Consider the following 227709-nt stretch of genomic DNA (forward strand, 5'->3'; position numbering starts at 1 on the left):
TTTGTTTGTTGCCTTTTGTGGGGGGGGTGGGTTGCGCCTGGGGGCGGGGGGGGGGGGGGGGGGGGGGCGCGCCCCCCCCCGCCCCCCCCCCACGCCGCCTCGTCGCGCGGCTTCGGCGCTGCCGCTCCCCCCGACACCCCGGCAAACCCGCCGTTCCCCCCTGGGCCACACCCTCCGGCGAGAGCGGTCCGCACAGGCCCCGGCGAGCCCCCACCTCCGGGGACGTCGTTGATCTCAAACTAACAAACCGCGTGGTTGGTTTGTCAATAGCGGAATCCACGAAACATTTACATCACGGTGGACCCTCGGCGACGACCGGAAAGCCCGTAGGGCCAGGGATTTACGGCCCCGCAGGGGCGGCCGCCGCCCGAACCGCCCGTGCCGGGGCGGGGGCGGGCGGCGGTGGACACCGGCCTGGAATCCGACATTCCAAGCATCATGGCAGCACGCAGTGACACCGGGCGAGCGCCCAGCGCAGCCAGGGGCAGGCGAGCCGGTGGGCTCAGCCCAGGCGGGGGGAAGGGGGAGCCGACGGGCTCAGCGCAGCAGTCGGCGCTCCTTGGCCACCGCCACCGCGCCCGCCCGGGTGTCCACGCCCAACTTGTCGTAGATCCGGCCGAGGTGGGTCTTCACCGTGGCCTCGCTGATGAACAGCGCCCGGGCGATCTCCCGGTTGCCCAGCCCCTGCGCCAGCTGTTCGAGGATGTCCTGCTCGCGTTCGGTGAGCTGCGGCGCGGGCGCCCGCATCTGCGCCATCACCCGGGAGGCGACCGGCGGTGAGAGCACCGTGCGGCCCTGTGCGGCCGCGTGCACGGCGGCGAACAGCTCCTCCGGCCGCTCGGCCTTCAGCAGGTAGCCGGTGGCGCCGGCGGCGATCGCCCGGGTGATGTCGGCGTCGGTGTCGTAGGTGGTGAGCACCAGGACGTGCGGCCCGTCCGGAACGGCGGTGATCCGCCGGGTGGCCTCCACCCCGTCGATGCCGTCGCCGAGTTGGAGGTCCATCAGCACGACCTGCGGTGCCAGCCGGGCGGCCAGCGCGACGGCCTCCTCCCCGGTGCTCGCCTCGCCGACCACCTCGATGTCGCCGGCACTCGCCAGCAGCGCCAGCAGTCCGGCCCGCACCACGGCGTGGTCGTCGCAGACCAGCAGCCGGACGGGAGCCGCCGGTACGGGAGTCGTGCTCATCGCTGCTCCACGGTCATCGCTGCTCCAGGGTCATCGCAGTTCCAGGGTCGTCACGGATTCAGGGGCGTCGCCGGGCTCACCGCTGCTGGAGGGGGATCGCGGCGGAGACCACGGTGCCCTCGCCGGGCGTGCTCTCCACGGTCAGCCTGCCACCCAGCTGCCGCAGCCGGGCCCGCATCGCCGGCAGGCCGTACCCGCGCCCGCCCCCGGTGCCGGCCGCCTCCGGGTCGAAGCCCTGCCCGTCGTCGGCGATGTCCAGCACGGCCTGGTCGCCGAGGAAGGACAGCGTGATCGCGGCGGCCGAGGCCCCGGCGTGCTCGCGGACGTTGGCCAGCGCGCCCTGGGCGATCCGCAGCAGCGCGGCCTGGGCGGCGGCGGGCAGCGGCACCGGCGTGCCGTCCAGGTGGAAGCGGACCGGCAGCCCGCTCTCCGCGGACTCCCGCTCGGCCAGCGCCCGCAGCGCCTGGTCGAGCGTGCGGCCGTCGGAGAGCTCCGCCGGGGCGAGGTCGTGGACGAAGCGGCGGGCCTCGGCCAGGTTCCGGGCGGCCACCTCGGCGGCGGTGCGGACGTGGGTGCGGGCGGTCGCCGGGTGGGTGTCCCAGGTGCGTTCGGCGGCCTGGAGCAGCATCTGCTGGCTGGACAGGCCCTGCGCCAGGGTGTCGTGGATCTCCATCGCCAGCCGCTCGCGCTCGGCCAGGGTGCCCTCCCGCCGCTCGGTGGCGGCGAGTTCGCGCCGGGTGCGGACCAGGTCGGCGATCAGCGCGCGCTGCCGGGCGGCCTGCCGGGCCATGAAGAGGAAGACGCCGGTGGCGAGTCCGGCCACCGCGGGCGGCAGCAGGACGAGCGTGGCGTCGGTGCCGCCCGGCAGCCGGATCTCGGCGATCACCACCAGCAGGGTCAGCGCGCCGACCAGCGGGATGGCGGCCTTCGCCGGCAGCGCCCGCAGCGCGGTGTAGATCAGCGGGACGGCGCACCAGGCGAAGCTCGGCGCGAGCAGCACCAGTACCACCCAGAGCGCCACCACCACCGCCGGCGGCCACCGGCGGTGCCGGCCCGGGGCGGGCGGCCGGCGGTGGTCCAGCCAGGACCCGGCCGGCTGGGCGACCGCGAGGGCCGCGCTCAACCCGATCACCCAGGGCGCCTGGGCGCTGCCGGAGTGGTGGCTGAGGTAGCGGTTGAGCGAGGCGGCGAGCAGCAGCAGGAAGGCGGAGTCCAGCAGCAGCGCCAGCCGGCCCGCGTCCGGGTCGCCGGCGTCGTGGCCGAGGACGCCGGGACGGGCGGCGCCGGTGCGGTCCGCGGCGCGGCGGCCGGCGGTCGGGCGGGGCTGCTGCACGGGTGGCTCCTGGCTGAACGGGGTGGTGCGTGCGCGGTCGGCGCCGGTCCGTTCCGAGCCGCGGCTACCCGCGGCCACCGGCGTCGACCCGCGTCGACCTGCGCCGATCCCTCGATGGTGACCCGTCCGGCCCGGGTCCGCATCAGCCGATCGGTTGACGCCCCCGTCCACCATCGTGCCCGGCCGCCCGCGCCGGACCGCCGATGTGGCGGCCCCTGCCCCGGGCGGAGGATCGAAGCACGCCGCCGGACGATCCCCGCAACGGTCCGGCGGCCCCCCGAACCCCCGCCCCACCCACCCCGCAGATCCGCTGAGGAGCTGGACCATGAAGAAGACCTCCGTGCGCACCCGGGTGCTGACCGGCACCGTCGCCGCCGCCGCGCTCGCCGCCGCCACCGTGGGCGCCGTCTCGGCCAGCGCCGAGTCCACCGACACCCCGGCCGCCCCGGCCGCCGTGAAGGCCGACACCCAGAACAAGAACCTGGCCCAGAGCAGCGGTCTGACCATCGACGCCGCCACCCGCGCCGCCCAGGCCGCCCTGGACGCGGCCACCAAGGCCGGCCAGCACGTGTCGGTCGCGGTCGTCGACCGGGACGGTGTCACCCGGGTGCTGCTGAAGGGCGACGGCGCCGGCCCGCAGGCCCCGGTCTCGGCCGAGCGCAAGGCCTTCACCGCGGTGTCCTGGAACGCCCCGACCTCGGAGCTGGCCAAGCGGCTGGCCCAGGCCCCGAACCTGAAGGACATCCCGGGCACCCTGTTCCTGGCGGGTGGGGCCCCGATCCAGTCGAAGGGCGCGCCGATCGCGGCCGTCGGTGTCGCGGGCGCGCCCAGCGGGGACCTGGACGAGCAGTTCGCGCAGGCGGGCGTCGCCGAGCTGGCGAAGTGACGCCGGGCCCGGCCGGCCGGCCCCTCCCGCAACCCGGGCGGACCGGCCGGCCGGGCCACGGTCTCGTTCGGGTGAACGACAGGAGGGTCGCCGCAGAACACGGGATGACCCTTCGAAAAGCCGGTGCCGCTGTCAGTGGCGCGTGGCAGGCTTCCCGGTATGACGGCGTGGACCCTCAACGACATCGAACGTGCGATCCGCTCCTCCTGGGGTGTTGACACCTGTGCGCCCGAGGATCTGGCCCACTGGCGTCCCGACAACCCCGCCCGCGGCCAGTGCGGGGTGACGGCGATGGTGGTGCACGACCTGCTCGGCGGCGAGCTGATGATGGGCGAGGTGCACGTCGACGGCGTGCGGACGGACCTCCACTGGTGGAACCGCTTCGCCACCGGCTTCGAGATCGACCTCACCCGTGAGCAGTTCGGACCGGACGAGCTGGTCGGCCCCGGCCGACCGGTCGCCCGCCCGGCCCGCCCCGGCCGGCTCCAGGCCCAGTACGAGCTGCTGCGCGACCGGGTGGTCGCCGAACTGCAGCGCGGTGCGGCCGCCGACCGCCCCCGGATGCGGGCCGCCCGCGCCTGCGCGTGAGCCGTGGCCCGGCCGCGATGCGCCGTGCCCCGGCAGCGGTACGCCGACCGGTCCACCCACGGGGCCGCCGCCTCCCTGACGTACAGTCGGTCGCACACGAGCGGCGGTGACGAGGGGAGCGGGCGGATGACCGGGCGGACGATCGGCTTCGTGGGGCTCGGAGCGATGGGGCGCGGCATGGCCGGCAGCCTGCTCCGGGCCGGCCACACCGTACGGGTCTGGAACCGCTCGCCCGAGCCGGTGGCCGCCGTGGTGGCCGAGGGCGCGGAGGCGGCCGGCTCGCTCGCCGAGGTGTTCGCCGCCGACACGGTGGTCTCCATGCTGGCCAACGACACGGCGGTCGAGCAGCTGCTGCTCGACCCCGCGCTGCTGGCCGGCGCCTCGGCGACCCTGCACGTCAACATGGCCACCGTCTCGCTCGCCCTCGCCGAGCGGGCCGAGGCGCTGCACGCCGAGCACGGCATCGGCTACGTGGCCGCCCCCGTCCTCGGCCGGCCGCCGGTCGCGGCGGCGGGGCGGTTGAACCTCCTGGTCGCGGGCGCGCCCGAGCTGCTGGAGCGGGCCGATCCGCTGTTCGCCGCGATGGGCGAGCGCACCTGGCACTTCGGCGAGAGCCCCCGGCAGGCCAACACGGCCAAGATCAGCACCAACTTCCTGATCGCCTGCGCGATCGAGTCGATGGCCGAGGCGTGCAGCCTCGCCGAGGCCAACGGCGTCCGGCCGACCGACCTGGTCGAGATGCTCACCGGCACGCTCTTCCCGGGGCCGATCCACAGCGGCTACGGCGCGATGGTGGCCGAGCGCCGCTACGAGCCGGCCGGGTTCCGGCTGCCGCTGGGGCTCAAGGACGTCGGCCTCGCGCTGGAGGCGGGCGCCGCGCGCAACGTCCCGCTGCCGTTCGGCAGCATCCTGCGGGACGCCTTCCTGGACGCGCTGGCCCACGGCGACGGGGACAAGGACTGGGCGGCCGTCGCCGCCGTCGCCCGCCGCCGGGCCGGACTGCCCGACTGACCGACCGGCCGCCGGCCCGGCCGCTCCCGGGTGCCGCCCGGCTCCGGACCGCCACCGCCACCGGCGCGGAATAAACCGGCGTTCGACGGCTGCTCACCCCTGCGTCCGCACCGTACGTACGACGGAGGAGTCCTGATGGCCGATCAGCCGTCCGGCGCCGAGGCGCCGCGCCGTTTCCTGTTCCTCGACGCCAGCGCGCGCACCGACGGCAACTCGGCCCGGCTCGCCCGGCTGGCCGCCGAGTCGAGCCTGCCGGCCGGTGCCGAGCAGCGCTGGCTGCGGCTGGACGAGCACCCGCTGCCGCCCTTCCGGGACCTGCGGCACACCGGTGACGGCAGCTACCCGGAGCCGGCCGGCCACGAGCGGACGCTGCTGGACGCCACCCTGGCGGCCACCGACCTGGTCTTCGTCGCGCCGCTGTACTGGTACTCGCTGCCGACCAGCGCCAAGCTCTACCTCGACTACTGGTCGGCCTGGTTCCGGGTGCCCGGGGTGGGGTTCCGCGACGCGATGCGCGGCGGCACCGTCTGGGGCGTCACCGCCCTCGCCACCGAGGACGACAAGGCCGAGCCGCTGATCGGCACGCTCCGGCTGACCGCCGACTACATGGGGATGCGCTGGGGCGGGGTGCTGCTCGGCACCGGCACCCGGCCGGGCGACGTGCTGGCCGACGAGCGGGCGGTGATCGCGGCCAAGTCCTTCTTCGCGGGCTGATCCTCCAGGGGGCGCGGGGGTACCGCCCGCCGGGCGTGTACCCGTCACCCGCCGGACGCCGTCGGCGGTCACCCGCCGGCGGTCCTCCGGTGCGGAGCAAAAGCCGTACGGGGTGCCAGAGTTGGACGATTCGGACAGGCCTGCCCCGGGTCCGGGGCGAAGCGTGCCACCCGCCTTCCGGACCGGTCCGATCGTTCGGTACTCTCCGTCGGACTTTCAGCTTCGCGGGGGGTACGCGGCGTCTGCGGCCGCCCCCTCGCGCCCGGGCCTCGCCCGGACTCTTCCGTGAGGTCTCCCTTGTCCATACGTCGCAGTCTCTCCCTTGCCGGAGCCGCCGCGCTCGCGTCCTCGCTCGTGCTGGCCGGCGCCCAGGGCGCCATGGCCGTCGGCGCCACCGGCACCCCGTCCGCCGTCGCGTCCCAGGCCGACAAGGCGTCGCACGCCGGCCTCGACCTCTCGCTGAACGGCGTGCCCGGCACCTTCATCGCCGGCGGTGACGCCCGCGAGTTCACCTTCAAGATCGACAACCGGACGAAGCACGACTTCGTCTTCATCCCGCTGCTCAAGTTCAAGAACAAGGCGGGCTCGCTCCAGGCCAAGGACCTCAAGGTCCAGTACCGGCTCCCCGGCGGCGAGTGGCAGACCGCGGTGGTCGCCCCCGACCAGAGCGGGGAGAAGAACAACTCCGTCCTGATGATGCTCGGCACCCTCGACGCGAGCGGCAACCCGGTCGCCGACGACCTGCTCGGGGTGAACCGCGGCAAGAACGTCCCGATCAAGGTCCGGGCGTCCTTCACCGACGGTGCCCCGCTCGGCCGGGCCGGCGTCGTCCCGGTCGTCTTCGCCGCCCAGCTCGACGACTCCAGCCACCAGCCGGTCGACAACGGCCACCTCAGCTGCGACGGCGGCGTGGGCTTCGTCATCAAGGCGGCCGGCGGCAAGCCGACCCCGACGCCCACCTCGTCGCACACCGGCAAGCCCAGCCCCACGCCGACCCCGACCCAGACGGGCAAGCCGTCCCCGACCGCGAGCGGCTCCCCGTCGGCCACCGCGACCGCGACCGCGACCGCCACCCCGACCGGGCAGCCGACCGGCACCCCGACCGAGAAGCCCACCGAGAAGCCGACCACCCCGGCCACCGGTGAGCCCTCCGGCTCGGCCACCGCCCCGGCCCCGGCCGAGAGCAGCGGCGACACCGCGGGCCCGATCGACTTCCCGGTGGAGCCCCCGGTCATCACCCCGCCGCCGCTGACCCCGGCCGCCGTCGACAAGGCCAAGGCCGCTGCGGACGGCAGCGACAAGGCGCTGGCCCAGACCGGTGGCGGTGACAACACCACCGCCATCGCGGCCACCGGTGCCGCCGTGCTGGTGGCCGGTGTCGGCACCCTCGTGGTGCTGCGCCGCCGCAAGTCCGCCCAGCAGGGCTGAGCCGAAGCGCGCCGCCCCGGGGCGCGCCGAGCGTGAGACGCGCCCGCTGAGGAGCGCGCCGATCGTGAAGCGCGCCCGCTGAGGAGCGCGCCGACTCCGGGGACGCCGCCCGGGAGGGCCGGGCCACGGCTGCCGCCGACCCGGCCCGGGCGGCGTTCCCGAGCGTTCCCAGGCGTCCCCGGCGGCTTCCCCGTGCCGCCCGCACCGTCCCGTCGGACGGATCCGCGGGCGGCACGGCCGGTTCTCCTTCGTCACATAGGATGTCCGGCCGGAGGGGGCGGAACGGCGGGGAGAGGACAGGTGCGGACAGCGCGCACGGCACGGGCCACCACCGACTACGAGGCGTCGACCGGGCGGATCGCCGGACTGCCGCTGCGCAGGCACCACGTCCTGCTGGCCGCCTGGACGGTGCTCTGGTTCCTCCTGGTCGAGCCCAGCGGCGGCTTCTCCTGGCACTACCTGCGCCAGGGCGAGCAGCTGCTCTTCAGCGGTCAGTCCGACGGCGGCCTGTCGCTCTACGCCCACCACCCGGAGCTCCAGATCGGCCCGGTGAGCCTGGCCGCGGCCCGGCTCACCGCCCCGTTCGCCCCGCACACCGGCGAGCTGATCGCCGAGGCGGTGAGCGCCGGGCTGGGCCTGGTGATGCTGGTCCTGGTCGGCCGCACCGCCGCCCTGTACTACCTCGGCACCGGGACCAACCACCGACGGCTCCAGCAGCGGCTGCTGATCGCCGGGCTGGCGTTCATCCCGATGTGGGTCGAGGTCTCGGTCCGCTTCGCGCACCTGGACGACGTCCTCGCGCTGTTCTTCACCACCCTCGCCGCGCACGCCCTGGCCCGCGGCAAGCCCGTCCAGGTCGCGGTCTTCCTGGCGCTGGCGGTGGACTCCAAGCCCTGGGCGATCGCCTTCGCCCCGCTGGTCCTGGCGCTGCCCCGGCCCGCCTGGCTGCGCACCGCGCTCTGGTTCTGCGCCCTGGTGGCGATCGCCTGGCTGCCGTTCTACCTGGGCAACCTGGACACCATGGCGGCCGCCAAGTTCACCATCCCGAACCAGCCCGCCTCCGCGCTGCGCTGGTTCGGGGTCACCGACCCGGCCACCCCCTGGTGGGACCGGCCGGCCCAGTTCGCGCTCGGCATCGGGCTCGGCTGCGCCGCCGTGTGGCGCGGCCGCTGGCCGGCCGTGGTGCTGCTGGGCGCGGACGCCCGCATCCTGCTCGACCCGAGCGTCTACACCTACTACACGGCCTCGATCCTGCTCGGCACCCTGCTCTGGGACGCGGTCGGGCAGAAGCGGCTCGTCCCGTGGTGGAGCTGGATCGCGCTGGCCTCGCTGTACGGCGGCACGCTGTTCCTGCCGTCCGACGCGGCCCGGGGCTTCGTCCGGCTCGCCTTCGTGGTGCTCTCCGCCGGGTACGTGCTGTTCTGGCCCACCCGGCGGTCCCGGCGGCGGCGGCCCGGCGCCCCGGGTGACGGCGACGGCGGTGGCGGTGGCGGTGGCCGGCGGGACGCCCGGGCCGCCAGGGCCGGCCGGCGGCGCGAGCGGACGCCGGCCGGCGCCGGGGTCTGAGGCGGGCGCGCGCCCGTTCCCGTTTCACCGCTTGACCCTCACGCGACGTGAGAGCCGAGGGTGGTGGTCAGCACCAGGGAGGAACTCCGATGACCAGTGAGGGCTACTCGGTCGGCGCCGTGGCGAAGATCGCCAAGGTGACCGTCCGCACCCTGCACCACTACGACGAGATCGGCCTGCTGTCCCCGGCCGGCCGTACCCGGTCCGGCTACCGCCGGTACGTGGACGCCGACCTCGACCGGCTGCAGCAGATCCTCTTCTACCGCGAACTCGGGTTCCCCCTGGACGAGATCGCGGCGATCCTGGACGACGACTCGGTCAGCCCGACCGAGCACCTCCGACGGCAGCACCGGCTGCTGACCGACCGGATCAGTCACCTCCAGGAACTCGCCTCAGCCGTCGAACACGCCATGGAGGCACGGAGAATGGGCATTCAGCTGACCCCGGAGGAGAAGTTCGAGATCTTCGGCGCGGACTACCAGGAGGAGTGGGAGCAGGAGGCCGAGCAGCGCTGGGGCGACACCGAGGCCTGGGCCGAGTCGCAGCGCCGCACCGGCGGCTACTCCAAGGCCGACTGGCAGCGCATCCAGGTCGAGACGACGGAGCTCAACGACCGTCTGGCCGCGGCGGTCACCGCCGGTGAGCCCGCCGACGGCACGGTGGCCGCGGACCTGGCCGAGGAGCACCGGCAGCACATCTGCCGGAACTTCTACGACTGCACGTTCACCATCCACCGCGGCCTGGCCTCCCTGTACGTCTCGGACGCGCGCTGGACCGACACCTACGAGAAGATCGCGCCGGGCCTGGCCCAGTGGCTGCACGACGCCATCGTCGCCAACGCGGACCGGCGGGAGGAGAAGAGCGAGGGGCAGTAGGCCCCGCGCTCGGGCCACCCGCGCTCGGGGCCCGTGCTCAAGCCACCCGCGCTCAGGCCACCCCGCGCCCGAACGAGCGCCGGTAGGCGGTCGGGGAGGTGCGCATCACCCGGCCGAAGTGGTGGCGGAAGGTCGCCGCGCTCTCGAAGCCGACCGCCGCGGCGATCTCCTCCACCGACCCCTCCGGCGACTCCAGCAGCGCCAGACTGGCCGCGATGCGCTGGGTGACCACCCAGCGCATCGGGCTGGTCCCGTTGCGGGCGGTGAAGTGCCGCAGGTACGAGCGGTCCGACATCCGGGCCGCACCGGCCAGTTGCGAGATGGTCAGCGGGGACGACAGGTGGTCCAGCGCCCACTGCATGCTGCGGGCGACCCCGTCGTCCTCCTCCTCGACCGGGCGGACCGCCGCCTCGACGAACTGGGCCTGCCCGCCGTCCCGGTGCGGGGCCACCACGAAGCGGCGGGCCACCGTGTTGGCCACCCTGGCGCCGTGGTCCCGGCGGACCAGGTGCAGGCAGAGGTCGATGCCGGCCGCGCTGCCCGCGCTGGTCAGCACGTCGCCGTTGTCCACGTACAGCACGTCCGGGTTGACCAGCACCGCCGGGTAGCGCTGCTGGAGCAGCTCGGCGTACCGCCAGTGGGTGGTCGCCTCCCGGCCGTCCAGCAGCCCGGCGGCGGCCAGTGCGAAGGCGCCCGAGCAGATCGACACGATCCGGGCGCCGCGTCCGTGCGCGGTGCGCAGCGCCTGGACCAGGGCGGGGGAGACGCTCGCCCCCACACCGCCGAACGCGTTCGGCACCCCGGGGACCACCACGGTGTCGGCCGCCGCCAGCTCGTCCAGCCCGTGCCGGGCGGTCAGCGCGAAGCCGCCCACCGCCTCCAGTTCCGTCCCGGGCCGGTCGGCGCACACCTTCAGCCCGTACCAGGGCGCCGCCAGCAGGCCGGTCAGCTCCGGCCGGGCCAGCCCGAACACCTCGACCACCACGCCGAGTTCGAACGGTGCCATGCCCGGGAAGGCGTACACCGCGACGTCGTGCACGGGCTCCGGGCGCCGGCCGATGGCGACGGCCACCGGCCGCGACCCGACGGCGGTGCCGCCGGCCGCGACCCTGCCCGCGGCCTGGACGGTCGGAGCCGTACCGGCGTCCGTACCGGTCGGAGCCGGCCCGGCGGCCGGACCGGTGCCGGCCCCGACCGGACCGTCGACGTTCTGCTCGGCCATGCGAACCCCCTGCTCACGGGTGGCGGAATGCCGGTGAGTGTAGCCGTCCCGGCCACCTCGGAACTTTCCTCGAACCCGCCCGCAACCTCCACCGCCGTCAGACGTCCTCGGTACGGGGGCGGAGGGAGCCCGGCAGCGGACGGCTGGGATGATCCCCCCGATCACGATCTTGATCAGGTGACCTGACGGAACGGCGGCAGCCGTCACCGTCCCGGGGGAAAGCGGAAACGCAGATGTCCATGGCCATCGGGCCGACCGCCGCGCAGTCAGGGGCTCGCGGCTTCTCCATCCGAGGAGTGGTCGCCGCGCTGTTCGGTGCGCGGGAGGCGGGCGAACCGCTCGCCGCCGTCGTCACCGAGCAGGAGGCGAAGCAGCGCCGCTCCGGGTTCCGGCTGCTGCGCGGCGGCCGCAAGCCGGCCGAGGACCGGCCCACCCTGACCGACCTCTACCACGCCCACCGGCTCGGCCTGGTCCGGATGGCGGTCCTGCTGGTCGACCACCAGGACCTGGCCGAGGACGTCGTCCAGGACGCCTTCACCCAGCTTTACCAGCGCCACGGCGAGGAGCTGGACGACCTCGACAACGCGCTCGGCTACCTGCGCACCTCGGTGGTCAACGGCGCCCGTTCGATGCTGCGCCGCCGCAGGACCGCCCGCGAGTACGTGCCGCCGCACGTGGCCGACGCCCCGTCCGCCGAGGACCACGCGGTGCTCAACGACGAGCACCGCCGGGTGCTGGCGGCCCTGCAGGAGTTGACCCCCCGCCAGCGCGAGGTGCTGGTGCTGCGCTACTGGTCCGACATGTCGGAGGCGCAGATAGCCGAGACCCTGGGACTGTCCCGGGGTGCCGTGAAGTCCACCGCCAGCCGCGCTCTGGACGCCTTGGAAAAGCACCTGGAGAAGGTTCGATGACCGACAAGCTCCCCGGCCGCACCGGCGGCGACGGCGACGGACCGGCCGAGACACCGACCGAACGGCTGCTCCGCGAGGCGATGACGGCCCGGGCCTCCCTGGTCACGGCGACCGGGCTGCGTCCGGCCGCGCCCCCGAAGAGCCGGGTCCGCCGGCTGCGCCCGGTGTACGCCGTCACCCTGCCGCTCGGCCTGGCCGCGGCCGTGGCGGTCGGCGTGCTCACCTTCCACGGCGATCCGGTCGCCCAGGACGAGGTACCGCCCCCGGCGGCCACCCTGACCACCTCGCCGAGCCCGACGCCCGAGCCGACCGGCACCCCCAGCGCGACGGCCGCCCCGACCGACCCGGGCACCCCCACCGGCGAGGCCCCTCGGACCGAGGCCCCGCTCGCCGACGGCGGCAGCCCGTCGTCCACCCCCACCGGCGGCGCGGCGGGTTCGTCCGGCCTCCGGGGCGTCAGGTTCAAGGTCCCGGCGGGCTGGAAGGCCGTGCCGGTCTCGGCCGACCGGGTCTGCGTCCTGAGCCCGGGCACGCCGACGGACCCGCAGCAGGGCTGGTCGCAGTCGACCTGCGAGCCGTACGGCGTCCTGGTCGTGGCCTACGACAGCCCGGCCGAACTCGAAGGCGGGGCCTGGCCGACGATGACCGACGTGACCGGCTCCGGGAGCTGGGGCCGCCAGTCGAACTGCCCGCTCTGGGGCCGTCCCTACGTCGCCGAGAACGGCTACGCCTCGGTCGGCGACCCCGCGCGGACCAAGTCCACGGTGGCCGGCAAGGCGGTCGACAAGGTCCAGTGGAACGTCACCTGCAAGCCCGGCGACACCTTCACGGCCCAGCTGTGGGGGATGGGCGGGGAGCAGGTCTTCGTGTCGGCGAACGGGCTGAAGAGCGACTACCAGTCGGGCCTGACGGCGATCGTCAACAGCCTGGACGTGAGCGGCCACCGGTCGCCGGGCCTGTCCTCGGCCGAGCAGGCCGCGAAGGACCTCTCCATCACGGTCGAGGGAGGCATCGGAGCCGGGCAGAAGGTGTCCAACGACGGCACCCCGGTGACCTTCACGGTGACGTACCGGAACACCGGCCAGAAGACCTACCCGCAGCTCCAGCCGCTGGTCTACACGACGGAGTACGCCGGAACGCCGCCGAACGTCGTGCTCCCGATGAACAAGGGCAAGCTGGAGCGCCAGGACGGCGGCGGCTGGACGGAGATCCCGCTCTCGATGGGCGGCGGCATGGACTACGCGATGGTGAGCGGCAAGGCCCGGTTCCCGCTCGCGCCGGGTGAGACCAGGAAGGTGACGTACCGGATGGCCCTCGACCCGGTGGACGGGCTGGGGACGATGCCGGTGGCCGTCCAGCTGACGCTGCCGTACGACGGCACCGCGCCGCTGGCCGCGCTGAAGGGGCTGACCGTCCCGGTGATGGTCGTGAAGTAGTCGTCCCAGGCGGGCCTTCGGGGCGCCGTGGCCGGGGTTTCCCCTGGTCACGGCGCCTTTCGGCGTTCCGGGGGAAGTCCGCGGAAAAAACTTCGAACCCACCTGCAACCCCCCGGTGGGATGGACGTCTATCAGGGTGAGAGGCGGGGAGAGCGAGCCGGCGGAGCCGGGGGGCTCGGGCCGGCTCCTCGGGGCGCGACAGCAGGCGCCCGACCACTCCGATCACCATCACCGTGTCCTTGGGGGACTGTCACATGAACGCGTCCGTTATCGCCCGTATTGCGAAGATCGTCCCGCTGGCCGTCGTGGCCGCCGTCGGTGCCGCGGCCTGCGGCCCGACGAACGGCGGGGCGTCCGTCGCCGCCTCGGCTCCCACCGCCACCCCCGCGGCCACCTCGTCGGCCACCCCCGGCGCGGGCTCCGTCCCGACCTCCCCGGTCACGACCGCCCCGGCCGCGCCCACCACCGAGGCGGCGCCGTCCGCCGCCGCGCCGTCCGCCGCCGCACCGGTCACCGCCGCACCCGCCGCGAAGACCGGGGCCGCACCCGCCGCGAAGAGCGCGGCCGGGCCCGCCGCCAAGGCCGGGGCCAAGCCGGCCACCGACAGCACCGCCAGGCCCGGTGGCATCGGGATCACCTTCAACGGCCTGCGGGAGGGCCAGCGGATCCAGGTGGGCGACAAGGTCTCGTTCTCGGTGACCTGGAGGAACGACGACGCCTCCGGCAGCCGCGCGGTGGCGCCGGTGGTGGCGACGCGGCAGTACGAGGGCGCGCCGTGCCGGCTGGTGCTCTCGACGGCGCGGGGCACGCTGGAGCGCAAGGACGCCTCCGGCTGGAAGACCCTGCCCGGGCTGAGCCAGGGCGGCGGGATGGACTACGCGGGCAGCGGCGACGACGCGGCCTTCACCCTGGCCGCGGGCGAGAGCCGGACCGTCGAGTACCGGATGGCACTCGACGTGGCCGACCGCCCGGGCAGCCTCGCCGTCGAGGCGGACGCCCCGACCCCGTACGACAAGTCCTACCGGGACATGGCGAAGAGCGTGGTGACCACGAAGGTCGTCGACGCCCACCGCCCGGTGGTGAGCGCGGTCTCCGAGCCGTCCCTCCTGGTCTACGGCGGCGCCCCGACCGAGTTCTCCTACACGCTCTCCTCGCCGGACGGCGTCACCCGGATGCACCCGTCGGTGTTCCTGTCCGCCCGGAACAGCGAGGGGCTGTCCGAGTCGGACGTCACGGTGCAGACGAAGGTCGGCGGCGAGTGGAAGACCCTCACGACGGTCCAGGACTGCAACGGCCGGGTCGGGGTGGAGCCGACCGGGCTGGCGGACCTCCTCCCGGGCAGCTCGGTCCGGTACACCTTCCGGGTCGCGGTGGCGCGGCACGCCGGACCGATGGCCATCGAGGTCGGCGGGGTGGCCGCCGGCCACCACGGCGTGGACGCCCTGGTCCAGCCCTACAGCCAGGGCTGAGCCCGGGGCGGAGCCGAAGGGCCCGGCCTCCCACCGCTCGGGAGGCCGGGCCCTGCGCGGTGCCGTGGCTCAGGCGAGCGAGGCCATCCAGGCCTCGACGTCCTCGGCGCGGCGGGGCAGGCCGGCCGAGAGGTTCTCGTTGCCGTCGGCGGTGACCAGGATGTCGTCCTCGATCCGGACGCCGATGCCGCGGTACTCCTCCGGCACGGTCAGGTCGTCCTGCTGGAAGTACAGGCCGGGCTCGACGGTCAGCACCATGCCGGGGACCAGCAGCGCGTCGACGTGCTCCTCGCGGCGCGAGTGGGCGCAGTCGTGGACGTCCAGGCCGAGCATGTGGCCGGTGCCGTGCAGGGTCCACCGGCGCTGGAGGCCGAGCTCCAGGACCTTCTCGACGTCGTACACCGAGGCGTCCAGCAGGCCCCAGGCGAGCAGCCGCTCGGCGAGGACCCGCTGCGAGGCCTCGTGGAAGTCGCGGAACCGGGCGCCGGGCTTCACCGCGGCGATGCCGGCCTCCTGGGCCTCGTAGACCGCGTCGTAGATCCGGCGCTGGATCCCGGTGAACCGGCCGTCGATCGGCAGGCTGCGGGTGACGTCGGCGGTGTACAGGGTGCTGGTCTCGACGCCCGCGTCCAGCAGCAGCAGCTCGCCGGGGCGCACGTCGCCGTCGTTGCGCACCCAGTGCAGGGTGGTGGCGTGCGGGCCGGCCGCGGCGATGGTGCCGTAGCCGACGTCGTTGCCCTCGACCCGGGCGCGGCGCCAGAAGGTGCCCTCGATCCAGCGCTCCGAGGTGGCGACGGCCTGGCCCAGCTCGCGGACCACGTCGGTGAAGCCCTTGACGGTGGCGTCGCAGGCGGCGCGCAGCTCGCCGATCTCCCACTCGTCCTTGACCAGCCGCAGGCCGCTCAGGAACTCCTTGAACTCGGCGTCCTTGTCGGCGTCCAGGGCGTCGGCGAGCGCGGCCTCCAGGCCGGCGTCGTAGCCGCGGACGATCCGGGTCGGCACGGCGGAGTCCGCGGCCTTGGCGGCCAGCTCCTCGGCGGCCTTGCGCACGTCGCGGGCGGGCAGGCCGAGCAGCTGCTCCTGCTCGCTCAGGCTGTGCCGGCGGCCGACCCACAGCTCGCCGTAGCCGTCGAGCCAGAACTCGCCGTTCTCGCGGTTCGAGCGGGGCAGCAGGTAGAGCGTGAACTCGTGGCCGGCCGCGCTGGTCGGCTCGCCGACCAGCACCGCGTCCTCGGTCCGGTCGCCGGTGAGGTGGACGTACTCGCTGGAGGCGCGGAAGGCGTAGTCGGTGTCGTTGGAGCGCACCCGCAGGTTGCCCGCCGGGACGACCAGGCGCTCGCCGGGGAAGGCGGCGGAGAGCTTGGCGCGGCGCTCGGCCGCGTACGGGGCCTGGGCGACCGGGGTGAGGCCGTGCAGCTCGGTGTCGGCCCAGCCGGACTTCATCGAGGCGGCCAGCTCGTCGGAGATCTCGCCGTAGAGACCGTTCTTGCGGCCCTTGAACTGCTCAGGCTCCTCGCCGCCCTCGGCCTCGGGGTTCTCGGCCACCGCGGGGGTACGGTCCTCGGTCACGTGCAACGCCTCCTTGGGGGGTGGTACCGCCGCCCCTCGGGGGAGGTGTCGGATCGCGACACGCGCGGGCGGCCGTGCGTCCATGGTACGGACGACCGGCCGCCCGGTTGTTCCGGGATCGAACCGTCACTCGAAGCGGGCCGCCAGCAGCATCAGGTCGTCGGTGGCCGCGCCCCCGGCCTCCGGGTCCGGGCAGACGGCCAGCAGGTGGGCGCAGAGCCGGTCCGGGTCGATCCGCACGTCGCGCGGGGCGTCGGCGGCGGCCCGGCGCAGGTTGGCCTGGCCGGCGTGCAGGGTCGGGCCGCAGCGGCGGGCCAGGCCCTCGGTGTACAGCAGCAGGGTGTCGCCGCGCTCGGCGGTGAACTCCACCCCGGGGGCCTCCCAGCAGGCCAGCATGCCGAGCGGGGCGGAGAGCGAGGTCTCCACGAACTCGGCGCCGTGCCGGCCGACCAGGACGGGCGGGCAGTGCCCGGCGCCGGCCAGGGTGATCCGGCGCTCCTCGGGTTCGAGCCAGGCGTAGACGGCGGTGGCGGTGCGGGTCGGCTCGGTGGTCTTGAGCAGCAGTTCCAGGTCCCCCAGGACGGAGACCGGGTCCTCGCCCTCCAGCACCGCGTACGCCCGCAGCGCGGCCCGGATCCGGCCCATCGCGGCGGCCGCGCCGGGGGCGGAGCCGGGGCCCGCGCCGGGGCCGTCGCCGGAGACGGAGCCGACGGTGAGGCCGATGGTGCCGTCCGGCAGCGGGATCGCGTCGTACCAGTCGCTGCCGCAGGAGCGCTCCAGGCCGGCCGGGACGAGCCGGGCGGCCAGCCGCAGCCCGGCGGCCCGGGGGAGCCGGTCCGGCAGCAGGCCGCGGCGCAGCGCCTCGGTGGTGCGCGAGATCCGGTCCGCCTCCAGCTGCTTGGCGAGCAGCGGGGCGGCGATCTCGCAGTAGTGGCGGGCCAGGTCGCGCCGGCAGGCGGTCGGTTCGGCGGGCTCGTCGTAGAACCAGAGGGCGGCGGCGAGCGGGCCGTCCTCGACGGTGGCGAGCGGCAGGCCGTAGGCGCCGCCGAGGCCGAGGTGGACGGCGAGTTCGCGCAGCCGGGCGCCGGTGGCCGGATCCTCGGCGAGGTCGCGGGAGTGCAGTTGGGCGGGCCGGTCCCGTTCGCGCAGCAGCCGGGCCAGCATGCTCTGCTCGGTCGGGACGGTCTCCAGGGCGCCGAGGCTGGCGCGGTCGAGGCCGAAGCCGACCGGCTGTCCGGGCCCGCCGCCGGGCTGCCTGGTGACCAGGACGCCGCGCCGGGCGCCGAGCAGGGCGGCGCCGGAGGCGAGGACGGTGTCCAGGACGGCGGCCAGTCCGCGGGCGCGGACGAGCCGCTCGGTGTGCTCGTGCAGGCTGGTGATATCGGACAGGCGTCCGGCCAAACGGTCCTGCACCGCGGTGGACGGCTCCGCGCGGGCGTCCGGCGTGCCGTCCGGGGCGTCGACGGGGCCGGGCAGGCCCGGCGGGTCGAGGACGGTGAGCCCGCCGGCGCAGCCGGGTTCGCCCGGCTCGGCGGTCGTCGTCGGGGGGAGGGCCGCCGACGGGTGGGACTCGTTCATGCCGTCACTCCTGACGCGGTGCTACGTGCCATGCGAAACCCCCAGATGCGGCCAATGTGGAGCGAGCACGGCCTAAGGGCGTGTTTCGCCTCGATTCGCTACTACTCGTCATTGATCGACAGCAATGCCACCACTTCTACACAGGCCATTCGGGGCATGTCCAGATCCAGGACGACGCGGTGGCCGGTTCCACATCGCTCGCGCCCCGGTCAGGGGGCGTGCGGGGTCCGTGCGCGCGCCGGGTGGGCGGGAGGCATGGAGCGGGCCGCGAACGGGCAGAACCGGGAGGACGGACCGGGCGGCCGTCCGGATCGTATGTCCGTGCCGCCCGCGAGCCGCGCCGGCCGGAACACTCTCACTCGTACGGTGGAACCAAGCGCGCCCGGGCGGCGTCCATCCGGTCGCGTACGGGATTCTCGTTCCAAGGGCTGGGCCGGTGTTCGGCCCTTTCATGTCGTGCTCCACACCTGCTCCACGTCGTAGCCGCGCCGCCCGTCCTGCCGCCCGCCCCGCTTCGCGCAGTCCGGGGCCCCGCCGCGGCGGGCCCGCACGGAGGATCCCGACGGACGCCGGCGGAGCGGAGCGAACCGAGCGGTCAGGGAAAGGAACGAGCGCCATGCGTGAGAACCCGAAGGACCGGTCGGAGGAGCGTTCCGCCCGGCTGACCGCGGCCCTGGCGGCCGCCGTGGACCACCGCTGGCCCGTGGTGCCCGGCACCGTGCTGCGCGACGGCCGCTGCTCCTGCGGCGACCCGGACTGCACCGTCCCCGGCGCGCACCCGCACGACCCCTCGCTGCTGGCCGCCACCACGGACGCCCGGATGGTGCGCTGGTGGTGGGAGCGGCAGAGTCCGGACGCGCCGGTGCTGGCCGCCACCGGCTCCACGGTCTCGGCGGTCAGCCTGCCCGCGGCGGCCGGCGCCCGGGCGCTGGGCTACCTGGGCGCGCTGCGGCTGCCGCTCGGGCCGGTGCTGGCGATGCCGGGCCGCTACGCGCTGCTGGTGGCCCCGTACTCGCTGGACGTGCTCGGCGAGATGCTCGCCCAACTCCCCTGGGTGCCGGGATCGTTGCGCTACCACGGGGCGGGCGGCTTCCTGCCGCTGCCGCCCGGCGGCGCGGCCGGTCGGGTGCGCTGGGTGATGGCGCCGCGACCGGGCGTCGGCGGCGGGGTCTGGCTGCCGCAGGTCGGGCCGCTGCTGGGGGAGTTGGTGGAGGCGACGGTCCGGCTCGATCGCGGACGTCCGGCCTACTGAGGATCACCGGAACGGGGCGGACGCCGGAGCGGTTCACCGGGGCGCCCCGGAAAAACAAAAGATCCGACCGCTGGCGACGGGGGATGCACCAGCGGCCGGACTCTTTAGACAGTAACAAGGATCTGCGCCCGCGCCAATTTCCAAGACGCCCTCCACGCCCGGAAATTGCGCGTTCACCGCGACAATGTGACGCGTATCACGCGGATCCCGCGCGCTTTAGTTCAAGGTGACCTGACGGTTCACCAGGTTCGCGCGGGCGCGCCGCTCTTCGGCGCTCAGCGGCGTTCCGTCGGCGAGCACCGCGGCGAGCCGCTCGGCGAACTCGGCGGCCGGCTTCTCGCAGTCGGCGGCGGTCATCGCGAGCGGCAGGTCCCACACCGGGACGGTCAGGCCGTGGGCGCGGAAGGAGCCCACCAGGCGGGTGTCCGCGCCGAGCGAGGCCTCGCCGGCCGCGTTCAGCCGGGCCAGCGCGTCCAGCAGCCGCTCCTCGGGCACGGTCATCACCCAGCGCAGGTGGTTCTTGTCCGGGGTGCCGCACCAGTAGGCGGCGTCCACGCCGGCGAGCTTCTCGGTCGGGATGGCCGAGGCGTTGGCGCGCTCCAGGGAGGCGGCGACCTCACCGGTGGCGGCCTCGGCGTCCTCCAGCCAGAACTCGAAGCCGGTGTGCACGGTGGGCGCGAACGCCGCGGTGGTGTCCAGCAGGTCCTGCAGGCGGCGCCCGCCCGGGACGGTCCGGCGGGCCGGCACCGGGCTGCCCGGCTCGGTGGCCAGGGCCAGCTCCAGGGCGTCCGCGAGGTCGCGGCTGAGGTCGCCGGAGGCGGACTGGGTCTGCAGGCCGAGCAGGATCGAGCCGTCCTGGCGGCGCAGGGCCGGCCAGGCCAGCGGCAGCACGGTGGCCAGGGTCACCGACGGGACGTCACCGGTCGCGCCCTCGGCCACCCCGGCGGCCAGCGTCAGCGGCGCCGTGGCGGCGGGCACCAGCTCGCGCAGGGCCACCCAGTCCGCCTCGCCCGGCAGGCCCTCGAACGGGCGGTGCACCAGCTCCTGCACCGCGTGCGAGGCCTCCCGGCCGTGACACGCCTTGTACCGGCGGCCCGAGCCGCAGGGGCAGTCCTCGCGGGCCCCGACCACGGGGACCTCGCCCGTGACGGCGGTGGTGGACTGGCGCTGCGGCGCCTTCTTGGCGGCCTTCTTGCCCATGCTGCGGCTCTCCCGGGAACGGTGGTCCTGTGTCCCGGGAAGCCTAACGACACATTCCCCGAGCTCGGCTCACGCGCTACGGGCATCGCCTCCGGTGCGCCGGGCGTGCCGGGCCCGGGCGGGCAGCGCCGCCCAGACCGTGACCTCGCCGGGGGCGTCGCGCACGCCCCAGTCGCTGGCCAGCTGGTCGACGATGCTCAGGCCGCGGCCGCCGCGCGAGGTCAGCGAGGGACTGGCGGGCAGCGGCCGGGTGGCCGCCCCGCCGTCCGTGACCTCCAGGGTGAGCACCCCGTCGGCGTGCATCTGCCAGCGGACCAGCACCCCGCCGTCCGGCTCGTCCGAGCCCTCGGCGGGCTTCCGGCCGCCCTGCGCGGAGTGCGGCCCGGACGGGACGCCGACCAGCACCTGCCCGAGAACCTCGGCCCGGGCGCTGCGGCCCAGGGCCGACAGCGGGCCGAGCGGGCGGGCGTACCGACAGGCGTTGCTCAACAGCTCGGAAAGGATCAGAACAGCATCATCGATGACCGGTTCCGGTATCTGCCGGTCACCCAGATCTCGACGCAGTCGGCGCCGTGCGACCCCGACACTCGCTGGGCCGTGCGGCACTGCCATGGTCGATGAAGTCGGCACTTCACGCGCCACCATCAACGCCACCCCCGGACCTCCTTCAGCGTATGCCGAGGGAGAGATGCCCCTTGGTAATGCGTCGGAAACGAGCACCGGACGATCCCGCGGGCCCATTTCGGGCGGGACGCCCGACCGTCGACATCAGGTCATTCCGCGCTCACCCTGCGTCGCCCGGGCGCAAGAATTCCGGCAATATCGCGCGAGGAAGGTTTGACTGCCGACCAGAGTGATCGGATCGGCGGGGTACCGCGATCGGTGCGTCGGCGGATCACCGGCCGAGCTGCGCCAACACCTCCGCGGGCCGGTTGGTGATGATCGCGGACACCCCGAGTTCCAGGCAGAGCTCGACGTCGGCCGGCTCGTCCACCGTCCACACGTGCACCTCGTGCCCCAGCTCGCGCAGCCGGGTCACCAGCTGCGGGCGGGCCCGCACCAGCTCGATGCCCGGGCCTGCGATCCGCGCCCCGCCCGGCAGCGGCGAGCCCGGCCGCAGCCGTCCGAGCAGCGGCACGGTCCGCTCGAACAGGAAGACCCGCCGGTACTCCGGTGCGGTGGCGGCCACCCGGCTCAGGGCGACCGAGGAGAAGCTCATGATCCGGGCGGACGGGCGGTCGCCGTCCCGGGTCGCGCCGATCTTGAAGCGCTCCAGCGTCCGCAGCAGCTCGGTCTCCACCCGGCCGCGGAAGCGCACCGGGTGCTTGGTCTCGATCGCCAGGTCCACCGGGCGGCCGCACTCCACCACCAGCTCCAGCAGCCGCTCCAGCCGCAGCACGCCGCGCAGCTCCGGGTCGGTGCTGGGGCGGCCGGTCTTCCAGGCGCCGAAGTCGTACGCCTCTAGCTCGGCGAGGGTCATGGCCGAGACGGTGCCCCGGCCGTTGGAGACCCGGCCGATCCGGCGGTCGTGGACGCAGACCAGCGCGCCGTCGGCGGTGACCCGGACGTCGCACTCCAGCGCGTCCGCGCCCTCGTCGAGCGCGCGCCGGTAGGCCGCGAGGGTGTGCTCGGGCAGGGCGTGGGAGGAACCGCGGTGGGCGATCACCTGGACGGGCGGCACGGTGCGCGCCGCCGTCGAGGACAGGTCTGGGCTGGTCACGGGCCCAACGATAGGCGGCGGAGGTGAAGCGCGGACGAAGACGGCCCCAACCTGTGGGGCCGCCTCCGTCCGCTCGGTGCCCGGCGGTTCCCGTTCAGCGCCCGGCGGTGCGGCGGCCGAGCGGGGTGAGCGCCCAGGTGACCAGCGCCGGCACCACGAAGGCGAACAGCGAGGCCGAGGTCCACTCCTGCGGGCTGAAGTGCAGCGCCTGCCGGGCGGAGGTCCAGAATTCCGTCCACCAGTCGGCCACCCCGGTCGGCGCGATGAGCTGGTAGACCGCGAAGCCCAGTGCCCACGGCAGCAGCATCAGCCAGCGGGACGGCGCGTCGGCGGAGAGGTTCCAGCCGCGCCGGCCGGCGCCGAGGAAGTAGTCCACCGCGAGCACCGCCAGCAGCGGTACGAACACCGAGCCGATCAGGCCGAGGAAGCCGTAGTAGGTGTCGGTGAACTCGTCGATCTGCAGCGCCAGCACGGTGGTCAGCGCGCCGATCGCCCCGGAGAGCACCCGGCGGTCGACCTTCGGCAGCAGGTTCTGCACCGACATCGCGGTCGAGTACACGTTGGCGAAGGACTGGTCGGTCTCGCGCAGCACCAGCACCAGCAGGAACAGCCAGCCGGCCCAGACCCCGAGGAAGGAGTCGAAGATCCGGTTCGGGTCGCCGTCCGACTGCAGCAGCGCCATCAGGCCGAGCACGTAGCACCAGACCTGGGCGATCGTGTAGCCGGAGAAGCTGCCCCAGAACGCCGAGCGCGGGGTGCGCGAGTGCCGGGTGTAGTCGGCGGCCAGCGGGACGAAGGAGACCGACACCGCGATCATCGCGTCGGTGGCGCCCAGGAAGCCGTGCCAGTTGCCCGCGCCCGGGTCCGGCACGCCCTGGCGGCCCAGCTGGACGGTGAAGTACACCATCGCCACCGCGACCGCCCCGGCCACGAAGCGGCGCAGCACCGCGATCGAGCCCAGCGGCCAGATGGTCAGCGCGGTGGTCAGCGCGCCCGCGAGCAGGACGAACAGCCAGCGGTAGCCGGTGGTGTGCGCGACGGTCTGGGCGCCCGCCGAGATGGTCAGCAGCTCGAACACGCCCCAGCCGACGCACTGGACGATGTTCAGCACCGTCGGCAGGTACGAGAGCCGGGTGCCGAACAGCCCGCGCAGGTTCGCCATCGCGGGGGCGCCGGTCCGGGCGCCGATCAGCGAGGCCACGCCCAGCATCGCGGTGCCGACCGCCGTGCCGACCGTGATCGCGGTCACCGCGGCGGCCAGCGACAGCTCGCTGCCGGGGGCGCCGAGCACGGTGGCGGCGGTGGAGAAGCCGATCAGGCTGACGCCCAGGTTCATCCAGAGCGCGAAGTGGTCCCGGAAGCGCAGCGTGCGCGGCGGCTCGGTGTCCAGGACCAGGGGCGCTTCGACGTGGTCGGGGCGCTCCAGGACGGCGGTCGCGCCCGGAGGCGGGGCGTCCGGACCGGAAGCGGGGGCGTTCGCGCCCGAAGAAGAGGATGGCGAAGCAGGCGGCATGGCCGATACTCCCTACGCCGGCATTACCCGGACAGGTTCCGGCGGTCAGCGCCCCCTCGAACGGCCGTCACTCGTGTGGCGTACGGTCGACATGCGCACTCTCAGCCTGGTGGGTCCAAGCTCCCGCGTGTCAGTTTGGAGCGACAGGCTAACCGGCGCGGGGGCGAACACCCAAGGCCGAGGGCGTGCGGTCCGCATCGCGGGACGCCCGGCGGGGAGGGGAGCCTCGGCCGTCGGTACCGGCGTCGGTGCTGGTGCCGGTGTCCGTACCGGGTCGGTGCCGGTGTCCGTACCGGGCCCGTACCGGGTCGGTGTCGGTGCGGGCTAAGGATTCTTATGAGTTCTTCAGAGGGGTCCTTACGGCAAACGAATCGACAGTGCGAAAAACTATGGTCCTTGGTTCTGCCAGCTATGGAGGTCGTCCGTGAGCACCGAGCGCGAGGTTGGGCCCACCGGGCCGCAGGGGGAGCAGCCCGCAGGCCTGGGGGCGGCCGAGTCCGCTTCCGAGGGCCCCGCTCAGGGCGGGCACAAGCCGACCATGGCCTTCCGGCGGGTGCCGGAGCCGGAGGCGGGCGCGGCCGGGGCCGCTGCCGTCGAGGCGGCTCCGCCCGTCGACGCCGGGTCGGCCGAGGGCGTCCCGGCGCCGGGTGTTCCGGCGGACGGGGTCCAGGCGGAGGGCGGCCACAAGCCCACCGTCGCCTTCACCAAGGTGTCCGCGCCGCAGGCCCCGGCCGCGCCCGTGGCCGCCGCCGGGGAGCCGGCCGTCGACCCGGCCACCGGGTACATCGACGCGCCGCCGCCCGTCCTGCCGCCCGCCCCGCAGGCTCCGGCGGCCCCGGCCGCCGCCGCGCCCGCCGCCCCGGCGCTGCCGCCGGCCGGCAACCCGTACGCCACCCCGACCCACGGTGTCCCCGCCGCCGGTCCGCACGAGGGGTACGGCGCCGCCCCGGCCGTTCCCGCCGCCCCCGCCGCGCACGGCCACCACCCCTTCGGGGCCGGCCAGCCGCTCGGCGGCTGGGGGCCCCACGACTCCGCCTCCGGCGGCGCGGGCTACCCCGGCGGCCCGGCGGGCCCGCTCGGCTACCCGGCGGAGCACCCCGGCGGCCCCGGCGGCCCGCGCAAGAAGCGCGGCGGCCTGGTCGCGCTGATGACGGCCGTCGCGCTGGTCGCCGGTGTGGCCGGCGGCGTGCTCGGCGTGACCGTCGCCGACCGCTCCGACAGCGCCGGCTCCGCGAACGACCACCGCAGCACCACCGTCCAGGCCAGCGACACCCAGAAGAACGAGCCCGCCCCCGGCTCGATCGCCGCCATCGCGCAGAAGGCGCTGCCCAGCGTCGTCACCATCAAGGCGCAGGGCAACGGCGAGTCGGGCACCGGCACCGGCTTCGTCTTCGACACCGAGGGCCACATCCTCACCAACAACCACGTGGTCGCGCCGACCCTCAACGGCGGCAAACTGACCGTCAAGTTCGCCGACGGCAGCTCCTACGGCGCCTCCGTGCTGGGCCACGCCGAGGGCTACGACGTCGCCGTGATCAAGATCGACAACCCGCCCAAGAGCAAGCTGGCCCCGCTGCCGCTGGCCGACTCCGACAAGGTCAACGTCGGCGACGCCACCGTCGCGATCGGCGCGCCGTACGGCCTGGAGTCCACCGTCACCAGCGGCATCATCAGCGCCAAGGACCGCCCGGTGGCCTCCGGCGACGAGACCGGCTCGCAGGCCTCGTACATGAACGCCCTCCAGACCGACGCCTCGATCAACCCCGGCAACTCCGGCGGCCCGCTGCTCGACTCCGGCGGCGCGGTGATCGGCATCAACTCGGCGATCCAGTCCAACGCCTCGTCCAACGGCCGGGCCGGCAGCATCGGCCTCGGCTTCGCCATCCCGATCAACCAGGCCAAGTGGGTCGCGGACACCCTGATCAAGACCGGCAAGCCGGTCTACGCCAAGCTCGACGTGCTGCGCAACGACGACTACAAGGGCGACGGCGCGCAGATCCAGACCAAGGACATCCAGGGCCAGCCCGCCGTCACCCCCGGCGGCGCGGCGGACAAGGCGGGGCTCAAGCCGGGCGATGTCATCACCAAGCTCGGCGGCGTCCCGATCGACAACGGCCCCGCCCTGGTCAGCCGGATCTGGACGCACAAGCCCGGCGAGACCGTCGACGTCGAGTACACCCGCAACGGCCAGAACTTCAACACCAAGGTCACGCTGGCCGAGCGGGTCGGCGACCAGCCGTGACCCCCGCCCGTGCCCAAACGTGTGCGCCGAACCCCGCCGGACCCGTTAGGCTGACCTCCGCCTGGAGAGCTGCCCGAGCGGCCTAAGGGAACAGTCTTGAAAACTGTCGTGCGGTGACCCCGTACCGTGGGTTCGAATCCCACGCTCTCCGCCGGTAGGGAACCACCTGCTCAGGGCGGGTGCCGACATCGTTCGGCACCCGCCCTCGGTGTTTCCCGGGGGCGGCGGGCGGTCGGGGTTGACCCTGACACGGTGGCAGGGGGTGGAGTGGTCGCACCATGTTGAACATCGGAGACTTCGCCAGCCACGGCCGGGTGTCGGTGCGGATGCTGCGCCACTACGACGCGATCGGGCTGCTGCGGCCCGCCCGGGTGGACCCGGTCAGCGGGTACCGCTCGTACGAGGCGTCCCAACTCGCCCGGCTCAACCGGGTGATCGCGCTCAAGGAACTCGGCTTCACCCTCCAGCAGGTCCGGGACGTCCTGGACGAGCGGGTGGACGCGGCCGAACTGCGCGGGATGCTGCGGCTGCGGCGGGCCCAGCTCGCCGAGGCGATCGCGGCCGACGAGCTGCGGCTGGCCCGGGTGGAGGCGAGGCTCCGGACGATCGAGAGCGAGGGGACCATGTCCGCGCACGATGTCGTGGTGAAGCCGGTGCCGCCCGTCCGGGTGGCCCAACTGGCCGGTGTGGCCGCGAGTTACGAGCCGGAGGACATCGGACCGGTGATCGGGCCGCTGTTCGCCGAGCTGTGCCGGCGGCTGGCCGCGGCCGGGATCGAGGCGGCCGGCCCGTCCGTCGCCCACTACCGGGAGGCGCCGGAGGGCGGCGGCTCGGTGCTGGTGCTGGCCGCCGTCCCGGTCGGCCCGGCGGTGCGGCCGGACGGGCACGACTTCGAGGTGCTCGACCTGCCGCCGATCGAGGCGGCGGCGACCATCGTGCACCGCGGCGCGATGGACGAAGTGCTGGGCACCGTCCAGGAGTTGGCCCGCTTCATCGACGAGAACGGCTACCGCTCGGCCGGCTACGCCCGGGAGCTGTACCTGGAGTGCCCGGACGACCCGGCGGGCTGGGTCACCGAGATCCAGGAGCCGGTGGCCCGGCGGTAGCCGCGTTTTGCCCTCGACCTGGTCGAGGGCCCTAGCGTCGCCCGGCATGACCACCGGCACCGCCTCCCGTTCCAGCACCGCCACCGGTACCACCGCCGGTTCCGGCGCCCCGACCCCGGCGGCGCTGCCCCGGACGTACCTGTGCTGGCTGGCCGGCGTCCAGGCCGGACTGCTGGGCGACGCCGCGCTGTACTTCGCCCTCGGCTGGGCCGCCTCCGCGCACGGCGGCGGCGCGGCCGGGCTGGTCCTGACGGCGGTCACGGTGCCGCGCACCGCGCTGGTCCTGCTGGGCGGCGCGGTCGCGGACCGGTTCGGCGCCCGGCGGGTGATGCTCGTCGGGGACACGGTGATGCTGGTCGCGACCGTCGCGCTGGCACTGGTGGCGGCCGACCGGGGGACGCCGCTGTGGCTGCTGGTCGCGGCGGCGGCCGTGATCGGTACGGTCGACGCCTTCCACCTCCCGGCGAGCGGTTCGATGCCGCGCCGGCTGGTGCCCGCCGACCGGCTGCCCCGGGCGCTCGCCCTGCGGCAGGCCGGCGGGCAGGGCGCCGTCCTGCTCGGGGCGCCGCTGGGCGGCCTGCTGGTCGCGGCCGGCGGGCTGTCCGGCGCGGCGCTGGCGGACGCGGTGAGCTTCGGGGTCGTACTGCTGGTCCTGCTGCGGGTGCGGCCCCGGGAGGACGGGCCGTCCGGTCCGTCGGCCGGCCTGCTGCGCGAGGCGGCCTCCGGCGTCCGGCTCGCCCTCGCCGACCCGCTGCTGCGGGCCGCGCTGCTGCTCACCGGCGCTGCGGCCGGGGCGCTGCTGCCGGTGGTGTCGCTGCTCGGCCCGCTGCTCGCCCGGTCCCACGGCTGGACGGCCGGGACGGCGGGACTGGTCGGCGGCGGGCAGGCGGCCGGGGTGCTGGTGGTGGCCGCCCTGGTCGCCCGGCGCGGTGCGCTGGCCCGGGCCGGCGTGGGGGCGGCGGCCGGGCTCTGTACGGCGTCGGCGGGGACCGCAGTGCTCGCGCTGGCCGCGGGACCGGTGGCGGCGGTGGCCGGCAGTGCGGTGGCGGGCCTCGGCTCGGGGCTCTTCGCCTGCCACCTCGGCCCGCTGGTGCTGACCGGCGCGCCGGCGACCCACCTCTCCCGTATCCAGGCCCTGTTGACGCTGGTGCAGAGCCTGGCCCTGGTGCTCTCGAACGCCCTGCTGGGGCTGCTCGCGGACACGGCGGGCGCCACCCTGCCCACCCTGCTCTGCGCCCTCGCCACCGCCGCCGCCGGCCTCACCGCCCTGGCCACCCCGACCCTCCGCCGCGCCTGAGCCCACCCGGGCATCCCGCTCGGGCGGCAGTGCCCGGGCCCGTCCGCCGTGCGGCTCCTCCCTGCCCGCCCTGGCGGTGCCGCCTCCTCCAGCCCGTCCGCCTCTCCGTCCTCGCTCACAGTCCGTCCGCCTCCCTTACCCCGCCCGCCCCGGGGCCCACTTGCCCGTCCCCTCCCGTCCGGGCAGAGTGCGGAGGTGGAGGCGGTCGGGGCGGCGAGTGGAGGCGGCGATGAGTGATCTGACGGACCGACTGGCGCAGGGCCTCCCGGACGGGGCCGTCGTGGTGGACCCGGACGTGACCGCCGCGTACCGCCGCGACATGGCGGGCTTCTGCGCGGCCGGGCAGCCCGCGGTGGTGGTGTTCCCGGAGACGGTCGAGCAGGTGCAGCACGTGCTGCGCACCGCGACCGAGCTGCGCGTCCCCGTGGTGCCGCAGGGCGCCCGGACCGGGCTGTCGGGTGCGGCGAACGCGGTGGACGGATGCGTCGTGCTGTCGCTGGTGAGGCTGAACCGGATCCTGGAGATCGACCCGGTGAACCGGATCGCGGTGGTCGAGCCCGGCGTGGTGAACGCCGAACTCTCCCGTGCCGTCGAGGAGTCGGGCCTCTCTTACCCGCCGGACCCGTCGAGCTGGGAGTCCTGCACGATCGGCGGCAACATCGGCACCGGCGCGGGCGGGCTCTGCTGCGTGAAGTACGGCGTCACCAGCGAGTACGTGCTCGGGCTGGACGTGGTGCTGGCGGACGGACGGCTGCTGTCCACCGGCCGCCGGACGGCGAAGGGCGTGGCCGGGTACGACCTCACCAGGCTGTTCGTCGGCTCGGAGGGGACGCTCGGCGTGGTGGTCCGGGCGGTGCTGGCGCTGCGGCCGGCGCCCGCTCCGCAGCTGGCGCTGGCGGCGGAGTTCCCGAGCGCGGACACGGCGGGGGCGGCGGTCTGCGAGGTGATGGCGCGCGGCCTGACCCCGTCGTTGATGGAGCTGATGGACGCCGTCTCGGTGCGGGCCGTCAACGAGTTCGGGCGGATGGGCCTGCCGGAGTCCACCCAGGCGCTGCTGCTGGTGGCCTTCGACGGACCGGACCGGGTGGCCGAGCTGGCGCGGGTCGCGCGGCTGTGCCGGGAGGCCGGGGCGACCGAGGTGGTGCCGGCCGAGGACCAGGCGGAGTCCGATCTGCTGCTGGCCGCCCGGCGGATGGCGCTGCCCGCGCTGGACCGGCTGGGCACCACGATGATCGACGACGTCGCGGTGCCGCGCTCCCGGCTGGCGGAGATGCTGAACGGCGTAGCGGTGATCGCCGAGCGGCACGGGCTGACCATCGGGGTGGTCAGCCACGCCGGGGACGGCAACACCCACCCGATCGTCATCTTCGACGCGGCGGACGAGGAGCAGACGGCCCGCGCCCAGCGCTCCTTCGACGAGATCATGGCGCTCGGACTGGAGCTGGGCGGCACGATCACCGGGGAGCACGGGGTGGGGCTGCTGAAGCGGGACTGGCTGGCCCGCGAGCTGGGCCCGGTGGCGTTGGACCTGCAGCGACAGCTGAAGGCGGTCTTCGATCCGCTGGGAATCCTGAATCCCGGCAAGATGATCTGATTTTCCCGACCCGCTGTGAACGGCCGGAAAAGTCGATACGGAAGGGTGACCGAACTTTTCAGGGGCGCGTTCACGGTTCGCATGCGCCGGGGTGGTGCGCCCAGCGGATCGTGTGACGCCGCCGCGCTGCCGTCCGGGGCGTCCTGGCCGACAGCCGTCCGGGCAAAGCCGCAGCTCAGCCGGTATGGACGTGCGCCCTGACCGCTTTCCGAGCCGTTATGCGCGGCCCGAACGGATATCACGCAAACGGGCGAAATGCGCTGTGGGAGCTGGCGCTTTGTCGATTTGTTGCGGAAGGCTGTCCTCCGGCGTCGCAGCCCGCAGGTTTTCGTCTGGCCGACGAACCGTGCAGACCTTGATCGACCGTTGCCCGAAAAAGCTCCTTGGAGGCATCCATGGCACGCATCCACACCCGCCGATTGGCCGGACTCCTCCTCGCCGGCCCACTAGCGGCCGGACTGCTGCTGGTCGGTTCCGGTGCTGCCGCCGCGGACGAGGGCGCGGGCGCCGAGCCCTCCGCCAACGCCGGTGTGGTCTCCGACTCCGGGACCGGCAACGTGTTCGGCGGGGTCGACGGCAACCACGTCTCCACCCAGCAGACCGCCACCGGTTCCGGTGCCTCGAACCAGGACAACACCCTCGCGGTGAAGGACAACGCGGGCACCGTCCAGGGAGGTCAGGACAGCAAGAACGTCAACGTCGTCTTCGCTCCGACCTTCAACTGACCGACCGCCCGGCCGGGTGACGGCACCGGGCACCACACCACCACGGAAGGCGGGGGCGCCGGACGTGGGTGGCCGCGGGTGAGCTGAGCAGCCGCGGAAGGGCCCGGAGCGGATCGCGAAGGCCGGAACGGACACCGGGGTACCGACGCATCACACCAGAGGGAACAGCGCATTCGACCGGTCGGCGGAAAGGGTCACCGCGAAACCGGCCTCGTTGGGCGGTGCCGCCATCGGCACCGCCCACGAGCGTGTCCGGCGCCGGCAAGCCCTGCCACCGCCCGGCACCCGCCTCCGCCTGACCTCCCGCGCCCCGGCCCGGCCCCCCGCCCGGCCACCCGGAATCCCCGTCCGACCACCCCGGAATCCCCCGCCGACCGGCCCGGATCCGCCCACCGAGGGCCCGCGCCCGGAGCCGTCGGTGTACGGCGGTACGGTTGCGCTCCGACAGCGCACCCACGTGCCCGGGCCCGGATGGACCGGCCCGGCCGGGGCGGCGACCGCGGCAATCGGAAGGAAGGGCGCGCGATGGCGGCGGAGGAGGAGGGCCTGAGCGGCCCGGACGAGACCAGGCCTGCACCGGAGCCCCGGTCCGAGCCCGGTTCACCGTCGGCGGCGGAGGCACGCCCGGAGCCGCCGGCCGAGCCGGTCCGCGAGCGCCGGTCCGGCCCCCGGTCCGTCCCCGAGCTGCTGCTCGGCCGCCCGCCGATGGCCCGCCCGCTGCCGTCGTTCGACCACGAGGCCGCCCCCGCCGAGCCCGGCCCGCTGTTCGTGGACTGGCTCGCCACCGCGCTGCACGCCGGGGTGCTGGACCCGCAGGCCTTCACCCTCTCCACCGTCGACGCCGACGGCATGCCGGACGCCCGGGTGCTGGTGCTGCGGGACGTCGACGCGGCCGGCACCGGCTGGAACTTCTCCGCGGACGCCGACAGCCCCAAGGGTCGTCAGCTCGCCGACCACCCGGCCGCCGCGCTGACCGTCTACTGGCCGCAGCTGGGCCGCCAGGTCCGGGTGCGCGGCACCGTCGAGCAGGCCGCCGACGTGGTCGCCGCCGCCGAGTTCGCCACCCGCTCGCCCGCCGCCCGGGTCGGCGCGCTGGTCGGGCGGCAGAGCGAGCCACTGGGCTCGTTCGACGAGTACGACGAGGCGGTGGCGGTCGCCCGCCGCCGGCTGGAGACGCACCCGGACGCGGTCGCGTCCGGGCACGCGGTCTACACCCTGTGGGCGCACGAGGTCGAGTTCTGGCAGGGCGACGCCCAGCGCCGGCACATCCGGCTGCGCTACACCCGCACCGGCCCGGTCAGCTCCCCGGAGTGGTCGCGCACCCTGCTCTGGCCGTGAGGCGTGACACCGGTGGGGCCGGGACGACGGTGACGCCGTGACACCGGTGGGGCCGTGACGCCGGTGCAGCTGGTGACGCCGTAGAGCCGCGTAGGCCGTACGGCCCGCGCCGCGCGGCTACCGCCGCCCGGTCAGCGTGGCACCCACGCTGGCCGCGACCACGCAGCCGATTCCGGCCAGCTGCGGCACGCCCAGCAGCTGGCCCAGCACCACCAGCCCGACCAGCGCGCTGACCGCCGGCTCCAGGCTGACCAGCACGCTGAACACCCGCTGCGGCATCCGTCGCAGCGCGGTCATCTCCAGCGCGTACGGGATCACCGGCAGCAGCAGCGACACCCCGGCGACGGCGGCGAGCAGCCCGAGCGGCGAGGCGCCGGGCGTGGTCAGCCCGTCCCAGGCCTGGCCGAGCCCGAACGGCGCCAGCGTCAGCGCGCCGACCGTCATCGACACCGCCAGGCCCTGGAACCCCTGGAAGGCCGCGCCGACCTTGTCGGTGAACAGGATGTACGCGGCGTAGCAGGCCGCCGCCCCGAAGGCGTACAGCAGGCCGACCGGGTCGAGCGACCCGCCGCCGTCCCCCTCGCCGAGCAGGGTCAGCAGCACCACGCCCGCGGCCGCGAGCAGCGCCCAGAGCAGGTGGCTGGCGCGCCGGGCGAAGACCAGCGCGACCGCGAGCGGGCCGAGGAACTCGATGGTCGCGGCGGTGCCCATCGGCAGCCGGTCGATCGCCCCGGCGAACAGGAAGGTCATCCCGGCCGAGGCCATGCCGAGCAGCGCGGCCGCGGCGAGGTCGCGCGGGCGCTTGTCGCGCAGCTTCGGCCGGGTGACGGCGAGCAGGATGACGGCGGCGAAGCCGAGCCGCAGGAAGGTCGTGCCGCTGACCCCGAGCGGGCCGAACAGCGGCTTGGACAGCGCGATGCCGGTCTGCACCAGGAACATCGCGGTCAGACAGAGAAGCGGCGCCGGGATCCGCTCCGGGCGCCGCAGGACCTTGCCGAACCGGCCGGTGGACCGACCGGGCCGGCCGTCGGGTGGCGCCGCGGAGCCGGACGCCCCACCTCGTCGCCAGCTTCCCCGCTCACCGGCAGGCTCGCCCTTGGGGGCGGGCGGCATGGCGAGGGCCTCGGCGACGGCGGCGGCCGACGACGAGGCGGAGGGGGTTTCGCTGGTATGGGAGGTGGGCATGTTCGTGAGTTTGCCGTAAGGAGTGATGAACGGGCAAGCTCGTTACAAAAATCGGGACGGATACGGACGGGTGCGTCCGAAAGGGTGGACCCGCGAGGGGGCTGCGGCGTGGTTGCCGCCGTCGTCCGACGGTCCGTCAGTATCAAGGCGGGATGCGCCATCTCCGCCCCGCCGCCCTCCTCGCAGCCACCCTCGTGCTCCTGCTGGCCACCGACGGGACGGGCGCGAACGCCGCGGCCGCCGCCCCGGCCGCCGCCGCCACCCCCCGCATCCGGGCCGTCACGCTGCCCGACCGGCCCGGCCCGCCCCGGGCCCGCGACATCTGGAGCGGCCCCGCCTTCGACGCCTGCACCGCCCCGCCGCTCGACACCCTGGCGGCCTGGCGCGGCACCTCCCCGTACGGTGCGGTCGGCATCTACACCAGCGGCTCCCAGCGCGGCTGCGCCCAGCCGCTGCTCACCGCCGAGTGGGTGCGCCAGGCGCGGGCGACGGGCTGGCGGTTCCTGCCGGTGCACGTCGGACGGCAGGCGCCGTGTGCGGACCCGAGCCGCAAGCCCGAGCGGATCGACCCGGCGAAGGCCGCCGACCAGGGCCGGGAGGAGGCGGGCGAGGCCGCCCGGGCCCTGCGCTCGCTCGGACTCGTCAAGGGCAGCCCGGTCTACCTGGACATCGAGGCCTACCCGGCGCACGACCCGGCCTGCGGCCAGGCCGTGGTCGACTTCACCCTCGGCTGGACCGCCGGCCTGCACGCCGCCGGCTACCGCTCGGGCTTCTACTCCAGCCTCGACTCCGGCATCGCGGACCTCGCCGCCGCCGCCCGGGCCGGCAGCTCCCCGATGCCCGACGCGCTCTGGTACGCCCGCTGGGACGGCCGGGCCGACACCGACGGCTCCGGCGGCCTCGCCCCCGACCTCTGGAGCTTCCACCAGCGCGTCCACCAGTACCACGGCAACGTCGAGGAGACCTTCGGCGGCGCCACCCTCACCGTCGACCGCAACCAGGTGGACGGCCCGACCGCCCGCTGAGCCCCGCCGGTAGGGTGGCCCCCGATCGAAGCACGGGGGGAACGGCATGGCGAACGGCCAGGGACACGGCGGCACCGGCGGGTACGGCGCGCCGCCGCCGCAGAACCCGTACGGACCGGCGCCCTACGGGCAGAACCCGTACGCGGCGCAGAACCCGTACGCGCAGCCGGTACCGCCGCCGCAGGCGTACCAGCCCCAGCAGCCGTACCCGGCCCAGCAGGCCCACCCGGCCCACCCGGCCCCGCAGCCCCGCCCGGTCCCGCAGCCCCAGCCGCCCCACCCCGCCGCCCGGTTCGGCGCCGCGCCGGCGTCCGCGGGCGGGACCGGCGGCTTCCCCGGTCCGGCGCCGCGCCGCAACCGCCTCGCCGTGCTGCTCCAGTTCCTCCTCCAGTGGATCTACGCCCCGCTCTGGGTGCTCGGCCTGGTGCTCCTCTTCGTCGTCCTGATCCTCGCGGACTACAACGGCGGAGGCCCCAGCTCCGACGGCTGGCTGAAGGTCAACCGCGGCTTCATCCCGCCGCGCCGGCTGCGGGCCGAGCTCACCGGCCGGCCGGAGCACTGGGAGCGCTACGTCGCCCCGGTGCTGGAGCGCCGGATCGCCGCCGCCGAGGCGTCGTACGCGGCCGGCGGCGGCGAGGTGCAGCCCGACCTCGGCCGGGTGGTGGGGGTGCGGCTCGCCCTGCGGCTCTACCGCGGCCTCGGCGCGGCCGGCGTGGTCCGGCTCGCGGAGTCGCGCGGCTGGCACGGGGTGGCGTCCGGGACCGACGCCGGGCACGTCCGGCTCGCCCGCCACTTCCCGGCCCCGGCCACCCTGAACGCCCCCTCCCCGCACGACCCGCCGGCCGCCCCCGGCACCCCGTGGGGCCCGCAGCCGGTCCGCCCCGCACCGCTGCTGCCGTTCGTCTTCCTGCTGCAGATCGTCTACGCCCCGGTGTACGGCCTGCTCACCTGCTGGGTGAAGCGCCCCGAGCCCGACTACTGGGACCGCCACATCCGCCGCATCCTCGAACGCGACTCCAACCGCACCCGCCCCACCACCACCCGCACCCCCGACGGCACCCTGGCCCTGCGCATCCACCTCAAGCGCGCCACCTACCGCGGCGCCGGCGCCCACCAGGCCCTCCGTATCGCCGCCGCCCAGGGCTGGACCCTCGACCCCGCCTACGCCCCCGACCCCACCAACTCCCTCCGCCTCACCCGCCCCGCCGCCCCCACCCAGCCCTGACCGCCCCACCCGGGCGCGGGACGGAGGGCGGGCCCGGGGCGGAGCCGTGATCCGTGCAACGGGGACGGGATGCTGACAGCGGGGGGCGGGGGCGGCACAATCGGGCACGTCGGCGCGCATTACCGCCCGGTAGGTGCCGCAGGCGCAGCCGCCAGTGCCGCCAGGTCAAGGAGGACCCGTGTTCAGCACGATGCAGGACGTACCGCTCACCGTCGCCCGAATCCTGGAGCACGGGTCCACGATCCACGGGCGGTCGACCGTGACCACCTGGGACGGCACGGGGCCGGTGGTCCGGACCTACGCAGAGGTCGGCGCACGCGCCGCGCAGCTGGCCTGCGCGCTGCGCGACGAGCTGGGGGTGACGGCGGACGACCGGGTCGCCACCCTGATGTGGAACAACACCGAACACCTGGAGGCGTACCTCGCCGTCCCCTCGATGGGGTCCGTGCTGCACACGCTGAACCTCCGCCTGCCCTCCCAGCAGCTGTCGTTCATCGTCAACCACGCCGCCGACCGCGTGATCCTCGTCAACGGCTCCGTCCTGCCGCTGCTCGCCGCCGTCCTCCCGGACCTCGCGCCGACCCTCAGGCACATCGTGGTGAGCGGCCCCGGCGACCGCTCGCTGCTGGTCGGCTTCGCGGGCGGTGTGCACGACTACGAGGAGCTGATCGCCGGCCGGCCCACCGAGTACCCGTGGCAGCAGGACATCGACGAGCGGCAGGCGGCCGTGCTCTGCTACACCTCCGGCACCACCGGGGACCCGAAGGGCGTGCTGTACAGCCACCGCTCGGTCTACCTGCACTGCCTCCAGGTCAACACCGGCGACAACTTCGCCTTCACCCCGCGCGACACCGCGATGCCGGTGGTGCCGATGTTCCACGTCCAGGCCTGGGGCATCCCGCACGCGGCCTTCATGTCCGGCGCCAACCTGCTGATGCCGGATCGTTTCCTCCAGCCCAAGCCGATGGCCGAGATGATCGCCGCCGTCCGTCCGACCGTCAGCGCCGCCGTCCCCACCATCTGGGCCGGCCTGCTCGACGAACTCGACGCGGGCGACTACGACACCTCCAGCCTGCGCATGGTGGTCATCGGCGGCAGCGCCTGCCCGCCGTCCCTGATGAAGGCCTACGAGGAGCGCCACGGCATCCGGGTGCTGCACGCCTGGGGCATGACCGAGACCTCCCCGCTCGGCTGCTTCGCCCAGCCGCCGGGCGGTCTCACCCCCGAGCAGGAGTGGCCGTACCGGATCACCCAGGGCGTCTTCCCGGCCTCCGTCGAGGCCCGGCTGATCGGCCCGGGCGGCGAGCGGATGCCGCACGACGGCGTCTCGGCGGGCGAGCTGGAGGTGCGCGGCCCGTGGATCGCCGGGGCGTACTACGGCGGCGCCGGCCAGGACCCGGTCCGCCCGGACGACAAGTTCTCCGAGGACGGCTGGCTGCGCACCGGCGACGTGGGCACCATCACCGCCGACGGCTACCTGACCCTCACCGACCGGGCCAAGGACGTCATCAAGTCCGGTGGCGAGTGGATCTCCTCGGTCGAGCTGGAGAACGCCCTGATGGCGCACCCGGACGTGGCCGAGGCCGCCGTGGTCGCCGTCCCGGACGAGAAGTGGGGCGAGCGCCCGCTGGCCACCGTGGTGCTGCGGCCGGGCGCGACCGTCGGGCTGAAGGAGCTGCGGGCCTTCCTCGGCGAGCGGATCGCCTCCTGGCAGCTGCCGGAGCGCTGGTCGATCGTGCAGTCGGTGCCGAAGACCTCGGTCGGCAAGTTCGACAAGAAGGTGATCCGGGCCAGCTACGCGGCGGAGGAGCTGGACGTCACGGTCCTCGGCAAGGAATGACGGTCGAGGACCGCCGAGGAGTGACCGCCGAGGCGTGATCGAGGAGAAGGGCCGGCCGCCCCCGTTCCGGACAGGGGCGGCCGGCCCTCCGGCGTACCGGGGTCAGCCCGCGGCGGCGACACCCGCCTCGCCCATCGCGCCGATCCGCCCGAGCAGGTCGACGATCCGGGACTGGACGTCCTCGCTGGTCGAGCGCTCGGCGAGGAACAGCACCGTCTCGCCGGTGCGCAGCCGGGGCAGTTCGCGGGGGTCGAGGTCCACCGAGGTGTAGACCACCAGCGGGGTGCGGTGCAGCCGGTCGTTGGCGCGCAGCCAGTCCAGCAGGCCGACCCGGCGGCGGCGGATCTGCAGCAGGTCCATCACCACCAGGTTGGGCTGGACGCTGCTGGCCCGGGCCACCGCGTCGTTCTCGTCCACCGCGTGCTCGACGTGCATGCCGCGCCGCTCCAGGCTGCTGATCATGGCGGCGGCGATGTCCGGGTCCCCCTCGACCAGCAGCACCCGCGGGGCGTGGTGCTCGCCGTCGCGCGGCGCGAGGGCGCGCAGCAGCACGGCCGGGTCGGCCCCGTACGCGGCGTCCCGGGTGGCCTGGCCGAGGCCGGCGGTGACCAGCACCGGGACCCGGCGGTTGAGCGCCGCGGTGCGCAGCGACTGCAGCGCGGTGCGGGTGATCGGACCGGTCAGCGGGTCGACGAAGAGGGCGGCCGGGAAGCCGGCGGCCTGGGCGTCCACCTCCTCGCGCGAGCGGACGATCACCGGCAGGTAGCCGCGCGACTGGAGGGCCTGCTTGGTGGCCGGGTCGGGCTCGGGCCAGACCAGCAGCCGGCGGGTGTTGGCCAGTTCGCCGGTCGGGGCCGACGGCTGCTCGGCGGCGGGCCGCTCCTCGGCGGCCGGGAGCTCGGCGACCGGGCGCGGCGCGATCCGGGCGGCCTCGGCCGGTACGGGCGGCTGCGGCGCGGCGGCGGGCACCGGCGCCGGGCCGAGGGCGCGCGGCGGGGCCAGTTCGCCCAGGCCGGTGCCGACCGGGCGGGGGGCGGACGGCTCCTCGGCGGCGGGCAGCGCGGCCCGGGCGGGCGCCAGGGCGGTGCCGGGCGCGGGCTGGCCCTGGCCGGCCGGAGCCGAGGCGTTCACCAGGGCGTCCGGGCCGGGGCCCGGGGGGACGGCCAGCCGGCGGCGGCGTCCGGTCGGCGCGGCGGCGGCCGGCTCGGGCGGCGCGGGCGCGGGGCCGGCCGGCAGGGCGTGCTCCAGGCCGGGGTAGACCGGGGCGTCGGCCACTCCGGGCAGGGCGAAGCCGCCGGAGGAGTCCTCGGCGGAGGGCAGCGCGCGGCGGCGCCGGGGCTTGGTCTCGCCCGGGGCCTGCTCCTGGTCACCCTCGGCGGTCGGGGTGCCGCCGGTCGGGGTGCCGCCGGGCGGGGTGCCGTCCGGGACGGCGGGTGCGGGGGCCGGGCCGAGCGCGAGCGGCTCGCGCCCGGCGGGGCGGGTCGGCGGCTGCGCCCGGTCGCCGTCGACGGGCACGGCGTAGGCGGGGCCGGAGCGGCCGTCGTCCTTGCCCCACGGGTCGCTCTGGACGCCGTCCGGTCCGGCCAGGCCCTGGCGGCCGTACGCGGGGTCGTTGCCGGTGCCGTTCCACTGCTCGGGGACGGCCCGCTCGACCCGGGCGGGGGCGTTCGGCCACTGGTCGGCCGGAAGGTGGGGAGCACCGGGAGCACCGGGAGCGCCAGGGGCACCAAGAGCGCCGGGGGCGCCGGGAGCACCGGGGGCACCGGGGACGCCGGTGGCTTCGGGGGTGCCGGGGACGCCGGTGGCTTCGGGGGTGCCGGCGGAGCCCGGGGCCTCGGCGGCCGGGCGGCCACGGCGGCCGCGTCGCTCGGCGGGGGGCTCCTCGGCGGGCGCCTGCTCCGCCGCGGCGGCTTCCGGGGCCTCGGGTGCGGGCTGCTCGCCGGCCGTCGCGGGCTCGGCGGTCCCGTCGGTCCCGCCGCTGCTGGGCAGCTGCGGAATGCCCGGGAGCTCGGGCAGGACGGCGCTGTCGGTCTCCTTCGGCCGGTCGGAGCGGCCCCCGGCGGCGGCGCGCTCGGCGGCGGCCTTCGCGGCGGCCGGGTCCAGCGGCAGCTCGACGACGTACGTGGTGCCGGCCTTGCCGGGCAGCTCGTGCGGCTGGAGCACGCCGCCGTGGCGCTCGACCACCGTGCGGGCTATCGGCAGGTGGACGGGGCTGCCGCCGACGCCGGGGCCGCGGATCTCGACCCGGGCGACCTCGCCGCGCTGGGCGGCGGCCAGCACGACGGTCGGCGGCTCGGGGGCGGGCGGCAGCACGGGCGCGGCGGCGCCGCTCAGCCCGGGCACGGCCAGGCCGGGGGAGGGGGCGGCGGGGGGGTCCAGCACCACTCCGACGCCGCTGACGTCGGCGACCAGGTGGGCCAGCGCCTGGGCCAGCCGCCGCTCGTCGGCGATCACCTCGACCGCGGCGGCGTGCACCGAGAACCGCACCCGGCCGGGGCCGACCAGCTCGCCGGCCTCCTCGACGGCCCGGCGGACCACCGCGTCCAGGCCCACCGGCACCCGCGGCGCGGCCTTCCGCACGCCCTTGCCGTCCTTGTCGTCCTTGGCGTCCTTTCCGGACTTGGACTCCTTGCCGTCCTTGGCCTCCGCGCCGCTCTCGCCGGCCTCGCAGCGCTGGTGGTCCAGCACGCCGTCGATCAGCTTCCCGAACCGGCGGCACTCGGCGGCCAGCCGGCGCAGCGTCCAGTTGGCCTCCGGCCAGAGCTGGCCGGCCGGGTCGGCGGCGAGCGCGTCGAGCCGCTGGTTCAGCGCGTTCAGCGCGCCGCCCAGCTCGCTCTCCAGGACGGCGGTGAGGTGCTCGTTGCGGGCGATCAGGGCGAGTTCGCGGCTGCGGTCGGTGAAGGTCATCACCGCGCCGACCAGCTGGTCGCCGTCCCGGACCGGGGCGGTGGTGAGGTCGACGGTGACCGGCCGGCCGTCCTTGCGCCACAGCACGGTGCCGCGCACCCGGTGCTTGCGCCCGGAGGTCAGGGTGTCCAGCAGCGCCGACTCCTCCAGCGCCAGCGGGGTGCCGTCGGCCCGGGAGTGCTGGATCAGCGGGTGGAGTTCGCGCCCGCCGAGCTCGCTCGCCCGGTACTCCAGGATGTGCGCGGCGGCCGGGTTGACCAGCACGCAGCGGCCTTCGAGGTCCACGCCGAGCACGCCCTCGGCGGCGGCGCGCAGGATCATCTCGGTCTGCTTGTGCTGGCGGCGCAGTTCGGCCTCGACGCCGAGCCGGCCGGAGAGGTCGCGGACCAGCAGCAGGAGCAGGTCGGAGGAGGAGGGCGAGTTCTCGCGGTACGAGTCGTACGGGGAGCGCGCGTAGCCGCGGCCGTCGCCGTCGTCGGCGAAGTCGTTGCCGGAGACCTCGACCGGGAACGTGGTGCCGTCGGTGCGGTGGGCGGTCATCCGGACCGGGCGGTCGAGGGCCTCGCCGTCGCGGGTGGCCGGGCGCATCGAGCCGGGGATGCGACTGGGGTCGAACTCGGGCAGCAGACCCAGCACGCCCATGCCGACCAGTGAGGTGCCCGGCGCCTGCAACGCCTGGACCGCCGCGCTGTTGGCGTCCACGACGGTGCCGTTGCTGTTCACCAGCAGCAACGCGTCGGGCAGGGCGTCGAGTATGGCGGCGAGGCGAGCAGCGCCTCGGATCGGCCTGCTGCTCACGTCGACAGGTCTCCTCGGCTCGGGGCAGCTCCTCCGGAGACGGCAGTATCTCATTCTTCTTTGCGGCGGGGACGACCCGCCTAGTAACGTTGGCGGTGGTTGGTGCCGAGCCCCACGGTTGTGGCATCATCACTGACACACGGAACGGGTCCGCTCGCGCGGGCATGGTCCATGTGGGGAGGCTTCGCCTAGTCCGGTCTATGGCGCCGCACTGCTAATGCGGTTTCGGGGTTATTCCTGATCGAGGGTTCAAATCCCTCAGCCTCCGCCAGTCGGGAGCCCCCGTCGACGATCTCGTCGGCGGGGGCTCTTCGCGTTCCCGGGCAGGATCCGGGGCGGCCCGGCGGATGGTCGCGGGCGGGCCGGCGGGTGGGCCCGGGGTGCGGGCCGGGGGTACCGGGGAGGGCTCCGGAGGGGGCCGGAGGGGGCCGGGCGGGGCCCGGATCAACCGATTTCGTCCTACGCCGCAGGTCATGTAATGTTGTCCCCGCAACGCCCCGGAGACAACGTTCACCAGGGCGAGCGCTCATAGCTCAACGGATAGAGCACTTGACTACGGATCAAGAGGTTGCAGGTTCGAATCCTGCTGAGCGCACCAAACTCCGCAAGATCGGGTTCGCCCGTTCCTTGCGCTCATAGCTCAACGGATAGAGCACTTGACTACGGATCAAGAGGTTGCAGGTTCGAATCCTGCTGAGCGCACCATAGAGAAGCCCCCGGCCACCGGCCGGGGGCTTCTCCCTTTTCCCGGGATGCCCGGCCGGCGATTCGAACAGCGCCCTGCGGTGGATGGGCCCGTCCCGGGAGCACGGGTCGTCCGGATGGGTCCGGAGCACCCGATCCCGCGTCCGTTCGGGTGGTGCCGATTGCCGCCTAATGGATGAAATGCAGCTGTTTCGGGTACATCCCGTCCTGCCGCCCGAAAGCCCGCCGAACGGGTGGGACACGGCCATAACCACAGGTGTCGCAGTATGACCGGCTCAGGATCGTGATTCCTTTTTGTCGGATCTTGTGCAGACTGCCCACCACCCGGCAGCCGACCGCGAAGGAGAGCCGGATGAGCCGACAGTTTTCCCGTACGGCTGCCGCCCTGGCCGTCCTCGCGACCGGGCTGCTGACCACGTGGAACACCCCCCTCGCGGCGGGGCTCCCCGCTGCCGGCCCCGCCGGCGGCACGTGGCCGGGAGCCCCCGCGCGGTCCTCCGGTCCCGCGTCCGACCGCCCCCGGCCGGAGATCACCGGGCCGGTCGACGGTGCCGTCCTCGCCGACGCCCGGCCGCGGATCCGCGGCCGGGGCACGGCGTCCGGCGCCACGGTGGAAGTCCGGGAGGGCGGCACCGCGCTCTGCACGGCCGCAGCGGGGCGCGGCGGCGACTGGTCCTGCCGCCCCGACAAGGAGCTGGCCGCCGGTCCGCACGTCCTCACGCCGGTGGAGACCACCGGCGGAGGCGTGGTGCTGCGCGGCGAACCGGTCAAGGTCAGCGTGAAGACCGTGCCGCCGAGCGCCCCCACGCTCACCGTCCCCGCCCACACCAACGACCCGGGGCTGCGGCTCACCGGCACCGGCGAGCCGGGCAGCACCGTCATGGTGGTCGACCAGGGCTCGGCCGACGACCTGTGCATCACGGGGGTGCCGGCGGACGGCCGGTGGTCCTGCCTGCCGGTCGAGAACCTGACGGACGGGAAGCACCTGCTCACCCCGGTCGCGGTCGACGCGGCGGGGAACCGGACGGCCGGACCGTCGGTCGCGCTGGTCGTCGACACCGCCCTGCCGGCCGGGCCGGTGCTCACCTCGCCGGCCTCCGGGGAGACGGTGCGGGTCAGTCGGCCGAAGCTGGCCGGCCGGGCGGATCCGGGCGTGGACGTGCTGGTCACGGCGCGGGCGGTGGCGGGCTCGGAGCAGCAACGGCGGACGGTGCTGTGCGGGGCGACGGTGGCGTTCGACGGGAGTTGGACCTGCACGGCCAACCGGGACCTGGCGGACGGGGAGCAGTGGCTGACCGTCACGGCGACCGACCGGGCGGGGAACGGGGTCTCGGGGGAGGCGGTGCTGGTGCGGGTCGCCGCGGCGAAGGCGGCGCCCGCCCCGGTGGCGCCGAGTACGACGGCCTCGTCGGCACCGAGCCCGGCGGCCGCGAGCCCGACGCGGTCGGCCTCGGCCCGGCCCAGCCCGTCGGTGGCGCCTTCGGAGTCCGCGAAGGCCGGCCCGAGCGCCGCGGCCTCCCCGGCGGCCGTCGCGACCACCGTGCCCGCCGCGTCCGCCGCCTCCACCCGGCCCGTCGGCCCCTCCCCTTCGACCGCCGCGGTCGTCTCCGCGACCCCGGCCACCGCTGCCGGCGCCTCGCCGACGGCCGTCGCCGCGGTGGAGCCCGTGCCCGAGCCGGCCGGAGCCGTCGGCCTCGTCGGACTCGCCGGGTCGGCCGGGGGCGCGGGCCGGCCGTTGGCGGCGCCGCCGGCGCAGGCCGCGCAGGGTGCGTCCGGACGGCCCGGGGAGGCCGGCTGGCGCGGTGGACTCGCCGGAGTCCTGCTGGTGCTCACCGGTCTCGGCCTGATCACCCGTCGGGTGGTCGCCCGCAGGCCCGGTGCTCCTCGGCGCTGAACCGCGCCGAACTGTCCCGACCATCCGTTCATGTGCCTGCGCGTCAGGTCGGCTTTGGATGATTCGTCAGTAAATGTCGACACACCTCGGTCAAATGTCGCATTTGATGACCTATGAACTTAGCCTGACCCTGGCACTGCCCGTCAGATCCGGGCCGCCCGTTGCGCGACACACCGACCCAGAGGACCCGTGCATGGACGTCACCCGCGATTCTTCGCAGCGACCCGACAACCCGCCCAAGGCGCTCCCGCCGGCCCTGCCGGAACGCTCCGGTTCCAGCCCCCTGGCCAGAGCCACGGCCGTCAGGACCGTCAAGCCCGGCGGCCCGGCCGACAGCGGACCGGCGACCACCCCGCTGGCCGTCGTCCCGAACCCCTCGCCGGGTGCCCCGGCCGACCTGCCCGATCCGCTGGAGACCGTCGCCCCGGAGACCGTCGAACTCCTGGACGCGACGACGGTCGGGGCCCCGGCCGCGACCACCTCCCGGCGCCCGCCGCGCGCCGACCAGGCGCTGCGCGAGCAGCGCGCCAACGCGGTGCCCGGCTGGATCGCCCTGCTGGCGGTGCTGATCGGCGTGGCCGGCGTGCTGTTCGTCCTGCTGCGCACCGGCGTCATCCCGTACTGGGACGCGCTGCCCGACCTGCGCGGCGCCGCCGCGAGGAGGAGCGGTCTGGTCGAGGTGGACGCGCAGTGGATCGCGTCGGCGGCCGCGGCCGGCCTGCTGGCGGTGTTCGCGCTCGCCGGGCTGCTGGCCAACGCGGGCGGCGAGACCCGGGTGCTGACCCGCTGGGGCCGCTACCGGGGCACCGTCCGCCGGACCGGCCTGGTCTGGGTCAACCCGCTGCTGCGCCGCCGCCGGGTGGACGTGCGGCTGCGGCACTGGCGCAGCGAGCCGGTCAAGGTGGTGGACCGCACCGGCACGCCGATCGTGGTCCGGCTGCTGATCGTCTGGCGGGTCAAGGACACCGCGCGGGCGCTGCTGGCGATCGCGGACCACGAGAGCTACCTGCGCGAGCAGGTCCAGGCCGTGCTCACCCGCACCGCGTCCATCCTGCCCTGCGACAGCAACGCGGCGCCCGGCCCCGCGCTGCGCGACGGGCAGTGGTTCGCCGACGAGTTGACCAGGGCGCTGGCAGCCGAGGTCGTCCCGGCCGGCCTGGAGGTCTACTCGGTGCAGCCGCTGGCCCTGGACTACGCGCCCGAGGTGGCCGAGTCGATGCGCCGGCGCCGGCTGGCCGACCTGGACGCGGGCCTGCGCACGGTGCTGGTGGACGACGCGGTGGAGGCGGCGGCGCTCGCCGTCCGCCGTCTGGAGCGGGCGACCGCGCACGAACTGGACGAGGCCGCCCGCAGCGCGCTGATGGAACAGCTGCTGGTCGCCTTCGTCGCCCCGGCCGGAGTGACCGCCTCGGTACCGCCCCCGGCCGTCCGTGCCGGACGGAAGGAAGGACGATCCGCATGAGGACAGCCACCGGCGCGTACGCCGAACCCGCCGTCACCGGCGGCGCGCTCGGGACCGGGGACGACGATCCCGGTCTGATCGGCTTCGAGGAGAGCCTCGGCAGTGCCCCCGCGATCGCGGGCTGCGGCTGCCCCGACTGCGTCGTCCGGCCGCGCACCGCCCGCTCGGCGCCGGCGGCCGGCGGCGGCCGAATACACCGGGCCGTGCGGAGCACCTGTCTGGCCACCACCGTGCTGGCGGGCGCCGGCGTCGTCGGCCTGACGGCCGGTGCCGGATCCGCGCACGCCGCGGCCGGGAAGCAGGGCTGGGACGGGTCGAAGTACTGGTTCAAGAACGGCTCCGGCGAGTGGCGGTGGACCAGCCACCACGACGTCTACGCGAGCCGCACCGGGCAGTCCGGCGGCTCGGCCGGCCCCACCGCCCGGACCGTCTCCAACGGCTCGGCCTCCTCCGCCGGGATGCGCCAGGGCTGGGACGGGTCGAAGTACTGGTTCAAGAACGGCAGCGGCGAGTGGCGGTGGACCAGCCACTACGACGTCTACGCGAGCCGCACCGGGCGGAGCGGCGGCGGTCCGGCCCAGGCCCCCGCGCCGCCCCCGCCCCCCGCGAGCCGTCCGTCGTCGAACTCCGCCCCGGCCCCCGGGAGCACGGAGTCGGCCGTCGACTACGCGCTCGCCCAGCTCGGCAAGCCGTACGTCTGGGGCGGCAACGGCCCGTCCGGCTACGACTGTTCGGGGCTGGTCCAGCAGGCCTACCGGCGCGCGGGGATCAGCCTGCCGCGGGTGGCCGACGACCAGTACGCGGCGACCACGCCGATCAGCGCCGGGCAGCTGCGCCGCGGCGACCTGGTGTTCTGGTCCGACAGCGGCCGGGCGTCGGGAATCCACCACGTGGGGATCTACCTGGGCGGCGGCAAGTTCGTGGAGGCGCCGCGGCCGGGCACGACCGTCCGGGTCTCGACGCTCAGCGCGGGCTACTACCCGACCCACTTCGGGCGGCCGTAGCCGCGGGAACGTGACGGGCCCCCGGCGGCGCGATGCCGCCGGGGGCCCGTGCCGCGGCCTCAGGGCAGTTGCGGCGCCGAGCAGCCGTGGCGCTGGGCGGAGCGGGTGGCGAAGGTGCGCAGGGCGTCCTTCTCCAGCGCCGGGTCGGGCGCGGCGGCCCGGTTCCCATCGAACACGGTGTCCACCGTGAAGAGGGCGGTGCCGCCGCCGGGGCAGGCGGCGGTGGCCCAGGCCAGGCCGTCCCTGCCGCCGGCCGGGCCGGTGACCGGGTAGTCGGCGACGGCGGGGAGGCGGTTCGCGAACGGCGGGTAGTACGCGCCGAGGCGGAAGCGCGGGGCGTCCTGGCCGGCGTACAGGAAGCAGTCCTCGACGGGGGCGTCCGGATCGGCCGGCGACTCGTTGACGGTGCCGGACAGCCCGGCGCAGGTGCCGCTCGCCGCGCCGTCCGGGACCTTGACGTACCGGGTGTCCGCGGGGACGTCGGTGATCTCCGGGCCGGAGGGGGCGGTGCAGCCCCAGACCCGGGCGGCACCGTCCGCGGCGCGGGCGGCGATCCGGGCGAACCGGGCGCGCTGGGCCGGGTCGTCGAGGAGGCGGTCGCCGCCGGCGGGGACGGTGTGGACGGTGACCAGCAGTCCTTCCTTGCCCTGGCCCGGGCAGTCCAGGGCGGTCACGGCGGTCGCGCCGGCCCGGCCCTGGAGGTCCAGCACGCCCCGGCGGCCGTGGCCGAGCGGCATCACCATGCTGGTGGCGAGGCTCGGGCGGTCCCGGCCCAGCGTGTGCAGCGCCGTGCCGACCCCCTCCGCGCCCCGGTCGATCCGGACGTCCAGGTAGCCGTTGCCGGGACTCCCGGCGTCGTCCACGGAGCAGGCGGCCAGGCCCTCGGGCGCCCCGGCGTCCTTGCCGCGCACCCGGTCCGCCCCGAGCAGGGCCCTGACCTCGGCGGTGTCCACGCTGCCGTGGCAGAGCCCGGCCAGCGAGCGGCCGTCCTGCCAGCGGTCGTACCCGCCGCCCAGGTAGAACACCGCGCCGGCGGCGAGGACCAGCCCGACGGCGGCGGCGACCGGGAGCCGCCACCGCCGACGGGCCCCGCGCGGTTCCGCGGGCTCGGGCGTCACTTGTTCTCGCCGCCGCGGCCGAGGGCGGAGGCGGCGTCGCTGCGACCGGTGTTGTAGATCGTCCGCATCTGCTGCTCGTCCCAGTCGACGGCGGGGGCGTCCGGGTTGAGGCCGGCCCGCTGCTGCTGCCACTTCTCGACCATGGCGCTGATCCCCTCGTGTCCGCTGCGGCCGTTGGCACCGGTGAGGGTGTTCTCCTCGATCTTGCCGGCCGCGGTCGCGTTGATCTCCTCGGTGGCGTTCATCTGCCACCCCATGATCCCGCTGCCGAGCAGGCTCTGTGCCACGTCCGCCACGCCGGGGACCGGGACCAGCTTCAGGGGGGTGCCGATGCCCTGGTACATGCCCTTGGCCCGCCAGGCCGCGACCTTGGTGTCGTCGTCGCGCTGGTCGAGGATGGCGTCCGCCTGGACGGCGTCGTACACGCCGAGGGCGACCGAGGAGTTGGCCATCACGCCCTTCCACTCCTTCTCGCTCACGTTCGGCGGGAGCTCGGCGAGCTGCTGGGCGACGTGCACCATCTCGGCCTGCTGGACGATGTGGTGGGACTCGGGGTCGTCGGCGACGCCGCGCAGGACCCGGATCAGGGAGCCCTTGTCGGTGGCCATCCTGGTCTCCCCGGTGACCGGGTCGACCCAGACGCCGCTGGCGTCCTCGCCCGAGTGGTCCTTGGCGGCGCGGTTGGAGCCGGACAGGATGTCGTGGGTGTCGGCGGCGTAGTCGGCGAGCGCGTTGGCGATCGGGCGCTGCATGCCGGCCGGGAGCCCCTCGTCCTTGATGCCGCCGTCCAGCATGTTGATGGAGTCGCGCATCACCCGGGCCTGGGCCTCGGTGTGGTGCCGGACGCCGTCCTCCTGGCCCGCCCGGTCGCCGGTGGCGGCGGCCTCGATGGCCAGGCCCAGCGAGTGCTTGTCCTGGACGTACTTGGCGTGGCGGTCGATCTCCTCCGGCCAACGGCGGTCGTCCACCAGGTACTTCAGGTTGTCGTTGGTCCGGGGGTCGCCCGGGTCCAGGAAGCGGGTGGAGGCCTGCGGGTTGTGGCTGAGGGACTCCAGGAAGCCGCCCACGGCGTCGCCGCCGCGGCCCTCGGAGAGGTAGTCCCACCTCGGCTGGGTGGAGTCGGGCGACCAGAGCCCCTGCGGGGTCGTCTGGGCGCTGCGCTCGAACTTGAGCAGGCTGTCGCCGTAGGAGTTGAGGAAGTCGGTGTCGTACTCGCCGGAGCGCATCAGGCTGCTCATCAGCTGGTAGCCCCGCGGCAGCGGGCCGCCGTGCTCGCGCGCCACGAGCTGGGGACCGAGCTTGATCATCTCGTTCTCCCAGTCCTGCATGGCCTTGGAGTGGCTCTGGGTGGCGGTGCCCAGGGTCACGCCCAGCGAGGTCTGGAGCTTCTTCATGGCCTCGTTGCGTTCCTTGCTGTACCCCCCGGGGAACTTCGTCGGGTCGTTGACGTCCCGCCAGAAGTCCAGGGTGCCGCGCGGGCCGAGCGTGGTGGCGAACTGCTCGGCGAACGCCGGATCGCTCTTGCGCTTCTCCAGCAGGGAGTTGAGCCTGGTCAGCTCCTCGACCGAGAGGTCGCCGCCCTTTCCGGCCAGGGCGAGCGCGTCGGAGAGGTCCTTGCGGGCCTCGGTGGCCTCCTTGAGGCTGTGGTAGCCGTTGGCGTTGAACGAGTGGTCGTTCGCGCCGTTCGGGTCCGAGCGCAGCGCCCAGGCGGCGGCCTGGTCCGCGTCGGCGGCCTGCTGGAGCGCCGCTTCGAGGCTGTGGACCAGGTTCTCCACCGCGCGCTTGCGCTGGGGCAGGAAGACCGTCTGGTAGTCCGGGTCGTGCTGGGCGGTCCTGTCGGTGAGCAGCGGGTGGACGTCGGTGACCTTTCCGGTGCCGTCCACCTTGAGGTGGTCGGCCGGGCCGTCCTCGTCGGCGATCTTCTTGAGCAGGTTCTGCGCGGCGGTGAACTGCTGGGCGGCGTCGGCGAGAAGCCCGGCGATGTCGGCGGACTCCTTGCCCGCGGCGTCGAGCTGCTCGGCGGCCTTCTGGATCTGGGTACGGGCCTGGGTGGCGGCCTCGCCCTCCCAGCCGGCGGCCAGCTTGTTGGCGACCTCGCTGGTCAGCCGGTCCTTCAGGCCGACGTAGCGGGCCTGGAGCGTCTTCCACTCCTCGGCGGCCGCGTGCAGCGGCTCGATCTTGGCGTTGCGGACGATCTCGTAGCTCAGCACGGTGGTGGCCCCCTCAGTTCCCGCCGGACAGGTTCTGCTTGTTGGCGTTCTCGGTCGCCGTGTACTGGTCGGCGGTCTTCCGCAGCCGCTCGGCGATGTCGTAGAGGAGGTTGCCGAGCGTGGAGACCTGGCTGTCCCAGCGGATGGAGCGGTTGCGCAGTTCCGGGCCGGTCTGCCAGCTGGTCAGCGCGCCGTAGGCGGCGGTGGTCTTCTCGTCGGCGGTGTCGTCGACGGTGTGGAAGTTGCCCTTGATCTCGTCGACGGTGCCGGCGCGCGCCTTGAGGTCGGCGGGGCTGACGGTCACCTTGCCGCCGCCCCCGCTGCCGCCCGCGGAGTTGAGTTGCAGGCCCGCGTACCGTTTCCGGTCCTCGTCGTCGAACAGACCGTCCCAGGCAGGATTGTCGGCCAAAGCGTCCCCCGTGTCGGCGTTGTGCGAGTGAAGTCTTGATGCGTGCTTGATGGTTCATTGACCATGACTTGTCACCGTGCCCGATGGTTCCCGGACGGGCGGACGCGTCCGGACCGCCGCAGGCCGCGAACCGGGCCCCGGGCGGGGCGGGTTCGCGGCCTGCGGTGCACGGCACGGTGTGGTGCCGGTCGGGCTCAGGCGGAGGCGGCGTCCAGCAGGGCGGTCTGCTCCGGGGTGAGCTCCAGGGTGGCGCCGGCCAGCAGCGGCGGGAGCTGCTCGACGGTGCGGGCGCTGGCGATCGGGGCGGCGACCGTCGGCCGGGCGGCGAGCCAGGCCAGGGCGACGGAGGCGGGCTCCACCTCCAGCTCGGCGGCGACGGTGTCCAGCGCCTCCAGCACCTTGGGCCCGCGCGGCTCGGCCAGGTAGCGGGCGGCGCCCTCGGCGCGGGCGCTGTCCACGCCCTCGGCGCCGGGGCGGTACTTGCCGGTCAGGAAGCCGGACGCCAGCGCGTAGTACGGGACGGTGGCCAGGCCGTGCTCGGCGACCACGTCCGCCAGCGGGCCCTCGAAGGTGTCGCGGGAGACCAGGTTGTAGTGCGGCTGGACGGCGACGTACTTCGCCAGGCCCTCGCGCTCGGCGAAGGCCAGCGCCTCGGTGAGCCGCTCGGCGGAGATGTTGGAGGCGGCGACCGCCCGGACCTTGCCCTCGCGGACCAGCTCGTCCAGCGCGGTGACGAACTCCTCGACCGGGGTGTCGTCGTCCCGGTGGGTGTAGTAGAGGTCGATCCGCTCGACGCCCAGGCGGCGCAGCGAGTCCTCGGCCGCGGCCTTGATGTTGGCCGCGCCCAGGCCGCTGCGCCCGGCGAGCATGCCGACCTTGGTGGCGATCACGACGTCCTCGCGGTTGCCGCGGCTGCGCAGCCAGTTGCCGAGGACCGTCTCGGACTCGCCGCCGGTGTTGCCCGGGGCCCAGGAGGAGTAGACGTCGGCGGTGTCGACGAAGTTGCCGCCGGCCGCCGCGTAGGCGTCCAGGACGGCGAAGGACTGCTGCTCGTCGGCCGTCCAGCCGAAGACGTTCCCGCCGAGGGAGAGCGGGAAGACGGACAGGTCGGAGGTGCCGAGGCTCACCCGGCTGTGGGTTCCGGTCATGGTGGCAGTCAACCCGATCGCGCGGCCGGGCATTCCGTGAACCGCGAGGTCTTCACGAGGCTGTCGTACCGCTGTCGCACGTGGGGGTGGTGTGTCCCGCGCGACGGGGGTCCGGGGTGTGCCCGAGGTGGGCCGATTCGTTAGAGTCCGTGCCATGGCTGACAACGACTACGACCCCGCCGGCAGCACCCAGATGTTCCGGGCGTTCGTCGACGAGAGCCCGGCGCCCCAGGCACCGGGCTCCGTCTCCACCTACGGCAGCAGCAAGGGCGGCAGCCGCACCGGCGTGATCGCGCTGGTCGCCGTCGTCGCGCTGGTCGTCCTGGGCGGCGTCATCTGGCTGGCGGTCAAGTGACCCTCGCGCGGGTGACCCGGACGAGGGTCACCCGCGCGACGGACGCGCGGCGCGTCAGCAGGGCTTGCGCCAGGCGTTCAGTTCGAGCTTCTTCTGCATCGAACTGAAGCCCAGCGACTTGGCCTTGCCACAGAACTGGCCCGTGTCGAGCTTGTACTCGACGTGGAAGACCGCCTTGCCCGCCTTCACGAAGGGGGCGACCCGCTCGCACTCGTCGAACTGCGCGCACTCCTCGTTGACCGCGAAGTCGAAGTCCGCGAGCAGCGCCGGGATCTGGTCCAGGTCGTTCTTCAGGCCGATGGCCAGGCCGCGTTCGTGGGCGAGCTGGGCCAGCATCCGGTTGTACCTGAGCTGGTCGTCTGGGGTCAGCGGGAAGCCGCTGTTCTGGTTGTAGGCCTCGATGGTGTCCGGCTCGACGGCGTCGAAGCCCTTGCTCCTGCACATGTCGAAGCGGGCGGCCATCAGCGGCCTCAGCTGGTCGAGCTTGCGGATGTCGAACCACTTCTCGCCCTTCCAGCCGGTGTCCGAGCCCTGGAGGGACTTGGCGAAGGCGGCGGAGTCGGGGCGGAAGTCCTCCCAGGAGCCGGCGTTGATGTAGCAGATCACCTTGCGGCCCTTGGCGTGCAGCGCGGCCACCACCGAGGCGTCGTTCTCGAAGCCGTCGATGTCGTAGACCGGGACGTCCACCGACTGGTCGACGCCGCCGCCGAGCTGCCACTGCCAGGCCAGGCCCGGGGTGGGCTGCCAGCGGGCGCCGGCCGGCGGCGGTGCCGGGTTGCCCGGCGGGGTGCCGGTTCCCGGCGGGGTGGCGGGCGGCGGGCCGCCGCCGGGTGTGCCCGGGGCCGGGGCGGTGGTGCCCGGGGTGGCGGGCGCGGGGGCCGGGGTGCCCGGGGCGACGGTGGTCGCGTCCGGGGTGCCGGGGGTGCTCGGCGCGGTGGCCGCGGGGGAGTTGCTCGGGGTGCCGTCGGCCGGGTCCTGGTCGTCCTCCGATCCCGAGCTGCTGCACGAGCTGACCAGCAGGGCGGTGGCGGTGGCGAGGGCCAGGGCGGCCGGAAGTAGCCGGTTGCGGCGGTTCACGGTAGTCGGACTCCGGATCGGGTCAGGTCAGTTCGGCGGCGTTCAGGCCGTACGGCAGGGTGCGCCAGGGGTTCTCCCCGGCTCCAGGTACGGCGCAGCCGACGCCGGCTCGCCGGGCGGCGATCAGGGCGGCGGCGTCCGGGGCGTGCTCGGCGGGAACGTCGTAGACCAGGTGGCAGAAGCGGGAGGCCGCGTGCCGACCGGTCCACAGCGGCAGCGTCATGGTGCGGTAGGCGTCCCAGTCGCCCTCGAAGGTGACCAGCAGGTCGGCCAGGCCGACCTCGGCGTAGCCCGGGTCCGGGTGCTCGCCGTGGCCGAACACCACGGTGCCGCAGCCGGCCGCGCGGGCGGCCGTGGCCAGCCGCCGGTAGTGCGCCAACGCGCCCGGGTGGGTGCTGACCTGGTCGAGGTAGACGCCGGTGATGCCGTGCCGCTGGCGGTACGTCAGGATGTCCGCCACCACGGCCGCGTGCGGTCTGCGGCCGTAGTCGGTGTCGGTGTAGCCGACCAACGGCAGGCCGGCGGCGCGGAGTTCGTCCGCCGCCTCGGCGAAGACGTGGTCCGGGACCTCGCCCGGGCCGTCGGCGAGGTTGAGCACGACGGCGGCGATCCGGGCGGGGTCGGCGGCGGCGACCGCCCGCCAGGCCGCCGGGTCCACCGCGGGGTGGACGTACAGCGGCACCAGCAGGCGGCCGTCGGGGGTCTGCCCGGCGGTCATGCGACCACCGGGTCGGGGGTGGGGGCGGCGGTGCCGAGCCACAGGTCGCGCAGGGTGTCGGCGAGGTCCGTCTCCGGCCGCCAGCCGAGCTCCCGGGCGGCGGCCGACACGTCGGCCTGCTGCCAGGAGACCGCGGCCGAGCGTTCGGAGCCCGCCCCGCTCTCGTCGATCCGGCCGGTGAAGCCGGCCGCGGCGACCAGCCCGTCGGCGATCGCCCGGACCTGCCGGGCGTGCCCGGAGGCCAGGTTGAGCACCCGGGGGAGCGGACGGTCGGCGGTGACGGCCAGGCCGACCGCCTTCGCCACGTCCCGGGCGTCGACGAAGTCGCGGTAGGCGGAGAGGTCGCCGACCGTGACCACGCCGTCGGCGCCCTCGGGCGCCACCCGGCGCAGCTCGGCGGCCAGCCGGCCGGGCAGCGAGCCCGCCGGGGCGCCGGGGCCGACCGGGTTGAACACCCGCAGCACCACGGCGTCCAGCGGCGAGCCGGCCACCGCGAGGGAGCCGGCCAGCTTGGTCGCGCCGTACACGCCGACCGGGCGGGCGTCGGCGTCCTCGCAGAGCGACTCGCCCTGCGCGCAGACGCCGTACTCGCCGGCCGAACCGATGTGCACCAGACGGGCCTTCGGGGCGCCGAGGGAGAGCGCCTCGCAGAGCACCGCCGGGCCGCGGGCGTTCACCTCGGCGAGCTTCACCGCGCTGCCGGCCACCGCGCCGGCGAAGTTGACCACCGCGTCGGGGGCCAGCGCGGACAGTTCCTCGCCGAGCGGGCCGGCCTGGGCGGTGGCCAGGTCCAGCCGGAGGTCGTGGGCGGGCCGCCGGCCCGCGGTCAGCACGGTGGCACCGGGCAGCGACCGCAGGACGGCGGCGGCGTGACGGCCGAGGAAGCCGTCGCCGCCGAGGAGCAGTATTCTCACGCGGCCCGTCCGTCGCTCTCGACGCCCGCGGCGGCGGGCTCGGCGTCCTGGTCGTCCGGCGCGGTGCGGGCGGCCGGGATCGGCAGCTCCGCGACGCCGGACGTGATGCCGGTCGACTCGAAGGGCATCAGGACCGGGCGGATGGTGTTGAACTCGGCGTTGGCCCGGTCGTAGTCGTCGGGCCGGCCGATGTCCAGCCAGTAGCCGCCGAACTCGTACGCGGACGGCGGGGTCCCGGCGGCCAGCAGGTCCAGCACCAGCTCGTCGAAGCCCAGTGGCAGGCCGGGGGTGTACTTGGCGAGCGCCGAGCGGGAGACGCCGTACACGCCCATCGAGACGCGGTAGTCGATGCTGGGCTTCTCCTGGAAGCCGGTGATGCTGCCCTCGGCGGTGGTCAGCACGCCGAAGTCGATCTTGACCTGCCGGGCGTAGGTGGCGATGGTCAGCGGTGCGTCGGACGCCTCGTGGTGCTTGAGCACCCCGGCGAAGTCCAGGTCGGTCAGGATGTCGCCGTTCATCACCAGGAAGTGCTCGGGCAGGCGGTCCTGCATGGTGAGCAACGGGCCCATGGTGCCCAGCGGGCTGTCCTCGACGGCGTAGCCGACCCGCAGGCCCCACTGGGAGCCGTTGCCGACGTAGGCGCGGATGATGTGGCCGAGGTGGCCGATGGCCAGGGTGACGCTCTGGAAGCCCGCGGCGGCGAGCTGGCGCATCACGATCTCCAGGATCGCGTGCTGGTCGCCGATCGGGACGAGCGGCTTGGGAAGCGCGGTGGTGTACGGGCGGAGACGGACGCCCTTACCGCCGGCCAGGATCACTGCGTGCATGGTGTTTCCCCCACGGAAAGGATGTGCAGGACACGAACCTTGGTTACCAGGACGAGCAAGCTCGGTCGCGGCGGATCAGACGTTGTAGATGTCGGTCTTGTACCGGGCCAGGTTGGCCGGGTCGCGGAAGAACTCGATGGTCTGCTCCAGGCCCTGCTCCAGGCTGAAGGCGGGGGCCCAGCCGGTGGCCCCGCGCAGCCGGGTCGCGTCCGCGACCAGGCGCATGACCTCGGAGTTGGTCGGACGGATGCGCTGCTCGTCCTCCTTCACCACCAGGTCCACGCCCATCAGCTTGCCGACCAGGGTGACCAGGTCGCCGACGGAGATCTCGCCGCCGGTGCCGGCGTTGAAGGTCCGGCCGACCACGGCCTCGGCGGGCGCGGTGCCCACCGTGCGGAAGGCGTTGGCGGTGTCCTTGACGAACATGAAGTCGCGGGTCGGGCGCAGGTCGCCGAGGGTGATCTCGGTCTGGCCGGCCGCGACCTGGGCGATCACGGTCGGGATGACGGCGCGCATCGACTGGCGCGGGCCGAAGGTGTTGAACGGGCGCAGGGTGACGACCGGGGTCTCGAAGCTGGCGTGGTAGCTGTCGGCCAGCCGGTCCCCGCCGGCCTTGGAGGCCGCGTACGGGGACTGGGTGTTGATCGGGTGGTCCTCGGTGATCGGCACGGTCTGCGCGGTGCCGTAGGTCTCACTGGTGGAGGTGTGCACCAGGCGGGGGATCTCCAGGTGGCGCACCGCCTCCAGCACGTTCAGGGTGCCGGTGACGTTGGTGTCCACGTACGAGTGGGGGGCGCGGTAGGAGTAGGGGATCGCGATCAGGGCGGCCAGGTGGTAGACCGCCTCGGTGCCCTTGACCAGGCCGTTGACCGAGCCCGGGTCCCGGACGTCGCCGAGGACGATCTCGACCGAGTCCAGCACGTCCTCGGACAGGGTCTCCAGCCAGCCGAAGGACGAGAACGAGTTGTACTGGACCATCGCGCGGACGTGGTGCCCGTCGGCGACCAGGGTCTCGACGAGGTGGGAGCCGATGAAGCCCTCGGCTCCGGTAACCGCGACGCTGCTCATGCGGATTTCGCTTTCTCGATCTGCCGGGGCGGTCCGACGCGCTGTGGTGCGGCCGGCCGCCGTGGCCCGGTGGGTGTCTCAGGTGGAGCGGGTACGACGGTGCACGCGAAAGGAGGCGTGCGGGACATTCGTTGTGTTCAGCGGTGCTGGGTGGTGCGGCCGAGCGCGGGCCCGGCGAGTGCGGTGAGGACGACGGCGGCCGTCCCGCAGCCGATCAGCTGCAGGACGATCGGGTCCGCACCTGCCAGCAGCCCGGCGCTCTCGGCGACCGCGGCGGCCAGACAGACGAGGGCGGTGCTCCAGCTGAACCCGAAGGCGTTCAGCAGCAGCGCCAGCCAGAGCGAGCCGCCGAGGAGCAGCATCGCGCCGAGCTGCGGCACGCCGAGCGCGGGGGCGCCGGGCCACAGCACGGTCGCGGCGGCGTCCAGCGCGGCCACGGTGGTGAGGTAGATGAACAGGCAGCCGAGCAGGATCGCGCCGGTGCGGCGGGAGAACTGGCCGCTGGTGTGGCTGGTGCGCAGGGCGGCCACCGCCAGGGCCCGGTAGCGGAAGAGCAGCCACTCGGCGAGGCCCAGGCTGAGCGTCAGCGCGATCATGGCCGGGCCGGTCGGGGTGGTCGAGGTCTCCTGCGCGGGGTGGCCGCCGGTCTGCACGGCCTGGTGGATGGTCCCGCCGAGGCCGGCGATCAGCGTGAGCGCGCCGCAGGCCAGGCCGAACAGCAGGTGCGGGACCTCCTGGCGGACCGGCAGCCTCATCACCACGGACTCGCGTTCGCCGCCGCGGATGCAGACCAGCAGTTCGCGGACGGCCAGTCCGACCGCCAGCGCCAGCGAGGCGAGCAGCACGACCGTACGGACCACCTGCGGGACGTCCACCGCCAGCACCACGCCCGCGCCGACCGAGGCCGGGGCCAGCGCCAGCAGCAGGAACTTCTCCCGCCCCAGGACCAGCAGCACGGTGGCCGCGCCCAGGTAGCAGGACTGCCCGGCGGCGAAGGACAGCGCGCCGAGCGGCCCGCCGACCAGGTAGGCGGAGGCCGCCGCCACCAGCGCGCCGAGCGGGGCGCCGACGGCCAGGCAGACCGCCGCCTCGCGGCGGCGCAGCCGACCCAGCCAGCGGTAGGAGCGGTGCGCCAGCGCCTGGTTGAAGCCCCAGCTGACCAGCGTGGCGACGGACAGCGCGAGCATGCCCGAGGGCAGGCCGAAGCGCATCCGGGTGGTCGCGAACAGGTTGGCGCCGAGCAGGTAGCCGAGCCCCGGCAGGGCGAACACCAGGCCGCGCACCACGCAGCGCCAGGGGTCCGCCCGCCAGGGGTTGGCGAACTCGGAGCTCGGGCCGGGGTAGCGGCGCTCGACCTTCTCGAACAGCTCCTCGGCGACGGTGAACGCGTCGGGGCGGCCGTACAGCAGGGCGGCCTGCTCGTCCGAGAGGCCGTCGGACTCCAGGAAGGCCGCGATCTCGTACGGGTGGACGGCGTCGGCGCAGACGTCGCGCAGGCGCTCGGCGAGTTCGTCCAGCGGGTCCGCGGGGAGGTAGAGCGACTCCTCGGGCTCCGGCTCCGGCGGGGCGGGGCGACGGCGCTTGAGCGGCAGCGTGCGCAGCTGCATGGTGTGCTCGGGGCCGCCTTCGCCCGGGATCAGACGCAGAGGACCGCTCATGCGTCCACCTCGCTGTGCTCGGCGGCCGCCTCTCGGCGGACGCGCCCTTCGACGGTTCGCTCTTCCCCGGCCTCCGGCAGGGGGTGCCTTCGACGCCCGTTCACGCCCCGACCTCGCTCGGCTCGGGACGGGCGGCGGCCGGCCGCTGGCTCCAGTCGGGGCTGGGGACCTGGTCGGTGACGGCGACCACGCCGCCGGGCATCCAGCGGGCGGTGCCCAGGAGTTCGGTGTAGATGCCGCGGAAGCCGTCGATGTTCTGGCGGAGGGTGAACTGCTCGATCACCCGCAGCCGGGCGCCCTCGCCGAGCCGGGCGCGCCGTTCGGCGTCGCGCAGCAGCTCGATCGCGGCGGCCGCCATCGGTTCGGGTTCGCGCGGGGGGACGACCAGTCCGGTGTCGCCGACGGCCTCCCGGACGCCGCCGACGTCGGTGGAGACGGTCGCGCGGCCGCAGGACATCGCCTCGATCAGGGTGAACGGGAAGCCCTCGCTGATGCTGGAGAGCATGACCACGTTGCCCGCCGCGTAGGCGTCGGTGATGTCGGCGACGCGGCCCTCGAAGGCCACCGAGTCGGCTATGCCGAGCTCGGCGGCCAGGGCTATGCAGCCGTCCCGGTACGCCTCGCCGCCCTTGGGCGTGCCGCCGAAGAGCCGCAGCCGCGCCTCGGGTATCTCGCGCCGGACGATGGCGAAGGCCCGGATCAGCGTCTCCAGGTCCTTGATCGGGTCGACCCGGCCGGCCCAGCTGAGGGTGGGCGTCTCGGGTTCGGGGCCGGCCGGCGGGAAGGCCGCCGGGTCCACCCCGTTGTAGACGGTGCGGATGTGCGAGGACGGCGTGCCGCCGCGCTCCTCCCAGCGCCGGTTGTACCGGTTGCCGGGGGTGACCAGCGCGGCCTGCCGGTAGCTCTCCTCGGCGAGCATCCGGTAGAAGCCGAGCAGCAGCGCCTTGACCGGCCAGCGGTACGGGCCGGTGCGGTAGCCGAGGTAGCGCTCGCGCAGGTAGATGCCGTGCTCGGTGAGCAGAAACGGTACGCCGTACTGCTGGGCGGCGATCAGCCCGGGCAGGGTGGCGAGCCCGCCGCTGGCCGCGTGGGCGACGCCGTCCTTGGGCGGCTCGACCGAGAGCGGCCGCAGGGCGTGCTCCAGCAGGTCGGTGGCGTTCAGGGCGTCGTGCAGGGTGGGCCGGGAGACGGCGGTCGGCAGGTAGTCGCGGGTCCAGACCTGCTGGAGGGTGCGCAGCGCCCGCTCGCTGCGCAGCGCCGGGCTGAGCAGCCCGCGCCGGGCGAGGTCGGCGAAGCCGTACAGCTCGGTGCCGAAGTGGGTGGTGTAGACCGGGTCGAGGATGGAGTGCAGGAAGCGCTCGTACGCGTTGAGGAAGCGCCGCATCTCCTTGCCGCGGGGCGGCCGGCCTTCCGAGGCCGGCCCCCACAGCGGTGCGGTGGTGACCGACCGCACGTTGGCGGGCAGCTCCCATGCCAGTGGTTCGTGGCCGGTTCCGGTGACGGCGATGACGTCGAACTCGACGTCCGGCATGCCTTGAACGAGCTGGTCGCACCAGACGCTCACGCCGCCGTGCTGGTGCGGATACGTCCCCTCGGTGAGCAGGGTGACGCGCATTCCTGTCCCCCCTCCTGTTCTTGCGTCGGTTCCGGTCTGGATGACCGGAACGGGAGCCGTGGCGGGGCCGGGCCGGGCGCCCGGCCCGACCCCACCAGCGGGTGGTACCGGTTACCGGTTGCCGGGGCGTCCGGTGGTGCTGCTCGGCGTGGCCGTCCCCCCGGAGGCCTTGCCGTTCTTCGCCGCGGCCTTGTCGCCGTGGTGGCCGTTGCCGCCCTGCCCGATGTTGCCAGCGGCGGCGTCCTTACCGGGCACCGGGGTTCCGCTACCGGGGACCAGGGACGGAGCGGGCTGGCGGGTGGTGTCGCTCGGGCCCGCCGGGACCGGGGTGGCGACGCCCTGCGGGACGACCGTCTTGTCCGCCGGCGCCGGGGCCGGGACGGACTTGGCCGCGACGCTCGGCGCGACGGCGGCCGGGGCGGTCGGCGCGGACGGCAGCTGCAGGGTGACGCTGCTCTGCAGCGCGCCCGGGGCCACCCAACCCGAGAGGGTACCGGCGTAGGACGAACCGAACCCGGTCGTTCCGATGGCCAGCTTCTGAGCGGTTCCGGTCGGCATGGTGGCCTGGACCTGAACGCCGGACGGCGCGTTCACGGTGACGGTGTTGCCGACCCGGTAGGCGGTGACCTGGCCGGAGGCGAGCGCCGTGTTCCAGGCCGCGCGGCGCTGGAACTCCAGGCCGATCTCGCGCTGGCTCAGGTTCACGATCGGGGCGCTGTCCGCGTGCAGCGAGCGGTAGGTGCCGAGGATCTTCTCCAGCACCGGGTACAGGATGCCGTCCTCGGCGAGGTTCGACTGGTGCACGAAGTGCGGCCGGGGGTCGTTGCTCAGCACGTGGCCGAGGTCGATCCGGGCCTCCAGCGGCACGATGTACGACTGGTAGCCGGTGTTGACGTCCAGCGGCTGCGGCAGGCAGGTCGAGTTGGCGTTGTTCTCGCAGACGCCGCTGCCGCCGTTGGCCTTGCTGGTGTAGATCCAGTTGTACTCGTCGGTCTCCTCCTTCGCCGTGCCGGCGTTGTAGAAGACGTTCATCGGGTACCGCGGCACGGTCAGCGTGGAGGTGCCGACGGCGCGCTGGGCGGCCTCGCGGGAGGCGTCGCTGGCGGTGAACTTGATGCCGTTGGCGGCCAGCGCCGGCGCCAGGTTCGGGTTGTCGCTGGTCTCCTGCGGCGCGGTCAGCAGCCCGGAGTGCTCGCCGGTGACCAGGGTCTGCGGGTCGAACCGGAGGCCGCGGGCGGTGGCCCAGTCCGAGTTGTTCCTGATCTGGGTGGAGACGGTGTTCTGGTCGACCCAGACCGTTTTGCCGGCGGCGTCCTTGGAGCAGCGCCACGGCACCACCGAGACGTCCTGGACGCAGCCCAGGTACGGGTGGGTGTAGGTGTGGTTGATCCAGCGGTAGCTGTTCTGGTCGGTGATCAGCTGGTCCGCCGCGGCGTCCACGGTGGTCTCGTGGTCGGCCTTCCAGTCCTCGCTGCCGCCACCGTTGAACACCATGTCCAGGGTGAAGCCGTTGGCGGTCTGCCACTGCTTGAGGCGCTGGCCCTCGGCCTGGGTCATCCGGATCGGGTTGGCGGAGTCCGGGGTGCCGGGCGGGCAGGTGACGTCGCCGGGGGTGCACTTGAGGACGGTGTCCCAGCGGTCGTCGGCCAGGAAGACGTCGTCCACGTGGGTGGCGAAGTAGTTGCGGTCGTAGCCGAGGTGGACGCCCTGGGTGAGCCAGTCGACCATGCCGCGGGCCAGCAGCCGGTACTGCTGCTGGTACTGGTTGTAGACGAACGTGACGACCAGTTCCTTGCGGCCGTCGTGGGTGTACTCGCCGACCAGTGAACCGCGGGCGGTCGCGCCGGGTATCGGCGCGTCGACGAGCGGGACGAAGGAGGCGCCGGCCGGCAGAGCGGCGAGCGGGGTGGCCAGGTAGCCGTAGCTCTCGCTGACGTTCGCGTCGTTGTCCTCGAAGGGGACGCTGCCCTTGAGGTACCCGAACGGTCCCGAAGTTCCGGCCGCGGTGGTGGCGCCCTGGAATCCGTCGAGGGTGCCCGCGAATCCCGGATTCTGGGCGTAGTTCAGCCCCACCGCGGGACTGGCCCACGTGTACGCGTCGATCTGGCGGACGTTGAATGCGGCTTCGTAGCTCGCGATCGCCGTCATCTCGGCGGCACTGTTGGGGAAGGGGTTTTCGTTGGGCAGCACGATGCCCTGGAACTTCCCCCGGGACTGGCCGTTCACCGTGTCGCTCAGGAAAGCGGAGTTGATGACGGGGCGGTTGGGGTCATTGAGGCTGACGACCTTGTAAGGCGTGCCCTGGCTCTTCAGCTCGGCGGTGATGGCCGCGACGGACGGGCCGCCGTCGTCGATGACCAGGACGGTGAGGTCGATCCTGGGCGGCGCGGTGTCGCCGTGGGCCAGGGTGGTCTGCAAGCCGCTGGCCAGCAGGACTGCCGCCGCGCACGCGGCGACTCTTCGGGTCGCTCGACCCATGGTGATCCTCCCCTTGGTACAGGCGTCGCGCTGCTCCGCGCTCGCCTGCCCGTGTAGCTGTTCGCGGGCAGCAGGCTGCCCGGGCCCATCCTGGTCGAGGGACGGCAGTGCGAGGGACCAATCGGGCGAGAGTGCAGCGAACCTGTTACCAACGTTCATGGCGAAGCCATGAAGGCGCTGATTGTGACCGGAACCGTACCGGCGGCGCAAATAATGAATTGAAAATGAAAAACCGGAAGCTGAGTGCTACAAGCGGTAACCGACGGTGTGGCTCGGCGGGTCGGGCGGGACACCTACACTGTCGTCGTTGCGCATGACACTCTTGCACATCCCACCGCCCGGTCGGGCAGGTTCATGCAATATCGGGCACCGCTGTGCCATGTGACAGTCCGAATATGCAATGGAGGCGCTCGCGTGGTCGATCAGCATACCGAGCCGGCGGGATTCCGGAGCGTACGGAATGCGTCACCGGAGCCGTACGGAACGCCGCTGGTCGGGCGCAGTCTCGGTTTGCGGGGTGCGCTGAATGCCCGCGATCTGGGCGGCTACCGGGCGGCTGACGGGCGGATTCTCCGGCGCGGGGTGGCACTGCGCAGCGATGGCCTGAACCATGTCACCGCCGAGGACATCGGCCCGCTCGGCGCGCTCGGCCTGCGCAGCGTGGTGGACCTGCGGAGCATGGGCGAGGTCCGCGAGGCCGGCCTGGACCGCCTGCCGGCCGGCGTGACCCTCCACCACCTCCCACTGCTGGCAACGGACTTCGACGTCTTCGTGCTGGTCCGCGACGCGCTGGCCGACCACAGTCCGCAGCGCCAGCGGGCGCTGCTCGGCGACGGCCGGGCGGCCGCCCTGATGACCGGCCTCTACCGCTGGTTCGTCACGGACCGGGTGGCGCGCGAGCGCTTCGCGGCCCTGCTGCGCCTGCTGGCGGCCCCGGAGGGCCCGCCGCTGCTGTTCCACTGCACCGCGGGCAAGGACCGCACCGGCTGGGCCGCCGCGCTGCTGCTGACCGCCCTCGGGGTGGACCGAGGGACCGTCCGGACGGACTACCTGCTCACCAACGAGCGCTCCGCCCCGGTGGTGCGGCGGGTGCTGGACGACCTCGGCGGCCGCGGCCTGATGCGCGAGCCCGAGCTGCTGCTGCCGGTCTTCCGGGCCGACGGCGGCTACCTGGACGCGGCTTTCGCCGAGGTCGAGGCCGGCTGGGGCGGCTTCGACGCGTTCTGGCGGGACGGGCTCGGGCTGGACGACGAGGTGCTGGCCGGGCTGCGCGCCAACCTGCTGGACGACCCGGTGGCGGACCCGGTGGCCGGGCCGGGCGGCGGCCCGGCCACCGGCGGCCGGCTCAGCCCTCGTTGATCAGCCCCTCGCGCAGCTGGGTGAGCGTCCGGGTGAGCAGCCGGGAGACGTGCATCTGGGAGATCCCGATCTCCTCGCCGATCTGCGACTGGGTCAGGTTGCCGAAGAACCGCAGCATGATGATCCGGCGCTCGCGCGGCGGCAGCTTGGCCAGCAGCGGCTTGAGCGACTCCCGGTACTCGACGCCCTCCAGCGCGAGGTCCTCGTAGCCGAGCCGGTCGGCCAGCGGCCCGTCGCTGTCCTCCTCGCCGGTGCTGGAGTCGAGCGAGCTGGCGGTGTACGCGTTGCCGACGGCGAGGCCCTCGACCACGTCCTCCTCGCTGACGCCCAGGCAGACCGCCAGCTCGGCGACGGTGGGGGAGCGGTCCAGCCGCTGGGAGAGATCGTCACCGGCCTTGGTGAGCGCCAGCCGCAGCTCCTGGAGCCGCCGGGGCACCCGGACCGACCAGCTGGTGTCCCGGAAGAAGCGCTTGATCTCGCCCACCACGGTGGGCATCGCGAAGGTGGGGAACTCCACCCCGCGCTCCGGGTCGAACCGGTCGATCGCCTTGATCAGGCCGATGGTGCCGACCTGAACGATGTCCTCCATCGGCTCGTTGCGGCTGCGGAAGCGCGCCGAGGCGTACCGGACCAGCGGCAGGTTGAGCTCGATCAGGGTGTCGCGGACGTAGGTGTGCTCGGCGCTGCCGGGCTCCAGCGCGGCCAGCCGCAGGAACAGCGAGCGGGAGAGCGTCCGGGTGTCCAGCGCGGAGCCGGGCGGCGTCTCCGGCGCCGCCTCGGGGCCGGGCGGCCGGACCGGTTCGACCCGCTGCCGCGGGACCAGGTCCTCGACGACGACCGTGCCGTTGGCCTGTCCAGCGTGGATCTCCGCAGTGGCCGGCTCTCCGGACATGCACCCACCCCCTTGTGACTGTCAGCTGAACGGGGGCCGTCGCGCGGAGGTTCCCGGCGAGGGCCTTCCCCCTCCATACCGGAACACGGTCCACGGCAAACCCGAACGTCGCAAGATGTCACGTCGGGGTAACTGGCTGCAATGTCACTCTTCCCAGGAGTTGCCGGTCCGAAGCCTGGTCAGGATCCGGGAGAGCAGCCGGGACACGTGCATCTGGGACATCCCCAGCTCGGTGCTGATCTGGGACTGGGTCAGGTTGGCGAAGAACCGCAGCATCACGATCCGCCGCTCCCGCTCGGGGAGCTGGACCAGCAGGTGGCGGACCATGTCCCGGTGCTCGACCTCGGCCAGCGCGGAGTCCTCGTAGCCGAGCCGGTCGAGCAGCGCCAGCCCGCCCTCGTGCTCCTGCGCGGCCTCCAGGGACGCCGCGTTGTAGGCCCGTCCGGCGTCCAGGCAGGCCCGTACGTCCTCCTCGGGGATCCGCAGGCTGGCGGCGATCTCGGGCACCTTGGGGGCCCGCCCGTGCAGCACCGTCAGCTCCTCCATGGCGCCGCTGACCTGGACCCAGAGCTCCTGGAGCCGGCGCGGGACGTGCATGGTGCGGACGTTGTCCCGGAAGTAGCGCTTGATCTCGCCCAGGATGGTCGGCAGCGCGTAGGTGGGGAACTGGACGCCGCGGCCGGGGTCGAAGCGGTCGATCGCGTTGATCAGGCCGATGGTGCCGACCTGGACGACGTCCTCCATCGGCTCGCTGCGGCTGCGGAAGCGGGTGGCCGCGTAGCGGACCAGCGGGATGTTCACCTCGATCAGGGCGGCCCGGACCCGTTCCCGCTCGGGGGCGTCCGGGGGCAGCTCGGCGAGCCGCTCGAACAGCACCCGGGTCAGCGTCCGGACGTCCACGGCGGGGCGGCCGCCGGGGCCGCGCAGCCGGTCCGGGCGGAGCTCGCCGGCCGGGCTGGTGATCGCGGCCAGCACTTCGTCCACGGACATCTCACCCCTCCCAAAGTCGTCAACGGCGGTCCCTGCGGAGCGGGTGTCGCGGCTGGTTCACTACCTCGCCATGTCCGGCAAAACCGGTCATAGCATCACAAGGTGGGCACACGTCGGGCAAGCACCCGACGGAGGTGTGTTGGTGGGGCGTTCAACCTTTCCCGGGCCGGCCGGCGAAGCGCCGCAAGGGTCGTTCCGGGGCAGAGCGAGGCGCCCCGTCCGGAGGCCGGACGGGGCGCCGCGGTCCGTCCGGGGGAAGGGCGCTGGGGCGGGCTCCGGACGGGCTGGGTCGGACGGGGTGGAACCGGACGGCCGCTCAGACCTCGACGTCGGCGATCACCCAGGTGGCGAACTCGCGCCAGAGGCCGGCCGCGGCCTGGTGGTCCGGGTGGGTGAGGTAGGCCTGGAGGGCGTCGCGGTCCTCGACCAGGCTGTTGATCGCGTAGTCGTACGCGATGTCGCGCTCGGTGGTGTTCCAGCCGCACTCCCACTCGCGCAGCTCGGGGATCACCGCGCCGAGCGCGTCGAAGGCCTTGGCGCCGGCGAGCACGCGCTCTTCGTCCTTGCTGACGCCTTCGTTGAGCTTGAACAGGACCAGGTGCCGGATCACGATTGCCGCTCCTCGCGGACGGGGACAGAGGGTCGCGCTCACCGTAGCCGGTGCGCGGGGCCGGCCGTCATCCGGAGGAGGCCGTCCGTCACTTGATCAGACCGGTCATGAAGGTGCCGACCGCCTTGGCCGCGTTCGAGATCCCCTCGAACCCGAGCTGGACCAGCTCGGCGGACCGGGAGGGCGAGGTGATGATCGAGTAGAGCACGAAGACGAGCAGGAGGACCATGCCGATCTTCTTCGCCTGCGCCATCGGGTGACCTTCCTCCGAGCTGTGCGCCGCCGTCATCCGGTCCCCGAGCGGCCTGCAGGGGCAGCTTATCCACCCGGACGGGCTATCAAGTGTGCGACGCGTTCGGCCGCCGGGACGAAGGTCCCCGCGAGTGGGGCCTTTCTCCGGGTGCCCGGCCGAGGCCCGGGCGGCAGGATGGAGGACGTGCCGGGGATCTGGCAGGAATCCCCCGGTACGTGGATCCGGAGCTCCCCGCTGTGGGACCGGTCGCCGCGGCTCCCCCCGACGCGGCGCCGGTTGTGGGACTCCGTCGGGGGAGCGGTCAGTCCCCCCGAGCCGCTCCCCCTCCAGGCTCCGTACGGACCGGGCACCGGTGGTCATCGGCCCGGGGTGCGGAGCCGCTCCTCGTGCCCGCGCGGGCCTGCTCCCCGGCACCGGACGGCAGGCCCGCGCCGGACGAACGCCGAGGGCCCGTCCGGATCGGACGGGCCCTCGGGCTTTCGAGCGGTAGCGGTGGGATTCGAACCCACGGTGGAGTTGCCCCCACACACGCTTTCGAGGCGTGCTCCTTTGGCCGCTCGGACACGCTACCGAGAGGAACTCTACCGGAGGTGTGGCGCAGTCACGAAATCCGTATCGCCACTGCGGTCGGCGGGCCTCAGCGGTGGGTGTCGAAGAAGGCGCGCAGCTGCTCGCCGCACTCGTCGGCGAGCACGCCCCAGATCACCTCGGGGCGGTGGTTGAGCCGGCGGTCGCGCATCACGTCGAAGAGCGAGCCGGCCGCGCCGGCCTTCTCGTCGAGGGCGCCGTAGACCACCCGGTCGATCCGGGACAGCACGATGGCGCCGGCGCACATGGTGCACGGCTCCAGCGTGACGACCAGCGTGCAGCCGCTCAGCCGCCACTCCCTGGTCTTCTCGGCCGCCTGCCGGATCGCGACCACCTCGGCGTGCCCGGTCGGGTCGCCGACCGCCTCGCGCTCGTTGTGGCCGCGTCCGATCACCTCGCCGTGCCGGTCCAGGACGAGCGCCCCGACCGGTACGTCGCCGGTGGCCGGCGCCAGCGCGGCCTCGGCCATCGCGAGGCGCATCGGCGCCGCCCAGCGGTCGCGGACCGGGTCGGGGCGGACGGGGGCGGGCAGCGGGGGGACGAGCGGGACGGTGAGCGGGGTGGATGCGGGCTGCATGGCATCCAGTGTCGGGTATCCGGTGGCGGACACCGGCATGACCGACCCCGCTACCGGACGGCCTCCAGGACCTCGCCGCAGCCCAGGGCCTCGGCGATCTCCTCCAGGGCGTCGCCCGGCACCGCGCCCTCGCCGCTGAGCGCGAGCAGCGCGTCGGAGGCGAGGCCGAACTCGGTGAGCAGGTGGGCGTCGCCGAGCGGGCCGACCGGGACGCCGCCGCGGGCGTCGGCGTCCTCCTCGTCCTGCTCCTCGGCCTCCTCGGCCTCGTCCAGCAGGTGGTCCAGGTCGCCGAACTCGCTCTCGCCGGCCTGGTCGACCAACTCGTCGGTGAGGACGGCGCCGTAGGAGCTGCGGGCGGCCGCGGCGCCGTCCGACACGAAGATCCGCGGGTCCTCCTCGCCGTCCACGCGGACGACGGCGAACCAGGCGTCCTCCTGTTCGATGAAGATCAGGACGCTGTCGTCGTCCTGGGCGGAGTCGCGGGCCAGATCGGTCAGATCGGCCAGGGTTTCGACGTCGTCGAGCTCCGTCTCGCTCACATCCCACCCGTCCTCGGTGCGAGCAAGCACTGCAGCGAAGTACGCCACCAGGGACACTCCCAAGATCATCGGTCTCGGCTGTCGGCGCGCACGGGCGACGCGGAATTCTGGCCGCCCCCGCGCCAGAGGCGGTCCGCTTGTTCGGACCGTCCCATCGGAATCGTGACAGAAAGCCCGCCCTCGCGGGGGGTGTTCGGCAGCGCGTCTTCGCAGGTCGTGTCGGAAGGACCGGGTGGCGGGCGGTGAAGTCGGGCCGGGGCGGTCCGGGGCCGGTCGAAAATTGCTCCGAACGCCCGTTGGGATCGGGGCGGGCCGTTTCGCGGGCCGTCCGGGGGCGGGCGGGGCCCGCGGCTGGGGCCTGCCAGGGCGGTGCGGGGGCCGTGTCCGGGCGTCGTCCGGGCCGGTCAGATCCGGAAGGTCCGCATCCGCATCGCCTCGCGCATCCGCCGCTCCTTGGTCCGTCGGGGCTGCACCCGCTCCCGCAGCTCGCGGGCCTCGGTGAGCTCGCGCAGGAAGACGGCCCGCCGCTTGCGGCGCTCCGCCTCGGTCTCCGGATGGTCGTACGGCGGGCCCGGGCTGCGGCCCGCCCCGTCGACGGGCTCGTCCTTCGAGCCGTCCCCGGCGTTCGGGTTGCTCGTCATAAGACGTGACATTCCCCGAACGGCCCGGTTGATACCACAGGGGGCAGTTCCGTCCGGACATCCGCGGCGGGTCACGGCGTGTCACCGGAACGTCACCCGGTCCGGCACGCGGGTGGGGCACGGCGGTCGTACACCCGTCCAGGACCGGGCTAACCTCGGTACATGCGTCTCCACGTCGTCGACCACCCCCTGGTCGCCCACAAGCTCTCCACCCTGCGCGACGAGCGCACCGACTCGCCGACCTTCCGTCGCCTGACGGACGAACTGGTGACCCTCCTCGCCTACGAGGCCACCCGGGACGTCCGCACCGACGAGGTGGAGATCACCACCCCCGTGGCGGTCACGACGGGTACCCGGCTCAGCTACCCGCGACCGCTGGTGGTCCCGATCCTGCGGGCCGGCCTCGGCATGCTGGACGGGATGACCCGCCTGCTGCCGACCGCCGAGGTGGGCTTCCTCGGCATGGTCCGCAACGAGGAGACCCTGGAGGCCTCCACCTACGCCACCCGGATGCCGGACGACCTCTCCGGCCGCCAGGTCTACGTGCTCGACCCGATGCTGGCCACCGGCGGCACCCTGGTCGCCGCGCTCAGGATGCTGATCGAGCGCGGGGCCACCGACGTCACCGCCGTGGTGCTGCTGGCGTCCCCCGAGGGCGTCGAGGTGATGCAGCGGGAGCTGGCGGGCCTGCCGGTCACCGTGGTCACCGCCGCCCTGGACGAGCGGCTCAACGAGAACGGCTACATCGTCCCCGGCCTCGGCGACGCGGGCGACCGCCTGTACGGCACGGCCGGCTGAGCCTCCCCACCCGAACCACCGAACACCGAGAGCCCCCGGCACTGCGTCTGCCGGGGGCTCTCGGTGTTCGGCGCCTCAGCAGCTGCCGGTGGCGGTCGGGGTGGGGGAGGGCTTGGTGGCCAGCGCGAGGGCGGCGGCGGCCTGGGTCTCGTCCAGCAGGGCGTTGTAGCTGTCGCCGATCACGAAGTCCACGGTGGCGTCGGTGCGGGCGTCGGCGGTGACGGCGGCCCCGGCGATCTGCGAGCCGACCAGGGTGCCCGCGCCGGCGCCGGCCGGCCCGGCGATCACCTGGGCGGTGCCGGGCACCTTCTTGTCCAGCTCGGCCGGGGCGTTGCCGACCTTGCCGATGACGAAGCCGCGCTTCTTGAACTCCTCGGCCGTCCGGCCGGCCAGACCGGCCTTGGTGGTGGCGTTGTAGATGTTCACGGTGACGGCGGCGGGCTGCGGGACGGCGTGCGGGTCGCCCTGCGCGGCGGCGGGCGCGCCGGAGGCGCCCGGGGTGGCCCCCGGGGTCGGGGCGGCCAGCGCCTTGCCGGACGGGGTCGCGCAGGCCTGGGCCGAGGCGCTCTTGTTCCTGCCGGTGAAGATGTCGTACAGCTGCAGGCCGCCCAGGCCGATCAGGGCCAGGGCGAGCAGGCCCGCGAGCGCGGCGATCACCTTGCGGCTCTTCTTCGGGGGGCGGCCCAACCGCGGGTAGGTGTTGCCGGTGACCCGGTACTGCTTCCCCTTGAGGCCTCGGGGAGTCAACATGCTCACGGTTTGTCTCCCCCTCGTGCCGGGGCGGGGTCGGGATGACGGATCGGCCGGGTGGGGACTTCCCCCGCTGCGGGCGGAATCCCCTGGTCGCGGCCGTAGTCAGCAGCGTAGTGCCGTACGGCCTCGAAGGTACTAAACGATCATCATCTGGCGTACCCCGGTACCCGAAAGGGGGTACCGGGGTACGCGCGGACCGCCCTCCGCCGGGTGGCGAGGGGGCGGTCCGGAAGAGCCCGTGGCGGCCCGGCGGTCCCCGTGGCGGGGGCCGTCACTCCATCTCGAGGACGCGGGCGTGCAGCACCTGGCGCTGCTGCAACGCGGCCCGGACGGCCCGGTGCAGGCCGTCCTCCAGGTAGAGGTCGCCGTGCCACTTCACCACGTGGGCGAAGAGGTCCCCGTAGAACGTCGAGTCCTCGGCCAGGAGGGTTTCGAGGTCGAGTTGCCCCTTAGTGGTCACCAGCTGGTCGAGTCGCACCGGGCGCGGGGCGACGTCAGCCCACTGGCGGGTGCTCGTCCGGCCGTGATCCGGGTACGGCCGCCCATTGCCGATGCGCTTGAAGATCACACGGAAAGCCTACCGTTTGGGCGGCGGATGGCGCAGCAGCCGCGGCGCCGCCACGCGCGCCGGTGTGAACTGCGCGTGGACGAATGCGGCTGTTTGATGGGAAATGTCGCGAACATCGCCCGGTGCCGATCGGGTTCCGAGTCGATGAAAGCCGATGCCGAAGCGTTCCGAAGCGTTCCAATCCGCTCAGGAGTGTGCACCGATGTCCTCCGACCCCACCCCGCAGGCCGTCCGGGAGATCGCCGACGGGTACGCCTTCACCGGCCCCGCGCTCGACCTCGGCGCGGTGCTGCTGGACGGCACCGCGTACCCGGACGCCCGGGTGCGCGTCCCGCTGGGCGTGCTCAACCGGCACGGGCTGGTCGCCGGGGCCACCGGCACCGGGAAGACCAAGACCCTCCAGCTGATCGCCGAACAGCTCTCCGGGCAGGGCGTGCCGGTGTTCCTGGCCGACGTCAAGGGGGACGTCTCCGGCGTCGCCGCGCCCGGGACGCCGAGCGAGCGGACCACCGCCCGGGCCGCCGAGGTGGGGCAGCAGTGGACGCCCCGGGGCTGCCCGGCCGAGTTCTACTCACTCGGCGGGCAGGGCGCGGGCATCCCGATCCGGGCCACCGTCACCAGCTTCGGGCCGCTGCTGCTGGCCAAGGTGCTCGACCTGAACGAGACCCAGGAGTCCTCGCTCAGCCTGGTGTTCCACTACGCCGACGGCAAGGGCCTGGAGCTCTACGACCTCAAGGACCTCACCGCGGTGATCGCCTTCCTCGCCTCGCCGGAGGGCAGGGAGGAACTGCGGACCATCGGCGGGCTCTCGGCGGCCACCGCCGGGGTGATCCTGCGGGCGCTCACCGTGCTGGAGAACGAGGGCGCCGGGGCGTTCTTCGGCGAGCCCGAGTTCGACACCGCCGAGCTGCTGCGGACCACCCCGGACGGCGGGGGCGTGGTCTCGGTGCTGGAGCTGCCCGCGGTGCAGGACCGGCCGCGGCTGTTCTCCACCTTCCTGATGTGGCTGCTCGCCGACCTCTACCAGGAGCTGCCCGAGGTGGGCGACCTGGACCGGCCCAAGCTGGTGTTCTTCTTCGACGAGGCGCACCTGCTGTTCAAGGGTGCCTCCAAGGCGTTCCTGGAGGCGATCACCCAGACCGTGCGGCTGATCCGCTCCAAGGGCGTCGGCATCTTCTTCGTGACCCAGACACCGCGGGACGTCCCGTCCGACGTGCTGGCGCAGTTGGGCAACCGGGTGCAGCACGCGCTGCGCGCCTTCACCCCGGACGACGCCAAGGCGCTGAAGGCCACCGTCTCGACCTTCCCACGGTCCTCGTACGACCTCGGCGCGGTGCTGACCTCGCTGGGCACCGGCGAGGCGGTGGTCACCGTCCTCTCCGAGAAGGGCGCGCCGACGCCGGTCGCGGCGACCAGGCTGCGGGCGCCGCAGTCGCTGATGGGGCCGCTCGGGGCGACGGACCTGCGGGCGGTGGTGGACGCCTCGCCGCTGACGGCGCGCTACCGGGACGCCGTCGACCGGGAGTCGGCGTACGAGAAGCTGGCGGCGCGCGCGCCCCGGCCGGAGGCGGCGCCGGCCGGGCAGCCCGAGCAGCCCGCGCCGCGGCGGGAGGAGCGGGGGGAGTCGGGGGAGCGGGCGAGGGAGCACTCGGGTGCGGGCGGGCTGCTCGGCTCGCTGCTGAACAACCCGGCCGTGAAGTCCTTCGCGCGCTCGGCCGGGCGGCAGCTCGGGCAGGAGATCTCGCGCAGCCTGTTCGGGACGTCCAAGCGGCGGCGCTGACGGGGGGTCGGCGAGTGCGGCGCCGGCCGGTCGGCCGGTGGGGCGGTGGGCGTCGGCCGATGGGGCGCGGCGCCGGCCGGTCAGCCGGCGAGCGCGGCGCCGATCCGGTCCAGGGAGGACAGTCGCATCAGGCCGTAGTTGTAGAACTCCACCTCGGGGACGCCGAGTCGGCGCAGCACGGCGATCTTGGCGGCGAGGTTCTCCGGGCCGTCGCAGTCGGAGGACATCGGGCGCAGGATCACCGCCATGGACCGCGGGTGGACACCGTGCAGGGCGAAGGCGGCGATCTTCTCCCGGACCGCCTCCGGGGTCTTCGCGTAGCCGAGGGTCTCGATCTGGTCGGTGGCCTGCGCGAGGGCCGGGAGGTCGATGCCGGAGAGCCAGCCGGTGCCCGGGCCGCCGCCGTCCATGAAGCTCAGCCGCATGCCGTGCCGGCGGGCCTGCTCGGTGAGTTCGGCGGCGAGCGAGGTGACCGTGGCGGCGGAGGCGTCCACGTAGGCGGCGAAGGCGCCGTCGGCGAGGGCGCTCAGGTCGGCGGGCTCGGCGGCCGCGGACTCGTCGGCCAGCCGGCGGCGCAGCTCGGTGCGGACCGCCTCGGCCACCTCGTCGGCCGGGACGCCGGCACCGGTGGCGGCGGCGCGGCAGTGCGGGCAGAAGCAGACCCCGAGCAGCGCCTCGGCGCTCGGGCCCAGCTCCTCGAAGTAGCGCTCGTGGTGGTAGCCGTGGCGCAGGCCGTGGAAGTGCAGGGACTCGGCGCGGATCGCGTCCACGCCGTACCGGGCCAGTTCGGCGACCAGGGTCAGCGCGTACTCCCGGACCTCCGGGTTCGCCGGGCAGAGCTCGGTGAGGTGGCGGTCGCCGAAGGCGTTGGCCGGGGCGCAGTCGGGGTGGGCGAAGCCGAGCCGGTCGTTGTGGCAGAAGACCGTCCAGGCGTGCAGCTTCAGGCCGCGGCGGCGGGCCTCCTCGGCGGCCTCGGCGAAGGGGTCGCGCCCGTCCAGCGCGGTGGACGGGACGGGGGCCAGGCGGCGGCCCGCCCAGCGGGTCGGGTCGGGGCGGAAGTAGGCCGCGCCCGGCTCCAGGTAGCGGACCACCCGGCGGGGGTTGTGCGGGAAGACGTCGCGGGCCTGGTGGTAGACCGAGGCGAGGGTGACGCCGCCGACCCCGGCGCGGTCGGCGAGGTTGCCGAAGAAGGTGTCGGCGCCCTCGTCGAGCAGGTCAGTGGCGAAGGCGAGGACGGACGACTGCACGGTGCGGCTCCGGAGCTGGGGAGGTGAGCGGTCCACGCTAGCCCCAGCGGTGGGATTGGTCTATACCTGATGCCCCGGGCGGCGTACGCCGCCCGGCCTCACAGGCCGAGCTCGTCCAGCTGCTTGAGCAGGGCGGATCCGGGGCTGTTCGGCGCCGTCCCCTGCGCTGCGGTCCCCTGCGGTGCGGCCGACTGCCGGGCCTGCCGCGCGGCCGGTCGCTCGCGCAGCAGCACGGCGGCGGCCAGTCCGCCGATCAGCCCGCCGAGGTGGCCCAGCCAGCTGACGCCCGGGGTGACCGGCAGCACCCCGATCAGGATGGTCGAGTAGACCGCCGCGATGACGATGCCGACCGCCGCGTCCAGCACGTTGCGGTCCAGGACGCCGCGCAGCACCACGTAGCCCAGATAGCCGTAGACCATGCCGCTCGCCCCGGCGGTCACCGTGTTCGGGCCCTCCAGCAGCCAGACCAGCAGCCCGCCGGACACCAGGATCACCAGGCTGGCCAGCAGGAACTTCTTCATGCCGCGGTACGCGGACAGGAAGCCGAGCACGAACAGCGGCCAGGAGTTGGCCTCGATGTGGCTCCAACTGAAATGCAGGAACGGCATGGTGAACATCTCGGGGAGGTCCCCGACCTGCTCGGTGCGCAGGCCGAAGTCCCGCGACAGCCCGTAGTCGTCCAGCCAGTTGACCACCTGCACCGACCAGATGACGGCCTGGATACCGAGCATGGTGAACAGCGCGCGACGCGAGTCGGCGAACAACTGGGCGAATTTGGCGGCCATGCCCCGACTGTAGGGGCGCCGGGATCGGACGTGCACCCCATTACAGTGACTCGTGTCATTCCGACCGTGAGAGGTGACCACCCATGAGTGTTCGTCCGCCGCTGCCGTACGAGTTCCTGCCGCAGGTGCCGTCCTTCCGGCTCAGCAGCCAGGACCTCACCGAAGGCGGCACGCTGGGCCAGGAGTTCGTCCACGCGGGCGGCAACCTCTCGCCGCAGCTGGCCTGGTCGGGCCTGCCGGAGGGCACCCGGAGCATCGCGGTCACCTGCTACGACCCGGACGCGCCGACCGGCTCCGGCTGGTGGCACTGGCTCGCCCTCAACCTGCCCGCCGACACCACCGAACTGCCGCGCGGCGCCGGGTCCTCGGACGCCGACCTGCCCGGCGAGGCCTCCTTCCACGGCCGCAACGACTTCCCGGGCAACCGGTACGACGGTGCCGCCCCGCCGCCCGGCGCCCCGCACCGCTACGTCTTCGCCGTGCACGCGCTGGACGTGGAGAAGCTGGACGTCGCCGCCGACACCCCGCCGGCCCAGGTGGGCTTCAACCTCACCTTCCACACCCTGGGCCGGGCGCTGCTGACCGCCGAGTACGGGGTCTGAGCAATGGCGATGCCCGACCGTCCGGTCGAGGTCTGGCGGCTGCCCGAGGAGGACGTACGGGCCGGCCGCCGGGCCCCGGCCTGGACGGTCGGGCCGCAGGGGGAACTCGCCGTCCTGCTGGTGCCGGAGCGGTGCCTGGCGCCGGCCGGCTCGTGGCCGGCCGCCCGGCTGCCGTTCGACGGCGAAGTGGTGGTGCACGGCCCGCACGGCGGGTGGCGGGTGCCGATCGCCGGGGCCGGGGTGTCGCCGGACCTGCTGGCGCTGCTGCCGGGCGGGCGGGTGCTGCTGGCCGGGGGCCGGGCCGCGGCGACGGCGGACGGCCGGGAGCGCAACGGCCAGGTGTTCGGCCCGGACGGCCGACCGGCCCGGGAGCTGCGACTCGGCGACGACATCCAGGCGTTGATCACCGACCGGGACGGCCGGATCTGGCTGGCCTTCGGCGACGAGGGCAACCACGGCGACGACCCGCTCGGCCGGTGCGGCCTGCTCGGGCTGGACACCGCCGGGCGGACCGTCTGGCGGCCGGACTTCGAGGCGCTGGGCGACGAACCCCTGGAGGGTCTCGCCGCCGCCACCGAGGGACGGCGGGCCTGGCTCGCCTGGTACGGGGACCGGAGCCACCTCACCGGGATCGACCCCGCCGGGGGCGAGCCGGTCGTCCTGCGGCTGCCGGCCCGGCAGCCGGTCGGCTTCGCGATCGCCGGGGACCGGGCCGTGTTCCTCCAGCCCGACGGTCAGCTGGTCCGGTGCGAGCGGGAGAGCCGGAAGGGCTGGCGGGAGGTGCGCCGTGAGCGGGTGGACGTCCCCGGGGAGCTCGACCGGCGCTGCGCCTACGGGCGGGACGGGGTGCTGTGGTTCCGCTCCGGCGACGGCTGGTTCCGGGTGGCGGCCTGACCCTCGGCCGTTCCGGCGTCCTGGCCTTCCAAGCCCTCCGGGCCCGCCGCGTGCCGGGCGCGGGCGGCGAGCCGGCGCAGGTGGTCGCGGAGTGCCGGCGGCTCGTGCACCTCGAAGGCGCAGTCCAGCGACAGCAGCCGCATCGCCGTCCACTCCAGCGAGTCCGAGTGCGAGCGCAGCCGGCAGCTGTGCCCGTCGATCGGCTCGACCTCGGAGTCGCCCGACCGGAGGATGTGCCGGACCCGGTCGGCCGGGGCGTGCACGGTGGCGACCACGGTGCCGCTCGGTGACGGGCGGTGCAGTTTGCCCGCCACGTAGGCGGCGGCGTCCTCGGCGGGGAGCTGGCGCGGGGTGAAGCGGACGCCGGTGGCGGCCGGGCCGGTCAGCCGGTCGACCCGGAAGAGCCGCCAGTCCGCGCGGTCCAGGTCGTAGCCGACCAGGTACCAGCGCCGGCCGACCGAGACCAGCCGCTCGGGCTCGACCTGCCGCCTGGTCTCGGCGCCGTCGTACGCCCGGTAGCCGAAGCGCAGCCGCTCCCGGGCGGTGACGGCCCGGGCGAGCACGGTGAGGTCCTCCGGGTCGACGGTCGGGCCGTCCCCGGTGAGCAGCGGCACGGTCGCGGAGTTGAGCGTCCCGACCCGCTGCCGCAGCCGGCCCGGCAGCACCTGGAGCAGCTTGCCGAGCGCCCGCACCGAGGCCTCCTCGATGCCCACCACGGCGTGCCCGGCCGCCGCGCGGAGCCCGACCGCGATGGCCACCGCCTCCTCGTCGTCCAGCAGCAGCGGGGGCATCGCGGTGCCCGCGACCAGCCGGTAGCCGCCGACCGCGCCCATGCTGGCCCGCACCGGGTAGCCGAGTTCGCGCAGCCGGTCGATGTCGCGCCGGATCGTGCGGGGGCTGACGCCGAGCCGCTCGGCCAGCTCGCTGCCCGGCCACTCGCGCGGGGTCTGGAGCAGGGACAGCAGGTTCAGCAGCCGGGCCGGGGTATCGCTCATGTTCTTCAGCATGCCGTAACGACTAGGACAGGTTCTGACCTACATGGTCGTTACCGTCACGGACGTGAAAAAGGCGGACGTGAGGAAAGAGGACGGCGGAATGAGCACCGCGGCAGCGGATCGGCGGAGGTGGATCGCGCTGACGATCGTGATGGTCGCCTCCTTCATGGACCTGGTGGACGTCACCATCGTCAACATCGCCATCCCGAGCATCCAGCAGGACACCGGTGCCTCCTTCAGCACCCTCCAGTGGGTCACCGGCGGTTACGCGCTGGCCTTCGCGATCGGGCTGATCACCGGCGGCCGGCTGGGCGACATCCACGGCCGCAAGCGGGTGTTCCTGATCGGGATCGGCGGATTCACGCTGGCCTCGGCGCTGTGCGGGCTGGCGGCCAACCCGGAGATGCTGGTCGCGACCCGGCTGCTGCAGGGCGGGACGGCGGCGCTGATGGTCCCGCAGGTGCTGTCGATCATCCACGCGACCTTCCCGGCGGAGGAGCGCGGCAAGGTGTTCGGCCTGTTCGGCGCGGTGGTCGGGCTGGGCGCGGTCTCCGGTCCGATGATCGGCGCGCTGCTCACCGAGTGGGATCTGTTCGGCCTGGCCTGGCGGCCGATCTTCCTGATCAACCTGCCGGTCGGCATCGCCGGACTGCTGCTCGGCCGCCGCTTCATCGACGAGTCGAAGGCCGACCAGGCGCTGAAGCTGGACCTGGTGGGCGTGGCGCTGGCCAGCCTCGGCCTGCTGATGCTGATCTACCCGCTGACGCACGGCCGGGAGGCCGGCTGGCCGCTGTGGGGCTACCTGTCGATGGCCGGGAGCCTGCCGGTGTTCGCCCTGTTCGTGGTGTACGAGAAGGTCAAGACGCGGCGGGACGGCTCGCCGCTGGTGGAGCTGGCGCTGTTCCGGGTGAAGTCCTTCGCGGCCGGGATCTGCGTGCAGCTGGCCTTCGGGGTGGCGCTCGGCATCTTCTTCCTGGTCTGGACCCTCTACATGCAGGTGGGGCTGGGCTGGAGCCCGCTCAAGGCCGGTGCGACCGGCATCCCGTTCTCGATCGCGGTCTCCACGGCGGCGGGCCTGTCGGTGCAGAAGCTGGTGCCGCGGTTCGGGCGCAAGGTGCTGCAGACCGGCGCGCTGGTGATGGCGGCGGGCGTGCTCGTCTACATCTGGGAGGCGGACCGGTACGGGACGGCGATCGCGGCCTGGCAGATGGCGCTGCCGCTGGTGGTGATGGGCCTCGGGATGGGGCTGATCGTCGCGCCGATCACCGACGCGGTGCTGGCGGAGGTGCCGCGCGAGCACGCCGGTTCGGCGTCCGGGCTGATCAACACCGTGCAGCAGGTCGGCAACGCGCTCGGGCTCGGCCTGGTGTCGGTGGCCTTCTTCGGGGCGATGGACGACGTGGTCGTGCCGGAGGCGGTCGGTACGGCGTTCGGCGGGGCCTTCGTGCACGCCATGTGGTGGGTCGCCGGGGTGCTGCTCGCCGTGTTCCTGCTGATGTTCGCGCTGCCGCGGCGGCGCAAGGCGGTCGGGCCGGTGGCCGGTTCCACCGCGGAGGAGCGCGAGCCCGTCCCGGCCTGACGGAGCACTCCCGTTCGCGGGCCCCGGTCGCGCGGCGCGGCCGGGGCCCGCGTCGCGCTCTGGGAAGGCCCGGCCGCGGTGCCGCCGGGCGGGCGGGCCGACCGTCGGTCAGCGCGCACCGGACGGGGCGGGGGCGGCGGCCGTACGGGTGGTGGTGCGCGGCTTGGCGGCGGCCTTGGCCTCCTTCGCGGCGCGCTTCGTCTCCTGCTTGAACTCCCGTACCAGGGTCAGGGATTCGGGGCCGGTGATGTCGGCCACCGAGCGGTGCGCGCCCTCCTCGCCGTACGCCCCGGCCGCCTCCCGCCAGCCCTCGGGCCGCACCCCGTACTGCTTGCCGAGCAGGGCCAGGAAGATCTGCGACTTCTGCTTGCCGAAGCCGGGCAGGGCGTTGAGCCGGCTGAGCAGCTCCTTGCCGGTGCGGACGTTCTTCCACAGCGCGGCGGCGTCGCCGTCGTACTGGGCGACGAGGAACTGGCAGAGCTGCTGCACCCGCTTGGCCATCGCGGCCGGGTAGCGGTGGACCGCGGGCTTCGCGGAGAGGAGCGCGACGAACTCCTCCGGGTTGTAGGTGGCGATCTCGTGGGCGTCCAGGTCGTCGTGGCCGAGGCGCTGGGCGATGGTCAGCGGGCCGGTGAACGCCCACTCCATCGGGACCTGCTGGTCCAGCAGCATGCCGACGAGCGCGGCGAGCGCACTGCGTCCGAGCAGCTCGTCGGCCTCGGGCTGCTGTGCGAGCCGGACGGTGACGTTCATGGGCTTGCCCTCCTCGGAGTTGACGTCGGGTCGGCGCCCAGTCTGGTGGAAGCGGCGTTGGCGTACGCGGTCAACACGCCCGTATCCGGGGAAGTCTTGTCTGTTCAAGGCCTTGTCAGAGCGGCATTGTTCGTTGGCGGAGCGGTTTCCGGGCAGGGCATTGGGGTGGTGCGGACAATTTTTTGCCCGCCCCTGTCACATCCGTCGGGTGCCCCGGGTCAGGGGAGTGTCGAACCGAACAGCCGTCGAATGGGGAGCCCTCCGATGTCCATCGCCCACACCGTCGTCACCGTCCTCGGCGCCCTCATGGTCGGCTTCTCGGCCTACTCCGTCTTCGTCGGCGCCGAGTACGTCGTGAAGCCCCTCGCCGACTACGGCGTTCCGCGCGCCTGGTGGACCTGGCTCGGCGTCGCCAAGGCGGCCGGCGCCCTCGGCCTGCTGGTCGGCCTCGCCGTCCCGGCCGTCGGCTACGCGGCCGCGGTCGGCGTCGTCCTCTACTTCCTCGGCGCCGTCGTCACCGTCCTCCGCGCCCGCGCCTACGCCCACGTCCCCTTCCCCCTCGTCTACATGGCGCCCGTCGCCGCCTCCCTCGTCATCGCCCTCGCGGCCTGAGCCGGAGGGCCCCTGCCCGCGCCCCCGCCTCCGCCCCGCCGGGGCGGGCCGACCACGGCCCGCCCCGGCGGTCTGCGTGTTCATCCATTCGTGTCGTTCCCATGCGTGGACATGTCGGCAACTCGTTTTGTTCGCATGGCCATTCGAGGCGGAAAGAGGAAACGGGAAACCCTGCCGATCCCCGTTTGGCCGGCTTGATCGCATGCCAAGATTCCAGGCGGAAGCGAGGGGTGACCGCTTCCGGTCCACCACGCAGCAGATGCCAGGGCATTCGGATCCAGGATGGGGGTTGGCATGAGCGCGTCCAGATTGTCGTCCGGCGAGTTCGGGCCGGAGCTGCGCAGACGCCGGATCGCCGCCGGGCTGACCCTCACGCGGTTGGCCGAACTGCTCAGCTACAGCAAGGGCCACTTGAGCAAGATCGAACGCGGCCACAAGTCGCCCCCACCCCAGCTGGCCCGCCGCTGTGACGTGCAGCTCGACGCGGGTGGCGAGCTGGAACGGCTGCTGGCCGTACGCGGCGCGGCCGAGCCGTCGCAGTCCGGTGGCCCCACCCGGAACGGCGCCCGTGACAAAGGGAAGCCGCCGCTCGGAGGAGACCGTGAGGACGCAGGTTGGCCAGGGTCCCTCGGGCGGCGGCAACTGCTTGCCGTCGGGGCCACCTCTCTGCTCGGCGGCGGGCTCGCTGCGGCTTTGCCGACGGCGGCCTCGGCGACCGCCGTCACGGAGTCCGCCCCCGTGGAGATCTTCCGGGCCCAGTTCGACCAGATGCGGCAGCTCGGCCAGTCCAGCGACCCCGGCACGCTGATCCCGCTGCTCACCGTCCAGACCCACACCTTGCGCGAACTCGCCAGCCGGACCGACCCGGTGAACCGGGGCCGACTACTCGTGCTGGCCGCGCGGTACGCGGAGTACACGGGCTGGATGGCGCAGGAGGCGGACGACAACGCTTCCGCGCTGTGGTGGACCGCTCGGGCCGTCGAACTGGCACAGGACGGCGGAGATCGTGACCTGGCGTCGTACGCGCTGGTCCGACGCGCCCTGGTCACCTTCTACGCGGGCGACGCGGCCCGGACCGTACAACTGGTCGAACCGGCGCAGGACGACGCCCTGCCGCCACGGATCCGCGGCCTCGCGGCACAGCGGGAAGCGCAGGGCCACGCTCTCACCGGCGACCACACCGCCTGTCTGCGGAGCCTCGACAGAGCCCGCAACCTGTTGGCCAGGGCCGACGCCGAGAACGGTGGTGCCCCCCTCCTCGGCACCACCCACCTGGCCGACCCGGCCGCCATGGTCACCGGCTGGTGCCTGTACGACCTCGGCCGCCCGGGCCAGGCCGCCGAGGTGCTGGACCACGAGTATCCGAGGATTCCGGCGCACGCCGTCCGTAACCGCGCCCGGTACGGCATCCGGCGCGCCCTCGCCCACGCGGCCGCGGGTGAACCGGAGCATGCTTGCGCACTCGCCGCGGAACTCCTGCCCCTGATCCCGGCACTGCGGTCGGCCACCATCCGATCCGACGTCCGCAGGCTCGCGCGCGAGCTGCACCGGTTCCGGGCCAACCGACCCGTGCAGGACCTCCAGCCCCTGCTCGCCCGGGCACTGCACCCGTAGACCGCCCGAGCCCCGGTCCGTCCGCGGGCCGCCACACCATCCCTCACTCACCTGGAGAGGTGATTCCGTCATGCCCGACATCTTCGTCAACTACCGCACCAGCGATGAGGACACTGCCGCCACCGTCATCGAGCGCGAGCTCTCCCGGCGGTTCGGAACCGAGCGGGTGTTCCGTGCCAGCAAGTCCATCAAGATCGGCCGCTCCTTCCCCCAGGAACTGCTGATCGCCGTCCGGCGCAGCAGCGCACTCATCGCGGTCGTCGGTCCGGGCTGGGCCGACGCCCGCACGGCGGACGGCCGACGCGCGCTGGACGACCCGGAGGACTGGACCAGGCGAGAGATCATCGAGGCCTTCGAGAGCGGAGCCCGGGTGGTTCCGGTGCTCGTCGGCAGCACGACACGGCTCGACCGACGGCTCCTCCCGCCGGAGATCGCCGAGCTGGCCGACTGCCAGTACCGCCGGTACTCCAACCGCGACGCCGAGAGCTGCCTGCGACGTCTCGGCGACGACCTGGCCGAAGCGATCCCCCGGCTCGCGGAGGCGGAGCGGCAGATCGCCAGGGCGACGGGGATGGCGCAGACCCACAACGAGATCGGCCGGGTGAACGGCAGCGTGGTGCAGGCCGGCGACTACCGGCACGACCAGAGCGGCGGGATCGGCAATGTGGGCCGCGACGTGGGGACCTTCATCAACAACGCGAGCGGTCCCGTCCATACCGGGAACGGCACGCAGCACAACACGATTCGAAACGGTGGCGTCGAGTTCCACGGCGACGGCAGCAACTACGTCGAACGCGGCACCGTCAACAACGACTTCGGCGGCCGCGGTGGCCGCGAGGACCGGCGGCCGTGAGCGAGCACGAGGCCTGGTCGTGGATCGGCCGTGCCGAGGGCCAGACGCACACGGGCAGTGGGAACCAGTACAACTACTTCGTCTCTGATACGGACAGGCTCATCCGTAGTGGAGGGGATCCGCTGCGGGTGGCGGCCGCGCATCGACGTTGGCTGAGCGAGCGCTTCGTCCGACCGCGCGGATACCGGGAGGCGTTCGAGAGGCTGGAGTACCCCGGCACGGCCGTCCTGCTCGCGGGAGCCGAAGGCAGCGGACGTCGCACGGCCGCCGTCGTACTGCTGCACCGAGCGGGTGAACGGGGCGACCCGTTCCGTGAGGTCGCCCTGGACGAGCGGCACGATGAGCCGGGCGAACTCGCCAAGGGCGAACTCGTCCTGTTCGACCTTTCGGACCTTTCGGACCAGCAGATCGTCGACGCGCAGAGCCTGGTGAGGTCGTACTGGGCCAAAGTGGAACGTGCGAAAGGCCGCCTGGTCGTGGTCCTCTCGCAGGACCGCGAGTACCTCCTGCAGTCGGAGGTCCGGCAGCTCCTGGTGTCGATCGGGCGGCCCGCGGGTGACCAGGTGCTGGCCGAGCACCTGAAGTGGGCCGACATCACGGTGTCCCGCGAGGAACTGCGCGGGTCGGCGCTCGGGAAGCTTCTGGACAGCGCCCCCATGCGGGAGTTGCAGCGGTTGCACGAGCTCGTGGTCGAAGCGCGCTCGGTGGGCGGCGAATTCGAGGAATGGGCTAGGAAGGCCTGCGAAGCGGTTCACGGACGCGCCGATGAGGTCGCGAAGCAGATCGCCGGCATCGGGGACGGGCGCCAACGGGCGCTGCTCTTCACGGGGGCGATGCTGGACGGCGCCCCCGCGGCCGCGGTGTTCCAGCTGTCCGATCAGCTGCTGGCGAGGGTCGGCCATCCTGAGGAGGACCAGCCCCGACTTGACCGGGCGGACCTGAAGCAGCGGGTGCGAGAGCTCGGGATGACGGTGCAGGACGGAAGGATCGGCTTCAAGGAACTGGCGTACGCGGAGGCGGTGCGGGCCCACGTCTGGCTCTACTACCCGGATCTGAGAGAGGCCTTCGGAACGTGGGTCGGAGACACGATCAGGGCGCCGTGGCTGGGCACCCCCGATCGTCGGCGGCTGGTGGGCCGGTTCACCGAACAGGCCCTGCACGCCGGTGATGTGGGCCTGCTGACCGGCCTGGTGGAGGTGTGGGCGAAGGAGACCAGGTTTCTGCCGGAGGCGATGCTGGTACTGGAGGAGGGGGTCACGCACGAGACCTGCGGCTCTGCCTTTCGGGCGAAGATCTACGAGTGGTCGGTCGAGTCGCAGCCGCACGCCAACCTGGTCCGGGTCCTCGCACGAATCTGCGCCGACGCGATGGCCACGCACCACCCCGATCAGGCGCTCGTCCGACTGCACCACCTCGCACGGGGGGAGAGGGCCGACGGCCCGCGATACGGCCGTGAGGCGTTGCTCGAACTGGTCGACAGGGGCGAGCGGTTGTACCGGAGGCTTCTGGAGCGGGCCTGCGAGGGCATGGAGAAGAGCCCGCCGGTGCGATCGGACGTCGACATCTTCCTCGCACTGGTGGATCCGCTTCCGGTCGGAGTACTGGACGGGGAAGCCGTTCGGGGATGGCGGGGAGTGCTGTCGGCGGCTCAGTCCCCGGATACGTGGGCGCCCGGAGTCAGGAACTGGCTCTCGGCCGCTCGACGGGCGCCGGACGGCGGTGAGCGGCTGATGAGGATTCTCGTCCGGGCGGCCGACGGCCGGGTTGGCGTGCTCAGCCGCTACTACCTGCTCGCCCACGACTGGTCGACCGGTCCCGATGATCCGCCGGGGCCGGTGAGCCGGGCAGAGATCGCGACGCGCTTCCGCCGAACGATCGACCGCGCGCAGGGGATTGGACCATTCGTCGGGGCGGCCGAAGGGAGAGGGCTGTGAAGGGCATAGGAAAGGTGCTGCTCGTCGGTCTGGCGTTGGCGGCGGGTTCGGTGACCGCCGTGCTCGGGCTGTTGGCCAGGTGGCCGGTCTGGTTGTGGGCGGTGCCGTCGGCGATGGCCCTTCTGTTGGCCGTTCTACAGGCCTTGGCCGGGACTCCGAAGCCAGAGTCCCAGGAACCCCCGTGGGAAAAGACCAGAGTGACCGGAGTAGCGCTGCCGAGTCTGGTGCCGGACTACGACTTCCAGTTCTCGGCCACGGTGTGGTGGCGCCCGATTCCGAACGCCACGGGACTGGTCCATGCGGACCCCGCAGGCCTGGCGGTCGAAACGGTCCTGGAGCGAGCTCGTGCGGTGACGGAGTGCGAGATCCCGGGACGTCTGGACTTGGTGCAGCACCGGCTGAACGGCGTCCTCGGGACGCAGAGCCAGGACCGATCGGGGCTGGTGGAAGCGATGGGCGGGCGGGTCGAGCTGAGACTGTCGGAGGATGATCGGAACCGGCTGGGGAAGCTGTCGGAGGTGCGGAAGACCGAGGAGGTCTGGGAGCACGAGCGGCGCTATGAGCAGAGCAGGCGGGCCTATCTGGGCGACGACGTCCTGAAGTCGCCGGGCAGCGCTGTGGTGTGGTGGCTGGCCCGCCATGACGAGCAGGTCAGCGAGGCGGTCGACTTGATCGGCCCGCTCGCACAGCTTTCGGCAGCTGCCAACGACGAGGCCGTGAGTGAGCTGTACACGCATCTGGTACCGGGGGCGGGGCCGTTCCCGGACGACGTCGGGGACGACGAGGGCGGGTCTGCGGAACCGTCCGGACCGTGCGGTCCGACCGGGGGGCCGTCGGTGATCGGTCCGTTGAGGCAACTGCTGGACGACGTTGACCTGGATGAGGATTCCGATGAGCGGAAGGTCTATACACATCGGTTGGCCGACTTCACCGATGCGGCCGGCCGGCCGGAGTTCGCCAGATTGATCCGGGAGAAGCTTCTGAGGGAGGACGACGCCGCACCCGGTGGGCTGGGACCGACGGAGGAGTGACGGCTGGAGAGCTGCGTGGAGGGCGAGCAGGAGGGAAGTGCGTGTGCGGGCGTACGTGAGGAGGCGCGTGTGCGGGGCGCGTGGGGGTCGGGGAGCGCTCGGCCGGGGGAGTGGATTTGCGTGGGGGGAGCGAGTCATTTCATATGACTGTTTCTGTTGTGCCGGTGCGGTGAGCTGACGGCGGGTCATCCTTGGTCCACTCGACGTGTCCAGAAAGGCTCGCAGCCGTGACCCAGCCGTTCGAACTGCCGTCCTTCTACGTGCCGCACCCGGCACGTCTCAATCCCCATCTGGAGGAGGCGCGGTCCCATTCCACCGGCTGGGCCCGGGAGATGGGGATGCTGGAGGGCTCCGGGATCTGGGACCAGGCCGATCTGGAGGCCCACGACTACGGCCTGCTCTGCGCGTACACCCATCCCGACGCCTCCGCCGAGGCGCTGTCGCTGGTCACCGACTGGTACGTGTGGGTCTTCTTCTTCGACGACCACTTCCTCGACATGTACAAGCGCACCAACGACCGCGAGGCGGGCAAGGCCCACCTCGACCGGCTGCCGCTGTTCATGCCGGCCGATCCGGCCGCCGCGCTGCCCGAGCCGGAGAACCCGGTCGAGGCGGGGCTGGCCGACCTGTGGCGGCGCACCGTGCCGGCGATGGGCGAGGACTGGCGGATCCGGTTCGCGGAGAGCACCCGCAACCTGCTCGACGAGTCGCTGTGGGAGCTCGCCAACATCAACGAGGGCCGGGTGGCCAACCCGGTCGAGTACATCGAGATGCGCCGCAAGGTCGGCGGCGCCCCCTGGTCGGCGCAGCTGGTCGAGTACGCGGCCGGTGCCGAGGTGCCCGCGGAGGTGTCGGGCTCGCGGTCGCTGCGGGTGCTGATGGACGCCTTCTCCGACGGGGTGCACCTGCGCAACGACATCTTCTCGTACCAGCGGGAGGTGGAGGACGAGGGGGAGCTGAGCAACGGCATCCTGGTGCTGGAGCGGTTCCTGGAGTGCTCCACCCAGGAGGCCGCCGACGCGGTCAATGACCTGCTCACCTCGCGGCTCCAGCAGTTCGAGAGCACCGTGTTCACCGAACTGCCGGTGCTGTTCGCGGAGACCGGGCTCGATCCGGCGGGCCGTGCCCGGGTGATGGCGTACGTCAAGGGCCTCCAGGACTGGCAGTCCGGCGGGCACGAGTGGCACCTGCGGTCCAGCCGGTACATGAACGGCGGTGGGGCGGCGGCGCGTTCGGGCGGGTCGGGCGAGGTGGCGCCGGGCTCGGGTGGTGGGCCGGCCGGGCTGCCGGGCGGGCCGTCCGGCAGCAACTGGTGGGACCAGTACGCGATCGGTGGCATCGGCACCTCGGCGCTGGACATCCTGCGCAGCACGGCCGCGGGGGCGCCGACGGCCCAGGCGGCCTCCGCGAAGGAGGGCGCGGCCTCGGCGGCCCGGGGGGCGGCGGGCCCGGCCCGGCGGCGGGCGCGGTCGTACGGCCACGTGCCGTACCAGGCCATCGGGCCGTCCTTGCTGCCCGAGTTCAGGCTGCCGTACGACCTCCGGCTGAGCCCCCACCTGGACGGCGCCCGGGAGCGGGTGATCGAGTGGGCCGAGCGGATGGGGCTGCTGGCGGCGGAGCCGGGCGTCCCCGCATCCGGCATCTGGGACGCCGAGTCGATGCGCGACTACGACCTCCCGCTCTGCGCGGCCGGCATCCATCCGGACGCCACGGCCGACCAACTCGACATCGCCTCCGCCTGGTTGGCCTGGGGCACCTGGGCCGACGACTACTACCCCCGGGCCTTCGGGCACACCCGCGACCTGGGCGGCGCCAAGGCCGCCAACGCGCGGCTGTCGCTGTTCATGCCGGTGGACGGCACCCCCGCGCCGGAGCCGGGCAACGCGCTGGAGCGCAGCCTCGCCGACCTCTGGGAGCGCACCGCCGGTCCGATGACCGTCGAGGCCCGGGGGCGGTTCCGGGTGGCGGTCGAGGCCATGCTGGACAGCTGGATCTGGGAGCTGGCCAACCAGATCCAGAACCGGATCCCGGACCCGGTGGACTACCTGGAGATGCGCCGCTCCACGTTCGGCTCCGAGCTCACCACGAGCCTCTCCCGGCTCGGCCACGGGAAGGCCGTCCCGCAGGAGGTGTACGACCACGGCTCGATGCGCGCGCTGGAGAACTCCGCGATGGACTACGCGTGCATGATGAACGACCTCTTCTCGTACCAGAAGGAGGTCGAGTACGAGGGCGAGCTGCACAACGTCGTCCTGGTGGTGCAGAACTTCTTCGACTGCGGCTACGAGTCGGCGGTCCGGATCGTCGACGACCTGATGCACTCGCGGCTGGACCAGTTCCAGCACGTCGCGCAGAAGGAACTCCCGGTCGTCTACGAGGACTTCGGGCTGACGCAGGAGGCCAGGGAGCTGCTCGACGGGTACGTGGGGGAGCTGGAGAACTGGCTCGCGGGGATCCTGAGCTGGCACGAGGGCTGTCTCCGCTACGGCACGGCCGACCTGGAGCGGCACTTCGGTGCCGAGCGGGACCTGGCGGAGGCCTCGCAGGCCCGGCGGGCGGCCACGGCGGCCGCGGCCGAGGCGCCGACGCCGCCCACGGCCTCGACGGCTCGCACGGTTGCGACGGCTCCCGCGGCGGTGCCGGCGCCCGCGCTGCCGCTCGGGCCGACCGGGCTGGGCACGTCCTCGCTGCGCCTGGGCGCGTCCTCACCGCGCTCGGGGGCGGGCGTGCCGCGCCCGTGAGCCGCTGAGGCCCCCCACCGGGGCGGCGCGACCCGCGCGGAGCCCAGCCCGCGCGGGCGCGCCGCCCCGTGGCTAGGCTGGCCAACCGGGGGCCGGCGCGCGTCCTCCGGCGCGCGCACTTCGCCACACACGAGGGCAGAGAGATGGCTGCGCTACCTGAGGGCACACCCTGTTGGGCCGACGCGATGTTCACCGACGTGGAGGGCGCGAAGGCCTTCTACGGCGACGTGCTCGGCTGGACGTTCGGCGAGAGCTCGTCGGAGTTCGGCAGCTACACCCAGGCGTACTCGGACGGCAAGGCGGTCGCCGCGGTCGTGCCGCCGATGCCCGGTGCGGAGGCCGAGTCCGCCTGGTGCCTGTACCTGGCCTCGCCGGACGCCGGAGCCACCGCGGCGCGGATCCGCGCCAACGGCGGCGAGGTGGTCATGGGGCCGATGCAGATCGGCGACTTCGGCACGATGGTGATCGCCAAGGACCCGGGCGGGGTGGTGTTCGGCGTCTGGGAGGCCGGGCGGCACGAGGGCTTCGAGAAGCAGGGCGAGCCCGGCGCGTACAGCTGGGCCGAAGTGGTGACCCGCGAACCGGCCAAGGCGGACGCCTTCTTCCCGGCGGTCTTCCCGTACGGCGTGGCGAAGATGGACTCCGAGGAGTTCGACTACCGGATGTTCCAGGTCGGCGACCGGCCGGTGCTGGGCCGGATGGGAGCGGAGGGCGACTTCCTGCCGCCGCAGGCCCCCTCGTACATCAGCGTCTACTTCGCGGTGGATGACACCGACGCCGCGATCGAGCGGCTGACGGCGCGCGGCGGCAAGGTGTACTTCGGGCCGACGGACAGCCCGTTCGGCCGGTTCGCGGCGGTCGGCGACCCGCAGGGTGCGGCCTTCGGGCTGATCGACCTCGGGCGGACGGTCGGCGAGCCGCCGAAGACGGTGGACGTCTGATGGGGCGGCCTGCGGGGCGGCGGGCCGCGGGAGGACGGTCCGCGGGGCGGCGGTCTGCCGAGCGACGGATCGCGGTGGGCCGTGGGTGAGCGCGAGGAACTCGCCGAGACGCTGGACAAGCACCGCGACCTGCTGCGACGTACTGTCCGGGACCTCACCGACGCGCAGGCGGCCGAGCGCACCACGGTCAGCGAGCTGTGCCTCGGCGGCCTGCTCAAGCACGTGGCGGCGGTCGAGGCGCGCTGGGCGCGGTTCATGACCGGCGGCGCGGAGGCGATGCGGGGCCGGAACGGGGAGCACGGCCCCGACGACGCGGACACCTGGGCGGCCCAGTTCCGGATGGTGGAGGGCGACACGCTGGCCGGGCTGCTCGCCGAGTACGAGCGGGTGGCGCGCGGGACGGACGAGCTGATCCGGACCCTGCCCGACCTCGGCCTCGCCCACGAGCTGCCGCCCGCGCCCTGGTTCCCGCCGGGCACGGCCTGGTCGGCCCGGCGGGTGCTGCTGCACCTGATCGCCGAGACCGCGCAGCACGCGGGGCACGCGGACATCATCCGGGAGTCGCTGGATGGGGCGAAGTCGATGGGCTGAGTGGGCTCCGGTGGTGGTCGGCCGGCCGGCCGGGCAGCTCTCGCCGGTGGTGGTCGGCCGGCCGGTCGGACAGCTCTCCGCCGCCCGGACGACCGTCAAGGCAGCTCCACGCCCAGGAGTTCGCGCAGCGCCCGGCCGCCGTCCGGGGTGACCCGCAGGGCCCGGCCGGAGCCGATCCGCTCCACCCAGGCCCGGTCCAGCGCGGCCCGGCAGAGCGCCGCGCCCAGCGCCCCGCCCAGGTGGGTGCGGCGTTCCGTCCAGTCCAGGCAGCCGCGCACCACCGGGCGTCCGCCCCGGCGGCCCGCGCGCGGCGGCAGCTCGATCGCCTGCGCGGCCAGCCAGTCCCGGCCGCGCTCGGTGACGGCCAGCCCGCCCACCTCGGTGACCAGGCCGTGGGCGAGCAGCGCGTCCGACACGGCCACGCCGAGGCGCCCGGCCAGGTGGTCGTAGCAGGTACGGGCGCGGGCCTCGGCGCTCAGCCGGGTGGCCTCGCCCAGGCTGCGGGGCGCGGCCGCGGGGCGGGGGCCGGACTCGGCGAAGACGGTGAGGTCCTCGATCAGCGTGGCCACCGTGGGCGTGGCCAGCCGGACGTACCGGTGCCGGCCCTGCCGTTCCTCGGCCAGCAGCCCGCCCGCGATCAGCCGGGACAGGTGCTCGCTGGCCGTGGACGGCGCGACGCTCGCGTGCCGGGCCAGTTCGCCGGCGGTCCAGGCACGGCCGTCGAGCAGTGCGGTGCAGAAGGCGGCGCGGGTGGGGTCGGCGAGCAGGGCGGCGAAGGCGGCGAGCGTCATGCCTCCATGGTCGGGGCACGGGGACGTTTCGGGGGACGGGTGGAGGGGCGGACGAGGAGGCGGATGAGGGGCCGCGTGGGGGAGCGGAGCCGGGGACATGCCTCCAGGGTCGCCCCGGCACGGTTCGGCCGGCGCCGAAACGACCCGGGGCCACGATGGCGGCATGAGCGAAACCACGGTGGTCTCCGACCCCGCGACCATGACCTTCTCCCGCTACGAGGACGTGACGGCGGCCCTGGCCGACCCGGCGCTGGTCCCGCTGCCCGCCGCGCCCCTCGCGCCCGGCGCCGGCCCCGGCACGGTGGCCTGGCTGCGGTCCGCCGTCGCCCGGTTCAGCTCCGGCGAACCGCACGCCCGGCGCCGGGCGCTGGTGCTGGCCGACCTGGAGCGGCTGGACCCGGCCCGGCTGCGGGTGGCCGCCGCCGGGGGCTTCGAGCCCGACGTGCGGCTGCGGGTGGTCCGGGTGCTCGCGGCGGAGCTCGGCCTGGCCGACCCGGAGGCCGTGGCCCGGGACGTCGCGGCGGTGTCCCGGGCGTACTTCGCCGACACCCCGGCCGGCCCGGCGGGGGGCCCGGCGGCGGACCCTTCGGCGGACGCGGCGGTGGCCCGGCTGCTACCCGCGATGGGGGACGGGGACGAGGAGTCGGCCGCGAACCGGATCGGCCTGCTCGTCCAGGCCTGCGACGCCACCGCCGCGCTGGTCGAGGCCGCCCGCCGGCACGGTGACGGGCCGGCCGGCGTGCTGCGCTCGGACCCGCCGGTCCGGACGATGCGGCGGCTCGCCGCCCGGGCGACCGAGGTCGGCGGGGTCGCGGTACCGGCCGGGACGCTGGTCCTGCTGGACATCGCGGCCGCCCAGGCCGGTGCGCCGGAGGGCGTCGCGCTCACCTTCGGCGCCCCGCCCCGGAGCTGCCCGGGCCGCTCGCAGGCCCTGGCGATCGCCGAGGGCATCCAGTACGGCGCCTCCGATCCGGCGGACACCGAAACGCCTCCGGCGCCGGACCTCGGCAAGGCCGAACTCGCCGCCCTGGTACCGGAGATGGTCGACCACGTGCTCGCTCGGGCGGCCGGCTGGACGGCCTGGGACGGCCGCCCGACCGTCAACGGCGACGGCCGGACCTACGCGCCGCACAAGGCACTTCGCCGCATCACCGACCATCTCATCGACCACCTCGCCGAGTTCGAGGCCCGGCTGGCCGGCGAGCCGACCGAGCCGGACCGCTGGCACGCCTCCGGCATCACCACCCCGGCCGACCTCGCCCCGTTCACCATCGCCGACCTGGACGAGGCCCGCAGCCGGCTGACCCGACTGGCCGGGATCTGGTCCCGGCGGGTCGCCGCGCTGCCGGACGAGCGGCTGGACGACTCGCCGGGGACGGGCTGGAGCTTCCGGCAGATCGTCTGCCACGTCTCCGAGGCCGGGTACTACTACGCGGACTCCCTCGGGCACCTGGCCGACCAGGCAGGCGGCGCGACTGAACCGGCCGAAAGCGCGACTGAACCGGCCGAAGGCGCGGCGAACACGACCGGCGGCGCGGCGAACACGACCGGCGGCCCGACGGACGTGACGCGCGGCCCGCTCGGCGCGACCGGAGACCTCGCGAACGACCCGGTGGAGACGGTCCGATGACCCCCTTCGCCGCCCTGCACCACCGCCCCGGCCGGCCGCTGCTGCTCCCCAACGCCTGGGACCACGCCTCGGCCGTCGCCCTCGCCGCCCAGGGCCACCCCGCGATCGGCACCACCAGCCTGGGCGTGGCGGCCGTCGCCGGTCTGCCCGACGGTGCCGCCGCGACCCGTGCGGAGACCGTACGGCTGGCGCGCCGACTCGGCCGCCGCGGCTTCCTGCTCAGCGTCGACGTGGAGTCCGGGTTCAGCGACGACCCGGACGAAGTCGCCGAGTTGGCAATGGAGTTGGCGAGCGCCGGAGCGGTCGGCATCAACCTGGAGGACGGCCGGACGGACGGCACGCTGACCGCGTCCGCCCGGCACGCCGCGAAGGTCGCGGCGGTGAAGGCGGCCGTACCGGAGCTGTTCGTGAACGCCCGCACCGACGCCTACTGGTGCGGCCGGGACGCCCCCGAAGCGGAGGCGCTCCGGCGCCTGGACGCCTACCAGCAGGCGGGCGCGGACGGTGTGTTCGTCCCCGGCCTGGCCGATCCGGCGGTCATCGGCCGGCTGGTCGGCGCGGTCGCCGTCCCGCTCAACATCCTCTGGACGCCGGGCGGCCCGGGCCTCGCCGAGCTGGCCGCGCTCGGGGTGGCCCGGGTCAGCCTGGGCTCGCTGCTGTACCGCGCGGCGCTGGCGGCGGCGGTGGCCACGGCGGCAGCCGTCGCGGCGGGCGAGCCGGTCGGGCCGGTGCCGGGCTACGCGGAGGTGCAGGCGCTCAGCGGGAGTTGAGCGGGTCCGCCCCGGGGCGACGCCGCCCTGCCGGTCGAGAGCGAACCGGAGCGCCAGTACGGCGTCGCCCCGGACGGCCGCACTCGACGGAGCCGGGTGCGGCCGCTCAGCCCCGGCGCCGGACGGCCAGGGACGCCTCGACCCCGTCCAGGATGACGTTGATCCCGCGGGCGAAGCCCTGGTCCCGGCCCGCGGCGACCTCGTCCGGCACCTCGGTGGTGTACAGCCGGTGCAGTCGCGGGAACTCCTTGGTGGCCTCGATGACGGCGGGCAGGAGCCGGTTCATCCACTCCTGCTCGTCCTGGCCGCTGCGGGCCAGCGCGCGCACCCAGGAGGCCTCCACGCAGGCGGTCCCGATGGTGTAGCCCATCACCGCGCTCATCGCGTCGTTGGCCTCGCCGGTGTCGAAGCCGGCCGTCTCCATCACGGCCAGGAAGGTCTCGGAGAGCCGCATCCAGTTGGGGCCGAGGTAGATCATCCCGACGTCGCCGATCACCGAGACCATCCAGGGGTGGCGCATGACGGCCGCGCGCATGCCCTCGGCCAGCTCCATGACCTTCGCGCGCCAGACCTCGGACGCCTCGCAGCCCTCGGCGTTGGGCTGGGGAAGGCCGCCGAAGATCTGGTCGACGACCAGGGCGAGCAGCTCGTCCTTGTTGGCGACGTGGGTGTACAGCGAGGTCGCGCCGGCGTTCAGGCGGGCGGCGAGCTTGCGCATGCTCAGCGCCTCGATGCCGTCCGAGTCCAGCAGCGCGAAGGCCTCGGAGACGATCTGCTCGCGGCTGAGGGCGGGCTGTTCCCGCCGTCGCTGCGGGCGGTTCCACGGCGTGGGGATGCCGGGGGGCGTTCCGTCCTCTGATTTGGCCGTCATCGGACTCTCCTCACCAGTCGTCCGGACCGGGTCCGGTCCGTGGCGCCGCTCGCCACAGGTTCATGCGAACAGTGTACGGCGGAGCGAACGCTGTGCGGAGATCGAACGGCGTACGGCATTGCGAACAGTGTGCGGTGTCCGTACAGTGTTCGGAGCGGCGCACACCGTTCCCCTGGGGACGGAGGGCGGTGTGCCCGCACCGAATCCGTAGTCCGAAGGGGGAAACGCCGTGGAACGGCATCCGCAGCGCTGGCTCATCCTGGTCGTGCTCTGCCTCAGCAGCCTGGTGCTGGTGATCGACAACATGGTGCTCACGGTGTCCATCCCGCCGATCGCGGAGGACCTCAAGGCCGGGGCGCAGGACATCCAGTGGATCATCGACTCGTACATCCTGGTCTTCGCCGGCCTGCTGCTCACCTCGGGCAGCCTCTCCGACCGCTTCGGCCGGCGGAAGGTGATGATCGTCGGACTGGTGCTGTTCGGTGCCGCCTCACTGGTCGCCGCGTACGCCGGCAGCCCCGGTGAGCTGATCGCCGGGCGCGTCCTGATGGGCGTCGGCGGCGCGCTGGTCATGCCGAGCACGCTCTCCATCCTGATCACCGTCTTCGACGACGAGGAGCGCCCGAAGGCGATCGCCGCCTGGAGCGCGGTGGCCATGATCGGCCTGGTCGGCGGTCCGGTACTGGGCGGCGCGCTGATCGCGCACTTCTGGTGGGGCGCGGTCTTCCTGCTCAACGTGCCGATCGCGGCGGTCGCCATCGTCGCCGCGATGCTGCTGATGCCGGAGTCCAAGGGACCGTGGCGCCGCCCCGACCTGCCGGGCATGGTGCTGTCGATGGTCGGCATGACGGCGCTGGTCTGGTCGATCATCGTGCTGCCCCGGGACGGCTTCACCAGCGCGAGCACCCTCGGCGCGCTCCTGCTCGCGGTGGCCTCGCTGGCCGGCTTCGCCGTCCGGCAGGTCCGCACCGACTCGCCGATGGTCCCGATCAAGCTCTTCCGCAACCGGGTCTTCACCGGCGCCAGCTTCTCGCTCGTCCTGCTGACCTTCGCCACCGGCGGGCTGATGCTGGTCCTCACCCAGTACCTCCAGTTCGTGCTGGAGTTCTCGCCCACCGACACCGGCCTCGCCTTCATCCCGCTGGCCGTCGCCTCGCTGGTGTTCAACGCGCTCGGCGCGGTGCTCGGCAAGAAGGTCCCGGCGCGGGCGCTCACCTCGATCGGCATGCTGATCATCGCGGGCGGCTTCGGCCTGCTGGCCACCCTCTCGGTGGGCGACGGCTTCACCAAGGTCGCCACGGCCATGCTGGTGCTCGGCGTCGGCTCCGGCCTCGGCATGCCGGCCGCCGCCAACGCCCTGATGGGCGCCATCCCCAGCGAGCACGCCGGCGTCGGCTCCGCGCTCAACGACACCATCCAGCAGTCCGGCGCGGCGCTCGGCGTGGCCATCCTCGGCACCGTGCTCTCCAGCACCTACACCGGCGCGATGCCCGACGCCGCCCCCGACGCCGCCCGCCACGACATCACCGGTGCGCTCGCGGTGGCCGGCTCCACCGGGGACGGCGGACTGGTCGCCGCCGCCCGGGAGGCGTTCAACACCGCCACCTCCACCACCTTCACGGTGGGCGGCATCGCGGTCGTCGCGGCCGCGGCGCTCACCCTGGTGCTGATGCGCGACGGACGGAAGACCGCCGCCGCGGAGGCCGGGGTGCCGGCGGAGCCCACGGCCGAGCCGGTCGGCTGAGCCCGGCGCTTACGGCTTACGGCTGCGGCGCTCGTGCCCCGACTGTCCCGCCCCGGCTGCCTCGTGCGGCCGGGGCCGTCGGCGTCCCCGCTCCCGCCCCGCCCTGCCCCGCGCACCGCCTCCGGGCGCTACCCCGCCGCCCAGCGGCGCAGCGTGGCCGTCGCCACCGCGGCGTCGGCGGCGGGCAGTTGGGCGATGCGTGCCGCGTGGGTGCCGCCCGGCACCTGGTACAGGTAGGAGTCCCGGGTGCCCTGTCCCAACCGGAACGGCTCGGCCACCGACGGGTCGGCGGCGCCGTTGACGAACATCAGCCGGTCACCGCGGGTGCGGACCCAGCGGTCCACGTCGCGCATCGCCTGCGGCCGATAGCGCAGCGGGACGTCGCGGGGGACGAAGGTGCGCGGCTCGGTGGCGCCGGGGTGTCGGAGCAGGTCGGCCAGGTGGGCCGTCTCGACCGGGAAGTACCCCAGCTGGGTGCCCAGCTGGTAGAAGTACGGGACGAACTGGTTCGCCACCGAGTCGGCGTAGACCGGGAGTTGGGCGACGTCGGAGAGCCAGGCGTACAGCGCGTCGTCGGTGGCGTCCGGGGCCGGTACGGCCGGGCAGGCGGCCTGGCCGCGGCCCTGCCAGAACATGAACGGGGCCCGCAGCACGGCGATCTCGAAGGCCTTGTCGGCGCTGCCGACCAGCTGGAAGCCGTCGCCCCGGGAGTCCGCCCAGGCCTGGTACCCGGCGACCAGGGCGGTGCGGCGTTCCAGCAGGGCCCGCTGCGCGGCCTGGAGGGCGTCACGGCACTCGGGGGTGCCGACGGTGCGCAGGAAGTCGAGGTAGGCGGAGTCCTCGTGGTCGTCGACGTTGTTCGGCGCGGAGTAGGCGACCGAGCCGGCCACGTCCTGCGGGTAGAAGCGGCGGTGGTAGACGGTGGTCATGCCGCCCTTGCTGCCGCCGGTGGAGATCCAGGCCGCCCGGTAGACCCGGCGCAGGGCCTCCACCACGTGATGGTGGTCGGCCGCGGCCTGCCGGATGTCGAGGTCGGTCCAGTCCGCGGGCTCGGGCCGGGAGGCGCCGAAGAACCGCTGCTCGGTGCTCACCTGGTTGGCGTCCAGCAACTCGGTGGGCTCCGAGCGGAACTGCGTGCCGGGGACGGTGTATCCGCTGGTGAACAGCACGGTGGGCCGGTCGGTGCCCCGGTGCAGGAGCGTGAGGCGCTGCTCGAAGCCGCCCTTCTCCGGGTGGTCGTGGTCGGCGGGCTGGTGCAGGGTCAGGACGAAGAACCGGAACCCGGGCGCGGCCGGCTTCTCCTCCACGACGCGCAGGCCCGGCACCGCCTCGATGGCCGCCCGGATGTCGGCCGGCCCCGTCCCCTCCGCGGCCGCGGCGGGCACCGCGGCCGCGCAGGCCAGCAGGACGGCCACCCCGGCCTGAGCCAGCACCCGTCCGATTCGCCTGCGCAGCATGTTCGCCTCCCCGGTCGTCGATGCCCCGAGTCAACCGGAACGGCGGACGCCGCGGATCCCGCCGGGGCGGGGCCGTGCCTCCCTCCCGGGAGGGAGGCACGACGGCCTGCCTCGGCCGCTGCTGGACGGCCCTGCCCGGCCCGCGTGCGGAGCTGCGGGGCGTCAGCCGGTGGACGGGGCGGCGAGGTCGGGCGCCGTCCAGTTGCCCAGGAGCTGCAGTGCCCGGGCGGTGTCGGAGCCGGGTTCCACGTTGTAGACGCACAGGGTCTGCTCGGTGTCGCCGGGGACCTGGAACGACTCGTAGGAGAAGTGGAGTTCGCCCGCGACCTGGTGGACGTAGTGCTTGGCGCCGTGGGTGCGGCGCAGCACCTTGTGGTCGTTCCACCAGGTCGAGAACTCCGGGCAGCCCAGGGTGAGTTCGCCGACCAGGTCGGCGAGCCGGCGGTCGCCCGGGTAGCGGCCGGCCTCCAGCCGCAGGATGGCCACCGTCTCCGCGGCGATCCGTTCCCAGTCGCCGACGCGTTCGCGGGCCTGCGGGTCCAGGAGGTAGTAGCGGGCGAGGTTGCGCCGGGTGGCCGGCAGGGCTTCGAAGTCGGTGAGGACGGCCCTGGCGAGGTGGTTGGCGGCCAGCACGTCGGTGCGGCGACCGAGGATGAACGCCGGTACGCGGCTCAGCGTCTCCAGCATCAGGTACAGGCCGGGCCGGACCCGCTGGGGCCGGTTCGGGGTGCGGCGTGCCGCCTGCGGGTCGGGCAGCAGCAGGTCGGCGAGGTGCTCGCGTTCGGACGCGTCGAGTTGCAGGGCCTGGGCCAGGGCCGCGACGACCTCGGCGGAGGGGTTGCGGGCGCGCCCTTGTTCCAGCCGGGTGTAGTACTCGGTGCTGACCCCCGCCAGACGTGCGACTTCGTCCCGGCGCAGGCCCGGGACGCGGCGGACCCGCCCGTCGGCGGGAAGCCCGGCGAGGTCCGGCCTGATCGCGGCGCGACGGCTCCGGAGGAAGTCGGCGATCTCCTTGCTGCGGTCCATGGTCCCAGTGTGGATCGTCGGTGTCCCTCCGGGGAGCCCCAGGGTGGCCCTGCCAGTACCTGCCTGGCCAGGGCCTGTTGTGGCGCCCCGGCGGGGGCGGCGGGCTGGTGTGCTTGAGCTGTGCCCGGGAGCAGCCCGACGGCACCGACCCTCACCCCTCTGCTTCGTCCGGAAGGTACCCGCACCATGTCCACGCTGAACAACACCAAGGCACTTCAGGGCCGCGTCGCCGTCGTCACCGGAGCCTCCAGCGGCATCGGCGAGGCGTCCGCCGAGAGGCTGGCCGAACTCGGGGCCCGCGTCGTCGTGCTGGCCCGCCGGGCCGAGCGGCTCGGGGAACTGGTCGCCCGGATCGAGAAGAACGGCGGCAGCGCCGTGGCCATCGCCGCCGACGTGACCGACAAGGCGGCCGTCCAGGCGGCGGCCGACCGGGTCGAGGCCGAAGTGGGCGGCGCCGACCTGCTGTTCAACAACGCCGGCGTGATGCTGCCCGCCCCCGTCGAGGAGCTGGCGACCGACCAGTGGCAGCACCAGATCGACCTGAACATCGCCGGCCTGATGAACGTCACCGGCGCGTTCGTCCCGCAGCTGGTGCGAACCGCCGGGGAGCGCGGCGTGGCCGACCTGATCAACACCTCGTCGATCGCGGCGCAGAACATCTTCCCCAACTTCGCCGTCTACTCCGCCACGAAGGCGTACGTCACCCACTTCTCCCGCCACCTGCGCGCGGAGCTGGGCCCGAAGAACGTGCGGGTGGCCGCGATCGAGCCGGGCATCGTCGGCACCGAGCTGCAGAGCCACGTCACCGACCAGGGTGCGCGGGACTGGCTGGCCGGTTCGAAGGCGACCATGGAGTGGCTCACCGCGCAGGACGTCGCCGAGACCATCGGCTTCCTGGCCTCGCTGCCGCCGCGGGTGAACCTCCAGCAGGTCACCGTCATGCCCACCGGCCAGCTCAGCTGACCCGCACCAGGCGCGGGCCTGCCGGCCTATCGGCAGGCCCGCGTCCGCGGCGGTCGCCCCGGGGCCCGCTGCGATCGAATCCGGTATCGACCGAAATTGGAGGAGCGATCATGCGTACCCGCACCCTGGGTCCGGGCGGGCCGGAGGTGGGCGGCCTGGGACTCGGCTGCATGGGAATGAGCGAGTTCTACGGCCCCGGCGACGAGGGCGAGGCCGTCGCCACGATCAGGCGGGCCCTGGAACTGGGCGTCACCATGTTCGACACCGCGGACATGTACGCCTGCGGAGGCAACGAGAAGCTGCTCGCCGCGGCACTCTCCGGCCGCCGGGAGCAGGCCTTCATCGCCACCAAGTTCGGCTTCGTCCGGGACGAGGACGGCGCCGTGCGGGGCGTCGACGGAAGTCCGGCCCACGTCCGTCGGGCCGCGGACGCCTCGTTGCGGCGACTCGGCGTCGAACACATCGACCTGTACTACCTGCACCGTGTCGACCCGGACGTACCGATCGAGGACACCGTCGGCGCCATGGCCGAGCTGGTGGCCGCCGGCAAGGTGCGCCATCTCGGTCTCAGCGAAGTGGCGGCCGACACGATCCGCCGCGCGCACGCCGTCCACCCGATCACCGCGGTGCAGACCGAGTACAGCGTGTGGGAGCGCGGCGTGGAGGACACCGTCCTGCCGGTGCTGCGCGAGCTGGGCATCGCGCTGGTCCCCTACAGCCCCCTCGGCCGTGGAGTCCTCACCGGTCGGCTGAGCGACCCCGCCCAGCTCGCCCCCGACGACTTCCGCCGCAGCGGACACGTGCCGCGCCTCACCGGCGACGCCTTCACCGCGAACCTGCGCCTGGTCGACGAACTCAGGCGGCTGGCCGCCACGACGGGCAGCACTCCGGCCCAGCTCGCCCTGGCCTGGCTGCTGGCCCAGGGCGACGACGTCGTGCCCGTCCCCGGCACCCGGCACCGCCGCCGGCTGGAGGAGAACGCCGCCGCGGACGACCTGCGCCTGAGCAGCGCCGACCTGGAGCAGCTGAACGCGGTCGCCCGACGGGTGACCGGTGCCCGCTACGACACCGCGGAGATGCGACTCATCGACTCCTGACCAGCCGCCGCCACCTGCCGCCGCCCAGTCCGCCGACGCGCGCACCCACGGAACGACGAAGGGTGCGACCGCCGTGCGGTCGGGCCCTTCGCCCGCCCTGGTGGACAGAGGCGGAGGAGACGGGATCCGAACGCGTGAGGGGGTGCCTCCGACACGCCCTCCGCCTGTTCGTCCGGCTGTCCGGAGAGGCCCGTGTCCGCCCTGGCCTGCGGCGGAGCGATCCGTGGGCCGATCTCGGAACGGGGCTGGACGGGAGTGACCGCAGCCGGACCCGCGACCGGGGTCGGCCGTGCTCCGCGGCGGCCCGAGATCGTGACCGGGGGGCGCAACGCGCTGCCGTCGGGCGTAATGGAAGTACCGGTCCGGCGAACCGCACCGGGCTGTTCGGGGTTGATCGCGGCCGCGTCGACGGGCGCGAGGCAGGGAGGACGCGGCGGTGAGCAGCGGTGGCGAGTGCCGACCTGGCCGGGCGGAGGGATTCGGCGAGCACCTGCTGGGCGCGCTGCTCGATCAGGCCCATGAGCTGCCGCCGTGGCTCATCGGTCCGTTGGTCGCCGAAGCGGTGACGAGGGCCGGCGGCCGTGCCCCGGCCGTCCTGCTGCAGGACTACGGCCAGCTGGCGCTGGTGCCGTTGCCCGGCCGGGGACTGGCTGGCGGTGAGCCGGTGCCGATCGACGGCTCGCCTGCGGGCGCGGCCTTCCTGCGTGGTGTACCCGTCGAGGAACCGCTGGCCGACGAGGTGCGGGTGTACCTGCCGCTGCTGGACGGTGGCGACGAGGTGGGGGTGCTGGCCCTCACGCTGGACGGCGTCGATGACGACGACCGGCGGCTCCTTCGCCGGTTCGCCTGCTTGGTCGCGGACCTGCTGGTGACCAAGGCCGGCTACACCGACCGGATCTTCCAGGCCAGGCGCCTCCAGCCGATGAGCGTCGCCGCGGAGATCCAGTGGTCGCTGCTGCCACCGCTGTCGATGACCGTCCCCCGGGTCGCGGTGGCGGGCATCCTCGAACCCGCCTACCAGGTGGCCGGGGACAGCTTCGACTACGCGCTCAACGACGAGGTGCTGTACGTGGCCACGATCGACGCGATGGGCCACGGGCTGGACGCCGCGACCATGGCGACCGTGGCCATCGGCGCGTACCGGCACGCCCGGCGCGCCGACATCGGGCTGGCCGAGATCTACGCGTTCATGGACCGGGCCGTCGCGGAGCAGTTCGGGCCGGACCACTTCGTCACCGCGCAGATGATGCGCCTGGACACTGTTACCGGCCACCTGCAGTGGGTCAACGCCGGTCATCCCCAGCCGTTGCTGATCCGCGACCACGTCGTCGTCGAGCGGCTGGAGAGCGCCACCACCCTGCCGGTCGGGTTCGGCGGCGAGCAGCCGGTGATCAGCGAACGGGTGCTGCGGCACGGTGACCGGGTCCTGTGCTTCACCGACGGCCTGGTCGAGGAGCGCGAGCCCGGCGGGGAGCAGTTCGGGGAGGAGCAGCTCATCGACTGGGTCAACCGCGTCGAGCGTTCGCAGGGCGCGGTGCGGGCCGTGGTGCGCGCGCTCTCCCACGTCCTGAAGGAGAAGCGGGGCGGTCGCACGAGCGACGACGCCACCCTGTTCCTGATCGAGTGGCGCTGAGAGGGCCGGTACCCCGCGCGGGCTCTCGTGACCGGCCGGGTCGGCGAAGCGCGGGCGGAGTACCGTGGGGATATCGGGGCGGCCCGACGGCCGTTCCCCGATGGTCGGCCCTCGCCCCGTGGGGTCGGTCCGCGTCCACGGAACAGGTGGCGAGTCATGTCGGACGAACCCGGCGCCGCGCTCCCGGGACTCCTGCCGGACCGGTTCCGGCAGGCCGCGAAGCCGGGGACGGTGCTGCTACGCCTGGAGACCACACAGTCGCGCGAGGGTGCGCTCGACGGTGCGTGGTGGCCGCGTTCACGCGACGTCGGCGCCGAACTCCCCGGTCTGGTCAGGGCGTTGGCCGAACACCTCGGCCCCGTGGCGAGCGTCGGCCTGGATACGGATGCCTGGGACGACGTGCCGGCCCGGCTGGTCGTCGACGGCCGGTCGGTGCACATCGACCGGTATCCGGTCGGTGACGACACGGTGATCGTCACGCGGGGTGACCGCGATCACTTCAGCCTGCTCGTCGTACCCCCGCAGGCGAGCCGGGAGGCGGCCCTGGCCACGATGGCACGCGCGGTCGAGGCCGGCGGAACCGACTCGGCAGGGCAGATCCTCGTCGCCACCGGCATCGGTCCCGAGCCGTCGGCCGAAGCGTCCTGAGGGACGGCCCCGCAAGCCGGGTTCCTCGGGCAGACAGGAAAGGCGGGACGGAGAGATGTCCGTCTACGTGAAACTCTCGGCCGAGGCCCGGGCACCGGCGGAGCCGTCGAAGGGGCCGTTGGACATGCAGTACGAGGACGGTGCGGACGGCGTCACCTTCGAGTACGACCTGCACCCGAGCGGTGCGCTGCGCGTCCTGCGCGTCTTCGAGGACACGCCGTACCGGATCGAGGTCTGCTTCGGCCCGGGGGCGTGGCTCCAGGTCGTGGGCAGCTACCTGCGACGCGGCGCCGAGTACTGACGGTGCCGAGCACCGAAGGTACTGACGGCGAGCCGCCGGGAGCGAGTCGGCGAACGATCGGGAGCGGCGTCACCGGTGGTCGGCGGCACCGGTGGCCGGTCGGGGGCCAGTGCCGGAGCGCCCGGGCGGGGACGACGGCCCGCCCCACCGGGCGGAGCCCCAGGCCGAGACCAAGGGGTCGCGTACCGGCCAGACGATCCCCCGCCGGTCGGGCATCTTCGCGGACGGCTCGTCGGCGAGCAGTTCGCTCGCGGTCCTGGTGTTCCCGGGATCGGCGGCCTCGGCCATCAGCCAGGCTGCAGCGACGGCTCCCGTCCGCGGCGGGACGACCAGCAGGGTCAGCCGACGGGCAGGGTGCGAGCGGACCGAGATCGTGTGCTGGTCCTGCACGGCGGTGAACCAGCTCGCGTGGACGGTGTGGCTCGCATGGACGGTGTGGCCCGCGACCGGGATCCGTCGGGGGACGGTCAACCACTGGGCGGGGTTCACGGCGATTCCGGCGATCCGACCCCATCGCTCGTCCAGTTCGGCGGCCAGGGCAGGGAGTTCGGAAGGAAGGTCATGCGATCGGGGCCACCAGGCCCCGTCCAGCCGTCCGGCTCGCGGGCCGTCCGGTGCCAGGGAGAGCCGCAGGGCGGGTTCGGGGGTGGCAAGCGTCGCGCCGTCGATCACAGTCATGATCAAGGACCCGTCTCCGAGCCTGGCCGGTGCCAAGTCCGGGATTGCCGTTCGCCGGAGACGACGCCAGTGTCCGGTGCCGGCATGCGGGGTGCCTTCGGTGATGTCCAGGCTACTCCCGGTCCGGCCCGGACCCGGCACGGTACTCAGCGGTTCACAGACCGGCCACCGCGCCGGAACCGGACGGCGGAGAGTATCAGCGCGACGATCAGTACGGCGATGCCGATGAACAGCAGGTACTTCAGGCCCTCGGCGACGACACCGACCAGTCCGAGCACGATCGCCACGATGACGAGGAACAGTACCAGGGCCATCGTCGGCCTCCTTCATGGTCCGGAGGGCTCCTAGCGGCGGGCCAGGCGGCGCTCCCCGCCCGTGCCCGGTGCGTAGTCCAGCCCGTAGTGGGCGAAGACGGCTGCCTCGTCCTCGGCGGGGAGTTCGCCGTCGGTGTCGATGGCCGGGGCGTGTTTCACCTGGCTCCTGGGCCGGGGGACCTTCAGGTAACCGGGACCTACCGTCGCGTCGGACAGCGGGACGAACACCAGGCGGCGGCGGGTGGGCAGGCCGACCATGACCGTCGCGAAGAACGGCTGATCGGTCGCGGTGTCCACGTAGACGGACTCCAGCGTGCCGATCTTGTGTCCGTCGGCGTCGACCACGTCATGGCCGCGCCACTCCCGGATGTCGCCTGCCTCGAACATCGGCCACCTCCTCCGCTCCTGGTTCCATTGTGGTACCGGGGCTGCCGGTCGACATCCCCGGTCGCCCTCCGCCCGCTCGCCTCGTACGGTCGTGTCAGGGCAGGAGGGTTGTCACAGGAGGGCACGATGCAGCGCTACCGGTGGATTCTGGAGACCCAGGACGACGACGGCCGCTGGTCCCGGCAGGACGACACGACGATGTCGAATCCGCTGGAGTACGACGGTCCGCCGCAGCGGGCGGCCAACCATCTCCGGGACGTGTTCGTTCGCACCCTCTCCCGACCCGCGCCGGGCCCTCGGGCAGTCAGGGTCCGGCTCTGGGAAGGGACTGGTACCGACGGTGAACCCCAGGCCGAGACCGAGTGGTCACGCGAGTGAGCCAGCCCGGCCCCGGCCCGGGTAGCTCCCGCCGGCCGCCTACGCGGATGCCGGCCAGGAGGCGGCCCGGCTCCGGGCGAGATCGGCTCGCCGGTCGGCCTCGCCAAGCCCAATGGAGGGTGTGACGGCCGACGGCAGGAAATCGGAACCGAGTTCCGGCCCGGTCGCACCGGTGCTCGGCTCGGCGGTGAGCAGTTCGCTCGCGGTCCTGGTGTTCGCGGGATCGGCGGCCTCGGCCATCAGCCGGGCGGCCTCGACGGCGTCCGTCTGGGGCGGCACGACCAGCAGGCTCAGCCGGCGGGGGGCATAGGAACAGACCATGATCGTGTGCTGGTCCTGTTCGATGGTGAACCAGCCCGCGTGGACGGTGTGACCCGTGACCGGGATCCGCCGGGGGATGACAGGCCACTGCGCGGGGTTCACGGTGATCCGGGTGATCCGGCCCCACCGCTCGTCGATCTCGGCGGCCAGGACGGGGAGTTCGAGAAGAAGATCGCGCGAGCGCGGCCACCAGGCTCCGTCCAGACGGCCGGGCCGCACGCCACCGGGCGTGAGGGAGAGCCGTGCCGTGGAATCCGTGGCGGCGGGCGTCGTCGCACGATCGAGGGTCGTGGTCATGATCAGAGACCTGTCCCCAGGCCCGGCCGAGAGACCGGGTCCGGCATTGCCGTTCGCCGGAGACGACGCCAGTATCCGGTGCCGGCATGCGAAGTGCCTTCGGTGATGTCCAGGCTACTCCGGTCCGGTCCGGTCCGGTCCGGTCCGGTCTGGACGCGGCGTCGGCTGCCGCCTTCTCGAAGCGGCAGCCGAGACCGGGACCGTGCCCGGGCCGCTCAGCCGAGCAGGAGTTCTGCCGCCGGGGTGTGGTTGCCGGTCGCCGAGGCGCCGGCCATCGCCGAGGCGGCCGTTGCCGACTTGGTGCCGGGCGGTACCACCAGCAGCAGGAAGTGGTCCTGGAACCCCCGGGTGACGCTGATTGTCGCGTCGCTGCCGGTGCACCAGTTGATTCTGACCGTCAGGCCGTTCGCCGCCACGGACCGGGGCACGCCGTCCCAGGCCGAGGTGTCGAGGCCGACCCGGACGATGCGCCCGACGTGGGCACCGAGCGCGGTGATCAGGTCCGGCAGTTCGGCGAGGACGTGGTTCGAGCGGGGCCACCAGGCGCCGTCGAAGACGCCCTCCCGTGACATCGTCGGTTCCAGCACCAGGCGAGGCAGCAGCGGGGCGCCGGGTGCCGTCCACGGCCCAGGAGAGGAAGAGGTGGGGAAAGGAATCGGCATCATGCGAAGCCGCCCGTCCGGTCCGCGAGGGACCCGTCATGACCCAGGGCGACGTCGACGCTGATGCCGGTGTGCGATATGTCCTCGGTTGTCTCCCAAGCTACTCCGCAGCGGGCTGCTCCGGGCCGCTCGCCACCGGAGTAGGGTCGTAGGCATCCAGGGCATCACGCATTCCGGTAACCGTTCCGGCCTCGTTCTGGGTGAAGGAAAGCTCGGCAGCCCCCAGGGGGCGGCCGGAGACGGGAACGGTGAGCACCGTGACCACCCACTCCCCGCAGTCGGTGCGGCCCGGCCACGGCCTCACGGTCGCCGACGCCATGGACCCCTGCGACTACCAGATAGCCGACGACAGCACCGTCGACCAGGCCGACGACGTCCTCCGCGGCGCCCACCTCGATTACCTGCTGGTCCGCGACCACGACGGCCGGTGCGAGGGGCTGGTCACCCGCACCGGACTCCATCCGTTCCTGAACCGCTCCTGGTACACCGGACGGACCGCGATCAGCGCCACCACCCACCAGCGCGGCCCGTTCGCCTGGCCGACCATGGGCCTGGCCCTGGCCGCGATCGCCATGCGGGTCAAGCGCCTGGCGGTCTGGCCCGTCGTCGACGAGGACGGCTACATCCTCGGTGTCCTCATGGCCGACCGTGTCACCAGCCTCCTTGCGGGCAAGGCTGCCTGAGGCGGAGTGCCCGCGGTCGAGAGTCCTGGGCTGTTTGCGCCCGCCGGGAATCGAGCACGGTGGCAGGTCGGGCCACGCCCGGAACGAAACTGCGGCGAGGTCAGGGCAGCGGGGTGGCGTGCAGGCAGGTGTGCCGTCCCTGTCCGGTCGGCTCGGCGAGCGGTCGGGCCGTCTCCTCGATGATCCCTACGCGGAAGGTCCCGGCCTTGTCCGCGTAACCAGGGCCCCGTCCGCGGTCACCTCGTCCGTGGCATGAACGACGACGACCTCGATCGGACTGTGCCTGCCGGGTACACCCGGAGGGGTCACCGCGTAGCGAGACGGAGTGTCCGTCCGGAGCTCCTCACCCGATCTCCCTGGCACCTGCCAGGGCGACGCGCACATCGCTCCGAACGGTGAAGAGTTCGTCGGTGCCGGTGATCTCCAGCAATCGCATGGTCTGGGGCGGCGGGGCTGCCAGCACCATCTCCGCCCCTTGCGGCCCTCGCGTCCATACGGGCGGCGAGCAGGGCGTTGAGGCACACGGAGTAGCAGAAGGTCTGGCCGGCCAGGTCGATGACCAGCCGGGGTGGGCGGTCCTGGAGAGCGCGGGAGAGGGCGTCGTCCAGCTTGCGGCGGTCTTCCTGGTCCGCTTCGCCGTCGAGGCGGACGATCACGGCCGTCCCAGGGAGCTTCGCAGTGGTGATCCGCAGGTGCGGGGTGGGAACGCGCGGGGGGGGCGGGGCAGTCGTGCCGGGTGGATCCGCTGGGGTCGGGCACTGGACTCACCGCCTCAACGGGAGGGGTGGTGGCAGAGCGGCCGGGACGCGCACAAGGTGCGGCGGGGTACGGGGGACGGGTTGGCGCGGGGTCACGGATGCTCATCATGATGATCACCGGTGGTGGTCGCAGGCTGGTGGCCGGCGTCGGGGGCGGGATCGGCGAACAGGGCCAGCAGCCCGGCGATCTCGCGGTGGCCCTCGGCGGGATGACGGAAGTACGTGCCGCGGACCACCTGGTAGCGGTTGCGGCGTCCGTGCCGGGAGTGGGTCAGGTAGCCGGCCTTCTCCAGGTCCGTGACGATCGCCCGCGCGGCCCGTTCGGTCATGCCGCACATCGCGGCCAGGTCCCGCAAGCGGACGTCCGCATCCCGCGAGATCATCAACAGCACACGCGCGTGCTGGGTCAGGAACGTCCAGCTCGTTCGCGGCTCTCGCTCATCCGACACACCTCAAGTATGAACCCGGATTCCGCTTTTGCCATGCCTGACTTGATGATCCGCTGATGGGCCACACCGTGGAACGCGGGGTCGAGTTTTCGCCCGCGGATCCGTGTCACGGCGCAGGTTTCAAGGCGATGGCGGTGGTTGTTCGGAGGGGACGAGGAGTTCGACCCATACGGCCTTGCCGCCGTCGTTCGGGAGGGCGCCCCAGCAGAGGGCGAGGCGGTCGACGATGAACAGGCCATGGCCGCCGACCCGGGACGGTTGGTGCGTGCCGGGGTCGGGCAGCGTGCTGCCGGATTGGGGGTCGGTCACGGTGATGCGCAGGCACGGGCCGTTCTGGTCCAGATCCAGTGCGAGTGGGCCCGCCGTGTACCTGGCGGCGTTGGTGAGCAGTTCCGAGACGATGAGCTGGACGTCGTCGCCGAGAACGGATGGGGCGAGATGCCAACCGGACAGGGTTCGGCGGGTGAACGCCCTACCTTCGCTGACGGGGGACGCCCCACTTCCGGCAGTGAAATCCAGGTGGCAGTGATGGAGGACTGCTGCTGGGCCGAGGTGACTCTCCACGGCGGTTCGCCTGCTTCCCGTTGCAGCTCCTCGAACCACGCGGCTACCCGTTCAGGCGGGGATCATGTGCGTGGCAGCGGTCGGGCCTCCGGGACTGCGGTGCCGCCGGGGTGGTCCGGAGCAGTTGCTCACCCGGCGCCGACGAACTGAGACCAAAACTGAGACCACGACACGAAGAAGGCCCCGACCGGAAACCCGGTCAGGGCCTTCAACTGCCTTGCTAGGCAAAGGCGGAGGATACGAGATTCGAACTCGTGAGGGGTTGCCCCCAACACGCTTTCCAAGCGTGCGCCCTAGGCCTCTAGGCGAATCCTCCGTGGGAGAGCTTAGTACATGTTTCGGGGTGCTCGCGACCACCGATCCCGCAGGCGGGAGGGCGGGGGTGCCTGTGGATCCTCGGGGCGGGGATCCGGTAGTGTGGGTGTCAGCCCCTCGTGTGGCGTTATCTCTCTGAACCCCCCCAGGGCCGGAAGGCAGCAAGGGTAGGAGGGCTCTGACGGGTACACGAGGGGTCTTCGCGTTCCCGGGGCCCGGTGGGAGCGAGAGGCGACGCGTTTGTCGGTCCGTCCCGATATCGTCGGGGGTGTGTCCCTAGCCCTGTACCGCCGCTACCGCCCCGAGACCTTCGCGGAGGTCATCGGGCAGGAGCACGTGACCGCTCCGCTCCAGCAGGCCCTGCGCAACAACAGGGTCAACCACGCGTACCTGTTCAGCGGGCCGCGCGGCTGTGGCAAGACGACGAGCGCGCGCATCCTGGCCCGTTGCCTCAACTGTGAGCAGGGGCCGACGCCGACGCCCTGCGGGGAGTGCCAGTCCTGCCGTGACCTCGCGACCGGCGGCCCCGGGTCGATCGACGTGATCGAGATCGACGCCGCCTCGCACGGTGGTGTGGACGACGCGCGCGAGCTGCGCGAGCGGGCGTTCTTCGCGCCGGTGCACAGCCGGTACAAGATCTTCATCCTGGACGAGGCGCACATGGTGACCTCGGCCGGCTTCAACGCGCTGCTCAAGGTGGTGGAGGAGCCGCCGGAGCACCTCAAGTTCATCTTCGCGACCACCGAACCGGAGAAGGTGATCGGGACGATCCGGTCCCGGACGCACCACTACCCGTTCCGGCTGGTCCCGCCCGGCACGCTGCGCGACTACCTGGCGGAGGTGTGCGGCCGGGAGGGGATCCAGGTCGAGGACGCCGTGTTCCCGCTGGTGGTGCGGGCGGGCGCCGGGTCGGTGCGTGACTCGATGTCGGTCATGGACCAGCTGCTGGCCGGGGCCGGCGAGGGCGGCGTCACGTACCAGATGGCCACGGCGCTGCTCGGGTACACCGACTCCGCGCTGCTGGACGAGGTGGTGGACGCCTTCGCCGCGCACGACGGGGCGACGGTGTTCCAGGCCGTCGACCGGGTGGTCGAGGGCGGGCACGACCCGCGCCGCTTCGTCACCGACCTGCTGGAGCGGCTGCGCGACCTGGTGATCCTGGCCACCGTGCCGGACGCGGGGGAGAAGGGGCTGATCGACGCCCCGGCCGACCGGGTCGCGGTGATGCAGGCGCAGGCGGACGCGTTCGGCGCGGCCGAGCTGAGCCGGGCCGCCGACATCGTCAACACCGGGCTGACCGAGATGCGCGGCAACGCGGCGCCCCGGCTGCAGCTGGAGCTGATCTGCGCCCGGGTGATGCTGCCGGGCGCGTACAGCGACGAGCTGTCGTTGCAGGCGCGGCTGGACAAGCTGGAGCGGCGGGCGTCCGCGGGCGGGTTCGCCGCGCCGATGGCCGTCCCCGGGGGGATGCCGATGGCGGCCCCGGCGGCGGCTCCGACGGCGGTCGTACCGGCGGCGGTCGCCCCGGCCGGGGTGGCTCCGGCGGCCGAAGCGCCGGTGGCGCCCGCTCCCGTAGCGGCCGCGCAGGCCGTGCAGGCCGCCGCCCAGCCCGTGCAGGCCCCGCCGCCCGCTGCCGCGCCCGCCGGGCCGGCGCCGGGTGCCTGGCCGATCCCGCGCAGCTTCCCGCCCGCCGGTGGTGTCCCCGCAGGCGGTGCCCCCGCCGCGCCCCCCGCGGCGCAGCCGCAGGCGGCCCCCGTTCCGGCACCGACCCCCGCGCCCGCCCCCGCGCCCGCTCCCGCCCCGGCGGCTCCCGGCGGGCAGCCGTCGGCGTCCGCGCAGCAGGGTGCCGCGCAGGTGCGGCAGCTGTGGCCGCAGATCCTGGAGGCGGTGAAGAACCGCCGCCGCTTCACCTGGATCCTGCTCAGCCAGAACGGCCAGGTGGCCGGGTTCGACGGCAGCGTGCTCCAGGTGTCCTTCATCAACGCCGGCGCCCGGGACAGCTTCGTCGGCAGCAACAGCGACGACGTGCTGCGCGCCGCGCTGGCCGACGCGCTGGGCGTGGACTGGCGGATCGAGTGCATCGTCGACCCGTCCGGCGGCACCGCCGGCCCGTCCGGCGGCGCTCCGGGTGGCGGCGCTCCGGGCGCCCAGGGCGGCGGGGGCTGGGGAGCCCCGGCGCGTCCGGCGGCCGCCGCGCCGCCGATGCCCGCCCCCGCCCCGGCCCCCGTACAGGCTCCGCCGGTCCAGGCGGCGCCCGCCCCCGTCCAGGCCCCGCCGGTGCGGTCCGCGCCGGTGCAGGCCCCGCCGCCGGTGGCGGCGCCGGCCCGTCCGGTGCGGTCGGTGGCGCCGGAGGACGACATCCCGGAGGAGGACGACCCGGACCTCAAGGAGGACGTGTTCTCCGGCCAGGAGCTGATCATCCGCGAGCTGGGGGCGACGGTGCTGGAGGAGATCCACCACCAGGGTTCCTGACCCGCGCCCCGTCCCCCGGAACGACGGGCCCCTGAGGCGACCCTGAACCGGCCCCGGTCCGGGGCCCGGAGCGGCGGGCAGCACGTAGGCTCGGCGGTGACGAACGAAGCACCGCACGACAGCCGTGACAGCAAGGAGACAGCCGTGTTCCCCGGTGGTGGCCAGCCCAACATGCAGCAGCTGATGAAGCAGGCGCAGAAGATGCAGCAGGAGTTCGCGAAGGCCCAGCAGGAGCTGGCCGACACGAAGGTGAACGGGACGGCGGGCGGCGGCCTGGTCGAGGCGACGGTGACCGGTGCCGGTGAGCTGGTGGCGCTGACCATCGCCCCGGCGGCCGTGGATCCGGAGGACACCGAGACCCTGGCCGACCTGATCCTGGCGGCCGTCCGGGACGCCAACCAGACCGCGCAGAAGATGCAGGCCGAGCGGATGGGCCCGCTGACCCAGGGCCTGGGCGGCGGCATCCCCGGTCTGCCGTTCTGACGTCGGGCTTCCCGGCATAAAGGTCTGAAGTTCAGACGACAGACCCATGTGATTTATGTGGGAGTCGGGCGTCGGGCGCTGTGTCCGACGCCCGATTCGTTGGATGATGGCACCGGAACACCACCGGCCGTCCGGTGCCACCGGCCGCTCAGCACGACCGGCCACCGGCCCGACCGGCCACCCGGCACCACCGACCATCCGAAGGAAGGCGCGACGTTGTACGAGGGCGTGGTTCAGGACCTGATCGACGAACTGGGCAGGCTGCCCGGCGTCGGGCCCAAGAGCGCCCAGCGGATCGCCTTCCACGTGTTGCAGGCCGACCCGACCGACGTGCGCCGGCTGGCGCACGCCCTGCTGGAGGTCAAGGACAAGGTCCGCTTCTGCGTGGTCTGCGGCAACGTCGCGGAGGCCGAGCAGTGCCGGGTCTGCCTGGACCCGCGCCGCGACCTCGCCGTCATCTGCGTGGTCGAGGAGTCCAAGGACGTCGTCGCCATCGAGCGAACCCGTGAGTTCCGCGGCCGCTACCACGTGCTGGGCGGCGCGATCAGCCCCATCGAGGGCGTCGGCCCGGACGACCTGCGGATCCGCGAGCTGCTGGCGCGCCTCGCGGACGGCACGGTCACCGAGCTGATCCTGGCCACCGACCCCAACCTGGAGGGGGAGGCGACCGCCACCTACCTGGCCCGGCTCTGCAAGCCGATGGGCCTGAAGGTGACCCGTCTGGCGAGCGGCCTGCCCGTCGGCGGGGATCTGGAGTACGCGGACGAGGTCACCCTCGGCCGCGCCTTCGAAGGGAGACGACTGCTCGATGTCTGACCGGACGATCAACCAGCAGCCCCACACCCCCCACCAGCAGTCCCACGGGGCCCCGGGGGCACACGCCCCGCACATCCACGGCCACGGTTCGGAGCCGGACGACTTCGCCGTGCAGATCGCCGACTCGGTGGAGAGCTTCGTGCTCGCCGTCACCGAGGTCGCCAAGGGCGACGAGCCCGGCAGCGCGGTCTCGCTGCTGCTCCTGGAGGTCTCGCAGCTGCTGCTGGCCGGCGGCCGGCTGGGCGCGATCGAGGACGTCGTCCCGGAGGACCGGTTCGAGCCGGACGCCGGTCCCGAGCCGGACGGCGAGCAGCTGCGCGAGCGCCTCGCCGAGCTGCTCGCGCCGATCGACGTCTATCACGAGGTCTTCGACCCGTACGGTCCGCCGGAGAAGCCCAACGCCTTCCGGATCTCGGACGATCTGGCCGGCGTGGTCGGCGAGCTCCAGCACGGCCTGACCCACTACCGCGAGGGCCGGGTCAGCGAGGCGCTGTGGTGGTGGCAGTTCTCGTACCTCTCCAACTGGGGCACGACCTGTACGGCGGTGCTGCGGGCCCTGCAGTCGCTGATCGCCCACGTCCGGCTGGACAGCCCGATCGGCGCGGTGCCGGACGGCGCGGACACCGACGACGACGGGCTCACCGACGAGCAGCTGGAGCAGCAGGCGGGCGACCTGATGGCGGCCGAGCTGGGCCTCGGGCGGTAGTCCCGTCGGGCGCGCGGCCCGTCCGGGCACGGGCTGATCAGGAAGCCGGAGGCGGTATTCCGCGACGGCGTCCACGGATTGTGACGAATGCCTCAGCGGCCCGGCCGGAAAAGAAATCCGATCGGATCGCCGCCCCCCGGTCCGCCGATTCTTCGGAGCCGTACCGGATCCCCCGCAGACCTGACGGCGGAGCCGCCCGCCCCGCCGTTCACGTGCTGAAACCACCATCTCACCATATGGAAAGCGCCGGTCGGAGCACCCCTGCTCGGTAGACTGACGAGGACCGCACCCCCCTCTCCCCAGGGGGGTACGGGGGCCCGCGGCCCCCGGAAGAGACTTCGAGTCGAGGAGCGCACGTGGGCCTTGTCGTGCAGAAGTACGGCGGCTCATCCGTTGCGGATGCCGAAGGCATCAAGCGCGTGGCCCGCCGAATCGTTGACGCCAAGAAGGCCGGCCATGAGGTCGTCGTCGTGGTGTCCGCGATGGGCGACACGACGGACGAGCTCATCGAACTCGCGGAGCAGGTGTCACCGCTGCCTGCCGGCCGTGAGTTCGACATGCTGCTGACCGCTGGAGAGCGCATCTCCATGGCGCTGCTGGCCATGGCGATCAAATCGCTGGGGCACGAGGCGCAGTCCTTCACGGGCAGCCAGGCCGGCGTCATCACCGACTCCGTCCACAACAAGGCGCGCATCATCGACGTGACGCCCGGTCGCATCCGCACCGCCCTGGACGAGGGCAACATCGCGATCGTGGCCGGCTTCCAGGGCGTCTCCCAGACCAGCAAGGACATCACCACGCTGGGCCGGGGCGGCTCGGACACCACCGCGGTGGCGCTCGCCGCCGCGCTCAAGGCCGAGGTCTGCGAGATCTACACCGACGTGGACGGCGTGTTCACCGCCGACCCGCGCGTGGTGAAGAAGGCCCGCAAGATCGACTGGATCGCCTACGAGGACATGCTGGAGCTGGCCTCGTCGGGGTCCAAGGTGCTGCTCGACCGGTGCGTCGAGTACGCCCGTCGCTACAACATCCCGATTCACGTACGCTCGTCCTTCTCGGGTCTTCCCGGGACGATCGTCAGCAACGACAACCCGAACCAGCCCGAAGGGGGCGAGATGGAGCAGGCCATCATCTCCGGAGTCGCCCACGACACCTCCGAGGCCAAGGTCACCGTCGTCGGCGTGCCCGACAAGCCGGGCGAGGCGGCGCGCATCTTCCGCGCCATCGCCGACGCCGAGGTCAACATCGACATGGTGGTGCAGAACGTCTCCGCCGCGTCGACCGGCCTGACCGACATCTCCTTCACCCTGCCCAAGACCGAGGGCCAGAAGGCCATCGACGCGCTGGGGCGGGTCAGGGAGGGCATCGGCTTCGAGTCGCTGCGCTACGACGACGCGATCGGCAAGATCTCGCTGGTCGGCGCCGGGATGCGCTCCAACCCGGGCGTCACGGCGACCTTCTTCGAGGCGCTGTCCGCCGCGGGCGTCAACATCGAGCTGATCTCCACCTCGGAGATCCGGATCTCGGTGGTCACCCGTGCCGAGGACGTGCCGGAGGCCGTCCGCGCCGTGCACAGCGCCTTCGGCCTGGACAGCGAGAGCGACGAGGCCGTCGTCTACGGCGGCACCGGGCGATGACCCGCGGGCGGAACGGCGGCACCGGGCGATGACCCGGGCACCGGGCCGGGACGCCGGGCGATGACCCGGCGTCCGAACCTCGCCGTCGTCGGCGCCACCGGCGCGGTCGGCGAGGTGCTGCTCGGACTGCTCTCGCTCCGCCAGGACGTCTGGGGCGGGATCCGCCTCGTCGCCTCCCCGCGCTCGGCCGGCCGCGAGGCGGTGGTGCGCGGGGAGACCGTCGAGGTCGTCCCGCTGGCCGAGGAGGCCTTCGCGGGGATCGACGTCGCGGTGTTCGCCGTGCCCGACCCGGTCTCCGCCCGGTGGGCGCCGGTCGCGGCGGCCAAGGGCGTCGTGGTGATCGACGACTCGGCCGCCTTCCGCACCGCCGGGGACGTGCCGCTGGTCGTCCCGGAGGTCAACGCGGCCGCGCTGCGGATCCGCCCGCGCGGCATCGTCGCCAGCCCGGCCGGCACCACCCTCGCGATGATCGCCGCGGTGGGCGCGCTGCACGCCGAGTACGGGCTGGCGCAGCTCGTGGTCGCCTCCTACCAGGCCGCCGACGGCGAGGGTCGGGCCGGCGAGGCGGCGCTGCGCGCCCAGTCCGCGCTGGTGGCGGGCACCGGGGCCGGCCGGCAGACCGGCGACCTGCGCGCCCTGATCGCCGATCAGGGGCCGTTCGCCGCCCCGCTGGCGCTCAACGCGGTGCCCTGGACCGGCGGGCTGCGCGAGGGCGGCTGGTCCGCCGAGGAGATGGGCATCCGCGACGAGTCCCGCAAGGTCCTCGGCCTGCCCGCCCTGAAGGTCTCGGCGACCTGCGTCCACATCCCGGTGGTCCGCGCCCACGCGCTGGCCGTCCACGCGCGGTTCGAACGCGAGGTCACCCAGGAGCACGCGCAGGACATCCTGCGGGACGCGCCGGGCGTGGTCCTCTACGACGACCCGGCGGCGGGCGAGTTCCCGACGCCGAACGACGTGGTCGGGACGGACCCGGTCTGGGTCGGGCGGGTCCGGCGGGCGCTGGACGAGCCGGAGGCGCTGGACCTCTTCCTGTGCGGGGACAACCTGCGCAAGGGGGCGGCGCTCAACCTGGTGCAGCTGGCCGAACTGGTGGCGGCGGAGCTGGCGGCGGGCCGGCCGGCGGAGCCGGAGGAGTAGCGTTCCGGGGCCCGCGCGCGTCCCGATGTGCCCGGTTGTGTCCACAAGTGTGTCCATACCTGTGTCCGCTCCTCGACACAATCTGTCCGGAATCCCGTGGGAATCCCCTGGAGGCCCCTTTCGCCCATGCGGAAGAATGGGCCCCGGGCCGGGCAACCATGACAGGGGATCGAGTGTCCAACGTGCGTGGCGAACGTGATGGTGGGGGCAAGGGCGGGCATCCCGGCGAGATCCGCGGTGTCCTTCCCGTCGCGCGCCCCGTGGCCTGCGAGTAGGCCGGAAGAAGACCAGATGACGGCGGCCGCACGCGGTGCGGCGGACTCCGGTGCCGGTACCGACGCGGGTACCAGCGAGGACCTGCTCACCGAGACCTACCAGGCGCACTACCGCTCGCTGCTGCGGCTCGCGGCGCTGCTCCTCGACGACCTCTCGACCTGCGAGGACGTCGTCCAGGAGGCGTTCATCCGGGTGCACGCCGCCCGGCGCCGGGTGCGCGAGCCCGAGAAGACCCTGGCGTACCTGCGGCAGACGGTCGTCAACCTGTCCCGCTCCACGCTGCGCCGGCGCATCCTCGGGCTGCGACTGCTGCCGAAGCCCATGCCTGACATGGCCAGTGCAGAAGAAGGTGCCTACGATGCCCTGGAGCGCGACCAGTTGAAGGCCGCGCTGCGTGGTCTGCAACGCCGTCAGCGGGAGGTTCTGGTGCTGCGTTACTTCGTGGACATGACGGAGGCGCAGGTCGCCGAGACCCTGGGCATCTCGCTCGGCTCGGTGAAGGCCTACGGCTCGCGCGGACTCGCCGCCCTCCGGATCCAGATGGAGGCCGGACATGGCTGAGGCGGGCGGCGGCCGACGGCGACCGGAGGACGGGGTTCCGAGTGCGGGGGTGCCCGGTGCGGACGGTCCCGCCGGCGAGGTCCCGGAGCTCCTGGACCTGTCCACCGAGGAACGGGCGCTGCGCGAGCTGCTGCACGGCGCCGTCTCCGGCATCCAGCCCGCGGCCGGCGGGCTGCCGCGGATCCGGCGGGCGGTACCCCGCCGCCGGGCCGCCCGGCGCGGCGCCTGGACCGGGGCGGCCGCGCTCGCCTTCGTCGTCGCGGTCGGCCTGCCCGTCCTGCACGAGGGGGAGCACCTCGGGCTCTCCGGCGGCCCCGGCTCGGCGGACACCAGGAGCCCGGCCGCCGCCTCCCCCAGCGGCACCGCCGGAACGGTCGGCGGCTCCGGTACGGCCTCGCACGCCGACCCGGGCGGCACCGGCGGCGCCACCCCGCCGCCCGGAACGGCCTCGGCCCCGCACACCCCCGGCGGCGGGCTGGCCCACACCGACGGCGGCGTCGCGCCCACCGGGACCTCCGGCGCCGGCGACGGCGGCATCGTCCTGCTCTGCACCCGCGCGGACCTCGGCGAGGGCGTCGCACAGGTCGGCCCGGCCGACGGGGCCGGGCGGATCTACGGCTCGTTCACCGTCCACAACGTCTCCGACCACAGCTGCCGGCTCGGCGGGCCGGGCTCGGTGGCGGTCACCGCCGTCAGCGGCGGGGACCGCGGCCGCGTCCGCACCGCCGACCACACCCCGGGCGACCCGGCGGCCGGGCTGCCCGCGATGGACGGGGAGCCGCCGGTGCTCGCGCCGCGGGCCGGGTACCGGGTGCCGTTCGCCTGGGTCCCCGACCAGACCTGCACCGGATCCGGCACGCTGACCGCCACGTCGAACGGGGTCAACCAGGCGGCCCTGCGCTCGAACGTCCCCGCCGTCGAGTCCGGCGCCCCGGCCGCCGCCCCCACCGACGCGCCCAGCGCCAACCCGCCGGCCTCCTCGTCCCCGTCGGCCGGCCCCACCACGGCCCCCAGCCCGACCGCGACCCCGACCGGCAACCCGACCACCGCGCCGGCCGCGGTGACGATCGCCCACACCCCCGCCCCCGGCAGCCCGGCGGCCGCCACGGCGACGCTGCCGGTGTCGTGCGGCGGCACGGTCTACCGCGGCGGGGTCGAGGGCCTGGGCGGCCCGGCGCCGCAGCCGTCGGGCTCGCCGACGGCGGGGTGACCGCGGGGTGACCGCGGCCGGCGCGCCCCGCCGCCCGTGGCTCGGGCCGGACGCCGCGGCGGGACCGGTTGGCCGCCGTGCCCGGTACCTCGTGTCCCGGGGCCCGGGGGCCGGGCGGGTGTGAGGAGTGGTTACCGTGGGGGTGTGTACCGGTTCCTCCTGACTCCGCGCTGGCTCGGCGGCACCGTCGTGGCCGTGGCGGCCGTGGCGGTGTGCCTGTGGCTGGGCTCCTGGCAGCTCGGCCGGTTCGAGGACCGGGTGTCCACGCACCAGGACGCCAAACAGGCGGTCACCGCTTCGGGTGACGCCCGGCCGATCGACGAGCTGCTCAACCAGGCGGCCCCGCAGGTGAGCACGGAGACCGTCGGCAAGGCCGTCACGGTGACCGGAAGCTACGACACCGAACACCAACTGCTCGTCCCCAACCGGGTGGTGGACGGCAAGCAGGGCTACTACCTGCTCACCCCGCTGCGCACCGCCGACGGCCACGCCGTCGCCGTGGTGCGCGGCTGGGCGGCCGGGGACCCGGCCGCCGCCGGGCCGCCGCCGGGCGGTCAGGTGACGGTGACCGGGCGCCTGCAGGCCAACGAGTCGGTGGGCAGCAACGGCGCGGTGGCGGGCGGTCTGCCCGCCGGGCAGCTCGGCATGATCAACCGGGCGTCGCTGCTGAACGTGCTGGAGTACGACGGCTGGTACGACGGCTGGGTGGCCGCCGACGACGCGCCCGCCGGCCTGGCCCCCGTACCGACCGTGCAGCCGCAGGGCGGCGACGGGCTCACCCTGCGCGCGTTCCAGAACCTGGGCTACACCCTGGAGTGGTTCGTCTTCGGCGGGTTCGTGGTCTTCATGTGGTACCGCCTGGTGCGCCGCGAGGCGGAGGCGGAGCAGGACCGGGCCCTCGGGCTGGACCCGGTCCTGGACTGACGCTCCCGAGCGGCCCCGGGCCTCAGCGCTTGGCCGACGGGGCCACCGGTACGGGCACCGCCGGCTTCGGCGGTGCGGTCGGCACCGGCGTCGCGGCCGCCGGCGCGGTCGGCAGGGGTGCCGCCGGTGTCCCGCTGGGCGCCGGCGTCGGGACGCCGACGCAGTTGCGGCCGTTCCCGCTGCCGTTGCTGGAGTTGTAGTTGTCGGTGTGGTGGTGCACGGTGCGGCCGCTCTTGGAGCCCTTGGACCCCGAGCCCTTCGAACCGGACGAGCCGCTCTTGCCGCCGCCTCCCTTGGCGAGCTGGACCGGTTCGTCCCCGTCGACCGACGCGTACGCCGCCCGCAGGACGGTCGCGCCCGCGCCCCCGGCGCCCGGTGCGCTCGCCCTGGTCGCGGTGGCGAGTGGTGCCGGGGCCGCGAGCGGCGTGCCGGTGGCGAGCGGTGCCGCGGCGCCGGGGGCCGTGGTGGGCGCGGCCGGCGTCGGCACGACGGCCGAGGAGCTCGGCGCCGGCGGAGCGGCGGGCGGCGGGCAGGAGGCGTTGTTCTGCTGCGATCCCGAGCAGCCGGTGAGCACCAGGGCCCCGGCCACCGTCGCCCCCGCGAGTATCAGCAGACGTCTCACGCGGTACCCCCGGCGCCGCCCGCGCCGGCCGTGCCGCCCGCGCCGGTCTCCGCCGACGCCGTGCCCAGGTGCCGTCGGACGAAGTCGATCTCCAGCCGCAGCTGCCTGATCCGCTCCTCCACCACCAGCGATCCGTGCCCGGCGTCGTAGCGGTACACCTCGTGCGGCTTGCCGAGCTGCTCCAGCCGCTCGACGTAGTTCTCGATCTGCCGGATCGGGCAGCGCGGGTCGTTGACCCCGGCGCTGATGTACACCGGCACCCGCACCTGCTCGACGTAGGTCAGCGGCGAGGAGGCGGTGAAGCGCTCCGGGACCTCCTCCGGGGTGCCGCCGAAGAGCGTGCGGTCCAGCGACTTCAGCGCCTCCATCTCGTCGGCGTACGCGGTGTGGTAGTCCGCGACCGGCACGGCGGCGATGCCCAGCGCCCAGCTGTCGGGCTGGACGCCGAGGCCGAGCAGGGTCAGGTAGCCGCCCCAGCTGCCGCCGGCGAGCACCAGCCGGGCCGGGTCGGCGAGGCCGCTGTCGACCGCCCAGACGCGGACCGCCGCGATGTCCTCCAGCTCGATCAGGCCGACCCGCTCGTGCAGCGCGTCCGTCCAGGCCTGGCCGTAGCCGGTCGAGCCGCGGTAGTTGACCCGGACCACCGCGAAGCCGTGGTCCAGCCAGGCGGCCGGCCCGGCCGCGAAGGAGTCGCTGTCGTGGTGGGTCGGGCCGCCGTGGATCTCGAACACGGTCGGGTACGGGCCCTGCGCGGGCGCCGCCGGCCGCTGCACCAGGGCGTGCACCCGCCCGCCGGGCCCGTCCACCCAGACGTCCTCGACCGGCACCGAGCCGGGCGGCACCGAACCGGGCGCCCGCAGCACGACCGTCCCGGCGGTGGAGCGGACGGCGGAGGGCTCGGCGGCGGAGGACCACAGGTACTCCACGGTGCCGTCCGGACGGGCGGTGGCGCCGCCGACGGTGCCGCGCGGGGTGTCCAGGCGGGTCAGCCGGCCGTCGGCGAGCCGGTACGAGAACAGCTCGCTGCGCGCCTCGTACTCGTGCTCCACCAGCAGCTCCCGGGCGCCGGGGCGCCACTGGGCGGAGACGTCGCCGGGCAGCTCGCGGCCCTGCTCGTCGCGCAGCGGCAGGGCGGTCTCGGCGCCGGTGGCGACGTCCCAGATCATCGGCTCCCAGCGGCCGGTGCGCTGGTGCGCGACCAGCAGGCGGGTGTCGCCCTCGACCGGGGCGAAGCCCAGGCAGGCGACGCCGCGCGGCTCGTCCCGGCCGGTGACCTCGTCCAGTTCGGCGACGGTCTCGACGCCGCCGTCCCCGTCCAGGCGCACCACCCGGATCGCGGAGTGCATCGCGTCGCCGTGCTCGGTGTGGTCGATGGCGAGCAGCGTGGAGTCGTGGCTGAGGTCGCCGATGCCGCCGTACTCCTCGTGCCGGTAGATCTCGACCGGCTCGGTGGCGCCGGGGCGGCGCAGGTGCAGGGTGGTGCCGTCCTCGTCGGTGGAGCGGCCGACGACCACGGTGCCGTCGCGGCCGAGGGCCAGGCCGGCCGAGTAGGAGGCGGCGAGGCCGGGAACGGCCTCCTCGTCGGGGCCGCCCGCGAACGGCTGGCGGCGCCAGACGCCGAACTCGTCGCCGTCGTGGTCGTCGAACCACCAGATCCAGTCGCCGTCGGGGGACAGCTCGGCGTCGGTGGTGCCGTTCGGACGGTCGGTGACCTGGCGGTGGGCGCCGGTGGCGCGGTCCCAGGCGTAGACCTCGTAGGTGCCGGTCGCGTTGGACACGTACAGCGCCCGGTCGGGGGCGTCCTCGGCCCAGTCCGGCAGTGACACCCGGGCCGCCCTGAACCGCTGCTCCCACGCCGGTACGGCGCTCTTCTCCTCGCTCATCCGACCATCCAACCCGATCGGGGCGAGGGAAGGGAACGGGCGGGCGGGCTTCGGCACACCCGCCCCGGGCGCCGGGGCCCCGCGGGGCCGCGCCGTGACTCCCCGGGGACCCCTCGGGGCCGCTCGGAGACTCCGCCCGGGCCGCTCGGGGACCCCGCCCCGGGCCCGTTCGGGGACTCAGCCCCCGGCCGCTCGGGTATCACCCCCGGCGCGGCGCTCCGGGCGGCAGGAACCGGACCAGGCCCACCAGCAGCAGCTCCAGTACCGCCAGGGCGAGGACGCTGTGGCCGAAGGCGGCGGTCGGATCGCCGGCGCCGTAGTAGACCAGGCCGATCAGCGCGATCCCGAGCGCCCCGCCGACCTGCTGCACGGTGGACACCACCCCGGCCGCGGAGCCGGCCAGCCGCGGCTCGACGCCCGCCAGGACCACCGAGGTCACCGGGGCGATCACCAGGCCCATGCCGAGCCCGTCCACGAACAGCCCGGGCGCCAGCCACCACACGCCGCCGTCCGCGGCCTCGTAGCCGGCGAGGGCCAGCAGGCCGAGCCCCAGGGCCATCAGCAGCCCGCCGAACGCGATGGTGCGGCGGTCGCCGAGGCGGGCGGTGACCCGGTGGGTGGTGTTGGAGGTGATCAGGTAGCCGAGGCCGATCGCGGTGAAGACCAGTCCGGCGCCGAGGGCGTCCAGGCCGCGGCCGAGCTGGAGGTGCAGGGCGAGCACCAGGAAGAACGAGCCCTGGCCGAGCCAGAAGGCGAGTTGGGCGAGCAGGCCGGCGCTGAAGGAGCGGCTGCGGAACAGCCGGGTGTCGACCAGCGGGGTGGCGGTGGCCGACCCGGTGGCCCGGTGCTGGTGCACGGCGAAGACGGCCAGCAGGGCGACGGAGGCGCCCAGGCAGAGCCCGGTCCACAGCGGCCAGTCCAGCTGGGGGCCCTGGATCAGCGGCAGCACCAGACCGGTCAGCGCGGTGGTGACCAGCAGCACGCCGACCGGGTCCAGGCCGGGCCGCTGCGGGGCGCGGGACTCCGGCAGGCTGCGGCGGACCAGTAGGAGGGCGGCCAGGCCGATCGGCAGGTTGATCAGGAAGCAGCTGCGCCAGCCGAGCCCGAAGAGGTCCGCGCGGATCAGCAGGCCGCCGATCAACTGGCCGAACACCGCGCCGACGCCCATGGTCAGCCCGTACCGGGCGAAGGCCCGGGCCTGGGCGGCGCCGCTGAACGCGGTCCGCAGGATCGCCAGCACTTGCGGGCCCATCAGCGCCGCCGACAGGCCCTGCAGCACCCGGGCGCCGACCAGCGTGGCCGCGGTCGGGGCGAGGCCGCAGGCGGCGGAGGCGAGGGTGAAGAGGGCCAGGCCGAGGCCGAACACCCGGCGGCGGCCGTAGCGGTCGCCGAGACGGCCGGCGGTGACCAGACCGGCCGCGAGAGCCAGGCTGAAGCCGGCCATCACCCACTGGACGGCGGCCGGGCCGGCGCCGAGGTCGCTCTGGAGGGAGGGGAGGGCGACGTTGACGACGAAGATGTCGAGGGCGGTCATGAAGGTGGCGGTCAGGACGACCGGCAGCAGGCCCTTGGGGACCGGTGCCGGTGCGGCCGGGACGGGTGGGGTGGCCGGGGTGGGCCGCCGGGCGTTCAGGGCGGTGCTCATCTCGGGCTCTCCTCAGGGGCGCGGGTGGGGCCGGTGGGGTCGGTGGCGGGGGGCGGGACGCGGTGGGGCGCGGCCCGCCCCTCGGGGCTGGCGGCCGTGGTGGCGGCGGTACGGCGGTGGCGGCAGCGGGGGCTCAGGCGCCCGGCACGCGGTCGAGGAAGCCGTACACCGCGCCGATCCGGCCGTCCGGGGTGGCCGTCAGCACGTCGAAGCCGATCACCACCGGCTCCGCGCCGGCCGGGCCGAGGTTCCAGGTGAAGCGGGCGATGTCGTGGTGCGCGTCGACCGGTCCGAGGGTGAACTCCAGCCCCGGGAACTGGGCCTGGGCGGCGGCGATCAGCGTGTCGATCGCGTCCCGGCCGGCGACGGCGGCCAGCGGGTCGGTGTAGCGGCCGTCCTCGGCCCACACCTCGTCGACCAGCTTGCGACGGGCCGCCGGGTCGGTCTCGTTCCACACCGCGAGGTAGCGCTCGGCGAGCTGCTGGAGGGTGGCGGCGGTGATCTCGGTCATGGTCATCTCCCGTGTTCCGGTGGGTGTTTGGCCGGGTCCTTCCCGGTGCTCACCAAGGTAGGGAGGGGCGGCCGGCGGCGAATCCGTCACGTATGGGCATGGGGGTACGTAGCCTGCGCGGGGGTGTACCGGCGCCTCCGTCGTCGGCGGCGCGCGGCCCGGGTCGGTAGGGTCGGTCCATGCTGTACGGGAGGGAAGGCGAACAGGCCGCCGTCGACGGCCTGTTGGACGGGGCGCGGGCCGGCCGCAGCGGCGTGCTGCTGCTGCGGGGCGAGGCCGGCATCGGCAAGACCGCGCTGCTGGACGACGCCGTCGCGCGGGCGGGGGAGTCGTTCCGGGTGATCCGGGCGGCCGGCGTCGAGTACGAGGCCGAGCTGCCGTACGCCGGACTGAGCCTGCTGCTGGCGTCCGGCCTGGACCGGCTGGACGCCCTGCCCGGACCGCAACGGCGGGCGCTGGAAGCGGCGTTCGGCCTCTCCGACGGCAGCGCCTCCGGCGGCGGTATCGCCGGGGACGGCCCCGCCGGTGACGGGCTCCCGGGCGGAGGGCGTGCCGACCGGCTGCTGGTCGGCCTCGCCACCCTCGCACTGCTCGCCGAACTCGCCGCCGACCGCCCGCTGTTGTGCGTCGTGGACGACGTGCAGTGGCTGGACCGGGCCTCACTGGACGCACTGCTGCTGGCCGCCCGGCGGCTCCAGGCCGAGGGGGTGGCCCTGCTGCTCGCCGCCCGCACCGGCGGCCCGAACGGGCCCGGCGACGGCCCGGCGGAGCGCCCGCTGGGCCTGCCCGAACGGGAGGTGGCCGGCCTGTCCGAGGCCGACGCCACCCGGCTGCTGACCCGGCGGGTCGGCCCCGACCTGCCCGCCGCCATCCGCGACCGGCTGCTCGCCGAGGCGGCCGGCAACCCGCTCGCCCTCACCGAACTCCCGGTCGCCACCGGCGTGCGGACACCGGCGCCGGGCGGCCTGCCGCTCACCAGCCGGCTGCTGATCGCCTTCCACGGCCAGGTCACCGGCCTGCCGGCGGCCACCCAGACGCTGCTGCTGGTCGCCGCCACCGAGGAGAGCGGGGCGCTGGACGTCGTCCTGCCCGCCGCGGCCGCCCTCGGCGTCACCGCCGAACACCTCACGCCCGCCGAGGAGTCCGGACTGGTGACGGTCACGGCCGACCGCCGGATCGCCTTCCGGCACCCCCTGCTGCGCTCCGCGATCCTCCAGCGGGCTCCGCACCACCAGAAGGTGACGGCCCACCGGGCGGTCGCGCGGTCGCTGCCGGACGGCGACCGCCGCACCTGGCACCTCGCCCTCGCCGCCACCGGCCCCGACGCCGCACTCGCCGACGCGCTGGAACGCACCGCCGTCCGCGCCGAACGCCGCGGCGGCCACGGCGGCGCCGCCGCGTACGAGCGCGCCGCCCGGCTCACCCCGGACCGCGACAGCGCCACCCGCCGGCTCGTCCTGGCCGCCGAAGCGGCCACCGAGGAAGGTGAGTTGGCCCGGGCCGAGGTGCTCGCCGACGAGGCCGCCGGCCGTACCGACGACGTCCTGGCGCACGCCCTGCTCGACCAGGTCCGGGCCACCGAGCACTTCTGGCGCGGCGCGTACCCGACCGCCCACCGGCTGCTGCTCGACGCCGCGGGCACCGACATCGACCCGATGCACGCCGCCCGGATGCTGCTCCAGGCCTTCCACGCCGCCTGGTACGCGGGGGAGGAGCCGGTGGTCGCCGTCCTGGACCGCCTGGCCGTCCTGCCGCTCGCCGACGACGACCCCCTCGCCCCGCTCGCCCGCCACCTGCCCGCGGCCGTCCTGCCCGCGCTCGGCCGGCCCGCCGGGCCGCTGCCGCCCGTCCGGGAGGCCGTCGAGGCCGCCCGCCGGGCCGGCGCCGAGAGCCCGGTCGACCTGGTCCAGCTGTGCGGCGCCACCCTGGTCCTCGGACGCGACGAGGAGACCGCCGAACTCGCCGCCGAACTGGTCGCCGAGGCCCGCGCCAAGGGCACCGTCGGCGTGATGCCCACCCTGCAGTTCTTCCTCGCCGAGGCCGAACTCTTCCACGGCCGCCACCGGGACGCCGAACTCACCGCCACCGAGGGCCTCGGCCTCGCCCGGGACACCGGCCAGCACCAGTGGGTCAGCCAACTCACCGCGCTGCTCGCCTGCCTGGCCGCCCTCGACGGCCGCACCGACCGCTGCGCCGAACTCGCCGCCGCCTCCCTCGCCACCACCGGCCCGCGGACCGCCGCCCCCGCGGCCGGGCAGGCCTGGGTGCAGTGGGCGCTCGCCCTGCTCGACCTCGGCCAGGGCCGCGCCGGCGACGCCGCCGACCGGCTGCACGCCCTCACCACCGGCCCGCACCGGCACCACATCAGCGCCACCCGGGCCGTCCCCGACCTGGTCGAGGCCGCCGTCCGGCTCGGCACCCCCGAGCGCGCCACCGAACCCTACGAACGCTTCGCCCGCTGGGCGGCCGCCGCCGACCGCCCCTGGGCCGAGGCCCTGCGCCTGCGCTGCCAGGCCCTGCTCGGCCCCGACGAACTCGCCGAAGCCGCCTACCGCGAGGCCCTCTCCCGGCACGCAACGGCCCACCGCCCCTTCGAACAGGCCCGCACCGCCCTCCTCTACGGCGAATGGCTGCGCCGCACCCGCCGCCGCACCGACGCCCGCCCCCACCTGCGCGCCGCCCTGGAGACCTTCGACCGCCTCGGCGCCCACCCATGGGCCGCCCGCGCCCGCACCGAACTCTCCGCCACCGGCACCCCGGCCCCCACCCCGGCCACCCCCGCCGGCTCCCCGCAGTCCCCCCTCACCCCCCAGGAACTCCAGATCGCCCGCCTCGCCGCCCAGGGCCTCACCAACCGCGACATCGCCGCCCAGCTCTTCCTCAGCCCGAGGACCGTCGCCCACCACCTCTACAAGGCCTACCCCAAGCTCAACATCACCTCGCGCACCGAACTCACCACCGTCCTCTGACGGGACGGCCGCCGGACGCAGAGCGGATCGAGGAGAACACCGAACGGGGCGACGGCCGCGGGGGCATCAGGCCGCGGCCACGGCAGCCGGGGTGAAGCCGGCCCACCGCCGGACCGGCTGAGGCACGGTCACCCGGCCGGTCGGACACAACGACAGAGGCCCTGCCGGATCTCTCCGGCAGGGCCTCTGCACTGGGTCGGGGTGGCGGGATTTGAACCCACGGCCTCTTCGTCCCGAATGAGGTCCGGGGCGGCGGCCGACATGCACATATGGACGATTGCCCAGGTTGGAGCCTTGGCCTGCGTTGGTCCTCGACGCGCCGGAGCGGCCCCGATCCCAAGATCTTCTCCCGAGGCTCTCCCAAGCGAGCACCTTGGTCGCGCCGGGCGATCTCAGAAACCGAGAATGTTTCGTAGTTCGGCGACGCGGGCCATGGCTGCGCGTGGGCCGTACGCTGCGATGCTTGAAAGCGCCGCTGCGGCTCCAGCGGCAATGGGCATTCCCTCTCCGGGGTAGCCAAGCAAGATCCAGGAGCAAGCGACGATAGCTGTAGCCAAGACGACAGCGGCCAATCGCAAGCCCGGTGCGCGGCCTTCTGGTGCGACGACGCCTTCCAGATCAGCCTCAGGGAGGAGCTGGCCAATCTTCGATTCGGCATAGTTGTTGGCAATAGTGACCAGAACGCGCGCGAGATCCTTCATTGATTCAGCTCCGCGCGTATCCACCTGGTCCTCCATTTGTTGGAGTTTGGCCGCCACTAGTGCGGCATTCCTCTTTACCGAGTGGCGCCTAGGGGAGAATCTGCCGAGGCTGCCGTGGACGCGGTGAATTCGCAACACCGAACGCCTAACGTTGGCACAAGCTTGATCCAATGCGCGCAAGGCCGAGGGGCGATCATCGCCAGCCGATGAGTAAACGGCTTCACACAGCTGGATCGCTGCCCTTGTGGCAATCAGAAACCTGTAGCGTGAAACTGCGGGGTTATGATCGGCGGCCCAGATTAGGATGGGCGTAATGATAACTGCAGTGAGGAGGTTTCGAGGCCTTAGGTCTGGCGCGAGCTGACCGGTTTCGATCGTCTTTACCACGGCCATGACCATGTCGCCAGCCACGGCTCCGATGATGAACGTCAGAATTCTATACCGTAGGCGGATTTCTCCAGCAGAGGCTTTGCCTGCAGCCCTAAGGGAATCTGACGGTGCATCGTCTAGTCCTAGAGTGTGCAGTGATCTGGACATTTCCTGAAATGATTTTTCGGCGGTCCTTTCATTCCATCGATCCCACTTTTGGCGTGTCATTGGCAAATGCCTAATGACCCATAGCGGCCCCTTGTAGAAGGAAATCACCAAGACTACAAAGAGCGCATCCAGCAATACTGTCTGCTGAATTTTTGACAAAAGCTGAAAATCGATTGACAATTCTCCCCCAACGACTCGTGTCCGTGAGGAGCGTAGCGGTCCGTGCCGTTGTGCGGGGGCGATTGGCACCTTCAGTGGCTGTCTAACGCCGTTGCTCGCCAGGGGAGGAGGTGCGGTGAGTCGCATACGCCCCGGATTGATCTTGATTAACAGGCCTCGGGAGTGCGTGGCGGTCAGATCGGTCAAACTACCCATCGCCTCGACCCCGCTGGAGTTGAATGATTCTGCCGCTGACACCGTCTGCGATCACTGAACGGCTCGTTCCCAATGATGTGAAAGGACAGATGTCTCATGGCCTCTACGGCCAAAGCGCCCGCGGCCTGTGCTCGATGCAGCGCCCGGCTGAGCCGCACCAACACCGACACCGTGTGCAGCCCGTGCCGACGTGCGATCGGGCCAGCCGCTGCAGTCGTGCAGGCCGCCCCGGCAGTCAAGCCGGTTAGCTGGCTCCCCGTCCCGCCCGAGCGCACCGCGCCGCCGGACGGGTCCAACCTCGGAGACGTCCTCAAGGCCTACCGTGCGCTCCACAAGCTGAAGCAGCAGGACCTTGCCGACCTGCTCGGCTATGACCAGTCGTACGTCTCGCTGTTGGAGCGCGGGAAGCGCGTGATCAAGGACATGGACGAGCTTCGGCGTCTGGCTCAGGTGTTGGGGCTGCCTGCGGACGAGTTGGGCTTGTTGCCGACCGTCGAGCCGACCGTCGTCTCGGCCGCCAGCGGCGAGACCGGTCCGCAGGACGCCGCCGAGGAACAGCGCCGTTGGCGGATGATCCGCCGGGACCTGAACCGGCACCGGAGCGAACTCACCAGCGCCGCCGCTCGGCTGTACCCGAACGCGGCCCGCGCAGGGAACAGCCCCGTGCTCACGACGGCCGGCTGGATGTGGCCGGAGCCCTTGGACTTCGGTGACATCCACCTCACGTGGTTGGCGCAGACGGCGCCGCCGGAGATCGTCGGTGCCGAGCCTGAGTCCGACGGTGTCCGACCCTTGGCCGCGACCGGCGGCCGATTCGCCCGGTACTCGCAGGCCATCCGCATGGTCGACCGGCCGTCGCTGTTCGTGAACCGGCCCAGCTTCCGGCTGCTCGACGTCGACCAGGTCGACGGCCGACCCAAGCTGTCCTTCGGCTACACGACCTACTTCGACATGGCGGACGTCTGCGAGGGAGTGGCTCACGAGCTGGCCGGCGCGTGGCTCGCGACCGGCAGCGACCCCGCATGGATCGGGGAGCCGAACTGGGATGCGCTCCCGTTCCGGACACTGGTCGGCGACCCGTTCGACCTCGGTCGCCGTCCGCTGCTGCCGTCGATCGACACCCTGACCATCCGGCTCGCTGCGGACGGCACGGCGTCGTTCCCGCTGCACCACCGGGCGGCGAGCAACGTGGCGCTGGCTGGCGGGACGTACCACATCATGCCCGCCGGGGTGTTCCAGCCGAGCTCCGTGCTGCCGTGGGACCAGTCGAACGACTTCGACCTCTGGCGCAACGTGCTCCGGGAGTACGCGGAGGAGTTCCTGGGCGACCCCGAGGCGGACGGCAGCAGCGGAGAGCCCATCGACTACGACGGGGTCGAGCCGTTCCGCACACTCAACGAGGCCCGGCGCGCGGGCAAGATCCGTCCGTACTGCTTCGGGATCGGCTTGGACCCGCTCACACTGGCGGGCGAGATCCTCAGCGTCGTGGTCATCGACGCCGACGTCTACGACTCGGTGTTCGCGGGCATGGTCTCCCGCAACACCGAGGGCAGCGTCATCACCGGCACCGGCCACGCTGGGGGGATCGACTTCACCGAGGCCAACGTCCGTCACCTGCTGGAGAATGAACCGCTCGCGTCTGCTGCCGCCGCGTGCCTCGACCTGGCGTGGCAGCATCGCGGACTGATCCTGAACTGAGGAGGAACTCCGTGCGCGTACTCGTGACGGGTGCCTTCGGCTTCGTCGGCAACGCGGTTGTCCGACGACTCGCCGAGGCAGGCCACGAGGTGGTTGCCCTGACCCGTCGGCCTCTGGGTGCCCCGCTCCCCGAGCTGCCGGTGGTCGAAGTGGTCCACGGTGACATTCGCGACGAGCAAGCCGTTGCCTCAGCCGTACGCGGCGTGCACGCGGTCTGCCACCTGGCCGCGCTCACGCGGGTGCGCGAGTCCTTCGAGATGCCGGACGAGTACCACGACGTCAACGTGAACGGCACCGCCGTCCTACTGGCCGCGTTGCCCGGACGAGCTGCTTCGGAGCGCCCCGTGGTCGTGCTCGGTTCGACGGCCGCGATCTACGGCGCCCCTGAGCAGCAGCCCATCGGCGAGGACGTCGTGCCTGCTCCGAGCAACCCGTACGGTGTCTCGAAGCTCGCCGCGGACGAGCTGCTCAAACGGGCGGGCGAACGTGGCACCGTGCGAGCGGTGAGCCTGCGGTGCTTCAACATCGCAGGCTCGGTGGGCGGGGTGGGGGACTCCGACGAGTCCCGGATCATCCCAAAGGCGCTCGCAGTGGCGGCCGGCCGCTACCCGCACCTGGAGATGAACGGCGACGGGAGCGCTATCCGGGACTTCGTCCACGTGGACGACCTCGCCCGCGCGTACGTCCTGGCCCTGCATGCCGGGGACTTCACGCACCGGGCATACAACGCGGGCGCGACCCCGGCGAGCATGCGCGAGATCGTGGGGGCGGTCGAGCAGGTGACTGGCCGGCCCGTGCCGGTGGTCCACCGACCGCCTCAGCCGGAACCGCCTCGGCTGGTCGCCGACCTCACCCGGATCACGACGGAGTTCGGGTGGAAGCCTCAGCGCTCTGGACTTCATGACCTGATCCGAGACGGGTGGGCGGCGACCAGCCGCGACGACCTCTGACTACTCCATCAAGCGGCTCTTCACGCTGGCAGGAAGCGCGTCGAATGCTTCCTGCCAGCGTTGGAGAGCCGCTTCGACCCCTGCGGTCTCTTCCCTGCTGCTAGCCAGCTCGCGCAGGGCCTTCTCGATCGCCTGCCCGGCCTGCAGAGCGGGCACGGCCCAGTCGGCAGCCCCTCGGGAGTGGGCGGCGAGGCGTGGCGGGAACTGGACGAACACCCCCTTCCCCTGATGTCCGACCACGTAGCCCTCGGTGCGAAGCAGCGAGACCGCGGCCTTCACGACCGTGCTCGACACGCTGTGGTCGTCCATCAGCTTCCGCGTTGACGACAGTGCGGAACCTGCAGTCAGCTTGCCGCTGCGGATCTGTTCCCGCAGGTCATCGGCTAGCTGGAGATAGGCCGGCTCGCCTTGGAACTCGGTCACCAGTGATCCTCCAGACGTCTCGCACTTAGTGCACCAGTGTGCCGGAGGCTCGGCGGGCGAAGCACTTGCCAACTTGGCGCACTAAGTGCACCATGTTCGTTGTGAGGGCAACGCCTCGGCGGAAAGCCTCATATGACAGGCCGTCATTGGTCTGGCGCTGTGCGTCCGAGCAGGCTTGTCACAGCAGGGCAGGCCCGATCAAACGGGCTCTCTGCAAAACATCAGTAGCTCATGAGGCCCCTATTTGGGCTGCCCTGAGCTGCGCAAACGGGCCCGGAGGGCGGCGTGACAGCCGTCTGAAGGAAGCGCTCGTTCCTTGAGAACGTCGTCGCCGTGAGGTGCCGACTTCATATTGATCGTGCGGGACCGACGCGAGGGCGGCGGTCACGGTAGGCGCCTAGGCCGAGAGGACGGGGGCGAACCGCCGTGATGAACGAAGCCCTCCCCCTATGCAGTGGCATGCCACCCCTCCGGGGTGTGGGGAAGGACAGCGGAGTCCCAACGCACGTGGCGGGATGAGACAGACCGCCCCCGTGGTGACCGGGTGATGTCGCCGGCGGCAGCGAGCCACGCAGCACCCCGGACTTTCGGGTGTGCCGCCCTGCTGGTGCTGAGCAGAGAGGAAGCACCGGACCAGGCCCGTGAAACCTGACGCCCGTAGGACGGGCAACCCCCAAGCCACCTGCCCCACCTGGGGCTCGACCTGAGGAGGGCGCGCCCATGGGCATGCGCCTGAGCTGTATCCGGCCCCGCCGCTGACCAGCGGGCGGGGCTCACCGGTTCCGGTCGCTCCACCAGCGATCACGGTCCCCGGCGCGTACCGGCCGTCCTGGACGGCTCCTGGGTGCGCGTCGGGTTCCGCGGCTGCTCGTGAACGACGAGAAGCCGAGCCCGCACAAGACGGGCCGCCGCGCTCCGGCCAAGGAACGCGCGGCGGCCCTGCGGGCTCACCCCCAGAGACGAGGTGAACCCATGAAGCTCATTGTTGCAGGCCAGGAGGCCGCGACCCCGGAGGAGTTCGCGGAGCTGGCGTTCGGCACCGGCGCCGACTTCGGTTTCGGCGTCGACACCGAGTTGTTCGACGGCAGCACCGACGCCACCGACGAGGACCGGGTGGTCCGGCTCGACGTCGCCCGGGAGATCCTGCGGGACCTGGACGGGCCGGCGGCCCGCTTCGCGTCCGCGCTGATGCACACCGCCGAGCGCCGCCGGGCCCTGACCTGGAAGGCGGCCGCGTGATGGCCGCCCAACTCCACTCGCTCCTCGCCGGTGCGACCCGCACCCCGCACCTGGCCGCCCGCCCGGCGGCCACCGTGCTCGCCGAGTACCGCCCGAACGGCGACGGCGACCTGCGCGGCGCCGCCTGCGCCGGCGCCGACACCGACCTGTTCTACCCGGAGGTCGACGAGGACGCCGAGGACATCGACGTCGCTCGCGCGGCCGCCGAGTGGGCCGAGCGCCGCGCCAAGATGATCTGCGCCGGGTGCCCGGTCCGCACGATGTGCCTGGAGCTGGCCCTGGAGCGCCGTGAGCGGCACGGCATCTTCGGCGGGCTGAACGCCGCCGAGCAGTGGAGCGTCAGCGAGCGCCGCCGCAAGCTCGCCGCCCGCGAGCGCCGCGCCGCCGGGGGTGCTCACTGATGAACGCCCCGATGCTCACCGCGCTCACGACGCGCTCACCGCGCACCCGGCGGAGGTCGCGGTGAAGGTGCCGATGAACCAGGAACAGATCCGTTCGGCCGAGCGCGCGTTGGCCGTGGGGACGTGGACGATCACGCTCGGCGCGGTCCTCTACAGCATGCTCACGGTCACCCCGCTGATGTCCCACCACACCCCCGAAGGCTGGAAGTGGACGGCGCCAATCCTGCCGCTGGTCGTGGACGCGGCCGTGGTGATCGTGGTCCGCCTCGACAGCGTCCTCGCCCGCCTCGGCGGCGACGGCGGCCGGTGGCCGGCCGTGCTGCGCTGGATGACCGGCGCCATGACCGTGCTGCTCAACGTCGGTCAAAGCGCGTTGGACCACGACAAGGTCGGGGTGGCGGTCCACGCGGTGGCGCCGCTGCTGCTGATCGCCACGGCGGAGACCTCCCTCGCCTACCGGCGCGCGATCGCCTCCGCGCTGGCCGCCCGTGAAGCCCGTGAGCGCGATGAGCGGGCCGAGCGTGAGCGACGCACCGAGGACCGCCGACGGCAGGAACGCGAGGACCGGCAGGCCGAGCAGGACCGGGCCGACCAACGCGAGCGTGAGCGCCGTGAGCACGACGAGCGGATGGCCGCGCAGCAGCGTCAGCACGAGCTGCGGATGGCCGACGAAGCCCGCCAGGAACGGCGGCGTGTGGAGGAGATCGACCGGGCCGAACGGCAACGCCGTGAGCGCGAGGCGAGCGAGCGTGAGCGCCGTGAGCATGAGCGTGAGCAGGCCGCCGCCCAGGACGCCGAACGGCTGCGACAGGAACTCCTCTCCGCGCCCGCTGCCGCCGAGCGACTGCCCGAAGAGCAGGCCCGGCTGACCGTCCAGACCGCCGTGGCGCTCGGCATCCCGCAACGCCGTGCGGCCGAGCTGACCGGCTGGTCGACCGGATGGGTCGCAGCCCGCTACCGGGAGTTCGGCCCGGCCGACACGCAGCGCCCCGCCCTGCACGCCGTCGCGGCCGACACCGAAGAGGCCGCCGCCCCGGGTGCAGCCTGAGACCTGAGGAGACCAGTCCATGGCCCTGACCTGCATCGACGTCGTCTCGTTCGGCTACCTTCACGACGCCCCGCCCGAGGCGACCATCACCCTCGACCTGCGCCGCCACTTCCGCGACCCGCACGTCGATCCGGCCCTGCGCCACCAGAGCGCCCACGACCTGCCGGTGCGCCGGGCCGTGCTCTCCACCCCGGGCATCCGGGAGCTGATCACCGCCGCCGCGCTGCTGGCCGACTCCTACGACGCCGGGCCCACCGAGGCGCCGCTGACCATCGCGGTCGGCTGCGCGGGCGGTCGGCACCGCGCCGCCACCGTCGCCATGACCCTCGCCACGCGACTGTCCAAGACCGGCACCCGCGTCCGCCTCACCCACCGCGACCTCGACAAGCCCGTCATCACCCGCTGACCAGGGAGTCCTCCATGAACCGCGCCGACGCCACCGACCTCGCCACCCGCCTCGACCAGGCCGCCGCCGACAAGGCCGACGCCGCCCGCTCCGGGCGCGCCTTCGCCGCCGACCCGGCCAACAGCGACCTGTCCCGCCGGCAGGCGGCCGCCGCCGTCCCCATCCTGCTCGGCCAGGCCCGCGACATGCGCGCCGACGCCGCCGCCATCCGCGACGGCGCCAACCCCACCGCCCTCGGCTACTGACCAGAAACGGAGCCTCCTGTGACCAGCACTGCCGCCCCGGCCGCCCAGCCCACCCACGCCTGGCTGATCACCCTTCAGCGCCCCTTGGAGCGCGGCGTCCTCGCCACGTTCACCACCGAGGGCACCTACACCGCCCTGCCCGGCGCGACCCGCCAGAAGGCTTACCAGGAGATCCGGGCCTTGCTGGCCAAGGAGCGCCCCGAGCTGCGCGACGCGAACGTTCTGTTCTTCTCGCTGGAGCCGAACCGGCTCTGACCAGCGCCAACGCCCGGAACCGCCGACGGCTTGCCGGCATGGCGGCGGTTCCGGGCTTCCCGTCCTCGCAGAGAACCGGAGCGCCCATCATGTCCGAACCGGTGGCCTCGACGCTGGTCGAGGTCGTCCCCGCACCCCAGAACCAGCCACCTCCCGACCTGAAGCCCGAGCCGAAGCCCGCGGCTTCACCGGGCGCGGTGCCGGGTGTCCCGCTGGCGGTGGCCGTCGCCAACGCCCTCGGGGCCGCCGGCGCCGGGGCCGCCTCGCTCGGCGGCGGGGCCGTCGCCGTGGTCGGTGCCGCCGCCGGTGCCGCCGCCCTCGGCAGCCTGGCCCGCAAGGCCCGCAACCGCCACGCCAACAGCCCCAGTGCCGCCCGTACGGCCGCCGTCCAGCGCGCGGCCGGAGCGGGTGGCCTCTTCACCCCGCCCACCCGCGCCACCGGGACCAACTCCACTTCACCGCAGCCCCGTTCGGCGAGCTCACCCACCGGCCGCCGCTCCGGCCACGTCCCGGCCGGCGGCTGGGGCTCGGCCGGTACTCCCGCCCGCCACATCGCAGACCCGAAGGGACCCGGCATGCCGCGAACGGCCGGAACCACGCGCACCGCCGCCCACCACGCCGGGACCGTCGGCGCGCCCCGGCACGCCGAGCAGCCCGCCACGGCCGGCCGCCGCGCCGGTACCGGGTACCGGCCGCCCGCGATCGCCCACACCCTGGCCAAGGCCGCCTCCCGTCTGCCCGGCCTCCAGCACCAGGCCCCCACCGGGCAGGCCCAGCCGCGCGCCCAGCGCCGGGACGAGCGCTTGGCCAAGGTCGCGGAGCGTACCGCCCGCCGGGTCGCCAAGGGCCAGGCCAAGGCCCTTCAGGCGGCCGGGATCGACCCGGCGACCGGCGCCGGTGCCCGCCCGAAGAGCCCGGCTGCCGGGCGCGGGCAGATCACCCCGGTGCAGGCCAAGGCCCTTCGCCGCTCGGCGATGCGCCACCGGGCCCGCATGGGCGGTGCCGCGCTCGCGGCTGGCCTGGTCGGCCTCGGCTCCGCGCTGGTCGGCAACTGGCGTCACAAGGGCAAGGTCAGCGGCCACATGCGGAGCGTGTGGCGGCGCCTGGCCGAACGCGCCCGCGCCGTCCGCGACGCCCGCAACGCCGCGATCCTCGGCCACGGCGAGGCCGCCGCCGACACCGCCGACGGGGCGCCGGCCGTGCCGGTCCCGGCTGAGACCGTCAACATCCCCGGCCGCCCCACCCCCGGCACCGACCCGGCCGTCGCCGACGGCCTCGTGTTCGAGCTCTTCGGCCGCCCCGGCTTCCCCGGCCGCCCCGTCGCCACCCCCGTCACCGAACCGATCACCCTTGGCAAGCCCACCGTGAAGGAGAACCCCGTGACCACGCCCGCCGACGGCACCGCCGCCACGTTCAGCCTCACCTCCGCCGCCGACGTCCTGCTCCAGGCCGCCTCGACGTTCGACCCGGAGACCATGGTCGAGTTCGGGGTGTTCGCCCAGGAGCTGCCCGTCGCCTACGGAACCCTCCAGGAAGTCCTGCGGGTCCTCGCCGAGAAGGCCGCCGAGCAGCTGCCGCTGGACCCGGCCGTGGTCGAGGAGATCAGCCACGGCTACCAGGCCATGGGCCGCACCGTGCAGGCCCTGGAGGAGGTCGCCCCGACGTTCCGCCAGGCCCACGCCGAGGACCTGGAGCGCCACGAGAACCCGCGCAACGGCCTGGAGGCCGAGCGGAAGTGGAACGTCTGACCTGACCCGCCGTCGCCTCCCCAGCACCCACACCCCTCACCGGGCCGTCCACATCCTGTGGGCGGCCCGGTCCCTTTTCCCGGCTGGAGACCGCCACCATGACCAAGAACACCAAGAACCAGAACGGGCCGCGCCTGGACTGGAGCGCCGGGCACGGCCTGCTGACCGGCACCCTGAACGCCACCGCCGGCGCCCTGTCGACGACCGCGCTCGGCCACGCCACCGGCCTGCCCGCCGGATGGGCGCTCGCCGCCGGCGCCGCCGGGGCGCTCGGCACCATCGGCGCCGGCCTGCGCAAGCGCCTGACCGGGGCGACGCTCGCGTTCCGGGGCACGTGCTGGATGGCCGCGGGCGGCTGGTCGTCCTGGGCGCTGGCCCACGGCGGCCCGTGGCAGTGGCCGGAGCTGGGGTCGCTGGCCGTCGCCGGGATCGCCGCCGGCACGCTCGGCGCCGCGTTCGCCGCGCACGAGGAGGTCGAGCAGGCCAAGCGCGCCCATCTGCTGCTGATCGGCGCCCGCCGCCAGCTCGCCGCCGACTGGACCGACCGCATCCGCCGGGTCTGCTCGGTGGAGGTGACCGTCCTCGGTATCGAGCACTGGCCCTCCGGCGCCGGCTACACCCTGGAGCTGGAGCTGCCCGAGGGCGGGACCACCCGCCGCTCCATCGCCGACCGCGCCGAAGCGCTCGGTTCCGACCTCGACCTGCCCGACGGCTGCGGCCTGCAGGTCATGCCCGGCATCTCCCGGCGCCGTGTCCTCATCCAGGTCACCACCCGCGTGCTGACCGACACGCTCCTGTTCCCCGTCGAGGAGATCGAGGAGACCACCACCGTCAACAACCCGCTCCCGGTCGCGCTGCTGTCCGACGGCACGCGGGCGGAGATGGACCTGCGGCAGGCGTCCACGATCGTGACCGGCCCGACCGGCACCGGCAAGACCAACCTGTTGCACGGCCTGATCGCCCGCCTGAACCAGACCAATGACGTGCTGGTGTGGGTGATCGACCTCAACGGCGGCTCCATCGGCCTGCCCTGGCTCAACGCCTGGCGCGACGCCCAGATCGGCCGCGAAGGCTCCCGCTGGGCGAATGCCGACATCCCCGTGCCCGGCGTGGACTGGGTCGCCTCCACCGTCGACGAGGCGAAGTGCATGCTCGCCGCCGCCGTCCGCATCGCCAAGGCCCGCAAGGTCGCCTACCAGGACGCCATGCGCGACGCCAACGACGACAAGCTCCCCGTCTCCCCGAAGATCCCCGAGATCGTCATCATCACCGACGAGGGCGCCGAAGCCGCCGCCTCTCGTGAGGCCCGCGCCGTCATCGCCGGGATCTCCGAAGTCGTGCGCATCGCCCGAGCCATGGCGATCCGGTCCGTGCTGTCCGTTCTGCGTGTCACCCAGGACGTCATGCCCGACCCGCTCGTACGCAAGATGGCCTCCAACCGCCTGGCCACCGGCGCCCTGGAGGACTCCGAGCTGGGCCACCTGTTCGGCTGGCGCGCGCTGCGGGCCGAGGACTCCTTCTCCGGGCCGGGGTCGGTGCTGGTCGGCACCGAGGGCAAGCAGCCCGCCAAGGCCCGCCAGCCGCGCATCACCCCCGACATGATCGAGGAGATCAGCGCCGCCACCGCCCGCCGCCGCCCCAACCTCGACGCCCCCTCCCTCGAAGCCGCCGGCGCCGACTACACCAACCGCTGGACCATGGACCGCTGCGGCCACCTGTGGGCCAGCACCGAACCCGTCACCGCCGCAGCCCCGCCGAGCACTTCGGCGGGACCGGCACCGGACGGCCTGATGGGCACCATGCGCCGCGGCAAGAACCCGCCCCGGGACTGGAAGGCGACCGCCGGATGGGACACCCCTGCCGACCCGGACGACCTGGAATCGATCTGGCTCCTGCCCCCCGCGCCCGAGCCCGGCACCACCCCGCCCGGCACTGACTGGGCCGACCCGTCCACGTGGTCCACCGGCCGCGAGGACACCACGCCCGAGACCGCCGGCGCGAAGGACGCCGCCCTCGCGCTCCTGATCAAGGCAGGCTCCGAGGGCACCGGCGCCAGCGCCATGGAGAAGATCCTCAAGCCCGAGTTCGGCACCACCCGCCAGACCATCAACGGCTGGCTCAAGGAGTGGGCCGAGAGCGGCGAAGCCGTCCGCGTCGGCGAGGGAAACAAGACCCGCTACGTCCACCGGCGGCATGCCCAGAACCCCCCGTCCGGAGACTGAACCGGCCTGCTGTCGCCCGAGCTGTCGCCCCGCCGCGAAAGGGAGGGGGCCGGGCTGCCAGAGCCCTGAAACCCCCCTCTGACCTGCAGGGCGACAGTCGTCACGACAGTCGCGCGACAGCTCACACGACAGCACCAGGCGACAGCACCAAGGCCCGCCCGGAACCCGTCCGGGCGGGCCTTGCCGCACCCGATTCACGCCCACTGGAAGAGGCCCGCCGTGATCGTCTCGCTCAGCATCACCATCGTCTTCGCGATCCTCTCCGCCGTCCTCATCAGGGGCCGGCGCGTCTCCCTGCCCACCGCCCTCGTGCTCTGGCTCTCGGGTTTCACCGTCGCCTCCACCGGCATGGCCGACCCGGTGAACAACATCCTCACCACCATCACCCGGATCGTCTCCGGCCACTGACCCCCGCCCCCGCCCCCCGCACCAACCCCGACGGGAGACGCACCGTGGACCACGTCTCGTACCCGCAGCCCGCCCCGGTGCTCTACACCGCCGAGGGCCAGCCCCTGTACGCCACCGCCCCGCTCACCGCACCGCCCGCCCTCTACCAGGCGCCGCCGCAGCCCGCCCCCGTCTACACCCACCCCGCCGTCCCGCAGCAGCCCACCGTCGTCATCCCGGCCCCCGCCCCGACGGCGCCCGGCCGCGACCCGTGGCCCGCCCGCCTCGCCGCCGGCGGCATCGGCCTCGGCGCCGCCGGACTCGGCATCGGCTACGCCCTCAACGCCATCGCCGCCGCGGGCAGCAGCCTCGGCGGACTCGCCGCCATCGGCGCCGGCGCCTACTGCCTCGCCAAGACCCGCAGCACCGGCGGCGGGGGCGGGGGCGGGCAGGGCGCCGTCAACGTGCACGTCAACATCACCAACCGCAACGGCTGAAGGACGCCCATGAACCACGACTTCGACCTGTACGACTGCATCGAGTACCCGACCCGCGAAGAGGAGAAGGCCGCCGAGCTCGCCCTCGATGCCGCCGACGAACAGCGCCGCGCCGAGGAGCAGGCCAACTCCCGCCCCGGCCACACCGAGCTGTGCGAGGGCTGCGGTGGCGCCGGCGGCGGCTGCGAGGACGAGGCCTGGGACGACGACGCCCAGGACTACGTCCCCATCGACTACGAGCACTGCCCCGAGTGCGGCGGCTGCGGCTACTACGACTGCGACGGCACCTGCGAGACCCGGAACGCCGACGACCTCTGATCGACGTCTGTGCCGACCGCCGTGCCGCCCGGACCACCGCCGCAGCCAGCGGCCGGGGCCCGGACGGCGCGGGGGACGGGCAGACCCGCTCCCGACACCACCGATGCCCTGGGAGGCACCCGTGTCCGTGGGAGAGACCCCGATCACCGTCGTCGGCAACCTCACCGACGACCCCGAACTCCGCTTCACCCCGCAGGGCGTGGCCATGGCCCGCTTCACCGTCGCCTCCACCCCGCGCACCTACGACAAGGCCACCGGCCAGTGGCGCGACGGCACCGCTCTGTTCCTGCGCGCCACCGCCTGGCGCGAGATGGCCGAGCACACCGCCGAGTCCCTGACCAAGGGCATGCGTGTGGTCGTCACCGGCCGCCTGGTGCAGCACAACTGGCAGACGGAGCAGGGCGAGAACCGCTCCATGCTCGGCCTCGACGTCGACGAGGTCGGCCCCAGCCTGCGCTTCGCCACCGCCAAGGTCACCAAGGCCCAGCGCCCCGGCGGCGCCCCGGCCGCGCGTCCGGCCGACCAGTGGTCCACCGCCGCCCCCACCGCGCCCGGCGGCGAGTGGAGCGGCACCCCGGCCGGCGACTCGACCGAGCCGCCGTTCTAGCCGGACCGCGCACACCCGAGCAGCACAAAGGACCCCGCAGCAGCCGCCGAATCTTGGCAGAGAAAACGGCTGCTGCGGGGCCCGTCCGATCCCCTCTCAGAGACCAGAGGACTCCAGCATGCCCCAGTTCACCCACGGCACGCTCGCCGTTGTCGACGACGAGTACGACCGCGAGCGCGCCTCCGGCGGCTGGTCGCGCTACGCGACCTACCTCGCCCGCAACGTGCGCCTGCTGCACGAGGACGGACAGCCGCTCAGCGCGGCCGAGTTCGCGTGCGCCGCCTGGCAGATCGCCACCGGCCCCATCATGTCCCCCGGCTACGTGCGCATCCGCCCCGACCTGCACGCCATCACCGCCGTCCCCGCCGCCGACGACGACCAGGGCGTGGCCCTGCGCGTCGAGGTGCCCCTGCTGCACGCCGCCCTCGCCCACCGGCCCGACCGGCGCCTGGGCGACTGGCAGCCCGACCAGTGGAGCACCGACCGAGGCCCGTTCCGGCGCGTCTTCGAGCCCGACATCGACAAGGCCCTGCTCCTGACCACCGCCACCCTGTTCCTGCCCGTGCCGGGCCACGTGCTGCTCGAACCCACCGACGGCCAGCACTGCCTGCGGATGACGGACGAGGCCATGACCGTGGTCAAGGAACTGGTCATCTGGGCCAACGCCCACGCCCACCTCGTCACCGACCTCCTCGGAGGTGGCCGGTGAGCGCGCTGACCTACATCGATTTCTTCTGCGGTGCCGGCGGTTCCAGCACCGGCGCCGCCGCCGTTCCCGGTGTGGTCCCCGTCCTGGCCGCGAACCACTGGGACAAGGCCATCGCCTCCCACGCCGCGAACTTCCCCGCCGCCGACCACTTCCTCGGTGACCTCCACGACACCGACGTCGCCCGCTTCCCGGCCGCCGACCTGTTCTGGGCCTCGCCCGAGTGCCCGCAGTGGTCCAACGCCCGCGGCAAGCGCCGCGACTTCGACAAGCAGCCCGACCTGTTCGGCGACACCCTCACCGACGCCGCCGCCGACCGTTCCCGCGCCCTGATGTGGGACGTCCCCCGCTACCTGGAGGCCATGGCCGCGCGCGGCAAGCCCGTCCTGGCCGGCGTCGTCGAGAACGTCGTCGACGTCCGCGCCTGGGACCTGTGGACCGCGTGGGTCGACAGCATCCGCGCCCTGGGCTACCGCACCCGACTGATCGCCCTGAACTCCATGCACGCCCGCCCGAACGTGGTCGCCGCCGCCCCGCAGTCCCGCGACCGCCTCTACCTCGCCTACTGGCGCACCGGCCTGCGACGTGACCCCGACTGGGACAAGTGGCTCCGCCCCGAGGCCTGGTGCCCCACGTGCGAGCGCACCGTCCGCGCGGTCCAGGCGTTCAAGCGCCCCGGCACCGACATGGGCCGATACCGCCAGCAGTACGTCTACCGCTGCCCGAACGTCACCTGCCGCAACAGCGTCCTGGAGCCCCCGGCCCTCCCGGCCGCCACCGCCATCGACTGGACCCTGCCCGGCACCCCGATCGGCGAGCGCACCAAGGCCCTGTCCCCCAAGACCCTGGAGCGCATCCGCGCCGGCCTCGCCCGCTACGCGCTGCCGCTGCTCGCCCCGGCCGGCGGCACCTGGCGCCAGGACGCCAGCCCCGTCACCGACCCCGCCCCGGCCCGCACCACCCGCGAGAACGACGCCCTCGCCGTCCCCCCGCTGCTCGTGCCCGCCGAGGGCCGCGACGGCAAGAGCGCCGCCACCGCGAACGAACCCCTGCGCACCCAGACCGCCCGCAACGAGACCGGCGTGGCCTGGCTGCCGTTCATCACCGAGCTGCGCGGCGGCTCCTCCGACGCCCGACCCGTCCTGGACGCGCTCGCCACCGTCACCGCCTCCGGCAACCACCACGGCCTCGCCACCCCGCCCGCCCGGCACGGCGAGCAGGAGCCCGACTGGTCGTCGCTGCTGCTGCCCTACTACGGCAACACCACCGCCCGGCCCGTGGCCGAGCCCGTGGGCGCGCTCACCACCCGCGACCGCTACGCGCTCGTGCGCGGCCGCCAGGTGCCGGTGGAGGAGGTGCTGTTCCGCATGCTGGAGCCCGGCGAGATCGGCGCCGCGATGGCATTCCCCCGCCAGTACACCGTGCTCGGCAACAAGCGGGAGAAGGTCCGCCAGTACGGCAACGCCGTCACCCCGCCCGTCGCCGAGATCCTCGTCTCCGCCCTCGTCGAGGCCGTCACCGGCCACGACCTGCCCGAACCCGGCCGCACCCCGCCCCTCGGCCACAACACGGGCCTGTGGCAGGCCGTCATCGCCGCGGCGGCGGGCCGCTGCCAGTGCCGGGGCACCTGCGGCAAGACCCACGACAAGGACGGCGGCCGCTGCCCCGCCGTCCACGGCGCCTACCTCCGCCACGGCACCGGCCCCGTCCGCCTGCTCGCCGCCCCGGCCGAGCCCGCCGACCTGCTGCTGCCCCCGCACCACGCCGCCGCTCTGTCCAAGCGTCAGCTCTCCGCGTGGTGCCCGGCCTGCCACGACGCCACCCGCCGCGCCGCCACCAAGGCCCGGCAGAACGCCGTCCCGGCCATCGAGCCGGATGCCCTCTTCTAACCCTCACCGCTCGGCCCGGGTCCGCCGCCCGCGGCCCCGGGCCCTACCGCCGAAGGGATTCGCCGTGACCGGCAACCCCCTGCTGACCGCCGCCCTCGCCGCCGTCGACCGCGGCTGGCACGTCTTCCCCCTGCTGCCGCGCAGCAAGCGCCCCGCCCTGCACTCCTCCGCCAACTGCCCCCGCACCGGCCCCTGCGTCACCGGCCACCAGGGCTGGGAGCAGCGCGCCACCCTCGACCCCGAGACGGTGCGCCGGACGTGGTCGCACGGGCCGTACGGGGTCGGCTTGGCCACCGGCCCGTCCAACCTGGTCGTGATCGACCTCGACACCCCCAAGCCCGGCGCCGCCGTGCCCCCGGAGTGGGCCGAGCAGCGGGTGACGGACGGGTACGACGTGCTGGCCGCGCTGTGCGAGCGCAACGGTCGGCCGTTCCCGGACGACACCTACACCGTCACCACCCCCTCGGGTGGCAGGCACCTCTACTTCGCCGCCCCTGCCGGGCTTGCCCTGCGCAACACCGCCGGCCGGTACGGGTCCGGGCTGGGCTGGCTGATCGACACCCGGGCCGGTGGCGGCTACGTCGTCGCCGCCGGCAGCAACGTCGCCGACCGCCGCTACGACGTCGTCCTCGACACCGACCCGGCGCCGCTGCCCGACTGGATCGCCCGCCTCCTCACCCCGCCGCCCAGGCCCGCCGCCTCGGTCTTCCGGCCCGGCCGCCGCACCACCGGCACCCGGCCCGCGTACGTGGAGGCCGCCCTGCGCAACGAGACGGCCAACGTCGCCGGCGCCCCGGAGGGCACCCGCAACTGGGCCCTTACCAGGGCCGCCCGTGCGCTGGGCCGCTTCGTCGCCAGCGGCAAGCTCAGCCGCGCCGAGGTCGAGAATGCTCTTAAGGGGGCGGCGGAGCAGGCCGGCCTGACGGTGCGTGAGGCCGACGCGACCATCACCAACGCCCTCACCTGGTCCATCGCCCACAACCCGGCCGGAGACGCCGCATGACGCACCCCAGCTCCCCCCTTAAGAGCGCCAAGACCCCGGACCGGCCGGGCCCCGAGGACGGCGCCGCCCTGCTCGACGAGGTCGAGGCGTTCCACCGGCGCTTCAACGTGTTCCCCAGTGAGGCCGCGTACACCGCCGTCGTGCTGTGGGACGCGCACACCCACCTGCTCGACTGCTTCGAGTCCACCCCGCGCATCGCCTTCCTCTCCCCGGAGCCCGGATCCGGCAAGACCAGGGCCCTGGAGATCATGGAGACGATCGCCCCGCGCCCGGTGCTCACCACCGACGTCAGCCCGGCCGCGCTGTTCCGCACCGTCTCCGACGCCGACGCCCGCCCGACCGTGCTGTTCGACGAGATCGACACCGTCTTCGGCCCCAAGGCCGCCGGGAACGAGGACCTGCGCGGCCTCATCAACTCCGGGCACCGCCGCTCCGGCGTCGTCCTGCGCTGCGTCGGCGACGGCGGCAGCCAGACCGTGCAGCCCTTCCCCGTCTACGCCGCGCTCGCCATGGGCGGTCTCGGCGACCTGCCCGACACCATCATGAGCCGCTCGATCGTCATCCGGATGCGCCGCAGGGCCCCCAACGAGAAGGTGGAGCCGTACCGCGAGCGCATCCACAAGGCCGAGGGCCACGCCCTGCGCGACCGCCTCGCCGAGTGGGCCAGCAGCGTCCGCGACCAGCTCCAGGACGCCTGGCCGGAGCTGCCCGAGGGCATCAGCGACCGGCCCGCCGACGTGTGGGAGCCCCTGCTCGCCGTCGCCGACGCCGCCGGCGGCAACTGGCCCGAGCGCGCCCGCACCGCCTGCGTCCAACTCGTCAACGCGTCCAAGGCCAACGACAAGGGCAGCGTCGGCATCCGTCTCCTCACCGACCTGCGGGACATCTTCGGCGACGCCGAGCGCATCCTGAGCGCCGAACTCCTTAGCAGGCTCGCCGAGTTGGACGACGCGCCGTGGGCCGACCTCGACGGCAAGCCCATCACCGCCCGCACCCTCGCCCGCATGCTCGGCGACTACGTCACCGCCGACAACGACCCCATCAAGCCCCGCAACATCAAGACCGGCCCCAAGAGCAGCGCCAAGGGCTACTACGCCAGCGACCTCGCCGACGCCTGGCTGCGGTACTGCCCGCCTCGCCCGCCTCGTCCCCAGGAAGCCGCTACCGCCGCTACCGCCGCTACCGCGCAGGTCAGGGCCCTGTTTCCGGTAGCGGATACGCCCGAGGTAGCGGATACCGATCCGCTACCCGCCACCCCAGCCGCCACCGCGCCGTAGGCCACCCGCCGCTCCCGCCCACCCCGGCGGGAGCGGCACCAATCCGCTACCGCTACCAAAACCGCTACCAAAAACATGCCCCTGACCAGGGAGGTAGCGGCAGTAGCGGCAGTAGCGGATCCCAGAGAAGGAAGGGGCCCAGCCCCGTCAAGGTCTATCCGGAGGACTTCGCATGCCCAAGGACCAGGGAGCGCTGCCGCCGCTCTACCGCCCGGCCGACATCGCCAAGGCCATCGGCATGTCCGAGTGGTGGGTGAAGGAGCAGGCCCGTCGTGGGCGCATCCCCTTCACCAAGCCGGGACGCGCCTACCGCTTCACGGCCGAGCAGGTCGCCGAGATTGTTCACATGTACGAGGTGCGGCCGGCCGCCATGGCCGCGCCGCAGACCAGGGTCGCCGTCGCGGTCCTGAAGAAGTCGGCCCGCGACCCGCAGCCGACCCGAGCGGGTGCCCGGCTCCGGGCGCGGGTGCCGCGCAGGGCGGCGCTCCACCAGCAGGACGCTGCCTGATCACAGCCCACACGCCCCGCCCGGTGCCGCCACCGGGCGGGGCCCTGTCGTAGAGAGAGCACATTGGGATACGGCGAGAACCGTGGCGACTACTGGCGCGCCCGGTACAAAATCGCGCCCGGCATCTACGGGACCGTGAAGGACGCCAACGGGAAGACGGTCCGCTTCACGACCAAGCGCGCTGCCGAGAAGGCTGCTGGGATTGCCGAGGACGAGGTCGTCAAAGCGGCGGCTCGGCCGCCGGCCGCTCCGGAGCCTGAGCGAATGACGTTCGGCGAGTACGCGAGTGGCTGGTACGAGGGCCAGGACCTTGCCGCCTCCACGATGCAGAACTACCGCCGTCACATCGAGGAGCACCTGCTCCCGGAGTTCGAGGACGCCCTGATCGACGAGATCAGCACGAGCGACGTCGACGCCTGGGAGCGCAAGGAACGCGAGCGCGGTTACGCAGCCAGCAGTATCAAGACGTGGCGCGGCACCCTGCACCTGATCCTCGCGGACGCCGTCGACGAGGGACTGCGGGACTCCAACCCGGCGACCCGCCGTCGCGGCCGTGGCAAGCGAGCCGGCCGCTCACGCAACCGGGGCCCCGAGAAGGTGGTGACGACCGCGCTCGGCGTCCTGCTGATCGCCGAGCGGGCGGCGCTGCTCTCGGGCCGCGACGACGAGTTCGTCGCGGTCGTACTCAAGGGCTACACCGGCATGCGGTGGGGTGAAATCGTCGGCCTGGAGCCGGAATTCGTCCGTCCCGCCGCCGTCCGGGTGGAGTGGCAGTTGTATGAGCTGGACTCCGGGGAGTTCCACCGCTGCCCGCCCAAGGACGACTCCTACCGGACGATCGACGCCCCTCCCTTCCTCTCCGGCCTGCTCGCCGGGCAGGTGGTCCGCGCGGGTACGAAGCCGTGCGAGTGCCACGGTCTGCGGTACCTCTTCAGCGGACACGGCGCTGCCAACGGGGCGGCCCGCCGTCCTGGCGCGAAGCTGGTGGACGTGGCCCGAGCGGCTGGCGTCTCCACCGGCACCGTCTCCAACGTCCTGAACCGCCCGCACTCGGTAGCCCTCGACACCCGGTTCCGGGTGGAGAAGGCAATCGCCGATCTCGGCTTTGTTCGGTTCTGGTCGTCGGGCGAGAACGCCGCGCACTGGCGTCGGAACGGGTTCGCGACGTGGCTGTTCCACCCGGCGTCCACCGGCTGGTACCCGAAGAAGGCGCCGGAGGAGGCCAGGCCGGTGCCGCTGCTCGCCGAGCCGTGGCCCGGTATCCCAGCTCGCGGTCGGGGCGCCGCCAGCCGGTCCGAGGCGTGCTGGCTGCCGATCGCGCGCGGCCTCACGCCGCACGGGCTGCGGCACTTCCACAAGACGATGATGGACGAGCTGCGGACGCCGGCGAAGCTCAAGGACGAGCGGATGGGGCACGAGGACGGCTCCGTCCAGGCCCGCTACTCCCACGTCACGCCGGAGATGCGCCGGGACCTCATGGAGGGGCTGACCAGGGTGTGGCTCGCGTCACTCGAAGCGCGTCGGCGGATGGCGCCCGGCTCGCCCGTGGCGGTACTCGACACCCTGCTGAAAGAGCTTCAGCAGTAGGCCCGGGGAGAGGGTTTCCCGACGATTTTCTCCCAGAATTCTCCCGAGAGCCCTGGGAGAACCAGTCAGGGCCGATCTCCCTTGCGGGAGACCGGCCCTGAGCTGGTCTTACTGGGTCGGGGTGGCGGGATTTGAACCCACGGCCTCTTCGTCCCGAACGAAGCGCGCTACCAAGCTGCGCCACACCCCGGTCTTTCTGTTTGTCGCTCCGTCTCCTTCGCGACGAGTAGAACTCTACCGGACGCTCGCCGAGACACGAAATCCGGTTTCGAGCGGGCGTCCGGTGGGGGTCAGCGGGGGGCCGGGGTGAGGGTGAGGAGGGTGGCCTCGGGCGGGCAGGCGAAGCGGACGGGGGTGTAGCGGTTGGTGCCGCAGCCGGCCGAGACGTGGAGGTAGGAGCGGTGGCCGCCGGCGGTGTGGGTGGAGAGGCCCTTGACCCGGCGGGTGTCGATGTCGCAGTTGGTGACCAGGGCGCCGTAGAAGGGGATGCAGAGCTGGCCGCCGTGGGTGTGGCCGGCCAGGATCAGCGGGTAGCGGTCGGCGGTGAAGGCGTCGAGGACGCGCAGGTAGGGCGCGTGGACCACGGCGAGGGAGAGGTCGGCGTCGGCGGAGGGGCCGCCGGTGACCTCGCTGTAGCGGTCGCGGCGGATGTGCGGGTCGTCGAGGCCGGTGAACTCCAGGTCGAGCCCGTTCACGGTGAGCCGGCCGCGGGTGTTGGTGAGGTCGAGCCAGCCGGCCCCGTCGAAGCCGTCGCGGAGCTTCTCCCAGGGGTTGTGGACGGCGCCGGTGATGCCGCGGCGGGCGGTGCCGTCGGGGTTGTTCATGCCGTGGGCGCCGCTGCGCATGGCCTGGAGGTAGCGCGCCGGGTTCTTGCGGGCCGGGCCGTAGTAGTCGTTGGAGCCGAAGACGTAGACGCCCGGGAACTCCATGAGCGGCTCGAGCGCGTCGAGGGTGGCCGGGACGCCGAGCGGGTCGGAGAGGTTGTCGCCGGTGTTGACCACCAGGTCGGGGCGCAGGCCGGCCAGGCTCTTCAGCCAGCGCTGCTTCTTGCCCTGCCCGCTCACCATGTGGATGTCGGACACCTGGAGGACCCGGATCGGGCGGGCGCCGCGCGGGAGGACGGGGACCTCGATCCGGCGGAGGCGGAAGGCCCGGACCTCGTACCCGACGGAGTAGGCGAGACAGGCGGCGCCGGCGGCGGCGATGCCGAGGGGAACGGAGTACAGCGGTCGCATCAGCCCATGCTCTCAGACGGTGGATCAGCCGGCGCACGCCCGGAGTCGGCGGGGAGAGCGGCGGGAAGGACAGTGGGGAGGACGGCCTGGAGGGCGGTGGCCGGGGAGGGCTCCTCGGACTCGCGGCGGGCGCGCAGGGCGCGGACCTTGTGGCGGTTGCCGCAGCGCTCCATCGAGCACCAGCGCCGCCGGCCGGGCCGCGAGGTGTCGACGAAGATCAGCTGGCAGTCGTGGGCACCGCACTCCCGGACCCGGTCCGCGTACGGGCCGGTGAGCAGGGCGATGGCGTCCCGGGCGAGGGTGGAGGCCAGCTGCGCGCCGTCGGCGGGCAGCGGGGCGGTCGCGGCGCCGTCCGGGGCGATCCTGGGGACCATCGGCGGGTGCTCGGCGGTCCGGTTGAGGACGGCGTAGTCCCCGGGTTCGCCCGGCGTGCCGTGGGCGCGGGCGGCGGCGAGGCGCCACAGCGCGTCGCGCAGGGTGCGGGTGGCGGCGAGTTCGGCGGGGGAGACCCGGACGGCGTCGGCGGGCAGCCGCAGCCGGGACAGCGGGAGCCAGGCGGCGAGGTCGGCGGGCCGGTGCAGCACCTCGTACCGGGCGTAGGGGCCGGGGCCGCCGGTGGTGAGCAGTTCCAGGCAGAGGGCGCCGGGATCGAAGTGGAAGCTCCCGCCCGTGGCCGTGGTGAGGACCAGCCCGGGCGGGGTGCTCCGGTCGGCGGTGTCGGCTGCGTTCCGGGTGGCTGGGTCGGCTCCGTCGGTCATACGGCCCAGGATAGGCGTAACCGGGAAGAGGGGTTACGGGAGCGGGGGGCCCATCGGCCCCGACGCCGACGCCGGCGCACAGCACCCCGCCACTCCCGCCGGGCCAGGAGCTGGGACTCCGGGCCCGGCGGGGTGGCGGGCCGGCCTCACGCCGGAATGGCGTTGACGTACTCGCGCATCATCCGGGGGACCCGGTACGCGTAGTGGTGGCCGCGCTTCACCTGGACGACGGAGAGGTCGACCAGCTCGGCCAGGACGTCGAGGTTGCGGGAGCTCTCCCGGCCGCCGTCGACCGGCTCCCGCCGGACGTCCTCGATGGAGAATTCCTCGGGGAACCGGGAGAGCCGTCTGAGCGCCCGGCGCTGCCGCTCGTCGAGCAGCCCGTACGCCCAGGCGAGGCTGCGGTGCAGCGAGCGGTGGTGGGAGAGCCCGCCGACCTCCTCCTGGCCGAGGATCGGCAGCACCCGGTACTCCTCCATCAGGACGTGCAGGGGCACCGAGCGCATCCGGACGGCGGCGTTCTCGATCGCGAGCGCCAGACCGCCGAGCCGCCGGCAGAGCTCGACCACCTGGGGCATCTGGTCGCCGAGGTCCAGCGTCGGGACGACCGAGTGCACCCGGCGGCAGAACAGCTCGGCGGCGGGCGGGCAGCCGTACGGGCCGTCCGGGTGGTCGACCGACAGCGGCGAGACCTCCCACAGGTCGGCGGGCACCCCGGCGGGTGCCCGCAGCGAGGTGATCACGATGTGGAGCGCCGGGTGCCGGGCCAGCAGCGCCCTGACCAGCCGGGCCACCGTGTCGATGACGTGTTCGGCGTTGTCGACGACCAGCAGCATCTGCAGCTCGGGGTTGGTCCGCGGGTCGCGGTCGAAGCCCTGGAAGAGCGCGTCGAGCGCGCGCTGGGTCTGGGCCGCGGCGGCTGCCGGGTCGACGCCCTCGGGGGTGACCGAGCCGAGCTCCAGGACCACGACGCCGTCCCGGAAGCGGTCCAGCAGGTGGGCGGCCGAGTCCAGCGCCAGGCGGGTCTTGCCGACCCCGGCCGGCCCGGTGAGCACCAGCGGACGGCCCGGACGCAGGGCGGTCACGACGTGCAGCAGGTCGGCCTGGCGCCCGACGGTGATGTCCGTCTTGGGGCGGAGCCCCTGCCACCGCGCGTTGTCCGGGAGTTCGGAGACGTGGGCCGGCGCTCCGGGCCCCGGCCGGGCGGGCAGCGGTCCGGCCGGGGCGCCCGACCGGACGGTCTGGGAGAGCAGGGCGTCGTCCCGGCCGGTCGCCGCGGAGAACAGCGCGCCCACCAGCAGTTCCACGGAACTGCGCCGCGGATTCTTGATGGCCCCGGTTTCCAGATTGCGAATGGTGCGGACGCTGACCGTGGAGTGCTCGGCTAATTGCTCCTGGCTCCAGCCGACCATCTTCCGTTGGGTTACCAACATCGAGCGAAGCTGATTGTTGTCCATTCCCCCGCGCTTCCTGCTGTCGTGAGCAGAATAAAAGTCAGAACTCAACGCGCCGTGCTGCGGCGTGCAATCACTCGGAAAACGATCACTGCTGGGCCGGGCGGTCGGGCAGCCGGGTGGAGCGCGGCCCCGAGTGCTCGTGCCGGCATGGGGCACACAGTGCCCGGGCCGCAGGGTGTCAGGGCTGCAGGGGGCCTGGGCGGCAGTGTGTCAATGCCGTGGAATAATGAATCAGGGACGTGGTGACGGTTTGTCTCAGTTGTTCATGGCGGTCTTCGAGGGCGGTCCGGCGATGATTCGAGGCGATTCGGCGGTGAGGTGATCGCCGCCATCGGACTGCTCAAGCGACGCGCGAACGAGTGTACTACGCCGATTATTTTCGGCGAAGCGGTCACAACGTTCGATTTGCCCCTTCAGGACCGGCAACTTCGCTCCGGGGCAGGCAATTTTCGGCATTTCGGCCGAGATTGTGCGAGCGTTGTCGGCCACCTTGGCCGGATCCCTTCGCTCGTTCCCGGCCTGGATCGTCGATTGTTCACGGACTCGACCACCGCCCGTTCCCGGTCCGGATCGCCGCGGCCCGGCGCACCGTCGGCGGGCGGCTGGTGACGGCGCGTCGGGATTGTCGGGGGATACTCGTTCAACTGCGGAAACCCCGGTGGACGCCCGCGGGAAACCTGGTTGAGCCCACCCACAGCCGAAGGATAAGAAGAGGAAATGACAACGCTCAAGGAGCAACTGCAGGAAGACCTCACGGCTGCCATCAGGGACCGGGACGAGCTGCGCTCGTCCACCATCCGGCTCACGCTGGCCGCCGTCACCAGCGAGGAGGTGGCGGGCAAGCAGAAGCGCGAGCTGTCCGACGCCGACGTGCTGAAGGTGATCGGCCGCGAGGCGAAGAAGCGCCGGGAGGCCGCCGAGGCCTTCGGCACCGCCGGTCGGACGGAGCAGGCGGCCCGGGAGCTGGCGGAGGGCGAGGTGCTGGCGACCTACCTGCCCAAGCAGCTCTCCGACGAGGAGCTGGCCGCGATCGTGGCGGACGCCGTGGCCGAGAGCGGCGCGAGCGGCCCGCAGGCGATGGGCGCCGTCATGAAGCTGGTGAAGCCCAAGGTCGACGGCCTGGCCGAGGGCAGCCGGGTCGCCGCCGCCGTGAAGGCCGCCCTGGCCTGACCGGGGCCGGGGTGCCGGGGTACCGGAGTGCCGCTGGGCGGCGCCCGGCCGCCCGGTGCCGGCTCCGCGAGCCCCGGTGACACGCCGAAGGGGCGCCCTCCGCACTGGAGGGCGCCCCTTCGGATGTTCCTGGCCGGTGCACCTGACCCGGCCCGGGAGCCGCGTCAGCCGTTCCCGTTGCCGCCGCCGTGCCGGCCGCCGTTCCCGTTGCCGGGGAGGGGCGGGAAGGTGAACCCGCCGGGGAAGCCGCCGGGCAGCCCGCCGGGCAGACCGCCGACCTGGCCGGGGTTGCCGCCGGGCTGCGGCGGCGGGGGGTTGCCACCGGGCGGCGGGGTGTTCGGGTCGGCGGCCGGCGGGGTGGCGCCCGCGGGGGGAGTGGCCGGCAGCGGGTCCGGGATGTTCGCGGTCTGGATCGGCTCCAGCGGCGTGCCCTTGAGCGCCTGGTTCATCGCCAGCGCCCAGATCGGGCCGGGGCCGGTCGCGCCGAACACGTCGTCGAAGTGCTTGCCGCCGATGTTGATGTTCTTCATCTTGACGCCGCCGGCCGGGCCGCCGAGCCAGACCGCGGTGGCCAGCGACGGGGTGTAGCCGCTGAACCAGGCGGCCTTCTTCTCGTCGGTGGTACCGGTCTTGCCGGCGATCTTGCGGCCGTCGTCCATGGTCAGGGCGGCGGCGGTGCCCTTCTCCGTCACGTTCAGCAGGACGGCGTTGAGCGAGTCCGCGGTGCTGTCGGAGAAGGCCTGGCTGCACTGGGCCTGCGGGACCTGGACGTCCTTGCCGTCCACCGTGGTGATCTTGTTGATCGCGAGCGGGGTGCAGTACTTGCCGCGGGCGGCGAAGGTCGCGTAGACGTTCGCCATGGTCAGCGGGGAGAGCTCCAGGGTGCCGAGGACCATCGAGGGCACCTCCTGGAAGGCGTCGCCCTTGGCGGACTGGGTGATGCCCAGCTTGTTCGCCATCTGCTTCATCGCGCAGAGGCCGACCTGCTGCTCCATCTGCACGAAGTAGGTGTTGATCGAGCGGGCCATCGCCTCCTTCAGCTGGTACGGCCCGACCTCGCTGTCCTGCTCGTTCTTCACCGTGGCCTTGGGCTTCTCGGTGTTCTTCCAGGTGCCCGAGCAGGTGGACATCTGGGGGTACTCGATCTTGTTCTCGGACGGGAACGCCTGGGTGTTCGACATCCCCGACTCCAGCGCCGCCGCGGCCAGGATCGGCTTGAAGGTCGAACCGGTCTGGAAGCCGTTGCCGCCGCCCATCGCGGCGTCCACGTTGAGGTTGACGACGGTCTGGTTCTTGTTCGGGTCCAGGCCGTACGGGCGGGTCTGGGCCATCGCGAGGATCTTGCCGGTGCCCGGCTCCATCATGGTCGCGGCCGCCGACACCTGGTCGGTCACGTTGACCTTGGTGGTGACGGCGTTCTGCGCGGCGGCCTGCTTGTCCGGGTCCAGCGTGGTGTAGATGTTCAGGCCGCCGGTGTTCCAGAGCTTCTTGCGCTCGTCGGAGCTCTTGCCGAAGGCCGGGTCCTGCTTGACCACGTGGCGCACGTAGTCGCAGAAGAAGCCCATGCCGGCCTGGGCGGTGATGCAGCCGTTCTGCGGGTCCTTGTACTTCAGGCCCAGCGGGGCGGCCTTCGCCTCCTTCGCCTGGTCGGCGGTGATGTGCTTGTTCTCCAGCATCTTGTCGATCACGACGTTGCGGCGCTTGACCGTGTTCTCGGGGTAGCGCACCGGGTCGTAGGACGACGGGTTCTGCACCATGCCGGCCAGGGTGGCGGCCTCGGCGATGGTCAGGTCCTTGTTGCTCTTGCTGAAGTAGCGCTGGGAGGCGGCCTCCACCCCGTACGCCTGGTGGCCGTAGAAGGTGATGTTGAGGTAGTTGGTGAGGATCTGGTCCTTGGACAGGTCCTCCTCCAGCTTGATGGCGACCTTGAGCTCCTGGATCTTGCGGCCCAGGGTCTTGCGCTGGGCCTCCAGGACGGCCGCCTGGTCGTCGCCGGCCTTCTCCACGTTGACGTTCTTCACGTACTGCTGGGTCAGCGTCGAGGCGCCCTGGGAGGCGGTGCCGCTCTCCGCGTTCTTGCTGACCGCGCGGAGGATGCCCTTGAGGTCGACGGCGCCGTGCTCGTAGAAGCGCGCGTCCTCGATGTCCACCTGGGCGTGCCGCATGAACGGCGACATCTGATCGGCGGTCAGGACGGTGCGGTCGCGCTCGTAGACCTTGGCGATCAGCCCGCCCTTGGCGTCGAAGATCTGGGTCGCCTGGGTGAGCGGCGGCGTCTTGAAGTCGTCGGAGATGTTGTCGAAGCTCTCCGCCGTGTCCTTGGCCGTCAGCCCGATGGCGCCGACGGCGGGCAGGGCGAGCCCAGCCAGCAGGACTCCGGACAGCACGCTGACACCCAGGAACTTCACGCCGTTGCCGGCGTGCTCCAACGGTGATCCGCCGGTCCTGCCGCGCGGAGCTCCGGTGTTGCCTGGGGCCTGGGATGCCTGTGGGCGCTTCGGTGCCATGAGGAGAACCCTACGTCGCGGATTCCCGCACACGGCGGCAGGTGTTCGCCTAGGCTTGTCACAAGCTTGCGACAGCTTCGGTGCGTCAACATCATTCACTCTTGTGGGCGAGGAGACTTGCCCGGATTGTCCGCCGATGACCGGGTTTTGAGGCAGCTGTGGCCTGCTGTACCCGTGTGACTGGTTACGCTACGTGACGACACCTGTGGCGAGAGTGCCGGTTCCGCTTTTGGCAAGGTGTGCCACCTGCGATCACTCCAACGAGTGAGCTGATCGATACCCATAGTCCAATCGGGTCATTCGAGATTGAGCCCGAAGGGGCTGTTGCAAGCTGTCGTTCTTCCGTAACGTCCTCAACTGGCAACGGTGAATATGCCGTTGCCGCCGTGGGGGAGCCTCGATATGGGAGAGGACGGCGCCGGCATGGGCTGGGTAGACGACTGGAGTGCGCAGGCCGCCTGCCGCACGAGTGATCCGGACGAACTGTTCGTCCAGGGGGCGGCACAGAACCGGGCGAAGGCGGTGTGCAGCGGCTGCCCCGTCCGGACGGAGTGCCTCGCGGACGCCCTGGACAACCGGGTGGAGTTCGGGGTCTGGGGCGGGATGACGGAGCGCGAGCGCCGGGCGCTGCTGCGCCGCCGCCCGACGGTCATCTCGTGGCGGCGGCTGCTGGAGACGGCGCGCACCGAGTACGAGGAGTCCCTCGCGACCGGCGTGATACTGACGGACTACGCCCAGGCGGGCTGAGCCCGGCCGCACCGCGGCGGTCCGGGCCGGTCGGCCCCAGGGTGCGGGCTACGCCGCGCCGTTGAGCCGGTCCCCGATGGCCCGCAGTCCGTCCAGGTCGTGCACGTCGCCCGGCAGCGCCGGCACCTCCACGATCGGCACGTCCGGGTACACCGAGACGAAGCGGTCGCGGGTACGGCGTTCGCGCCCCATGATCTGCATCCGCTCGGCGTGCAGCCGGAGCAGCCCGGCCGCGAGCTGTTCCGCCTCGGGCGAGGCGTGCTCCGAACCGTTCTCCTCCAGGGCCTCGGCGGCCGCCAGCGCCCGCTCCGCGGTGAGCTGCGGCGCGCCCGTACCGTGCACCCGGTTGAGCACCAGCCCGGCCAGCGGCATCCGGTCCGCGGCCAGCCGGTCGACGAAGTACGCCGCCTCCCGCAGCGCGTCCCGCTCCGGCGCGGCCACCACCAGGAACGCCGTGCCCGGCGCCTTGAGCAGCTGGTACGTGCGGTCCGCGCGCTCCCGGAAGCCGCCGAACATCGAGTCCATCGCGCTGACGAAGGTCTGCACGTCGGTGAGCAGCTGGGCGCCGAAGATCTTGCCCAGGGTGCCGGTGAGCAGGCCCATCCCGACGTTCAGGAAGCGCATCGCGCTGCGTCCGCCGACCTTGGCCGGGGCGGTGAGGATCCGGATCACCCGGCCGTCCAGGAAGGATCCGAGCCGGTTGGGCGCGTCCAGGAAGTCCAGCGCCGAGCGGGACGGCGGGGTGTCGACGACGATCAGGTCCCACTCCTCGGCGGCCCGCAGCTGCCCGAGCTTCTCCATCGCCATGTACTCCTGCGTGCCCGCGAAGCCGGCCGACAGGGACTGGTAGAAGGGGTTCTCCATGATCGCCCGGGCCCGTTCGGGCTCGGCGTGGGCCAGCACGACCTCGTCGAAGGTCCGCTTCATGTCCAGCATCATGGCCTGGAGTTCGCCGGTGCCGGTGACCCCCTTGACCACCCGGGGGGTGTTGTCGAGCTCGGTCAGGCCCATCGACTGGGCGAGCCGGCGGGCCGGGTCGATGGTCAGCACCACGACCTTGCGGCCGCGTTCGGCCGCCCGCAGGCCGAGGGCCGCGGCGGTGGTGGTCTTGCCGACGCCGCCGGAGCCGCAGCAGACGATGATCCTGGTCTTCGGGTCGTCGATCAGCCCGTCCACCGCGAGCCGCCGCCCGGTGCTCCGGACCCCGTTTCCGACCGCGCCGTTTCCGACCGCGCCGTGGCCGGTCGTGCGGCCGGAGGTCGGGCCCTGGCCGGTCGTGCCGCCGGAGGTCGCGCCGGGGCCGGCCGGGCCCTTGGAGGTCTTGCCGTCGGTGGTCATGCCGCCCCCTGCCGCTTCAGTTCGCCCGCCAGCCGGTACAGCCCGCCGAGGTCCACGCCCTCGCCCAGCAGCGGCAGTTCGTACGTCGGGAGCCGCAGCTGCTGGATGTCGGCGCGCTGCGCGCGCTCCAGCTCGACCCGCTCGGCGTGCTCCCTGGCCTGCTCCAGCAGCGGGTCGAGCAGCGGCTCCACCGCCGCCCGGACCTTCTCCGCGGCCCGGGTTCGGCCGCCGAGCCCGGCCTCCCCGAGCGCCCGGGCGACCTCCTCCCGGTGGTCCCCGTCCACCGCGGCCACCGCCGCCGCGTCCAGCAGCGGCGGCCGGACCATGTTGACCATCACCCCGCCCACCGGGAGCTTCGCCTCGCGCAGCTCCTCGATGCCGTCGACCGTCTCCTGCACCGGCATCTCCTCCAGCAGGGTGACCAGGTGCACCGCGGTCTCCGGCGACTTCAGCACCCGCATCACGGCCTGCGCCTGGGTGTGTATCGGGCCGATCCGGGCCAGCCCGGCGACCTCGGCGTTGACGTTCAGGAAGCGGGTCAGCCGCCCGGTCGGCGGGGCGTCCATCACCACCGCGTCGTAGCGCCGCCGGCCGTCCGGGTCCTTGCGCCTGGTCGCCTCGCAGGCCTTGCCGGTGAGCAGGACGTCCCGCACGCCGGGGGCGATGGTGGTGGCGAAGTCGACGAAGCCGACCTTCTGGAGCGCCTTCCCGGCCCGGCCGAGCTTGTAGAACATCTCCAGGTACTCCAGCAGCGCCAGCTCGGTGTCGATCGCCAGCGCGAAGACCTCGCCGGGCCCGCCCGGCCCGGCGGGCAGCGCCAGCTGGGCGCGCGAGACCGAGGCGATCCGGCGCTCCTCGTACGGGAGCGCGGCGATCCCGAACAGCTCGGCGACGCCCTGCCGGCCCTCGACCTCGATCAGCAGCACCCGTCCGCCGTCGGCGGCGAGCGCCAGGGCCAGCGCGGCGGCCAGCGTGGTCTTCCCGGTGCCGCCCTTGCCGCTGACCACGTGCAGCCGGACGCCCTCCCAGTCGGGGTCGCGCCGGGCCGTCTGGCCGGGGGTGCGTGCCACGCTCCGTCTCCGTCCGTCTCCGTCCTACGGGCGTCCCCTCCTGACGAGGGTGCCCCTCCTCAGGGTGCCCTCTCGCGAGGGTAACCAGGGAGCGCACCGGATGCCCGGAGCACCTGGGCCGTCAGGCCCGATCATGCCCTGTTTGTGCCCCACCTCACACACCCCGGGGTCGGCGGCGCCGATCGTCGCGACGGCTCGTCTAGAGTCTGGCCATGACCAAGTGGGAATACATGACGGCGCCCCTGCTGGTGCACGCCACCAAGCAGATCCTGGACAACTTCGGCGAGGACGGCTGGGAGCTCGTCCAGGTCGTGCCCGGCCCCAACCCGGAGCAGCTGGTGGCCTACTTCAAGCGGGAGAAGAACGCATGAGCAAGGTCGAGGAGAAGCTCGCCGAGCTGGGTCTGACCCTGCCGCCGGTGGCCGCCCCGGTCGCCGCCTACGTCCCGGCCCTGCGGACCGGCGACCTCGTGTTCACCTCCGGCCAGCTCCCGGTGGTGGGCGGCAAGCTGCCGACCACCGGCAAGGTCGGCGCCGAGGTCTCCCCGGAGGAGGCCAAGGAGCTCGCGCAGATCTGCGCGCTGAACGCCCTGGCCGCCGTGAAGTCGGCGATCGGCGACCTCGACCAGGTCGAGCAGGTCGTCAAGGTCGTCGGCTTCGTCGCCGCCGCCCCCGACTTCATCGGTGTCCCGGCCGTCGTGAACGGTGCCAGCGAGCTGCTCGGCGCGGTGCTGGGCGACGCGGGCAAGCACGCCCGCAGCGCCGTCGGCGTCGCGGTGCTGCCGCTGGACGCCCCGGTCGAGGTCGAGATCCTGGTGAAGGTCAAGTCCGCCTGAGCATGACCGCGGCGGCGGGGCCGGAGGTCCTCCGGTCCCGCCCCGGTGTTGCCGGAGGGTGTCCGATCGATCCGTGAGCCTGGCGGGAATCGTCGGCCACGCCCTAGCATCCGGGCATGGACCATCGAGCGACGACGCTCCCGATGCCGCCCGGTTGGCCCGCCCGGATCCGGGCGGTCGAATCCGGCGCGGTGACCCCGCCGGTGCCCAGGCCCGCCGCCACCGTCGTGCTGCTGCGCGACGCCGCCGACGGGCCGGAGGCCTACCTGCTGCGCAGACGCACCTCGATGGCCTTCGCGGCCGGGATGTACGCCTACCCCGGCGGCGGGGTGGACCCGCGGGACGCCGAGGTCGAGCCGGGCTGGGCCGGGCCGGCGCCCGAGGAGTGGGCGCGGCGGCTCGGGGTGGACGCGCGGACGGCGCGGGCGGTGGTCTGCGCGGCCGTCCGCGAGACCTTCGAGGAGGCCGGCGTGCTGCTGGCCGGCCCGGACGCCGAGAGCGTCGTCGCGCCGCGCGACTGGTCCGCCGAGCGGGCCGCGCTGGAGGCGCACGAGCTGTCCTTCGCCGAGTTCCTCCGGGACCACGGCCTGGTGCTGCGCAGCGACCTGCTGGGCGGCTGGGCCCGCTGGATCACCCCGGAGTTCGAGGAACGGCGCTACGACACCTGGTTCTTCGTCGCCGTGCTGCCGGCCGGCCAGCGCGCCGCCCTGGAGGTCGGCGAGGCCGACCGGGTCGCCTGGCTGACCCCGGCCGAGGCGGTGCGGGGCCACCGGGAGGGCCGGTTCGGCATGCTGCCGCCGACCGTGACGGTGCTTCGCGAGCTGTCCTCGGCCCGGACCGCCGCCGAGGCCCTGGCCGCGGCCGCCGACCGTAGGCTGACACCGGTCCTGGGCCGGGCCGAGGTCCGCGGGGACCGGCTGACGGTCCGCTGGCCCGGCTACGAGGAGCTGACGATCGACGGGGAGTTCCCCGAGGGGCCCTGACCGTTGCTCCCTTTCGGGACCACCCGTACGAGCCACACGATCCGCACCACCCGCCCCACCCGCACGAGACGACCTTCCCGTACCGCCGCAGAGAAAGGACCGACGCCCGATGACCCACAACGACGTGGCTCGCCGGACGGCGCCCCGGATGCCCGCCCGCCGCGTGATCCCCCGTGACCCCGCCTGCGAGAGCCAGGTCCCGTTCGTCGAGGTGGCGCAGCGCGCCCTCGTCCGGGCGCTGCCGCTGCGGGCCCTGCACCGAGACGTGGGAGGCGGCCGGTGAGCGGACTCCTGCCGGGCGACCCCGCCGCCGCCGTCGGCGGCGAGGCCACCCCTCGGGCGCTGTGCGTGCTGGCACCGAACCCGTCGCCGATGACGCTGGACGGCACCAACACCTGGCTGCTCTCCGAGCCGGGCTCGGACCTCGCGGTGGTGATCGACCCGGGCCCGCTGCACGAGGGCCACCTGCGCCGGGTGATCGATCTCGCGCAGGAGCGGGGCAAGCGGATCGCGCTGACCCTGCTCACCCACGGCCACGCCGACCACTCCGAGGGCGCGGCCCGCTTCGCCGAGCTGACCGGCACCGAGGTACGGGCCCTGGACCCGGCGCACCGGCTGGGCTCCGAGGGCCTGGTCGGCGGCCAGCGCCTCGACGTCGGCGGACTGGACCTGCGGGTGGTGGCCACCCCGGGGCACACCTCGGACTCGCTGACCTTCCACCTGCCGGACGACGGCGCGGTGCTCACCGGCGACACCGTGCTCGGCCGCGGCACCACGATGGTCGCGCACCCCGACGGCCGGCTCGGCGACTACCTGGACTCGCTGCGCCGGCTGCACACCATGGCCTCCCACCAGGGCGTGCGGACCGTGCTGCCCGGCCACGGCCCGGTGCTCGCGGACGCGCTCGGCGCCGTCGACTACTACCTGGCCCACCGGGCCGCCCGGCTCGCCCAGGTGGAGACCGCGGTCGAGGCGGGCTGCCAGACGGCGTCCGACGTGGTGGCCCGGGTCTACGCCGACGTGGACCGGGCGCTCTGGCCGGCCGCCGAGCTGTCGGTGCGGGCCCAGCTGGACTACCTGGAGGAGCACGGGCTGATCCCGGGCGCCGAGGACTGACCGGGGAGACCGGGGGAGACGCGGAAGGGCCCGTCCGATCCGGACGGGCCCTTCCGCGTGCGCGGGCGTCAGCGCGAGCGGCGCGACAGCCGCTCGACGTCCAGCAGGACCACGGCGCGGGCCTCCAGCTTCAGCCAGCCGCGGCCGGCGAAGTCGGCGAGCGCCTTGTTGACCGTCTCGCGGGAGGCGCCGACCAGCTGGGCCAGCTCCTCCTGGGTGAGGTCGTGGGCGACGTGGATGCCCTCCTCGGACTGCACGCCGAACCGGCGGGAGAGGTCCAGCAGGGCCTTGGCGACGCGGCCGGGCACGTCGGAGAAGACCAGGTCGGACATCACGTCGTTGGTGCGGCGCAGTCGGCGGGCGATGGCCCGGAGCAGCGCGATGGAGACCTCGGGGCGGGCGTGCAGCCAGGGCTGGAGGTCGCCGTGGCCGAGGCCGAGCAGCTTGACCTCGGTCAGCGCGCTGGCGGTCGCGGTGCGCGGGCCCGGGTCGAACAGCGACAGCTCGCCGATCATCTCGCTGGGGCCGAGCACGGCGAGCATGTTCTCGCGGCCGTCCGGGGAGGCGCGGTGCAGCTTGACCTTGCCCTCCGCCACGACGTACAGGCGGTCGCCCGGGTCGCCCTCGTGGAACAGCGACTCACCACGGGCGAGGGTGACCTCGGTCATGGAAGCGCGCAGCTCGCCGGCCTGTTCGTCGTCGAGTGCCGCGAAGAGTGCGGCGCGCCGCAGAACGTCGTCCACGTGCTTCCTCCTTCTCGGCCGTACGGCGGGTGGGCCGTCCGGCGCAAGTTCCGTTCAGTGTTCTGCGTCACCAAGCATGGCGCATGTCGCTCCGATCATATGAGGAGGGGGTGTGCCGAGGTGTGCCGTGCGGGGCCATTCGTACCGGACGGTCACCGGGCGGGCCCGGCGACGGGAGCCCGCGGGCGGTCATCGGTGGAACGCCTGTCCGTCCTGCTCGAACAGGGAATCGCCCACCGCCGTACGGGCGTACAGGACGGCGTGCCCGGCGCGGTGGGCGCTGGTCAGACCCGCGGTGCGCAGGGCGGTGAGGTGCTGCGACACGCCGGCCGCGGACAGTCCGGTGCGGCGGGCCAGCTCGGTGGTCGAGGCCGGGGCGTCCAGCTCGGCCAGCAGCCGGGCGCGGGAGCGGCCGAGGACGCCGGCCAGCGCCTCGGCGCGGTCCGTCGGGTCCGGCCGCCGCTCCCACAGCGTCGCCGCGCCGCGCGCCGGGTAGCTCAGCTGCGGCGGGTCGGGCGGCAGCACCCGGGTCAGCACCCGCGGCCAGGCGAAGGCCGAGGGCACGAGCAGCAGCCCGGCCCCGGCGTTCAGCCGGGTGACCGCGCAGTGCCGCCGCTCCAGCCGCAGCGCGGCGCCGTCCCAGCGGACCGTCCCGTGCAGCTCGTCCAGCATCCGCGCGGTGCCGTGCTCGGCGGCCTGCCGGGAGCGGTGGAAGACGTCCGCCGCGAGCAGCGCGCGGATCCGGGCCCAGTACGGGGCGAGCGCCCGCTCCCAGTACACCTCGATCTCGGCGGCCAGCCCGGGCAGTTGCCCGGCCGGGTCCCGGTGCAGCGGCTCCAGGACGGCGGGCAGCCGGCCGCCCGCCTCGGCGGCCAGGATGTCGAGGTCGGCCCGGACCTGCCCGGGGGAGGTGGCGTTGATCGCGGCCAGCTCCTCGGCGAGGGAGGGGGAGAAGCCGACCGGGGCGGGGTTGAGGAAGTCCGGCAGGTGGCCGTCGGGCGGTACCAGGGCGGCCAGCCGTTCCGTCACCGGCCCGGCGGCGTTCCGCTCGCGGACCTGCCCGGCCCAGCGGCGGTACAGCGCCGGGACGGGCGAGTGGGCGAGGGCGCGCAGGCTGGTCACCACCTCCTGCATCGGGGAGACGGCGAACCGGGTCAGCGCCAAGTCGTTGGCGGAGAAGTGCAGTTCGGTGCGCATGCGGGCCCCTCCCCGGTGGGGGCGGGGCCCCTGGCTGCCAGGATTCGGCCCCAGCTTAATCACTGGTCGGGGCCGTCGGCCGGGCCGCAGGATGCCCGTGACCCCACCGATCCGTACGAAAGCCGGTGCCTCCATGTCCACCACGCCTGCCATCTCCGTCACCCGCGGCCGGGCGCTGCGGCTGCGCGAGCTGATCGCGGACGGCGTGCTCGTCCTGCCCAACGCCTGGGACGCGGGCAGCGCCGCGGTGATCGCCTCGGCCGGCGCCCGGGCGGTCGCCACCACCAGCGGCGGCGTCTCCTGGTCGCTCGGGCACGGCGACGGCCAGCGGCTCGACCGGGCGGCGGCGGTCGAGGCGGCCCGGCGGATCGCCGCGGCGGTGGACCTGCCGGTCACCGTGGACGCCGAGGGCGGCTACGGGCCGGGGCCCGCCGACGTGGCGCGGACGGTGGCGGCCCTGGTCGACGCCGGTGCGGCGGGCGTCAACCTGGAGGACTCGGCGGCCGTCGGCGGACCGCTCTTCCCGGTGGCCGAGCAGGCCGAGCGGCTGCGCGCGGCCCGTACCGCGGCGGCGGACGCCGGGCTGCCCGAGCTGGTGGTCAACGCCCGCACCGACGTCTTCCTGTTCGGGCTGGGCGGGCTCGACGACGTGCTGGCCCGGGCCGAGGCCTACGCCGGGGCGGGCGCCGACGGCCTGTTCGTGCCCGGGCTGCTGGACCTCGACGCCCTCGCCGACCTGTGCGCCCGCTCCCCGCTGCCGGTCAACGCGATGGCCGTCGCGGGCGGACCGGGCGTCGCCGAGCTCGCCGCCGCGGGGGTGCGGCGAGTCAGCGTCGGCACCGGGCTCGCCCAGCTCGCGTACACCGCGGCCCGCCGCGCGGCCGCCGAACTGCTCGGCGCCGGAACGCTGACGGAGTTCGACGGGTCGCTCGGCTTCGGGGAGCTGAACGGCCTGTACCGAGGCTGACGGGCCGTCCTCGAACGCGCGTCCGCGGGGTGACGCGGGCGTCAGGCGTAGAACTTCAGCAGCTCCGGCGCCAGCACCTCGGGCGCCACCTCGTGGGTCTGGCCCTCCAGGGTCCGGTACTCGGCGCCCGGCAGGGCCGCCGCCACCGCGCGGGCCGGGGCACGCAGTTGCTCCGGGCTGGCGCCGCCGTCCAGGACCAGGACCGGCAGGTCGAGCGCGGCCAGCAGGCCGGCCGGGACGGCCGCGCCGGTCTCGACCGCGAGCGCCGCCGCGTCGTACGCCAGCGTCGGCGCGACCGTCTCGAACAGCGGCCACACCGGGGCGCCGCGCATGCCGTCCACCATCTCCGCCGGCATCCCGACGTAGCCCATGAAGGCCGCGACGGCGTCCCCGCGGCGTCCCTCGGCGAGCGTCGCCGTCAGTTCGTCGACGTACCGGCCGAAGCGCTCGCGCTGCTCCTCCCCGGTGCTGAACGGCGGCTCGTAGACGGCGAGCCGGGTGATGCCGATGTCCGCGGCGGCGGCCCGCAGGGCGAGCGCGGCGCCCGAGGAGAGGGCGAGGACGCGAGCCGAACCGCCCGCCGCCGCGATGACGGCGGCCAGGTCCTCGATCTCGCGCTCCACCGCGAACGGGGCGGTGTCCCCACTGGTGCCGCGCCCGCGCCGGTCGTACGTCCACACGGTGTGGTGGCCCGCCAGCTGCTCGGCGATCGCGGCGCCCGGCCCGAAGCCGCGGTGGCACATCGCGCCGTCGACCAGCACGACCGCCGGGCCGGAGCCGGTGACGGAGCAGGCGAGGACGGTGCCGTCGGTGGAGACCACGGGGTTCATGGGGTTTTCCTTCTGGCGTACGGGTCGGTCATGGAGGTAGACCGGGGTGCGCCGCGGAACTCATCGCTCCGGCCGGGACTTTTTCCGGCGGTCCGGCCGAGCATATATTTCACGGATAAATTATCTGCTAACCTTTTTTGCATGGTCACAACCGCCCAGTTCCGTCAGGCACTTCGGGTCGGTCCGGCCGGGGACGGCTGGCACAAGCCCGCGCTCAGCGCCGTGGTCACCCTCGGCGCGCTCAACCTCGCCCTGCTCGGCCTCGGCCGGCTCGACCTCGCCCTCTACACCTCGGCCGGTGGCCTCGGCGCGCTGTACGGGCACGGGCTGCCGTACCGGGCCCGGGCCCGGATGCTGGCCGGCGTGCTGCTCGGCACCGTGCTCAGCACCGGCGCCGCCCTCACCGCCGCCGCGCTGACCCGCGACGCCGTCGTCCTGGTCGCGGTGGCCGCGGTGCTCGCCGCCCTGCACAGACTGCTCTGTGACGCGGCCCGGGTCGGCCCGCCCGGCAGTCTGATCATCACCTTCACCTCCGCCAGCTGCGCCTTCGTCCCGCAGCGGATGTCCGACGTCCCCCCGCACCTGGCGCTCACCGCGCTCGGCGCCGTACTGGCCTGGCTGGTCTGCATGGCCCCGGCCGTGGCGCGCCCGTACGGGCCGGAGCGGATCGCCACCGCCCGCGCCCTGGAAGCCGCCGCCAGGCTGCTGCGGACCGGGCCCGGCCGGCCGGACGCCGTAGCCCGTACCGCCCTGGTCGGCGCGGTCGAGGCGGCCTGGCAGAGCCTCGCGCTCTCCGCCCCCGCCCGGCGGCGCGTCCTCGGCGACGCGCCCGAGCGGCTGCTGGTGCGGGCGGAGACCGCGCTGGCCGACTCGGCCCGGCCCGAGGACGCCGCGCGGTACCTCGGCTGGGCCCGCGACCTCCGGCGCGGCCGCCGGCTGCCGTCGCCCGACCTCACCGAGGCGGAGGCGGCCGAACCGGCCGCCCGCCGTCCCGGCCCCCGGCCGCCGCTGCGCCGGGCACTGCGGCCCGGCTCGGCACTGCTGCCGATCGCCCTGCGGGTCGCGGTCGGCTGTGCCGCCGCCGGGTGGCTCTCGCTGGCGCTCGGCGTCGGCCGGCCGTACTGGGCGATCGTCACCGCGGCCTCGGTGTTCCAGGCCAACAGCACGCTGTCCTGGCAGCGCGCGCTGCAGCGGGTGCTGGGCAACCTGCTCGGCCTGCTGCTGTTCACCGCCGCGCTGCCGGTCGCGCACTCGGGCCCGGTGGCGCTGATCGGGCTCGGGCTGGTCTGCCAGTTCGGCGCGGAGGCGACGATCGCCCGCAGCTACTGGCTGGCGACGGTCTTCGTCACCCCGCTGGCACTGCTGATGACGGAGTTCGCCGGCCCGCAGCGGGCCGGGGTGCTGATCGGCGAACGCTGGCTGGACACCTGCGTCGGCGCGGTCACCGGCCTCGCGGCCTGCCTGCTGGTCACCAACCGCCGCACCGCCGCCCGGCTGACCCGTGCCCTGGCCGGAGCCGAGGCCGCCGGCCACCGGGCGCTGGCCGCCGTCGCCGCCGCGAACGCTCCGGAGGCCCACGCCGCCCGCACCGGCCTCGCAACCGCCCTGCTGGAGCTGCGCGAGGCCACCGACACCGCCGCCGGCGAGTGGCGCCGCCCCGCCCTCCCGCACCAGCGCGCCACCGCCACCGAGCAGCAGGCCCACCTGCTGCTGGCCGCCCTGCTGGAACGCCGTACCCACGGGGCCCTGCCGGACACGCCCTAGGATTCAGACGACCGGCAGGCCGCAGAACGGGAGCAGCACGCGTGGAGGACGTCGTCGCAGGTGTGCTGCGCCAGTGGGAGCGGGCCTACCCGGGGCTGGACACCGGCCCGATCGCCGTCCTCGGCCGGATCAACCGCTGCGCCGCACTGCTCCAGCAGACCCCCGACCCGCTCACCCGGGCCGGCCTCACCCGTGCGGAGTTCGACATCCTCGGCGCCCTGCGCCGCCTCGACCGCGAACTGACCCCCACCCAGCTGGCTCGGGAGAGCTTCGCCTCGGGCGCCGCCGTCACCAAGCGCCTGCGGCTGCTGGAGGAGCGCGGCCTGGTCAGCCGGCGCACCGACGACCGGGACCGCCGGGTCGCCCACCTCGCGCTCACCGAGGAGGGCCGGACTCTGGTGGACGGCCTGATCCAGGAACTCGTCACCTACGACCGGGCCCTGCTGGCCGGCCTCACCCCCGCCGAGCAGGACCGCCTCGCCGAGTCCCTCAGCGGCCTGCTGAACAGCCTCGAGGGAACGATCGGCCGCACCCTGGGCTGAGCCGCCGGCCGGTGGCACGGCACCGGGAACGCCGCTCCGACGGAGAACCGTGCTCTTGACGTCATCGCGAGCCTCGCTCCGGGCGGATCGGCCGGAATTCCGTTCGTTGGCGAAGGAAGGCTCCGGCGGACCCCGTTTCGTGCCGTCCACGGACGGAGCCGGGCGAAACGCGCGGCCCGTCAACCCGATGGCGCGGGGCCACCGGAACGGGGCGGAGCCAGGGCAGCCGGCCCATCCCCTCGGCGATCGACCCACCACCTGTCAGGTGACGGCCACGGGCGGAGTTCATCGGACAACAGCCCACGCCAGGGCGGGTTTCCGTGCTTGATCGGCCCCAAGCGGTCCGCCGGTCGGCGTAGCCTTCGTGCATGGCAGAGAGCAAGGTCCGGAAGGCCGCGGCGCAGAGGCCGGTGGCGAAGAAGGCGGCGGCGAGGCCGAGGAAACCGGAATCGCGCCTGGCGATGGTGCGGCGGGCCCGGCGGATCAACCGTGAGCTGGCGGAGCTGTACCCGTACGCGCACCCGGAGCTGGACTTCGAGAACCCGTTCCAGCTGCTGGTGGCCACCGTGCTGTCGGCGCAGACCACCGACCTGCGGGTGAACCAGACCACCCCGGCGCTGTTCGCGAAGTACCCGACGCCGGAGGACATGGCGGCGGCGAACCCGGAGGAGCTGGAGGAGATCATCCGCCCGACCGGCTTCTTCCGGAACAAGGCGAAGTCGCTCCTCGGCCTCTCGGCGGCGCTGCGCGACGAGTTCGGCGGCGAGGTCCCCGGGCGGCTGGCCGACCTGGTGACCCTGCCCGGCGTCGGCCGCAAGACCGCCAACGTCGTCCTCGGCAACGCCTTCGGTGTCCCCGGCATCACCGTGGACACCCACTTCGGGCGGCTGGCCCGGCGGTTCGGCTGGACCACCGAGGAGGACCCGGTGAAGGTCGAGGCGGCCGTCGCCGAGATCTTCCCGAAGTCGGAGTGGACGATGCTCTCGCACCGGGTGGTCTTCCACGGCCGCCGGATCTGCCACTCCCAGCGGCCCGCCTGCGGCGCCTGCCCGATCGCGCCGCTCTGCCCCTCGTACGGCGAGGGGGAGACCGACCCGGAGAAGGCCCGCAAGCTGTTGAAGTACGAGATGGGCGGCCATCCCGGGCAGCGGCTGCGGCCGCCGGCCGACTTCCCCGGTGAGGCGGCCGCCCGAGCGGACGCCGCCGTCCACCACGGCCGGGTCGCGGACCTGGCGGTGGACGCGTGAGCGGGCGGTGGGGGAACCCCGGGCCGGACGCCGGGGGAGTCGTGCGGGGCATCGAGCCGGACGGGCTGCCGTCCTGGCTGCAACCGGTCCGGGAGGCGGCCGAGCGGGTGCTGCCGGAGCAGCTGAGCCGCTTCCTGCCGCCGGTCGAGGGCGGCCGGCCGGCGGCCGTGCTGATGCTCTTCGGCGAGGGGCCGCAGGGGCCGGACCTGCTGCTGATCGAGCGGGCCCGCTCGCTGCGCTCGCACGCCGGGCAGCCGTCCTTCCCGGGCGGGGTGCTGGACCCGGAGGACGGCGATCCGAACGGCCCGGGCCCGATCGCGGCGGCGCTGCGCGAGGCCTGGGAGGAGACCGGTCTGGACCCGGCCGGGGTGCAGGTGTTCGCGGAACTGCCCCGGCTGTTCATCCCGGTCAGCAGCTTCGTGGTGACCCCGGTGCTCGGCTGGTGGCGCGAGGAGACTCCGGTGCGCCCGGTGGACACGGCCGAGACCGGCGCGGTGTTCCGGGTCACCATCGCGGAGCTGGCCGACCCGGCGAACCGGGTGCGGCTGCGCCACCCGTCCGGGCACATCGGGCCGGCCTTCGCGGTCGCCGGGCGGCTGGTCTGGGGCTTCACCGCCGGGGTGATCGACCGGGTGCTGCACCACAGCGGCCTGGAGCTGCCCTGGGACCCGTCCCGGATCGTCGACCTCTCGGACGAGGCGCTGGCGCTGGTCCAGGGGGACCTCGAACACTCCCGGGTGCTGCCGGGCGGCGACGCCGACGCTTCGTGACCGCTCGTCGGCGCGTCCGGCGCGCGGCCCGTGGGAGGGTGTCCGAATGAACGTCCTGGATGTGCTGTTGATCGCCGCGGCCGTGGCATTCGCCGTGTCGGGCTACCGGCAGGGCTTCGTGGTCGGCGTGCTCTCGCTGATCGGCTTCCTCGGCGGCGGCCTGATCGCCGTCGAGCTGCTGCCGCTGCTGCTGCTCGACCACATCGGCCCGGGCACCACGGCCTCGGTGGTGGCCGTCGTGGTGGTGATCGTCCTCGCCGCGGTCGGCCAGGCGATCACCGCCCACTTCGGCTGGAAGCTGCGCGGGCACATCGGTCGCCGCCCCGCCCGGGTGCTGGACGCGAGCGGCGGCGCGGTGGTGAACGTCGTCTCGATGCTGCTGGTGGCCTGGCTGATCGGGTCCGCGCTGGCCGGGGCGTCGCTCCCGACGGTCTCCAAGCAGGTCCGTTCCTCGGCCGTCCTCGGCGGGGTGCAGAACGCGCTGCCCAGCGACGCGCCGAACTGGTTCTCGGACTTCTCCAAGGTGCTCGCTCGCAACGGCTTCCCGCAGGTCTTCAACCCCTTCGAGCACGAGCCGATCACCCAGGTCGACAGCCCCGACCCGGCGCTGGCCGCCAGCCCCGCGGTGGCACGGGCCCGGCAGAGCCTGGTCAAGGTGGTCGGCACGGCGACCTCCTGCGGCAAGACCCTGGAGGGCAGCGGCTTCGTGTTCGCCCCGCACCGGGTGATGACCAACGCCCACGTGGTCGGCGGGGTCAACGAGCCGACCGTGCAGGTCGGCGGCGTCGGCCAGCTGTACGACGCGACGGTGGTCCGCTACGACTGGCAGCGCGACATCGCCGTCCTGGACGTGCCCAAGCTGAACGCGCCCGCCCTGGCCTTCGCGGGCGAGGCGAAGACCAACGACAGCGCGATCGTGGCCGGCTTCCCGGAGAACGGCGCCTTCAACGTCCAGCCGGCCCGCATCCGCGGCCGGATCCAGGCCAACGGCCCGGACATCTACCACCGCGGCCAGGTGGTCCGGGACGTCTACTCGGTGCGCTCGGTGGTCCGCCAGGGCAACAGCGGCGGCCCGCTGCTCACCCCGGACGGCGAGGTGTACGGCGTGGTCTTCGCCAAGTCCCTGGACAGCGCGGACACCGGCTACGTGCTGACCGCGGCCGAGGTGCGCCAGGACGCCGAGCAGGGCGGCGCCGCGACCGCCCGGGTGGACACCCAGGGCTGCGCGCTCTGACCGCGGGGGCCGGGAACGGCGTGGATCACCGTCGTCGGCCTGGCCGCGCTCGGCACCTTCGGGATGAACGGACCAAGGTGCCGGTGCCGATCATGTCGGTGGCGACCTTCGTCCCGCTCTGGTCCACCGCGCTGTAGCCGACGGTCGTGAACTGAGCGCCGCTGCCGAGCGCCGTCTCAGGTCTCGCGCCGCAGCCGAGCGCCCACCCAGCGGGCGCGTCGACCGAGGATGCGGGGGATGCCGAGCTGCCGCCGCTCCGTGCGCTGACGGCCGTCCGGGCCGTCGAAACCGAGGTCGTCCGCCCGGTCGGGCCGGTGGGCGGAGCGCTGAGGGCTGTTGTGACGTCGGCCGCGCGGGGCGCCGCCGCTTTCGGGCATCCAACTCATACCGGAAGGGATGCCCCTGGGCCGGTGGAGGTAACCGCCCGGCCCTCGCCGAAATTGGCCTATGCGGTTGTCATATGAGCATCAAAATAAGGGAGTTGGGTCCGAAGGCCCTTCCGGTCGACCGCACGTACGGCCGTGTCCGGCACCGTCTCCGGTCACTCCTTGTGACGGCCGATCCAGTCCAGCAGCTCGGCGGTGAACTCCTCCGGCGCCTCCTCGTGCGGGAAGTGCCCGACCCCGGGCATCAGCCGCCAGCGGTACGGCGCCGCCACGTACTCGCCGCCGCCGAGCGCGGTGTGCGACAGCAGCACCGGGTCCGCGGCGCCCTGGACGTGCAGAGTCGGCGCGGTGATCGGCTTCTTCATCCGCCGGGCGAACTGGATGCCGTCCGGCCGGGCCATCGAGCGCAGCAGCCAGCGGTACGGCTCGATCGAGCAGTGCGCCGTGCTGGGGATCTGGATCGCCTGCCGGTACGCGTGCACGGCGGCCTCGTCGAGGCCGTTCGGGCCGGTCCAGGAGTTCAGGTACTGGCCGACCAGCTCGGCGTCGTCGGCCACCAGGCGGCGTTCCGGTATCCACGGCCGCTGGAAGCCCAGCACGTGCTCGAAGGCGGCGAACTGCCGGCGGTCGGTCAGCAGTGCCCGGCGCAGGTCCCTCGGGTGCGCGGCGGAGACCGCGGTCAGGCTCTGGATGACGGACGGTCGCATCACCGCCGCCACCCAGGACAGGGTGCCGCCGGAGGCGTGCCCGACCAGGTGCGCCCGGCGTTCGCCCAGCGAGCGGATCACCCCGGTGATGTCCAGGGCGAGGTTGCCCGGGTCGTACCCGCGCGGGGTGCGGTCGCTGCCGCCGATGCCGCGCAGGTCGAGCGCCACCGCCCGGTAGCCGGCCTCGGCGAGGGCGGTCAGCTGGTGGCGCCAGGCCCACCAGTACTCGGGCCAGCCGTGCACCAGCAGCACCAGCGGGCCGGAGCCCAGCTCGGCGATGTGGAAGCGGGCGCCGTTGGCCGCGAGGTCGCGGTGCGTCCACGGGCCGGGCTGCCGGATGCTCCAGGCCTCGCCGCCCGCCGCCGGGGCCCCGGCGGAGGCCGCTTCGCGGGGCTCGCCCGCGGGCTCCCGCGCGGGTGCCAGGCCGGTGCCCTCGGGGGCGGCGCCGGGGCCTTCGGGGCCGGCGGGGCCTTCGGGGGTGAGTCCGGCGCCGGAGTCGGGGCCGGGGTCGGCGGACGGCTGCGCGGGCACGGGCTTCTGGTCAAGCGGCATACCGAGAGCGTGTCACATCCGCGCGCCGGACACGTGCCCGGCACTCGTTGTCGGCGGGTCCGGCGCCCGCCGACGCCGGTCGCCGGCGCCGGTCGCGGGCGCCGGTCGCGGGCGCCGGTCGCGGGATCGGGTTGTGGAAGCCCGTGAATGGGTCGCCGGTTACGGAACGCCGGTTAGCGGAACGCCGGTTACGGGATGCGGCCGAGGGCCCGGTCGATCTCCTCCTGGGTGGCCGGACGCGGCCGGGCGTTCTTCAGCACGTCGGCGGTCTTCTGGGCGCCCTCGATGGTGCGGACCGGCTTCTCGATCTTCTTGAACGAGCGCCAGGCCAGCATCCCGAGCAGGACCGCGAGCAGCAGGTAGGCGCCCGCCACGATCAGGAAGGACCAGCCCAGCGACAGGCCCAGGGCGTGGATGCCGAAGGCCGCCGCGGCGCTCAGCATCGGGATGGAGAACAGCGCCACCACGCCGGCGACGATCAGTGAGACGCCGCCGGAGACGCCGCGCTTGACGTCCGCCCGGATCTCGGCCTTGGCGAGCGCGATCTCGTCGTGGACCAGCGCGGACAGGTCGGCGGTGGCCGCCGCGAACAGCTGCCCCACCGAACGCTCGCCCTCGTAGGGCGCCCGGCCGTTGCTGGACGGGTCTGCGGCTCCTGCGGGCATCAGCGGTTCTCCTCTGCGGCTGTACGGCGTGACGCCGCCGCGGGTCTGCGGTTCCGGGGCCGGTGGGGGGTCCGGAGGCGTCTGTGGGTTGTCGACAGTTCAGAATCATGCCCCTACCGGTCAGTCGGACACCACTCCGGGGCCCCGGCGGAGGGACGTGTCCCGGCGGCCGGAAGGCACCCGGACGCCTCCGGTGGGGCCGCCGGCCGCTGTTGTCGGGGTGTTCCGGACGTTCCTGCCGGTGCCCTCAGGGTGCCTTCCGGAGAGCCGCTCCGGAGTTGTCGGCCGGGGTGCCTCGGCCCGGGTGCCTCGGTCGTGGTGCCTCGGCCGGGCCATGGCGGCCCGGCCGTCCCGCCGCCTCAGCCGGACTGTCCGGGCCGGCCCTGGTGACCGGTGCCGGTGCCGGGGCCGGGGCCGGTGCTGAGGTCGGGGCCGGTGCCGAGGTCGGGGTCGAGACCACTGCCGGGGTCGGCTGCCCCGCCGGCCGCCGGGCGGGCCGACTCGCCGACCCTCGCCCGCCAAGCCGGGTCGTCCTCCTGGTACACGTCCGGGATGCCGTCCCCGTCCACGTCCCGGTCCTCCTCCTCGCACAGCGCGCGGTAGTGCCGGTTGCGCAGCTTCAGCAGCACCGTGGCGACCACCGCGGAGATCACCGAGCCGATCAGTACGGCCGTCTTGGCCCGGGCGGCGAGCGCCGGGTCGTCCGGGAAGGCGAGTTCGCTGATCAGCAGCGAGACGGTGAAACCTATGCCCGCGAGCACCGAGACGGCGAACATGTCGGCCCACTTGAGCCGCGGGTTCAGCTCGGCCCTGGTGAACCGGGCGGTCAGCCAGGCGCCGCCGAACACGCCCACCGACTTGCCGACCAGCAGACCGATCACGATGCCGATCGGGGCGGCCTGGGTGAACACCTCGCGCAGCTTCGGACCGGAGACGGCCACCCCGGCCGAGAACAGTGCGAACAGCGGGACGGCCAGACCGGCCGAGAGCGGGCGGACCAGGTGCTCGATGTGCTCGCCGGGGGAGTGCTGCTCGTCGCCCTCCCGGTGGCAGCGCAGCATCAGGCCCATCGCGACGCCCGCGACCGTGGCGTGGACGCCGCTCTCGTGCATCAGCGCCCAGGTCACCACGGCCAGCGGTACGAAGAGGTACCAGCCGTGGACGCCGCGCCGGTGCAGGAACCAGAACAGCACCAGCCCGGCGAAGGCCAGGCCGAGCGCCCAGAACTTGATGCCGTGGCTGTAGAAGATCGCGATGATCAGGATCGCGATCAGGTCGTCGACCACCGCCAGGGTCAGCAGGAAGGCGCGCAGCGCGGACGGCAGGTGGCTGCCGACCACGGCCAGCACACCGAGCGCGAAGGCGATGTCGGTGGCGGTCGGGATCGCCCAGCCGCCGGGGTGTCCGCCGCTGCCGGAGTTCACCAGGGCGAAGAGGATCGCGGGCAGCGCCACCCCGCAGACGGCGGCCGCCACGGGCAGCAGTGCCGCACTGGGCGTACGCAGCTCACCGGCGACGAACTCGCGCTTGAGCTCGATCCCGGCGACGAAGAAGAAGATCGTCAGCAGGCCGTCCTTGGCCCAGGTGGCCAGGGAGAGGTCGAGGTGGAGCGGGGCGGAGGGGCCGACGGTGTAGTCGAGCACGCTCTGGTAGGAGTGCGGCCAGGCGTTGGCCCAGATCAGCGCGATGACGGCGGCGCCCAGCAGCAGCATGCCGCCGACCGTCTCGGTGCGCAGGGCGTCGGTGACGAAGGTGCGCTCGGGCAGTGAGAGCCGACCGAGGAATTGCCGGCGGCGGGTCGTCGGCTCGTGGACGGGCGGCTGGTCGGTCACGGGGGACCTCCTGGGGCTGGGAGCGGCAACGGATGCACGGGTGGTGCAGTTGCCGACCAGACTTCCCGGCGCGCCCTGTGACGCCCGCGATGCCCGTCGAGGGATCTTGATGCGTCCTTAATAGTTTAGCGGGACGTTCAGGTGACATCCGGATTGTCCTATTCAAGGACTTAAGCCCTGCCAGCCGGTTCTGCACTCCGGAGGAGTAGCGGCTGGTCCGATCGGTGGTCCGGTGTCCCTCGGGAGCTGACGAGACGGCTGTGCCCCGCGCGGTGGTCACCGCTCGGGGCACAGCCGTTGTCTCAGTGGCGCTCGGCCGTTACCGGCTCGGTGGTCTTCAGCCGTTGCCGTTGTCCGAGGCCGGCAGCTGGGCCTGGATCTGGCTCATCACCGTGCTGTCGGCCAGGGTGGTGGTGTCACCGACCTCGCGGCCCTCGGCGATGTCGCGCAGCAGCCGGCGCATGATCTTGCCGGAGCGGGTCTTCGGCAGCTCGCCGACCACCTTGATCTGCTTCGGCTTGGCGATCGGGCCGAGCGTGCGGCCGACGTGCGCCCGCAGCTCCTCGACCAGCTCGGGGCTCTCGGTGGCGCCGCCGCGCAGGATCACGAAGGCGACGATGGCCTGACCGGTGGTGGCGTCGGTCGCGCCGACCACGGCGGACTCGGCCACGGACGGGTGGCCGACCAGGGCCGACTCGACCTCGGTGGTGGAGATGTTGTGGCCCGAGACGAGCATGACGTCGTCCACCCGGCCGAGCAGCCAGATGTCCCCGTCCTCGTCCTTCTTGGCGCCGTCACCGGCGAAGTAGCGGCCCTCGAAGCGCGACCAGTAGGTGTCGACGTAGCGCTGGTCGTCACCCCAGATGGTGCGGAGCATGGACGGCCACGGCTCGGTGAGCACCAGGTACCCGCCGGAGCCGTTCGGCACCTCGGCGGCGTTGTCGTCCACCACGGTGGCCGCGATGCCCGGCAGGGCGCGCTGGGCCGAGCCCGGCTTGGTCTCGGTGACGCCCGGCAGCGGGCTGATCATGATGGCGCCGGTCTCGGTCTGCCACCAGGTGTCCACGATCGGGCACTTGCCGCCGCCGATGTGCTCGCGGTACCAGACCCACGCCTCGGGGTTGATCGGCTCGCCGACGCTCCCCAGCACCCGCAGCGAGGACAGGTCGAACTTCGCGGGGATGTCGTCGCCCCACTTCATGAAGGTGCGGATCGCGGTCGGCGCGGTGTAGAGGATGGTCACGCCGTACTTCTGGACGATCTCCCAGAACCGGCCCTGGTGCGGGGTGTCCGGGGTGCCCTCGTAGATGACCTGGGTGGCGCCGTTGGAGAGCGGGCCGTAGACGATGTACGAGTGGCCGGTGACCCAGCCGATGTCGGCGGTGCACCAGTAGACGTCGGTCTCCGGCTTGAGGTCGAAGACGGCGTGGTGGGTGTAGCTGGCCTGGGTGAGGTAGCCGCCGGAGGTGTGCAGGATGCCCTTGGGCTTACCGGTGGTGCCCGAGGTGTAGAGGATGAACAGCGGGTGCTCGGCGTCGTGCGCCTCGGGGGTGTGCTCGGTGGACTGGCGCGCGGTGATCTCGTGCCACCAGACGTCGCGGCCCTCGGTCCACGGGATGTCCTGCCCGGTGCGGCGGACCACCAGGACGTGCTCGACGCCGTCGGCCTTGGTGAGCGCCTCGTCGATGGCCGGCTTCAGGGCGGAGGGCTTGCCCCGGCGGTAGCCGCCGTCTGCGGTGATGACGATCTTGGCCTGGGCGTCCTGGATGCGGGAGGCGACGGCGTCGGAGGAGAAGCCGCCGAAGACCACCGAGTGGGTGGCGCCGATCCGGGCGCAGGCGAGCATCGCGACGACCGCCTCGGCGATCATCGGCAGGTAGACGGCGACCCGGTCGCCCTTGCGGACACCGAGCTCCAGCAGCGCGTTGGCCGCCTGCGAGACCTCGTCCTTGAGCTGGGCGTAGGTGATCGAACGGCCGTCGCCGGGCTCGCCCTCGAAGTGGATGGCGACCCGGTCGCCCAGGCCGTTCTCCACGTGGCGGTCGACGCAGTTGTACGCGACATTGAGCTTGCCGTCGGCGAACCACTTGGCGAAGGGCGGGTTGGACCAGTCGAGCGTCTCGGTCGGCTCGACGGCCCAGGTGAGGCGGCGGGCCTGCTCGGCCCAGAATCCCAGACGGTCCTCGGAGGCCTGCGCGTACGCGGCCGCGGTGACGTTGGCGGCGGCGGCGAGCTCTGCCGGCGGGGCGAATCGCCGCTCCTCCTTGAGCAGGTTGGCCAGGCTCTCGTTGCTCAACGCGCACTCCTCATCGAGTCATGATCGGGGGCGTTCCCGTGCGTGGGGATTGTCCCGTGTGTCCCAGCGCACAGCTCACCAGGCGAACGGGGCAGTTGACAAGAGGCTCCTGTGAATTGGTGTAGACCTTTGACCGGTGGCCGGTCGGCCTCCCGCACGGTTCGCCACGGCGGACCGGACGACCGTGCGGGGGTGGGTGGGCCCGTGCCCCGGCCCGCCCGGCGGGGACACGGACCCGGCTCTCAGGCAGCCAGTCGAGGGCCCTCCCCACTGCCCCCGACCGGGGCCCGATCGTCCTCATTCACCCGTTCGGCCGATGCTGTGTTCGGCCGGACACCGGGGTCGGCCCCGATCGGGTCCTCGGCGTGGTGTTCGATTTCGTTCGCCCGCTTCCCTGCGCGGGCCTCGACCGGGCTGAACGCCCCGGTGGCCCGGTCCAGGACGTAGGCCTGGGCCGTCGCGAAGTCGAAGTACATCCCGACCAGCCGCAGGGTGCCCTCCTCGACCCGGCGTTCCACCGCCGGGTTCGCCATCAACTGGTCCAACTGCTGGACCACGTTGGTGATGCAGAGCTGCTCCGCGACGTCCGCCGCGGGCCGGGCGGCGAACTCCGCCGGGGCCCGTCGGAGCCGGTCCAGCGAGCCGCGGCCGTTGCGCAACCAGCGGGCCAGCGGGGTGGGCGGCCCGGGTCGCTCGTGCACTCCGTCCAGCAGGGCCTGCATCGCGCCGCAGCCGGAGTGTCCGCAGACCGTGATCGAGCGCACCTCCAGCACCTCGACCGCGTACTGCACCGCGGCGGCCACCGAGTCGTCCGCTGCTCCGGGTTCGTGCGGGGCCGGCACCAGGTTGCCCACGTTGCGCACGGTGAACAGGTCGCCCGGACCACTGTTGGTGATCATGCTGGTGACCATCCGGGAGTCCGCGCAGGTCAGGAAGAGCTGGGAGGGCGTCTGGCCCTCGCGGGCCAGCCGGGCGAGTTCCGGCCGGATCAGCGGGGCGGTGTGCAGCTGGAACACCCGGACGCCGTCCAGCAGCCGGCCGTGCGGGTCCTCCTGCTGCTCGATGCAGTGGTGGCCGACCCAGGGCGTCCAGGCCCGGCAGCGGTGCTGGCCCGGGGAGCTGCCCGCGCGCACGGTGCCGTCCGGGTCGAGCACCTCGTCGTCCTGGCGCCGCGTCACCATCGAGACGCGGCTGCCCGCGTCCTGGTGCCCGGCCCGCCAGCTGTGCAGCGTCTCGTAGGCGGCGTGGTCCAGGAAGGAACCGTCGTGGACCACGGTGACCCCGGCCCCGGCCGGGATGCCGGCCAGCGCCCGGCTGAGCCGGGGCACGGTGGTGAACGTGAGCGGGCCGTGCGTCTGGACGGTGACCGTGCCGTCGGGGCCGGTCTCGACGTCCACGTGGGCGCGGGTCAGCCGGTAGAGGGCGAGCAGCATGGCGGTGACGGCGCCGATCGCGACGCCCCACAGCACGCCGGCGGCGACCACGCCGAGCACGGTGACCAGGTAGACGGGGAACTCGCGGTGCCGGTGCACGTTGCGGATGTGCGCGAAGCTCACCATCTGCAGTCCGACCACCAGCACCAGCGCGGCGAGCGCGGCCAGCGGGATCCGGCGCAGCCCGCCGGCCAGTGCCAGCGCGGCGGCCAGCGCCCAGACGCCGTGCAGCACCGAGGCCCACCTGGTCTGGCCGCCGGCCCGCACGTTGGCGGTGCTGCGCACCGCGCCACCGGCGACCGGCAGGCCGCCGACCAGCCCGCTCACCAGGTTGGCGAGGCCCTGGCCGCGCAGTTCGCGGTCGAGGTCGCCGGTGCGGCGGGACATCCGGTCGATCGCGACGGCGGACAGCAGCGACTCCACGCTGGCCACCGCGGTGACGGTGAGGACGGCGGCGAGCAGGCCGAGGACCGGTCCGTGCGGCAGCTCGGGCAGGAGCGCCTGCGGCCGCCAGGCGGGGAGCTCGATGTGGGCGAGCCGCAGGTCCAGGGCGAACACGAGGGCGGTGGCCAGCGCGACACCGGCCAGCGGGGCGGGCACCTTGGCCAGCCGGGCGCCGAACTCACCCGCGCGGCCGGGGAGTCGGCCGAGCCGTGGCCAGCCGACCAGGACGGCCACGGTCACCGCGCCGGCCAGCAGTGCGGGTGGGTGCGGGCCGGCCAACTGGCCGGGGAGGGCCAGGATGTCGGCGATCGCGGAGCTCTGCGGCGAGCCGCCGAGGACGACGTGCAGCTGTGCGATGGCGATGGTGATGCCGACCCCGGCCAGCATGCCGTGCACGATCGCGGGCGAGACGGCGAGCGCGTTCCGGGCCACCCGGCGTGCGCCGAGCAGGAGTTGGAGCAGTCCGGCGGCGACGGTGATGGCGCAGGTGGCCCGCCAGCCGTACTGGGTGATCAGCCCGGCGGTGACCACCGTCAGCGCCGCCGAGGGGCCGCTGACCTGGAGCGCTGTGCCGCCGCACAGCCCGACCACGATGCCGCCCACGGCGGCGGCGGCCAGTCCGGCGGTGAGCGGGGCGCCGGTGGCGAGCGCGATGCCGAGGGAGAAGGGCACGGCGATCAGGAAGACCACGAGGGACGCGGAGAGGTCGTGGGCCCAGCGGGCGCGCGGGCCCGGGCCGGGTGGTGCGTGGTCGGTGGTGTCGGAGGCGATGGGGGCACTGGAGATGTCGAGGGTCATGGTCTTCCCGTCTGTCCGGGGGAGCGAACGCAGTCAGGTCCGGTGGTGGGTCCGGCGTGGGGCTCCGGGGCGGATCGGCTGTCGTGGGCGCGACGGTGTGGCGGGATGGCGTGGGCGCGGCGGGGGAGTGCGGGTGTCACCGGCCGGCGTCGACCATCAGGCCCGCCAGGGCTCCGGGCGAGGTGCGGGACGTCTCACCGGGGACCGCCGGGCGAACCATCAAGACTCGGTAAACCGAGGGTAATGAAAGCTTTGCACAGCGTGGTTCCGGGAGGGAAGCGGAAAACCCCCTGATTCACCCCAATGGGTGGTGGCCGAACGGTCGGGAATCTGCTGGTGGCGGCGGCCGTGGGCCCTGCGGCCGGGCGGGCGGCACGCGAACGGGCCGTGGCCTCCCGGAATGGGGAGGTCACGGCCCGTTCGGTCGCGGTGGTGCTGGTCAGACGTGGGCGCCCGCCGGGGCCGTGCGCTCGCCGCCGTCCGCGTACTCGCCCAGGACGAAGTCCCCGTCCACCTGGCTCGCGAGGTCAATGCCGACCTTGGCGTTGGCCCAACTCTCCGCGTTGCGGCGGTGGAAGAGGACCGCCTGCTCGGTGTAGCGGCGCGCGTCCCGCCGCCCGTACGCCGTGTCGGTCTCGATCCGCAGCTCCTCCAGCACGGCCCGGTTGGCCGACTCCAGGGCCCTCAGCGGCGGCTCGGCCCCCTGCTCCAGGCGGCGCACCCAGTCGGACTGGCCGAAGGTGGTGAGCAGGTCGTCGCCGACCTCGCGGCGCAGGAAGGCCAGGTCGTCCGGGCCCTGCACTTTGTTGCCGACCACTCGCAGCTGCACGCCGAAGTCTCGGGCGTAGTCCCGGTACTGGCGGTAGACGGAGACGCCCTTGCGGGTCGGCTCGGCGACCAGGAAGGTCAGGTCGAAGCGGGTGAACAGGCCGGAGGCGAAGGAGTCCGAGCCGGCGGTCATGTCGGTCACCAGGTACTCGCCCGGGCCGTCCACCAGGTGGTTGAGCAGCAGTTCCACCGCACCGACCTTGGAGTGGTAGCAGGCCACCCCGAGGTCCTCCTCGGTGAACGCGCCGGTCGCCAGCAGTCGGACCGAGCCCTCGTCCAGGGCGATCGGGCGGGCGCAGGCGGCGTAGACCGGGTTCTCCTCGACGATCCGCAGCAGTCGCGAACCGCGGCCGGGCGGTGTGGTTTTGATCATCTCGTCGGAGGAGCGGATCAGCGGGTTGCTGCCGCGCAGGTACTCCTTGATCTCCGGCAGGTGTCCGCCCAGCGGGGGCAGTTCGGCCGCCTGCGCGTCCGTCAGCCCCAGGGCGGGGCCCAGGTGCTGGTTGATGTCGGCGTCCACGGCGATGACCGGTCGGCCCATGGCTGCCAGGTGGCGGATGAACAGGGCGGACAGCGTGGTCTTCCCGCTGCCGCCCTTGCCGACGAAGGCGATCTTCATCTGGGGACTCCGGCTCTCGCTCAGGGCCCTCGCTACGGGCCGCTTGCCCAGGGGTCGCGTGGGGGCGGATCCCCTAGTTGGAAATCGTTATCGTCTCCGATAGCGGCCATGCTAGCCGGGGTTTCGGGTTCGCCGGGGGCGGGAAGTGAGGATTGCCTCTAACGGGTGATGCGGGGTTGCTGTTCCGGGAGGGGCGGCCCGTTCATTACTCTCGGGTAGGTGAGCACTGGAACTGATCCCCTCGCCCCGCTGGCCCAGCTCCCCGGGGTGCCCGACGCGGTGGCCGAGGTGCGCAAGGCCGTCGACCGGCTCTACGGCCACCGGGTGATGCGCCGCCGGGCGGCCGAGGTCACCTCGGAGTCCGCGCTGCGCGGCGCCCGCGCGTCGGCGGCCCTGGCCGGGGCCGACTGGCCGCTGGAGGAGGTCCGCCGACGCAGCGACTTCGGCGCGGACCCCGAAGCCCGGGCGGTCGGCGCGGCCCTGCGGATCGCCGCCGAGGCCGGCCAGCTGCTCAGCATCTGGCGGCACTCGCCGCTCCAGGTGCTGGCCCGGCTGCACCTGCTCGCGGTCGGCGACGCCGATCCGGCCGCCGGCCGCCCGCGGCGGGCCGGGGAGGGCGCCGAGGAGCTGTTCCCGCTGGAGCTGGAGCCGGTGGAGAGCGTCGAGGTCGACGCCGTGGACGATCCGCTCCCGGTGCTGCCGCCCGCCCCGGGCACGGAGGAGGTCGCGGCCCGGCTCGACCAGCTGTCCCGGCTCCTGGTGGCGCGCGCGGAGGGCCAGGGCGTGGGCACGCCGGCCCTGGTCGTGGCCTCGGTGGTGCACGGCGAACTGCTCGCGCTGCGGCCGTTCGGCACCCACAACGGGGTGATCGCGCGGGCCGCCCAGCGGATCGTGCTGATCGCCGAGGGGCTCGACCCGAAGTCGATCTGCCCGGCCGAGGTCGGTCTGGCGGAACTCGGCACCGCCGCCTACCGGCGGGCCCTGGCCGGCTACCTGGCGGGCACCCCCGAGGGGATGGCGGCCTGGATCGCGCACTGCGGACGGGCGCTGCGGCTCGGCGTCCGGGAGAGCACGGCGGTCTGCGAGGCGATGCAGCGCGGGATGGTCTGAGCGGCCGGACCGGAACGGCGCACGCGCCCCCTGGGGCGCGCGGAGAAAGAGATGCGGCGGCACCTGATCCTGCTGGGTGCCGCCGCTGGTGCAGATACCGGGTGACCATGCATGCACCGGAAGTGCCGATCAGACGGGGATCCTGCCCGTTCGCCTGGTCCGGCGGCCCGACAGCGGGTCGGCTGCATGTGGGTGCCCGGATATCTGTACGTGCGGTCCGTGGGCCTGAACTGCGTTGTCGGTTTGACCTCTTAGGTCCTGACCGGGTCTCGCGGGCCGTGCTTCATTTGTATCGCGTTTCGGGCGAAAGGGGAACCCGAAACGAGAAGTCTGTCCCGATTGCCCGTTTTGGCCAAAGACGGCCGGCGGCGCGGCCTCAGGCCGCGGGGCGCCGCCTCCGGGCCAGGTGCCAGATCACCCCGGCGGTCACCACGGCCGTCCCGACCGCCACGGCGGTCAGCACCGAGCCGCTCGGAGCGGAGAACTCGGGCAGCCGGCGCCGCAGTTCCACCGGCTTCTCGAAGACCAGCACCGGCCACTCCCGGGCCTGCGCCTCCTTCCGCAGCGCGCGGTCGGGGTTGACCGCCGACGGGTGGCCGACCGCCTCCAGCAGCGGCAGGTCGGTGGAGGAGTCGCTGTAGGCGTAGGACGCGGCCAGGTCGTACCCCTCGGTCCCGGCCAACTCCCGGATGGCGGCGGCCTTGTTCTCGGCGTAGGCGTAGTACTCGATCTCGCCGGTGTAGCAGCCGTCCTCGACCTTGAGCCGGGTGGCGATCACGTGGTCCGCGCCGAGCAGCCGGCCGATCGGCTCGACCACCTCGGAGCCGGAGCTGCTGACGATCACCACGTCCCGGCCGGCCGCGTGGTGCTGCTCGATCAGCGAGGCCGCCTCGTCGTAGATGATCGGGTCGATCAGGTTGTGCAGGGTCTCGGCGACGATCTCGCGGACCTGCTGGACGTTCCAGCCCCGGGTGAGCGCGGAGAGGTACTCGCGCATCTTCTCCATCTGGTCGTGGTCCGCGCCCCCGACCAGGAAGACGAACTGGGCGTACGCACTGCGCAGTACGGCCCGACGGTTGATCAGACCCCCCTGGTAGAAGGGGCGGCTGAAGGCCAGCGCGCTCGACTTGGCGATGATGGTCTTGTCGAGGTCGAAGAAGGCCGCCGTGCGCGGTCCGCCGGGCCGGGGGCGAACGGGCGGGCGGAGCTCTTCGGGTCCGGTGGTGTCGTCCGGGGACTCGTCGGCGCGGTCGTCGGCGTTCTCGGTGGTGTCCACGGGAACCGAGGATAGAGGGAGCCGCAAAACACCCCGCCATTCGGCGTACTCGCGGGCGTGCGGGTTTGTGTTTCTGGCCGCTCGGGTACACCATGGAAGTCACGGATCGTTCGCGACCGTGCTAACCCGGTCCGGCTCCTCCCCCCCGAGCCGGGCTGTGGATAGACGACCCCCGCTCTCCCCCCCGGCGGGGGTCGTCGCACGTCCGGGGCCATTTTCAGGGCTCGAACGCCTCTCGCGGCGCATTCGCCGCCGCCGCGTCGACGGCTTACAGGGGGTGTCGCCACCTCGGCCCGCCGATCGACTTTCGTCACTCTGCGTTGTCAGTTGCTCATGTCCGTCGAGGATCGAACGGCCGGTTCCGAGCGGTCGTGCGGGTCCGTTCGGAAGCGGTGCCGGGAAGACGGCGGGGAGCGGTCCGGAGAAGGGGCGAACGGGATGCGGCGGGCCGCCGGTTCATCTCGGTGACCCCCTTTCGTCAATTCTTCGCCGATTAGCCCCCCGCCCGGGTGAACGTTTTCATCCACAGCCCATGAGTTATCCACAGGCAATCGGAACCCGGATGACGGAATCCGGGATCTCCCCCCACCGTGATGACCGGCGGCGGTCGCCGGGCAGGGCCTCACTCCTTCCTCCCTGAGGTCTGTCGGGCGGCCGTCCGCCGGAACCGTCCGACGTGCGCCGCCGGCCACCACTCCGGTGGTCGGCGGCGCGGAGGGGAGACACCGTGTCGACGCCTATCGCCGACCACATCACCGCCGAGGGCCCCGCGGTCGCCGGGCCGCTCGTCGTCACCGAGGACGAGGGCCTGGCCGAGCACCTGCTGCGGATCTGCGCGGCCGCGGGCACCGAGCCGAGGCTGGTCCGGGGCGCCCCGCCGACGCGGGAGCTCTGGGAAGGCGCCTCGCTGGTCCTGGTCGGGGACGACCAGGCCGCACGCTGCTCCGGGCTGGGGCGGCGCGGCGGGGTGCTGCTGCTCGGGCTGGACCTGGACGATCCCGGGGTGTGGGTCCGGGCCGTCCAACTCGGGGCCGAGCACGTGCTGTTCCTGCCCGACGCCGAGGCCTGGCTGCTCGACCGGGTGGCCGACGCGGCCGAGGGGGTCGGCTGCCCGGCGGTCACTGTCGCGGTGCTCGGCGGGTCCGGCGGGGCCGGAGCCTCGACCCTGGCCTGCGCGCTGGCGGTCACCGCCGCGCGGGCGGGCCGGCGGACGATGCTCCTGGACGGCGATCCGCTGGGCGGGGGTCTCGACATCCTGCTCGGCGGCGAGCGGGTCAGCGGGTTGCGCTGGCCCGACCTGGCCGGCTCCCGCGGGCGGGTCAGCGGGGCCGAGCTGGCCAGGGCGCTGCCGGCGCTCAAGCGGCTCTCCACGCTGTCCTGCCTGTCCTGGGACCGCGGCGACACGCTGACCGTCCCGCCGGAGGCCATGCGCAGCGTGCTGGCCGCCTCCAGGCGGCGCGGCGGGCTGGTGGTGGTCGACGTGCCCCGCCACCTCGACGCGGCCGCCGGGCAGGCGCTGGAGCAGTCCGACCTGGCGCTCCTGGTGGTGTCGGCCGAACTGCGCGCGGTGGCCGCCGCCGACCGGGTCGCGGCGGCCGCCCGGATGCGGCTCGGGGATGTCCGGGCCGTGGTGCGGCCGGTGCGGGCCGGCGGGCTCCCGGCCCGGCAGATCGTCCGCGGGCTGCGCTTGCCGCTGGCGGGAGAGCTGGAACCGGAGCCGGGCCTGGCACAGGACGTCGTGAAGGGCGTCCCGCCCGGGAGCCGGGAGAACGGCCCGCTCGCACGCTTCTGCGCGGGCTTCCTGAACGAGGTGCTGCCGCCGGTGCCGGCGGTCGGAGGAGGGGTGTACTGATGGTCCGTCTGCGCAGAACAGTCCTTCGGAGTGGCTCGCCCGGCCCGGGCGGGGGTGCGCGGGAGCACCGGCCGCTGCGGAGCGTGCCGTCGTCCGGCGGGCCGCCGGAGCCGGGGCCCGGTCACGGTCCCTGCCCGTACGGCCGGACGGCCCGCGAGCAGCGGACGGCGGCCCTGGTGGACGCGGTGCGGCTGCGGCTGGCCGAGTCGGGCGCCGCCCCGACGGCGGGCTCGGTCGCGGCTGCGCTGCGGGCCACCCGCCCGCCGCTCGGCGGCGACGAGGTCCTGGACACCGTGCGCTCGCTGCGCGCCGAGCTGGTGGGTGCGGGCCCGCTGGACCGGCTGCTGGCGGCGCCCGATGTCACGGACGTCCTGGTGAACGGCCCGGACGAGGTGTGGGTCGACCGTGGCGGCGGCCTGCGGCGAGCCACCGGAGTCCGGTTCGCCGACGCCGAGGCGGTGCGGCGGCTGGCCCACCGGCTGGCCACCGCGGCCGGCCGGCGGTTGGACGACGCCCGCCCGTGGGTGGACGCCCGCCTGCCGGACGGCACCCGGCTGCACGCCGTGCTGCCGCCGATCGCGGCTGGCTGCACGCACATCTCGCTGCGGGTCTGCCGCCCCCGGCCGTTCACGCTCGACGAGTTGGTGGCGGGCGGGTCGCTGCCACCGGAGGGTGCCGAGCTGCTCGCGGGCATCGTGCGGGCCCGGCTCTCGCTGCTCGTGTCCGGCGGGACGGGCTCGGGGAAGACCACGCTCCTGTCGGCCCTGCTCGGCCTGGTCGGGCCGGACGAGCGGATCGTGGTCGCCGAGGACTCCGCCGAACTGCAACCGGCCCACCCGCACGTCGTCCGGCTGCAGGGCCGGCCGCCCAACCAGGAGGGGCTGGGCGAGCTCACCCTGCGGGACCTGGTCCGCCAGGCGCTGCGGATGCGCCCGGACCGGCTGGTGATCGGCGAGGTGCGCGGGGCCGAGGTGTCGGACCTGCTGGCCGCGCTGAACACCGGGCACGAGGGCGGCTGCGGCACCGTCCACGCCAACACGGCGGCGGACGTGCCGGTCCGGCTGGAGGCCCTGGGCTCGCTCGCCGGTCTCGACCGGCCGGCACTGCACAGCCAGCTGCGGGCCGCGATCGACGTGGTGGTGCACCTGGCCCGCGATCCGGGCTCGGGGCTGCGCCGGGTGGCGGAGATCCACACGCTGGCCGGAGCCGGCGACGGATCGGCCGTGACCACACCCGCGGTGGCCTTCCCGGCGTCCGGCGGCCTGCGTCCCGGTGCGGGCTGGGAGCGGCTGGTCGGACTGTTGGCGGCGCGCGGGGTGCCGCTCGGATCGGGGCGGTCGTGATCGCGGTGACGGTGGCCGGGTCGGGAGGAGCGGACGTGCGGGTGGTGGAACTCGCCTTCGCCCTGCTGCTGGGCGGGTGCGCTGCGGGTGCCCTGGTGCTGCTCGGTGGCGCGGGTCGGAAGGACGGAGGACGACGGAGGTGAACGACTTGGCGCAGAGTCAGATCGCGCTCGGCTGGACGGTGGTGCTGTGCCTGGTGGCCGTCGCCGCGTGGCGCTCGGTGCAGGAGCAGTTGCCGGGCGGGCGGCGCTCCAGGCTGGTGCTGGCGGGCAGCGGGCCCCCGGTGCCGGTTCCGGTGCCGGGGCTGGGGCCAGGACCGGGCGCGGAGATCCTGGCGCGGGCCCGGGGCCGGCTGCCGGAGCTCCTGGCGCCCGAACTGCTGCTCCTGCCGCTCGGATTGGCCGCCGGACGGGCCGTCGCCTCGCCGGTGCCGGTGCTCGTGGCCGCCCTGGCCGTGCTGCCGCTGCGCAGGTGGCGGCTGCGGCGACGCCTGGCGGCGGAGGCCCGGCACCGGGCGGCGGCCGTGGTGGAGTTCTGTGCCGGCCTGGCGGGGGAGTTGCGCGGCGGGGCGACACCGGAGCAGGCGCTGCATCTGGTCACCGCGAGGCTCGCCGCCGACCCGGAGGCGCTGCGCAGGCTCGGCGAGGAGCCGGTGGCGCGGCTGGCGGCCGGCCGTTACGGCGGGGACGTGCCCGCTGCCCTGCACCTGCTGGCCGAACAGCCGGGCGGCAGCGGGGCGGCGGCCGTCGCGGCCTGCTGGCGGGTGGCCGCGGACAGCGGCGCGGGGCTGGCCGACGCGCTGGAGCGGGTCGCGGAGGCGCTGCGCGGCGAGCGGGCGCTCGCGGAGGAGATCGCCGGGGAGCTGGCGGGTCCCCGCGCGACCATCGCCGTCCTGGCCGCGTTGCCGGCCGTCGGACTGCTCCTCGGCACGGCGCTCGGCGCACGTCCGCTGGAGGTCCTGCTGCACACCCCGGCCGGGCTGGGCTGCCTCGTGGCGGGAGCGGTCCTGGAGGGGCTGGGGGTGCTCTGGACGGCGCGCATCGTGCGGGCGGCGGCCCACGGCGGGCTGGGGGCGCCTTCGCGGCGGGGTGAGCCGCGTCGAACCCGTGGCCGTGCGGCGCCCGCTCCTCGGGCGAGCGAGCGGAACTGCGGGCTGTCGCGGGTGCGCGCACGGGTGCTCGGGGCGGAAGCGGGGGCGAGGTGATGCGAGGCGCCGAGTCGCTGGCGGTCGCCCTTCCAGCGGTGGCGGTTGTCGTGGGGTGGACGTCGGTGCGTGGCCGGGCGAGGCGTCGGAGGGTGTTCGCCCGGGCCGCAGGACGGGAGGAGAGGGGGCGAAGAACGCGGCTGGAGGCCCTGGCAGTCGGGCGCCGACGGCGGGCGGTGACGGCGGCCGTGGCCGGGCTGGCGGCGATGGTGCTGCTCGGTGGCGGTACCGGACTGGTCGCCGGGGCGCTGCTGGCGGTGGGCGTCCACCAGTGGTCGGCCCGGGCACGACCGCCGGCAGACCGCCGGGCGGCCCGCGAGGACGAGCTGCTGACCAGGCAACTCCCACTGGGCGCCGAGCTCCTGGCGGCCTGCCTCGGCTCCGCGGCGCTGCCTTCGGAGGCCGTGTCGGCGGTGGGTCGGAGCGTGGGAGCGCCACTGGGGCCCCGGCTGGTGGCGATCGGGGCCGAACTGGCCCTGGGCGCACCGCCGGAGCTGTGCTGGAGCCGGCTGGGCGAGCAGCACCCGCCGCTGGCACCGCTGGCGCGCTGCCTGGAGCGCAGCAGCCTCGGTGGTGTCCCGGCAGCCGGCCCGCTGATCGGCCTGGCCCAGGGGCAGCGCACGGCGGCGGCCCGCGCGGCCCACGCACGGGTGCGCCGGGCCGCGGTGCTCGCCACCGCGCCGCTGGGGCTCTGCTTCCTCCCGGCCTTCGTCCTGATCGGAGTGGTGCCGGTGGTGATCGGCCTCACCAGCCGCTTCGCCCAGGCGATGTGAACAAGGGTCGAGTGCACGGTCATCGACCATCAACGGAAGACAAGCGACAGGAGAGTTTCATGACCGCAGTGATCGCGATCGGGCCCGGTGCCGGGCGTCCGCTCCGCCCGTCGGCCGCGGCATGGCGGCGCAGGAGCCGCCGAGCAGCCTGCCGGGTGCGCAGGGTGGTCCGGCTCCGGGGCCGCTCGGACGCCGGGATGACCACGGCCGAGTACGCCGTCGGGACGCTGGGCGCGTGCGCCCTCGCGGCCGGGCTGTACAAGGTGGTGACCAGCGAGGCCATCACGGGTGCGCTGACCGACATGCTGGTGCGGGCGCTCCATGCGACCTAGCGCCGGTCGACGAACCCGCCTCTGCGGCGCGCCGCGCCCCCAGTCTTCGGCCGGGAGGTACGTCCGGCGGATGCCCGGCCAGGGGGCAGGGGCAGGCCCTCGCCGGGCGGGGGAGCGGTGTGTCGGCCGGGCCTGGTCGCTGCGGCCGGGGCGGCGCGGTGACGCGGGTTTCGTGACGGTGGAGACGGCGGTGGCGCTGCCGGCGCTCGTGCTGCTCGCGGCGATGCTGATCTGGGGCGTGCTCGCGGCGGCCGCGCAGATCCGCTGCGTGGACGCCGCCCGGGTCGGCGCCAGGGCGGCAGCGCGCGGGGAGGCGGACGCGGCCGAACTCGCCCGTGCGGCGGCCCCGCCGGGCGCGCAGGTCCGGGTGGCCCTGGCGGCCGACACGGTGCGGGTCGACGTGGAGGCGCCGTGCGCGGGGCCGGGCAGGCTCGGCGGGCTGCTCGCCGTCCGGCTCACCGCGGCGGCCGTGGCGGCGCGGGAGGACGCCCTGGTGGCGGTCACGGAGGGAGGCGGTGGCCCATGGCCGTCCTGAGCTGGCTGCGGGCGTCGGCGGGCCGGGTGGCGAGTGCCCGTGCCGCCCGAGCGGTCGCGGCGGGCGGGCGGGGGCCGGACGCCGGCTCGGCGACGGTCTGGCTGCTCGCCCTGGCGATGCTGGGCACGGCGGTGTTCGCCGCGACGATCGCGGTCGGCTCGGTGGTCGCCGCCCGGCACCGGGCCGAGTCCGCCGCCGACCTCGCGGCCCTGGCCGCGGCGGACCGACTGCTGCTGGACCCGGACGGGGGCTGCGCGCGGGCCGCCGAACTCGCCGCCGTACAGGGCGCCGGGCTGGTGTCCTGTGCGGTCGACCGGTCGGCGGACGCCGTCGAGGTGGTGGCCGAGGTGGGGGTCCGCGGGCTCCCGGCCCGGCTGCCGGTCGGCCCGGCGCGGGCGAGGGCACGGGCAGGGCCGGTACGGGCCCCGGTCACCGTTCCCGAGGACGTTCCGGGGGGCGGGTCGGGCGAGGGGCCGGGCGGGGGTCGGGGCGAGGGGCCGGGCGGTGCTCCGAGCGGAGCCCCGAGCACCGCGGCGGCGGTCTCATGAACCGTCCGGCGTTCCACCGTTTGGCGCTCCACCGTCCAGCTCCGAGGCCGCCTCCGCCGTCTCCGGGCCGCCCTGCCTGCCCCGCCCGCCCGCCTCGTCTGTTCGGTCCTGCCGGTCCGGCTCCTGCTGCCGGTCCGGCTCCCCCGCGCCTCCGGGTGCCCCGGCCAGCAGGACGTCCAGGAGCCGGACGGCGGCGGCCTTGTCCAGCGGGTCGTTCCCGTTGCCGCACTTGGGTGACTGGACGCAGGACGGGCAGCCGCGCTCGCACTCGCAGGAGGCGATCGCCGTCCGGGTGGCCGACAGCCACTGGACCGCCCGCTGGAAGCCGCGTTCGGCGAAGCCGGCCCCGCCCGGGTGGCCGTCGTAGACGAACACGGTCGGCAGCCCGGTGTCCGGGTGCAGCGGGACGGAGACGCCGCCGATGTCCCACCGGTCGCAGGTGGCGAACAGCGGCAGCAGGCCGATCGAGGCGTGCTCGGCGGCGTGGGCGGCGCCGGGCAACTGGTCGGGCGGGATGTCCGCGTCGAGCAGCTGGTCCTCGGTGACGGTCCACCAGACCGCGCGGGTGCGCAGCGTGCGGGGCGGCAGGTCGAGCTTGGTCTCGCCCATGATCTCCCCGGTGGAGATCCGTTTCCGGAGGTAGCCGACCACCTGGTTGACCACCTCCACCGAGCCGAAGCTGAGCCGCCCCTCGCCCCACTCCACGGTGGTGTCGGTGTCGAGGACGGAGACGGAGGTGATGTCGCGGGCGGCCGTGGTGTACGGCGGGTCGGCCGGTTCGACCAGGGCCACGGAGCTCTCCAGGTCGAACTCCCGGACCAGGTAGGTGCGGCCCTGGTGCAGGTGGACGGCCCCGGTGTGGACGGTGGTGTGCGCGGCGGCGGCGTCCACCGTGCCGAGCAGTCGGCCGGTGTCGGCCTCGACGATCTGCACCGGGCTGCCGCCGCTGCCGCGCAGGTCCACCGCGTCGGCGGCGCGCTCGCGACGGGTCCAGTACCAGGAGCCGTCGCTGCGCCGGCGCAGCAGGCCGCGCCGCTCCAGGACCGGCAGCAGCGGCGCGGTGGACGGCCCGAACAGCTCCAGGTCGGCATCGGTGAGCGGGAGTTCGGCGGCGGCCGCGCACAGGTGCGGGGCGAGTACGTGGGGGTTGTCGGGGTCGAGCACGGTGGCCTCGACGGGGGCCGCGAACAGCGCCTCCGGGTGGTGCACCAGGTAGGTGTCCAGCGGGTCGTCCCGGGCGATCAGGACGGCCAGCGCGCCCTGGGCCTCCCGGCCGGCCCGGCCGGCCTGCTGCCAGAGCGAGGCCCGGGTGCCGGGGTAGCCGGCCATCAGGACGGCGTCGAGGCCGGAGATGTCGACGCCGAGTTCCAGAGCGGAGGTGGAGGCGAGGCCGAGCAGTCGGCCGGTGTGCAAGTCGCGCTCCAGGGCGCGGCGTTCGTCGGCGAGGTAGCCGCCGCGGTAGGCGGCGACCCGTCCGGCGAGCGCGCGGTCGAGCTGGTCCTGGGTCTGGAGCGCGACGAGCTCGGCGGCGCGCCGGGAGCGGACGAAGACGACGGTGCGGGTCTCCCGCTCGACCAGGTCGGTCAGCAGGTGCGCGGCCTCGGCGGTCGCGGTGCGGCGCACGGGCGCGCCGTGCTCGCCGACGTTCTCGGTCAGCGGCGGCTCCCAGAGCCCGAAGACCATCGGCCCGCGCGGCGAGGCGTCCTCGGTGACGGCCGCGGCGGGCAGTCCGGTCAGCCGCCGGGCGGTCGCGGCCGGGTCGGCGGTGGTGGCGGAGGCCAGCAGGAAGGCGGGTGACGAACCGTAACGGGCGCAGACACGGCGCAGCCGCCGCAGCACCTGGGCGACGTGCGAGCCGAACATGCCACGGTAGCTGTGGCACTCGTCGACGACCACGTAGCGCAGCGCCTTGAGGAAGGAGGACCACCGGGCGTGGCCGGGCAGGATGCCCCGGTGCAGCATGTCCGGGTTGGTGAGCACGTAGGAGGCGTACTGGCGGACCCACTCGCGTTCCTCGGGCGGGGTGTCGCCGTCGTACAGCGCGGCGCGGACCCTCGGCGGGGCGAGTTCGGCGGCCCGGCGGCGCTGGTCGGCGGCGAGCGCCTTGGTGGGCGCCAGGTAGAGCGCGGTGGCGCCACGGCCGTTGCGGGCCTCGGTGCCGTCCAGCAGATCGCTGAGTACCGGGGCCAGATAGCCCAGCGACTTGCCCGAGGCGGTGCCTGTGGCGATCACCACAGTCTGGCCGCTTTTGGCCAGATTCATCGCTTCTGCCTGGTGCGCCCACGGCTGTTCCACCCCGACGGCGCGCGCCGCGGCCACGATCTCCGGACGGATCGAGTCGGGCCACGGTGAATAACGCGCAGGTCGGGCGGGAAGGTGCTCCGTATGGGTGAGCCGGTCGGACCGTCCCCGGACGGTGGCCAGGGTCGTGAGCAGTGCCTCGGGCGGGCTGTGTCGGGGCGGCATGGGGACCCAGTGTGTCACCGGCGTGACGGAGAATCGTCGTAAGCCATCGTGCGGGCATGGTCGCAGGTGGTTGAATGTGGCCGTGACGGCCGTATGGCCGTGGGTCGCAGCGCTGAGGCTTGCCACGCGTTGGCTGGGCGCGCCCGGGCTCGCGACCATGCGGTGGCGGCCGTCCGGCCGAGGATCGCACATGACGTAGCAAGGCAAGGTGCTGGAGGTTCCGTGGACCTGTCCCTGTCGACCCGTTCAGTCGGCGATCGTACGGTCGTCGAGGTTGGCGGCGAGATCGATGTGTACACCGCCCCGAAGCTGCGGGAGCAGTTGGTCGAGCTCGTCAACGACGGCAAGTACCACCTCGTCGTCGACATGGAGGGCGTTGACTTCCTCGACTCGACCGGCCTCGGTGTGCTGGTGGGCGGTCTGAAGCGGGTGCGCGCTCACGAGGGCTCGCTGCGCCTCGTCTGCAACCAGGAGCGCATCCTGAAGATCTTCCGCATCACCGGCCTGACCAAGGTCTTCCCGATTCACACCTCGGTGGACGACGCGGTCAGCGCGACCGACTGACGCGACCGGGCCGGCCCGTGCGGCCGGCCCGCTCGTTCATCGCGTCCGGGTGCCCGGGCCCGTGTGGCCCGGCGCGTCCCCCGGGCGCTTCTGGGCCGGTTCCGCCGGTCCGCAGGGGCCGGACGTCCGGCCCCGGTCGGAGCACCCCGAGGGGGAGAGATGGCAACCGTCGAACTTCGATTCAGCGCGCTTCCCGAGCATGTGCGGACGGCCCGACTGGTCGCCGCGGCCGTCGCCAGACGGGCCGGGGTCGACGAGTCGGTGCTCGACGAGGTACGGCTCGCGGTCGGCGAGGCGTGCTCCCGCGCGGTCGGACTGCACCAGCGCGGCGGCCTCGGCGGCACCGTCCGAGTGGCGCTGACCGACCAGGAGAAGCGTTTCCTCATCGAGGTCGAGGACGAGGCCGGCCCTGCCGCCGTCCCGGCCTCCGGCGCCGCCGAGGGCGGCGAGCCGGACGAGGACACCCTGGGCCTCGCCGTGATCACCGGCCTGGTCGAGGACCTGGAGGTCACCAACGGCGCGGATGGTGGCCTGATCCGGATGAGCTGGCCGGTTTCGGTCCCATCCGTCGCGGTCTGAGGCTCCGCCTCCGCGTTTCCGCCCGTCCCCGTATCCCGTGCGCCCGCGCCCCAAGCAGGAGGCCGGCACCTCGTCATGCGCCCGGGCGGACTATCCCGCACTGGCGGCTGCCCCGTCACCGCGGACGCGTCGGGCCGCCCTGCCGCACGGCTCTTCGGCCGGCGCCCGGGGGAGGGCGCCGACTTCGCCACGGCCGCCGACCGGCCGATCAGTCAGCCGGCCCGTCAGCATGCCGTGCGAGGACCGGGCCCGGCGGGGCCCTGGAGCCGGCGCGCGGGTGCCTTCCGGGCGACGGGCGGGGACGCCCGGGGGCCGGGAACGGTCCGGTCGGGGGTGTCGAGACGGGTGCCCCATGCGTGAACGGGCAGCGGGGACCGGGGAGCCGGGGGACGGGCACCGGCCGTGTAGGTTCGACGACCGATGACGACCGCAACCGAAAGGCTTCTCCCGGTGAACAAGCGACTGCTGGCCGTACCCGCCCTCGGCGTGCTGCTCGCGTTCGGTGCCGTCGGCTGCGGCGATGACGGCAAGCAGAACAGCAAGCAGCTGGACTCCTGGGCGTCGACCGTCTGCGGCGCGGCCAAGGCCCCGATCACCCAGGCGCAGAGCGCGCTCGCCGACACCGGCCAGGTGAAGACCGGCGAGGCTCCGGCCGACCTGCAGAAGCGGCTCTCCACGGACATCGGCCGGCTGGCCAAGACCAACCAGGACATAGCCGCCGCGATCGACTCGGCCGGGGCGCCCAAGGTGAAGGACGGCGCGACCCTCCAGAAGGACACCGTCGACGAGCTGAAGAAGGCGGCCGACGGCTACGTGGAGGTCCAGAAGAAGCTGGACGCGCTGCCCAACAACGACCAGGCCAAGTTCGCCGACGGGCTGCGCAGCGTGGCCGACCAGGTGCAGCAGCTGGCCTCGCTCTCCACCCAGGCGCAGAGCAAGCTCCAGCGCGGCGAGCTCGGCGCGGCGATGGCCAAGCAGGAGGGCTGCAAGCCGTCCCCGACCACGGCCCCGACCAGCGGTACCACCGGTGGCGCGGGTGCCGGTGCCAGCAGTACCCCGGCCCCCGGCGGCGCGGGCACGACCCCGGCCCCCGGTGCCACCGACACCCCGGGTGCCCCGGCGGCCACCCCGGCGCCCGGTGCGACCGACGGCGCGAGCCCGGCCGCGGCCGGCTCGACCACCGCTCCGGCCGCCCCGCCCGCCGCCCCGGAGACCCCCGCCCCCAGCGCGAGCTGAGCCCGGCGGACCGGACGATCCGCGCGCGCCCCTGACACCGGCCCCGGTAGCCGTCAGCGGCGGGCGACGCGCGCCGCCCGACAACCGGCCGTGCGGGCCTGCGTCCGCGGAGCCGCTGTCCCCGGGAGCCGGTGCCCGCGGGAGCCGGTGCGGTGCCCTCGGCGGCCCGCCGAACGACTCGGCGCGCCCGCCAGGGCGGCGCACGGCGGCTTCCGGGGGCGCGCGGTGCGGCGCGGGCTTCCGTCCGATGGGCGCGGGGCGCAGCGGCGGCCGCGGGCTGGGCGGCGGGGGACAATGGCGGGGTGATCAGTAGCCCCGTTCTCGACCCCACCCGTCTCGCCAAGTTCCGCGAGGCGCTGCTCGCCGCCTCGTTCACCGCCGACGGATGCCTGGACCTGCTCGGGCCCATCGGCTATTCGGCGTTGGCCCGCAGCGAGGCGGTCCCGGCGCTGCGGGCGACCCGCGGTGGCAGTCCGCTGGAGACGCTGGTGCGGCTGTTCCTGCTGCAGCAGCCGGTCCCGTACCGGGCGGCCGCCGCCGCGCTGCCGGTGGAGGACTGCCTGGCGGACGGCTGGCTGCGCCCCGACGGCGATCTGGTGCGCGCCACCGTCGACGTCCGGCCGTACGCCAACGAGGTCGCCGGGATGCCCAGTTCGGACGCCTGGGTGGTCTCCGACCTGGGCTGCGCGGTGGGCGGCGCGGGCGGCATCGGCTCCGGCGAGACCGCGCACGGGGTGGCCCGCAAGGACCTGGTGCTGGGCGTCGGCGGCGCCTCCACCACGCTGGCCAACATCACCGTGCGCCGCCCCGTCCGGGCCGCGCTGGACCTCGGTTCGGGCTCCGGCGTGCAGGCGCTGCACGCGGCCCGGCACGCCGGTACCGTCACCGCCACCGACCTCAACCCGCGCGCGCTGCGCTTCACCGAGCTGACGCTGGCGCTGTCCGGCTTCGACAACACCGAGGTGGCCGCCGGGAGCCTCTTCGAGCCGGTCGGGGAGCGGAAGTTCGACCTGATCGTCTCCAACCCGCCGTTCGTCATCTCGCCGGGTGGCCGGTTCACGTACCGCGACGGCGGCATGGCCGGCGACGACCTGTGCCGCAGCCTGGTCCGTTCGGCCGCCGACCACCTGGAGCCCGGCGGCTACTGCCAGCTGCTCGCCAACTGGCAGCACGTCAAGGGCGAGGACTGGCACGAGCGGCTGGCCGGCTGGGTCGCGGGCACCGGCCTGGACGCCTGGGTCGTCCAGCGCGAGGTCCAGGACGTGGCCCAGTACGCCGAGTTGTGGCTGCGCGACGGCGGCGACCACCGCGGCCCCGGCGGGGACTACCAGGCCCGGTACGGCGAGTGGCTGGACGCCTTCGAGGCGGGCCGGGTCGAGGGCATCGGCATGGGCTGGATCACCCTGCGGGCGAGCGGCGCCGAGCGTCCGACCGTCCGGGTGGAGGAGTGGCCGCACCCGGTGGAGCAGCCGCTCGGCCCGCACATCGAGACCTGGTTCGACCGGCAGGACTTCCTCCGCTCGCACGACGACGCGGGCCTGCTCGCGGCCCGCTACGTGCTGGCCGACGAGGTGGTCCAGGAGCAGGTCGGCGCGCCGGGCGCGGAGGACCCCGAGCACGTGATCCTGCGTCACAACCGCGGCATGCGAAGGGCCACCAAGGTGGACACGGTGGGGGCCGGCTTCGTCGGGGTCTGCGACGGGACGCTGTCGGCGGGCGAGATCGTGGACGCCATCGCGCAGCTGCTCGGCGAGGACCGGGTGGTCCTGCGGGACCGGGTGCCGGAGTCGCTGCGCCTGCTGACCGAGCAGGGCTTCATCGACCCGGTCCGCTGAGACCCGTCTGACGAAGCCGGTTTTGTCGAAGCCTGCCGGTCGAAACCGGTCAGTCGTGACCGGGCTGGTCTGACCGGACGCCCGGACCCCGTCGGGATCCGGGCCCGGTTCACCCGCCCGTACCCCCTGGTTCGTCCGGCCGCCGCCGGACGGCTGTCTCCCGTTGGCTCTCCGCTGTGAAGCTCTGTCCACAGGCTGTGGACAGAGCTGGGGAGCCGGGGGCCAGGGGTGGACACGACGACGGCGATGGTGGGCGGGTCGGTGCTCGCCCTCTTCGGTGGCGTGCTGCTGCTCTGGTGCGCCGCGGAAGTGAGCCTGCGCCTGCGGGTGCGCCACCGGGGGGTGCCGACGGTGGCCACCGTGGTGGCCGAGGACGACGTGCACGGCCAGCTGGACAGCGCGCCGCTGCTCTCCTTCTCGGTGCCGCCCTCGGTCGGCGGCCCCGGCGCGTGCGGGATAGCGGGGCTCGTGATCGCCCGCCCGCGCGGGCACACTCCGCTGCGCCGGCCGGACCGTTTCGCGCCAGGTGTCCCGGTGCGGATCTGTTATGACCCGCGGCATCCGAGCCGGGTGGTGCTGGCGGCCGGGGAGGTCGGCCGGGCGGCCGTCGTCGACCTGCTGTGGAGCGTCCTGGGCGTGGGCTGCCTGGCGGCGGGCGCAGGCCTGCTGGCCGTGGCCGGCGCCTGAGCCCCACGCCCGCCCACCGCCGCCCGCGGACCACCGCCCGCCGACCACCCGACGAGCGAGCGCCGAGCGAGCGCCGCGCGGACACCGAGCGTCCCGCCGCCGAACGCGCCCCCGGGCGAATTCGCGCCACCCCGCGGCCGCCCGTCGATTTTTCGTTGACAGATCTTGAAATCCGTCATTCCATCCTCCGGAACCTGCCGAAGGCCCCCCTCCGCGGGGCGCGAACCTCCGTCATCGGGTTACCGTTCGAGTGGCGTCGGTGAGCCCGGCAAGTGAAAAAGCGGGATCAGTCCGTTTGACAAGGGTGGCCGGGGTACGGTCACACTCCGCTGGTGGGGGTGTCGTGCCGCGGCAGCCCTGGGACGGTGGAGGGGTCGGGCGGAGCGCAGCCCGTGCTGCCGGCGCCGACCAGCCACATAAGGACCGGGAGAGAAGAGCGAAGGTGTCCCCGAGCAGCGAGACCGCGCACGGACAGCGACTCGTCATTGTCGAGTCGCCGGCCAAGGCGAAGACGATCAAGGGCTACCTGGGCCCCGGCTACATCGTCGAGGCGAGCGTCGGGCACATCCGCGACCTCCCCAGCACCGCGGCCGAGGTGCCGGACAAGTACACCGGCGAGGTACGCCGTCTCGGGGTGGACGTCGATCACGACTTCGCGCCGATCTACGTGGTCAACGCGGACAAGAAGTCCCAGGTCAGCAAGTTGAAGTCGCTGCTCGCGGAGTCCGACGAGCTCTTCCTCGCCACCGATGAGGACCGCGAGGGCGAGGCCATCGCGTGGCACCTCCAGCAGGTGCTCAAGCCCAAGGTGCCGGTGCACCGCATGGTGTTCCACGAGATCACCAAGTCGGCGATCCAGGAGGCCGTGGCCAACCCGCGCGAGCTCAACCAGCGCCTGGTCGACGCCCAGGAGACCCGCCGCATCCTCGACCGGCTGTACGGCTTCGAGGTCTCGCCGGTGCTGTGGAAGAAGGTCATGCCGAAGCTGTCGGCGGGCCGCGTGCAGTCCGTCGCGACCCGGCTGGTGGTCGAGCGCGAGCGCGAGCGGATGGCCTTCCGCACCGCCTCGTACTGGGACCTGGTCGGCACCTTCGGCACCGGCCGCACCCCGGCCGACGCCGCGAACCCGGAGACCTTCGGCGCCCGGCTGGCCTCCGTCGACGGCAAGCGGATCGCCAGCGGCCGCGACTTCGGCCAGGACGGCCGGCTGAAGGCCGCCAGCGCGAACACCCTGCACCTGGACGAGCAGGCGGCCCGTCAGCTGGCCGCCGCCCTGGAGCAGACGGCGTTCGCGGTCCGCAGCGTCGAGTCCAAGCCGTACCGCCGCTCGCCGTACGCGCCGTTCCGCACCACCACGCTCCAGCAGGAGGCCAGCCGCAAGCTGGGCTTCGGCGCCAAGCGGACCATGCAGGTGGCCCAGAAGCTGTACGAGAACGGCTTCATCACCTATATGCGCACCGACTCCACCACGCTGTCGGACACCGCGGTCTCCGCCGCTCGGGCCCAGGTCACCCAGCTGTACGGCGCCGACTACCTGCCGGACGCGCCGCGCACCTACGCCAGCAAGGTCAAGAACGCGCAGGAGGCGCACGAGGCCGTCCGCCCGTCCGGCGACCGCTTCCGCACCCCCGCCGAGACCGGTCTGACCGGTGACGACTTCCGGCTGTACGAGCTGATCTGGATGCGCACCGTCGCCTCCCAGATGAAGGACGCGGTCGGCCAGTCCGTCACCGTCCGGGTCGGCGGCACCTCCGCCGACGGCCGGGACGTCGAGTTCTCCGCCTCCGGCAAGATCATCACCTTCCACGGCTTCCTCAAGGCCTACGTCGAGGGCGCCGACGACCCGAACGCCGAACTCGACGACCGCGAGCGCCGGCTGCCGCAGGTCGCCCAGGGCGACCCGCTGGCCGCCGAGCGGATCACCCCGGAGGGCCACGCCACCAAGCCGCCGGCCCGCTACACCGAGGCCTCGCTGGTCAAGGAGCTGGAGGACCGGGAGATCGGCCGCCCCTCCACCTACGCGTCGATCATCGACACGATCATCCAGCGCCGGTACGTCTTCAAGAAGGGGACGGCGCTCGTCCCGTCGTTCCTCTCCTTCGCCGTGGTCAACCTGCTGGAGAAGCACTTCGGCCGGCTGGTCGACTACGACTTCACCGCCAAGATGGAGGACGACCTCGACCGGATCGCCGCCGGTGAGGCGCAGTCCGTGCCGTGGCTGAAGCGCTTCTACTTCGGCGAGGGCGAGGGCCACGCCGCAGGCGGTGCCGCCGAGGCCGGCAACGGCGACGGCGACCACCTGGGCGGCCTGAAGGAACTGGTCACCGACCTCGGCGCGATCGACGCCCGGGAGATCAGCTCGTTCAGGGTCAGCGACGACATCACCCTGCGGGTCGGCCGCTACGGCCCGTACGTCGAGCGCGCCTCGGCGGTCGAGGGCGAGCCCGGCCAGCGCGCCGACATCCCGGACGAGCTGCCGCCGGACGAGCTCACCGTCGAGCTGGCCGAGGAACTGCTGGCCAAGCCCAGCGGCGACTTCGAGCTCGGCCAGGACCCGGTCAGCGGCAACATGCTGGTCGCCAAGGACGGCCGCTACGGCCCGTACGTGACCGAGATCCTGCCCGAGGGCACGCCGAAGACCGGCAAGAACGCGGTCAAGCCGCGCACCGCCTCGCTGTTCAAGACGATGTCGCTGGACACCGTCACGCTGGAGGACGCGCTGCGGCTGCTCTCGCTGCCGCGGGTGGTCGGCACCGACCCCGAGGGCGCGGAGATCACCGCGCAGAACGGCCGCTACGGCCCGTACCTCAAGCGCGGCACCGACTCCCGTTCGCTCACCAGTGAGGACCAGCTCTTCACGATCACCCTCGACGAGGCGCTGGCGATCTACGCCCAGCCCAAGCAGCGCGGCCGGGCCGCCGCCGCCCCGCCGCTCAAGGAGCTGGGCAACGACCCGGTCAGCGAGCGCCCGGTGGTGGTCAAGGACGGCCGCTTCGGCCCGTACGTGACCGACGGCGAGACGAACGCCACGCTCCGCAAGGACGACGACGTCGAGACCATCACGCCGGAGCGCGGGTACGAGCTGCTCGCCGAGAAGCGGGCGCGCGGGCCGGTGAAGAAGGCCGCGAAGAAGGCCCCGGCCAAGAAGGCCGCGGCCAAGAAGACGACCACGGCCAAGACCGCGGCGACCAAGACCGCGGCCGCGAAGAAGACCGCGGCCAAGAAGACCACCACCACCAAGACGGCGGCGGCGAAGAAGACGGCCGCCAAGAAGACGGCCGCGAGCAAGACCACGGCCACCGACGAGGGCTGATCCCCGGCGGTGACAGCGGGCCCGCACCCCGATCCCGGGGTGCGGGCCCGAGCGCTGTCCGGGGTGGGACGGGGGTCTTGCCGGGATGCGCACGAGGATGTGGGCCGGACGTGCTGGGGACGCGTGCGCGGATGCGCGCGGTGATGCGTGCCCGGATGCGCGCGGGGATCTGTGCGGGGAACGTCACAACCCGGTGATGAGCGGGATCCGGAAGCCCGTTCGCCACAATCCGGCCAAGCCCCGCCCGCTACGCTGACCGTATGACGAGCGAGGAGCAGCCCACCCCCAGCGCCGCCCCGGCCGCCAGAGCCTGGGCGTCCGACCTGCCCGAGGTCGCGCCCGCCGGGACTCCGATGGACCGGGCCCGGGCGCTGCTGCGGACACGTGCCTACCGGCGCCTGTGGACCACCCAGCTGATCGGCGGCACCGCCGACCGGCTCGGCCTGCTGGTGCTGCTCGCGCTCACCGTGATCGCCGCCGCCGAGGGCGGCCGGTTCGGCAGCCCGCCGCGCAGCCTCGCCTTCGCCCTTGCCGCGGTCCTCGCCGTCCGGGTGCTGGCCACCGGCCTGGTCGGCGTGGCGCTGCTCGGACCGGTGCACCGGCTGGTGGCCGGCAAGCTGGACCGGCGCTGGACGCTGTTCGGCGCCGACGTGCTGCGCGCCCTGCTGATCGGCCTCGCGCCCTGGTGGAGCGTCTGGCTGGGCTCCACCGCCAAGCCCTCCGGGGCCGCCGCCTACGTCCTGCTCGCCACCGTGTTCCTGACCGGTGCCGCCGAGCGGGTCTGGGGGATGGCCAAGGCCGCCGCCGTCCCGGGCCTGCTGCCGCCGGCCGACCCGTACGCCCCGGCCGCCGAGCAGCGTCCGGCCGCGGCCAACCTGGAGAGCGTCCGGGGCATCGACCGCTTCACCGGCTGGGTCACCGTGCCGCTCGGCGCCGTCTGCCTGGTGGCCTTCACCCTGCTCAACAACATCGCCGCGGCCCTCGGCTCCGACTGGCTCCGCGCCCACCAGCTCACCTTCGCGGCGCTCGGCGCGGCCGGGCTGTTCGCCGCCTCGGCGGTCCGCGGCTACCTCCAGCAGCTGCCCGGGGGCCCGGTGTCCGTCGCCCCGGTCTCCCCGTTCCAGGGCCTGCGCGCCCCGACCGACGCCGCCCCCGGCCCCGCGCTGGGCAAGGGCCGCACCGGCAGCGCCCCGTACTTCACCTTCGCCGTCGCGGCCGGCTACGCCGCGATGGCGGGCGTCGCCGCGCTCGCGCTGCTCACCGCCGCCGAGCACCGCGCCGGGCCGATCGGCTACGGCCTGCTGGTGCTCGCCGCCACCGGGGCGCCCGCCCTGGGCGCCCGGCTCACCCGGGCCACGCTGCCCTCGCTGTCCCGCCGCCGGCTGCTCGCGCTGGCGCTGCTCACCCAGGGCGTCGCGCTGATCCTGGCCGGGCTGGTGCTGGACTTCGTGCTGGTCCTGCTGCTCACCGTGCTGGCCGGCCTGGCCGCCGGGATCGTGGTCTCGGCCGGGCGCACGCTGCTCGCCCAGGAGGTCGAGGAGGCCCGGCTGCCGAAGGTCACCGAGCACCTGTTCGCGGTGCTCCGGGCCGTGGTCGCCGCCGCGCTGGTCGCCGTCCCGTTGATCGCCGCCGGCTACGGGGACGTCGAGTACGGCACCGTCGAGCCCGGCTCCTTCACCTTCATCCACGGCGGCGCGGCCCTGGCCGTCGCGACCTCCGGGCTGCTCACACTGGTGCTCGCCGCGGTCGTGCTGCTGCGCACCGACGACCGGCGCGGCACCGCGCCGTTCATCCGGGACCTGGTGGACTCGGTGCGCGGCCCGGGCGGCCCGGTGCCGCACCGGGGCGCGGGCACCGGCTTCTTCATCGCCCTGGAGGGCGGCGACGGCGCCGGCAAGTCCACCCAGGCCCAGGCGCTCGCCGAGTGGATCCGCGGCAAGGGGCACGAGGTCGTGCTCACCCGCGAGCCCGGCGGCAGCCCGGTCGGCCAGCGGCTGCGCGGCCTCGTCCTGGACGTCGGCAACACCGGCCTGTCGCACCGCGCCGAGGCGCTGATCTACGCCGCCGACCGCGCCGAGCACGTCGAGAACGTCATCCGCCCGGCCCTCGCCCGCGGCGCGGTGGTGATCACCGACCGGTACATGGACTCCTCCATCGCCTACCAGGGCGCCGGGCGCGACCTGGCCGCGACCGAGGTCGCCCGGATCTCCCGCTGGGCCACCGGAGGGCTGCTGCCCGACCTGACCGTCGTCCTGGACGTCGACCCGACCAGGGCCCGCGAGCGCTTCACCGAGGCGCTGGACCGGCTGGAGTCCGAGCCCACCGAGTTCCACCAGCGGGTCCGGGCCGGCTTCCTCGCCCTCGCCGCCGCCGACCCGGCGCGCTACCTGGTCGTGGACGGCAGCCAGGCCCCCGGTTCCGTCACCACCGCCATCCGGCACCGGCTCGACCGCGAGCTGCCGCTCTCCGAGCAGGAGAAGGCCGCCCGCGCCGAGCAGGAGCGGCTGGCCAAGGAGGAGGCCGAGCGCCGCGCCGCCGAGGAGGCCCGCAGGAAGGCCGAGGAGGAGGCCGCCGAGCGCAAGCGGCAGGAGGTGCTGGCGCAGCTGCGGGCCGAGCAGGAGGAGAAGGAGCGGCTGGCCAAGGAGGAGGCCGAGCGGGCCGCCGCCGAGGCCCGGCGCAAGGCCGAGGAGGAAGCCCGCCGCCGGGCGGAGGAGGAGGCGAAGCGCCGCGCCGAGCAGGAGGCCGAGCGCCGCGCCGCCGAGGAGGCCCGGCTGGCCGCGGAGGCCGCCGAGCGCAAGCGGATCGCCGACGAGGCGGCTGCCCAGGCCGAGCTCCAGCGGCAGCGCGAGCTCGCCCGCGAGGAGCAGCGCCGCCGGGCGGAGGAGGCGCTCCAGCGGGCCGAGGAGGCGCGGCTGGCGCAGGCCGCCGCGCTCGCGGCCGCGGCTGCGGCGGCGGAGTCGGCGGAGGACCGGGCCGAGGGGCGGCCGGGCGCTGTTCCGGATTCTGCTCCGGGTACGGGTTCGGGCCCGGCTTCCGGGGGGACGGCCGGGGATGCCGTGACCACGGAGCTGCGGGCGGTCCGGGACGCTTCTCCGGCGGACGCTCCGCGGGATGCCTCGCAGGCGCCGTCGCGGCCGTCGGGGCCGTCGGCACAGGCGGCGGGGCAGGCGGCTGGACAGACGTCCGGGCAGACTCCGGGGCAGGCTTCTTCGGGCGGGCTCGGGGACGAGGCGACGCGCGAGCTGTCGCCGCGGGACCGGCAGGCGGCCGTCCGGGCCGCGGAGGCCGTCGAGGCACGAAAGGCCGCTGAGGCGCGCCGGGCCGCCGGCGGGGCTGCCGGATCGGTCGACGAGACCGCCAAGCTGCCGGTGGTACCGGCCTCGGCGGTGGACGAGACGGCCGTGCTGCCGACGATTCCGGCGGAGACCGACCGGACCGAGGTGCTGCCTCGGATCGAGCCGGGTCGTGCCGACGCTCGTACCGAGGGCCGTGCCCAGAGCCGTACCGAGGGCCGTACCGAGGGCCGACCGGCCCAGGGCCCGCGGCGGGCGGAGCCGGTGGACAGCACCCGCGAGCTGCCGGTGGTCGGCGCGGAGCCGGCTGCCGAGCCGGAGCCCAAGACGCAGTCGGGCACCGAGCGGCCGCGGCCGGAGTGGGCCGAGGAGACGCCGCTGGACGACCTGCCGAGCCTCACCGACACCCTGCTCGGCTCGCACGACGAGTGGACGCACTGGGAGCGCGGCGGCCAGGGCCAGTCGGGTCCGTACGGCGGCCCGCAGGCCGGCGCGGAGCGTCCCGAGGGACGCGGGGACGCCCAGGACAAGGGCGACGGCAAGGGCAAGGGCCGTCGCTGGGGCCGCCGGGGCTGACCGGACACGCGTGTGCGGCGCCGTCGGGGCAGGTCCCCGGCGGCGCCGCCGCGTTTCGTCGGGTGGGCCGTCCGTCGGGGAAGGCCGGTCGGCGGAGGTCCGTCGCCTCGGGGCGGGAGCCTCGGGCCTGGGCCTGGGCCTGGGCCTGGGCCTGGGCCTGGGCCTGGGCCTGGGCCTGGGACGTCGCGGCCAGGGCCTGGGGACCGGGCCGCCCCGTTCGCCGTGACCCGGACGGAGCAGTGGGTGTCGGAGCGGCGACGTATGCTCGACGGCGGGGAAGAGGCGCCGGGAGCGCTGCCGTACGGAGCTTGGGAGCAGCAGTGGCCGTCTGGGACGACCTGGTGGGCCAGGAGCGGGTGGTCGAGCAGCTGACCGCCGCCGCCCGGGCGGCCGGGGCGACGGTCGAGGCCGGTCGCGGGGCCGTCCCGGTCGAGGGCGCGAACGCCTCCCTGATGACGCACGCCTGGCTGTTCACCGGCCCGCCCGGCGCCGGGCAGGTCACCGCCGCCCGCGCCTTCGCCGCCGCCCTCCAGTGCACCAGCCCCGACCTCGCGCTCGGCGGCACGCCCGGCTGCGGGTTCTGCGACGGCTGCCACACCGTGCTGGCCGGCAGCCACGCCGACGTGAAGTACGTCCGGACCGACGGCCTCTCCATCGGCGTCGGCGACATGCGCGACCTGGTGATGCGCGCCTCCAGCTACCCGACCGGCGGCCGCTGGTCGGTGATCCTGGTGGACGCCGCCCACCGGCTCACCGAGGCCGCCGCGAACGCGCTGCTCAAGGGCGTGGAGGAGCCCTCCCCGCGCACCGTCTGGCTGCTCTGCGCCCCCTCCGTCCAGGACGTGCTGCCGACCATCCGCTCGCGCTGCCGCCTGCTGGTGCTGCGCACACCGGCGGCCGAGGCGGTCGCCGACACCCTGGTCCGCCGCGACGGGGTGGACCCGGAGACGGCCCGACTGGCCGCGCTCGCCGGGCAGGGCGACATCGAGCGCTCGCGCCGCCTCGCCGTCGACGAGCAGGCCCGGACGCGGCGGACGGAGGTGCTGCGCATCCCGCTGGAGATCGGCGACATCGGCGGCTGCCTGACCGCCGCCCAGCGCCTGGTCGACACCGCCAAGGCCGACGCCGAGGCGCTCGCCGAGACCCAGGACGCCAAGGAGACCGACGACCTCAAGGCCGCCTACGGCGCCGCCGAGGGCAGCAAGGCACCGCGCGGCATGGCCGGCGCGGTCAAGGAGCTGGAGAAGCGGCAGAAGAGCCGCGCCACCCGCACCCGCCGGGAGACCCTCGGCGTCGCCCTGCTCGACCTGCTGGGCTTCTACCGGGATGTGCTCGCCATCCAGCTCGGCTCCACCGGCGCGCTCGCCAACGAGGACCAGCGGCAGGCGCTGAACCGGGTGGCCCAGGCCGGTCCGGCGGAGAGCACGCTGCGCCGGATCGAGGCGGTGCTGGCGTGCCGCCAGGCGCTGGACCGCAACGTGGACCCGCTGCTGGCGGTCGAGGCCATGACGGTGGCGCTGCGCGCGGGCTGAGTGCCGGACGGTCCGGGCCTCGGGCCGGGGCGTCCTGGCGTCGGGCCGGGGCGTCTGTCCGAGGGCTGTTCCGTCGCTCGCTCGGTCGCCCGCTCGTCATGCGTTCCGAGGGCCGGCCCGCTGTGCCGGGCGCGGTTCCACCGGGGGTTCCACCAAGCGGTGCGCTCCACCGGGCGGTGCCCTTCAGCGGGCGAGCCCGTAGGCCTCCCGGAGCGAGGGACGTCCCCCCTTCGAGTGAACGGGCGACACTCGCCGGGCACACCGTCGTGTGACCGCGCGCCCGGTGTGCACGCTGGGGGCCGACTGCGCCCGCTATGGGGGCGGTCGCCTCCCGCACGCGCCGGTTCCGGTTCGGCGCGGCCCCCTCCAGAGGTGGTGCGTCCCGTGGTTCGTTCGCTCCTCGTCATCCCCCTGCTGGCCGCCGCCCTCGGCGGGGTCTGGCTGGCCCGGGGGGCCCGCCAGCGCTGGCGCGACCTGCGCGCCGCCGAGACCTACGAGCTGGCCGGCGACCGCTGGCCGATGCTGCTGCGGGCGGGCGGCGCGATGGTCTGCGGGGTGTGCGTCACCGCGCTGACCGTGCTCACCGCGTTCGGCGCCTTCGGCGGCCTCGGCCGGGACGCCCAGGAGCCGGACCGGGCGGAGCCGGTCGTGGACTCGGCCGCGGGCGCCGGGGCCGATTCGGGGGAGGCGGCCCGCCAGCAGCAGGCGGCGCCGCCCGCAGGCGCCGAATCGGCAGCCGCTGCAGCCGCAGCCGCTGCTCCCGCCGTTGTGTCCGCTCCCACCAGCGCTCCGGTCGTGGCCAGCCGCTTCGACAGCGTCGGCCACCCCGGGGGTGGTGAGCTGCTCCAGTCCGCCGTGCTCGGCCCCGACGGCCGCCCCCGCAACATCCGGGTCTGGCTCCCGCCCCAGTACTCCAAGGAGCCGAACGCCCGCTTCCCGGTCGTCGTGATGCAGGCCGCCACGCCTCAGAAGACCGCCGACTCCGAGGTCCCCGACGTCTTCGAGGGCATCGGTTCGGCTCTCCAGACCGGCAAGACCCGACCCTTCATCCTGGTCGCCCCCGAGGCGCCGAACGGCACCGCGCACCCCTGCGAGCTGGTCGCCGCAGCCCCGGCCGCCGTCGCCGACGACGCGACGCTGCGCGCCACCATCGCGGCCTCCTTCCGCGCCCTGCCGCCCGGCCCGGCCTCCTGGGGCACCCTCGGCGTCGACGGCGGTGCGCCCTGTGCGGCGGCCGCCGGGCTGTCCCGGCCGGACCTGTACGGGGCGGCCGCGGCGGTCTCCGGCCGGTACGACGCCACCGCGCTCACCCAGACCGGCGCCGAGGCCCCGGCCGGCAGCGCGGCCAGGCTGCTGCTGGCGGCCGCCAGGTCGGACTCCGCCGGGCTGGACGCGGCCCGCAAACTCCAGGCCGCGCTGAAGGCTGGGCCCGGAGCGGCGGCCAAGGCCGACGTGCGGATCTCGGACAACGTGCAGGACTACACCCCCGACCGGGAGCGGCTGCGGCTGGTCCGGCAGGCGGCGCAGTACCTGGCCGAGGCACTGGCCAAGGCGTCCTGAGCGCCGCTCCGGCGGCGCTACGCTGCCCGGTACCCCGGGGCGGGTGCCGGGCAGCGGCGTTTCCTCCGGGTGCTCTCGGGAGTTGATCCACCGGTTGTTCCTCGGGTCGTTCCTCCGGTTGTTCCCGGTTGTTTCCCCCGGTTGCTCACGTGCTGGTCGATTGCGGAGAGGTGACGGATGAGGGCCGTCGGGCGGGCACAGACACAGGCACGGACTCGGGCGCAGGCACGCGCGCTGGCCGCGGCGCTGGTCGTCGCGGGGCTGCTGGCGGGCGGCTGCAGCGCCGATCCGTCCGGGGCGGCGAAGGCGTCCTCCTCGCCCTCGGCCGCTCCCGTCGCGCCCTCGGCCCCGGCGGCAGCCACCCCGCTGGAGCCGCTGCCCGCCGCCGTCCCGGCCGCGCTCGCGCCGTACTACGCGCAACGCCTGGCCTGGCAGCCGTGCGACGGCGGGTTCGAGTGCACGACGTTCCGGGTTCCGCTGGAGTACGACCACCCGGGGGACGGCGACCTCACCCTGGCGGCCGCCCGCGCGACGGCGGAGCCGTCCGTCCCCGACTCCTCCGCCTCCCCTGCCGATGCTGCCTCCCCTCCCGCCTCCGCCTCCCCGGGCACACGGCTCGGCTCCCTGCTGCTCAACCCGGGCGGGCCCGGCGGCTCGGCGATCGAGTACCTGGAGGCCGCCGCCCGGACGTACGACCGCGGGGTGCGGGCCGGTTACGACCTGGTCGGCCTGGACCCGCGCGGGGTGGGCCGCAGCAACCCCGTCAACTGCCTGACCGGCGACCGGATGGACGCCTACACCACCGTCGACCTGACCCCCGGCGACCAGCGCGGCATCGACGCGCTGATCGCGGCCGACAAGGAGTTCGCCGAGGGCTGCCGGAAGCAGGCCGGGGCGGCGCTCGGCCACCTCAGCACCGTCGAGGGCGCCCGCGACATGGACGTGCTGCGGGCCCTGCTCGGCGACGAGAAGCTGAACTACGTCGGCAAGTCCTACGGCACCTTCCTCGGCGCCACCTACGCCGGGCTGTTCCCCGGCCGGGTCGGACGACTGGTGCTGGACGGCGCGATGGACCCGGCGCTCGACTCCGTCACCGGCAACCGGACCCAGGCGGGCGGCTTCGAGACCGCCTGGACCGCCTTCGCCCAGGACTGCGCCACGCGCGAGGACTGCCCGCTCGGCCGCACCGAGCAGCAGGTCGGCGAGCAGCTCACCGCCCTGTTCGCGGGCGTCCGCACCGCCCCGCTGCCCACCACCGACGGCGGCCGCCGGCTCACCGAGTCCCAGGCGACCACCGGCGTCATCCAGGCCATGTACGCCGACTTCCTGTGGCCGGAGCTGCGCACCGCGCTCGCCGCCGCCGAGGCCGGCGACGGCACCGGCCTGCTGAAGCTCTCCGACGACTACTACGGGCGCGAGGCGGACGGCTCGTACCCCAACCTGATGTTCGCCAACACCGCGGTGAACTGCCTCGACCTACCCGCTCCGTTCACCGGGCCGGAGGACGTCCAGCGAGCGGTGCCGGAGTTCGAGCGGGTCTCGCCGCACTTCGGGCGCGACATGGCCTGGATGGCCCTGACCTGCGCCTACTGGCCGGTCCGCGCCACCGGCGCGGCGCACACCATCCGGGCCGCCGGGGCCGCCCCGATCGTCGTCATCGGCACCACACGCGACCCGGCCACCCCGTACGCCTGGGCCCGGTCGCTGGCCGGTCAGCTGGAGTCCGGCCGTCTGCTCACCTTCGACGGCGACGGCCACACCGCGTACGGCCGCCACAACACCTGCGTGGACGGCGCGGTGAACCGCTTCCTGCTGACCGGGGAGGCCCCGGAGCAGGGCAAGCGCTGCGAGCGGTAGGGCGGCCTGGAGCCGGGTGTCCGACTGGTGGTTTTCACTTCAACCGATCACCGGTGCGACGTTACGATGAGCGCCCCCTGCCACCCTCCCCTGCACCGGAGCCCATCGTGCTCGGAGTCAACGACCTGGCGACGTACGTCCTCGGCGCCCTCGTCATCATCCTGCTGCCCGGCCCCAACTCCCTGTACGTCCTGTCCGTCGCGGCCCGCAAGGGCATCCGCACCGGCTACCGGGCGGCGGCCGGCGTCTTCATCGGCGACCTCACCCTGATCAGCCTCACCTCGCTGGGCGCGGCCTCCCTGCTCAAGGCCAACCCGGCGGTCTTCGCGGTGGTCAAGTTCGGCGGCGCCGCCTACCTGCTCTGGATCGGCTACGGCATGCTCCGCGCCGCCCGCCAGCTCTGGCGCGAACGCCGCACCGCGGCCGACCCCACCGCCGAAGCGGCTGCCGAATCGACCGAGAACCCCTTCCGCCGCGCCCTGGTGATCAGCCTGCTCAACCCGAAGGCGATCCTCTTCCTGCTCTCCTTCTTCACCCAGTTCGTCGACCCCTCCTACGGGCAGCCCGCCCTCTCCTTCGTCCTCCTCGGCGGCATCCTCCAGACCTTCAGCTTCCTCTACCTCTCCCTCCTGATCTTCGCGGGCACCACCCTCGCCACCGCCTTCCGCCGCCGCAAGCGCCTCTCCGCCACCCTCACCAGCGGCGTCGCCGTCCTCTTCGCCGGCTTCGCCGCCAAACTCGCCGTCTCCTCCGCCTGACCACCGCCCCCACCACCCCGTTACGGATCACCCGCGAACCTGTGTAGACTGGCCCGCGTTGCCACCACACACGGCAGCGGTGCCGCCTTAGCTCAGTTGGCCAGAGCAACGCACTCGTAATGCGTAGGTCGCGGGTTCGAATCCCGCAGGCGGCTCCATGTGAAACCCCAGGTCAGCCCTCTGACCTGGGGTTTCTTGTTTTGGTCGGCCTTGGATCCCGAGCCGGGGAGCGGCGTGCTCGGCGTCGGAGCGGCAGGGGCGAGAATTCTTCCGGCGCGCGGCAACCTTTGCGGCGTCGGCGACCACTGGGGAGCAGGTCCGGGCGGTACCGGGCCCACGCCTCTCTCGTGATCAGTCGCAAGGAGAACGCCTACCCATGAGCAACCCCACGAGCGGTGGGCGCCGCGGGCGCCACCGCCGTCGCTGGAGCGCCAGTGCTCTGCTGCTCGCCGTACCCCTCGCCGCCGGGGCGTACCTGTTGACGCAGGAGGACTCCCGGGCCGCGGTGGTCGAGGACGGCGCCTTCTACCGGCTGGTCTCGGTCCGCAGCGGTCAGGTGCTGGACGTCAACGGCTTCTCCACCGCCGACGGCACCCGCATCCAACAGTGGACCGAGCAGAACACCGCCAACCAGCAGTGGCGGCTGCGGTCCACCAGGGGCGGCTACTACGAGCTGGTCAACCGCAACAGCGGCAAGGTGCTGGGCATAGCGGGCGACTCGACCGCCCGGGGCGCGGCGGCCGAGCAGCAGACGGACAGCTCCGCCGCCTCCCAGGAGTGGCGGATCGACACCGTGAGCGGCTCCGACGCGGTCACCTTCACCTCCCGCCGGAGCGGTCAGGCGCTGGACGTCTCCGGGTACTCCACGGCCCGGGGCGCGCAGGTCATCCAGTGGCCGGGCACGGGCGGGGCCAACCAGCAGTGGAAGCTGGTGAAGTCGGGGGACGCCCCGGCCGCCGGGAACGGCTCGTACACGTGGCGCAACGCCCCGGTGGCGGGCGGCGGTTACGTCACCGGCCTGGTCTTCAACCAGAAGGAGAAGGGCCTGCTGTACGCGCGCACCGACATGGGCGGCGCGTACCGCTGGGACCCCGGGGCCGAGCAGTGGATCCCGCTCACCGACTGGGTCGGCGAGAAGGACTGGAACCTGCTGGGCATCGAGTCGCTGGCCACCGACCCGGTCGACCCCGACCGGCTCTACCTGGCGGCGGGCACCTACACCAACGACTGGGCCGGTAACGGTTCGATCCTGCGCTCCACCGACCGCGGCCGCACGTTCCAGCGCACCGACCTGCCGTTCAAGCTGGGCGGCAACGAGGACGCCCGCGGGGCGGGCGAGCGCCTGGTGATCGACCCCGCGAACCACGACAACCTGCTGCTGGGCACCCGCAAGAACGGCCTGTGGCGCAGCACCGACCACGGTCAGACCTGGAACCAGGTCTCCTCGTTCCCGGTCAAGGACGGCGCGAGCTTCGGCACCGGCATCTCCTTCGTGACGTACGGCCCGGCCGGCAGCAACACGGTCTACGTCGGCGTCGCCGACAGGTCCACCAACCTGTACCGGTCCACCGACGGTGGCAACTCCTGGCACGCGGTCTCCGGGCAGCCCACCGGCCAGGTTCCGCAGCACGGTGTGCTCTCCGGTGACGGCTCGCTGTACCTGACGTACTCCGACAAGCCGGGGCCGAACGACGTGACGGCGGGTTCGGTGTGGAAGTACACCACCTCCGGTGGGGCGTGGAAGAACATCTCGCCGTCCCAGGGCGGCTACGGGTTCTCCGGTCTGGCCGTCGACCCGCAGAAGCCGTCCACGGTGATGGTCACCACCCTGGACCGCTGGTGGCCGCAGGACGAGCTCTACCGCTCCACCGACGGCGGTGCGTCCTGGAAGACCCAGTCCGACCGGTCCGAGCGGGACGCCTCCCTCGCCCCTTACCTCGGCACCGGCATCGGGCACTGGATGACCGCCCTGAGCATCGACCCGTTCGACTCCGGGCACGTGATGTACGGCACCGGCAACGGCATCTGGGCCAGTAGGGACGCCAACGCGACCGACAACGGCGGCACCAGCCACTGGACCGTCGGAGCCCGCGGGCTGGAGGAGACGGCGCTGTACGACGCGGTCTCCCCGCCCGGCGCCGTCGCCCTCGTCACCTCCATGGGCGACCAGGGCGGCTTCGTGTACGACGACCTGACGAAGCAGCCCACCGGGCGGCTGGTCAACCCGACGATCCACAACAGCACCTCCGTCGACTTCGCCCAGTCCAACCCCTCGCTGGTGGTGCGGGTCGGCAGGGGCGGCGAGCAGGACGGCGCCCTCTCCACCGACGGCGGCCACACCTGGAGCGGCTTCAAGGGCGAGCCGGTGGCCAGCGCGGACAGCGGCCGCATCGCGATCGCGGCGGACGGCTCCAGCTTCGTCTGGACCGAGGCCGGCCAGGCCCCGTACCGCTCGACCGACCGGGGCGCGAGCTGGACGAAGGTCAGCGGCCTGGGCAACGACGCCGAGGTCGTCGCCGACCGGTCGACCGGCAGCACCTTCTACTCGCTGTCCAACGGCACGCTGTACGCCAGCACCGACAGCGGCGCGACCTTCTCCGCCCGCGCCCACAACCTGCCCACCGGCAAGCTCAGTGCCGTCCCCGGCATCGCGGGCGACCTGTGGATCTCCGGCGGCGGCAAGGGCCTGCTGCACTCCACCGACGGCGGCCGCACCTTCACCACGCTGAGCTCGGTGCAGTCCGCCTCCGGTCTCGGGTTCGGCAAGGCCGCACCCGGCGCCTCCTACCAGGCCCTGTACCTGATCGGCACGGTCAAGGACGTCGCCGGGGTCTTCCGCTCCACCGACCAGGGCGCCACCTGGGTCCGCGTCAATGACGACGCCCACCAGTGGGGCAACTTCGCGGGCATGGGCATCATCACCGGCGACCCCGACACCTACGGCCGCGTCTACATCGGGACCAACGGACGGGGCCTCCAGGTCGGCGACCCCTCCTGACACCCGCTCACCAGCGGGGCCACGGGTGCGCACCTGCCCGCGGCCCCGCCGTGCCGGCCGGCCTTCACGATCACCGCGAATCATTTCCTCGGCCGCGGCAACCTTTTCCCAACCGACGGCAACTGACGGATGATCTGGGCCCTGAACGGGGCCCATCGCCGGAGGGACAATCCGTTGGCAGAACAGAACCGCGCTCACCGCCGCCGCAAGCCGACCCGTCGGGTGGTCGCCATCGCCCTGGCCGTCGCCGCCGTGGGCGCCGCCGTACCGCTGGTCGCCCAGGCCGCGCTCACCCCGGACGCCGCCTCGCCGACCACGCTGGGCGAGGCGGCGTCCGCCGCGGGCGGCCGCTACTTCGGCACGGCCGTGGCCGCGGGCCGGCTCGGCGACCAGACGTACACCGGCATCCTCGACCGGGAATTCAAGATGATCACCCCGGAGAACGAGATGAAGTGGGACGCCGTCGAGCCGTCCCGCGGCTCGTTCACCTTCCGTGGCGCCGACGCGATAGCCGACCGTGCCGCCGCGCACGGCCAGCGGCTGCGCGGCCACACCCTGGTCTGGCACTCCCAACTGCCCGGCTGGGTCGGCGCCATCAAGGACGCCGGCACCCTGCGCGGGGTGATGAACCAGCACATCACCCAGACCATGAGCCACTTCAAGGGCAGGATCTACGCCTGGGACGTGGTCAACGAGGCCTTCGCCGACGGCGGCAGCGGCCGACACCGCAGCTCGGTGTTCCAGGACGTGCTGGGCGACGGCTTCATCGAGGAGGCCTTCCGCACCGCGCGGAGCGTCGACCCCGCTCCGAAGCTCTGCTACAACGACTACAACATCGAGAACTGGAACGACGCCAAGACCCAGGGCGTCTACCGCATGGTCAAGGACTTCAAGTCCCGCGGCGTGCCCATCGACTGCGTCGGCTTCCAGAGCCACTTCGGCAACGGCGGCCCGCCCGCCGGCTTCCAGACCACGCTGGCCAACTTCGCCGCGCTCGGCGTCGACGTCCAGATCACCGAGCTCGACATCGCCCAGGCCTCCACCACCGCGTACTCCAGTGCCGTCCAGGCCTGCCTCAACGTCGCCCGCTGCACCGGCATCACGGTGTGGGGCATCCGCGACAGCGACTCCTGGCGCACCGGTGAGAACGCGCTGCTGTTCGACGACAAGGGCAACCGGAAGCCCGCCCACGCCGCCGTCCTCGCCGCCCTCGGCGTCGCCGGGGGAGGCGGCAAGCCGGGCTCCGAGATCAACTCGGGCACCGTCTACACGATCTCCGCGGTGGCGGCCGAGGGACGCGTCCTCGACCAGCCCGCCGGGTACAACGGCAACGGCACCCCGCTCCAGGTGTGGGACGCCAGCGGCGCCGCCAACCAGCAGTGGAAGGCCACCAGGAACGGCGACGGCTCGTTCACACTGACCAACGTCGCCAGCGGCCGGGTGCTGGACGAGCCGGGCAACCGGACCGCCAACGGCACCAAGCCGCAGATCTGGGACTCCAACGGCGGCAGCAACCAGCACTGGAAGGCGAGCCGGAACAGCGACGGCTCGTACACGCTGACCAACGTCGCCAGCGGCCGGGTCCTGGAGACCCCCGGCAACCAGACCGCCAACGGCACCCCGGTCCAGATCTGGGACTCCTGGGGCGCGGCCAATCAGCACTGGAACCTGAAGCCGACCGGCTCGGCGGCCCCGACGCCCGCGCCGACCCCGACGACCCCTGCGGCGGGCGGCACCTGCGCCCTCCCGTCCACGTACCAGTGGAGCTCGACGGGTGCGCTGGCGCAGCCCGCCAACGGGTGGACCTCGGTGAAGGACTTCACCAGTGTGACGGTGAACGGCAAGCACCTGGTCTACGCCTCGAACGCGAACGGGTCCTCGTACGGCTCGATGGCGTTCAGCCCGTTCACCAACTGGTCCGACATGGCCTCCGCCAAGCAGACCGGGATGAGCCAGTCCGCGGTGGCGCCCACCCTGTTCTACTTCGCGCCCAAGAAGATCTGGGTGCTGGCGTACCAGTGGGGCCAGTGGCCGTTCGTCTACCGCACGTCGAGCGACCCGACCAATCCCAACGGCTGGTCGGAGCCGCAGCCGCTGTTCACCGGCAGCATCCCCAAGTCGAGCACCGGGCCGATCGACCAGACCCTGATCGCCGACGACCAGAACATGTACCTGTTCTTCGCCGGCGACAACGGCAGCATCTACCGGGCCAGCATGCCGATCGGGAACTTCCCGAGCAGCTTCGGCTCCTCCTACACGACCGTCATGAGCGACACCACGGCCAACCTCTTCGAGGCCCCGCAGGTCTACAAGGTCAAGGGCCAGAACCAGTACCTGATGATCGTCGAGGCGATGGGGGCCGGCGGCCGCTACTTCCGCTCCTTCACGGCCACCAGCCTGAACGGCTCCTGGACCCCGCAGGCCGCCTCCGAGGCGAACCCGTTCGCGGGCAAGGCCAACAGCGGAGCCACCTGGACCAACGACATCAGCCACGGCGACCTCGTCCGCGAGAACCCCGACCAGACCATGACCATCGATCCCTGCAACCTGCAGTTCCTCTACCAGGGCAAGTCCCGCGACGCGGGCGGTGCCTACGACCAGCTGCCGTACCGCCCGGGTGTCCTCACCCTGAAGCGCTGAAGCACCGCAGACACACGGACGGCCGATTAGCCCGCGGGCCGGGCGGCCGTCCGCCGTCGACCTGTCGGAGGCCCGGGTCATCTGTCGATGACCCGGGCCTCTTGCGTTGGCGGGGTTGCCGGTCGAGGTGGGGCGGGGCGGCTGGGCCGGGGCTGGCGGGGTTGGGCGGGGCGAAACTCTGTCCTTGGTCCAACGGGATATCTGCCGAACGGCAGATGGCAGGAGGCCGGGGATCGGTGAGGCTACCGGTGGGCCCGAGGGGCGGGCCCGGTTGCAGCCTTCCGGAGGGTGCGGTGGTTCGGTGAGTCGGGGCGGGGAGACGGGGAGCATGCTCGAACTGGTGGGTGTCACCAAGGTCTACAAGGGCGGCAAGCGGGCCGTCGACGGCATCACGATGCGGCTCGGGCCGGGGATGGTGGGGCTGCTGGGGCCGAACGGGGCGGGGAAGTCGTCGTTGATGCGGATCGTGGCGACGGTCACCCGGCCCACGGGCGGGCAGGTCCGGTACGAGGGTGTCGACGTGGTGGCGGCGCCGGACCGGTTGCGTCGGGAACTCGGGTACCTGCCCCAGGACTTCGGGGTGTACCCGAACCTGACCTCGCGGGAGTTCCTGTCCTACCTGGCGGCGGCCAAGGGGATCGGTGCCCGGTCCGCGAAGGCCCGGATCGACGAGCTGATCGAGTTGGTCAACCTGACCGAGGCGGTCAAGCGCCCGCTCGGCGCGTACTCGGGCGGCATGCTACGGCGGGTCGGCATCGCGCAGGCGCTGCTGGCCGACCCCAGGGTGATCGTGGTCGACGAGCCGACCGCCGGGCTGGACCCGGAGGAGCGGGTGCGCTTCCGCAACCTGCTCAGCGAGCTCGCGGCCGAGCGGGTCGTGCTGCTGTCGACCCACATCGTCTCCGACGTGGAGTCGGTCGCCTCCGACATCGCGGTGGTCGCCCAGGGGCGGCTGCTGCGCCGGGGCGCGCCGGAGGAGCTGCTCGGGGAGATCGACGGGCAGGTGTGGGAGGCCGTGGTCGATCCGGGCGAGGTGCCGGCCGCGCAGGCCCGCCACGTGGTCAGCCGGATGGTGCGGACGGGGAACGGCGTACGGCTGCGGGTGATCGCCGCCGGGCGGCCGTGGGCGGACGCCGTCCCGGTGACACCCGATCTGGAGGACGCCTACCTGGGCGTCATCCGGGGAGCGGGGGAGCGGGGCCAGGCCGGGCAGCGGGCGGTGAGCCGGTGATCGGGGGGCTGGTGATCGGCGACTTCCGGGACCGGGTGCGCCGGCCGGTGTACGCGGTGACGCTGCTCGCCGCAGTCGGGCTCGGCTACCTGGCCGTGCCGGACGCGGGCGGCCATTGGACGATCATGGACGTGGGCGGTAACCGGGGCGTCTACAACAGCGCCTACGTCGGCGCGGTCACCGCGCTCGCCGGTGCGCTCTGGCTCACCTTCGGCGGCTTCTACGTGGTGCGCAGCGGCATCGCGCGGGACGTGACGACCGGGGTCGGGCAGATCCTCGCCGCCGCCCCGCTGTCCACCTCGCGCTACCTGGTGGGCAAGTTCCTGAGCAACCTGCTGGTGCTCGCCTCGATGGTCGGCACGCTGGCCGGCACGGCGCTGCTGATGCAGCTCGCCCGCGGTGAGGACCGCGCGGTCGATCCGCTCGCCCTGGTGGAGCCGTTCCTGCTGCTCTCGCTACCCGTGATGGCGCTCGTCGCGGCGGCGGCGCTCCTGTTCGAGACGGTGCCGCCGCTGCGGGGCGGTTTCGGGAACGTCGTGTGGTTCGTGCTGGCCATGGTGCTCGCGATCGGCGGGCAGTCGGCCTCCGCGCCGCTGGACGGCCTCGGCGTGCACCAGGTCGCGCGGTCGATGGGCACGGCGCTGGAGGCCCAGCGCGGGACGGCCGACCTCGGGCAGTTCAGCCTCGGCCTGACGAAGGTCGACAGCCCGCTGGGCACCTTCCGGTGGGACGGTCTCGAGGTGTCCTCCGGGTTCGTCCTCGCCCGGCTGGCGCTGTTCCTGGCGGCGTTCGCGGTGGCGTTGCTGCCGGCCCTGTGGTTCGGCAGGTTCGACCCCGCGCGTGGCTCCGGTGCCGAGGCGGTGGCCGAAGCGCCGTACGGGTCGGACGGGGCCGAGCCCGCCGGGGCGCGCTGGGCGACCGCGCCGGGCGCACTGCCGCGGACCACACTGCCGCGGACCGTACCGCGGCGGGCCGGGGCGTTCGGCCGGCTGCTGGCGGGCGAGGTCCGGATCCTGGTGCAGGGCGTCTCCCGCTGGTGGTGGCCGACCGCAGCCGCGCTGACGGTGGCCGGGTTCGTGCTGCCGATGAACGCCGTCACCGGCCTGCTGCTGCCCCTGGTCTGGCTGTGGCCGGTCCTGGTCTGGTCCAGGCTCGGCAGCCAGCAGGTCGAGAACGGCCTGGAGGTGCTGCTCGGCGCCTACCCGTCGGCCCGGCGCCGGCTGCTCGCCGAGTGGGCGTCGGGGCTGGTGCTCACGGCGGTGACGGGCGTCGCCCCGCTGATACGCATGCTGGTGGCGGGGGACGGCGCGGGGACGGCCAGTTGGGTCGGCGGCGCGCTGTTCGTCCCCTCGTTGGCCATGGTGCTCGGCGTGGTGAGCCGGAGCCACCGGCTCTTCCAGGCGGTCTACCTGCCGCTCTGGTGGGTGCTCGTCAACAACGTCGCCGCGGTCGACTTCATGGGGGCGGTGCGCGTGGGCGGCAGCCCGGCCGGTCCAGGGCCGCTTCTGGTCGGAGCGCTGTCCGCGGCGATGCTCGCGGTGGTGTTCCTGGTCGGCGCCGCCCGACGGAACGTCAAGGACTGAGTGGGGAGGGGGCCGAGGGCGGAGTCGAGGGGGAGTCGGCCGAGGAGGAGTTGGCCGAGGGCGCGGTCGCGGGCCGAGCCACGCGAGCCGAGCACGGGGCCGGCGTCACGGGCTGGTCGAAGCCGGGAGCCCGAAGCCGGGAGCCCGGGTCATCGGCGGACGACCCGGGCTCCCGTGGAGACAGAGGAGGTGCTACTCGTCGTCGCCGAGGTCGCCCGCGAGGTCGCCGTCCGGGGTGCCGCTGATCGCGTAGCCCTGCCGGCGCGCCTCGTAGCAGGCCACCGTCGCGGCCGCCGAGACATTCAGCGAGCCGACCCGGCCCAGCTGCGGCACGAACACCACCTGGTCGCACAGGGCCAGCGCCTCGGGCGTGATCCCGCGGTCCTCGTGGCCGAGCACGAAGGCCACCGCCGGGGTCAGTCCGGCGGCGAACATCGGCACCGCCTCGTCCGCCAGCTCCAGGCCGACGACCTTGAAGCCGTCCGCCTTGGCCGCCGCGACCGCCTCGGCGACGGTCGGGAAGTGCTCCACCTTCAGGTACTTGTCGGTGCCCATCGCGGCCTTCTGCGCACCGGAGGAGCGCACCGACGGGGTGTCCCCGGTCAGGTACAGCTTCTCCGCGCCCATCGCCGCGCCGGTGCGGACCACCGAGCCGACGTTGAACGGCGACTGGAGGTTCTCCAGGATCATCGCGAGCCGGAACTCGTTGCTGCGCCGCCACGAGCGGTGCAGACGCTTCAGTTCGGTCCCGCGCAGCTGCTTCACGTCGTCGTACCTCGTCCACTCTCGGAGCCCTCGCCCACCTCGGGGCGGGGCCGCGCTTCCAGAATCCGCACCCCGTTGACCGACGTGACCCGGGTGGTCGGGTAGCCCTGCTCGTTCAGCCACTTCTGGAGCGAGTCCGAACCCAGGTGCTTCTGCACCACCAGGAACGCCGAGCCGTCCGGGGTCAGCCGGTCGAGCCAGTGCGTGAGCAGGCGGCGCAGCGCGGCCTTGCCGATCCGGATCGGAGGGTTGGAGTAGATGGTGGCGAAGCGGACGTCCTCGGGGACGTCGTCGGGCAGGGCGGCCTGGACGTTGCCGAGCCCCAGCGCCTCGGCGTTCAGCCGGACCAGCTCCAGGGCGCGCTCGTTGACGTCCACCGCCCAGACCGGGAGGCGCTTGCGACGGCTCGCCCAGGTCAGCGCGATCGGACCGTAGCCGCAGCCGATGTCCAGGATCGGACCGCGCACCCGCGGCTGCGGGGCGTGCTCCAGCAGGATCCGGGTGCACGGGTCGAGCCGGCTGCGGGAGAACACCCCGGTGTCGGTGGTCAGTTCCAGGGTGAGGTCCGGCAGGGAGACCGTGATCGGCCGGCGGTCGCTGGCGACCTCGGGTGCACCGGTGAAGTAGTGCGAGCCGGACATGATTTCCCCGTCGTTCGTATGGGCCTCGGGGCCACCGGGTGGGTGTGGGTTAGCCCTTCGTACGGCACCGATCGTACCCCGGTGGCCTGGACGGCGGTCCGGGCGCCGATCCGGGCGCCGGCGGAGCCGGCGCTGCCCGGCGGCGACCCGGACGGGGCGCGATCAGGCAGTGCCGGGGGTCTTGCGGGTGGCCACGTTGATCCGGTTCCAGGCGTTGATGGTGAAGCAGACCGAGATCAGCTGCGCCAGCTCGGCCTCCGCGAAGTGCGCGGCGGCCCGGGCGTACACCGCGTCCGAGACGCCGCCGCCGATCCGGGTGATCTCCTCGGCCAGCGCCAGGGCGGCCCGCTCGCGCTCGGTGTACACCCCCACCGGGGCCTCCGGCCAGACCGGCAGCAGGTAGATCCGCTCGTCGGTCTCGCCGGCCTTGCGGGCGTCCTTGGCGTGCATGTCCAGGCAGTACGCGCAGCCGTTCAGCTGCGAGGTGCGCATCTGGACGAGCTCGACCAGGGCAGGGTCCAGGCCGTCCCGGGCGGCGGCGTCCAGGGCGATCATCGCGCGGAACACCTTGGGGGCGGTGCGGGCGTAGTCGAGGCGGGCGGGAGCCGCGACGGCGTCGGCGGTCCGAGCGGCCTCGGCGGTCCGAGCGGCCTCGGCGGTCTGCGGGAACTCGGTGGTCAGGGTGTTCTCGTTCGTCGTCATGGCTATGACCCTAGGCGCGGAATGCACCCCGTCCATGGGTCATTGAGGGTGCTTTTTCACGGGTCAATCGAGCGGGCATGCGAGGCACCGGCCAGGGTATCCGCAGGAGGCCCGGCAACACGCCGGAGCGCCGTCGGCACTTCGCGTCCCGGCGCCGGGCGGCGGATACTGCCAGTACGCCAGCCGGGCCCGTGAAGGCCTCCGAACAGTGAGGACGGATGCCATGCCGCAGGAACAGCACGAGGAATACCTGATCGAGGAGACCGCCGAGACCGTCGAGCCCGACGAGAAGGCGGCCGAGGGCGACACGTACGACGTGGTGGCCGAACGCCTGGCCGTCGGTGCGGACCCCGCGACCGACGTCGCGGACGTCGTGGAGCAGACCCGGGCGGTCCGCCACGACGAGGAGGAGTACCGGGAGTAGCCGGTGGGCGCCGGGTCCGGTCCACGCCCCGGGCCCCACGCCCGGAGCCCCGACGCCCCGGCCACCCGGCCCCCCGCAGTCCGACTCCCCGGGGTCCGAGCGCGGGGGGTCGGGGGCCGCCCCGGCTACAGGGCCCGGCGGCGTTGCAGCCAGACGAAGGCCGCCCAGCCCGGCAGCACCGGCAGGATCAGCGTCAGCAGACGGTACAGCGCCACCGCGGCCAGCGCGCCGCCCCGCTCCATCGAGGCGGTCTGCTGGAGCAGCGTGATCAGCATCCCGTCCACCGCGCCGGCCCCGCCCGGGGTCGGCGCCGCGCTGCCCACCGCGTTGCCCACCAGGAACACCACCGCGACCGAGGCGAAGGACGGTTCCCGGCCGATCGCCCGGGCACAGCAGTACAGACAGGCGATCAGGCAGATCGACACCAGCAGCTGCCCGGTCACCCCGACCGCCAGCCGGGCCGGGCTGCGCAGCAGGTCCAGCAGCCGCGGCAGCACCTCGGCCGTCAGCGGCCGCAGCCGCGTGGCCAGCCACCGCCGGGCCACCGGGATGGCCGACACCGCCGCCAGCAGCGCCGCCGCCCCCGCCAGGCCGCCGACCACCGCGGGCAGCGCGTCCAGCTCGGAGCCGCCGGGCTCGAAGCCCAGCAGGTAGACGAAGGCCCCCAGCTGCAGCAGGTGCAGCACCAGGCCGATCAGCGTCCCCACGCCGACGCTGGACAGCGCCTGCGCGGTGGGGATGCCGGCCCGCTGCAACAGGCGGGTGTTCAGCGCGACGCCGCCGACGCCGCCGGGCGAGACCAGCTTCACGAACGACCCGGCCACCTGGGCCAGCACCGCGTTGCGGAAGTCCAGCCGCTCCGGCACGAAGCCGACGAAGCCCATCGCCGCCGCGACGTGGCTCGCCGCCGCCGCGGCCAGCGCCAGCAGCAGCCACCACGGATCGGCGTCCGCCAGGGCGGAGACCGGGTTGTCCTCCGCCGCGAACAGCTGCGGGATCAGCAGCCACCCGGCCACCACCCCGCCCACGACGACCAGCAGGGTCCGCGGTCGCAGCCGCTCCAGCCGCACCGGTCGGCCCACCGCCTGCGGGCGGGCGCGCAGGACCTCCGCGCGGATCTCGTCGAGCAGCCCGCCGGTGGCGGGGACGTCGTGCCCGGGGTCCGCGCCGGTGGCGGGTCCGTCGCCACCGCCCGGCGCGCCCGGGTCGACGGTGGGCCGGGAGTCCGCCGCGGGGCGAGCACCGGCGTCGCCTCCGGACCCGGGCCCGGACTCGGCCCCGCCTCCGGACCCGGGCCCGCCGGAGCCCCCGCCGCCGTTTCCGGCCGGCCCGGCGGCCCGCGGAGCGGTGCGCTTCGCGTGCTGCTTGAGGGCGCGGCGGGTGGTGTGGGTCAGGGCGATGGGCTGGAGCAGCGGGAGGGCGGCGTCGATGGGGTCGGGGCCGAGGACGGCGGTGGCCGTGCGGACGGAGCGGGCGGCCCCGGCGCGCAGGGCGAGGGTGGTGAGGAGCTGGGCGAGGTCGCAGCAGAGGACGAGCTCGGTGGCGGCGATGTCGCCGTCGGCGAAGTCGACCAGGTGCACCGCGCCCGAGTCGTCGATCAGCAGGGAGGAGGGGACGAGGGCGCGGTGGGCGATCTCGCGGCGCTGGAGCAGGGCGAACTGCCGCCAGGCGTCGGTGAGCAGCTCGTCGGTGATCTCCTCGTCGGCGAGTTCGTCCAGGGTGCGTCCGGCGAGCCGCTCGTACGCGATGAGGGCGGTGTCCTGGCCGATGCCGGCGGTGGCGGCGATGCGGCGGGTGCGGACGCCGGCCGCGAGGGCCGCGTAGGTGACCAGGGCCTCGTGCTCCAGCCCGGTGCGGGGGGAGCGCAGGACGCGCGGGTCGGGGGCGGTGCGCAGCCGCAGCCGGCGCCAGGCGCGCTGGACGGCGGCGGCGGTGACGGCCTGCCGGTCGAGGAGCTGGACGTCGAGGTCGGGGCGACCGTCGGCCTGTCGGACCCGGTAGCGGTCGGGGCCGGCCGGCCGGGCCTCGACCGGGTGCAGGCCGCTGTCGCGCAGGGCGCGCAGGACCTCGCCGGGCCGGGGGCAGGGGTCGGGGGTGCCGACGGCGTACAGGGTGCCGTGGGCGCCGGTCCAGCCGATCAGCAGTCCGAGCAGGAGTGCGGTGGGGGTGGCGTACCCGCCGGTCAGTCCGGCGAGGCCGGAGAGGGCGAGGACGGTCCAGGACAGGCGGCGTTCCCGGCTGCCGGAGGCGGTCATGAAGGCGAGGACCGGCGCGAGGTACCCGTACACGGGTTCGGTGTGCCCCAGCCCGCCGCCGGGCAGCGGCTGGGTGAGCGCGGTGAGCAGCGAGAGCGGGGCCAGGCCGTCGGCCCACAGGTCCAGTCCGAGGGTGGCGCCGTACGCGAGGACGGCGGCGAGCAGCCCGTCGGAGACCTGCTGGAGGGCGCGCCGCCGGTCGGGGCCCAGCAGCCGGCGGACGGCGAGGCCGACCGGGAGCAGCAGGACGGCGGCGGTGGTGAGCCCGCCGGCCAGGCCGCCCAGCGGGCGGGGTACCAGCGCGGCGGCCTCGGCGACGTCGGCGGCGATGCCGCCGACGGTGGCCCGGGCGTAGTCGGCGAGCAGCAGGGTGAGGGCGATGGCGAACAGTCCGCCGAGCAGCCGGATCAGGGCGACGGGCTGCCGGACCCGGTCGGTGGCGGGCAGCGGGCGGGCCCGGAACCGGCCGGGGCCGGCCTGCCCGGGTATCCGGGCGGCGGCCGCCACCGCCTCACGGTCGGCCGTCGCCGCCTCACGGTCGGCCGTCACCGCCTCACGGTCGTCCGGTGCCCCGCCGCGGTCGGCCGGTGCCCCGCCGCCGGTGTCGCTGCCTCTGCCGCCTTCACTGCCGTTCCCGCCGCCACTGTCCCGCGTCCCCGCGCCGCGTTCCCGCCGCGCGGGCGCACCGCCGGGGTCGCCCCCGTCGGTGTCGCCGTTCGTTCTCCCCGTCACGATCGCCACGGGTGGCATGCTCCCATGCCGCCCGTGGGCGCGGAGCGGGGATTCGGCCGTGCCGGTACGACGCGGCGACCGCCCCTACGCCTGCCGGGTGGGCAGGACGACCTGGTGGCGCAGGTTGACGTGCCGGGGGCGGCTGACGGTGTACGCGATGAGGTCGGCGACGTCCTCGGCCCCGAGTGCCGGGATGGCGTCGAACATGCCGCCGAGCTGTTCGCGCAGCACCGGGTTGTCGATGTGCCCGCCGAGTTCGGTGTCGGTCAGGCCGGGCTCGATCGCGCTGACCCGGACGTCGCGCGGGCCGAACTCGCTGCGCAGGGCGGCGGACAGCTGGGTGAGCGCGGCCTTGGTGGCCCCGTACACCGCGTAGTCGGGGAAGACCACGTGCGAGGCGATCGAGGAGACGTTGACCAGGTCGGCGGTGCGCCCCTCGGCGGCGGCCGCGGTGAGGTCGGAGCCGAAGGCGCGGACGATCCGCAGCGCGCCGGTGAGGTTGGTGTCCACCATGCGGGTCCACTCGTCGATCCGGCCGTCGGCGAGCGGGTTGGGCAGCATCACCCCGGCGTTGTTGACCACCAGGTCGACCTGGCCGTACGTCCCGTGGACGGTCTTCGCGGCGGCGTCCACCGAGGCCTGGTCGGTGATGTCGGCGGTGACGGCGAGGGCCTGTCCGCCCGTGGCGGCGATCTCGGCGGCGAGGGCGTCCAGCCGCCCGGTGCGGCGGGCGAGCAGGGCGACCCGGGCGCCGGAGGCGGCGAGCAGCCGGGCGGTGGCGGCACCCATGCCGCTGGCGGCTCCGGTGACGACGGCGGTGCGGGCGGCGAGGGACGGGTAGCTCATCGGGGGCTCCAGACGGTGCGGTCGGGCTGACGTCGACCACTCTGCGCGGGCCGCGGGCGGCTACCCAGGGCTGCGCGTCTCCCGGGAACCGCGTTCCCGGGACGGCCCTTCCCGGGACGGCGGAGCCTGGGAACGGCAGTACCACCCTCGGCGCACCAGCCCGGGGCTAACCTGCCGGGCATGGAGAACACCCTGGGGGACTTCCTCCGTTCGCGCCGGGCCCGGATCCTGCCGGAGGAGGTGGGCCTGCCCTCGCACGGCCGCCGCCGGGTGCAGGGGCTGCGCCGGGAGGAGGTGGCGCAGCTCGCGGGCGTCAGCGTCGACTACTACGTCCGGCTGGAGCAGGGCCGGGGCGGCAGCGCCTCGGACGCCGTGCTGGAGGCGGTGGCCCGGGTGCTGCGGCTCGACGGCGTGGAGGCCGCGCACCTGCGCTCGCTGGTCCGTCCGCCCAAGGCCCCGGCGGCCCCGGCGGCCTCCACAGCCAGGGGGCGGGGGCGGCAGCCGGTCCGCCCGGGGACGCGGCTGCTGCTGGACCTGATGACCGAGGTGCCGGCCTTCGTGCTCGGCCGCAGGATGGACGTGCTCGCCTGGAACGCGCTGGGCGACGCGGTGAACGGTTTCTCGACGCGTTCCGACGCCGGCCCGGACGGCCTGCCCAACCAGGCCCGACACGCCTTCCTCGACCCGTCCGCCCGGGAGTACTACCGGCAGTGGGACGCGGTCGCCGCCGAGACCGTCTCCTTCCTGCGCCGGGACGCCGGGCTGCACCCGGAGGATCCCGCGATGGGCGCCCTGGTGGGCGAACTATCGCTGCGTAGCGTGGAGTTCGGCCGGCTCTGGGCGGACCACCTGGTGCGGGAGAAGACCCACGGGGTCAAGCTGGTGAACCACCCGCTGGTCGGCGAACTCGACTTCGGCTACGAGACCCTGGGCGTCAACGGCTCGCCGGACCAGTTGCTGGTCGTCTACACCGCCCCGGCGGGTTCGCCCACCGCCCAGAAGCTGGCGCTGCTGGCGAGTTGGACGGCGCCGGGGGCGGTGGCACAGGAGGCGGCGGCAGGCGGAGCGGCGGCGGACGGGGTGGCGGCCGGAGGGGCGGCGGCCGCCGAGGGGGCGGAAGCGTCCTGAGCGGGCGCTCCGCGCCGGGGCGGCATAGCCTTTCAGTCATGAGCGCCTGCGAAGACCTCGCTCTGGCTCCTCAGGAGATCGAGCCCCGGCCGCCCGCCGACGGCTGCGCCGACTGCCTGGCGCAGGGCCGCCGGGACTGGGTGCACCTGCGGATCTGCCTGGACTGCGGCCACATCGGCTGCTGCGACTTCTCCCCGCAGCGGCACGCCACCGCGCACTTCCACAACACCTCCCACCCGGTGATCCGCTCGTACGAGCCGGGGGAGGACTGGCGCTGGTGCTTCGTCCACGAGGTCATGGGCTGAGACGGTCCCCCGGGGAGGCCACCTGCGGCGGCGACCTGCGGAGGCGACCGCGGACGCGCACTGCGCAGCCGACCCGCGTAGGCCGTCCGCGGAGGCCTTCGGCGATGCCCCCGCCCGCAAACGGGTGGCCTTCCCGCGGTGGCGCGAGCCCGCAGCCCGGATAAAATCCGGACATAACGCCCGTGCGGCCCCTCCGGTCGGCATCCGTCCGGCCGGCGGTCGACGAAGGGAGGCCGACGATGACCAAGCGAACGCCCGGCAGCACCGCCAAGCTCCGCCAGGGCACCCAGGAACTGCTCGAGCGCCGGGGCATGGCGAGCCCGCCCACCCGGCTCGCGCCGATGCCGAGCGCCCGTGCGATGTCCAGCGCCTCCGCCGGGTACGGCACCGGGGCGGCCTTCCGGCACGGCGGACGGGACGCGCCGGGCACCACGATGCACGCGGCCCCGGCGATGCACGCCGAGCTCAAGGGGCACCGGCACCGCGGCGCCGAGAAGCACTCCGCCCACTGAGTCGCGGCGCGCGGGGCGGGCGGCCGGATCGCGGCCGCCCGCCCCTGACGTGCGGTCAGGGCCTTTCTCGGGGGCGGTTCGGGGGCGCTCCCGGATGCCGTGGCGCGGCCCGGACCCGAAGACTCTCTCCTGTCAGAGCCGCCGACCCGGCGGGCCGCCCACCGGGGCGTCCCCACTGCCGCCGGTCGGGCCGACGTTGGAGGGACTCCGCATGAACACCCGTATCCGCCCCGGTCGTTGGCCCGCCCTCGCGGCGGCCGGCGCACTGCTCGCCGCCGCCACGGCCGGTGTCGCGACCCCGGCCCTGGCCGCGGAAGCCTCCCCGGCCGCCGCCGTGACCCTCTCGACCGAGCCCGCCGAGCCCGCCGCGCCCCACGTGCCCGCCGCGTCCGCCGCGTCCGCCGCGCCCCACGTGCCCGCCGCGTCCGCCGCGTCCGCCGCGGCCCAACCCGGCCCGCTGGACCGGGAAGCGCTCGCCGAGACCCTCCGCTCCCTGCCCGCCGACATCACCGGCGCACTGGTCCGGGCCGACGGTCCGGACGCCCGGTGGCGCGGCACCTCGGGGGAGGACGTGCCGGCCAACGCCCGGTTCCGGATCGGCAGCGTCACCAAGGTGTTCACCGCCACCGTGCTGCTCCAGCTCGCCGCCGAGGGCCGGGTCGACCTGGACGGCACCGTCCAGCAGTACCTGCCCGGACTGCTGCCGGCCGGCTACCCGCCGGTCACCGTGCGGCAGTTGCTCAACCACACCAGCGGCCTGCCGGGGGGCGGCGGGATGACCTCGGGGGACGGCAGCACGGCGTGGTTCGCCGCGCACCGGGCGACGTACTTCAGCCCCCGGCAGGTGGTGGCGGACATGCTCACCCAGCCGATGAACTTCGCGCCCGGCACGGCACAGCAGTACAACGGCAACAACTACTTCGTCGCCGCGCTGGTGATCGAGGGGGTCACCGGCGACGACTACGCCGACCAGGTGCGGCGGCGCATCACCGGCCCGCTGGGCCTGCGCGCCACCTACGTCCCGGCCGCCGACGACCTGACCATCCGCGGCCCGCACGCCGCCGGCTACGTGGACGTCCGGAACGCCGACGGCAGCACCGCCCGGGTGGACGTCACCGAGCAGAGCCCGTACCCGTGGGGCGAGGGCGGCATGGTCTCCTCCGCCGCCGACCTGGAGCGCTTCTTCGGCGCGCTCTACCGCGGCCGGCTGCTGCCACCCGCCCAGCAGGCCGAGGTGTTCGCCGTCCCGGACCTGCCGAACGACCACAACAAGAACTGCGAGATCGGCCCGACCGCCGGGCACGCCTGCTACAGCACCGCCGGCCTGCTGCGCACCGTCCTGCCGAACGGCACCGAGGTGTGGGGCAAGAACGGCTCCCGGCCCGGCTACACCACCGGCGTCTTCGCCACCCGGGACTTCTCCCGCAGCGCGGTCGTGGGGCTCAACCCGACCGGCATCACCGGCGAGGAGTTCCCCACCCTGTGGAAGCTGGTGACCGCCGCCTTCGGCTCCGGCCAGGTGTACGGACAGCACTGAGCCGACCGCCCCCGGCCGGCTGTCAGTGGCGTGCGCTAGGTTCGTGCCGTTCACCAGGGCATTCGGCAGGACGACGGGGGCGGGCGCGGCATGGCCGACGTGATCACGGAGGAGCCGGTCGAGCTCCAGCTGGAGCGGTACCGCACCGAGTTGACGGGGTACTGCTACCGCATGCTCGGCTCGGTCTTCGAGGCCGAGGACGCGGTGCAGGAGACGATGGTCCGCGCCTGGCGGGGGCACAAGGGCTTCGAGGGGCGGGCCGCGCTGCGCTCCTGGCTGTACCGGATCGCCACCAACGTCTGCCTGGACGCGCTGAACGGCCGCAACGGCCGGGCCCGGCCGATGGACCTCGCGGGCCCGGTGACGGTGGCCGCCGCGCACGACACCCAGCTGCCGGAGGTGACGTGGATCGGTCCGGCGCCGGACGGCCGGGTGCTGCCCGAGACGGCGGACCCGGCCGAGGTGGCCGCGCAGCGCGAGTCGGTGAAGCTGGCGTTCGTCGCCGTGCTCCAGCGCCTCGCCCCCCGGCAGCGGGCGGTGCTGATCCTGCGTGAGGTGCTCGGCTGGAAGGCCGCCG

The 227709-nt window shown here is 73.9% G+C and carries 197 protein-coding genes, 8 tRNA genes, 1 other RNA gene, 3 pseudogenes and 1 riboswitch (1 of these 210 running past the window's edge); of the genes and pseudogenes, 126 read left to right on the top strand and 83 right to left on the bottom strand.

Annotated elements, in window-relative coordinates; translation table 11 throughout:
- Positions 1-537: 537 nt before the first annotated feature.
- The gene (locus ACFY0X_RS11385) at positions 538-1185 is read right to left on the bottom strand and encodes a response regulator (protein WP_387752178.1); all 648 of its coding nucleotides are present in this window, start codon (positions 1183-1185) and stop codon (positions 538-540) included.
- 76 nt (positions 1186-1261) lie between these two features.
- Positions 1262-2518, bottom strand: coding sequence for a sensor histidine kinase (locus tag ACFY0X_RS11390; RefSeq protein WP_387752181.1), 1257 nt, complete (start codon positions 2516-2518; stop codon positions 1262-1264).
- Positions 2519-2843: 325 nt separating this feature from the next.
- Here ACFY0X_RS11390 and ACFY0X_RS11395 point away from each other — a divergent pair, with 325 nt between their 5' ends.
- The 7 genes from ACFY0X_RS11395 to ACFY0X_RS11425 all read left to right on the top strand — a co-directional run bounded on the left by ACFY0X_RS11395 (position 2844) and on the right by ACFY0X_RS11425 (position 9586).
- Positions 2844-3404: a heme-binding protein gene (locus ACFY0X_RS11395; RefSeq protein ID WP_387752183.1), complete on the top strand. Its 561-nt coding sequence runs from the start codon at positions 2844-2846 to the stop codon at positions 3402-3404.
- A 159-nt stretch (positions 3405-3563) separates the two neighbouring features.
- Entirely contained in the window at positions 3564-3992 is a 429-nt protein-coding gene (locus ACFY0X_RS11400) for a hypothetical protein (RefSeq protein WP_387752185.1), read from the top strand.
- A gap of 126 nt (positions 3993-4118) precedes the next feature.
- On the top strand, positions 4119-5003 hold the full coding sequence (locus tag ACFY0X_RS11405) for an NAD(P)-dependent oxidoreductase (RefSeq protein ID WP_387752188.1): 885 nt from the start codon (positions 4119-4121) through the stop codon (positions 5001-5003).
- A gap of 135 nt (positions 5004-5138) precedes the next feature.
- Complete coding sequence (locus ACFY0X_RS11410; RefSeq protein WP_387752190.1) at positions 5139-5717, top strand: NAD(P)H-dependent oxidoreductase; 579 nt, start codon at positions 5139-5141, stop codon at positions 5715-5717.
- 297 nt (positions 5718-6014) lie between these two features.
- Positions 6015-7145, top strand: coding sequence for an LPXTG cell wall anchor domain-containing protein (locus tag ACFY0X_RS11415; RefSeq protein ID WP_387752193.1), 1131 nt, complete (start codon positions 6015-6017; stop codon positions 7143-7145).
- A 300-nt stretch (positions 7146-7445) separates the two neighbouring features.
- Positions 7446-8711 carry a hypothetical protein gene (locus tag ACFY0X_RS11420; protein WP_387752196.1) on the top strand — a complete coding sequence of 422 codons (1266 nt, stop codon included), beginning with the start codon at positions 7446-7448 and terminating at the stop codon, positions 8709-8711.
- Positions 8712-8800: 89 nt separating this feature from the next.
- Entirely contained in the window at positions 8801-9586 is a 786-nt protein-coding gene (locus ACFY0X_RS11425) for a MerR family transcriptional regulator (RefSeq protein WP_387752198.1), read from the top strand.
- A 52-nt stretch (positions 9587-9638) separates the two neighbouring features.
- Here ACFY0X_RS11425 and ACFY0X_RS11430 read toward each other — a convergent pair whose 3' ends face one another.
- Complete coding sequence (locus tag ACFY0X_RS11430) at positions 9639-10808, bottom strand: helix-turn-helix domain-containing protein (RefSeq protein WP_387752201.1); 1170 nt, start codon at positions 10806-10808, stop codon at positions 9639-9641.
- A 233-nt stretch (positions 10809-11041) separates the two neighbouring features.
- Between ACFY0X_RS11430 and ACFY0X_RS11435 the strand changes: the two genes are divergently transcribed.
- From ACFY0X_RS11435 to ACFY0X_RS11445, 3 genes are all read left to right on the top strand, one after another.
- Positions 11042-11719 carry an RNA polymerase sigma factor gene (locus tag ACFY0X_RS11435; protein WP_387752203.1) on the top strand — a complete coding sequence of 226 codons (678 nt, stop codon included), beginning with the start codon at positions 11042-11044 and terminating at the stop codon, positions 11717-11719.
- Complete coding sequence (locus ACFY0X_RS11440) at positions 11716-13155, top strand: hypothetical protein (RefSeq protein WP_387752205.1); 1440 nt, start codon at positions 11716-11718, stop codon at positions 13153-13155. Before ACFY0X_RS11435 ends, ACFY0X_RS11440 begins: the two co-directional genes overlap by 4 nt.
- 254 nt (positions 13156-13409) lie before the next feature.
- Entirely contained in the window at positions 13410-14624 is a 1215-nt protein-coding gene (locus ACFY0X_RS11445; protein ID WP_387752208.1) for a hypothetical protein, read from the top strand.
- A gap of 69 nt (positions 14625-14693) precedes the next feature.
- Here ACFY0X_RS11445 and ACFY0X_RS11450 read toward each other — a convergent pair whose 3' ends face one another.
- Both ACFY0X_RS11450 and ACFY0X_RS11455 read right to left on the bottom strand, forming a co-directional pair.
- On the bottom strand, positions 14694-16193 hold the full coding sequence (locus ACFY0X_RS11450; RefSeq protein ID WP_387752211.1) for an aminopeptidase P family protein: 1500 nt from the start codon (positions 16191-16193) through the stop codon (positions 14694-14696).
- 126 nt (positions 16194-16319) lie between these two features.
- Entirely contained in the window at positions 16320-17771 is a 1452-nt protein-coding gene (locus tag ACFY0X_RS11455; RefSeq protein WP_387752214.1) for a PP2C family protein-serine/threonine phosphatase, read from the bottom strand.
- Positions 17772-18387: 616 nt separating this feature from the next.
- On the opposite strand from ACFY0X_RS11455, the gene ACFY0X_RS11460 reads away from it, so the two are divergent.
- Positions 18388-19023, top strand: a complete 636-nt coding sequence (locus ACFY0X_RS11460; protein ID WP_387752217.1) for a bifunctional DNA primase/polymerase — start codon at positions 18388-18390, stop codon at positions 19021-19023.
- Between the two features lie 216 nt (positions 19024-19239).
- Here ACFY0X_RS11460 and ACFY0X_RS11465 read toward each other — a convergent pair whose 3' ends face one another.
- From ACFY0X_RS11465 to ACFY0X_RS11480, 4 genes are all read right to left on the bottom strand, one after another.
- Positions 19240-20223, bottom strand: a complete 984-nt coding sequence (locus ACFY0X_RS11465; RefSeq protein ID WP_387752219.1) for a DUF5926 family protein — start codon at positions 20221-20223, stop codon at positions 19240-19242.
- A 69-nt stretch (positions 20224-20292) separates the two neighbouring features.
- The gene (locus ACFY0X_RS11470) at positions 20293-20868 is read right to left on the bottom strand and encodes an ATP-binding protein (protein ID WP_387753167.1); all 576 of its coding nucleotides are present in this window, start codon (positions 20866-20868) and stop codon (positions 20293-20295) included.
- 250 nt (positions 20869-21118) lie between these two features.
- Positions 21119-21943: a glycerophosphodiester phosphodiesterase gene (locus ACFY0X_RS11475; RefSeq protein ID WP_387752222.1), complete on the bottom strand. Its 825-nt coding sequence runs from the start codon at positions 21941-21943 to the stop codon at positions 21119-21121.
- A gap of 94 nt (positions 21944-22037) precedes the next feature.
- Positions 22038-23456, bottom strand: a complete 1419-nt coding sequence (locus ACFY0X_RS11480; RefSeq protein ID WP_387752225.1) for a purine-cytosine permease family protein — start codon at positions 23454-23456, stop codon at positions 22038-22040.
- Positions 23449-23593: riboswitch (TPP riboswitch) on the bottom strand. (Overlaps the previous gene by 8 nt.)
- 401 nt (positions 23594-23994) lie before the next feature.
- Between ACFY0X_RS11480 and ACFY0X_RS11485 the strand changes: the two genes are divergently transcribed.
- From ACFY0X_RS11485 to ACFY0X_RS11515, 7 genes are all read left to right on the top strand, one after another.
- Entirely contained in the window at positions 23995-25698 is a 1704-nt protein-coding gene (locus ACFY0X_RS11485; RefSeq protein WP_387753170.1) for a S1C family serine protease, read from the top strand.
- Positions 25699-25761: 63 nt separating this feature from the next.
- Positions 25762-25849 (top strand) — tRNA-Ser (locus tag ACFY0X_RS11490).
- A 127-nt stretch (positions 25850-25976) separates the two neighbouring features.
- Positions 25977-26804, top strand: coding sequence for a MerR family transcriptional regulator (locus tag ACFY0X_RS11495; RefSeq protein ID WP_387752228.1), 828 nt, complete (start codon positions 25977-25979; stop codon positions 26802-26804).
- A gap of 46 nt (positions 26805-26850) precedes the next feature.
- Complete coding sequence (locus ACFY0X_RS11500; RefSeq protein WP_387752230.1) at positions 26851-28101, top strand: MFS transporter; 1251 nt, start codon at positions 26851-26853, stop codon at positions 28099-28101.
- Between the two features lie 229 nt (positions 28102-28330).
- Complete coding sequence (locus tag ACFY0X_RS11505; RefSeq protein ID WP_387752233.1) at positions 28331-29695, top strand: FAD-binding oxidoreductase; 1365 nt, start codon at positions 28331-28333, stop codon at positions 29693-29695.
- A gap of 395 nt (positions 29696-30090) precedes the next feature.
- On the top strand, positions 30091-30420 hold the full coding sequence (locus ACFY0X_RS11510) for a hypothetical protein (RefSeq protein ID WP_387752236.1): 330 nt from the start codon (positions 30091-30093) through the stop codon (positions 30418-30420).
- Between the two features lie 525 nt (positions 30421-30945).
- The gene (locus tag ACFY0X_RS11515) at positions 30946-31758 is read left to right on the top strand and encodes a pyridoxal 5'-phosphate synthase (RefSeq protein WP_387752238.1); all 813 of its coding nucleotides are present in this window, start codon (positions 30946-30948) and stop codon (positions 31756-31758) included.
- A 117-nt stretch (positions 31759-31875) separates the two neighbouring features.
- On the opposite strand, the gene ACFY0X_RS11520 is transcribed toward ACFY0X_RS11515, so the two are convergent.
- A complete protein-coding gene (locus ACFY0X_RS11520) occupies positions 31876-32943 on the bottom strand; it encodes a DMT family transporter (protein ID WP_387752241.1) in 1068 nt (355 codons plus the stop codon).
- A gap of 152 nt (positions 32944-33095) precedes the next feature.
- Here ACFY0X_RS11520 and ACFY0X_RS11525 point away from each other — a divergent pair, with 152 nt between their 5' ends.
- The 3 genes from ACFY0X_RS11525 (at position 33096) to ACFY0X_RS11535 (ending at position 37033) form a co-directional block, all read left to right on the top strand.
- Positions 33096-33968 carry a glycoside hydrolase domain-containing protein gene (locus tag ACFY0X_RS11525; protein ID WP_387752244.1) on the top strand — a complete coding sequence of 291 codons (873 nt, stop codon included), beginning with the start codon at positions 33096-33098 and terminating at the stop codon, positions 33966-33968.
- Positions 33969-34014: 46 nt separating this feature from the next.
- Positions 34015-35193, top strand: a complete 1179-nt coding sequence (locus ACFY0X_RS11530) for a hypothetical protein (RefSeq protein WP_387752247.1) — start codon at positions 34015-34017, stop codon at positions 35191-35193.
- A gap of 178 nt (positions 35194-35371) precedes the next feature.
- A complete protein-coding gene (locus ACFY0X_RS11535; RefSeq protein ID WP_387752249.1) occupies positions 35372-37033 on the top strand; it encodes a long-chain fatty acid--CoA ligase in 1662 nt (553 codons plus the stop codon).
- A 102-nt stretch (positions 37034-37135) separates the two neighbouring features.
- Here ACFY0X_RS11535 and ACFY0X_RS11540 read toward each other — a convergent pair whose 3' ends face one another.
- Positions 37136-40738, bottom strand: a complete 3603-nt coding sequence (locus tag ACFY0X_RS11540; RefSeq protein ID WP_387752252.1) for a PAS domain-containing protein — start codon at positions 40736-40738, stop codon at positions 37136-37138.
- Between the two features lie 177 nt (positions 40739-40915).
- Between ACFY0X_RS11540 and ACFY0X_RS11545 the strand changes: the two genes are divergently transcribed.
- From ACFY0X_RS11545 to ACFY0X_RS11570, 6 genes are all read left to right on the top strand, one after another.
- A tRNA-Ser gene (locus tag ACFY0X_RS11545) sits at positions 40916-41009 on the top strand.
- A 251-nt stretch (positions 41010-41260) separates the two neighbouring features.
- Positions 41261-41336: transfer RNA gene (locus ACFY0X_RS11550), tRNA-Arg, on the top strand.
- 31 nt (positions 41337-41367) lie between these two features.
- Positions 41368-41443: transfer RNA gene (locus ACFY0X_RS11555), tRNA-Arg, on the top strand.
- Positions 41444-41795: 352 nt separating this feature from the next.
- The gene (locus ACFY0X_RS11560) at positions 41796-43337 is read left to right on the top strand and encodes an Ig-like domain-containing protein (protein WP_387752254.1); all 1542 of its coding nucleotides are present in this window, start codon (positions 41796-41798) and stop codon (positions 43335-43337) included.
- A gap of 193 nt (positions 43338-43530) precedes the next feature.
- Entirely contained in the window at positions 43531-44799 is a 1269-nt protein-coding gene (locus ACFY0X_RS11565) for an SPFH domain-containing protein (RefSeq protein WP_387752257.1), read from the top strand.
- Positions 44796-45803, top strand: a complete 1008-nt coding sequence (locus ACFY0X_RS11570; RefSeq protein WP_387752259.1) for a C40 family peptidase — start codon at positions 44796-44798, stop codon at positions 45801-45803. Before ACFY0X_RS11565 ends, ACFY0X_RS11570 begins: the two co-directional genes overlap by 4 nt.
- A gap of 59 nt (positions 45804-45862) precedes the next feature.
- Here the strand turns inward: ACFY0X_RS11570 and ACFY0X_RS11575 are convergent, their stop codons facing one another.
- The 4 genes from ACFY0X_RS11575 to ACFY0X_RS11590 all read right to left on the bottom strand — a co-directional run bounded on the left by ACFY0X_RS11575 (position 45863) and on the right by ACFY0X_RS11590 (position 50688).
- Entirely contained in the window at positions 45863-46921 is a 1059-nt protein-coding gene (locus tag ACFY0X_RS11575; RefSeq protein ID WP_387752261.1) for a hypothetical protein, read from the bottom strand.
- A complete protein-coding gene (locus ACFY0X_RS11580) occupies positions 46918-49131 on the bottom strand; it encodes a hypothetical protein (RefSeq protein ID WP_387752264.1) in 2214 nt (737 codons plus the stop codon). Before ACFY0X_RS11580 ends, ACFY0X_RS11575 begins: the two co-directional genes overlap by 4 nt.
- 13 nt (positions 49132-49144) lie before the next feature.
- On the bottom strand, positions 49145-49540 hold the full coding sequence (locus ACFY0X_RS11585; RefSeq protein ID WP_387752267.1) for a WXG100 family type VII secretion target: 396 nt from the start codon (positions 49538-49540) through the stop codon (positions 49145-49147).
- 194 nt (positions 49541-49734) lie between these two features.
- Complete coding sequence (locus ACFY0X_RS11590; protein WP_387752269.1) at positions 49735-50688, bottom strand: aldo/keto reductase; 954 nt, start codon at positions 50686-50688, stop codon at positions 49735-49737.
- A gap of 154 nt (positions 50689-50842) precedes the next feature.
- Between ACFY0X_RS11590 and ACFY0X_RS11595 the strand changes: the two genes are divergently transcribed.
- Positions 50843-51043 (top strand): hypothetical protein, encoded by a 201-nt coding sequence (locus ACFY0X_RS11595; protein WP_387752272.1) that lies wholly within the window; start codon positions 50843-50845, stop codon positions 51041-51043.
- A 54-nt stretch (positions 51044-51097) separates the two neighbouring features.
- Here ACFY0X_RS11595 and ACFY0X_RS11600 read toward each other — a convergent pair whose 3' ends face one another.
- The 8 genes and pseudogenes from ACFY0X_RS11600 to ACFY0X_RS11635 all read right to left on the bottom strand — a co-directional run bounded on the left by ACFY0X_RS11600 (position 51098) and on the right by ACFY0X_RS11635 (position 61398).
- Positions 51098-52120: an endo alpha-1,4 polygalactosaminidase gene (locus ACFY0X_RS11600; RefSeq protein ID WP_387752275.1), complete on the bottom strand. Its 1023-nt coding sequence runs from the start codon at positions 52118-52120 to the stop codon at positions 51098-51100.
- A gap of 22 nt (positions 52121-52142) precedes the next feature.
- Complete coding sequence (locus ACFY0X_RS11605; RefSeq protein ID WP_387752278.1) at positions 52143-52838, bottom strand: spherulation-specific family 4 protein; 696 nt, start codon at positions 52836-52838, stop codon at positions 52143-52145.
- A complete protein-coding gene (locus ACFY0X_RS11610; RefSeq protein WP_387752280.1) occupies positions 52835-53752 on the bottom strand; it encodes an NAD-dependent epimerase/dehydratase family protein in 918 nt (305 codons plus the stop codon). The genes ACFY0X_RS11605 and ACFY0X_RS11610 overlap by 4 nt, the downstream gene beginning before the upstream one ends.
- A gap of 125 nt (positions 53753-53877) precedes the next feature.
- Positions 53878-54579 (bottom strand): annotated as a pseudogene (locus tag ACFY0X_RS11615) (NDP-sugar synthase); the annotation flags it as partial.
- 75 nt (positions 54580-54654) lie between these two features.
- The gene (locus ACFY0X_RS11620; protein ID WP_387752283.1) at positions 54655-55647 is read right to left on the bottom strand and encodes an SDR family NAD(P)-dependent oxidoreductase; all 993 of its coding nucleotides are present in this window, start codon (positions 55645-55647) and stop codon (positions 54655-54657) included.
- Between the two features lie 137 nt (positions 55648-55784).
- Positions 55785-57305 carry a hypothetical protein gene (locus tag ACFY0X_RS11625; RefSeq protein WP_387752286.1) on the bottom strand — a complete coding sequence of 507 codons (1521 nt, stop codon included), beginning with the start codon at positions 57303-57305 and terminating at the stop codon, positions 55785-55787.
- Positions 57306-57405: 100 nt separating this feature from the next.
- Entirely contained in the window at positions 57406-58920 is a 1515-nt protein-coding gene (gene pelF / locus ACFY0X_RS11630) for a GT4 family glycosyltransferase PelF (RefSeq protein WP_387752289.1), read from the bottom strand.
- Positions 58921-59031: 111 nt separating this feature from the next.
- The gene (locus ACFY0X_RS11635; protein ID WP_387752291.1) at positions 59032-61398 is read right to left on the bottom strand and encodes a hypothetical protein; all 2367 of its coding nucleotides are present in this window, start codon (positions 61396-61398) and stop codon (positions 59032-59034) included.
- A 354-nt stretch (positions 61399-61752) separates the two neighbouring features.
- On the opposite strand from ACFY0X_RS11635, the gene ACFY0X_RS11640 reads away from it, so the two are divergent.
- Positions 61753-62757 carry a tyrosine-protein phosphatase gene (locus ACFY0X_RS11640; protein WP_387752294.1) on the top strand — a complete coding sequence of 335 codons (1005 nt, stop codon included), beginning with the start codon at positions 61753-61755 and terminating at the stop codon, positions 62755-62757.
- Here the strand turns inward: ACFY0X_RS11640 and ACFY0X_RS11645 are convergent.
- The 8 genes from ACFY0X_RS11645 to ACFY0X_RS11680 all read right to left on the bottom strand — a co-directional run bounded on the left by ACFY0X_RS11645 (position 62744) and on the right by ACFY0X_RS11680 (position 67847).
- Positions 62744-63649: an RNA polymerase sigma factor SigF gene (locus ACFY0X_RS11645; RefSeq protein ID WP_387752296.1), complete on the bottom strand. Its 906-nt coding sequence runs from the start codon at positions 63647-63649 to the stop codon at positions 62744-62746. The genes ACFY0X_RS11640 and ACFY0X_RS11645 overlap by 14 nt on opposite strands.
- Positions 63650-63793: 144 nt before the next feature.
- On the bottom strand, positions 63794-64639 hold the full coding sequence (locus ACFY0X_RS11650) for an RNA polymerase sigma factor SigF (RefSeq protein ID WP_387752299.1): 846 nt from the start codon (positions 64637-64639) through the stop codon (positions 63794-63796).
- A 316-nt stretch (positions 64640-64955) separates the two neighbouring features.
- Complete coding sequence (locus ACFY0X_RS11655; RefSeq protein ID WP_380699755.1) at positions 64956-65249, bottom strand: Dabb family protein; 294 nt, start codon at positions 65247-65249, stop codon at positions 64956-64958.
- 88 nt (positions 65250-65337) lie between these two features.
- Positions 65338-65502, bottom strand: coding sequence for a hypothetical protein (locus ACFY0X_RS11660; RefSeq protein WP_199823286.1), 165 nt, complete (start codon positions 65500-65502; stop codon positions 65338-65340).
- A 484-nt stretch (positions 65503-65986) separates the two neighbouring features.
- Positions 65987-66073 (bottom strand) — tRNA-Ser (locus tag ACFY0X_RS11665).
- A gap of 66 nt (positions 66074-66139) precedes the next feature.
- Entirely contained in the window at positions 66140-66667 is a 528-nt protein-coding gene (gene tadA, locus ACFY0X_RS11670; RefSeq protein WP_387752301.1) for a tRNA adenosine(34) deaminase TadA, read from the bottom strand.
- 50 nt (positions 66668-66717) lie between these two features.
- A complete protein-coding gene (locus tag ACFY0X_RS11675; protein WP_387752303.1) occupies positions 66718-67275 on the bottom strand; it encodes a tRNA adenosine deaminase-associated protein in 558 nt (185 codons plus the stop codon).
- Between the two features lie 335 nt (positions 67276-67610).
- A complete protein-coding gene (locus tag ACFY0X_RS11680; protein ID WP_387752306.1) occupies positions 67611-67847 on the bottom strand; it encodes a hypothetical protein in 237 nt (78 codons plus the stop codon).
- A 162-nt stretch (positions 67848-68009) separates the two neighbouring features.
- Between ACFY0X_RS11680 and upp the strand changes: the two genes are divergently transcribed.
- Positions 68010-68645 carry a uracil phosphoribosyltransferase gene (gene upp / locus ACFY0X_RS11685; protein ID WP_387752309.1) on the top strand — a complete coding sequence of 212 codons (636 nt, stop codon included), beginning with the start codon at positions 68010-68012 and terminating at the stop codon, positions 68643-68645.
- 75 nt (positions 68646-68720) lie between these two features.
- Here the strand turns inward: upp and ACFY0X_RS11690 are convergent, their stop codons facing one another.
- Positions 68721-69395 carry a LytR C-terminal domain-containing protein gene (locus ACFY0X_RS11690; RefSeq protein ID WP_387753172.1) on the bottom strand — a complete coding sequence of 225 codons (675 nt, stop codon included), beginning with the start codon at positions 69393-69395 and terminating at the stop codon, positions 68721-68723.
- A 274-nt stretch (positions 69396-69669) separates the two neighbouring features.
- Positions 69670-69966 (bottom strand): type II toxin-antitoxin system VapB family antitoxin, encoded by a 297-nt coding sequence (locus tag ACFY0X_RS11695; RefSeq protein ID WP_030061387.1) that lies wholly within the window; start codon positions 69964-69966, stop codon positions 69670-69672.
- A gap of 202 nt (positions 69967-70168) precedes the next feature.
- Between ACFY0X_RS11695 and ACFY0X_RS11700 the strand changes: the two genes are divergently transcribed.
- Positions 70169-71746 carry a helicase HerA-like domain-containing protein gene (locus ACFY0X_RS11700; RefSeq protein WP_387752313.1) on the top strand — a complete coding sequence of 526 codons (1578 nt, stop codon included), beginning with the start codon at positions 70169-70171 and terminating at the stop codon, positions 71744-71746.
- An 80-nt stretch (positions 71747-71826) separates the two neighbouring features.
- On the opposite strand, the gene ACFY0X_RS11705 is transcribed toward ACFY0X_RS11700, so the two are convergent.
- Positions 71827-72993, bottom strand: coding sequence for a hypothetical protein (locus ACFY0X_RS11705; protein WP_387752316.1), 1167 nt, complete (start codon positions 72991-72993; stop codon positions 71827-71829).
- Positions 72994-73091: 98 nt separating this feature from the next.
- Positions 73092-73778: a rhomboid family intramembrane serine protease gene (locus tag ACFY0X_RS11710; protein ID WP_387752319.1), complete on the bottom strand. Its 687-nt coding sequence runs from the start codon at positions 73776-73778 to the stop codon at positions 73092-73094.
- An 83-nt stretch (positions 73779-73861) separates the two neighbouring features.
- Here ACFY0X_RS11710 and ACFY0X_RS11715 point away from each other — a divergent pair, with 83 nt between their 5' ends.
- Together ACFY0X_RS11715 and ACFY0X_RS11720 are read left to right on the top strand one after the other, a co-directional pair.
- Complete coding sequence (locus ACFY0X_RS11715; protein ID WP_387752322.1) at positions 73862-74380, top strand: YbhB/YbcL family Raf kinase inhibitor-like protein; 519 nt, start codon at positions 73862-73864, stop codon at positions 74378-74380.
- Between the two features lie 9 nt (positions 74381-74389).
- Entirely contained in the window at positions 74390-75274 is an 885-nt protein-coding gene (locus ACFY0X_RS11720) for a hypothetical protein (RefSeq protein WP_387752325.1), read from the top strand.
- Here the strand turns inward: ACFY0X_RS11720 and ACFY0X_RS11725 are convergent.
- Positions 75211-76269 (bottom strand): helix-turn-helix transcriptional regulator, encoded by a 1059-nt coding sequence (locus ACFY0X_RS11725; protein WP_387752328.1) that lies wholly within the window; start codon positions 76267-76269, stop codon positions 75211-75213. The two genes, ACFY0X_RS11720 and ACFY0X_RS11725, sit on opposite strands and share 64 nt — an antisense overlap.
- Positions 76270-76369: 100 nt before the next feature.
- On the opposite strand from ACFY0X_RS11725, the gene ACFY0X_RS11730 reads away from it, so the two are divergent.
- Positions 76370-77848 carry an MFS transporter gene (locus ACFY0X_RS11730; protein ID WP_387752330.1) on the top strand — a complete coding sequence of 493 codons (1479 nt, stop codon included), beginning with the start codon at positions 76370-76372 and terminating at the stop codon, positions 77846-77848.
- Between the two features lie 108 nt (positions 77849-77956).
- On the opposite strand, the gene ACFY0X_RS11735 is transcribed toward ACFY0X_RS11730, so the two are convergent.
- Positions 77957-78601 carry an HhH-GPD-type base excision DNA repair protein gene (locus ACFY0X_RS11735; protein WP_387752333.1) on the bottom strand — a complete coding sequence of 215 codons (645 nt, stop codon included), beginning with the start codon at positions 78599-78601 and terminating at the stop codon, positions 77957-77959.
- Between the two features lie 264 nt (positions 78602-78865).
- On the opposite strand from ACFY0X_RS11735, the gene ACFY0X_RS11740 reads away from it, so the two are divergent.
- The 8 genes from ACFY0X_RS11740 (at position 78866) to ACFY0X_RS11775 (ending at position 88918) form a co-directional block, all read left to right on the top strand.
- Complete coding sequence (locus ACFY0X_RS11740) at positions 78866-79213, top strand: DoxX family protein (RefSeq protein ID WP_387752335.1); 348 nt, start codon at positions 78866-78868, stop codon at positions 79211-79213.
- Between the two features lie 294 nt (positions 79214-79507).
- The gene (locus ACFY0X_RS11745; protein WP_387752338.1) at positions 79508-80827 is read left to right on the top strand and encodes a helix-turn-helix domain-containing protein; all 1320 of its coding nucleotides are present in this window, start codon (positions 79508-79510) and stop codon (positions 80825-80827) included.
- Positions 80828-80897: 70 nt separating this feature from the next.
- A complete protein-coding gene (locus ACFY0X_RS11750) occupies positions 80898-81680 on the top strand; it encodes a toll/interleukin-1 receptor domain-containing protein (RefSeq protein ID WP_387752340.1) in 783 nt (260 codons plus the stop codon).
- On the top strand, positions 81677-83614 hold the full coding sequence (locus ACFY0X_RS11755; RefSeq protein WP_387752343.1) for a hypothetical protein: 1938 nt from the start codon (positions 81677-81679) through the stop codon (positions 83612-83614). The genes ACFY0X_RS11750 and ACFY0X_RS11755 overlap by 4 nt, the downstream gene beginning before the upstream one ends.
- Positions 83611-84645 (top strand): hypothetical protein, encoded by a 1035-nt coding sequence (locus ACFY0X_RS11760; protein ID WP_387752346.1) that lies wholly within the window; start codon positions 83611-83613, stop codon positions 84643-84645. The genes ACFY0X_RS11755 and ACFY0X_RS11760 overlap by 4 nt, the downstream gene beginning before the upstream one ends.
- Before the next feature lie 227 nt (positions 84646-84872).
- On the top strand, positions 84873-87386 hold the full coding sequence (locus ACFY0X_RS11765; protein WP_387752348.1) for a germacradienol/geosmin synthase: 2514 nt from the start codon (positions 84873-84875) through the stop codon (positions 87384-87386).
- A 143-nt stretch (positions 87387-87529) separates the two neighbouring features.
- Positions 87530-88327 (top strand): VOC family protein, encoded by a 798-nt coding sequence (locus ACFY0X_RS11770; RefSeq protein WP_387752355.1) that lies wholly within the window; start codon positions 87530-87532, stop codon positions 88325-88327.
- 81 nt (positions 88328-88408) lie between these two features.
- Complete coding sequence (locus ACFY0X_RS11775) at positions 88409-88918, top strand: DinB family protein (RefSeq protein ID WP_387752359.1); 510 nt, start codon at positions 88409-88411, stop codon at positions 88916-88918.
- Between the two features lie 95 nt (positions 88919-89013).
- Here the strand turns inward: ACFY0X_RS11775 and ACFY0X_RS11780 are convergent, their stop codons facing one another.
- Positions 89014-89709 carry an ArsR/SmtB family transcription factor gene (locus tag ACFY0X_RS11780; protein ID WP_387752362.1) on the bottom strand — a complete coding sequence of 232 codons (696 nt, stop codon included), beginning with the start codon at positions 89707-89709 and terminating at the stop codon, positions 89014-89016.
- A gap of 163 nt (positions 89710-89872) precedes the next feature.
- Here ACFY0X_RS11780 and ACFY0X_RS11785 point away from each other — a divergent pair, with 163 nt between their 5' ends.
- Together ACFY0X_RS11785 and ACFY0X_RS11790 are read left to right on the top strand one after the other, a co-directional pair.
- Positions 89873-91339, top strand: a complete 1467-nt coding sequence (locus ACFY0X_RS11785; protein WP_387752364.1) for a hypothetical protein — start codon at positions 89873-89875, stop codon at positions 91337-91339.
- Positions 91336-92109 (top strand): isocitrate lyase/phosphoenolpyruvate mutase family protein, encoded by a 774-nt coding sequence (locus ACFY0X_RS11790; RefSeq protein ID WP_387752366.1) that lies wholly within the window; start codon positions 91336-91338, stop codon positions 92107-92109. Before ACFY0X_RS11785 ends, ACFY0X_RS11790 begins: the two co-directional genes overlap by 4 nt.
- A 106-nt stretch (positions 92110-92215) precedes the next feature.
- Here the strand turns inward: ACFY0X_RS11790 and ACFY0X_RS11795 are convergent, their stop codons facing one another.
- Positions 92216-92980 carry a TetR/AcrR family transcriptional regulator C-terminal domain-containing protein gene (locus ACFY0X_RS11795; protein WP_387752368.1) on the bottom strand — a complete coding sequence of 255 codons (765 nt, stop codon included), beginning with the start codon at positions 92978-92980 and terminating at the stop codon, positions 92216-92218.
- 229 nt (positions 92981-93209) lie between these two features.
- Between ACFY0X_RS11795 and ACFY0X_RS11800 the strand changes: the two genes are divergently transcribed.
- On the top strand, positions 93210-94724 hold the full coding sequence (locus ACFY0X_RS11800) for an MFS transporter (protein ID WP_387752371.1): 1515 nt from the start codon (positions 93210-93212) through the stop codon (positions 94722-94724).
- Between the two features lie 128 nt (positions 94725-94852).
- On the opposite strand, the gene ACFY0X_RS11805 is transcribed toward ACFY0X_RS11800, so the two are convergent.
- A complete protein-coding gene (locus ACFY0X_RS11805) occupies positions 94853-96181 on the bottom strand; it encodes a S28 family serine protease (RefSeq protein ID WP_387752374.1) in 1329 nt (442 codons plus the stop codon).
- 162 nt (positions 96182-96343) lie between these two features.
- A complete protein-coding gene (locus ACFY0X_RS11810; RefSeq protein ID WP_387752377.1) occupies positions 96344-97207 on the bottom strand; it encodes a helix-turn-helix domain-containing protein in 864 nt (287 codons plus the stop codon).
- Positions 97208-97393: 186 nt separating this feature from the next.
- Here ACFY0X_RS11810 and ACFY0X_RS11815 point away from each other — a divergent pair, with 186 nt between their 5' ends.
- The 5 genes from ACFY0X_RS11815 to ACFY0X_RS11835 all read left to right on the top strand — a co-directional run bounded on the left by ACFY0X_RS11815 (position 97394) and on the right by ACFY0X_RS11835 (position 101849).
- Entirely contained in the window at positions 97394-98170 is a 777-nt protein-coding gene (locus ACFY0X_RS11815; protein WP_387752379.1) for an SDR family oxidoreductase, read from the top strand.
- Between the two features lie 110 nt (positions 98171-98280).
- The gene (locus ACFY0X_RS11820; RefSeq protein WP_387752382.1) at positions 98281-99267 is read left to right on the top strand and encodes an aldo/keto reductase; all 987 of its coding nucleotides are present in this window, start codon (positions 98281-98283) and stop codon (positions 99265-99267) included.
- A gap of 436 nt (positions 99268-99703) precedes the next feature.
- Positions 99704-100900 carry a PP2C family protein-serine/threonine phosphatase gene (locus ACFY0X_RS11825; protein ID WP_387752385.1) on the top strand — a complete coding sequence of 399 codons (1197 nt, stop codon included), beginning with the start codon at positions 99704-99706 and terminating at the stop codon, positions 100898-100900.
- Between the two features lie 156 nt (positions 100901-101056).
- On the top strand, positions 101057-101548 hold the full coding sequence (locus ACFY0X_RS11830) for a DUF5994 family protein (RefSeq protein WP_387752388.1): 492 nt from the start codon (positions 101057-101059) through the stop codon (positions 101546-101548).
- 55 nt (positions 101549-101603) lie between these two features.
- Positions 101604-101849 (top strand): hypothetical protein, encoded by a 246-nt coding sequence (locus tag ACFY0X_RS11835; RefSeq protein WP_387752390.1) that lies wholly within the window; start codon positions 101604-101606, stop codon positions 101847-101849.
- Between the two features lie 69 nt (positions 101850-101918).
- Here the strand turns inward: ACFY0X_RS11835 and ACFY0X_RS11840 are convergent, their stop codons facing one another.
- From ACFY0X_RS11840 to ACFY0X_RS11850, 3 genes are all read right to left on the bottom strand, one after another.
- Complete coding sequence (locus ACFY0X_RS11840) at positions 101919-102527, bottom strand: DUF5994 family protein (RefSeq protein WP_387752393.1); 609 nt, start codon at positions 102525-102527, stop codon at positions 101919-101921.
- Positions 102528-102673: 146 nt separating this feature from the next.
- A complete protein-coding gene (locus tag ACFY0X_RS11845; protein WP_167352938.1) occupies positions 102674-102841 on the bottom strand; it encodes a hypothetical protein in 168 nt (55 codons plus the stop codon).
- A 30-nt stretch (positions 102842-102871) separates the two neighbouring features.
- Positions 102872-103228 (bottom strand): PRC-barrel domain-containing protein, encoded by a 357-nt coding sequence (locus ACFY0X_RS11850; RefSeq protein ID WP_387752395.1) that lies wholly within the window; start codon positions 103226-103228, stop codon positions 102872-102874.
- Positions 103229-103354: 126 nt separating this feature from the next.
- Here ACFY0X_RS11850 and ACFY0X_RS11855 point away from each other — a divergent pair, with 126 nt between their 5' ends.
- Complete coding sequence (locus tag ACFY0X_RS11855; protein WP_387752398.1) at positions 103355-103606, top strand: hypothetical protein; 252 nt, start codon at positions 103355-103357, stop codon at positions 103604-103606.
- A gap of 39 nt (positions 103607-103645) precedes the next feature.
- Here the strand turns inward: ACFY0X_RS11855 and ACFY0X_RS11860 are convergent, their stop codons facing one another.
- Both ACFY0X_RS11860 and ACFY0X_RS11865 read right to left on the bottom strand, forming a co-directional pair.
- Positions 103646-104224: a DUF5994 family protein gene (locus ACFY0X_RS11860; protein ID WP_387752401.1), complete on the bottom strand. Its 579-nt coding sequence runs from the start codon at positions 104222-104224 to the stop codon at positions 103646-103648.
- 215 nt (positions 104225-104439) lie between these two features.
- Positions 104440-104889, bottom strand: a complete 450-nt coding sequence (locus ACFY0X_RS11865; RefSeq protein WP_387752403.1) for a DUF5994 family protein — start codon at positions 104887-104889, stop codon at positions 104440-104442.
- 254 nt (positions 104890-105143) lie between these two features.
- Here ACFY0X_RS11865 and ACFY0X_RS11870 point away from each other — a divergent pair, with 254 nt between their 5' ends.
- Complete coding sequence (locus tag ACFY0X_RS11870; protein ID WP_387752406.1) at positions 105144-105569, top strand: CBS domain-containing protein; 426 nt, start codon at positions 105144-105146, stop codon at positions 105567-105569.
- A gap of 100 nt (positions 105570-105669) precedes the next feature.
- Here the strand turns inward: ACFY0X_RS11870 and ACFY0X_RS11875 are convergent.
- The 6 genes and pseudogenes from ACFY0X_RS11875 to ACFY0X_RS11900 all read right to left on the bottom strand — a co-directional run bounded on the left by ACFY0X_RS11875 (position 105670) and on the right by ACFY0X_RS11900 (position 107656).
- Positions 105670-105953 (bottom strand): annotated as a pseudogene (locus ACFY0X_RS11875) (DUF6296 family protein).
- Positions 105913-106035, bottom strand: coding sequence for a hypothetical protein (locus ACFY0X_RS11880; RefSeq protein ID WP_387753227.1), 123 nt, complete (start codon positions 106033-106035; stop codon positions 105913-105915). Before ACFY0X_RS11880 ends, ACFY0X_RS11875 begins: the two are co-directional and overlap by 41 nt.
- 19 nt (positions 106036-106054) lie before the next feature.
- Positions 106055-106225, bottom strand: a pseudogene (locus tag ACFY0X_RS11885) (STAS domain-containing protein); the annotation flags it as partial.
- Positions 106226-106419: 194 nt separating this feature from the next.
- A complete protein-coding gene (locus ACFY0X_RS11890; RefSeq protein ID WP_387752409.1) occupies positions 106420-106776 on the bottom strand; it encodes a MarR family transcriptional regulator in 357 nt (118 codons plus the stop codon).
- 120 nt (positions 106777-106896) lie between these two features.
- Positions 106897-107340 (bottom strand): ATP-binding protein, encoded by a 444-nt coding sequence (locus ACFY0X_RS11895; protein WP_387752412.1) that lies wholly within the window; start codon positions 107338-107340, stop codon positions 106897-106899.
- A gap of 231 nt (positions 107341-107571) precedes the next feature.
- Positions 107572-107656 (bottom strand) — tRNA-Ser (locus ACFY0X_RS11900).
- Between the two features lie 107 nt (positions 107657-107763).
- Between ACFY0X_RS11900 and ffs the strand changes: the two genes are divergently transcribed.
- The 10 genes from ffs to ACFY0X_RS11950 all read left to right on the top strand — a co-directional run bounded on the left by ffs (position 107764) and on the right by ACFY0X_RS11950 (position 117877).
- Positions 107764-107860: signal recognition particle sRNA small type (gene ffs / locus ACFY0X_RS11905), an RNA gene on the top strand.
- A 65-nt stretch (positions 107861-107925) separates the two neighbouring features.
- Positions 107926-110127 (top strand): DNA polymerase III subunit gamma and tau, encoded by a 2202-nt coding sequence (locus ACFY0X_RS11910; RefSeq protein ID WP_387752414.1) that lies wholly within the window; start codon positions 107926-107928, stop codon positions 110125-110127.
- A 144-nt stretch (positions 110128-110271) separates the two neighbouring features.
- The gene (locus ACFY0X_RS11915; protein ID WP_387753174.1) at positions 110272-110610 is read left to right on the top strand and encodes a YbaB/EbfC family nucleoid-associated protein; all 339 of its coding nucleotides are present in this window, start codon (positions 110272-110274) and stop codon (positions 110608-110610) included.
- 216 nt (positions 110611-110826) lie between these two features.
- Positions 110827-111426, top strand: coding sequence for a recombination mediator RecR (gene recR, locus ACFY0X_RS11920; protein WP_355259448.1), 600 nt, complete (start codon positions 110827-110829; stop codon positions 111424-111426).
- Positions 111419-112132, top strand: a complete 714-nt coding sequence (locus ACFY0X_RS11925) for a DUF5063 domain-containing protein (protein ID WP_387752418.1) — start codon at positions 111419-111421, stop codon at positions 112130-112132. The genes recR and ACFY0X_RS11925 overlap by 8 nt, the downstream gene beginning before the upstream one ends.
- Before the next feature lie 356 nt (positions 112133-112488).
- A complete protein-coding gene (locus ACFY0X_RS11930; protein WP_387752421.1) occupies positions 112489-113769 on the top strand; it encodes an aspartate kinase in 1281 nt (426 codons plus the stop codon).
- A 60-nt stretch (positions 113770-113829) separates the two neighbouring features.
- A complete protein-coding gene (locus tag ACFY0X_RS11935) occupies positions 113830-114906 on the top strand; it encodes an aspartate-semialdehyde dehydrogenase (RefSeq protein WP_387752424.1) in 1077 nt (358 codons plus the stop codon).
- A gap of 291 nt (positions 114907-115197) precedes the next feature.
- The gene (locus ACFY0X_RS11940; protein ID WP_387752427.1) at positions 115198-115743 is read left to right on the top strand and encodes a SigE family RNA polymerase sigma factor; all 546 of its coding nucleotides are present in this window, start codon (positions 115198-115200) and stop codon (positions 115741-115743) included.
- Positions 115736-116953 carry a hypothetical protein gene (locus tag ACFY0X_RS11945; RefSeq protein WP_387752430.1) on the top strand — a complete coding sequence of 406 codons (1218 nt, stop codon included), beginning with the start codon at positions 115736-115738 and terminating at the stop codon, positions 116951-116953. Before ACFY0X_RS11940 ends, ACFY0X_RS11945 begins: the two co-directional genes overlap by 8 nt.
- Positions 116954-117097: 144 nt before the next feature.
- Positions 117098-117877, top strand: coding sequence for an SURF1 family protein (locus tag ACFY0X_RS11950; protein ID WP_387752432.1), 780 nt, complete (start codon positions 117098-117100; stop codon positions 117875-117877).
- A gap of 22 nt (positions 117878-117899) precedes the next feature.
- Here ACFY0X_RS11950 and ACFY0X_RS11955 read toward each other — a convergent pair whose 3' ends face one another.
- The 4 genes from ACFY0X_RS11955 to ACFY0X_RS11970 form a co-directional block, all read right to left on the bottom strand.
- Positions 117900-118499 (bottom strand): hypothetical protein, encoded by a 600-nt coding sequence (locus tag ACFY0X_RS11955; RefSeq protein ID WP_387752435.1) that lies wholly within the window; start codon positions 118497-118499, stop codon positions 117900-117902.
- The gene (locus tag ACFY0X_RS11960) at positions 118496-120382 is read right to left on the bottom strand and encodes a S9 family peptidase (protein WP_387752438.1); all 1887 of its coding nucleotides are present in this window, start codon (positions 120380-120382) and stop codon (positions 118496-118498) included. The genes ACFY0X_RS11955 and ACFY0X_RS11960 overlap by 4 nt, the downstream gene beginning before the upstream one ends.
- 199 nt (positions 120383-120581) lie before the next feature.
- The gene (locus tag ACFY0X_RS11965; RefSeq protein WP_387752441.1) at positions 120582-122027 is read right to left on the bottom strand and encodes an MFS transporter; all 1446 of its coding nucleotides are present in this window, start codon (positions 122025-122027) and stop codon (positions 120582-120584) included.
- Positions 122028-122160: 133 nt separating this feature from the next.
- Complete coding sequence (locus ACFY0X_RS11970) at positions 122161-122538, bottom strand: nuclear transport factor 2 family protein (protein WP_387752444.1); 378 nt, start codon at positions 122536-122538, stop codon at positions 122161-122163.
- Positions 122539-122717: 179 nt separating this feature from the next.
- Here ACFY0X_RS11970 and ACFY0X_RS11975 point away from each other — a divergent pair, with 179 nt between their 5' ends.
- Positions 122718-125507: an ATP-binding protein gene (locus tag ACFY0X_RS11975; RefSeq protein ID WP_387752447.1), complete on the top strand. Its 2790-nt coding sequence runs from the start codon at positions 122718-122720 to the stop codon at positions 125505-125507.
- A 392-nt stretch (positions 125508-125899) separates the two neighbouring features.
- Here ACFY0X_RS11975 and ACFY0X_RS11980 read toward each other — a convergent pair whose 3' ends face one another.
- Positions 125900-126925 (bottom strand): hypothetical protein, encoded by a 1026-nt coding sequence (locus ACFY0X_RS11980; protein ID WP_387752449.1) that lies wholly within the window; start codon positions 126923-126925, stop codon positions 125900-125902.
- A 411-nt stretch (positions 126926-127336) separates the two neighbouring features.
- Between ACFY0X_RS11980 and ACFY0X_RS11985 the strand changes: the two genes are divergently transcribed.
- Complete coding sequence (locus ACFY0X_RS11985; protein WP_387752452.1) at positions 127337-128818, top strand: helix-turn-helix domain-containing protein; 1482 nt, start codon at positions 127337-127339, stop codon at positions 128816-128818.
- An 11-nt stretch (positions 128819-128829) separates the two neighbouring features.
- The gene (locus ACFY0X_RS11990; protein ID WP_387752455.1) at positions 128830-129768 is read left to right on the top strand and encodes an NAD-dependent epimerase/dehydratase family protein; all 939 of its coding nucleotides are present in this window, start codon (positions 128830-128832) and stop codon (positions 129766-129768) included.
- On the opposite strand, the gene ACFY0X_RS11995 is transcribed toward ACFY0X_RS11990, so the two are convergent.
- A complete protein-coding gene (locus tag ACFY0X_RS11995; protein ID WP_387752458.1) occupies positions 129769-130191 on the bottom strand; it encodes a GntR family transcriptional regulator in 423 nt (140 codons plus the stop codon).
- Positions 130192-131163: 972 nt separating this feature from the next.
- Here ACFY0X_RS11995 and ACFY0X_RS12000 point away from each other — a divergent pair.
- The 18 genes from ACFY0X_RS12000 to ACFY0X_RS12085 all read left to right on the top strand — a co-directional run bounded on the left by ACFY0X_RS12000 (position 131164) and on the right by ACFY0X_RS12085 (position 146534).
- Positions 131164-131430 (top strand): hypothetical protein, encoded by a 267-nt coding sequence (locus ACFY0X_RS12000; protein ID WP_387752460.1) that lies wholly within the window; start codon positions 131164-131166, stop codon positions 131428-131430.
- The gene (locus ACFY0X_RS12005) at positions 131430-131831 is read left to right on the top strand and encodes a WhiB family transcriptional regulator (RefSeq protein ID WP_387752463.1); all 402 of its coding nucleotides are present in this window, start codon (positions 131430-131432) and stop codon (positions 131829-131831) included. The genes ACFY0X_RS12000 and ACFY0X_RS12005 overlap by 1 nt, the downstream gene beginning before the upstream one ends.
- Before the next feature lie 73 nt (positions 131832-131904).
- Positions 131905-132879 (top strand): DUF2637 domain-containing protein, encoded by a 975-nt coding sequence (locus tag ACFY0X_RS12010; RefSeq protein WP_387752466.1) that lies wholly within the window; start codon positions 131905-131907, stop codon positions 132877-132879.
- A 19-nt stretch (positions 132880-132898) separates the two neighbouring features.
- Positions 132899-133285, top strand: coding sequence for an ATPase (locus ACFY0X_RS12015; RefSeq protein ID WP_387752469.1), 387 nt, complete (start codon positions 132899-132901; stop codon positions 133283-133285).
- 14 nt (positions 133286-133299) lie between these two features.
- The gene (locus ACFY0X_RS12020) at positions 133300-133530 is read left to right on the top strand and encodes a hypothetical protein (protein ID WP_387752472.1); all 231 of its coding nucleotides are present in this window, start codon (positions 133300-133302) and stop codon (positions 133528-133530) included.
- Between the two features lie 18 nt (positions 133531-133548).
- Positions 133549-133785 carry a hypothetical protein gene (locus tag ACFY0X_RS12025; RefSeq protein ID WP_387752475.1) on the top strand — a complete coding sequence of 79 codons (237 nt, stop codon included), beginning with the start codon at positions 133549-133551 and terminating at the stop codon, positions 133783-133785.
- Between the two features lie 89 nt (positions 133786-133874).
- Entirely contained in the window at positions 133875-135533 is a 1659-nt protein-coding gene (locus ACFY0X_RS12030) for a hypothetical protein (protein ID WP_387752477.1), read from the top strand.
- A gap of 98 nt (positions 135534-135631) precedes the next feature.
- The gene (locus tag ACFY0X_RS12035; protein ID WP_387752480.1) at positions 135632-137755 is read left to right on the top strand and encodes a hypothetical protein; all 2124 of its coding nucleotides are present in this window, start codon (positions 135632-135634) and stop codon (positions 137753-137755) included.
- Between the two features lie 219 nt (positions 137756-137974).
- On the top strand, positions 137975-138163 hold the full coding sequence (locus ACFY0X_RS12040) for a hypothetical protein (RefSeq protein ID WP_387752483.1): 189 nt from the start codon (positions 137975-137977) through the stop codon (positions 138161-138163).
- 44 nt (positions 138164-138207) lie between these two features.
- Positions 138208-138639, top strand: coding sequence for a hypothetical protein (locus ACFY0X_RS12045; RefSeq protein WP_387752485.1), 432 nt, complete (start codon positions 138208-138210; stop codon positions 138637-138639).
- A gap of 9 nt (positions 138640-138648) precedes the next feature.
- On the top strand, positions 138649-138957 hold the full coding sequence (locus ACFY0X_RS12050) for a hypothetical protein (protein ID WP_387752487.1): 309 nt from the start codon (positions 138649-138651) through the stop codon (positions 138955-138957).
- Between the two features lie 121 nt (positions 138958-139078).
- Positions 139079-139564 (top strand): single-stranded DNA-binding protein, encoded by a 486-nt coding sequence (locus ACFY0X_RS12055; RefSeq protein ID WP_387752490.1) that lies wholly within the window; start codon positions 139079-139081, stop codon positions 139562-139564.
- A gap of 118 nt (positions 139565-139682) precedes the next feature.
- Positions 139683-140273, top strand: coding sequence for a hypothetical protein (locus tag ACFY0X_RS12060; protein ID WP_387752492.1), 591 nt, complete (start codon positions 139683-139685; stop codon positions 140271-140273).
- A complete protein-coding gene (locus ACFY0X_RS12065) occupies positions 140270-142159 on the top strand; it encodes a DNA cytosine methyltransferase (RefSeq protein WP_387752494.1) in 1890 nt (629 codons plus the stop codon). The genes ACFY0X_RS12060 and ACFY0X_RS12065 overlap by 4 nt, the downstream gene beginning before the upstream one ends.
- Positions 142160-142223: 64 nt before the next feature.
- Positions 142224-143162 carry a bifunctional DNA primase/polymerase gene (locus ACFY0X_RS12070; RefSeq protein ID WP_387752496.1) on the top strand — a complete coding sequence of 313 codons (939 nt, stop codon included), beginning with the start codon at positions 142224-142226 and terminating at the stop codon, positions 143160-143162.
- The gene (locus tag ACFY0X_RS12075; protein ID WP_387752499.1) at positions 143159-144439 is read left to right on the top strand and encodes a DUF3631 domain-containing protein; all 1281 of its coding nucleotides are present in this window, start codon (positions 143159-143161) and stop codon (positions 144437-144439) included. Before ACFY0X_RS12070 ends, ACFY0X_RS12075 begins: the two co-directional genes overlap by 4 nt.
- A gap of 172 nt (positions 144440-144611) precedes the next feature.
- Positions 144612-144947 (top strand): helix-turn-helix domain-containing protein, encoded by a 336-nt coding sequence (locus tag ACFY0X_RS12080; RefSeq protein ID WP_387752502.1) that lies wholly within the window; start codon positions 144612-144614, stop codon positions 144945-144947.
- Positions 144948-145010: 63 nt separating this feature from the next.
- Positions 145011-146534, top strand: a complete 1524-nt coding sequence (locus tag ACFY0X_RS12085) for a LacI family DNA-binding transcriptional regulator (RefSeq protein WP_387752505.1) — start codon at positions 145011-145013, stop codon at positions 146532-146534.
- A gap of 116 nt (positions 146535-146650) precedes the next feature.
- Here ACFY0X_RS12085 and ACFY0X_RS12090 read toward each other — a convergent pair.
- The 5 genes from ACFY0X_RS12090 to ACFY0X_RS12110 all read right to left on the bottom strand — a co-directional run bounded on the left by ACFY0X_RS12090 (position 146651) and on the right by ACFY0X_RS12110 (position 150473).
- Positions 146651-146724, bottom strand: a tRNA-Pro gene (locus tag ACFY0X_RS12090).
- 100 nt (positions 146725-146824) lie between these two features.
- Positions 146825-147769 carry a metallophosphoesterase gene (locus ACFY0X_RS12095; RefSeq protein WP_387752508.1) on the bottom strand — a complete coding sequence of 315 codons (945 nt, stop codon included), beginning with the start codon at positions 147767-147769 and terminating at the stop codon, positions 146825-146827.
- Complete coding sequence (locus ACFY0X_RS12100; RefSeq protein ID WP_387752511.1) at positions 147769-148527, bottom strand: CGNR zinc finger domain-containing protein; 759 nt, start codon at positions 148525-148527, stop codon at positions 147769-147771. The genes ACFY0X_RS12095 and ACFY0X_RS12100 overlap by 1 nt, the downstream gene beginning before the upstream one ends.
- 146 nt (positions 148528-148673) lie before the next feature.
- Positions 148674-149960, bottom strand: coding sequence for a helix-turn-helix domain-containing protein (locus tag ACFY0X_RS12105; protein ID WP_387752513.1), 1287 nt, complete (start codon positions 149958-149960; stop codon positions 148674-148676).
- Positions 149961-150239: 279 nt separating this feature from the next.
- Entirely contained in the window at positions 150240-150473 is a 234-nt protein-coding gene (locus ACFY0X_RS12110) for a hypothetical protein (protein ID WP_387752516.1), read from the bottom strand.
- 228 nt (positions 150474-150701) lie between these two features.
- On the opposite strand from ACFY0X_RS12110, the gene ACFY0X_RS12115 reads away from it, so the two are divergent.
- Positions 150702-151154: a GatB/YqeY domain-containing protein gene (locus ACFY0X_RS12115; RefSeq protein WP_387752519.1), complete on the top strand. Its 453-nt coding sequence runs from the start codon at positions 150702-150704 to the stop codon at positions 151152-151154.
- A 164-nt stretch (positions 151155-151318) separates the two neighbouring features.
- Here the strand turns inward: ACFY0X_RS12115 and ACFY0X_RS12120 are convergent, their stop codons facing one another.
- Positions 151319-153583, bottom strand: coding sequence for a transglycosylase domain-containing protein (locus tag ACFY0X_RS12120; protein WP_387752522.1), 2265 nt, complete (start codon positions 153581-153583; stop codon positions 151319-151321).
- A gap of 501 nt (positions 153584-154084) precedes the next feature.
- On the opposite strand from ACFY0X_RS12120, the gene ACFY0X_RS12125 reads away from it, so the two are divergent.
- Complete coding sequence (locus tag ACFY0X_RS12125) at positions 154085-154408, top strand: WhiB family transcriptional regulator (protein WP_030240986.1); 324 nt, start codon at positions 154085-154087, stop codon at positions 154406-154408.
- 48 nt (positions 154409-154456) lie between these two features.
- On the opposite strand, the gene ACFY0X_RS12130 is transcribed toward ACFY0X_RS12125, so the two are convergent.
- Both ACFY0X_RS12130 and ACFY0X_RS12135 read right to left on the bottom strand, forming a co-directional pair.
- On the bottom strand, positions 154457-155746 hold the full coding sequence (locus ACFY0X_RS12130) for an ArsA family ATPase (protein ID WP_387752525.1): 1290 nt from the start codon (positions 155744-155746) through the stop codon (positions 154457-154459).
- Complete coding sequence (locus tag ACFY0X_RS12135; RefSeq protein ID WP_387752528.1) at positions 155743-156816, bottom strand: ArsA-related P-loop ATPase; 1074 nt, start codon at positions 156814-156816, stop codon at positions 155743-155745. Before ACFY0X_RS12135 ends, ACFY0X_RS12130 begins: the two co-directional genes overlap by 4 nt.
- Positions 156817-157028: 212 nt before the next feature.
- Between ACFY0X_RS12135 and ACFY0X_RS12140 the strand changes: the two genes are divergently transcribed.
- From ACFY0X_RS12140 to ACFY0X_RS12160, 5 genes are all read left to right on the top strand, one after another.
- On the top strand, positions 157029-157187 hold the full coding sequence (locus ACFY0X_RS12140) for a DUF4177 domain-containing protein (RefSeq protein ID WP_094743074.1): 159 nt from the start codon (positions 157029-157031) through the stop codon (positions 157185-157187).
- Entirely contained in the window at positions 157184-157651 is a 468-nt protein-coding gene (locus ACFY0X_RS12145) for a RidA family protein (RefSeq protein ID WP_387752531.1), read from the top strand. The genes ACFY0X_RS12140 and ACFY0X_RS12145 overlap by 4 nt, the downstream gene beginning before the upstream one ends.
- Before the next feature lie 116 nt (positions 157652-157767).
- Positions 157768-158634 (top strand): NUDIX hydrolase, encoded by an 867-nt coding sequence (locus ACFY0X_RS12150; RefSeq protein WP_387752533.1) that lies wholly within the window; start codon positions 157768-157770, stop codon positions 158632-158634.
- A gap of 109 nt (positions 158635-158743) precedes the next feature.
- Complete coding sequence (locus ACFY0X_RS12155) at positions 158744-158917, top strand: hypothetical protein (protein ID WP_387752536.1); 174 nt, start codon at positions 158744-158746, stop codon at positions 158915-158917.
- Positions 158914-159750, top strand: coding sequence for an MBL fold metallo-hydrolase (locus tag ACFY0X_RS12160; protein WP_387752539.1), 837 nt, complete (start codon positions 158914-158916; stop codon positions 159748-159750). Before ACFY0X_RS12155 ends, ACFY0X_RS12160 begins: the two co-directional genes overlap by 4 nt.
- A gap of 68 nt (positions 159751-159818) precedes the next feature.
- On the opposite strand, the gene ACFY0X_RS12165 is transcribed toward ACFY0X_RS12160, so the two are convergent.
- On the bottom strand, positions 159819-160493 hold the full coding sequence (locus tag ACFY0X_RS12165; RefSeq protein ID WP_030288117.1) for a Crp/Fnr family transcriptional regulator: 675 nt from the start codon (positions 160491-160493) through the stop codon (positions 159819-159821).
- Between the two features lie 189 nt (positions 160494-160682).
- On the bottom strand, positions 160683-161690 hold the full coding sequence (locus ACFY0X_RS12170; protein WP_387752542.1) for a DUF5937 family protein: 1008 nt from the start codon (positions 161688-161690) through the stop codon (positions 160683-160685).
- Between the two features lie 133 nt (positions 161691-161823).
- Between ACFY0X_RS12170 and ACFY0X_RS12175 the strand changes: the two genes are divergently transcribed.
- Positions 161824-162657, top strand: a complete 834-nt coding sequence (locus ACFY0X_RS12175; RefSeq protein ID WP_387752544.1) for an isocitrate lyase/phosphoenolpyruvate mutase family protein — start codon at positions 161824-161826, stop codon at positions 162655-162657.
- 41 nt (positions 162658-162698) lie between these two features.
- On the opposite strand, the gene ACFY0X_RS12180 is transcribed toward ACFY0X_RS12175, so the two are convergent.
- Positions 162699-163487: an alpha/beta fold hydrolase gene (locus tag ACFY0X_RS12180; protein ID WP_387752547.1), complete on the bottom strand. Its 789-nt coding sequence runs from the start codon at positions 163485-163487 to the stop codon at positions 162699-162701.
- A 141-nt stretch (positions 163488-163628) separates the two neighbouring features.
- Here ACFY0X_RS12180 and ACFY0X_RS12185 point away from each other — a divergent pair, with 141 nt between their 5' ends.
- The 5 genes from ACFY0X_RS12185 to ACFY0X_RS12205 all read left to right on the top strand — a co-directional run bounded on the left by ACFY0X_RS12185 (position 163629) and on the right by ACFY0X_RS12205 (position 169044).
- Positions 163629-165251 (top strand): FUSC family protein, encoded by a 1623-nt coding sequence (locus tag ACFY0X_RS12185; protein ID WP_387752550.1) that lies wholly within the window; start codon positions 163629-163631, stop codon positions 165249-165251.
- A gap of 41 nt (positions 165252-165292) precedes the next feature.
- Complete coding sequence (locus tag ACFY0X_RS12190) at positions 165293-165793, top strand: MarR family winged helix-turn-helix transcriptional regulator (RefSeq protein ID WP_387752553.1); 501 nt, start codon at positions 165293-165295, stop codon at positions 165791-165793.
- A gap of 368 nt (positions 165794-166161) precedes the next feature.
- Complete coding sequence (gene nth / locus ACFY0X_RS12195) at positions 166162-167040, top strand: endonuclease III (protein ID WP_387752555.1); 879 nt, start codon at positions 166162-166164, stop codon at positions 167038-167040.
- A gap of 41 nt (positions 167041-167081) precedes the next feature.
- Positions 167082-167810, top strand: a complete 729-nt coding sequence (locus tag ACFY0X_RS12200; protein WP_387752557.1) for an NUDIX hydrolase — start codon at positions 167082-167084, stop codon at positions 167808-167810.
- A gap of 46 nt (positions 167811-167856) precedes the next feature.
- Complete coding sequence (locus ACFY0X_RS12205) at positions 167857-169044, top strand: MarP family serine protease (RefSeq protein ID WP_387752560.1); 1188 nt, start codon at positions 167857-167859, stop codon at positions 169042-169044.
- 176 nt (positions 169045-169220) lie between these two features.
- On the opposite strand, the gene ACFY0X_RS12210 is transcribed toward ACFY0X_RS12205, so the two are convergent.
- The 7 genes from ACFY0X_RS12210 to ACFY0X_RS12240 form a co-directional block, all read right to left on the bottom strand.
- Positions 169221-169430 carry a hypothetical protein gene (locus ACFY0X_RS12210; RefSeq protein ID WP_159028462.1) on the bottom strand — a complete coding sequence of 70 codons (210 nt, stop codon included), beginning with the start codon at positions 169428-169430 and terminating at the stop codon, positions 169221-169223.
- 155 nt (positions 169431-169585) lie between these two features.
- A complete protein-coding gene (locus ACFY0X_RS12215) occupies positions 169586-170689 on the bottom strand; it encodes an alpha/beta fold hydrolase (RefSeq protein ID WP_387752564.1) in 1104 nt (367 codons plus the stop codon).
- Positions 170690-170877: 188 nt separating this feature from the next.
- The gene (locus ACFY0X_RS12220; protein ID WP_387752568.1) at positions 170878-171354 is read right to left on the bottom strand and encodes a phage holin family protein; all 477 of its coding nucleotides are present in this window, start codon (positions 171352-171354) and stop codon (positions 170878-170880) included.
- A 359-nt stretch (positions 171355-171713) separates the two neighbouring features.
- On the bottom strand, positions 171714-173186 hold the full coding sequence (gene nhaA / locus ACFY0X_RS12225; RefSeq protein WP_387752570.1) for a Na+/H+ antiporter NhaA: 1473 nt from the start codon (positions 173184-173186) through the stop codon (positions 171714-171716).
- 337 nt (positions 173187-173523) lie between these two features.
- Entirely contained in the window at positions 173524-175482 is a 1959-nt protein-coding gene (gene acs, locus ACFY0X_RS12230; RefSeq protein WP_387752572.1) for an acetate--CoA ligase, read from the bottom strand.
- Between the two features lie 242 nt (positions 175483-175724).
- Entirely contained in the window at positions 175725-178157 is a 2433-nt protein-coding gene (locus ACFY0X_RS12235) for a SulP family inorganic anion transporter (RefSeq protein ID WP_387752575.1), read from the bottom strand.
- Positions 178158-178596: 439 nt separating this feature from the next.
- On the bottom strand, positions 178597-179604 hold the full coding sequence (locus ACFY0X_RS12240) for an ATP-binding protein (protein WP_387752577.1): 1008 nt from the start codon (positions 179602-179604) through the stop codon (positions 178597-178599).
- Positions 179605-179823: 219 nt separating this feature from the next.
- Here ACFY0X_RS12240 and ACFY0X_RS12245 point away from each other — a divergent pair, with 219 nt between their 5' ends.
- Positions 179824-180714, top strand: a complete 891-nt coding sequence (locus ACFY0X_RS12245; protein WP_387752580.1) for an oxidoreductase — start codon at positions 179824-179826, stop codon at positions 180712-180714.
- Positions 180715-181090: 376 nt separating this feature from the next.
- Here ACFY0X_RS12245 and ACFY0X_RS12250 read toward each other — a convergent pair whose 3' ends face one another.
- Positions 181091-181990, bottom strand: coding sequence for an HAD family hydrolase (locus ACFY0X_RS12250; RefSeq protein WP_387752582.1), 900 nt, complete (start codon positions 181988-181990; stop codon positions 181091-181093).
- A gap of 739 nt (positions 181991-182729) precedes the next feature.
- Between ACFY0X_RS12250 and ssd the strand changes: the two genes are divergently transcribed.
- The 7 genes from ssd (at position 182730) to ACFY0X_RS12285 (ending at position 188577) form a co-directional block, all read left to right on the top strand.
- A complete protein-coding gene (gene ssd, locus ACFY0X_RS12255; protein WP_387753177.1) occupies positions 182730-183842 on the top strand; it encodes a septum site-determining protein Ssd in 1113 nt (370 codons plus the stop codon).
- Between the two features lie 83 nt (positions 183843-183925).
- Positions 183926-185185 (top strand): TadA family conjugal transfer-associated ATPase, encoded by a 1260-nt coding sequence (locus ACFY0X_RS12260; RefSeq protein WP_387752585.1) that lies wholly within the window; start codon positions 183926-183928, stop codon positions 185183-185185.
- Between the two features lie 148 nt (positions 185186-185333).
- Positions 185334-186389, top strand: coding sequence for a type II secretion system F family protein (locus ACFY0X_RS12265; protein ID WP_387752587.1), 1056 nt, complete (start codon positions 185334-185336; stop codon positions 186387-186389).
- A gap of 176 nt (positions 186390-186565) precedes the next feature.
- Entirely contained in the window at positions 186566-187162 is a 597-nt protein-coding gene (locus tag ACFY0X_RS12270) for a hypothetical protein (protein ID WP_387752590.1), read from the top strand.
- A 59-nt stretch (positions 187163-187221) separates the two neighbouring features.
- Complete coding sequence (locus tag ACFY0X_RS12275; protein ID WP_387752593.1) at positions 187222-187494, top strand: DUF4244 domain-containing protein; 273 nt, start codon at positions 187222-187224, stop codon at positions 187492-187494.
- A 70-nt stretch (positions 187495-187564) separates the two neighbouring features.
- The gene (locus ACFY0X_RS12280; RefSeq protein WP_387752596.1) at positions 187565-188029 is read left to right on the top strand and encodes a TadE family type IV pilus minor pilin; all 465 of its coding nucleotides are present in this window, start codon (positions 187565-187567) and stop codon (positions 188027-188029) included.
- The gene (locus ACFY0X_RS12285; protein ID WP_387752599.1) at positions 188017-188577 is read left to right on the top strand and encodes an Rv3654c family TadE-like protein; all 561 of its coding nucleotides are present in this window, start codon (positions 188017-188019) and stop codon (positions 188575-188577) included. Before ACFY0X_RS12280 ends, ACFY0X_RS12285 begins: the two co-directional genes overlap by 13 nt.
- Here ACFY0X_RS12285 and ACFY0X_RS12290 read toward each other — a convergent pair.
- Positions 188572-191043 (bottom strand): DEAD/DEAH box helicase, encoded by a 2472-nt coding sequence (locus tag ACFY0X_RS12290; protein WP_387752602.1) that lies wholly within the window; start codon positions 191041-191043, stop codon positions 188572-188574. The genes ACFY0X_RS12285 and ACFY0X_RS12290 overlap by 6 nt on opposite strands.
- A gap of 222 nt (positions 191044-191265) precedes the next feature.
- Here ACFY0X_RS12290 and bldG point away from each other — a divergent pair, with 222 nt between their 5' ends.
- The 16 genes from bldG to ACFY0X_RS12370 all read left to right on the top strand — a co-directional run bounded on the left by bldG (position 191266) and on the right by ACFY0X_RS12370 (position 217285).
- Positions 191266-191607 (top strand): anti-sigma factor antagonist BldG, encoded by a 342-nt coding sequence (gene bldG, locus ACFY0X_RS12295; protein WP_030240921.1) that lies wholly within the window; start codon positions 191266-191268, stop codon positions 191605-191607.
- A gap of 159 nt (positions 191608-191766) precedes the next feature.
- Complete coding sequence (locus tag ACFY0X_RS12300) at positions 191767-192186, top strand: ATP-binding protein (protein ID WP_387752605.1); 420 nt, start codon at positions 191767-191769, stop codon at positions 192184-192186.
- Positions 192187-192636: 450 nt separating this feature from the next.
- On the top strand, positions 192637-193422 hold the full coding sequence (locus ACFY0X_RS12305) for a hypothetical protein (protein WP_387752608.1): 786 nt from the start codon (positions 192637-192639) through the stop codon (positions 193420-193422).
- Between the two features lie 302 nt (positions 193423-193724).
- Positions 193725-195257 carry a methyltransferase gene (locus tag ACFY0X_RS12310; protein WP_387752610.1) on the top strand — a complete coding sequence of 511 codons (1533 nt, stop codon included), beginning with the start codon at positions 193725-193727 and terminating at the stop codon, positions 195255-195257.
- Between the two features lie 228 nt (positions 195258-195485).
- Positions 195486-195944, top strand: coding sequence for a DUF3592 domain-containing protein (locus ACFY0X_RS12315; RefSeq protein ID WP_387752613.1), 459 nt, complete (start codon positions 195486-195488; stop codon positions 195942-195944).
- A gap of 442 nt (positions 195945-196386) precedes the next feature.
- Positions 196387-199257: a type I DNA topoisomerase gene (topA, locus tag ACFY0X_RS12320; protein WP_387752616.1), complete on the top strand. Its 2871-nt coding sequence runs from the start codon at positions 196387-196389 to the stop codon at positions 199255-199257.
- A 260-nt stretch (positions 199258-199517) separates the two neighbouring features.
- Complete coding sequence (gene tmk, locus ACFY0X_RS12325) at positions 199518-203126, top strand: dTMP kinase (RefSeq protein ID WP_387752618.1); 3609 nt, start codon at positions 199518-199520, stop codon at positions 203124-203126.
- Positions 203127-203446: 320 nt separating this feature from the next.
- Entirely contained in the window at positions 203447-204658 is a 1212-nt protein-coding gene (locus tag ACFY0X_RS12330; protein WP_387753179.1) for a DNA polymerase III subunit delta', read from the top strand.
- Between the two features lie 384 nt (positions 204659-205042).
- On the top strand, positions 205043-206218 hold the full coding sequence (locus ACFY0X_RS12335) for a hypothetical protein (protein WP_387752621.1): 1176 nt from the start codon (positions 205043-205045) through the stop codon (positions 206216-206218).
- A 177-nt stretch (positions 206219-206395) separates the two neighbouring features.
- Positions 206396-208075, top strand: a complete 1680-nt coding sequence (locus ACFY0X_RS12340) for an alpha/beta hydrolase (protein WP_387752623.1) — start codon at positions 206396-206398, stop codon at positions 208073-208075.
- Between the two features lie 107 nt (positions 208076-208182).
- Positions 208183-208833 carry a leucine efflux protein LeuE gene (leuE, locus tag ACFY0X_RS12345; RefSeq protein ID WP_387752625.1) on the top strand — a complete coding sequence of 217 codons (651 nt, stop codon included), beginning with the start codon at positions 208183-208185 and terminating at the stop codon, positions 208831-208833.
- Positions 208834-208914: 81 nt separating this feature from the next.
- Positions 208915-208991 (top strand) — tRNA-Thr (locus tag ACFY0X_RS12350).
- A gap of 218 nt (positions 208992-209209) precedes the next feature.
- Positions 209210-211831 (top strand): RICIN domain-containing protein, encoded by a 2622-nt coding sequence (locus tag ACFY0X_RS12355; RefSeq protein WP_387752628.1) that lies wholly within the window; start codon positions 209210-209212, stop codon positions 211829-211831.
- 129 nt (positions 211832-211960) lie between these two features.
- Complete coding sequence (locus ACFY0X_RS12360; protein WP_387752631.1) at positions 211961-214471, top strand: non-reducing end alpha-L-arabinofuranosidase family hydrolase; 2511 nt, start codon at positions 211961-211963, stop codon at positions 214469-214471.
- A gap of 328 nt (positions 214472-214799) precedes the next feature.
- Positions 214800-215702 (top strand): ABC transporter ATP-binding protein, encoded by a 903-nt coding sequence (locus ACFY0X_RS12365; protein ID WP_387752633.1) that lies wholly within the window; start codon positions 214800-214802, stop codon positions 215700-215702.
- Entirely contained in the window at positions 215699-217285 is a 1587-nt protein-coding gene (locus tag ACFY0X_RS12370) for a hypothetical protein (RefSeq protein WP_387752636.1), read from the top strand. Before ACFY0X_RS12365 ends, ACFY0X_RS12370 begins: the two co-directional genes overlap by 4 nt.
- A 192-nt stretch (positions 217286-217477) precedes the next feature.
- Here the strand turns inward: ACFY0X_RS12370 and ACFY0X_RS12375 are convergent, their stop codons facing one another.
- The 3 genes from ACFY0X_RS12375 to ACFY0X_RS12385 form a co-directional block, all read right to left on the bottom strand.
- Positions 217478-218050 (bottom strand): TrmH family RNA methyltransferase, encoded by a 573-nt coding sequence (locus ACFY0X_RS12375; RefSeq protein WP_387752638.1) that lies wholly within the window; start codon positions 218048-218050, stop codon positions 217478-217480.
- On the bottom strand, positions 218047-218691 hold the full coding sequence (locus ACFY0X_RS12380; RefSeq protein WP_387752641.1) for a class I SAM-dependent methyltransferase: 645 nt from the start codon (positions 218689-218691) through the stop codon (positions 218047-218049). The genes ACFY0X_RS12375 and ACFY0X_RS12380 overlap by 4 nt, the downstream gene beginning before the upstream one ends.
- A gap of 162 nt (positions 218692-218853) precedes the next feature.
- Complete coding sequence (locus tag ACFY0X_RS12385; protein WP_387752644.1) at positions 218854-219393, bottom strand: carboxymuconolactone decarboxylase family protein; 540 nt, start codon at positions 219391-219393, stop codon at positions 218854-218856.
- Positions 219394-219616: 223 nt separating this feature from the next.
- Here ACFY0X_RS12385 and ACFY0X_RS12390 point away from each other — a divergent pair, with 223 nt between their 5' ends.
- Positions 219617-219817, top strand: a complete 201-nt coding sequence (locus ACFY0X_RS12390; RefSeq protein ID WP_387752647.1) for a hypothetical protein — start codon at positions 219617-219619, stop codon at positions 219815-219817.
- Between the two features lie 125 nt (positions 219818-219942).
- On the opposite strand, the gene ACFY0X_RS12395 is transcribed toward ACFY0X_RS12390, so the two are convergent.
- Both ACFY0X_RS12395 and ACFY0X_RS12400 read right to left on the bottom strand, forming a co-directional pair.
- Positions 219943-222621 (bottom strand): lysylphosphatidylglycerol synthase domain-containing protein, encoded by a 2679-nt coding sequence (locus ACFY0X_RS12395; RefSeq protein ID WP_387752649.1) that lies wholly within the window; start codon positions 222619-222621, stop codon positions 219943-219945.
- Positions 222622-222888: 267 nt separating this feature from the next.
- The gene (locus ACFY0X_RS12400) at positions 222889-223650 is read right to left on the bottom strand and encodes an SDR family oxidoreductase (protein ID WP_387752652.1); all 762 of its coding nucleotides are present in this window, start codon (positions 223648-223650) and stop codon (positions 222889-222891) included.
- 180 nt (positions 223651-223830) lie between these two features.
- On the opposite strand from ACFY0X_RS12400, the gene ACFY0X_RS12405 reads away from it, so the two are divergent.
- The 5 genes from ACFY0X_RS12405 to ACFY0X_RS12425 all read left to right on the top strand — a co-directional run.
- Positions 223831-224778 (top strand): helix-turn-helix transcriptional regulator, encoded by a 948-nt coding sequence (locus ACFY0X_RS12405; protein WP_387752655.1) that lies wholly within the window; start codon positions 223831-223833, stop codon positions 224776-224778.
- Positions 224779-224816: 38 nt separating this feature from the next.
- On the top strand, positions 224817-225083 hold the full coding sequence (locus ACFY0X_RS12410) for a UBP-type zinc finger domain-containing protein (RefSeq protein ID WP_387752657.1): 267 nt from the start codon (positions 224817-224819) through the stop codon (positions 225081-225083).
- 239 nt (positions 225084-225322) lie between these two features.
- The gene (locus ACFY0X_RS12415; protein WP_387752660.1) at positions 225323-225595 is read left to right on the top strand and encodes a hypothetical protein; all 273 of its coding nucleotides are present in this window, start codon (positions 225323-225325) and stop codon (positions 225593-225595) included.
- A gap of 211 nt (positions 225596-225806) precedes the next feature.
- Positions 225807-227132 (top strand): serine hydrolase domain-containing protein, encoded by a 1326-nt coding sequence (locus ACFY0X_RS12420; RefSeq protein WP_387752662.1) that lies wholly within the window; start codon positions 225807-225809, stop codon positions 227130-227132.
- A 90-nt stretch (positions 227133-227222) separates the two neighbouring features.
- Positions 227223-227709 carry the beginning of a sigma-70 family RNA polymerase sigma factor gene (locus ACFY0X_RS12425; protein WP_387752665.1) on the top strand. 575 nt of this gene lie beyond the right edge of the window, so 487 of the gene's 1062 nt are visible here — the first part of the coding sequence; the start codon lies at positions 227223-227225; its stop codon lies beyond the right edge, outside the window.

The organism is Kitasatospora sp. NPDC001547, assembly GCF_042894165.1.
In the GTDB taxonomy this organism is placed as follows: domain Bacteria; phylum Actinomycetota; class Actinomycetes; order Streptomycetales; family Streptomycetaceae; genus Kitasatospora.

Excerpts from the sequence above, each read along its gene's own strand:
- ACFY0X_RS11385 (WP_387752178.1), bottom strand. The coding sequence starts at position 1,185 with ATGAGCACGACTCCCGTACCGGCGGCTCCCGTCCGGCTGCTGGTCTGC.
- ACFY0X_RS11395 (WP_387752183.1), top strand. The coding sequence starts at position 2,844 with ATGAAGAAGACCTCCGTGCGCACCCGGGTGCTGACCGGCACCGTCGCC.
- ACFY0X_RS11400 (WP_387752185.1), top strand. The coding sequence starts at position 3,564 with ATGACGGCGTGGACCCTCAACGACATCGAACGTGCGATCCGCTCCTCC.
- ACFY0X_RS11405 (WP_387752188.1), top strand. The coding sequence starts at position 4,119 with ATGACCGGGCGGACGATCGGCTTCGTGGGGCTCGGAGCGATGGGGCGC.
- ACFY0X_RS11410 (WP_387752190.1), top strand. The coding sequence starts at position 5,139 with ATGGCCGATCAGCCGTCCGGCGCCGAGGCGCCGCGCCGTTTCCTGTTC.
- ACFY0X_RS11425 (WP_387752198.1), top strand. The coding sequence starts at position 8,801 with ATGACCAGTGAGGGCTACTCGGTCGGCGCCGTGGCGAAGATCGCCAAG.
- ACFY0X_RS11430 (WP_387752201.1), bottom strand. The coding sequence starts at position 10,808 with ATGGCCGAGCAGAACGTCGACGGTCCGGTCGGGGCCGGCACCGGTCCG.
- ACFY0X_RS11435 (WP_387752203.1), top strand. The coding sequence starts at position 11,042 with ATGTCCATGGCCATCGGGCCGACCGCCGCGCAGTCAGGGGCTCGCGGC.
- ACFY0X_RS11440 (WP_387752205.1), top strand. The coding sequence starts at position 11,716 with ATGACCGACAAGCTCCCCGGCCGCACCGGCGGCGACGGCGACGGACCG.
- ACFY0X_RS11445 (WP_387752208.1), top strand. The coding sequence starts at position 13,410 with ATGAACGCGTCCGTTATCGCCCGTATTGCGAAGATCGTCCCGCTGGCC.
- ACFY0X_RS11455 (WP_387752214.1), bottom strand. The coding sequence starts at position 17,771 with ATGAACGAGTCCCACCCGTCGGCGGCCCTCCCCCCGACGACGACCGCC.
- ACFY0X_RS11460 (WP_387752217.1), top strand. The coding sequence starts at position 18,388 with ATGCGTGAGAACCCGAAGGACCGGTCGGAGGAGCGTTCCGCCCGGCTG.
- ACFY0X_RS11465 (WP_387752219.1), bottom strand. The coding sequence starts at position 20,223 with ATGGGCAAGAAGGCCGCCAAGAAGGCGCCGCAGCGCCAGTCCACCACC.
- ACFY0X_RS11470 (WP_387753167.1), bottom strand. The coding sequence starts at position 20,868 with ATGGTGGCGCGTGAAGTGCCGACTTCATCGACCATGGCAGTGCCGCAC.
- ACFY0X_RS11480 (WP_387752225.1), bottom strand. The coding sequence starts at position 23,456 with ATGCCGCCTGCTTCGCCATCCTCTTCTTCGGGCGCGAACGCCCCCGCT.
- ACFY0X_RS11485 (WP_387753170.1), top strand. The coding sequence starts at position 23,995 with ATGGCCTTCCGGCGGGTGCCGGAGCCGGAGGCGGGCGCGGCCGGGGCC.
- ACFY0X_RS11495 (WP_387752228.1), top strand. The coding sequence starts at position 25,977 with ATGTTGAACATCGGAGACTTCGCCAGCCACGGCCGGGTGTCGGTGCGG.
- ACFY0X_RS11500 (WP_387752230.1), top strand. The coding sequence starts at position 26,851 with ATGACCACCGGCACCGCCTCCCGTTCCAGCACCGCCACCGGTACCACC.
- ACFY0X_RS11505 (WP_387752233.1), top strand. The coding sequence starts at position 28,331 with ATGAGTGATCTGACGGACCGACTGGCGCAGGGCCTCCCGGACGGGGCC.
- ACFY0X_RS11510 (WP_387752236.1), top strand. The coding sequence starts at position 30,091 with ATGGCACGCATCCACACCCGCCGATTGGCCGGACTCCTCCTCGCCGGC.
- ACFY0X_RS11515 (WP_387752238.1), top strand. The coding sequence starts at position 30,946 with ATGGCGGCGGAGGAGGAGGGCCTGAGCGGCCCGGACGAGACCAGGCCT.
- ACFY0X_RS11520 (WP_387752241.1), bottom strand. The coding sequence starts at position 32,943 with ATGCCCACCTCCCATACCAGCGAAACCCCCTCCGCCTCGTCGTCGGCC.
- ACFY0X_RS11525 (WP_387752244.1), top strand. The coding sequence starts at position 33,096 with ATGCGCCATCTCCGCCCCGCCGCCCTCCTCGCAGCCACCCTCGTGCTC.
- ACFY0X_RS11530 (WP_387752247.1), top strand. The coding sequence starts at position 34,015 with ATGGCGAACGGCCAGGGACACGGCGGCACCGGCGGGTACGGCGCGCCG.
- ACFY0X_RS11560 (WP_387752254.1), top strand. The coding sequence starts at position 41,796 with ATGAGCCGACAGTTTTCCCGTACGGCTGCCGCCCTGGCCGTCCTCGCG.
- ACFY0X_RS11565 (WP_387752257.1), top strand. The coding sequence starts at position 43,531 with ATGGACGTCACCCGCGATTCTTCGCAGCGACCCGACAACCCGCCCAAG.
- ACFY0X_RS11570 (WP_387752259.1), top strand. The coding sequence starts at position 44,796 with ATGAGGACAGCCACCGGCGCGTACGCCGAACCCGCCGTCACCGGCGGC.
- ACFY0X_RS11590 (WP_387752269.1), bottom strand. The coding sequence starts at position 50,688 with ATGACCGGAACCCACAGCCGGGTGAGCCTCGGCACCTCCGACCTGTCC.
- ACFY0X_RS11595 (WP_387752272.1), top strand. The coding sequence starts at position 50,843 with ATGGCTGACAACGACTACGACCCCGCCGGCAGCACCCAGATGTTCCGG.
- ACFY0X_RS11605 (WP_387752278.1), bottom strand. The coding sequence starts at position 52,838 with ATGACCGCCGGGCAGACCCCCGACGGCCGCCTGCTGGTGCCGCTGTAC.
- ACFY0X_RS11620 (WP_387752283.1), bottom strand. The coding sequence starts at position 55,647 with ATGAGCAGCGTCGCGGTTACCGGAGCCGAGGGCTTCATCGGCTCCCAC.
- ACFY0X_RS11625 (WP_387752286.1), bottom strand. The coding sequence starts at position 57,305 with ATGAGCGGTCCTCTGCGTCTGATCCCGGGCGAAGGCGGCCCCGAGCAC.
- pelF (WP_387752289.1), bottom strand. The coding sequence starts at position 58,920 with ATGCGCGTCACCCTGCTCACCGAGGGGACGTATCCGCACCAGCACGGC.
- ACFY0X_RS11635 (WP_387752291.1), bottom strand. The coding sequence starts at position 61,398 with ATGGGTCGAGCGACCCGAAGAGTCGCCGCGTGCGCGGCGGCAGTCCTG.
- ACFY0X_RS11640 (WP_387752294.1), top strand. The coding sequence starts at position 61,753 with ATGCAATATCGGGCACCGCTGTGCCATGTGACAGTCCGAATATGCAAT.
- ACFY0X_RS11645 (WP_387752296.1), bottom strand. The coding sequence starts at position 63,649 with ATGTCCGGAGAGCCGGCCACTGCGGAGATCCACGCTGGACAGGCCAAC.
- ACFY0X_RS11650 (WP_387752299.1), bottom strand. The coding sequence starts at position 64,639 with ATGTCCGTGGACGAAGTGCTGGCCGCGATCACCAGCCCGGCCGGCGAG.
- ACFY0X_RS11660 (WP_199823286.1), bottom strand. The coding sequence starts at position 65,502 with ATGGCGCAGGCGAAGAAGATCGGCATGGTCCTCCTGCTCGTCTTCGTG.
- tadA (WP_387752301.1), bottom strand. The coding sequence starts at position 66,667 with ATGCAGCCCGCATCCACCCCGCTCACCGTCCCGCTCGTCCCCCCGCTG.
- ACFY0X_RS11675 (WP_387752303.1), bottom strand. The coding sequence starts at position 67,275 with ATGATCTTGGGAGTGTCCCTGGTGGCGTACTTCGCTGCAGTGCTTGCT.
- ACFY0X_RS11680 (WP_387752306.1), bottom strand. The coding sequence starts at position 67,847 with ATGACGAGCAACCCGAACGCCGGGGACGGCTCGAAGGACGAGCCCGTC.
- upp (WP_387752309.1), top strand. The coding sequence starts at position 68,010 with ATGCGTCTCCACGTCGTCGACCACCCCCTGGTCGCCCACAAGCTCTCC.
- ACFY0X_RS11690 (WP_387753172.1), bottom strand. The coding sequence starts at position 69,395 with ATGTTGACTCCCCGAGGCCTCAAGGGGAAGCAGTACCGGGTCACCGGC.
- ACFY0X_RS11700 (WP_387752313.1), top strand. The coding sequence starts at position 70,169 with ATGTCCTCCGACCCCACCCCGCAGGCCGTCCGGGAGATCGCCGACGGG.
- ACFY0X_RS11710 (WP_387752319.1), bottom strand. The coding sequence starts at position 73,778 with ATGGCCGCCAAATTCGCCCAGTTGTTCGCCGACTCGCGTCGCGCGCTG.
- ACFY0X_RS11715 (WP_387752322.1), top strand. The coding sequence starts at position 73,862 with ATGAGTGTTCGTCCGCCGCTGCCGTACGAGTTCCTGCCGCAGGTGCCG.
- ACFY0X_RS11720 (WP_387752325.1), top strand. The coding sequence starts at position 74,390 with ATGCCCGACCGTCCGGTCGAGGTCTGGCGGCTGCCCGAGGAGGACGTA.
- ACFY0X_RS11725 (WP_387752328.1), bottom strand. The coding sequence starts at position 76,269 with ATGAGCGATACCCCGGCCCGGCTGCTGAACCTGCTGTCCCTGCTCCAG.
- ACFY0X_RS11730 (WP_387752330.1), top strand. The coding sequence starts at position 76,370 with ATGAGCACCGCGGCAGCGGATCGGCGGAGGTGGATCGCGCTGACGATC.
- ACFY0X_RS11735 (WP_387752333.1), bottom strand. The coding sequence starts at position 78,601 with ATGAACGTCACCGTCCGGCTCGCACAGCAGCCCGAGGCCGACGAGCTG.
- ACFY0X_RS11740 (WP_387752335.1), top strand. The coding sequence starts at position 78,866 with ATGTCCATCGCCCACACCGTCGTCACCGTCCTCGGCGCCCTCATGGTC.
- ACFY0X_RS11745 (WP_387752338.1), top strand. The coding sequence starts at position 79,508 with ATGAGCGCGTCCAGATTGTCGTCCGGCGAGTTCGGGCCGGAGCTGCGC.
- ACFY0X_RS11750 (WP_387752340.1), top strand. The coding sequence starts at position 80,898 with ATGCCCGACATCTTCGTCAACTACCGCACCAGCGATGAGGACACTGCC.
- ACFY0X_RS11770 (WP_387752355.1), top strand. The coding sequence starts at position 87,530 with ATGGCTGCGCTACCTGAGGGCACACCCTGTTGGGCCGACGCGATGTTC.
- ACFY0X_RS11780 (WP_387752362.1), bottom strand. The coding sequence starts at position 89,709 with ATGACGCTCGCCGCCTTCGCCGCCCTGCTCGCCGACCCCACCCGCGCC.
- ACFY0X_RS11785 (WP_387752364.1), top strand. The coding sequence starts at position 89,873 with ATGAGCGAAACCACGGTGGTCTCCGACCCCGCGACCATGACCTTCTCC.
- ACFY0X_RS11790 (WP_387752366.1), top strand. The coding sequence starts at position 91,336 with ATGACCCCCTTCGCCGCCCTGCACCACCGCCCCGGCCGGCCGCTGCTG.
- ACFY0X_RS11795 (WP_387752368.1), bottom strand. The coding sequence starts at position 92,980 with ATGACGGCCAAATCAGAGGACGGAACGCCCCCCGGCATCCCCACGCCG.
- ACFY0X_RS11805 (WP_387752374.1), bottom strand. The coding sequence starts at position 96,181 with ATGCTGCGCAGGCGAATCGGACGGGTGCTGGCTCAGGCCGGGGTGGCC.
- ACFY0X_RS11810 (WP_387752377.1), bottom strand. The coding sequence starts at position 97,207 with ATGGACCGCAGCAAGGAGATCGCCGACTTCCTCCGGAGCCGTCGCGCC.
- ACFY0X_RS11815 (WP_387752379.1), top strand. The coding sequence starts at position 97,394 with ATGTCCACGCTGAACAACACCAAGGCACTTCAGGGCCGCGTCGCCGTC.
- ACFY0X_RS11820 (WP_387752382.1), top strand. The coding sequence starts at position 98,281 with ATGCGTACCCGCACCCTGGGTCCGGGCGGGCCGGAGGTGGGCGGCCTG.
- ACFY0X_RS11830 (WP_387752388.1), top strand. The coding sequence starts at position 101,057 with ATGTCGGACGAACCCGGCGCCGCGCTCCCGGGACTCCTGCCGGACCGG.
- ACFY0X_RS11835 (WP_387752390.1), top strand. The coding sequence starts at position 101,604 with ATGTCCGTCTACGTGAAACTCTCGGCCGAGGCCCGGGCACCGGCGGAG.
- ACFY0X_RS11840 (WP_387752393.1), bottom strand. The coding sequence starts at position 102,527 with ATGACTGTGATCGACGGCGCGACGCTTGCCACCCCCGAACCCGCCCTG.
- ACFY0X_RS11845 (WP_167352938.1), bottom strand. The coding sequence starts at position 102,841 with ATGGCCCTGGTACTGTTCCTCGTCATCGTGGCGATCGTGCTCGGACTG.
- ACFY0X_RS11850 (WP_387752395.1), bottom strand. The coding sequence starts at position 103,228 with ATGTTCGAGGCAGGCGACATCCGGGAGTGGCGCGGCCATGACGTGGTC.
- ACFY0X_RS11855 (WP_387752398.1), top strand. The coding sequence starts at position 103,355 with ATGCAGCGCTACCGGTGGATTCTGGAGACCCAGGACGACGACGGCCGC.
- ACFY0X_RS11860 (WP_387752401.1), bottom strand. The coding sequence starts at position 104,224 with ATGACCACGACCCTCGATCGTGCGACGACGCCCGCCGCCACGGATTCC.
- ACFY0X_RS11865 (WP_387752403.1), bottom strand. The coding sequence starts at position 104,889 with ATGATGCCGATTCCTTTCCCCACCTCTTCCTCTCCTGGGCCGTGGACG.
- ACFY0X_RS11880 (WP_387753227.1), bottom strand. The coding sequence starts at position 106,035 with ATGGTGCTGGCAGCCCCGCCGCCCCAGACCATGCGATTGCTGGAGATC.
- ACFY0X_RS11925 (WP_387752418.1), top strand. The coding sequence starts at position 111,419 with ATGTCTGACCGGACGATCAACCAGCAGCCCCACACCCCCCACCAGCAG.
- ACFY0X_RS11935 (WP_387752424.1), top strand. The coding sequence starts at position 113,830 with ATGACCCGGCGTCCGAACCTCGCCGTCGTCGGCGCCACCGGCGCGGTC.
- ACFY0X_RS11940 (WP_387752427.1), top strand. The coding sequence starts at position 115,198 with ATGACGGCGGCCGCACGCGGTGCGGCGGACTCCGGTGCCGGTACCGAC.
- ACFY0X_RS11945 (WP_387752430.1), top strand. The coding sequence starts at position 115,736 with ATGGCTGAGGCGGGCGGCGGCCGACGGCGACCGGAGGACGGGGTTCCG.
- ACFY0X_RS11960 (WP_387752438.1), bottom strand. The coding sequence starts at position 120,382 with ATGAGCGAGGAGAAGAGCGCCGTACCGGCGTGGGAGCAGCGGTTCAGG.
- ACFY0X_RS11965 (WP_387752441.1), bottom strand. The coding sequence starts at position 122,027 with ATGAGCACCGCCCTGAACGCCCGGCGGCCCACCCCGGCCACCCCACCC.
- ACFY0X_RS11970 (WP_387752444.1), bottom strand. The coding sequence starts at position 122,538 with ATGACCGAGATCACCGCCGCCACCCTCCAGCAGCTCGCCGAGCGCTAC.
- ACFY0X_RS11975 (WP_387752447.1), top strand. The coding sequence starts at position 122,718 with ATGCTGTACGGGAGGGAAGGCGAACAGGCCGCCGTCGACGGCCTGTTG.
- ACFY0X_RS12000 (WP_387752460.1), top strand. The coding sequence starts at position 131,164 with ATGAAGCTCATTGTTGCAGGCCAGGAGGCCGCGACCCCGGAGGAGTTC.
- ACFY0X_RS12005 (WP_387752463.1), top strand. The coding sequence starts at position 131,430 with ATGGCCGCCCAACTCCACTCGCTCCTCGCCGGTGCGACCCGCACCCCG.
- ACFY0X_RS12010 (WP_387752466.1), top strand. The coding sequence starts at position 131,905 with ATGAACCAGGAACAGATCCGTTCGGCCGAGCGCGCGTTGGCCGTGGGG.
- ACFY0X_RS12015 (WP_387752469.1), top strand. The coding sequence starts at position 132,899 with ATGGCCCTGACCTGCATCGACGTCGTCTCGTTCGGCTACCTTCACGAC.
- ACFY0X_RS12020 (WP_387752472.1), top strand. The coding sequence starts at position 133,300 with ATGAACCGCGCCGACGCCACCGACCTCGCCACCCGCCTCGACCAGGCC.
- ACFY0X_RS12030 (WP_387752477.1), top strand. The coding sequence starts at position 133,875 with ATGTCCGAACCGGTGGCCTCGACGCTGGTCGAGGTCGTCCCCGCACCC.
- ACFY0X_RS12035 (WP_387752480.1), top strand. The coding sequence starts at position 135,632 with ATGACCAAGAACACCAAGAACCAGAACGGGCCGCGCCTGGACTGGAGC.
- ACFY0X_RS12050 (WP_387752487.1), top strand. The coding sequence starts at position 138,649 with ATGAACCACGACTTCGACCTGTACGACTGCATCGAGTACCCGACCCGC.
- ACFY0X_RS12060 (WP_387752492.1), top strand. The coding sequence starts at position 139,683 with ATGCCCCAGTTCACCCACGGCACGCTCGCCGTTGTCGACGACGAGTAC.
- ACFY0X_RS12075 (WP_387752499.1), top strand. The coding sequence starts at position 143,159 with ATGACGCACCCCAGCTCCCCCCTTAAGAGCGCCAAGACCCCGGACCGG.
- ACFY0X_RS12080 (WP_387752502.1), top strand. The coding sequence starts at position 144,612 with ATGCCCAAGGACCAGGGAGCGCTGCCGCCGCTCTACCGCCCGGCCGAC.
- ACFY0X_RS12095 (WP_387752508.1), bottom strand. The coding sequence starts at position 147,769 with ATGCGACCGCTGTACTCCGTTCCCCTCGGCATCGCCGCCGCCGGCGCC.
- ACFY0X_RS12100 (WP_387752511.1), bottom strand. The coding sequence starts at position 148,527 with ATGACCGACGGAGCCGACCCAGCCACCCGGAACGCAGCCGACACCGCC.
- ACFY0X_RS12105 (WP_387752513.1), bottom strand. The coding sequence starts at position 149,960 with ATGTTGGTAACCCAACGGAAGATGGTCGGCTGGAGCCAGGAGCAATTA.
- ACFY0X_RS12115 (WP_387752519.1), top strand. The coding sequence starts at position 150,702 with ATGACAACGCTCAAGGAGCAACTGCAGGAAGACCTCACGGCTGCCATC.
- ACFY0X_RS12125 (WP_030240986.1), top strand. The coding sequence starts at position 154,085 with ATGGGCTGGGTAGACGACTGGAGTGCGCAGGCCGCCTGCCGCACGAGT.
- ACFY0X_RS12130 (WP_387752525.1), bottom strand. The coding sequence starts at position 155,746 with ATGACCACCGACGGCAAGACCTCCAAGGGCCCGGCCGGCCCCGGCGCG.
- ACFY0X_RS12140 (WP_094743074.1), top strand. The coding sequence starts at position 157,029 with ATGACCAAGTGGGAATACATGACGGCGCCCCTGCTGGTGCACGCCACC.
- ACFY0X_RS12145 (WP_387752531.1), top strand. The coding sequence starts at position 157,184 with ATGAGCAAGGTCGAGGAGAAGCTCGCCGAGCTGGGTCTGACCCTGCCG.
- ACFY0X_RS12150 (WP_387752533.1), top strand. The coding sequence starts at position 157,768 with ATGGACCATCGAGCGACGACGCTCCCGATGCCGCCCGGTTGGCCCGCC.
- ACFY0X_RS12155 (WP_387752536.1), top strand. The coding sequence starts at position 158,744 with ATGACCCACAACGACGTGGCTCGCCGGACGGCGCCCCGGATGCCCGCC.
- ACFY0X_RS12170 (WP_387752542.1), bottom strand. The coding sequence starts at position 161,690 with ATGCGCACCGAACTGCACTTCTCCGCCAACGACTTGGCGCTGACCCGG.
- ACFY0X_RS12175 (WP_387752544.1), top strand. The coding sequence starts at position 161,824 with ATGTCCACCACGCCTGCCATCTCCGTCACCCGCGGCCGGGCGCTGCGG.
- ACFY0X_RS12180 (WP_387752547.1), bottom strand. The coding sequence starts at position 163,487 with ATGAACCCCGTGGTCTCCACCGACGGCACCGTCCTCGCCTGCTCCGTC.
- ACFY0X_RS12185 (WP_387752550.1), top strand. The coding sequence starts at position 163,629 with ATGGTCACAACCGCCCAGTTCCGTCAGGCACTTCGGGTCGGTCCGGCC.
- nth (WP_387752555.1), top strand. The coding sequence starts at position 166,162 with ATGGCAGAGAGCAAGGTCCGGAAGGCCGCGGCGCAGAGGCCGGTGGCG.
- ACFY0X_RS12205 (WP_387752560.1), top strand. The coding sequence starts at position 167,857 with ATGAACGTCCTGGATGTGCTGTTGATCGCCGCGGCCGTGGCATTCGCC.
- ACFY0X_RS12210 (WP_159028462.1), bottom strand. The coding sequence starts at position 169,430 with ATGAGTTGGATGCCCGAAAGCGGCGGCGCCCCGCGCGGCCGACGTCAC.
- ACFY0X_RS12215 (WP_387752564.1), bottom strand. The coding sequence starts at position 170,689 with ATGCCGCTTGACCAGAAGCCCGTGCCCGCGCAGCCGTCCGCCGACCCC.
- ACFY0X_RS12220 (WP_387752568.1), bottom strand. The coding sequence starts at position 171,354 with ATGCCCGCAGGAGCCGCAGACCCGTCCAGCAACGGCCGGGCGCCCTAC.
- ACFY0X_RS12235 (WP_387752575.1), bottom strand. The coding sequence starts at position 178,157 with ATGACCCTCGACATCTCCAGTGCCCCCATCGCCTCCGACACCACCGAC.
- ACFY0X_RS12240 (WP_387752577.1), bottom strand. The coding sequence starts at position 179,604 with ATGAAGATCGCCTTCGTCGGCAAGGGCGGCAGCGGGAAGACCACGCTG.
- ACFY0X_RS12275 (WP_387752593.1), top strand. The coding sequence starts at position 187,222 with ATGACCGCAGTGATCGCGATCGGGCCCGGTGCCGGGCGTCCGCTCCGC.
- ACFY0X_RS12280 (WP_387752596.1), top strand. The coding sequence starts at position 187,565 with ATGCCCGGCCAGGGGGCAGGGGCAGGCCCTCGCCGGGCGGGGGAGCGG.
- ACFY0X_RS12285 (WP_387752599.1), top strand. The coding sequence starts at position 188,017 with ATGGCCGTCCTGAGCTGGCTGCGGGCGTCGGCGGGCCGGGTGGCGAGT.
- ACFY0X_RS12290 (WP_387752602.1), bottom strand. The coding sequence starts at position 191,043 with ATGCCGCCCCGACACAGCCCGCCCGAGGCACTGCTCACGACCCTGGCC.
- ACFY0X_RS12300 (WP_387752605.1), top strand. The coding sequence starts at position 191,767 with ATGGCAACCGTCGAACTTCGATTCAGCGCGCTTCCCGAGCATGTGCGG.
- tmk (WP_387752618.1), top strand. The coding sequence starts at position 199,518 with ATGACGAGCGAGGAGCAGCCCACCCCCAGCGCCGCCCCGGCCGCCAGA.
- ACFY0X_RS12340 (WP_387752623.1), top strand. The coding sequence starts at position 206,396 with ATGAGGGCCGTCGGGCGGGCACAGACACAGGCACGGACTCGGGCGCAG.
- ACFY0X_RS12355 (WP_387752628.1), top strand. The coding sequence starts at position 209,210 with ATGAGCAACCCCACGAGCGGTGGGCGCCGCGGGCGCCACCGCCGTCGC.
- ACFY0X_RS12360 (WP_387752631.1), top strand. The coding sequence starts at position 211,961 with ATGATCTGGGCCCTGAACGGGGCCCATCGCCGGAGGGACAATCCGTTG.
- ACFY0X_RS12365 (WP_387752633.1), top strand. The coding sequence starts at position 214,800 with ATGCTCGAACTGGTGGGTGTCACCAAGGTCTACAAGGGCGGCAAGCGG.
- ACFY0X_RS12380 (WP_387752641.1), bottom strand. The coding sequence starts at position 218,691 with ATGTCCGGCTCGCACTACTTCACCGGTGCACCCGAGGTCGCCAGCGAC.
- ACFY0X_RS12385 (WP_387752644.1), bottom strand. The coding sequence starts at position 219,393 with ATGACGACGAACGAGAACACCCTGACCACCGAGTTCCCGCAGACCGCC.
- ACFY0X_RS12390 (WP_387752647.1), top strand. The coding sequence starts at position 219,617 with ATGCCGCAGGAACAGCACGAGGAATACCTGATCGAGGAGACCGCCGAG.
- ACFY0X_RS12400 (WP_387752652.1), bottom strand. The coding sequence starts at position 223,650 with ATGAGCTACCCGTCCCTCGCCGCCCGCACCGCCGTCGTCACCGGAGCC.
- ACFY0X_RS12405 (WP_387752655.1), top strand. The coding sequence starts at position 223,831 with ATGGAGAACACCCTGGGGGACTTCCTCCGTTCGCGCCGGGCCCGGATC.
- ACFY0X_RS12410 (WP_387752657.1), top strand. The coding sequence starts at position 224,817 with ATGAGCGCCTGCGAAGACCTCGCTCTGGCTCCTCAGGAGATCGAGCCC.
- ACFY0X_RS12415 (WP_387752660.1), top strand. The coding sequence starts at position 225,323 with ATGACCAAGCGAACGCCCGGCAGCACCGCCAAGCTCCGCCAGGGCACC.
- ACFY0X_RS12420 (WP_387752662.1), top strand. The coding sequence starts at position 225,807 with ATGAACACCCGTATCCGCCCCGGTCGTTGGCCCGCCCTCGCGGCGGCC.